The organism is Aquimarina atlantica, assembly GCF_000626715.1.
Lineage (GTDB): Bacteria > Bacteroidota > Bacteroidia > Flavobacteriales > Flavobacteriaceae > Aquimarina > Aquimarina atlantica.
On record NZ_AQRA01000003.1, the window covers coordinates 288,356 to 519,041 of the forward strand.

Here is a 230,686-nt window from a genome sequence, read left to right on the forward strand (position 1 = left end):
TGAACTTTAAAACTTCTGGTCTCCAGGCTCTCCTTAATAATTTGACCTAGAGAAGGCTCATCTTCTGCAAGTAGTATTTCGATTGTTTCAGCCATTGGGTAAAGTAATTTTGAAATTGGTTAACCCTTGATCTAATGATAATTGTATGGTTCCTTTATGTTTTTCAATAATAGTTTTGGTATAAAAAAGACCAATGCCAAAACCTTTAACATCATGCGTATTTCCTTTGGGTACACGATAGAATTTTTCGAATATTTTTTCTTTATGAGCTTTGGTTAATCCTGTTCCATTATCTCTAATTTCTATGAGAATATGTAAATCTGTATTTGTAATACTAATACCCACTGTATTTCCTCCATATTTAATTGCATTGTCAACAATATTATTTATGGCATTTTCGAAGTGAAACACATCTATTTTTCTCCAAATATTTTCATGAGAATTGATAAAGGTTATGTTTTTTTCGGGTGAATTTACCTTATGCTTTTCTGCAATAGTATGAATCAGAGGTGTCAGATTCGTTTCTTCCAGATTTAACTGCAATTCATCGCTGTCTAGTGTGGCCGTTTCAAGAATTTTTTCGACCATGGTATTAAGTTTGTTTAATTGACCCGAAGATATTTTGATATACTTTTTTGTCTTTTCCTGATCATTTTCCTGATTGAAATTTTGAATACCTTCTAGAGCAGCACTTATAGTGGCAATAGGGGTTTTAAATTCGTGAGTGATATTACTTATTAAGTCGTTTTTAAGTGCGGCCAGTTGTTTTTGATGGGTAATGATTTGAAGTAGGTACAATAAACAACCAATTACGGCAGCCATTAATATAAAAGACAAAAGTATGCCAAGCAGGTTTTTCTTCAGAATAGTAATTGTAGTATTTGTAAAAAAAAGCTTTAGAGAACTATGTGGAGGAAGATATGAAGATTTAGATTGAGTGTATAATTGGCTTTTATCAATTGTTAAGGTATCACATGTATTGTTATTATGTAATTGCTCTAACCCATTGGTGTATTTTAAAGTATAATCAGCAGAAACTTTTTTTCGAACCAGCTCAACCTTTAATAAACTATCTATTGTATTGAGATTAACTTTATCCTGACTTATAGAAATAACAATTTTAGAAGTCAAGGTTTCAAACGGATTTGTATTGGTAGAAACTGTGATCGAATCATGCTCTGATATATTTAGCATGGTCTCAATAGAATCAGAGAGTTGTAAAACCTTTATAAATTGTTTTGTAGAATCAATATTTTTATTTCTATAGAAAGATATTTCTGAAGTTTTGATAGAATCTGATAGATTAGATCTGCTAAAATGCTTTTGAGTAGAATCAATTCGTTTTAAAATTTTATCAAGTTGTTTATTCGAGAAATGATTTAAGTTTTTCGGGTTGGATATAAAGCTAAAAGTTTGGTTTTTTGCTAATTCTTCGTAATACTGATCAACAGCATTGTCTAAACTAATCTGTACTTCATTAACCAATTGTTGTTTAGAAGCCTGATAATTTTTGAAATTCCAGTATATCTGAATCACTAAGGTAACCAGAATAACGGATGAAATAAAATACAATATGCTCTTATAACGATTCTTTTGCATACTTCAAAAGTAAGGTTCTTATCTTATATAAAGCCAATCGGTTAACACACGTTAACATTGGTTAACCTTCTGGTTAGGATTCAGTTTTCATATTTGTAGCGTATTAATCAAAAAAATCTAATCATGGTACGAATTATAATATTGATAGCGCTGTTTATGTTTGAAAGCCTGTTTGCCCAGGATTTTCAAGGTGTTGTAACATATAAAACCAATAGAAAAGTGGATCTTAATATGGAAGACTCTAAAATGAATGCTGATATGCAAAAACAACTCCAGGAGATGTTGAAAAAGCAATTTCAAAAAGAGTATGTATTAAATTTTAATACTTCAGAATCAATATACAAAGAGGAAGAAAGTTTAGGAACACCACAACCAGCCTCTGGGGTTCAGATTGTAATTGCAGGATCGGGGGCATCTAATATTTTGTATAAAAACATTAAAGAAAAACGCTTTGCCAGGAAACAAGATATGATGGGAAAGCTATTTTTGGTAAAAGACAAGCTGGAAAAATTAGACTGGAAGCTCGAAGATGAAACAAAAAAAATAGGGAACTATACGTGTTATAAAGCAACAGCAAAACGAATGGGGCAACGTATGCGCAGTATGACAATCAGTGTCAATAGTGATGAAGAAATGAGAGAGCCTGAAGAAGAAGAAATTACAATTACAGCATGGTATACACCAGAAATACCAATCTCTAATGGACCCGAAAATTATTGGGGACTTCCTGGTTTGATTTTAGAAATCAATGACGGGAATCAAAGTATACTGAGTACTAAATTGGTATTGAATTCAAAAAAGAAAACAGATATCAAAGAACCAACAAAAGGTAAGGTTGTTACAGAAGAAAAATTTGAAAAAATAATGGAAAAGAAAATGAAAGAAATGAGAGATAGAATGAATACACGAGGAGGTAGTGGAGATTTCGAAATACGAATCGGAGGATAAATTCATATTCAAACCTAAAATAATACTAATTAAAAAGCAGTAACTCTACTCTTCATCACGAGTTACTGTTTCTATAACTCTGGTTATAGAAATAGATAAAATCATTATAAAATGCACAAAAAATTAGGACTATTGGTATTCCTTATGGGGATATCCCTGGCATCTACTGCTCAAAAAGTACAAATCACTGGTTTTGTTAAAGATTCATTAGGTGATCCTATTGCAATGGCTAATGTAATTGCGTATAAGAAATCAGATAATACTATGACTAGTTATGGCATCACGAATGATCAGGGTAAGTATAAAATTTCAGTTCCTAATAATGAAACATATCTGCTAAAAGTTAGTTTTATCGGCCTTACCGCAGAAACAAAATCGATTACAGTAACTACCCAAGATGTAATTTCAGATTTTGAAATGAGATCAAAAGAAAACAGTTTAGACGAAGTAGAAATCGTTTATGAGATGCCAGTGGTAGTAAAAGGAGATACCTTAGTGTATAATACAGATTCTTTTGTAAATGGCACAGAAAAGAAATTAGGAGATGTGTTAGAAAAACTCCCAGGAGTTGATGTTAATGAAAATGGAGAAATTGAAGTCGAAGGTAAAACCGTTTCTAAGGTAATGGTAGAAGGAAAAGACTTTTTTGACGGAGATTCTAAACTGGCAACAGAAAATATCCCAGCTGATGCATTAGATAAGGTTGAAGTGCTTAGAAATTATGAAGATGTAGGGCAGATGCGTGGGTTGCGCAATTCGCAAGATCAGGTAGCTATTAACATCAAATTAAAGGAAGGAAAAAAGAACTTCTGGTTTGGTGATATAACTGCAGGTTCTGGAGTAGGAGAGACCGAACGTTATATCATAAAACCTAAACTGTTTTATTATAGCCCAAAGTACAGTATTAATGTGCTTACGGATATTAATGATATTGGCGAAGTTCCTTTTACGATGAGAGACTATTTTAATTTCACAGGAGGTTTTAGAAATTTAGGTCGTGGGGGTACTACTTTTAGTATCTCTACAGATGATCTTGCTTTTGCCACATTGCAAAATAATAGAGCTAATGAAGTGGATACTAAATTTGGTGCGGCAAACTTTAGCCTTACAGCTAATAAAAAACTGGATCTTAGCGGTTATGGAATCGCAAGTGATACCAGAATTGACTTGATCACTAATACACAAAGAGTATATATCGATGGCACTTTGGATCCTACAGATAATACTGTAGAAGAAACTATAGATAACACCCGGCAACGAAGTAAGTTAGGCTTGTTAAAATTAAGTGCAAGTTATAAGCCGAACAGCAATTTTAGAATGGATTATGATATCTTCGGAAAATTTTCCAGGCAAAAAGAAGATGGTATTTTTCGATCTATAAGATCAACGGTTTCTGAAGATATAAATGAAAAACTTGAAAATTCTACATTTTCGATTCAACAAAATATGAATGCGTACTATACATTAGGAGCAAAACATATATTTTCATTAGAAGCACAACACCTATTTCAAAATGAAGATCCTTTTTATAATGCAATACGATCAGAAATCCCTTTTAGAGGCGTTTTTACACAAATAAATAATCCCTTACTCCCTGGTACTGATATTTTTGATCCATTAGAAGAATCTGAAAGTTATAGTATTAATCAACAAAAAGAGGTGAAAACAAATAAGCTGGATGCAAAACTGGATTACTATTATGTATTAAACAAAAAAAGCAACCTTAATTTCACCTTCGGAAACACACTAAGTACTCAAAGATTTGATTCTAATATTTTTCAGATTTTAGATAATGGAAATCAAAATAACTTTGAAGCCAATGAGTTTAATAACGATGTGAAATACAATTTCAATGATCTATATGCTGGTCTACATTATAAGTTTATTAAAGGGATTTTTACATTTAATCCTGGGGTGAGTGTGCATAATTATAGCTTAAAAGATCAGCAATTAGGAACCGAAATTACTCAGAATGAATGGCAGATTTTACCAGACCTTTTTGTTTTAGCACAATTAAGGCAAAATGAAAGTCTACGATTTAATTACTCGATAACCGCAGAGTATACCGATATTAATCGTTTGGCGACTGGGTATGTGTTTAATAATTACAATTCATTATTTCAGGGAAACCGAAATCTCGAAAATTCATTATATGATAATTATTCATTAAACTATTTCAATTTTAATATGTTTAATTACACTAATATTTTTGCCCAGATATCGTATAGTAACAGACGTAATCCTATTAAGAATACTAGTGTGATTACAGGAATAAACAGGGTAGATACACCGATTAATTCTAATATGGAAGATCAAATACTTTCTGCTAATGGAGATGTTACTCGTACGTTTGGAAAAATAAAAGGAAACCTGAGAGTAAATATAAGTTGGTCGAGTTTTAATAATATCGTAAATACACTCCCAAGCGAAAGTATAAGTTTTACACAAGTGTATAGTACAGAATGGTCAACCAATTTTAGAAAAGGACCAAATTTTGATTTAGGATATAGTCTTACAGTCAATGATTATGATAATAATGGAGCCAAAAATACATTTTATATCAGTCAGCCATTTGCAAGATTAGATTGGTCTTTTGCCAAAGGTTTTTTAATAAAATCATCGTACAGATATTATGATTATCGCAATACAAAAACGACTCTAAATGAATATAGTTTTTGGGATGCAGATTTATTTTATCAAAAAACCAATAGTAAATGGGAGTATAAACTGTCTGTAACCAATATTCTGGATACCAAGAGTATTAATCAAGATAGTTTTAATGAGCTATATAATAGCACTTCGAGTTATATAGTACAACCTCGTTATTGGATTTTAAGTATCAAATATAATCTGTAATTATAGTGTAGATGATTACGACCAATTAGAAGTACTCTAAAAAAAAACGTAATGGCTACATATAAAGTATTGGGGATTTTGTTTTTGATAGTGATGATATCTTGTAATCAAAGTGAAAAAAAAACGTCTAAGGATATACAAACGAATTCACGACAAGAGATGGAAATTACCAAGACGCAAGGCATAATCACAAAAGTAAGCTCTAAAAGCTTTGAAGAAACTTATAATACATTAATCGAAATCATTACCAATAATCCTAACCTGAAGATTATAGCGCAATTAGACCATCAAGCTAATGCTGCATCTGTAAACTTAGCATTAAATCCCACACGAGTAATTATGTTTGGTAATCCTAAATTAGGAACTCCTTTAATGCAGAATTCTCAAATTACAGGACTAGATCTTCCTCAAAAGATTCTAATCTGGCAAGATGATAATGGTGTTGTTAATGTTTCATACAATGATCCCGAATTTTTAAAACTTCGCCATGAGATTACGGGTAAAGAGGATGTCTTAACAATCATTTCTAAAGCTTTGGATAATCTTTCAAAAGGAGCTACAGGCCTATAATAATCTATTACAATACTTGAGTTAGCCCAATATTCAATATAAAAGCCTTCAGGAATACATATCATTCATTTCTGGAGGCTAATTTTGTAGTTTTACCTTAATTGGACCTCCACTAGAGACATAACTTCCGCCTATTTCATCAATATTAATATTCAATTCGTCCTGTGTACTGATACTGTTAAGATCTATTTTAAGCTTATCATAAGTATCAATGTTTTTAATATTTACATCGATCTCATCAGTATTGCTTAGTCTAACCGTTATTGATCCATCATCATTAATAGGGATTAACCCATAGTTTGTTGTAGGAGTATTGTTTGCATACGCTTTTGGAAAAATATCTATATCTCGTATTACAATAACAACGAGACAAATAGCGATAATTGTGATTATAGATTTGGTATAAGTATCAGTTTTCATAATGTATGGTTTTTGTTTGTTAAAAAATACCAATAAAGGTGCCAAAATCTAACTTTCTTTATATGAAATCTTGCATGTATTAGAGTTTAGAAAAGTAAATGCCTTAAAATCAATGTAAAAACCAATAAAAATTACCTAGATTTGCGCTTTTTTAAGCAATAAGACAGCCCGAAAACTCGTTTTTTGGGAGCAACCTAACCAAACCACAATAATGACTAAACGTACTAGTCGATTGCATTTTCTTGATGCAATTCGGGCATTTGCAATCCTTATGATGCTTCAAGGACATTTTGTACATTCTCTTTTAGGAGATGTATATAGGGATAAAAATAATATTGTATACATGACCTGGGAGTATTTTAGGGGTATGACTGCTCCAACCTTTTTTACGATAACTGGCTTTATTTTTACCTATTTACTACTAAAACAAAATACAAAAGGAATAGACAATCCAAGAGTTTTAAAAGGTGTAAAGCGTGCAGTTAAAGTTATTTTTTGGGGATATTTATTGAGATTAAGCTTTTATGAAGTTTTTACAGGAAGAGTAAATCCTTCGTTTTTCTATGTAGACGTATTACAATGTATAGGCACATCATTGTTACTATTAATAGGAATCTATCTTGTTTTGTGTCGAATTAATGAAACCTGGTTTCAAAATGTAGTATTAGGTATTGGCGTGGTTATTTTTCTTCTCCAGCCCATGTATGGTAGTTGTATACTAGAGTTTTTGCCGCAAACAGTTGCAAATTATTTTACAAATAGAAATGGTTCTATTTTTACATTATTGCCCTGGTTTGGATATGTGTGTATTGGTAGTTTTATGGCTAGCCTGTTTTTAAAATACGGAAAACAAAAAATGTTTTACCCTTATGCCATTATCTTGCTTTTATTTGTAGGTGTATTATTAGTGTTTTATTCTTCAGCTACACTAATGATTATGTATAGTGTAACAGATATTGGTATTTTTAAATCAGTAGCGTATAACAATTTTTTATTTATAAGATTAGGAAATGTATGTATCCTTTTTTCTGTATTTATTTTGATGAAAAACTATTTTACAAATCAAATGATAACCAAAATAGGAGGGAGAACACTATCAATCTATATAGTTCACTTTTTTGTCCTTTACGGAAGTTGGTTCGGGCTGGGGCTTAGTCGGTTTTTTTATCACAGTTTAACGCCGGGACAAATATTTATAGGAGCATTATTGTTTGTAATTGTTATATGTGCAACAGTTTTGTATTATTATAAATATGAAGAAGAACTGAAGTTTAAAACACAGTATATGCTTAAGAAAACTATCTTACCCGAAGCTTTTGTCTTATTTAAAAATACTATTATTCGTACATATCGAAACATTAGATATATAAGGCGATAGTATAGAGATAGTTTCAATGAGCTGTATAGCAGTACTTCGAGACATGTAATTCAGCTTCGTTACTAGATTTTGAGTTTAGCGTTCTTGTCAGGAGTGTAATTGTACTCTTTATTAAAAAACCTCGAATTGTATCTTTTACAATTCGAGGTTTTTTTACTTTTATTATAGCGTATATTTATATAAGTTACTATTGTAATAGCTGAATCGGTTCTGCTTTAACCCTCTTATATTCTGTATAATATGGTTCGTCTGGATTATTGCTAGGAACTATAGCGGTTACATTCATAGTTAATAGTGTTGATTTTGGTATTGGTTTAGAAAAAACCTGAGTATAACCTGGGGTAGAAGAACCATGACCAACGGTCTCAGGGGAAATAAATCCAGTGATTTCTCCACTCTCATTAAATGTAAAATTAATGATCACCTCTGTATCTATACCAACAGTGTTTCCTAAAAATGCGCCTAATCTATTGGATGCAAGAGATAATGAAAATTTTTCAACTGCTGCCGAAGAATGAGTAATGTCCGGGATTGTCCAAGAAAGAGTTACGCTACGTTTTGTAATATTACTTACTTTAAAATCAAAATCCGATATTAAAATCTTTTTAGGGGTTTTTACAGAAAAGTTCTTGATCTTTAATTTAGCTTCATTACCTTGATCTTTTGCTACAATTTTTATAGAATAAGTAGTGTTTTCTTTTAAAGAATTAATGCTAAAGTAATGTCCAGCAGCAGAAAAAGTATGATTTTCTTTAATTTTTACTCCATCTACAAAAATGTCATATCTATAATCAGCATATGTTGATGATGAACCGATATACCAACCAAATCTAATTCTATCTTCATCGATATTGCTGTAATATATTCTAAAATCATCATCAGATTTTTGTATTGAATATCTAAACTTTTTGTCAGCTACCCAGGATTGTTTTGTAAAATTATATACATAGGAAGTTCTTAAGGAATTGATTCCTGAATTTGGCAAGGCAATATATCGACCACTAGAAACACTCGATATGTATGTAAAATTAATACCTTCATGTTGAAGATTATATTTTTCAGTATCTCCAGTATTGGGATTTCCATATATGGTATTTCCTGTTTTTTCATAATAATACCCATCAATAGCTGCCCAAGTAATTATAGTTTCTGATTTTACTTGTGCTAATGTTGATACTGATCTTGTTTTACTTTCTAGTTTATCAAAAGCTATGGGTGTTGGTTCTAATATAGATTTTTCAATAGAATCCTCTTGAAACTCTTCTTTCTCACAAGAAGTAAAAAAAACAGTAGTTAATGCTATGGATAGCGTTGCTATTTTTTTGATTGTAGTCATACTTTTAAGATGTTTTATGTTAATATTATATGTTATATTTTATGGCGAAACTATAGCGTTATACCAAAAAGAATTACCCTGTTTTCAGTGAAAGGTTTCTTCTAAAAAAGAATTCATTTCATATTTTTTTATTACTCTAATAATCAGTATCTTATAATGGTCTAATCAATACTCATTTTGTCATGCCAACAATAAAATCATTAAACAAATGGGCTAATGCACATACGTATTATCCGTTAGATTTGTTAAGAATTGCATTAGGAGTTTTCTTATTTATAAAAGGAATAAATTTTATTAGTAATAGCCAGATTCTGGTAGATCTTATTAAGCCTGTTCAGAATCTTGCAGGTGCTATGATCATAATTCATTATGTAGCTCCGGCACATTTAATAGGAGGTTTACTTATTTCTTTTGGATTGCTTACTCGATGGTCGGTTACAGCACAGCTTCCATTATTAGTTGGGGCCGTTCTTATCAATTTTGTGGGAGAGATGAATGTGGCAAACCTTGTTATTGCCAGTATAATTTTGTTATTATGTGTATTTTTCTTGTTCTACGGTTCGGGGAAACATTCTGTAGATTATTATCTAAAAATGCAGCAATGAAGCTAAAAACAAAATAAGGAATGGTAGTGCATTTCGAAAATAAAAAACCCGCTCATTGAGCGGGTTTTTATTTTTTACCATCCCGATAAGCGAGATTTTCCGCTGTTGTTGGGAATGTCTAAGTATATAGTATCTATTTTTTTTGAAGCATAAACACTACTTTTGTATTTAGAAGCTCTTTTTTTATTCTTTTCGATTTGCTTTCTTATTTTTTTCCACTTCTTTTCACTATAAATAGTAGTATTTTTTGATTGCTCAGCTACATTTTTATTCGCCTCTACCGAATTAGCAGTGTAAGAGAGATTGTGTTTTTGTAACGTATTATTGGTAATCGTAATAGATTTGAAATCAGTTGTATTGCTTTGCCCTATCGATGAATACGATATACATAGTAATAGTACTGTAGTCATAGCAATTTTTATTTTCATTTTTTTAGATTTTGGGGGGTTAGTCATCATAAGTATAAAATTGAAGTTATTTATATAGGTTTAAATAAGATTAGTTTTTATGATCTAGGTATTAAATAAATACTTGATCTTCAGTTACTAAGATAGTTATACTAATTCAATTCTGGCTACGGAAAAACCGCAATATAGTACAGGGATTTTTCCCCTAAAAGGCACTGAGAGGTACTATGATTACTCGTATTTTTTTCTAAATATTAATCAAAAAAATATTTTATTTTTTCCTTGTAAAAAAACATAAAATAGTGAGGTAATCAAGTGATAATAAGGGATAAAAGCTATTTTGAAATATCGAATAAAAAAACTGATTTTCTTGAAAATAATGCTTTTTTCAAGAAAATCAGCCTGTTTTTTATTTCACAAAATGGTGAAAAACGTCAAATGCTGGACAAAAAAGAAATAACTATTAAATTAATTAAAGTGAAATAAGTTATTTTCTTTTAGCATATTTTAGGCCTAATTTTATAAGTCTACCATCCCGATAAGCGAGATTGACCACTACCTATATTATAAGCTGGAATATTTACATATACAGTATCCATAACCTTTGAAGCATAGATACTATGTTTTGCATTAGAAGCTCTTCTTTTATTTTTTTTGAGTTGTTTTTTAATTTTTCGCCACTCTTTTTTACTATAAAAATCCTTATCCTTCATTTTTATAGGAGCATGTATCACCAAACGATCTGTCATAGCAATTTCATCGGTGCGATATTGCTCCTCCTGAATTTGATTATCAATAGACTTTACAGAAGTCAGATCATTTTCAAAATCCTGGCCAAAAGACATACCAAACACTAATAAAAAAGCGATTTGTAATGCAAATTTTAATTTCATTTCCCTAAATTTAAATGTATCAATTAATAGTGGTACACTAAAACTATAAAAAACATATCGAAATTATTTTCCCTCCAAAATAGATATGTTCATGTACCTCATTATATTAACGGGATAAATGTAATGATAATACTTGATTTCGTAATACGGTAAAACCTCATTTTTTCAGGGCTTCACCTAATTTTTCGACGAATAACTATAAAACCGGATAAAAACTAGATATTAAAAGCTTTTTTAACAGCTTCTACATAGTCAAGTTTCTCCCAGGTAAATAGCTCTACTTCCTTTTCGATTTTACCAGAATATGGACTTTCAAAAACCTTAGTAATGGTTTGAGGTTCTTTACCCATATGGCCATAAGCAGCTGTTTCCTGGTAAATAGGATTACGTAGTTTAAGACGTTTTTCGATAGCAGCCGGACGCATATCAAAGATTTTTCCTACTGTTTCTGCAATTTCACCATCGGTTAATCCAAGAGAGCTACTTCCGTAAGTATCTACAAAAATAGAGGTAGGTTCGACAACACCAATTGCATAAGATACCTGTACTAATACTTCATTCGCTACTCCTGCAGCTACAAGATTTTTAGCAATATGTCTCGATGCATATGCAGCAGAACGATCTACTTTACTTGGATCTTTACCCGAAAAAGCACCTCCACCGTGAGCACCTTTACCACCATAGGTGTCGACTATAATTTTTCTTCCGGTAAGACCGGTATCTCCATGAGGACCTCCAATCACAAATTTTCCGGTTGGGTTAATGTGATAAGTGATCTGATCATTAAATAATTGTTGAACATAATCGGGTAATTGAGCAATTACTCTAGGCATTAAAATAGAAATGATATCACTTTTTATTTTATTTAGCATTACATCATCATTGCTATCAAAATCATCATGCTGTGTAGAAACTACAATCGCAACAATACGTTGAGGTACATTATCATCACTATATTCGATAGTTACCTGACTTTTAGAATCAGGACGCAAATAAGGGATTTCTATACCTTCACGTCTTAGCTTGGCCAATTCAATTAATATTTTATGAGAAATATCAAGAGCCAAAGGCATGTAATTAGCAGTTTCTTTGGTAGCATACCCAAACATCATTCCTTGGTCACCAGCACCTTGCTCTTCTTTATTTTCACGATCAACCCCTTGATTTATATCTTGTGATTGTTCATGAATAAGAGAGATTACTCCACAAGAATCACCACTAAATTGGTATGCACCTTTAGTGTAACCAATTGTATTGATGACATCTCTTGCTATATGTTGTACATCGAGATATGTTTTTGATTTTACTTCTCCGGCGAGTACTACCTGACCGGTAGTTACAAGCGTTTCGCAGGCTACTTTAGAGTCAGCATCAAAAGCTAAAAAGTTATCTAATAATGCATCACTTATCTGATCTGCTACTTTATCCGGGTGTCCTTCAGATACACTTTCTGAAGTAAATAAATATGCCATTCTTTATTGTTTTATGAGAAAATACTTAGACGTAATTGCAATGTGAAGCTTTCGACAGAACATCTTAAATCGAACTGCTTTAGCATTTTTTATACTGTAACAAAAATTATTTCAGTATTTGGGTTGCAATCAGTCAAATCTTTCCCCGAAAATATTTTGGCAAAGGTAAAAAAAATGATAATACTTAAAAGCATTTAACGTATCATTAATTTTCTTTATTGAAGATTATTTTTAAGAGGGCAATTTTATTAAAATAATTTTCGAAAGAAAATGATTTGATTAAAAAATAATTACTAGATTTGTCCCCGAAGTTTCTTATACATATTAGTAAGTTATTAAGAAAGGTGGAGGGAATAGACCCTGTGAAACCTTAGCAACCCTTTGATTTATTAAAGAAGGTGCTAAATTCTATCCCGATTAATCGGGAGAAGATAACTCGATACAATTATCATTTCAGTAATTGTTTTTCCTTTCTTTTTAATTTTCTATTTACATACACTATAAATCAAGTGTTTGATGTATTTGAATTTTGTTTAAAATTTAAAATAGAAAATTATGAGTACACAAAAATTTGCAACAGGAGCTTTGCATGCAGGCCATGATGTGTCTGCCAATGGTGGAACAAGAGCAGTGCCCATTTATCAAACAACATCGTATGTTTTTAACAATGCTGATCATGCTGCCAATCTATTTAATTTATCAGAAACAGGATTTATTTATACAAGGTTAAATAATCCAACAAATGATATCCTGGAGCAACGCCTTGCAGCATTAGAAGGAGGTATTGCAGCAGTAGTAACGTCATCGGGTACGGCAGCAATCAATACAACTTTGCTAACCTTATTAAAAACAGGTGATCACATAGTAGCATCGAGTAGTTTGTATGGTGGGACATACAACTTGCTAAATGTTACATTACCTAGATTTGGTATTACAACAACTTTTGTAGATCCTTCAAATCCAAATAATTTTAAAGATGCTGTACAAGAGAATACACGTGCATTTTTTGTAGAATCATTAGGAAACCCGAAGCTGGATGTTTTAGACTTAAAAGCAATTTCGTCTGAAGCCAAAACCTATAAAGTTCCTCTAATAGTCGATAACACAGTAGCCACACCAGCATTACTTAACCCTATTGAGTATGGCGCTAATATTGTAATTCATTCCCTTACAAAATATATTAGTGGTAATGGTACATCTTTGGGAGGAGCAATTATCGATGCAGGGACTTTTGATTGGTCTAGTGGTAAGTTTCCTGAATTTACAGAACCTTCACCAGGATATCACGGACTAGTATATCACGATGTATTAGGACCAGCAGCGTTTATAGCAAAAGCAAGAATAGAAGGATTACGGGATCATGGAGCTGCACTAAGCCCATTTAATGCATTTCAGATTTTGCAAGGTTTAGAAACCTTAGAAATTAGAATAAAAAAACATAGCGAAAATGCATTACAACTTGCTAAATGGTTAGAAAATCAAGAAGAGGTAAGTTGGGTAAAATATCCGGGACTCCAAAATGATACATACCATGAACTAGCTAAAGAATACTTGCCAAAAGGGCAAAGCGGAATCGTCACTTTTGGGGTAAAAGGTGGTTTTGACTCGGCTAAAACAGTAGCAGATGAAACCAAAATCTTCTCATTGCTGGCGAATATAGGAGATTCTAAATCTTTAATCATACACCCTGCCAGTACCACGCACCAACAACTAGACGCTGAGCAGCAAGAATCTACCGGAGTAACTCAGGACTTGATACGGTTATCGGTTGGACTCGAAGATATTGAAGATTTAAAAGAAGATTTAAAAGAAGCTTTTAATAAAGTAAAAGTCAAAATCTAATAGACCCAAAAATCGGTATCCTTTTTTAAAAGGATTTATAATAATGAGGGAGTATCAAAATGACCTCAAAGAAATTATAAATAATGCTTCAAGAATTAGACATCTTAAACTACACTACGATAAAGGGAAGATCTATTGATCAGATTCATCTCACATACGAAGTATTTGGGAAACCCCTTTATACGGCACCAATTGTTTTAGTTAACCATGCTCTTACTGGCAATTCTGCTGTATGTGGAGAGCATGGTTGGTGGAATGGCCTGATAGGGAAAGATAAGTGCATTGATACCAATAGATATACCGTTCTGTCTTTTAATATCCCTGGAAATGGATATGATGGAAAAGAAGAAAACTTAATTGAAGAGTATAAAATATTTAATGCACGAGATATTGCAGCAATTTTCTCTGAAGGGCTAAAACTATTGAAAATTGATAAGCTACATGCTGTAATCGGAGGATCTGTTGGTGGTGGTATTGCATGGGAATTAGCAGCTCTTAATCCCAGTTTGATTACCCATTTAATCCCAGTAGCTACAGATTGGAAATCTACAGATTGGTTAAAAGCCAATTGTTTGGTACAAGAACAGATTTTATTGAATTCTAAAGACCCTGTTCATGATGCCAGATTACATGCTATGTTGATCTATAGATCACCAGAATCATTTAAGCAAAAATTTAACCGTACTTATAATGATGAAAAAGACATGTATAATATAGAAAGTTGGTTGTTGTATCACGGAGAAAAACTAGACGGTAGATTTGCACTTTCTGCCTACAAGGAACTAAATCATATCCTGGCAAATATCGATATAACCAAAGGACGAGGAGATTTTGATGAAGTAGTCGCATCAATCCAATCCAATATTCATATCATCAGTGTAGATTCTGATATATTTTTTACAGCGGAAGAAGATAGGGCTACATTTAAAAAGCTGAAAAGAGTAAAACAAAATGTTACTCACAAAATAATTAACTCGGTTCATGGTCATGATGCCTTTTTAATAGAATTTGAACAATTGAATGCATTATTGAAAGATGTGTTTTAAAGAAAAAGAAAAAATGAAAGTTTTAAAATTTGGAGGAAAATCACTTGCGAACGGAAAAGGAATTCATGCAGTGATAGATATAATTGAAGATAAGGTTAAAAATGGTGAAAAGATTACCGTTGTCCTTTCTGCTCGTGGTAATACAACCGATGAGCTTGAAGAAATTCTTGAAAAAGCCGTTAAAGGAAAAAAATACCAATCACAGCTAGAAGCACTTAAAAAGTATCAAATTGCAGATTTTAATAATGCCGATTTTACTCAGGAATTCGAAACATTAGATAAACTTTTTGAAGGAGTCTCACTTTTAGGCGATTATAGTAAGAGAATAAAAGATCAAGTACTATCACAAGGCGAAGTTATTTCGGCCAAATTGGTAACGCAAATCCTTAAAGAGAAAAACATCAAAGCTAATTTTACCGATAGTAGAACTCTTATCATCACAGATGCCCAATTTGGAGATGCCCAGCCTCTCGATAAGCTATCCAAAGAAAATGTAATTAATCATTTTCAAACATATAATGGGGCTACAGTAAATATAGTCACAGGTTTTATAGCATCTAATACCAAAAATGAAACGACTACTTTAGGAAGAAACGGAAGTAATTATACAGCATCATTGCTAGCAAATTATCTAGAAGCAGAAGAATTACAAAGTTTTACTCATGTAAACGGGATCTATACGGCAAACCCAGACTTAGTTCCTGATGCTATAAAAATTGAAAAACTATCATTTACAGAAGCTAATGAATTAGCATATTTTGGAGCTAATATTTTACATGCAAAAACAATAATCCCATTAATAGAAAAGAATATCCCGCTTAGGATTTTAAATACTTTTGATCATAAAAATAAAGGAACTTTAATTACATCAGAAGCAAGTGAAAAAGGAATCAAATCTCTTTCTGTTTTAGAGAATGTGGCTCTAGTCAATCTCGAAGGAAGAGGGCTTTTGGGAAAAGTAGGAGTAGATGCAAGAATATTTAAGGCACTGGCTCATAAAAACATTAGTGTTAGTATTATTTCACAAGGTTCATCAGAACGAGGGATAGGTTTTGTTGTCGAAGCCGATAAAGCAAAAGAAGCTAAATCTATATTAGAGCAAGAATTCGAATCAGATTTTTATAAACGTGATGTTAGTGGTATTTCGATAGAAAAAGATGTCTCTGTGATTTCTATTATTGGTCAGGATCTAAGTACATTTCATAAGCCATATAATGCACTGATTAAGAATCAGGTAATTCCATTATTGTTTAATAATACAGTTACAGGAAAGAATGTGAGTTTGGTAGTGCGAAAAGAACAATTACATCGTGCTTTAAATGTGATTCATGGTGAGATTTTCGAAATTTCTAAAAAAATCAATATAGCCATATTTGGCCATGGATTAGTAGGAGGCACGTTGATAGATCAAATCTTAAAATCTTCAGAACAGATCGAAAAACGAAAAAAGATCAACCTCAATATTTTTGCAGTAGCAAATTCTAGAAAAGTGCTCTTAAATAAAAACGGGGTAGCGCAAAACTGGAAAAATGCTATCGGCGAAAAAGGAATTACTTATACAGTAGAAGATGTGATTCGATTTGCAGATGATCATCATTTAGAAAATCTGATAGCTATTGATAATACAGCCAGCCAGGGGTTTACAGAAAATTATATCAATTTGGTAGAACATGGTTTTGATTTAGTTTCTTCTAATAAAGTAGCCAATACATTAAGTTTCGATTTTTATAAGAAATTAAGGGCTAAACTAGATGAAAATCAAAAACAATACCTGTACGAAACTAATGTAGGGGCTGGATTGCCATTAATTGATACAATTAAATTATTGCATTTGTCGGGAGAGAATATAACCCGAATCAAAGGAGTTTTCTCTGGATCATTAAGTTATTTGTTTAATACTTTTTCTGTAGAAGAACGACCGTTTAGTGAAGTGTTACAAGAAGCAATTGATAAAGGATTTACCGAGCCTGATCCTAGAGAAGACCTCTGTGGTAATGATGTAGGCCGAAAATTATTAATTCTGGCAAGAGAATTGGATTTAAGTAACGAATTTGAAGATATTAATATTCATAATCTAATTCCTGAAGAACTAAGAGCTGGAGAAGCAAAAGAATTTTTAGGAAGGTTAAAAGAGCTGGATGTTGTTTATAAAAAAGTTAAAGAAGAGCAAAAACCTGATCATGTATTGCGATATATTGGTGATCTTTGGGGTGATTTGTCACAAGAGAAAGGAAATTTGGATGTTAAATTAGTTTCGGTACCTCAAAGTAGTGCGTTAGGGCAGGTAAAAGGTTCCGACTCTATATTCGAGATTTATACAGAATCTTATGGCGATCAACCTATCGTAATTCAGGGAGCTGGCGCCGGAGCAGCCGTAACAGCAAGAGGAGTATTTGGAGATGTCTTACGATTAGCAGAAAAAGGATGAAATAATAATTGCGTTAGGGATTGAAGCGACATCCTTTTATAATCCTGTTAGCCTAGAATAGTATCGAAAGGCTTTTAGATTATAAAAGGTATAGCTGAAAGCCCGACCTCTAATTAATTAGGGGAACGCCCAAAACAATATACAATGAAAATACAACTAAAAAGAATAGACAACGATTATCATTTCGAGTTAAAAAATGAAAGAGGGCATGTAACCTATATAGATAGTACTGCCAAAGTTGGAGGACATGATCAGGCACCAAGCCCAATGGAATATGTATTGATGGGAGTAGCTGGATGTAGTGCAATTGATATAATTTCTATTTTGAAGAAACAACGACAGGAAATTACAGACTATAGAGCAGAAGTAGATGGTGCTCGCGAAGAAATTGATGGAGCAAAACCATTTAAAAAAATTACAGTGACCGTTTATCTCGAAGGGGATATTACTTCAGAAAAAGCACAGAGGGCGGCAGAATTGTCATTTGAGAAATATTGTTCGGTATCCAAAACATTAGAACCTACGGCTACAATAGAGTACAAGGTAGTGGTTAATAATAAAGAAGTATGAGTCTTAAAAGTTTAAATTTTGAAACACAAGCGGTAAGAACGCAAACTGATAAAACACAGTTTTTAGAGCATTCTACACCGATGTATTTAACTTCGGGCTTTGTTTTTGAAGATGCCGAAGAGATGAGAGCCTCTTTTGCAGAAGAAAAAGAACGAAATCTATATAGCCGTTTTAGCAATCCTAATACAACAGAATTTGTAGATAAGATTTGCAAATTAGAAGGAGCAGAAGATGGGTATGCATTTGCGACCGGTATGGCAGCCGTGTTTTCTACATTTGCTGCGTTATTAGATGCTGGCGATCATATTATTTCGGCTCGATCTGTATTTGGTTCTACCCATACTTTATTTACCAAATATTTACCAAAATGGAATATCGAAACTAGTTATTTTAGAGTAGATGAGGTGGATAAAATAGAAAGTTTGATCCTGCCCAATACAAAAATTATATATGCCGAATCCCCAACAAATCCAGGAGTAGATGTTTTAGATTTAGAATTGTTGGGTGCGATCGCAAAAGAACACAACCTGCTTTTGGTTATTGATAATTGTTTTGCGACCCCTTATTTGCAAAATCCAATTAAGTTTGGTGCAGATTTAGTAATTCATTCTGCAACTAAATTAATTGATGGTCAGGGAAGAGTTCTGGGAGGAGTGACTGTTGGTAAAAAAGAACTGATAAGAGAAATTTACCTTTTTTCGCGTAATACGGGTCCATCACTGTCACCTTTTAATGCATGGATATTGTCTAAAAGTTTAGAAACCTTGGCAGTTCGGGTAGACCGTCACTGTGAGAATGCGCTAAAGCTAGCAGAGTTTTTAGAATCACATCCTAAAATAAACTGGGTGAAATATCCATTCTTGAAATCTCACCCACAATATGAAGTTGCTAAAAAGCAAATGAAAATGGGAGGTAATGTTGTTGCTTTTGAAGTAAAAGGAGGGGTACAAGGAGGTAAAACTTTTTTTAATAGTGTACAAATGTGTTCTCTATCTGCTAACCTTGGTGATACCAGAACCATAATTACGCATCCTGCTTCAACAACACATAGCAAGTTAGCTGATGAAGATAAGCTTGTTGTTGGGATTACAGATGGAATGGTACGTTGTTCTGTGGGGTTAGAGCATATTGATGATGTTATATCAGATATTGAACAAGCGTTAGAAAAAATATAGAAGCTATAAAACTTCTTATCAGTATTGATATAAAAAATGAAAAATGCTCTGAAAATCAATTTTCAGAGCATTTTTTGATGAAAATTAATTAATTTTTACGGTTATATAAAATGGCAACGCCCGTTCGACATGCATGTCCCTGCATCACAAAATAAACGTACTCCACCTCTCCAGGTACAGCATTGATATCCATTTTGATAACAACCAAAACCTCTTCCTCTCGAACCAGAGATTGAACTTTGTTCGGTTTTACTTAATAAGGAAACTCCTTCTAAATTTAAAATTTTTTTCATAATATAATTTGTTTTAAGAATACACACAATATCCATTTGGTAGGCATTGTCCTGCACCACATAGGCTTCCATTACCGGTTTCTCTACAGCACTGATTTCCGTTTTGAAAACACGGAGTCCCGCTGCGCGAACCCAAAATTTGACTTTGATCATTTTTACTTAATAAGGAAACTCCTCCTAAGTTTAAAATTTTTTTCATAATGTAATTTGTTTTAAGAATGAATAGAATTACATATTTGTGTTGGGGTACTATTGGTTAAATAGGTAATTCTATAATTTAGTTTCTCAAATTTAAAATTTCAATATAGGATATAGCCCCCCGTAAACAGGGGGATATGTATTTTTGATTATAAAAACAGGTTTTAGGAAAATGAGCAAATAAAAAAAACTGAGAAATTTCTCAGTTTTTTTATCCAAAGAATTAAGAAGCTTATAACCTTATTTTTTTGTCAAAGTAAAAATTTGACTTCCGGTAACTTCAAAAGTAATTCCTTGTTGTTCGACCGTTTCTTTGATGTCTTTTTTTATACTCATAGTTTGTGCTGTTAATGCGATAATATCAAAAGACGCATCTTTTTCGGCAACAGTAGTAATTAATTTAGTTCCATCTATTTTCCACTCTCCAGCTCCAATAAAATCAGGAATTGATTCTTCATAATCAATAGACTGCGTAGGGATAGTTATTTTTGCTACTAATGTAAACCCTCCAGTGCTAGTAAAAGTATTGGGTTTATCGGTGTCAGAAACTTCTGTAAAAGTTGCTTCTGCAGTATAATCTTTACCCGATATAGAATAACTACCATTCACAGGTATGTTTTCAATAGTAGCAGTAACTTTTCCATTTTCAGATTTGACATCCGAAAGACTCCACTCACCAGGGATTAAGGATTGATCAATTTCAATTGGAGAATCATCATCGTTGTTACAAGAAACAAATAATAAGGTACTTGCTAAACATAAAAACATTGCAAATCTTTTCATTTCGATTATATATTTTGGGTTAATATTACTTTTATCAACGAGTTAGAAATTTACATATTGTCATTTTTTCTAGAGGAAGTCTCTTTTTGTGTGATTTTTAAGGATAATTAGTAAAAGTTTAATAGGGTGTTCTTCAATAAATTATCTAATGATTCTGGGATTGACCTAATAATCTACTAAATTACTAGGGTTTTTGTTGAAGATATCATAATTCTTATGATTTTATGTAAGAACTTTTGAGATTTTTATGCTATAAACAAAATATTATATATACATTTGTTTAATAATCTACTATTCCGATAGGGTAATAGAGTTTTAGAAAAAAATGATTTTAGATCAGATGATATTAGATAAAGTGGCTACGCAGAAAACAACGTATCAGAAGGATAAAACCTCTGAGAAACCAATACGTAGTATCGCAAAAGCAGTAAGCTGGAGAGTCGTGGGTACATTAGATACATTGATAGTGTCTTATGTGTTAACAGGAGAGATTGCTCTAGCTACTTCGATTGCATCTATTGATTTTGTGACAAAAATGATTCTGTATTTTTTTCACGAAAGAATTTGGAATCGTATTAAATGGGGAAAATAATTGCTATAGTAGAAAAATAAGTATAGTAGGCTATGAGTTTAACAGAAAAAGAAATAGAAAATTTAAACAAATCTCTAAGGGATAAAACACCTTTAGAAATTGCACAATGGGCGGTTTTAAATGCGAAAACTCCAGTTGTAACTACTAATTTTAGGCCATATGAGGTCGCAATTCTTAATGTTTGCTCAAAAGCATTATCCGATATTCCGGTAATATGGTGTGACTCTGGATACAATACACCAAACACTTACAGACATGCAGAAGAGGTTATTGATATGCTTGGGCTGAATATTAAATTATATGTGCCTAAACAGACCACAGCACATAGGGATGTAACTATGGGGATTCCTGATATTGATGATCCCAAACACAAAATTTTTACAGAACAAGTAAAATTAGAACCATTTAGAAGAGCAATGTCTGATTTTACTCCCGATGTTTGGTTTACAAACCTTAGAAAAGGACAAACGGCACTTAGAGATTCGCTGGATATTGTAAGTATGGGGAAAGATGGAATTTTAAAAGTAAGCCCGTTTTACTATTACAATGATGAAGAGTTAGATGTGTATTTAGAAGAACACAAATTACCTAACGAATTTAAATATTTTGATCCAACTAAAGTGTTGGAAAATAGAGAGTGTGGGTTACATACTAACTAATAAATTACGAAAAAGATAAGAATGGAAATACTAGAAAAGAAAATAGAACAATTAGAAGGGACAGCAGGTAATCTGGCTGGAGCATCTGTTCTTAAGGTAAATCCTTTGGAGAGTGAAGCAATTTATATTTTTAGAGAAGTAGTGGCACAGTTTGAAAAACCAGTATTACTTTTTTCTGGAGGAAAAGACTCTATTACTTTAGTTCGATTGGCTCAAAAAGCATTTTATCCCGGAAAAATTCCTTTCCCTTTACTACATATTGATACGGGACATAATTTTCCCGAAACTATAGAATTTAGAGATCGATTAGTTAAAGAATTAGGAGTAGAACTTATTGTTCGTAATGTTCAGGATTCTATTGATCAAGGTAAGGTTATAGAAGAAAAAGGAAAATATGCTAGCCGTAATAGTTTACAAACTACCACACTTTTGGATGCCCTGGAAGAATTTAAGTTTGATGCAGCTATCGGTGGAGCTCGTAGAGATGAAGAAAAGGCCAGAGCTAAAGAACGTATATTCTCTGTTAGAGATGATTTTGGTCAATGGGATGAGAAAAACCAACGCCCTGAGTTGTTTGATCACCTTAACGGAAAAATTGATTTAGGCCAAAATGTAAGAGTGTTTCCAATTAGCAACTGGACAGAATTAGATGTATGGAGTTATATCCAAAAAGAAGGAATCGAAATTCCGTCTATATATTTTGCTCATACCCGTAAAACATTTGTGAGAGATGGGATGATTTGGTCTGCAGAAGATGATGTGGTGTATAGAGAAGATAATGAAGTGGTAGAAGAAAGAATGGTACGTTTTAGAACCGTTGGTGATATGTCATGTACCGCAGCTGTGCTTTCTGATGCAATCACTATAGATAAAGTAGTATCAGAGATCAGAGAATCTACAATTTCTGAACGAGGAGCTCGTATCGATGATAAACGATCAGAAGCTGCGATGGAAAAACGAAAACAACAAGGATATTTCTAAAATTAATTTCAGGTTATTAGTTTTCTAATAATTAGTGAGAATATAAATTAAGGATCAAAATAATTGGTGATAGTATTTGTAAAGGAGTCTTTTATAAGTCATAAAAATGACCTTTAATAAAAACTATTAACCATCAACCAAAATAAGATGGATGTATTAAAAATAGCAACAGCAGGAAGTGTAGATGATGGTAAAAGTACCTTGATCGGTCGTATTTTATATGATACAAAATCATTAACGACAGATAAATTAGAAGCCATTGAAACCAGAAGTAAAGCTAACGGTTTTGATTATTTAGATTTTTCGTTGGCTACAGATGGATTAGTAGCCGAACGTGAACAAGGAATTACTATTGATGTTGCTCATATCTACTTTTCGACAAAGACCAAAAGTTATATTATAGCAGATACCCCTGGACATATCGAATATACCAGAAATATGGTTACAGGAGCATCGACATCACAAGCCTCTATCATTTTGGTAGATGCTCGTAAAGGTGTAATAGAACAAACCTATCGTCACTTTTTTATCAATAACCTGTTAAGAGTTAAAGATGTGATTGTAGCCGTTAACAAAATGGATTTGGTAGATTTTTCTCAGGAGAAATACGAAGCTATAAAAGCCGATTTTGAAACATTGATCGAAAAAAGTGATTATAAAGAACAAAATATAACATTTATCCCGGTAAGCGCATTGCAGGGAGATAATGTGGTAGATAAATCTGAGAATACCCCATGGTATACCGGACAAACTTTACTTGAACACTTAGAGAAATTAGATGCGCAGGATGTATATGAAAAAGCTCAGGTACGTTTTCCAATTCAAACTGTAATTCGCCCTAAAAAAGATGAATTTCATGATTTTAGAGGATATGCAGGTAAATTATATGGAGGTGATCTTTCAGTTGGAGATGAGGTAACAATTTTGCCATCATTAACGACGTCAAAAGTAAAAGAAATTTACTTCTTCGATCAGAAATTTGATACTGCTGGCAGAGGAAGTTCTTGTACAATTACATTAGAAGATGATGTAAATGTAAGTCGGGGAGATATGATTGTAAAATCATCAGAGAAACCTCGTGTAGAAAAACAATTGACCGCGACAGTATGTTGGATGGATAGTAAAGATCTACATCCGGGAACAAATTACTTTATACAAAGTGGAAGTAATAGAATTCTAGCAAAAGTGAAAAATATAAACGGAACCATAGCAACTGATTTTTCTGGAGAAGATACTTCAAAAAATGCTTTGAGTTTAAACGAAATAGGGAAAGTTCAGATACAGTTGAGCAAACCTTTAGCGATTGACTCTTATAGTAATAATAAAGCTTCAGGATCATTTATATTAATAGATTCGCAAACTAATACTACTTCAGGAGTTGGCTTTATAGAATAATACAAGTCACTAATTAATAGGAAGAAAAACCAAAAAATAGAACCGTAAAACCATCATACAAAAGTCATAACTACGCCTTTTTTTAAAGGCAGAAATACGAAAAAAGATGCAAAGTTTTAGAACCGAAATAGAAAACCCAATTGTTCAAAAAGATGTTATAGAATTAGCTAATAAAATTGAGCAATTCCATAAGGGTAAGATTGATGAAGAGAAGTTTCGTAGCCTTCGTCTGGCACGTGGTGTATATGGTCAACGCCAGGAAGGGGTACAGATGATTCGTATTAAATTACCCTATGGTAAAGTGTTAAGTAATCAATTAAGACGTATTTGTGAAGTTTCTGATGAGTATTCTAGAGGAAGACTGCATATCACTACACGTCAGGATATTCAAATTCATTATGTAGATTTAAACAGAACTCCAGAGCTTTGGGCAGAGTTAGAAAGAGATGATGTAACATTAAGAGAAGCTTGTGGTAATACAGTACGTAATGTAACCGCATCAGAAACTGCAGGAATTGATCCAAAAGAACCTTTTGATGTGTCCCCATATGCAGATGCATTATTCCGTTTCTTTTTAAGAAATCCTATTTGCCAGGAAATGGGCCGTAAATTTAAAGTCTCTTTTTCAGGTACCGAAGAAGATACCGGGTTATCCTATATGCATGATTTGGGCTTCATTGCTAAAATAGAAAATGGAGTTCGAGGGTTTAAAGTAATGCTAGGTGGTGGATTGGGATCGCAACCAAGACATGCAGATGAATTATACAGTTTCCTGCCGTCAGAAAAGATCATTCCTTTAATGGAGGGAGTATTGAGAATTTTTGATCGTCATGGAGAACGTAAAAGTAGAGCCAAAGCAAGAATGAAGTTTTTACTTAAAGACATAGGTCTTGAAGCGTTCAAAGAATTAGTAGAAGCAGAACAAAATGCAATAGCCCAAAAAACTGTTGTGATCGATGCAGAATCATATAAAACGTCAACTCCTGTTGAAGTCGAAATACCTCAAGTACAGATCAAAAACCAAAAAACTTTTGATTTGTGGAAATCTACCAATGTAATTGCTCAAAAACAAGAAGGGTATGTAGCTATAGGTATTAAAGTATTGTTAGGTGATTTTTATACCGATAAAGCCAGGTTGCTGGCAGATTTAGTAGAGAAATATGCAGCAGGAGAGATAAGACTATCATTGCGTCAGAATATTTTGATTCCTTTTGTAAAAGAAGATGCATTACCATTCTTCTATCAAGAATTAGAGAAATTAGGATTTGTAGAATCTGGATATAACAAAGCAGTAGATATAACAGCTTGTCCGGGAACAGATACCTGTAATTTAGGAATAGCAAGTAGTACAGGTATTGCCGAGGAACTAGAACGCGTAATCAAGACAGAATACCCTCAATATCTCGAAAAAGAAGATTTAGTGATCAAAATTAGCGGATGTATGAATGCTTGTGGGCAACATAATATGGCAAATATTGGTTTTCAGGGAATGTCAGTACGTACCAAAGATAAATTAGTGGCACCTGCATTACAAGTACTATTAGGAGGAGGAAACTTAGGAGATGGTAATGGTCGTTTTGCAGATAAAGTGGTGAAAATACCTAGTAGAAGAGGGCCAGAAGCATTACGTAGAATTCTTAATGATTTTGAAGCAAATGCAAATGGTAAAACTTTTATAGATTACTATACCGATCAGGGTGAAAAATATTTCTATGACTTTCTTACCGATTTATCTAATGTAGATAATCTTACTCAAGAAGACTTTATCGATTGGGGAACAGAAGAGAATTATGTAAAAGCAATTGGTGTAGGAGAATGTGCGGGAGTAGTTATAGATTTAATAGCGACCCTATTCTTAGAAAGCGAAGAGAAAATAGAAAATGCAAAAATATCTTTTGAGAATGAGGTATACTCTGATGCTGTGTATCACGCGTACAGCTCATTAGTAAACTCAGCAAAAGCATTGTTGTTAGCCGAAAAGAAAAAGACAAATACTCATGCCAAAATTATAAGTCAGTTTGATGAAGAATTTGTTGCAAGCGGAAAAGTACAATTAGAAGGAACATTTGCAGATTTGATTTATCAACTTCAAAAAAATGCACCTACCAGAGGTTTTGCAGTAGATTATATTAAAAATGCAGAGCAATTTTTGCAAAAAGTACAGGAGTTTAGAGCCGTTGAAGTAGAAAATGCTTAAAGAAATAATGAATAATAAAACACCAAGATTAACAGTAGTAGGAGCAGGTCCGGGAGATCCGGATTTGATCACTCTTAAAGCAATCAAAGCTTTAGAGTCTGCAGATGTGGTGTTATATGATGCGCTCATTAATGAAACCTTATTGAGTTATGCACCTAAAGCAGAGAAAATATTTGTCGGTAAAAGAAAAGGATGTTATGCATATCAACAAGAACAGATTAATGAATTAATAGTAAGTAGAGCCAAAAGTCATGGACATGTAGTTCGATTAAAAGGAGGAGATCCTTTTATTTTTGGGCGAGGAGCAGAAGAGATTGATTATGTACAACAGTTTGATATAGCGTCTTATATGGTTCCCGGTATATCATCATCTTTAGCCGTTCCGGCATATCAGGGAATCCCATTAACAAAAAGAGGGGTTTCAGAAAGTTTTTGGGTGATTACAGGAACCACAAAATCCCACAAATTATCACAGGATATATGCCTGGCAGCAAAATCAAATGCAACTGTGGTAATTTTGATGGGAATGAGTAAGTTGAATGAAATAGTTAGTATCTTTGCTGCCGAAAATAAGCAAGACATTCCGGTAGCTATTATCCAAAACGGAACTACAGAAAAAGAGAAGTTTGGATACGGTACAATAGAGAATATTGAGGAAGTAGTTTTAGAAAAAGAATTATCCTCACCAGCAATTATTATAATAGGAGAAGTAGTAAACCAACGAGTTCGATTAGCTTCTGTTTATAATGAAGTTCGAGAAGAAATTGTATCTTAATAGTTTGGGACTAGCTTAAAGATGAAAGAAAGAAACAATTTATATCCGGTTTTTTTAAAGGCTGCGCACCTTGAAATCCTTATCATAGGAGGAGGAAATGTAGCAGAAGAAAAACTTACGTTCTTATTAAAATCCAGTCCAGATGCTAAGATAACTATAGTATCATCAATGTTTAGAGAAGGTACAATAGCATTAGCAAAAAAGTTTGGAGTGGAAATGATACATAAAAAATATCACAAACGTTTTCTCAAAGGAAAACATATTGTGATTGCTACCACAGATGTTCCTAAAGTTAATATGCAGGTGTATAAAGATTGTAGGAAACGAAGTATACTGGTTAATGTAGCAGACAATCCGCCGTATTGTGATTTTTATATGGGCGCGATTGTAACCAAAGGCAATGTAAAAGTGGCAATCTCTACTAATGGGAAATCACCAACTACAGCCAAAAGATTACGTCAGTTTTTTGAGGAAGCGATACCCGAAAATATTGATGATTTAGTTAAAAACTTAAACGAGTATAGAAAAACAATAAAAGGTAATTTTGAAGAAAAAGTGGAAACACTAAACGAATTTACCAAAGGATTAATAGGAAAAAAAGAAGTTGAAAAATGATTAAGACTGATATTTTAATAATCGGAGCGGGACCAACAGGATTATTTACTGTTTTTGAAGCAGGATTACTGAAGTTAAAGACGCATCTTATTGATGCCTTACCACAACCAGGTGGGCAATGCTCAGAAATATATCCCAAAAAGCCAATATATGATATCCCAGGTTTTCCAGAAATACTTGCTGGAGAATTGGTAGATAACCTAATGGAGCAAATAAAACCTTTTAATCCTGGGTTTACGCTGGGAGAAAGAGCAGAAACTATCGAAAAATTAGAAGATGATACTTTTTTGGTAACTACCAATAAAGGAACACAACATAATGCGCCGGTAGTTGCAATTGCAGGAGGATTGGGTTCTTTCGAGCCTCGTAAACCACCGATCCCAAATATTGCAGATTTCGAAGATAAAGGAGTAGCATATATCATACGTGATCCAGAAGTGTATAGAGACAAACGTGTTGTAATTGCAGGAGGAGGAGACTCTGCTTTAGATTGGTCGATTTTCTTGGCAGATGTAGCCAGTGAAGTAACTCTTGTGCATAGACGAAACGAATTTCGCGGAGCTTTAGATTCAGTAGAAAGAGTAGCAGAACTTTCTAAATTAGGAAAAGTAAACCTGATTACTGAAGCTGAAGTAAAAGAATTAAAAGGCGATGATCACATTACTGCGGTTGGTATAAAACATAAAACAAAAGGTGAAATTGTTTTAGATACAGATTACTTCATCCCGTTATTTGGATTATCACCAAAATTAGGACCAATAGGAGATTGGGGGTTAGAAATCGAAAAAAATGCGATCAAAGTAGATAATTCATACGATTATCAGACTAATATCCCGGGAATATATGCTATAGGTGATGTAAATACATATAAAGGAAAACTAAAATTAATTCTTTCTGGTTTTCATGAAGCAGCCATTATGTGTCAGAGTGCTTACCAAAGAATCTTTCCAGATAAAAAGTATGTGATGAAATATACAACCGTCGGTGGAGTAGAAGGATTTGATGGAACTAAAAAAGAAGCTAAAAAAGAAGTAGTAAAAGCTATTAATTAGAAAAAAGCTTACTTTTAAAATAAAACAGGTATATACCGAAAATCAATTTTTCGGTATATACCTGTCCTTTTTTAGAACCTTATGAACAAAGATTAAATTACTTCAATATCTCTTTTAACGTTATTAAAAATGGTATAATAGATTACAAAAAAGGTTGTACTTCCATGAAATGATGTGTTTTGTAGAAAAAAGTTTTAAACCCTGTTTTTTTTCTTTACCTATGGTTTAATTTTTTTTAAACGTTCTTATGAAAAAGCTATTCTCTATTCTTTCGATTGTTTTTGTGTTAGTCGCTTGTAAGAATAAAGCTGAAACTGAAAAGGATGTAATCACAAAAAACAAAATACCCGTTTTTGCATGGGCACATTTACCCGAAAATGCATCAGATGATGAGTTAAGAAAACAATTTCAGGAATTAAAAAATAAAGGAATAGATGGTTTAATGTATTCTGCAGGTCATGACCCTTTAACGTATAAAAGAGTTGGTAAAATTATTAAGGAAACGGGAATGGAATTTCATGCATGGATACCTACCATGATACAAAACTCTAATCCAAAATTAAAACCAGAATGGTATGCCATTAATCGAAACGGTGAATCTGCCTATGATAAACCTGCATATGTTTCGCACTACCAGTTTTTATGCCCTAATAAAGATGAAGTGTATGATTTCCTTAAAAACCTATATAGTAGTGTTGCTGATGTAGATGAGGTAGATGGAATTCATCTCGATTATATACGATTTCCAGATGTGATTCTGGCAAAAGGATTATGGGAAAAATATGATCTGGTAATGGATAAGGAATACCCCCAGTTTGATTATTGTTACTGTGATAAATGTGTTCATGATTTTAAATCATTATCTGGTATAGATATTAAAGCTGTCGAAGATCCTTCGCAAATCGAAGAATGGAAACAATTTCGTTATGATTTGATAACTAAAATGGTGAATAGATTGGCAGATGTAGTACATGATAAAAATAAGGTGATTAATGCTGCAGTGTTTCCTGGGCCAAATTCTATCGCAAAAAAACTAGTAAGACAAGAGTGGAATAAATGGAATTTGGATGCCTTTTTCCCTATGAATTATAATGATTTCTATCTAGAAGATACAAAATGGATTGGCGAGCTTACAAAAGAAGAAGTGACTGCTGTTAATAATAAGAAACCAGTTTATAGTGGTTTATTCATTTGCCCGAAACCTAAAAATAAGGCAAACGAAGCAGATCCCGAAAATCATGGATTATTACCCGAAGAATTAGCGGCTGCAATTAGTGAATCTATTCAAAATGGAGCCACTGGCATTTGTTTATTTACACCAAATAGAATGACAGATACACATTGGGAGGTTTTACAAAAAACAATTAGTACAGATTTTACTAAATAATGCTTTTTTAGACTGTACTCCTACAATTATTACTCTTTAAAAATAGATTTTTAAATATGAGAATAGCATCAATAGATATTTTTAGAGCTTTAACAATGGTTTTAATGATTTGGGTAAATGACTTCTGGACTCTTACAGATATTCCTAAGTGGCTTAAACATGCAACCGCTAGTGAAGATTATATGGGTTTTTCTGATATTATTTTTCCATTGTTTTTGTTTATTGTAGGGCTTAGTATTCCTTATGCCATAGAAAATAGACTTGCTAAAAAGGAAAGTAAAACTTTAATAGCAAAACATATAATTATAAGATCTTTATCATTGCTGTTGATTGGTTTTTTTATGGTAAACTATGAAACGGCTTACCACGAAAACATTCTTATTGGGAAATATTTTTGGGGCCTACTTATGGCTTTGGCAGTATTATTAATTTGGATGAATTGGAAAAAAAGTCCAATTCAAAAAAAATGGCATGTTTATTTTCAAACCTTAGGATTTAGTATACTTGTTTTTTTAGCCGTTATATACAATGGAGGTTCTCAGGGAGAGAGTTGGATGAAAATACATTGGTGGGGAATTTTGGGACTTATTGGTTGGGCTTATGTCATAAATGGGTCAATTTATTTATTTAGTAAAGGAAACATTACAATAATAATTATTTTATGGATCATTTTTAATCTACTCTCCATATTGAATCAGACCGATAAGATGATTTTTGAAAATGATAGTATTACTTTGTTCTCTACATTATATACTGGTACTATACCTGCATTTACTACTGCTGGAATAGTAGCAACTTTGGTATTTAAGAAGTTATCAGGAACCAATATAAAATGGCGATTTATAAGTTTAATAGGATTAGGGGTAATACATATTATTTATGGAGTAGCAACCAGGCCATATTGGGGTATTTCTAAAATACAAGGAACGCCATCTTGGTTAGCTATCTGCACAGGGATAGGTTTTCTTATGTTTACAATATTGTATTACATCACAGATGTGAAAAAACAAACTAGTTGGGCAAAGATAATTGCTCCGGCAGGTACAGCAACGTTAACATGCTATATGATCCCTTATCTTTTATATCCAATATATGCTATTACCGATATTAAGTTTCCTGATATGTTGAGCTCTTCTGGCTTAGGGTTATTTATATCTTTTATTTTTTCTTTATTAGTAGTTGTTTTTACTGGTTGGTTAGAACAAAAAAAATACAAGCTAAAACTGTGATATCTTCTTTGTTTTGCTCTATTTTTTAGCATAATAATGATAAAAGATAGAAGATAGTATTGATTTTACTTTTTTCATTAAGAGGCACACTTTTTTGTTGATTTACTTTTTGTAAAATTGATGCTAATAAATGATTATTATTTGAATGATTTTTTATAAGATTCAGTATATTTGAACCTTCAAAATCTTCATAATTACAGGTTTAAAAAAACGGGATACAACTCTTAAATAAAATACGCTAAACAATTTAAAATAAAATGTAAAAGACCTTAGATAAAACCGGTAAGGTCTTTGATTATATTTGTAAACAGAAATAAAAAGATATGTCAGATGTTACCATAAAAATAAAAGATAGAGAAGGTGTAGTACATGAGATACAAGCACCTACCGATATGGCTATGAATTTAATGGAAGTTTGTAAAGCTTATGAATTACCAGTAGAAGGGACCTGTGGAGGAATGGCCATGTGTGCTTCTTGTCAATGCTATATTTTATCTGATCACGAATTACCAGAAATGGGACAGGATGAAGATTTGATGCTAGCAGAGGCCTTTTATGTAGAGGATAATAGTAGATTGGGATGTCAAATCCCTATCACTCCCGAGTTGGATGGATTAGAAATAGAATTAGCCCCAGAGTCTTAATCATATTAATCTCTCAGGATTTCAATAGATTCTTTTTTGGGTTTTTTAATTCTAACAGTAATTTTTTGATATTCCCAGTTAGCTCCTTTTTTATAGGCTACGATATCCAGTTTAGCTTTTCCTTTGGTGCCTCTAATTCCAACAGTTAATGTAATTGAAGTATTGTGATTTGAATATTCGACTTCTCCTTCTAGTAATCGAAAGAAATCTATTGGAGATAGCTCGCCTAATTTTTCAATAACACGATCATTTTTTTTAGCTATTTCAAGAGCATTTCCTGTAAGATTGGGTTGCACATAAACAGAACCATATCTAAATACAGCGTTACCTGTCATCATAAAAAACACGAATATACAAATAGTTACCCCTGTGGTAGGAAGTACCCATTTCCAGTTTCGACTCCACCAATTTTTTTTAGAAATTAATTCGTTCATGATAGCTAATAGTGTTGTTGTTAAGCCTTTCTTTACAAAGACCCTTTGTTAAATATAGTTGTTGCAATAATCACTAGAGGTAAAAGGTGTTTTCCTCTGGCGATGGCTGTATTACACTTACGTAAAATGGGGTTTTTGACCCCATTTTTTGATCTGTTTTGATTGTATTTTTGAATTGAAAAAATATACCTAAAGATAGTATTAGTAGTATTTTTTTAATGAGAATTAAAAAATCTGAAGTATAGAAAAAAACAAAAAATAATGAGGTATGAGAACAAAAAAAAATCGATTTAATTTAGGAGTTTCCATTCTTTTAATAGCAGGCATGGTATTCTTTACGAGTTGTGAAAAAGAATCAGTTGTAGACCAAGAATTAGATACAATAAATGTAGAACAAGAAGAATTCCTTGCTAAAGCAAAAGAGGATTATCTGAAAGAAAACGGAATCAATATCGATATCATAGATATAGATTGGTGCTCTATTATACCAAATTTGTCTGGGTATTATTATGCCAATGATGGAGGGCATTATTATGTTAGGCATATTGGAAATAAAGTGTATTGGTTTGGAGAACATCCATCTGGTATTTGGGCTAATGTTTTTAAAGGGAGCATAAATGGGAAAACAATTACTGGTAGTTTTTATGATGTGCCTAAAGGTAAAATAGCAGGAAGTGGAAATTTAACATTATCTATAAGTTGTTTTGGAAGTGGCTTTACTAAAGTGTCTGGGAGTAATTTTGGGGGTTCAGTTTGGACAAAAACTGTAAGACCTTCCCATCTTCCTCGTCCACGTCAGGCAGGATTTGGAGTTGTAAATGATAGCAATAATATTACTGGTCGATGGGTTGGTGATGATGGAGGTATTTACTATATCAGACAAATAGGTAATAGGGTTGTTTGGTTCGGAGAACGCAATTTTGTAAATGGCCGTCCTACATGGTCCAATGTTGCCTGGGGGAGTCGTTTCTATAGTCAGTTATGGTTAGATTGGGTTGATGTTCCTAAAGGGAATACAAATAACGGAGGAATTCTAAGAGGATTTGTCGAAGGACCAAATTACATCTCTCTAGGACATAATACAGGAGGTTTTGGGGGCTCAGAGCTTCGAAGGTAATGTAAATGTAATGTATATGAGTAGAAAAAGATTACCCTTTTGGGTAATCTTTTTTTTGTTAATACAAGGTGAAATTGATAAATAAACTTGCATAACAAAAGGCTATGTCTTTTATTTGTACTCAAATTAACAGCTATTGCTGTTTAGTTCATATATATTTTAATTGTTATCGAGAAAGGTGGAGGGAATAGACCCTATGAAACCTTAGCAACCCTTTATCCCGTAAAGAAGGTGCTACATTCTATCCGTTATAACGGTATAGATAACCAAAACTCATAGTTCAGCTATGTTTTCCATTTATTTTTCTTGATACATTATTCTTTATTTAAATAAAGAATTAAATAATGTTTTTATTTTCCGATGTTTGGCTCTATACTTAATATAGCTTACAGTTGGAATACACAATAATGTTTGATAATTGATGAAAGATATATACAAAATACTAGAAGAAAGAATCCTTGTCCTTGATGGAGCTATGGGAACCATGCTGCAAAGGTATAAGTTTACAGAAGAAGATTTTAGAGGAGAACGATTCAAGGATTGGCCTATTCCTGTACAGGGGAATAATGATTTGCTAAGCATTACTCAACCTGAAGCAATAAAAGAAGTACATCGACTTTATTTTGAAGCAGGAGCAGATATCGTAGAAACCAATACCTTTTCGGGAACAACCATAGCTATGGCTGATTATGAAATGGAAGATTTGGTCTATGAACTAAATTATCAGTCGGCAAAAATTGCCAAAGAAGTAGCACATGAGTTGACCGAAAAAGAACCTCATAAACCTCGATTTGTAGCGGGATCTATTGGACCAACAAATAGAACAGCAAGTATGTCTCCCGATGTAAATGACCCAGGGTATAGGGCAGTAACTTTTGATGAATTAAGAATCGCTTATAAACAACAGGTTGAAGCACTATTAGATGGAGGTGTAGACATTTTATTGGTAGAAACCATTTTCGATACCTTAAATGCCAAAGCAGCACTTTTTGCAATTGAAGAAGTAAAGGATGAAAGAAACATCGATGTTCCAATTATGGTAAGTGGTACGATAACAGATGCAAGTGGTAGAACATTATCGGGCCAAACTGCAGAAGCATTTCTAATTTCGCTATCTCATATTCCCATGCTGTCCGTTGGATTTAATTGTGCTTTAGGGGCAAATCAATTGACTCCCTATTTAGAAGTTTTAGCTCAGAAAGCAAGTTTTGGAATATCTGCTCATCCTAATGCCGGATTACCAAATGCGTTTGGAGAGTATGACGAAACACCAGAACAAATGGCAGAACAGATTAAAGAATACATGGAAAAAAACTTAGTAAATATTATAGGTGGTTGTTGTGGTACCACTCCAGAACATATCAAAGCAATAGCAGATTTAGCAAAAGATTATAAACCAAGAGTAGTAGCAGTAGAAGTATAGCATATGGGTACTAAGGAAAAAAGAAAATATCTTAAGCTCTCTGGTCTGGAGCCAATGATTGTTTCTGCCGAAACGAATTTTATTAATGTTGGAGAACGAACTAATGTGGCAGGATCACGTAAGTTTTTACGTTTGGTCAAAGAAGAAAAATTTGATGAAGCTTTAGATATAGCAAGACATCAGGTAGAAGGAGGAGCACAGGTCATTGATATTAATATGGATGATGGCTTAATCGATGGTAAAGAAGCAATGATAAGGTTTCTTAATCTTATAATGGCAGAGCCAGATATTGCTCGAGTACCCATCATGATAGATAGCTCTAAATGGGAAATCATCGAAGCTGGATTACAAGTGGTACAAGGAAAATGTGTGGTAAATTCTATTAGTCTTAAAGAAGGAGAAGAAGAATTTATATCACATGCAAAAGCCATAAAAAGATATGGTGCAGCTGTAATTGTAATGGCTTTTGATGAGGTTGGACAAGCAGATAATTATGAACGTCGTATAGAAATCTCAAAACGATCCTATGACCTATTGGTTCATAAAGTAAAGTTTCCGCCAGAAGATATCATATTTGACCTCAATATATTTCCGGTTGCAACCGGAATGGAAGAACATCGCAAAAATGCCATCGATTTTATTGAAGCTACACGATGGGTAAGAGAAAATCTACCACACAGTAGTGTAAGTGGAGGTGTAAGTAATGTTTCGTTTTCTTTTAGAGGAAATAATGTGGTTCGCGAGGCTATGCATTCTGTTTTTCTGTATCATGCAATTAAAGCCGGGATGAATATGGGAATTGTAAACCCGGCAATGCTAGAGGTGTATGATGATATTCCCAAAGATCTATTAGAATATGTAGAAGACGTAATTCTGGATCGACGAGATGATGCTACCGAACGATTACTAGATTTTGCAGAAACCGTTAAAGGAACAAAAAAGGAACAGGTTGTAGATCTTTCTTGGAGAGAAGAATCCCTGCAAAATAGAATTACCAGAGCCTTGGTAAAAGGGATCGATCAGTTCGTAGTAGAAGATGTAGAAGAAGCAAGACTAAGTGTAGATAAACCAATAGAGGTTATAGAAGGGCATTTGATGACAGGAATGAATGTTGTTGGTGATCTTTTTGGATCTGGTAAAATGTTTTTACCTCAGGTAGTAAAATCTGCCAGGGTAATGAAAAAAGCTGTAGCATATTTGCTTCCGTTTATAGAAGAAGAAAAGAAAAAGAATGCACTCTCTGGAGGAGTAACAAAAGAAAATGATTCTAATGGCCGTATTTTGATGGCAACTGTAAAAGGAGATGTACATGATATTGGTAAAAATATTGTCTCGGTAGTATTAGGATGTAATAATTATGAAATTGTAGATCTGGGTGTGATGGTTCCTCCCGATAAAATTATTCAGACTGCAATCGATGAACAAGTAGACATCATAGGGTTAAGTGGTTTAATAACACCATCATTAGATGAAATGGTTCACCTGGCAAAAGAAATGGAACGTAAGAACTTCAATATTCCGTTATTAATAGGTGGAGCGACCACGTCTAAAGCTCATACAGCAGTTAAGATCGATCCGCAATATAAAAATGCTGTAGTGCATGTTAATGATGCATCAAGAGCAGTAACGGTTGTAGGTGATTTATTAAACAAAAGAAGTAACCAAAAATATATAGGTGATCTCAAAGAAGATTATGAGAAATTTAGAGATGGATTTCTAAAAAGAACAAAACAAAAAGAATATCTGAGTATTGAAGAGGCTAGAAAGAATAAATATTTAATTGATTGGCAAACCTCTGAAATTGTAACACCAAACCAATTAGGAGTTCAGGTTATAGAAGATTTTGATTTGAGAAAACTAGAGCCTTATATCGATTGGTCACCATTTTTTAGATCCTGGGACTTACATGGTAAATACCCTGCTATTTTAAATGATGCTGTAGTCGGCGAACAAGCTACATCTTTATTTAAAGATGCGCGAGAATTATTAGAGAGAGTATTTGATGAAAAATTATTAGGAGCCAAAGCTATTTATGGATTGTTCGAGGCTAATACAATAAATGACGATGATATTGAAGTTTCTTCAAACCAGGAAACTTTTATATTTAGAACACTACGTCAGCAACTAAAAAAACATGCAGGTAAACCTAATTTTGCTTTGTCTGATTTTGTTGCCCCAAAAGAAAGCGGAATTAGAGATTATATGGGATGTTTTTGTGTTACAACAGGTTTTGGAACTAAGGAACTTGCTGAAGCTTTTGAAGCTGATCATGATGACTATAACTCTATTATGATTAAGGCATTAGCAGATCGTTTAGCCGAAGCTTTTGCAGAATATTTGCATAAAAAAGTACGTAAAGAAGATTGGGGATATGCTAATGATGAATCATTAACTAATGAAGAATTAATAAAAGAAGCATATAAAGGTATTCGACCCGCACCAGGATATCCAGCTTGCCCAGATCATCTCGAAAAGATAACAATTTGGGAGTTACTTCGGGTTAAAGAACAAATCGGAGTAGAATTAACAGAAAGCCTGGCTATGTGGCCTGCAGCATCTGTATCTGGATATTATTTTGCCAATTCTGAAGCTCGATATTTTGGATTAGGAAAAGTAAAAGAAGATCAGGTAAAAGATTTTGCAAAACGTAAAAATGTAGATCTTGAGTATGCAAAGAAATGGTTGAGTCCTAATATAGTAGATTAAATATGAACCCAATGAGTATAAAAGATAGCATAAGGAAGTATGATGAGATTTTTGAAGGAGAGCCATGGTTTGGTAATTCTATATTAAAATCTCTAGAGCATATTCCTGCACTTTTTTGGGATAAAAAACCAAAGAAAGTGTCGCACTCTATATCAGAACTAGTATATCATCTTATAGATTGGAGAGGGTTTGTTATCGAAAAACTAAAAGAAAATAGAGCTTTTGATATTGAATTAAATTCTGAAAAGGATTGGAGAAAAAATGTTTCAATACAAAATGAAAAAGAAAAGAAAAAAACTCTTGAAGAATTAGTTGAAACTCAAAATATAATATGCGAATTACTATTAACAAAACCAGATTCATGGCTGAATGAACTAGTAGCTGGCCGTAAATATCGAAATGGATACATGATTAATGGGGTGATACAGCATGATATATATCATTTAGGGCAAATCAATATGGTATATAGTCAATTAAAATAAAGAATAAGGTATTATAGGAAAAAGAGACTTCATGTTAGCACTTTGTATACGATACAGAGATATAAAAACATAAATCTTTAAATACAGATAATGAGAATTATCCTAAATACCAAAGATGATAAACGAAGAATTAGGAATTATAGATTAGATGAAAGTAACAGATCACATAAAAAAAGCCAAAGAAAAAACATTATTTTCTTTTGAACTAATACCTCCTCAAAAAGGAAGAAGCATACAAGAGCTATATGACAATATCGATCCATTAATGGAGTTTAATCCTCCTTTTATTGATGTAACTACGTCTCGTGAAGAATTTATTTATATAGATAGAGAAGGGCTGTTAGATAAAAAACTAACTCGTATGCGCCCAGGTACTGTAGGTATTTGTGCTTCGATTACTCATAAATATAATGTAGATACAATACCTCATGTGTTATGTGGTGGGTTTACCAAAGAAGAAACAGAATATTTATTGGTAGATTGTCATTATTTGGGAATCGAAAATGTAATGGCTTTACGTGGAGATGCAATGAAAGAGGAAAAATATTTCACTCCTACCAAAGGAGGGCATAGCTATGCTAATGAATTGGTAGAGCAGATATTAAATATGAATAAAGGAAAATTTCTTCATGAAGTGGTTGAAACAGATAACAAATCCGATTTTTGTATAGGAGTTGCTGGCTATCCAGAAAAACATATGGAAGCACCTTCTGTAGATTCTGATATCAGAAGATTAAAAGACAAAGTAGATGCGGGAGCAGATTATGTAGTGACTCAAATGTTTTTTGATAATAAAAGATATTTTGACTTTGTAAAAAAAGCTAGAGAAGCAGGAATTAATGTACCTATTATTCCAGGGATTAAACCAGTAGCAGTAAAAAGACATTTACAATTATTACCTCAGGTCTTTAAATTAGATATGCCCGATGAATTGGTGAGAGCAGTAGAGAAATGTAAAACCAATAAGGAAGTCAGAGAGGTAGGAATCGAATTCGCAATACAGCAATCTAAAGAACTGATGGAGTTTGGGGTTCCTGTATTACATTATTACTCGATGGGTAAATCTGATAATATTAGAAAGATTGCCGAAGGAGTCTTTTAAAAAAAAAACATTCGCTCTTAAACATAAGAGAACGGTAATTATTGCCAATTTTAAATATATAATTTTAGTGTTCCCCTGTTAGATTAAGCTCTAGCAGGGTTTTTTATGAATTATAAACAGCATAAAATAGTTGCTTTTTATCAGATTCACTGTTTACAGGGAGTTTTTCATCCTGTACAAAATTGATTTTTGCACTTGAATTACTACAGTAATAAAAAAATACTCTAAAAACTTTAAATTAAAACAAATGAAAAATTTGAAATTCTTTGTTGCGCTATGTATTGGTGTAATAATTGTCTCATGCTCTAATGATGATGAAACTCTAACTCATGAAACCATAAACGCTGTAAAAAATAAAACCCAGGGTAAAGCAGCAAAAGCAGAAGTTGTTGATGGCAATATTGTATTTCCAGATCCTAATTTTAAAAAGGCATTGCTAGAAGATTATGTGGATAGTGATAATGATAACGAAATCTCTGTAGATGAAGCTAAAAATGTAACATCGCTTTATTTAGATTTTAAAAATATCTCTAATCTCTCAGGGGTCGAATACTTTGTTAATTTAACCGACCTGAGTTGTATGTATAATCAACTCACCATGTTGGATATTAGTAAGAATACAAAGCTTACTAGTTTACAATGTGGATCAAATCAACTTACTGCATTACATGTATATTATAATCCAGCATTGAAAACGCTGGATTGTAGTAATAATTGGTCTATGACCACTCTTGATATAAGTAAAAACTTAGCCTTAGAAACCTTAAATTGTGGATATAATCAATTTACTAATTTAGATGTAAGTAAGAATGCGAAATTGACTAAGTTAAGTTGTAATGCTAACCAACTTACTGCCCTAGATGTAAGTAAAAATGTTATGTTAAAAGATCTTAATTGTAGTTATAATAAAATTACATCTTTAGATATCAACCAGAATACAGTACTTACTAATTTGTTTTGTCAGAATAATCAAATTACTAGTCTGGATGTAAGTGAACGTACACGATTAAGGTACCTGAATTGTGGTAGGAATAAGATCACAACACTAAACCTAAATAGGAATACATCATTATATTATCTGATTTGTTCGGATAATCCATTAAAAACGTTAGATGTAAGCAAAAATACAGCATTAAATGTGCTATCATGCTCCAACAATAAGCTCACCATGCTAGATGTAAGTAAAAATACAGCCTTAAGTAGTTTTAGTTGTGACAATAATCAACTTACTACGTTGGATGTAAGTAAAAATACAGCGTTATATAGCCTTAATTGCAAGTATAATAAGATTACAGAATTGAATTTGGTTAAGAATAATTATTTACATCATCTAACAATTAGTAATAATGAACTTACTATATTAAATTTAAAGAACGGAACCAATAATAGATTAATAAGATCAGAGTTGGAAAACAACCCTTATCTTTATTGTATAGAGGTAGATGACCCTACTGCAGCTTATTTAAGTAAATGGAAAAAAGATAATAAAGCTAATTATTCGGCTAATTGTACACCATTTTAGTAGTTTGATACTATAATTTTAATCATATTACCCGAATATAAACCCTTTGTAGTAATAAGTTTAAACTTATTACTACAAAGGGTTTTGCTACAGATTTATAAGTCTATCTAAGTTCAAACCCATAGATAGACTTCAATTTTTTTTGCATGGAATACCTTATGTTAACAACCTTTTTAGATTAATGTAATTAGGGTTTTGGTAATCGTTTGTTTTTCAGAGTTTTATTAAGTAAAGGTGGTGCTGGAATAAAACCAAACCTAACAGTGTTTGGAAACTTCGAAGGTCTATCATACTTTTGCCGCATGATAAAAAGGATTTATTTACTCATCTTTATCGTTCATTTTGGTACGTACGCTCAGACAGACTCTAAAATACATTATACGCTGGATGTCAATAACTTTTATGGCACCATACTAAAACATAATCCCGATATTTCGCATCTAATTACGGGGCATCCATCTGGTATGATTCTTTCTTTTCAGCGCAAAACATTTGGAGAAGAAAAATGGCAACGATTATATAATTATCCTGATTATGGTGTTTCCTTTTTGTATCAAGATATGGATAACGAATTTTTAGGAACGCATTTAGGATTATTTGTTCATTATAACTTTTATTTCTTAAAACGATATCTAAATCTTAGGGTAGGCCAAGGAATTGGTTATAGCACAAACCCTTATGATGAAGATGATAATTATAGAAATGTAGCCCATGGGACACATTTATCCAGTGGAACATATGTTTTATTACAAGCTAAAAAAGAAAACCTTTTTAAAGGCTTTGGATTGCAAGCAGGTTTGGGAGTTGTTCATTACTCTAATGGAAATTCTAAAGCGCCAAATAAAAGTACAAATACATTGTTTTTAAATGCAGGAATAACCTATGCATTAGATCAGGAAACCCCAGAATATATAGAGAAAGAAGAAGGAGCGCTTAAAGGAAGTGAACCAATTGGTTACGGTTTTATTTTTAGAAGCGGAGTTAATGAAAGTGATGTAGTAGGGTCAGGACGGTTTCCTTTTTATACATTTGGAGGTTTTGTAGATAAGAGATTGAATAAAAAAAGTGCAATTCAGTTAGGAGCAGAAGTGTTTTTTTCTAAAGCTTTAGAGCGTTATATAGATTTTAGAGCAACGGGAGGGTTTAATGATGGGACTACCGGTAATGAAGATGCTAAACGAGTAGGAATGTTCCTGGGGCACGAATTAAGAGTAAATAGAATTTCTGTACTTACCCAGGTAGGGTATTATGTGTATTATCCTTACGATTTTGAAGGCCAAACGTATCTTAGAGCGGGAGTTCAATACTATTTTACTAAAAATATATTTGGCGCACTAACCGTTAGATCTCATGCAGCCAAAGCAGAAGCTATGGAGTTTTCGATAGGATATAGATTATAAAAATACTGTTTGGCAACTAAAAAAAACAATAAAAAAGAATAGATGAATCTTAATATAAGTTTAAAAAAACAAAATGTTAGACTTGATATGTCGAAGTCTTTTTTAAAACATATAGTAGTGAGATGTATTGGGATATGGGTGGTATTATTTTTGTTTGGTTGTGATTCTGAAAACGCGTCAGATTGTTTTCAAAGAACGGGAACAATAGTTAGAAAAGAAATTGAAGTTTCTGATTTTACACGTATTTTGGTGAATCCAAACATAGAACTAATTATAAAAGAAGGAGCGACTACTTCAATAATTATTGAAACGGGAGATAATTTGCTAAACGAAGTTTCGGCAATAGTCGAAGATGATCGTTTGGTACTTAGTAATACCAATGATTGTGCATTTTTTAGAGATTTTAATCAAACTAAGGTTTTTGTTACTGCACCTAATATTACAGAAATACGGAGTGGAACACAATTCGATATCTCATCAGATGGGATATTAAACTATACTTCATTAACACTATTATCTGAAGATTTTGGTGGAAATACAGAAACTACAACAGGAACATTCAATTTAAGTGTAGATTGCGAAAATATTGGTATAGTAGGAAATAACATTGCTTCATTTTTTATAACAGGAACGGTACAGGCATTAGATGTCAATTTTGCTTCGGGAACCGGAAGATTTGAAGGAGCAAATTTAGTAGCCGAGAATGTTCAGGTTTTTCATAGAGGAACCAATAAAATTATAGTAAACCCCCAACAATCAATTACAGGAGAGATACGAAGTACAGGAGATGTAATTTCGGTAAACAGACCTTCAATTGTTGAAGTAGAAACGTTTTTTACAGGAAAACTTATATTTCAATAATCATTCAATACACTTCTCTTAGTATAGATAAATAGAATCGCTGTACTTTGCTATACCTGCTTTGATATTTCTTTTTTACTCATGGTATCATGTTGATTTTGAGGTGATTTTGATAAAAAATTGCTAAAGAAATCAGTGAGGTAACACCATAAAAAGTTTGCGGAATTTAAATCTTTTTAATAGAAATTAATGCCTAACTTTATAAGACACCAGGATTTTATTCCAAATTTCATATTTAAAAATGATTCAAAATCAGTTTGATAAGACTCAAGATGTTGAGAATGTAGAAGAAAATTATCTTAAACAAGAACTGTATGCTCTTATTAAAAAAGATGATTATATTTTTGATTTTATACAAAAATCGAGCCTGGATGGGCTTTGGTTTTGGGATTTAGATAATCCTGAAAACGAATGGATGAATTCTAAGTTTTGGACTACTTTGGGATATGATCCTAACAAGATGCCTCATAATGCTTCTGCATGGCAGGATATAATTAATAAAGAAGACCTAGAAGTAGTATTTCTTAATTTTACAAGACATTGTAAAGATCCTTCACACCCTTATGATCAAATCGTAAGATATAAACATAAACTTGGGCATACCGTATGGATTCACTGTAGAGGCTTAGCGATACGAGACAGTAAAGGGAAACCAATACGAATGCTGGGTGCTCATACCGATATTACTAAGTTAAAAAAAGTAGAAATACAATTACAACGACAGGTAGATCGCTATCAGCATATTATCGAAGGCACACATCTGGGAACTTGGGAATGGAATGTGAAAACAGGAGAAACCATATTTAACGAGAGATGGGCTAATATAATAGGATATACTCTTTTAGAGTTAAAACCAGTTTCTATTAATACATGGATAGAAGCTTCACATCCTGATGATTTAAAAAAGTCTAATAAACTATTAGAAGACCATTTTTCTGGAAAAACACCTTTTTATGAGTGTGAAGCCAGAATGAAACATAAAAATGGAGAATGGATATGGGTTCTGGATCGAGGGAAAGTAGTGAGTTGGGACTCAGAAGGAAACCCAGAGTGGATGATTGGTTCGCATCAGGAAATTACTGAGAGTAAAAAGGACTTAGAAAAAAATAAATTATTTATACAACAGGCTCCAAGCGCTATAGCAATGTTCGATACTAATATGTGCTACTTGGCGGTTTCTCAAAAATGGTATGAAGATTATAATATTAAAGATGATACTATTATAGGTAAATCACATTATGACGTTTTCCCAGAAATAGGAGAAAAATGGAAAGATGATCATAAAAGATGTCTTAATGGAGAAGTATTAAAAAGTGAAGAAGATCGTTTTGAACGATTAGATGGGTCTGTGCAGTGGCTTACTTGGGAGTTGAGACCATGGTATACCGATGAAAATAAAATAGGAGGTATACTAATGCATACTGCAGATATCACTAGAACCAAAAAAGCAGAAATAAGCCTACGCATTAGTGAAGAAATGTTTAGGAGAAATTTTGAAAATGCCGCGATAGGAATGGTTATGCTGGATCAAAAGGGTCATTTTACAAAAGTAAATTATAAACTGTGTGAAATTCTTGGGTATTCTAATAGCGAATTGACAAGGCTGGCTTTTAAAGATATTCTTCATCCAGAGGATTTAGCAATAAGTAATACGCTATTTCAAAAACTTTTTAGAGGAGAAACGTTATACAGTAATATGGAGGAAAGATGCTTCCATAAGGACGGTCATATCGTATATATCAACCTTTCAGTTTCGGTTATTAAAGGAGAAAATGATAAACCTACCTATTTTATTGCGCAAATTGCAGATATAAGCCATAAAATTATTGCTAGGCAAAAGTTACAAAATACCGTTGGTGAACTAAAAGGTATAATCGATGATATTACTCAGGTAAGTATAATTGGTACAGATAAAAATGGTTTGATTACTACATTTAATAAAGGAGCAGAAAACCTGTTAGGATATACCAAAGAAGAAATAATATCAAAAAAATCACTCTTATTATTACATCAAAAAGAAGAAATAGAAAAGAGAGAAAAAGAATTATCGTTAATGCTAGGTCAAGAAATTAAGGATTTTGAGGTTTTTACCGCATTACTAGAGAATCAAGAATATGATGTAAAAGAATGGACGCACGTAAGAAAAGATGGCACTTGTTTTCCTGTTCAGGTTACCTTGTCTCCCATAAAAAACAAAGGAGAGATTAGTGGGTATCTTGGGGTAGCAACTGATATTACTGAGATTAAGAAAGTAGAACAAGACTTAAAATCGTGGCTAACAGTTGCAGAAGATCAAAATAAAAGACTGCGTAATTTTGCACATATAGTTTCGCATAACCTAAAATCACATTCTGGAAATTTTCAAATGTTATTAGACTTGTTTATTCAGGAAAATCCAGAGATCGAGGATAACGAAATCATCCAACTTTTTAAAACAGCATCCGAGAACCTTACTGAAACCATAGTGCATTTAAATGAAGTGGTCTTAATGAATACTTCTGTAGATGAGAATTTAATCGGGTTGAATTTATATGAGGTAATTAACAAAGTGACTAAAAGTGTTTCTGCTATTGCAAAAGAGACTATAGTAACTATAAATAATAATACACAGCCAGGTATAAATATTTTAGGGATTCCGGCATACTTAGATAGTATTTTGCTGAATTTTATAACTAATGGGATAAAATATAGTTCTGATGAAAGAGAGAGTTATATTGATTTAAGCACCAGAATAGAAGGCGATTTTGTAGTCTTAGATATCAAAGATAATGGATTGGGGATTGATCTAAAAAAACATAAAGCCAAACTGTTTGGGATGTATAAGACTTTTCATAATAATAAAGAAGCCAGAGGTATAGGACTATTTATTACCAAAAACCAGGTAGAAGCCATGGGCGGTAAAATTGAAGTAGAAAGTACAGTAAATAAAGGAACAACTTTTAAAATTTATATGAAACATGAAAAAAATTGATATAGCTTGTATTATTGATGATGATCCGATTTTTGTATTCGGGATTAAAAAAATAATGGAACTTGTTGATTTTTGCAATGGTTTTATGGTTTTCCGAAATGGAGAAGAAGCATTAAATAATCTAAAAGCGATTATTTCGGCAAATGAAAAATTACCAGATGTTATTTTGTTGGATTTAAATATGCCAGTGCTTGACGGGATACAATTTTTGGAAGAATTCATAAAAGTACCATGCAAGAAGAAAATAATTATTTATGTCGTTTCCTCATCTGTTGATCCCGAGGATATTATAAGAGCTAAATCCTTTGAGAATGTAAGTGACTACATAGTAAAACCAATTTCTGTAGAAAAACTCAAAGAGATTTTAAATGATATAGAACAGGCAAATCATTGTTAATAAAGAGTATTGAAACGTACGAAGAAGTTAATTTAAGAAGGGTTAGTAAGCTCTCTAAACAAACTCTCCAGGTTTTTGTTTTTTCGAGATAGTTGTAATATTTTCAACTTATTATCATGAGCAAAGTCGAAAACCGATGGACGCATATCTGTTTTGGTGTCAAAAGTGATTTGATAGATAAACTCATGAATATTTTTTACATTACTTACATTAGGTAGTTTTTGTAAAAAGGCTTCTTCTACACGATAATCAAACTCTACCTCGATAATCTGCTCGGTCTCATCGGCTATTTCATCCAGATATTTGTCTGCTACAATTTCTCCTTTATTAATAATGATAACCCGATCACACATCGCTTCTACTTCTTGCATTATATGAGTCGATAAAAAAACAGTTTTTTCCTTACCAATTGTTTTTATTAATTCTCTAATCTCCACTAATTGATTAGGATCTAAACCAGTTGTAGGTTCATCTAATATTAAAACCTGAGGATCATGAAGTAATGCACATGCCAAACCAACTCGCTGGCGATATCCCTTAGAAAGTTGACTAATTTTTTTATTAGCCTCTGGAGTTAGTCCTGTTAATTTGATTACTTCTTCTATTCTGGATTTTGAAATCTTATATACACGGGCATTAAACATTAAATATTCTCGTACATACATTTCCGAGTATAAAGGATTATGCTCAGGAAGATATCCTATACTTTTTTGCACATCTATAGATTGGGAGTGTATGTCAAAATTATTAACAACAGCAGAGCCTTCAGAAGGATCAAGATAAGTGGTTAGAATTTTCATCATAGTCGATTTACCTGCTCCATTAGGGCCTAGAAAACCAACAATCTCACCTTGTTTTATTTCAAAAGAGATAGCATTAAGTGCTTTTTGATCATTATAAAGTTTAGAAATATTGGATACCGAAATAGACATATAGAACGAGTATGAAATCTGTTTATATCCAAAAGTACATAATTCATATATGTGTTGCATGAGAAACTTAGAAAAAATGTAGTAACATTAAGATAATATTGAGGTAAAATGATAAGATAAAAGATGTATTATCTTTATATAGGATAAGATATTTTTGATATGTCACTAAGCAATTTAAAACAATTAGTCTATAATTTTCTTCATAAACTGGTTTGTCTAAGCCAGCAAATTATCTTTTTTATAGCATCTCTTTTTCTTAAAAAAGGATTGTTTAAGCATTGATATGTTATGTTTATCTTTAAAACATAATGAATAAAATTAGGAGCCTTAAATGGGGAGTTGCGATTGCTGCTTATCAAACTGAAGGGGCTTATAATAAGGATGGAAAAGGTCTTTCTATTTGGGATACATTTACTCAAAAACCTTATAGAATCAAAGATCGTTCTAATGCTAAAATTGCAACAGATTTTTATCATAGATTCGAAGAGGATATCGATCTTGCCGTAGATATTGGATTACAGATATTTCGCTTTTCTGTTTCCTGGTCAAGGATATTTCCAAACGGTACAGGAGTAGCAAATCCAAAAGGAATTGAATTTTATAATAAGGTGATTAATTACTGTTTAAAAGTAGGAATAGAGCCTTGGATTACAACATATCATTGGGATTTGCCTCAAAAATTGCAAGATAAAGGAGGTTGGACAAATCGAGACAGTATTAGTTGGTATGCAGCATATGTAACTATATTAAGAAACCATTTTGCAGATCGGGTAAAGCATTGGATATTGATTAACGAAGGAATAGTATGTATGGGTGGAGGCTATTTTCTTGGAGTGCATGCTCCTGGTAAGAGAGGGATTCGTAATTTTATTTCGAGTACACATCATCTTTTATTGGCGCAAGCAGAAGGATTTAAAATTTTGAAGAAAAGAGAAGGCCTTCAGGTAGGTACAGCTATAAGTTGTACCAAAATTGAACCTTATAGAAATACGAATGCTGATCATAAGGCAGCCATTAGGATCGATACATTGATGAACCGCCTGTTTATAGAGCCACATTTGGGACTAGGGTATCCTGATAATGATTTTCCGGCCTTAAAACGCATTTCTAAATTTTATAAAAAAGGAGATATTGAAGCGCTAAAAGCTGATTTTGATTTTTGGGGGATTCAAACTTATGCAAGAGAAGTGGTTAAAGCAGCTTGGTATATCCCTTATCTTAGAGCAATTCAGGTTAAACCTGAAAAAAGGAATGTAAAAACCTCGGTGATGGGGTGGGAAACATATCCAGAAGGAGTACAGTATTTTTTAGAAAGATTTGCTAAATACAGCCCTAAAAAAACACTTTGGCTTTCTGAATGTGGAGTGGCACTATCTAAGAATGAAGATGACCAGAAAAGGATAGAGTATTATCAAAAAGTGATCGAAGGAATGAAAACTGTATTGGATAAAAACATAAACCTTAAAGGGATTTTACTCTGGACATTGATAGATAATTTTGAATGGGCAGAGGGGTATATTCCTAAATTTGGGATAATAAGTTTGGATAGAAAAACTATGCATCGTAAAATGAAAATATCTGCACTCTGGTTAAAAAAATACCTATCAAATATAAAACTCTGATGTGTGCTTAATTTCCTTAAGAACAAAAGTGCTATTTAGTACACCAATATTTTCAATTTTTGAAAGTTTTGTTTTTACAAAATCATGATATTCTTCCAAACTTTTGGTGTGAATTTTTAAAACAAAATCTACCTGCCCTGCCATATGATAGCATTCCTGTACTTCTTTCAAGTTTTGGATCTGCTTTTCGAATTTTTCTATAAAAGCTTCATTGTGATAGCGCATAGAAACCTGACAAATTGTAGTGATAGCACGGTCAATTAATTTCTTATCTAAGATCGCAACATACTTTTTAATAAATCCTTGTTTTTCTAATCGCCGTATTCGTTCGTATACAGGAGAGGCAGTAATATTTAGGATTTTGGCAATTTCTTTTGCTGTTTTTTTAGAATCTTCCTGTAAAATTCTAAGGATCGTAATGTCGGTATGATCTAATTGTTCCATTTTAATTCAAAAAAAAATTACTTCAAAAATAGATATTAAGCTTATGTTATAGTAAATATAGCTGAAATTAATGTAGTATTTAGTAATTATTGCTTAATTATTTAATGATCATGGCAGGAAACGTTACATTTTGTACTTTGCCAAGTAAATAACACTGTTAGGTAATTAAATTTTAAAGGAAAATAGAAGATATGGAAACGATTGTTTTGGTAATAGGAGCGAATGGTCAATTAGGATCTGTATTAACAGAATCTCTTAAACAAAAATTTGGAAGCTCTAATGTAATTGCCTCTGATTTAAGACCTAGAGAAGGATATGAAGGTTCTTTTGAAATAATCGATGCAACAGATATTAATAGAATAGAAGAGGTAGTTGTTCGGTATAACGTTACTCAAATATATCACCTTGCAGCAATTCTTTCTGCCAAAGGAGAAGAAACTCCTTTAAGAACATGGGATATTAATATGAAAACTTTGTTTAATGTACTCGAAGTTTCTAGGCAACATAATATCGACAGAGTGTTTTTTCCAAGCTCTATTGCCGTTTTTGGCGAAGGAGCGCCCTTAGAGCACACCCCAAACAATGCTTGTCTGGATCCTGCCACTGTATATGGGATTAGCAAAGCAGCAGGAGAGAATTGGGCACAATATTATTTTCTAAGATACGGACTCGATGTTAGATCGATTCGCTATCCAGGAGTGATTGGATATCAATCATTACCAGGAGGAGGTACTACAGACTATGCAGTAGATATCTATCACAAAGCAGTTTTAGGAGAAGAGTTTAGTTGTTTTTTAGAAGAAGATGCTACCTTGCCTATGATCTTTATGCAAGATGCCATACGTGCAACTTTAGAATTAATGGATGCACCTAAAGAAGATATCAATATAAGAACTTCATATAATATTGCAGGAATTAGCTTTTCTCCTGCAGAAGTAGCGGCAGAAATTCGTACATTATATCCTAATTTTAAAATCAAATACGATCCTGATTTTAGACAAGAAATTGCTGCGCGATGGCCTAAATCTATAGACGATTCTGCTGCAAGTAAAGATTGGGGATGGAAACCAGAATTTGATCTTGAGTCGATCACAAATACAATGATTCAAAAACTGAAAGAAAAATATAAAACAGGATCAAAGAATCAGGCAACTTTAATGCTTTGATGTTTACATCTTTGTATGAAATGAAATATAACAATAAAGAATAAATACCAAGTAACATGTTTTCAAATATAAAAGACGATTTGCAAAAAGAGCTGGATGAGATTATATCGGCAGGATTGTATAAATCCGAAAGAATAATTACTACTCCGCAAGGAGCCAGTATAGACACAACAAATACTAAAGATGTATTAAATTTTTGTGCAAATAATTATTTAGGCCTTTCATCACATCCTGATGTAATTGAAGCAGGTAAGAAAGCTATAGATTCTCATGGGTATGGATTATCATCTGTGAGATTTATTTGCGGAACTCAAGATATTCATAAGGAATTAGAGCGTAAGACTGCCGAATTTTTAGGAATGGAAGATTGCATTTTATATGCAGCCGCTTTTGATGCTAACGGAGGAGTATTTGAACCTATTCTTGGGCCAGAAGATGCGATTATTTCTGATGCATTAAACCATGCCTCTATTATTGATGGGGTTAGACTATGTAAAGCGAAACGCTTTAGATACGAACATAATAATATGGTAGACCTCGAAAAGCAATTAAAATCGGCAGAAGGATCAAGACGTATACTGATCGTGACCGATGGTTCCTTTTCTATGGATGGTACAATTGCACAATTAGATAAAATTTGCGATCTGGCAGATCAATATGAAGCTATGGTTATGATAGACGAATGTCATTCTACAGGTTTTTTAGGAAAAACAGGCCGCGGGACACATGAGTATCGAGATGTAATGGGGCGTATAGATATTATTACAGGAACCTATGGTAAAGCACTAGGTGGTGCTTCTGGTGGATTTACTGCTGCAAGAAAAGAAATTGTAGAAATGCTAAGACAACGATCGAGACCCTACTTGTTCTCTAATACAGTAGCACCATCAATTGTAGGAGCATCGATAAAAGTATTAGATTTGTTAAGCACTTCTACAGCATTGCGAGATAAACTAGAAGAAAATACAAAATATTTCAGATCAGAAATGACTGCAGCTGGATTTGATATCATCCCGGGAGATCATCCTATCGTTCCCGTAATGTTATATGAAGCAAAACTTGCACAAGAATTTGCCGCTAAATTACTCGAAGAAGGAATTTATGTTATAGGATTTTTCTATCCGGTTGTACCTAAGGGGAAAGCAAGAATTAGAGTGCAATTATCGGCTGCTCATGATCGCAATCACTTAGAAAAAGCTGTAAAAGCATTCACTAAAGTGGGTAAAGAACTGAATGTGATATAAATACAAACGTTTGTTAGTGGTTTAAAAAGTAGAAGATTCATAGAATACATAGCATTTTGTTTAAAATTTTTCATTAATATCTATTAAAACATTAGGATTTGATGATAATACTCTGGGGATTATGAAAAATATCAAAATTTATTTTGAATCGTAATAGTTTTAGCTAATTTAGCAACGTAATAATGATACAATAATGAGCAATTTATTTACTTGGAACGGATTCTATTTTTTCTTCTTTTATTTTAAAAGCAAGATTGGGATCGCTATGTAAATAAATCAGCAAAATTTATAAAACTAGAATCCCGATGAAAAATCGGGATTTTTTTTTGCAATAAAATTAATATATGAAATGAACCATAATAACCCGGTTAATACTAACCAAAATGATTATTGGCGAATTTCATCTGACGGATAAAAGCAAAATAAAATAAACAGATGAAACAAAAGGTTGCTATACAAGGAATAAAAGGCTCATATCATCACGGTGTTGCTCAAGCATATTTTGGTGAAGATATAGACGTAAATGAATGCATGTCTTTTCAGGAAGTAGTGCATAGTCTAGAACATAATAAAAGTACAGATGCAGTAATGGCGATCGAAAACTCTATTGCAGGTTCTATTATTCCAAATTATGCTTATATAGATGAGCATGATCTTACGATTAGAGGAGAATATTTTTTACCTATTCATCACTGTTTAATGGCTTTAGAGGGACAAGAGATTTCAGATGTTAAAGAGGTGTACTCTCATCCAATGGCTTTGCTACAATGTAAAGAGTTTTTTAGAGGACAACCACACATCAAATTGATAGAGGATGCAGACACAGCAGATGTTGCTAAGAGAATTCATGAGCAGCAATTAGAAGGAGTTGCTGCCGTAGCAGGAGAAACCGCTGCAAATATTTATCAATTAAATATTTTAGCCAAAGAGATTCAAACTATAAAATCAAATAGTACCCGATTTTTTATTTTAAACACGGCAGAAGGATCTAAGTCAGAAAAGAGAGATATCAATAAAGCATCTTTAAAGTTTCTAACAGATCATAAAAAAGGAAGTTTGGCTACAGTGCTTAATGTAATGAGTGATTGTGGATTGAATTTAACCAAAATCCAATCATTACCTATTATTAGTATGCCCTGGAAATACTCCTTTTTTGTGGATGTAACTTTTACAGATTATGATGATTATGCTAAAGCAATGTCTATCCTAAAAATTATGGCATTAGAACTAAAAGTATTGGGTGAATATAAAAATCAAAATGGATGAGCATTCAAACAGCAAAAAGATTAGAAACAGTAGAAGAGTACTATTTCTCCAAAAAATTAAGAGAAGTTAGAGAACTCGTCGCTTCAGGAAAACCAGTTTTAAATATGGCTATTGGTAGCCCGGATCTGGATCCACCAAAAGAAGTGGTGCAAGCCATTCAGGAAGCAGTACTCGTAGATGGGGCTCATAAATATCAAAGCTATCAAGGCTTGCCAGAATTACGAGAAGCCATTGCAGATTTTTATAGTACTAAATACCAGGTTTCCTTAAACCCAAAAGATGAAATCTTACCGCTAATGGGGTCTAAAGAAGGAATCATGCATATTTCTCTAGCTTACCTCAATGAAGGAGATGAAGTATTGGTCCCTAATCCAGGATATCCCACATATAGTGCAGTAACTAATTTGGTAGGCGCAAAGCCAATTTTTTATGATTTGGTTGAAAATAATGGATGGGAACCCGATTTTCATAGCCTTTCAAAAAAAGATTTGAGTAAAGTCAAAATCATGTGGGTGAATTACCCAAATATGCCAACAGGGGCTTCTGGTAATGTTGAATTATTTAAAAAAATGATTGATTTTGCTAAAAAACATAGCATTCTATTGGTGAAAGATAACCCATACAGTTTTATTTTAAATGATAGCCCTACGAGTATTTTATCGATAGAAGGGGCAAAAGAAGTAGCACTGGAGTTAAATTCTTTAAGCAAAACTTTTAATATGGCTGGATGGCGCGTGGGAATGGTTAGTGGTAGTTCTGATAAAATCGAGGCAATTTTAAAAGTAAAAAGCAATATGGATAGTGGTATGTTTCAGGGAATTCAAAGAGGAGCTATCGCAGCATTACGCATTTCTAATGGTTGGTATGACAAAATGAATGCAATCTATAAGGAAAGAAGAACCTTGATCTGGGAATTGGTAGATCTTTTAGGATGTAGTTATGATAAAACCGCAAAAGGAATGTTTGTCTGGGCTAAGCTGCCAGAAGGAACAGATGCAGTAAAATTTATAGATACGATCTTATATGAGAATGATATTTTCATCGCTCCAGGTGATATTTTCGGAAGTAATGGAAAAGGATATATACGTTTTTCACTTTGTGTAACCAAAGAGAATATTAAAGAGGCTATTGGAAGGCTTGATAAAACAGAACTATCATTGACGACAAAAGATATGATCAATCAAAATTGTAACTAGATGAATGTATTTGTAGTAGGGGTAGGTCTAATCGGAGGTTCTTTTGCCATAGATATTAAAGCTGCTTTTAATGAAGCTAAGATTTATGGTGTGGATAGAAGTGAAGATAATCTTGAGGAAGCATTATCACTTGGTTTGATTGATTATATATCTAATTTGGATGAGTTGGATAAAGCAGATGTAGTTATAATTGCTATACCAGTAGATGCAACCGTAGAGATATTACCCACTATTTTAGATAAAATAGATGATAATTGTTTAGTTTTTGATGCTGGTTCGACCAAGAAGAAATTATGTAGTACTGTGGAACATCATGACAAAAGAAGAAATTATTTGGCAGTACATCCAATTGCAGGTACAGAGTTTTCTGGGCCACAAGCGGCAATTGCAAATTTATATAGAGGAAAAACGAATATTATTTGTGAGGTAGAAAAAACAGCATTCAAATTACAAGAAAAAGGGATGGAGATTTTTTCTAGATTAGGCATGCGAATTCGTTATATGGATCCCTCGTCACATGATAAACATATTGCTTATGTTTCACACTTATCTCACATTAGTTCTTTTATGCTGGGTAAAACCGTAATCGAGAAAGAGAAAAACGAAAGAGATATTTTTGATATGGCCGGTAGTGGTTTTGCTTCTACTGTTAGATTAGCAAAAAGTTCTCCAGCTATGTGGGCACCAATTTTTAAGCATAATAAAGAAAATATAATAGAAACATTAGAAGAATATATTGCTAATCTTGCTCAATTTAAAGAATTGATTGAAAACGATGATTTTTTAGCAGTATATAGAGAAATGGAAGATACAAATCATATAAAAACAATTTTAAAAGGAATTGCTTAAGCTATAGAACCAATACAAACTTTAATAAATAAGAATAAAAAATAAAAATGGAGAATAAAAAAGAACTTAGAAACTGGTTAGATGATTACAATCTGGATCATCCATTGGTAATCGGAGGGCCTTGCAGTGCAGAAACAGAAGACCAGGTAGTAAAAATAGCACATCAACTTAAAGATTCTGATGCCACAGTATTGCGTGCAGGAATCTGGAAACCAAGAACAAGACCCGGAAATTTTGAAGGAGTAGGAGCTTTGGGATTAAAGTGGTTGCAAAGAGCTAAAGAAGAAACCGGGATGAAGATTGCTACAGAAGTAGCAAGTCCGCATCACGTAGAATTAGCTTTAGAACATGGAGTTGATGTTTTATGGATAGGAGCAAGAAGTACAGTATCTCCTTTTATTGTTCAGGATATTGCAGATGCCTGTAAAGGAATCGATAATCCAGTCTTAATAAAAAATCCAATTAACCCAGATTTATCTCTTTGGTTAGGTGCTGTAGAACGTTTTTATACTGCAGATGTTAAGAATTTGGGAGTGATTCATAGAGGGTTTTCCACCTATGAGAAAACAAAATACCGTAATATCCCAGAGTGGCAGATTCCTATCGATTTACAAAACCGTTTCCCAGATTTGCCCTTGATCTTAGACCCTTCTCACATTGCAGGAAGAAGAGATTTAATTTTTGACCTGTCCCAAACAGCTTTGGATCTTAATTTTGATGGACTTATTGTAGAAACACATTACGATCCTGATAATGCATGGAGTGATGCTAAACAACAAATTACACCAGAAACATTGATTCAATATATGAAAGATTTAAAAATTCGTAAAGAAATTGGAGAAGATGAAGCGTATCAAAAAGCACTTAGTGAATTACGTGCCAAGATTGATATAGCAGATAATCAATTGTTAGAAGTTTTATCAAAGAGAATGAAAATTTCTGATGATATAGGAAAAGTAAAAGCCAAGCAAAATGTAGCTATTTTACAATCTAAACGATGGAATGAAATACTAGGAAGAATGATTCTTGAAGGAGAAGAAAATGGATTGAGTGAAGAATTTATACTTCGTATTTATAAAGCAATTCACCAGGAATCAATAAATCATCAGAAAAAAGTGGCAAGAGGATAATATAAAAAACCCATTCGCTATGATTTATTACGAGTGGGTTTTATGTTTTCTTTTAAATAATATACTTAGTGTATTGCGATTAGATTTTGTCATTAAAAAAATTAATTAGATATAATACATTAGAAAAGAACAATAATTGTATAAAGAAATTTCTTTGTAGAGTTTTATGTTTTTTTAATTAAGAAAAGAAATAGGCCTTCTAAAAATATTAATATTTGCATCTTTGTATTTATGACAGGTACCGTTTATAAATCTACAGGAAGTTGGTATACCGTAAAAACTAATAACGGAAAAGTATACGAATGTCGTATAAAAGGAAAATTTAGGATTAAAGGTATCAAAAGTACCAACCCAGTTGCAGTAGGGGATCTTGTGGATTTTAAATTAGAAACTAAAAATGATCAGGAAACGGGAGTTATCGAATATATTCACGAAAGGCATAATTACATTATTAGAAAATCGGTAAATCTGTCAAAACAAACACATATCATTGCTTCCAATGTAGATGTGGTGTTTTTATTAATAACCTTAAATAATCCAACAACATTTACAACATTTATAGATCGATTTTTAGTTACGGCAGAAGCTTATGGAATTAAAGCAGTCTTGCTTTTTAATAAAATAGATACATATAATGAAGATGAGCTTCTGGAGATTAAATATCTGGCAGCGATATATAGAAAAATTGGATATGAATGTATAGGGATATCAGCAAAAACTGGTAAAAATGTAGACAAGGTAAAAGCAATAATGAAAAATAAGGTAAGTATGTTTTCTGGCCATAGCGGGGTAGGAAAATCTACTTTGGTTAATACTATTGCTCCAGGTTTGTCATTAAAAACAGCCGAAATAAGTGATCAACATCAACAAGGTTTACATACTACTACTTTTGCAGAAATGTTTGATCTTAATTTTGATGCCAAGATTATCGATACACCGGGGATAAAAGGTTTTGGAGTTGTTGATATGGATAAAGAAGAACTGGGAGATTATTTTCCCGAATTCTTCGAGTTAAAATCTGATTGCAAGTTTAATAACTGTTTGCATATTAACGAACCAAAATGTGCTGTTAAAGAAGCATTAGATAACGAAGAAATTGCCTGGTCTAGATATAAAAGCTATCTGCAAATTCTTGAAGGAGAAGAAGAACACTACAGAAAAAATAATTACGACGACGAATAATTTTCGCAATCCACGGCAGTAAAACAAATTAACTTTCTAAGTTGTAATAAATCAGTGGATAAGAAAGTAAAAAAAAAATTCTCAGTTCCGAAAAATGAAACTCAAACACTGTATACTTGTGCCATAAAGTTGTTAGTTAAAATAATTTTTAGAATTGTTTAATATAATAATTGAATGAAAAATACGCAAACAAAGTACGTTATTCTATGTCAAATGGATAGAGTAATAAAAAAGCTTTTGTTTTTTAAAATCAATAATGAGTAAATGAGGGCAGTAATTCAAAGAGTTTCTGAGGCATCGGTACATGTCGAAGGCAAAATGGTTTCAAGTATAAATCAAGGTTTGCTTATTCTAATAGGAATAGAAGAAAAGGATTCACAAGAGGATATAGATTGGTTATCAGGAAAAATATCTCGCCTTAGGATATTTGCAGATGAAGCCGGTGTAATGAACAAAAGTATATTAGATATAGATGGAGATGCTATAGTGGTAAGTCAATTTACACTGCATGCCAGTATCAAAAAAGGGAATAGACCCAGTTATATTAAAGCAGCCAAACCAGACATAGCGATTCCTCTCTATGAGAGTTTTGTGCAACGATTTGAGTTGGATTTAGGAAAAAAAATAGGTACAGGTGTATTTGGAGCTGATATGAAAATATCATTACTTAATGATGGGCCTGTTACCATAACAGTAGACACAAAAAACAAAGAATAAACTACCCCCTAAACTAATTTTTATGTTACAAAAAATACTACTGGTTTCAGTTGTGCTTACACTATTTTGTATTGAGCAAACCTCTGCTCAGAGTGATCTAAGGCTACAAGCAGTACTCTTAGACTCTACACTTACCAAAAATGCTAATGCTATTGTAAGATCCGAAGAAGTTACTATCGAGATAAAATCAATAAATTCTATGATTGTAAAAACCAAAAGAATTGTTACCGTACTAAATAAATATGGAGATGGATATGCTGATTCTTATGAAGGGTATAGCCCATCTACAAAAATTAAAAAATTAGAAGCTATAGCTTATGATTCTTTTGGTAAGGAAATTAGAAAATATAAAAAGAAAGATTTTAAGGATAGAAGTGTTTCTGATGGGATATCACTAATGAATGATGATAGAATAAAATATTTTGAATATACTCCTTTAAATTACCCTTATACACTTGTATTTGAAAGTGAGGTTGAAAGCTCAACTACAGCATTTATAAAGTATTGGAAACCTATTTTGGCATATCGATTAAGTATTGAAAAATCCAACTATAAGATTTTAAATTCATCAAAAATCTCAATTAGATATAGAGAAACAAATTTTGATGATTATCCGGTTAAAACAAATAAGACCGACCTGGAAACTTCGTATTCCATTTCTAATATCTCAGCACGATTACCCGAAGTATATAGCCCTTCTCTTAATAATATGACACCAATGGTAAAGGTGGCATTAAACGAATTCTCATTAGAAGGAGTTAAAGGCGCAGCTACGGATTGGAAATCTTTTGGAAAATGGAAATACGATAAGCTAATATCTGGTAGAGGTAAATTACCTCTTGAGACTATTGAAAAAATAAACAAACTGGTTGCGAATGCAAAAACTAAAAAAGAGAAAGCTAAGTTGATTTATGAATATGTGCAAAACAAAACCAGGTATATAAGTATACAATTAGGTATTGGAGGTTGGATACCATTTTTGGCAGAGGATGTAGATCGATTAGGATATGGAGATTGTAAAGCATTAACAAACTATACTAAGTCTTTGTTAGATAGTCAAGGTGTGAAATCTTATTATACGGTTGTTTATGCTGATGAAAGAAGAGATATTGACTCAGAGTTTGCATCAATGCAAGGAAATCATGTGATACTCAATATACCAGATGAAGAAGAGGATCTCTGGCTTGAATGTACTAGCCAGACTACTCCATTTAATTTTATAGGTGATTTTACTGATAATAGAGATGTACTGGTAATTACTCCCGAAGGGGGAACCATTAAAAGAACCAAGAAATATGAACCAGAAGAAAATATACTTCATACTACGGCTACAGTTAATCTTGAAGTAGATAGATCCATGTCTGCAACTGTAAAAAGAATATCGCAGGGACTTGAATATGACTGGAATTATAACATCCAGTTCGAAACACCAAAAGATCAAAAATTATATTATAAAGAATTTTGGGGATATATCAATAATCTGGAAATCGGTAAAATAAATCTTAATGATAATAAAGACGATATCAAATTTACAGAAGATATAGAAATCTCTTGTGTTTCTTATGCTAAAAAAGTAGGAACCCGTTTGTTAATATCTCCTAATCTTTTTAGTCGAGATCAGATTAATCTACCTAAATATGATACCAGAAAAACCCCTTTGGTAATATCAAGAGGATATGTAAATACAGATGAATATATCATTAATTTACCTGATGGATATATGGCAGGAAATTTACCTGAAAAAAAATCTATTGAAACTGTATTTGGTAGGTATAGCTATGAAGTTGAAAAGATTGATGATAAGCAACTTAAATTTAAGCGATTTTTAAAAATTGTTGATGGCACATTTCCGAAAGAAAAATATGATGAATATAGAAAGTTTAGATCCGAAATTAAGAAAATAGATAAATCAAGAATTGCATTAAAACAACAATAAATAACCATCTCAATGAAAAGTATAAACACATTACTATTAGGCCTTATACTGGTAGTTTCTGCAAGCAGTTTTGCACAGGAATATAAATACGGAAAAGTATCTAAAGAAGAATTAGCAGAGCAATCTTACCCTATGGATAGTACAGCTCATGCTGCTGTTCTTTACGAAAAGAAACATGTATATATGAATTACAGTCAATCTCAGGGTTTTCAATTGATTACCGAGGTGTATAAAAGAATCAAGCTATACAAAAAAGATGGATTTGATTATGCAACAGATGAGGTGTTTTTATATCATAAAAATGGCGAAGATGAAAAGATAGTAAGCTTAAAAGGGATTACCTATAGTTTGGTAAATAATAAAATTGTAGAAACCAAACTTAAAAAGGATGGGATTTTTAAAAACGAATATTCTAAATATTACGATCAAGTAAAATTTACAATGCCCTCTTTACAAGAAGGCTCGATAATTGAGTATAAATATAAGATCATTTCACCATTTGTATACAATATGGATAGGATCTATCTGCAATATGAAATACCAATCAAAAAACTCGATGTAATAGTTGAATCCCCAGAATATTTTATATTTAAAAAGTTTACATCGGGATATCTTCCAATTGATATTAAAGAATCTAAACATAATAGTAAGATTATGTTAACGTCTAAAACCAGAACAAGTAGTGGAGGAGTTATGGGGGGAACAGTAAAAACACAATATTCAACCAATGATGTTGATTTTAAAGTTATTAAAAATACGATTAACTCTACCAATATCCCTGCTTTTAAGATAGAGCCGTTTTCTGGAAATGCGAAAAATTATATTTCGAGTATAAGCTATGAATTATCTAGTGTTAATTGGCCAAATAGACCTGTAAAATACTATTCTACAACTTGGGAAGATGTAGCGAAAACAATTTATAAGAGTGGTAATTTTGGTGAAGAATTGAAAAAGAAAAGTTATTATGAGGAAGATTTAAAAGCTGTAGTGTCGCGTTCAGAAAATCAAACAACCAAAATGATGAAAGTATTCGATTATGTGAAAAAAAGAATGCGATGGAATGATGCATATGCTGTGGGTACAAGTGTGGGAGTCAAAAAAGCATATAAAGAAAAAACAGGTAATTCTGCAGAAATTAACCTAATGCTTACTTCTATGTTATCACATGTTGGCCTGGATGCTAATCCTGTATTAGTAAGTGCAAGTAACAGGGTTATTGCTTTGTTTCCTACTGTAGATGGATTTAATTATGTGGTATCCAGAGTAAAATTAGCCGATGGTAGTCATGTTTACCTGGATGCTACAGATAGGTATGCTTTACCAAATGTGTTACCAGATCGGGTAATTCGTGGATCTGGGAGAGTAATTTCTAAAAATGGGACTTCGCAAAGAGTAGATTTTAGACCAAAAAAACCTTCTTTAAAAAGGTATAGTGCACAATGTCAGATTGATAAAGATGGAGTTGTAAAAGGGAAATTTAACGTTCGTCATATGGATTATTTTGCTCATGATTTTAGGATAGAAAATGAAGCAAAAGATGATGAGAGTAAAGTAAAGCGTTTTAAGAAAAGGTTTGACTTGGATGAAATTGAAGAATATACTGTTAAAGGTATAAATGAAGCCGGGAAAGGAGTTAGCGAAAGCTTTAATTTTATATCTTACGACCAGGTAGAATCTATCGAAAATGAGATGTATTTTTCTCCGTTGTTATTTTTAAGGGATAAAGAAAATGTATTCAAATCTAGCAATAGAGAATACCCAATAGATTTTGGTTATGGGTTTACCAACGCCTATATGTTGAGTATTAAAATCCCTGAGGGATATGAAGTAGCCGAACTTCCTAAATCGGGAGCTTTTAAAATGCCAGAAAATATAGGTGCTTTTTCATTTAGGTCAAATATAGCTAATGGAATGATACAGATTGTGGTTAATGAAACTGTTAATGTTGCTTTTCTTCCTTCCGATTATTATTTGACATTAAAAGAGTTTTATAATCAAGTTATTGAAAAAGAAAATGAACAGATAGTTCTTAAAAAAATATAATTATGAATATTCAGGATGCCCAACGTGCTGTAGATGATTGGATCAAAAATCATGGAGTGCGATATTTTAATGAATTAACCAATATGGCACAACTTACCGAAGAAGTAGGAGAAGTTGCCAGAATTATTGCACGACGTTATGGCGAACAAAGTGAAAAAGAGAGTGATAAAAATAAAGATCTAGGAGAAGAATTGGCCGATGTTTTGTTTGTGGTACTATGCTTGGCTAATCAAACAGGAATTAATCTTCAGGAAGCTTTTGATAAAAAGCTGGATATTAAGACAAAAAGAGATCACAATCGTCACCATAACAACGAAAAATTAAAATAATGTTTACATCAATTCTTTCGTCAAAAAAGTATTGGTCCTCTGTATGCTTTATAGGACTTGGCTTTATAATTATTTTTAGTGTTATTGAATATTTTATGCAATACAGCAGTTCTACTTGGAGTACTTTTGTAGAAGAAAGAATCAATCATCAACAATGGATTAGATATATGATATCTCGAATAGTAGGAGGGTTAGTATATGGGATGATTATGGGATATTATTTTGAATTAAGAAAAAGGAAATCAAATCGATAAAATGAATTTGAAATTAGAACGCATCCCCAATATAGAAAGCAATACGCTACAAATTACGGGATCAAAAAGTGAAACAAATAGATTATTAATACTCCAGGCATTATACCCTAATATTGGTATCGAAAATGTATCCAATAGTGATGATTCTGAGTTAATGCAAAAAGCATTGAAGAGTGATGAAATTATTGTAGATATTCATCATGCCGGTACTGCAATGCGTTTTCTTACGGCGTATTTTGCTGTTAAAAACGGTAGAGAAACCATACTCACAGGGAGCAAAAGAATGAAAGAAAGACCAATTAAAATATTGGTCGAAGCATTAGAACAATTGGGGTGTGAGATTGGTTATGAAAACGAACATGGGTACCCCCCGATACGCATTAAGGGAAAGCGACCCGAAACAAATTCTGTCTCTTTACAAGCAAATGTGAGTAGCCAGTATATTTCGGCATTAATGTTAATTGCTCCTTCATTACCTAATGGGTTAGAAATTGTATTAGAAGGAAAAGTAACCTCTGTGCCTTATATTAATATGACATTAAGTTTGTTAAGTGATGTTGGTATTAAAGGTGTTTTTAACGACAATAAAATTACTATTAACCCTTGTGATAAAATTTCTCCAAAAAATATTGTAGTAGAATCAGATTGGAGTTCTGCTTCCTATTTTTATAGTATTGTTGCGCTTTCTGATAATACATCTGTCACTATTGGAAGTTATAAAAAACAGAGCTATCAGGGAGATGCTAAACTTGCCGAAATATATAAAAGCCTGGGTGTAGAAACTACTTTTGATCAAAATACAATTACCTTAAAAAAGGTGTCGGGTAAACTTAACAAACTTGAAGAGGGATTAGATTTGTCTAATTCTCCCGATACTGCTCAAACAATAGCTGTAACTTGTTTTGGATTAGGTATTGGATGCTATCTCACTGGTTTACATACATTAAAAATAAAAGAAACAGATCGCCTGGAAGCTTTAAAAAATGAGATCGAAAAATTGGGAGGACAAGTACATATTACCGAGAACTCTCTTCGCTTAGAACCTTCAGAATCCATAAAAAAAGATGTAACTATAGCAACGTATCATGATCATCGTATGGCTATGGCATTTGCACCTCTTGCACTTAAAACATCATTATATGTCGAAGATGCTAATGTCGTTTCTAAATCCTATCCCGATTTTTGGTTAGATTTAAAGAAATTAGGGTTTAAAATTTTAGAAGCGTAAAAGAGATATAACAGGATAGTTGATACTAACTTAGATATTTTGAAGGTAATTTTTATGCGATAATTTAAAAACAGCACCTCTGTATATGTAAATATATTCTAATTTACTTGACAACCCCTATTGCAAGATTGTATATTTGCACCTTCAAAAAATAAATACGAATGAAGCTATCACATTTCAATTTCAATCTTCCACAAGATTTATTGGCTGAGTACCCAGCTGAAAACAGAGATGAATCTCGCCTAATGGTTCTTAATAGAAAGGATCAGACCATAGAGCATAAACAGTTTAAAGATCTTATAGATTATTTTGAACCAAATGATGTGATGGTTGTTAATAATACTAAAGTTTTTCCTGCTAGATTGTACGGTAATAAAGAGAAGACAGGGGCTAGAATTGAAGTATTCTTATTACGTGAATTAAATTCTGAAACAAGACTTTGGGATGTACTTGTTGATCCAGCTAGAAAAATACGTATTGGTAATAAACTGTATTTTGGAGATGATGAGAGTTTAGTGGCAGAGGTAATCGATAATACCACATCTAGAGGACGTACACTACGTTTTTTATATGACGGTTCCTACGATGAATTTAGACAAAAACTTAACGATCTGGGAGAAACACCTTTACCTAAATATATTAAGAGAGATGCAGAACCAGAAGATGAAGAAAGATATCAAACTATATATGCTAAAAATGAAGGAGCTGTTGCTGCCCCAACTGCTGGACTTCATTTTTCTAAGCACTTAATGAAAAGACTAGAAATCAAAGGAGTTGATTTTGCAGAAATCACATTGCATGTTGGTTTAGGAACATTTAACCCTGTTGAGGTTGAAGATTTATCTAAACATAAGATGGATAGCGAAGAAGCTTATGTTACTGCTAATGCTGCTAATACAATTAATAACGGGATAGCAAATAAAAGAAGGATTTGTGCTGTCGGAACCACAGTAATGAGAGCTCTTGAAAGTTCGGTGTCATCAGAGAGAACTTTAAATGAGTTCAGAGGATGGACTAATAAATTTATTTTTCCTCCTTATGATTTTAGTATTGCAAATTGTATGATTACGAATTTTCATACGCCTAAATCTACTTTATTAATGATGGTATCTGCATTTGCAGGACATGATTTTATTAAAGAAGCGTATGAAGAAGCGGTAAAAGAAAAATATAAATTTTATTCTTATGGTGATGCTATGCTAATCATATAAAAATAAAAATGAATATTATTAAAAACCCTGCTAGATCCTAAATTTAGTAGGGTTTTTTTGTATGTTTCTAGAAATTAGCTTATTAAATTGCGTTTTTCGCAAAAAAAGTGCTATTTTCGAGGCCTTAAAAAATTATGGTAAAACCGTAATTGGTTTTAAATGCCAAAAATCGATATTAATTGATTTTTGTCGAAAAACATGCTAGATGAGGCTTATAAACGTACTTTTTATAAATTTGTACCGTTTTTTTTGTATGTTCCAATTATAAAAAAAGAACTAAACCTAATTATAGAATGAAAAGAGTAATTTATTATGTAGCATTTTTTAGTACTGTTTTTTCTTATGCCCAAACCAAGGTTGGTAACATTAGCTTTAACGACGTTGATGTTTTTGAAAAATCAGAGTTAATGCTTAATGGTGCTGGATCTACAGAAAAGTTATATGCAATGGCATTATATTTAGACTTTGAGGTAGATGGTGTAGAGGATGGGGTAATGGTAGCAGAAAAAGATGTTACTATGGCGATTACTATTAAAATTATTTCTTCAATTACCGATAGTGACTTTAAGAATATTATAAGAAATGGTTTAGAAAGAGCTACAGATGGTAATAGTTACTTGTTAGAAAATCAAATTAGAGACTTTCTTAATCTTCTTCCTAATGAGATAGATAAATTTGATATTTATAAAATCTTGTATGTTAAAGGAGGAAAATTAACTCTTTATAAGAACAAAGAATTATTGGGAACAATAAATAGTAAAGAGTTTAAAAAGGCCTTATTCAAAATTTGGTTAGGAGAAAACCCTATTGATGAACAATTAAAAGAAGACTTACTCGCATCTTATGAGCCCAATCCTATATTAGGAAGATGGAAAACATATGATAAAAAAACAGGGGTAGCTATTAGTATTGTTCAGTTATATATTATAGATAATAAAGTGTATGGTACCATACAAAGAATGATGCGTATATCAGAAAGAGATGCGATCTGTTATGAATGTGAAGGTGCAGACAAAAATCAAAATGTAGAAGGGTTAGTTATTTTAAAAGGATTAAGATTAAAAGGAGATAGATATGTAAATGGAAAATTTACAGATATAAAAAATGGTAGAGTTTCAGATTGCCAAATATGGATTGATGAAGACGAACCAAATATACTTAAGGTGAAGTATAAAGGAGGGGGAGGAGTCCATGAATGGAGAAGAATTAAAAAATAAGGATATCTTAAAATAATACTAAGAACCCCTGGATATTTCTCCAGGGTTTTTTGATTGCTATAATAAAGAAAGAAGATGTAGGTTACAGTACCATTTATCTTTATACTTTTGCAGAAGTTATGAATGTGAAGAAAAAAGACATAAGAACCTTAACTAAAGATCAGTTACGACTTTTCTTTGAAGAAAATGGAGATAAATCTTTTAGAGGGAATCAGGTTTATGAATGGCTATGGAGTAAAGGGGCTCATAGTTTTAATGACATGACTAATATTTCTAAAGCCACTCGAAAAATACTGGAGGAAAATTTTGTGATCAATCATATTCGGGTTGATCAAATGCAAAGAAGTACAGATGGTACAATTAAAAATGCAGTAAAATTACATGATGGGTTAGTAGTAGAATCAGTACTAATTCCTACTCCGACCAGAACTACGGCATGTGTATCATCCCAGGTAGGATGTAGCTTAGATTGTAAATTTTGTGCAACAGCTCGGCTAAAAAGGATGAGAAACCTTAATCCCGATGAGATTTATGATCAAGTAATGGCTATTGATAAAGAAAGTAGACTATATCATAATCGTCCTTTGTCGAATATCGTATTTATGGGCATGGGAGAACCGTTAATGAACTATAATAACGTATTAAAAGCTATTGATAAAATCACTTCCCCCAAGGGATTGGCAATGTCTCCCAAAAGAATTACATTGTCTACTTCTGGTGTGCCCAAAATGATTAAAAAAATGGCAGATGATGGAGTGAAATTTAAATTAGCAGTCTCATTACATTCTGCAATAGATGAAATAAGAACATCAATAATGCCTTTTAATGAAACATTTCCACTTGTGGATCTTAAAGAAGCTTTAGAATATTGGTACCAAAAAACAAAAAGTAAGATCACTTATGAATATGTAGTTTGGAAAGGAATAAATGATAGAAAGGAAGACATAGAAGCTTTGATCAAGTTTTGTTCCTATGTTCCTTGCAAAGTAAATTTAATCGAGTACAACCCAATTGATGATGGAGCATTTCAACAGGCATCAAACAAAGCAATCGATAACTACATTAACGCACTAGAATCTCGTGGAATTGTTATTAATGTTCGTCGCAGTCGCGGAAAAGATATAGACGCAGCTTGTGGTCAGCTAGCAAACAAATCATAGAAGTACTCATTGTATGTATCAAATTAAAGGTAATATTCTTGATATATAGCAATATCGGTTTCAGAGAAAAACTATTTTACATTATCTTCGCGTTACTATAGAAAACAGAATCAAGTACAGCATATTGAAAGTTGTAGAACAAATAAAATTACCGATCATTGATGAGATGGAACTTTTTGAGCAAAAGTTTTCAGAATCGATGACCTCTAAGGTAGCCTTACTTAATAGAATTACACATTATATTGTAAATAGAAAAGGTAAGCAGATGCGACCTATGTTTGTTTTTCTGGTTTCAAAAATGATATCAGGAGGAGAAGTAAACGAACGAACATATCGAGGAGCTTCAGTGATTGAATTGATTCATACCGCAACGTTGGTTCATGATGATGTCGTAGATGATTCTAATCAAAGGCGAGGCTTTTTTTCAATAAATGCCTTATGGAAAAACAAAATAGCAGTTTTGGTAGGGGATTATCTATTATCAAAAGGATTGTTACTCTCTATTGATTATGGGGATTTTGATCTTTTAAAGATTATTTCGGTAGCCGTTAGAGAAATGAGTGAAGGAGAACTGTTACAAATCGAAAAAGCTAGAAATCTTGATATCACAGAAGAGATATATTATGAGATCATCCGTCAGAAAACAGCGACATTAATAGCAGCCTGTTGTAGCTTGGGAGCCTGTTCTGTAGCTCCCGATTCTGATGATGTTGAAAAAATGAGAAAATTTGGGGAACTTATCGGAATGGCTTTTCAGATTAAAGATGATTTATTTGATTATGGAGATACAGCTATAGGAAAACCCACAGGGATTGATATTAAAGAACAAAAAATGACACTCCCTCTTATCTACACACTAAATCACTGTACTAAGGAAAAAAAGAAATGGCTGATTAACTCGGTAAAAAATCATAATAAAGATAAAAAGAGAGTTAAAGAAGTTATAGACTTTGTAAAAGTAAGTGGAGGATTAGAATACGCTATTAAAATAATGCACCAATTTAAAAACGATGCACTTTCTATCTTATCAGAATATCCCGATTCAGATTACAAATCTTCTTTAGAACTTATGGTTGATTATGTTATCGACAGAAAAAAATAATTAGAGGCTTTTAGTATTAAAGAAAAAAAGTATGTAATAGGCTTATAGTAAGCTTGTTAATAAAAAAAAGATATCGATTAACTCTAAATATTTATAATACCCACTAATTTATTTTAAATACGAGGCAACCTTTTTATTTTTATTCTCGTCTATGTAAATAGAAGATCTAATTAATTGATTTTATATTGAAAGTTATTCAATTTTATAAAAGCGAAACCCAACTTATTAAAAGGGCAGCAAAGCAGTATCGCGATGCACAGCATCAGCTATACAATCGGTATGCCCCCAAAATGCTTAGTGTGTGTAGACGATACATTAAGGATATTCATTTTGCAGAAGAAGTAATGCTTGGCGGGTTTTTAAAAGTTTTTATGAATTTGAATAAGTTTAAGTTCGAAGGAAGTTTTGAAGGATGGATACGAAGAATTATGATTAATGAATCGATCTCTTTTTTAAGAAAAGAAAAACAAGTTCTTTTCACCGAAGAAATGGCGAGCTATACAGAAGAGTCCTGGAACAATATTAATACAGAATTAGAAATAGACCAGATTCAGGAATTAATAGATAGTTTGCCAGAAGGATATAAAATGGTATTTGTACTATATGCTATAGAAGGATACAAACATAATGAGATAGCTAAAATGTTAGAGATTTCTGAAAGTACATCAAAATCTCAACTATTTAAAGCTAGAAAAACGTTGCAACAAAAGTTAAACCAACAAAATAAGATAAGTAATGGCGCCATTGAAATTTGAAGAAAAGATGAAAGATAAGCTAGAACAGCGCGCTATACAGCCTTCTAGTGATTCCTGGGAGCGATTAACAACGCAATTAGATAGTGCAAAAAAACAGAAAAAAGAAAGTAAAAAAGTCCAGTGGTATAGTATTGCTGCCATTTTTGTGGGAGTCTTGATTCTGACTTCGATACTAATGAATCAAAACCCGGTTTCAGAACAAAATAACACCCAATTTGTCGATAACGGTAATGAGGTTATAAAAAAAGAAAATATTGAGGTGGTCGAAAATAAGGATATCCAACAAAAAAATATAGAAAAAAATAATTCTAAAATTGTTGAAGAAAGCTCGACACCTGATAAGATTGCAACACCATCTCTTAAAAAGAAAAATGTTCCTTTAGAAATTATAATCCCCGGAGATAAGATTGCAAAAAAAATGTTAGAAAATAAAAAGTACGATACTGAGTTGGTAGAAAATGGCAGAACTATCGATAGGACTAAAAATAAAGTTTTACCTGTAGATTCTTTGATCATTGAAGATAAGGTGGCGGGAGTAGTAGCACAAATTCAGGAACTTCAAAAAAACAATGCCCAAGTAACTGATGATGAAATTAATGCGTTATTACTTGAAGCTCAAAGAGAAATTTCAACAGCAAAAATATTAAAATCTAGTACAGTGAGTGCATCAAACCTTCTGCAAGATGTAGAAGCAGAACTTGATGAAACTTTTAAACAACGTGTTTTTGAAGCGCTTAAAACAGGTTTTCAAAAAGTTAAAACAGCTGTAGTAGAAAGGGATAATTAAAATCATTCATCAATCAAACAATCCGCAATCTCCCGGGTATATCCAGGGAGGTTGCAAATAAAATTCAAAAGACAATGAAGACAATAGTTACAATAGCCACATTTGTGGCCATGACACTCTTTGTTCAATTATTAAATGCTCAAGAAGAAGAGAAGAATCAAACTATAGAACGATTAGTACAACAAAAAGAACGTGTTGTTAATGCAGAAAAAGAAGCATTAAAAAAAGAAGTAGAAAAAATTAATGAAAGGCTGGTAAATGACGAAATAACTAAAGAAGATGCACAAAGACTTAAAGAAGCAGCAGCAAAAACCCATGCTCTTAATATTGAAAACAAAATCGCTATTTTAGAAAATAAAATAGCACTTTTAGAACGTAATGGCCAAGATGCTACCGAGTTTCTGGAAGTAGACTGGGAAGAAGGGTTTACTTTCTGCGGAATCAATTTTGGATCTGGCAAAGATAGAGAGATACCATATGATAGACGTACAACATCAAATTTAGTAATTGCTTTCGGACTTAACAATGCAATTGTAGAAGGACAATCATTAGATGATTCTGATTATAAAATTTTTGGAAGTAGGTTTTTCGAAATTGGTTGGGCCTGGAAAACAAGAGTATTTAAAAATACAAACTTCCTGAGAGTTAAGTACGGGATTTCGTATACTTCTAATGGTTTAAAGCCCACAGATAATAGATATTTTGTAGAAAATGGTAATCAAACCACATTAGAAGAATTTAGAGTAGAATTAGATAAGTCCAAATTTAGAATGGATAATCTTGTCGTTCCTGTGCATCTTGAATTTGGACCATCAAAAGTGACGGAAACAGAAAAAAGTATACGATATTCTACTAGAAATAGATTTAGAATTGGTCTGGGAGGATATGTTGGAGCAAATATAAGTACTCGCCAAAAATTAAAATATAAAGAAAATGGCGATCGTGTTAAAGATAAGATCAAAAGAGATTATAATACCAGTGACCTGGTATATGGATTAAGTGGGTATATTGGTTTTGGAGATATGTCTATATATGCCAAGTATGATTTGTCTCCGATTTTTAAAAATGCAGAGATTGAACAAAATAATGTGTCGTTAGGATTGCGTTTTGACTTTTAATCGATAAATAAATTGATACAGTTACCTGTATATTTTATAAAATTAACAGACTATAATAGATAAAATAGTTTTTTGTTAATGAAGTAGGAGCAAATAATGATTATTTTAAAAGAGCGATATAACTATATCGCTCTTTTGTTTTTTTTACTATATGAACTATTTAAATTATAATTCTTAGACCTTTATTTTACTAATATCCTATCAAATCTATATGGTTAACCGATATGTTTTTAATGTTAAATAATTTACTAATAATAAATATTTGTTAAATATATAAATAGAGGCATTCCCCTTAAATTAATTGTGGTTTTAGCGTAACTATTTGAATGTAAGTATTTTATGACAATTTATTTTTTTGTTTCTAGATGAAATATTCTATATTTATCCAAGTCATAATTGAAATAATTCTTTCCAAAAATTAAATAGCGATTCTACATTTTTTGCCTCAAAATGTAGACGTTACTACTTATGTTGAGATTGGTGCAAAATTGAACAATTAACCAAATTTCACTCATATGAAAACTAAATTTTTTTATTTAACATTATTCATGTTTTGCAGCTTCGGGCTGCTAGCTCAACAAGGGGCTCCTGTTAAAGCCAATGCCGTAAGTAAATCGGTTTATAAAAAGGATATCCCGGCACTTTCTAAAATGAAAAACATTATTTCTGCTAAAGGATTAGAACATGATGCTCCACCTAAGCGTAGAGGAAGTAATACTTTTGTTCCGGGAAAAGGTTTTCCTAAAGGAAATGACCCGCTTATCGAGCAACAAAAAAGTGCTAGTAAAATGGCAATTCGAGCTCCGATAGCATCTTTTGATGCTCATGTAGGAACAGTATTAAATGATGCAACCGGGGCTATTGGCCCTAATCATTATGTGTATGCATTTAATTCTGGTTTTGGTATCCTGGATAGATCAGGTAATGTACTAGTACCCGAGGCTTCTTTGGCAACTTTGTTTCCGGGAGAAGATTTAGGAGATCCAGTGGTGGTATATGATAATTTTGCCGATAGGTTTATTATCATGGAGTTTAGTAACACGCCAAATGGATTTTTAATAGCCGTTTGTAAAGGACCAGACCCAGTAAATGATGGATGGTCTACGTATAGATTTAATACAGGAACATTTCCTGATTATGAAAAATTATCTATCTGGCATGATGGATACTATATTACTGCAAACAAAGATCAAAATGCTCCAGATACTAACAATGTAGTATTTGCAGTAGAACGAGATAAGATGATTGCAGGAGAAGCATCTGCGCAGATGGTAAGTTTTCCTTTACCAGGAGCAGAAACCAACGGGTTTTATAGCCCAGGAGGATTTAATGCTACAGGTACAACACTTCCTCCTGCGGGTGTAGGATGTTCTATCGTATATATGCAAGACGATAGCTGGTCTGGAATTTCGACAGATCACTTAAAAATTTGGACAACCAATGTAGATTGGGCTACTCCAGCAAATTCTACCATTTCACAACCACAAATCCTTAATACAACTGCTTTTGATAGTGTGTTTGATAATGGATCTTTCCAAAACCTTGATGAACCAGGTAGTGGGCCAGATATAGATGCATTGCAAGCAACTATGATGTATATGACAAATTACAGACGTTTTGGTACACATAATTCTGTGGTCATGAACTTTGTGGTAGACTTAGATGGTACCGATAGCCTGGCAGGCATTCGTTGGTATGAACTTCGCCAAACTGCAGATGGACAACCATGGACTATTCATCAGGAAGGCACATATACACAACCAGATGGACTTAGTGCTTTTTGCGGAAGTATTGCTCAGGATTCTCAGGGTAATATCGGATTAGCATATACAGTAGTAAGTTCTAGTGTGTATACGTCATTACGATACACAGGTAGATTAGCAAGTGACCCGGTAGGAACAATGACTGTGGCAGAGCAGGTTTCTGCAGACGGAGATAGTCAAAATAATAGAGGTGATGGTCGTTATGGAGATTATGGTCAAATGACTATCGATCCCTTAGATGATAAAACTTTCTGGCATATCAGTGAGTATATGAAAGGACCATCTCCTAATGTGAGAAAGAGTCATGTTGTTGCTTTCAGAATTGAACCAGATACTCCGGATACAGAAGCTCCTACAGTTCCAGCTAATCTAACTGCATCTAATACTACCGATGTTTCTACTTCATTAAGCTGGGATGCATCTACTGATAATGTAGGAGTTACTGCATATGACGTATATCAGGACGGTACGGTAGTGGCAACTGTAGCTACAACTACAGCAGATATTACTGGATTAACAGCAAGTACATCTTATGATTTCTCTGTAAAAGCAAAAGATGCTGCAGGAAATGAATCTGCTGCAAGTGCAACACTAACCGTTACTACAGTTGCACCAGATACTCAGGCACCAACTGTACCTGCAAATTTAACCGCATCTAATACTTCAGCAGGTCAGACGACTTTAAACTGGGATGCATCTACCGATAATGTAGGTGTTGCAGGATATGATGTATTACAAGATGGAGCCGTAGTTGCTACTGTAACAACTACAACTACGGTAGTAACAGGACTTTCTCCTGAGACTACATATGAATTTAAGGTATTAGCTAAAGATGCCGCAGGAAATGAATCAGCTGCGAGTACACCAATAAGTGTAACTACTCTAGCTGCAACGGGATGTTTAAATGGAGTTGCTGTTCCATATAATGAAAGTTTTGAAAGCGATTTTGGAGGATGGACACAAGCATCAGGAGATGACCTGGATTGGTCAAGAGACTCTGGTGGTACACCTTCTAATAATACAGGGCCTTCTAGTGCAGATGATGGATCAACGTATATCTATGTTGAAGCTTCTGGAAATGGTACTGGATACCCAAATAAAAGAGCAATTCTTACTTCTCCTTGTATTGACCTTAGTGGTGCTACGGCGGCGGTATTCTCATTTAGATATCATATGTATGGCGCAACCAATTTTGGATCACTAGACGTTGAAGCGAGTAGTGATGATGGAGCTACCTGGACAAGTATCTGGAACAAAAGTGGAAACCAGGGGAACTCATGGCAAACAGCTACAATAGATTTAGCAGCGTATCTTGGAGTTGGACTAAAACTTAGATTTAATCGTGTAACAGGAAATACCTGGCAAGCTGATGCAGCAATAGATAAAATATCACTTACTAGTGATACTACAGGGAATTGTGCTACTGGTGATTTATCACTAAGTATAACATTTGATAACTATCCAGAAGAAACTTCTTGGACATTAACCGATGCAGGAGGTACAACGATAGCTTCGAAAAGTTATTCTACGGCAAATCCTGATGGGTCTACCGTTACAGAAACTATTAGTGCACCAGCTTCAGGAAGTTATACATTTACAATTTCTGATTCTTTTGGAGATGGAATTTGCTGTTCTTATGGTAATGGCTCTTATACATTATCAAGTAGTGCAGGTACAATTGCATCAGGAGGAGAGTTTACAAGTTCTGACGCTACAGAGTTTTGCGTTCAAGGTTCAAGTGTAAGGCTGGATACTTATGAATTAACAGATGTTAACTCAAATGACAAACGATTTATGTTGTATCCAAACCCAACTAAAGGTATTTTAAATATATCTGTTGGTAAGACACCAATCCAAAAACTAGAGATCTTCTCTATGTTTGGTCAAAAAGTTCGTAGTATTGATGACCAGGGAGTTAAGCAAATCGATGTAAGTAACCTTAATGCAGGAACTTATTTTGCAAGAATTACTGCTAAAGAAACTATAGTTACAAGAAGTTTTATTATAGCAAAATAATTTCTGAATACATAGAAAACTAATATATAAGAGGCTGTCTTTTTTAGACAGCCTCTTTTTTATTAAATCAAGAAAAGGACAGTGTCTCAGGAATTATATTATTTTTGCGTTGAGCTTGTTTATAGGTGAAAATAAACTTTTGTAGTAAGATTAGCAATAGAACACTTACTACTCCCTATTTAATTATATAATACTAGATAATGATTCATAAGTCCACTATAGATGCTGTATTCGAAACTGCTCGGTTAGAAGAAGTAATAGGTGACTTTGTGCAATTAAAAAAAGCAGGGAGTAATTTTAAAGGGTTAAGTCCTTTTAGTGATGAAAGAACACCTTCTTTTATGGTGTCTCCTGTAAAACAAATATGGAAAGATTTTTCTAGCGGAAAAGGAGGGAATGTAGTTGCTTTTTTGATGGAACATGAGCATTTTACCTATCCTGAAGCCATAAAATACCTGGCTAAGAAATATAATATAGAATTTCTGGAAACCGAACAAACAGATGAGCAAAAAGAACAAGCGAATGAACGAGAGAGTATGTATCTGGTTAGCGAGTTTGCCAATACTTTTTTTCAGAATTCTTTACTTAAAACAGAACAGGGAAAAGCTATTGGGTTAACCTATTTTAAAGAGCGTGGTTTTACCGAAGAAACTATAAAAAAGTTTGGACTAGGATATTCTCCTGATGTTTGGGATGCATTTACTGCCGAAGCTATTAAAAAAGGATATCAATTAGACTACCTGGAGAAAACAGGTCTAACTATAGTAAAAGAAGAAAAACAATTTGACCGTTTCAAAGGTAGAGTAATGTTTCCTATTCAATCGATGTCTGGGCGGGTCCTGGGCTTTGGAGGAAGAATCTTAACCAATGAAAAAAAAGCAGCAAAATATCTTAATTCTCCAGAAAGTGATATCTATCATAAGAGTAAAGTGCTTTATGGTATTTATTATGCAAAACAAGCTATTGCCAAAGAAGATAACTGTTACCTTGTAGAAGGATATACAGATGTTATTCAATTTAATCAAACAGGGGTTACTAATGTAGTTTCTTCATCTGGTACAGCATTAACACCAGATCAAATTCGGTTAATTAGTAGGCTAACTAAGAATATCACCGTATTGTTTGATAGTGATGCTGCCGGGATGCGAGCATCTTTAAGAGGAATTGATTTGATTCTTGAACAGGGAATGAATGTAAAAGTCTGTAGTTTTCCTGATGGTGAAGATCCAGATAGTTTTGCTAAACAAAATACGTTAGAAGAACTAAACTCGTATCTCGAAGAGAATGTTCAGGATTTTATTAGTTTTAAAGCATCGTTATTGCAGCAAGAATCTAAGAATGACCCTATTAAAAGAGCAGAACTGGTTAGAGATATGGTAACTAGTATTTCTAAAATTCCTGACGTGATCAAACGAGAGATTTATGTAAAAGAATGCTCTCGAATAATGGACGTTTCTGAAGATGTATTGTTTGATACTTTGGCGCAAATTCGTAATGTTGATGTAAAAGAAGATCGTAAACAGCAAAAACAGCATCAAAAATCCCTAGAAGTTGTAAAAACCGAAACCCATAAACAACCTAAAGTAAATAGGCAGTATGTATTAGAGCGTCATATAATAAAAGCTTTATTGATATATGGTGTTCAGGAGGAAGAGTTTGAAGATTTGATAATGAAAGAAAGTGAAGATGGAGAACTTATATTAGAGCCAGAAATACATAAAATAAAAGTTTTTGAAAAAATATATCTGGATCTGCAAGATGATGAAATCGAATTTACAGATCAGGTTTTTAAAGATATATATGCAATTTTGATCGAAGAGTTAAATCAGGTTGATGAGTTTAAAATAGATAGTTTTATTAATAAAATTCCACCAGAAATAGCTTCAGAGATTACAGAAATCATGATGAGAGAAGAACGTTATGAGCTTCACAGGTGGGTAGACATGGAAATTCATGTAAAACAAAAAACAGATTCTGTAGCAGAATATGTGAATAATATTATTCTAAGTTTAAGAGGTTTTTTAATCGATCAAAAGATAAAAGAGCTTTCACAAGAAGTGAAAGCTCAGAATCTTGAAAGTAATATGAATATTCTAGAAGATATTCGAGATTACCAAACCCTCAAAAAATTATTGTATAGAAAACTAAATCGAGTGATTTAACTTATATGCAATAATCTTGATTGATGGATTAAATCTGCTAGATTATCTACTTTTAATTTTTTTAGCAGTCGCGTCTTATACGTACTTACCGTTTTTTCATTAATAGATAATGTAGAAGCTATATCTTTATTACGTTTTCCAGAAGATAGTAGGTTGAGTACTTCTATTTCTCGGGAGGATAGTTTTTTATATTTTACAACCATATTATTTTCATTAGCATTTCCGTTTGCTAATTGTTGTGTAAGGTTATCATTTAAATATATACCACCCCTTGCAACGCGTTCTATTGCTTTTTTAAGTGTTTTTGTTGGTACTGTTTTGGATAAGTATGCCGAAGCCCCTGCTTTAATAGCACTTAAAGCATACATTTCTTCGGGATGAGAACTAAAAATAATTACTTTGATTCTAGGGAATTCTTTTTTAATAGTTCTCAATGCCATAATTCCATTGATCTGAGGTAAATCTAACTCCATAATGAGTACATCTGGAGTATTAGCTTTCAAAACATCATACATCTCGTTTCCGTTACTTACTTTGCCAATGATCTCATAATCTTCTGAGTTGCGAAATAAGGAAACGATCCCCTTCCTTGTAATTGGATGATGATCTGCGATTAATACGGTTGTCATTCTTGTTTACGATTGTTAATGTTAGTTTAATTTTAAGAGTGTAACATCTTAGGCTAGGGGTAATTTTTAAATCTTTGTGCAAAATTACTAAGAACTAGTCCTCGTAAACTTTTTTTTATGTATTTATCGACAAAATGTTGATTATAATAGATTAACGGGTATTTTACACACCGGAATAGGGATCATTTTGTGTTGGTTTACGGTATTTAGACGGATAAAAATTTTGAAAACCTCTTGTTCCCTTCCTTCAAAATCATCAATTTTTTTGCCTTCATCTTTCATTTTCATAGCCCATTCTAATTCATCATAACTTGCGCCAATTTGATCTTCATCACTTCTGCTATCTCCAAATAATCCATCGGTAGGAGGAGCAACTTGTATCGAATTAGGTACTTTTAGAGCTTTTCCTATTGCATACACTTCGCTTTTTAACAAGTTAGCAATTGGACTTAAATCTACACCACCATCTCCATATTTGGTATAAAAACCAACTCCAAAATCTTCAACCTTATTACCTGTTCCTGCAACTAGATATTTATATAAACCTGCAAAATAATACAATGTAGACATTCTTAATCGAGCCCTGGTATTTGCTAATGACAGATCAAGTTGCGCACTTGGGGCCGTCTTAGGAACAGCAGATTTTAATTCTTCAAAAACGGGAGTTAGATCAACTCTAATATCAGAAACATTAGAAAACCTTTCTTTTAATTGGGCGATATGTTCCTGGGCTCTTGTTACCTGGCTCTGGGCTTGATGAATAGGCATTTCTACACAAAGCGTTTTTAAACCTGTTTTTGCACATAAAGAAGAAGTAACTGCACTATCAATCCCTCCGCTTACACCAATAACAAAACCTTCTATGTTTGCATTAGTAGCGTATTCTTTTAACCAGTTTACGATATGATCAATTACTTTTTCTGTTTGCATACTTGTTACTTATTAATGTTAATTTAAACCTGAAAACGATCAGTATTTCAATTTTATACTTCGTATTTCGATCTTTGTCTGTGGTAATTTGATATCTTACCTTTGCGAATATAAAATTAATAAAAAAAGATGGCGTTCTGGAATAGTAGAAATTATTTAGAGAGATATTATAATTTAAGAATGAATAGTATTAAGTATTTAAAATTCGCCATTATTTTTTGCATATTATGTTCTTGTTCTAGTAAAAATAAAGTAGATAAAGAAGTTGCTGAAATCCCTGTAGATATTAAAATTGAACGTTTTGATCGATTATTTGCAGAAATGACTCAGGAAAACTTACCTAATCTAAAAAAGGAATATCCTTTCTTATTTTCAGAAAAATTTGCAGATAGTGTATGGATCAAAAGGTCTCGAGATACAATACAACAAGAAGTAAACAAAGAAGTAGAGAAAGCTTTTTCAGATTTTTCTTCCGAGGAAGATGAACTGTATTCACTTTTTCAGCGTATTAAATATTATTTCCCAGAAATTAAAGAACCTAGAGTGGTTACAATTACAAATGATGTAGATTATCATAATAAAGTGGTACTTTCAAAAGGGTTGCTTATTATTTCTTTGGATACATATTTAGGTAAGGACCATCATTTTTATGAAGGGATACAAAAATATTTAAGACAGCATTTTGATAGACAATATATAGTACCAGATGTGGCCTCTATGTATGCAAAAAATCAGATAGGACCGATTAGAGATAGAACGTTTTTGGGTAATCTTGTTTCTTTTGGGAAAGAACTATATCTTAAAAATTTACTCTTACCAGATTTTAGCGATGCCAGAAAAATTGGGTATACAGAAGAGCAGTATGCCTGGGCAAAAGCTAATGAAGAGGAAATATGGAGGTATTTCGTAGATCGCCAATTATTATATAGTACAGAGAGTACCCTTATGCCTAGATTTTTGTATCCCGGACCTTTTTCAAAATTTTATTTAGAAGAAATTGATAAAGAAGCTCCAGATAGAATAGGACAATTTATAGGATGGAGGATTGTAACTTCGTATATGAAAAATAACAATGTATCTTTGCGGCAATTAATAGTGGCAGATGCCGAAACGATTTTTAACAGATCAAAATATAAACCCGAAAGATAATGGCAAATAATCATAAGTCAGAAATAAAAATAGATATAGAATTAGATGAAAACAGGATTCCAGAAAAATTAAAATGGACAGCAAAAGATGGTGGAGTAGAGAACGAAGAAACCAAAGCAATGCTTCTGTCTGTATGGAATAGCAAAAATAAAGAAAGCCTTCGTATTGATTTATGGACCAAAGATATGCCTGTGGATGAAATGAGGATCTTTTTTCATCAAACATTAGTTGCTATGAGTGATACTTTTTATCGAGCTACACAAGATGAAAAGATGTCGGCAACTATGAAAGATTTTTGTGATTACTTTGCCGAAAAACTGGATCTTAAGCAAAAGTAATATTTTGTTTTTTTGAAATGTTTGGTCAGATTTGTTGACTAAATGTCAAAAAATGAACATTGAAAAAAACCTTGTATTTTGTATATAATACAAAATCAGATATTTGGAATAAATATCTTGATAACCTTCATAAGATTATAAGCCCGACTACATATTCATGTGATCTTTGCAGTCTTACTCATGGTAATTTTTCTGAAAAAAAGGTATGGAAGAGTTTTAGAGAAAATTCAGATTATCAATTCGTTTTTATGTATAAAGATGAGTTCTTGAGAACGTATTCCTGTTTGGAAGGCGAAAATTTTGATTTTCCTATTGTTTTTAAAAAGCAAGGAGAAAAAATTGATGTGTTATTTGATTCGAAAGAGATATCATCTCTAAACTCTGCAGAAGAATTGATAGGATTTCTGAAACAGAAAATGAACTAAGACTTTTTTAATTGGGAATTAATTTCTGCGATGTAGTTAAGAACATCCTCTTTACCTTGTCCAGAAGAAGATGAGGTGATAAAATAATTAGGCATTTCTTCCCAATATTTGAGCATTTCTTCAGTATAAGCACTTATTTGAGCGGGTAACTTATTTTTTGAAAGCTTATCGGCTTTTGTGAAAATAATAGAAAATGGTATTTGATTTTCACCTAACCATTGCATAAACTCGAGGTCTATTTTTTGTGGTTCATGACGGCAATCTACTAAAACAAAAGCGCTAACCAATTGTATTCGTTTAGAGAAGTACGCAGTAATAAATTTCTGAAATACTTTTTTTGAAGACTTAGATACTCTGGCATATCCATATCCAGGTAAATCAACCAAAAACCAAGCCTTATTGATAATAAAATGATTAATCAACTGCGTTTTTCCCGGTCTACCCGATGTTTTAGCAAGACTTTTACGAGTAGTAAGCATGTTGATTAATGAGGATTTGCCAACATTAGATCTGCCTATAAATGCATATTCAGGGAGTTTGTCTTTAGGACATTTGGCAACGTCGCTATTACTCATTACAAATTCAGCGCTACTAATCTTCATAGTGTCAAATCAATTATGATTAGAAGTTACGTTCTTGTAACCAATTGTATAGTAAACGGTTAAATTCTTCAGGATGCTCCATCATAGCAGCATGACCACATTTGTCAATCCAGTATAAATCAGAATCAGGTAATAAACGATTAAAATCATCTGCAACTTCTGGGGGAGTAACATTATCATTTTTCCCCCAAATAATACAAGTTGGGGTATTCATGTTAGGTAGATCTTTTGCCATGTTATGTCGAATAGCACTCTTAGCAATTGCAAGAGTTCTAATTAATTTATTTCGATCATTAACAGTAGCATATACTTCATCTACAATCTCTTTGGTAGCAATTTCGGGATCATAAAATACATTTTCTGCTTTAGCTTTAATGTACTCATAGTCACCTCGTTTTGGGTAACTTTCTCCCATGGCACTTTCGTAAAGGCCAGAACTTCCGGTTATAACCAAACCCTTTACTTTTTCGGGAAACATCTTGGTGCATAAAAGGGCAATATGTCCCCCTAGAGAATTACCGAGAAGTATAACTTCTTTATCACCATATCCTAAGTGATCAATAAAATCTTTAAGGTACCTGGCATAAGTACTTACTTTGGTTTTTAGTAAAGATAAAGTATATACAGGGAGCTCTGGGATCAGTACCTTATATCCGTGTTCAGGGAAGTAAGAACTAACACCCTCAAAATTACTCAAACCACCCATCAATCCGTGTAAAATGATGATTGGTGTGCCTTCCCCTAAATCTAGATAACTAAATTTTCCGTCTTTTTTTAATTCGTGCTTCATTAATACTTCTTACAAGAATTAAAAGCAAATATAGCATTTTCATAATTAGTTTTGGGATTTTTTATTAATACTACAGAATGAATTTTTATATTTTTTTTCGAGACCTATTATTTCTATCTCAAATTAGGTAAAACCAAGAATTCACAAGTGTTGACGTAGTGTGCTGATAAACAAAATCTTAAAGTTTTTAGTTGTTGTGGCTTTACTGTTTAGAAGACAATTTATTAACAATGTGGTAAATTGTGGTAAAAAGTGGTAATTTTTTCAATATATTTGACTAATTAAACGTTTAGGGAAATAAAAGTGGTAAATCTAATCGGCACATACGAGTGTAAGGCAGACGCTAAGGGACGTCTAATGATGCCTGTTGCTTTTAAGAAGCAACTCTCGCCGGTGTTGCAAGATGGATTTGTATTAAAAAGAGCCGTTTTTCAATCTTGTTTGGAGTTGTATCCAATGGCAGAATGGAATCTTTTAATGCAAAAAATTAACAAACTTAATCGCTTTAAAAAGAAAAATAATGATTTCATCAGAAAATTTACGGCTGGTGTAAAAGTAGTTGAGATTGATGCAGCTGGTCGACTTTTGATTCCAAAAGATTTGATTGGATTTGCCGAAATTACTAAGGACTTAGTGTTGTCATCTGCTGTAAATATTATAGAGATTTGGGATAAAGATAAGTATGAAAAGGCAATTGATGATGCAGCTGTTGATTTTGCAGATTTGGCAGAAGAAGTAATGGGTTTTGATGACGAAATAGATCATGATTGATAGGGTTAATAAAGGTTAATACGCTTATTCTGGCAAAGATTTGTAGAGGCTTAGCTTTTGTTTAGACTATTAAAACTAGAAAAGAAAAGATGAAAGAGATGGAATATCATAACCCGGTTTTACTTACAGAAACAGTAGATGGATTAGCAGTAAAGCCTAACGGAATCTATGTTGATGTGACATTTGGAGGAGGAGGTCATTCTAGTGAAATTCTGAGACGATTGGGACCTGAAGGAAAATTATTTGCTTTTGATCAGGATCAGGATGCTTTAGAGAATGCGATTGATGATGATCGATTTACTTTAATAAATGAAAACTTTAGATTCATTAAACGATTTCTACGATTCTATGGGGTTAGAAAAGTAGATGGAATCTTGGGGGATTTTGGGGTTTCTTCACATCAATTTGATGTAGCAGATAGGGGCTTTTCTACTAGGTTTGAAGCAGATCTAGATATGAGAATGAATCAAAATAGAGAAATATCAGCTTATCATGTAATCAACGAATACGATGAGTCTGATCTAAGAACAATGTTTTTGCAATATGGAGAATTGAGAAATGCTCCTAAGCTGGCAAGAGCTATAGTTGGAGCTAGAAAAGAGGAAAGTTTAAAAACCAGTGTAGAATTAAAAGAGGTGCTTAGGCCGTTTTTGCCAAAGCATAAAGAACATAAAATACTGGCACAAATATATCAGGCGATTAGAATTGAAGTAAATCAGGAGATTGAAGCTCTTAAAGAGTTTTTGATACAAACAACAGAGCTTTTAGATGCTAAAGGAAGAATTAGCTTAATCTCTTATCATTCTTTAGAAGATAGATTGGTAAAGAGATTTATACGTAGTGGGATGTTTGAAGGAGAGCCAGAAAAAGATTTATATGGTAATGTGTCGGTACCTTTTAAAAAAGTAGGTGGATTAATAGTTCCTAATGAGGAAGAGATTAAAGAAAATAATAGAGCACGAAGTGCTAAACTAAGAATAGCCGAAAGAATTTGAAGCAGACAATTTATGACATATTAAAAGGTAAGTTCCTTATTGCAGATGATGCAATGAAAAATTGGAGAATGTTATTGTTTCTTTCTTTTTTGGCAATAATAATGATCGCAAGCTCACATAACGCAGAAAGTAAGGTGCATGAGATTGCTAGATTGAATAATGAAGTTAGAGAATTAAGGACGCATTTTGTAGATGGAAAAACCGAATTGATGAGGTTGAAGATGGAGTCATCAATAATAAAAAAGATGACGCAAAAAGGGCTAAAACGCCCCGAAAGACCTCCAAGAAAAATAATAGTAAAAAAATAAACTGTTGGCAATAAAAGAAAAAAACATATTAAACCGATTGTATTTCATAGCAGCGTGTATGTTCATCTTTGCAATAGCAGTATTGGCCAAGTTAGTGAATATACAGTTTGTAGAAGGGGATATGTATCGTAAGAAAGCTCAGGAACGAGTTTTTAAAACCTTTGATATACCTGCAAACCGAGGTAATTTGTATGATAGTAAAGGAAACCTCTTAGCAACATCAGTTCCTAAATACGATATACGATTTGATGCATTGGCAGTAAATGATAAGGATTTTAGGGCACATATTAAACCACTTTGTGAAGCGTTATCCAAAGAGTTTGGAAAACCAGTTTCGTACTATGATAAAATTATAAGAACAGCAAGATCCAATAGAAATAGATACTTGTTGTTGCGCAGAAATTTAGGATACTCTCAGTATATGAGAGTTAAAAAGTTCCCCTTGTTCGAATTTGGAGCGAATCGAGGAGGATTAATAGTAGAGCAACGTACAGTAAGAGAACATCCTATAGGAAAAATAGCTGAACGTACTGTAGGATATGAAAGAAGGGACGAACAAGGATATTATACCAGGGTAGGTTTAGAAGGAGCTTATGGGCCATTTTTAAGAGGAAAAGAAGGGAAACGAAAAAAACAAAAAATTGCAAAGAATCAATGGAAACCTATAGGGGATGCTAATGAAGTAGAACCACAAGACGGGTATGATGTTGTTTCTACTATTGATGTAAATATACAGGATATAGCACATCATGCATTGCTGGCTCAACTAGAAACATTTGAAGCAGAGCATGGTACTGTAGTGGTTATGGAAACCAAAACCGGAGAAATAAAAGCGATCTCTAATCTGGGGCGTACTAATGCAGGAAAATATTATGAGAAACTTAATTATGCAGTTGGGGAATCTCATGAACCGGGATCTACATTTAAGTTAATGACTATGGTTGCTGCATTAGAGGACAGAGTTATTGATTCGAGTTATGTGGTGGATACCGAAAATGGTCGTGTAAAGTTTTATGATAGAATTGTAAAAGATTCTAAATGGGGAGGATATGGAAAAATATCTGCGGCAAAAGCATTTGAGTTATCATCGAATACTGCTTTTGCTAAAATGATTAATGAAAACTATAAAGATAATCCCAGGAAATTTGTAGATCGGTTAATTAATATGGGGCTTGGAGAAACACTTGGATTAGCAATTAAAGGAGAAGGAAAACCCAAAATCCCTTATCCGGGAGATAAAGATTGGTACGGAACCACATTACCATGGATGGCACATGGTTACGGAGTTGCGATTACGCCATTACAAACATTGGTTTTTTATAATGCAATCGCTAATGATGGTGAAATGGTAAAACCCAGATTTATTAAAGAAGTAAAAACATGGGATAAAACCAGAGAGAGGTTTGATAAAGAAATTCTTAATCCAACAATATGTTCTAAAGAAACTGCAAAAATTGTTCAGGAGATGATGAAAAATGTGGTTAAGAGAGGAACAGCAGATAATATCCGTACTGATAATTTTGGTATTGCAGGCAAAACAGGTACATGTTGGGGAAATTATGGGAAAGACAAAGAACGAGAATACATATCATCCTTTGCTGGCTATTTCCCGTCTGATAAACCTATTTACTCTTGTATTGTAGTAGTACATAAGCCAAATAAGAAAAAAGGATATTATGGTAGTGAAGTTGCTGCCCCGGTGTTTAAAACTATTGCTACAAAAATATATAATGATATACCGGTAATTGATGAAGTATCTTATGCTGTTGTTGAGAGTAAATCAGTTGTAAATAGTTATGAGAAGTATTATCAGAACGCTCAAAAATACAAGACTATAATGCCTAATGTAACAGGTATGCCAGCTATGGATGTGATCTCTCTTTTAGAAAATATGGGACTGAAAGTCGAATTAAAAGGATCAGGAAGAGTGAAAAAACAATCTATAGAACCAGGAACTAAAGTAAAAATAAACCAAACAGTGAGATTAGAATTATCGTGACAGAGTTAAAAGACATTCTATATAAGGTAGCGATTAATGCCGTAGTTGGTAATACAGCAATGAGCGTCAATAAGATCGAATTCGATTCAAGAAAAGTCGAGCAAGATGATGTGTTTGTTGCTATTAGAGGTTCTGTTTCAGATGGTCACGATTTTATAGAAAAAGCCGTCGATCTGGGGGCTCTGGTTGTAATCTGTGAACAAGTACCTGATATTGTAGTTAGTGGTGTAACCTATGTAGAGGTCGAAGATACTCAATCTGCATTGGCAATTATGGCATCTAATTATTATGACTCTCCTTCCGGAAATCTAAAACTAGTAGGAGTAACAGGTACCAATGGTAAAACAACAATTGCAACTTTATTATATCAACTTTTTAAGAAAGCAGGGTTTAAAGTAGGCTTGTTGTCGACAGTAAAAATTGTAGTAGATACCACGGTGTATAATGCGACACATACTACTCCGGATTCATTAACGATTAACTACTATCTCAAAGAAATGAATAATGCAGGGGTCGAATATTGTTTTATGGAAGTTAGTTCTCATGGGATACATCAAAAACGTACAGAAGGATTAGATTTTGCCGGTGGAATTTTTACGAATCTATCTCATGATCATTTAGATTATCACAACACATTCAAAGAATATCGTGATGTAAAGAAAACATTTTTTGATGAGTTGCCGACAAAAGCTTTTGCATTGGTTAATAAGGATGATAAAAACGGAAGTTTTATGATTCAAAATACTAAAGCAAAACAGCATACCTATGCTTTAAAATCCTATGCCGATTATAGAGGTCAAATTTTAGAAAGTAGTCTAGAAGGATTATTGCTAAAATTGAACGATCATGAAGTTTGGGCAAAGTTAATAGGTAGTTTTAATGCATACAACCTACTGGCAATTTTTGGTACAGCCGAATTGTTAGGGCTCGAAACTTTAGAAACCCTTCAACTATTAAGCGACTTGCAAAGTGTAAGTGGTAGATTTCAATACTTGATTTCTGATGAAAAAATTACTGCAATAGTTGATTATGCTCATACACCCGATGCATTAAAAAATGTGTTAGAGACTATTAATGATATTAGAACCAATAATGAAACATTGATTACGGTTGTAGGATGTGGTGGAGATAGAGATAAAATGAAGCGCCCTGTGATGGGAAACATTGCAGCAAGACTTAGTAATAAAACAATTTTTACAAGTGATAATCCCAGAACAGAAAATCCAGATCAGATTATAGAAGATATTGAGAAAGGAGTGGAGCCGCAGGATTATAAAAAAACACTATCGATTACAGATAGAAAACAAGCTATTAAAACTGCATGCCAATTAGCTAATAAAGATGATATCATCCTTATTGCTGGTAAAGGACATGAAACCTATCAGGAAATTAATGGAGAACGAACCGATTTTAATGATTTTGAAATTGTCAAACAAGAACTAAAAAAACTAAATAAATAAATCCTTTACTCTTTTTTTTAAAGAGTAAAAGGTAGTAACCTATGCTATACTATCTATTCGAATATTTGGAAAACGAGTACCAGTTCCCCGGGGCGACGTTGTTTCAGTTTATCACTTTTAGGGCAGCCATGGCGATTATTCTATCGTTATTGATCTCTACAATTTATGGTAAACGAATCATAAATTTTCTTAGAAAGAAACAGATGGGAGAAAGCATTCGTGAGCTGGGTCTGGATGGTCAAGCCGAAAAAGCTGGTACGCCAACCATGGGAGGGGTCATTATTATTTTGTCAACTCTGGTACCTGTATTGTTGTTTGCTAAACTTGATAATATATATGTGATTTTATTGATTATTACCACATTATGGATGGGAGTTATTGGTTTTACAGACGATTACTTAAAAATAAAAAGAAAAGATAAAGAAGGGTTAGCAGGAAAATTTAAGATAATAGGGCAAGTTGGACTTGGGCTTATCGTAGGATGTACAATGTATTTTCATAATGATATTACCATTAAAGAAGAAAAAGTAAAATCAGAAATAGAGCAAGTTGTAAATACAGGAGAAGAAGTATCGGATTTTAATCCGGCTATAAAATCTACAAAGACGACGATACCATTTTTTAAGAACAATGAGTTTGACTACTCAGATTTGATTACCTGGATTAGTCCTGAAATGGAAAAATATGCTTGGTTGATTTTTATACCCATTGTCATTTTTATTGTTACAGCAGTATCAAACGGAGCGAATTTAACCGATGGGATTGATGGTCTTGCAGCAGGTTCATCTGCAATAATGGTATTAACATTAGCTCTTTTTGCATGGGTGTCAGGTAATATCATTTTTTCAGATTATCTCAATGTAATGTATATCCCAAATTCTGGAGAAATGACTATTTACATTACTGCATTTGCAGGAGCATTAGTAGGATTTTTATGGTATAATACATATCCGGCTCAGGTATTCATGGGAGATACAGGTAGCCTTACTATTGGAGGGATAATAGCAGTGATCGCAATTGCAATACGTAAAGAATTTTTGATCCCAATTTTGTGTGGCATCTTTTTTATTGAAACCGTATCAGTAATGATGCAGGTGAGTTGGTTTAAATATACCAAAAAGAAACATGGAGAAGGAAGAAGGATTTTTCTAATGTCTCCATTGCATCATCACTATCAAAAAAAGGGAATACACGAAAGTAAGATTGTTACCAGATTCTGGATTGTAGGCATTTTTCTGGCAATCATAGCAGTGATTACATTAAAAGTTAGGTAGTATGAAAAGACTGGTGGTGCTGGGAGCAGGAGAAAGTGGAGTAGGAACTGCTATTCTGGGTAAAAAAGAAGGATTCGATGTTTTTGTTTCGGATAAAGGAACAATTACAGATCAATATAAAGAAGTTCTTAGAAATTTTGAAATTGAATGGGAAGAACAACAGCATACAGAAATTAAAATTCTGAATGCAGATATTGTTATGAAAAGCCCCGGAATTCCTGATAAAGTAGCATTAATAGCAAAGCTGAATAAAAAAGGAACTCCTGTAGTGTCTGAGATAGAATTTGCTGCAAAGTACACAGCCGCTCAGATTGTGGGTATTACTGGGAGTAATGGAAAAACGACAACGACAATGCTTACACATTATGTGCTTCAGCATGGTGGTTTAGAAGTTAATATGGCAGGCAATATAGGGGATAGTTTTGCAAAACAAGTAGCAGAAAATGATGCTCCTTTTTACGTGCTTGAGCTAAGTAGTTTTCAATTAGATGGAATAAAGGATTTTGCTCCTCATATTGCTGTTCTTACAAATATTACTCCAGATCATTTGGATCGGTATGAATACCAATTTGAAAACTATATCGCATCAAAGTTTAGAATTGCAATGAATCAAAATGAAAATGATTATTTCATTTATGATGCAGACGATACTGTAATAACAGAATATTTAAAACAACATCCCATTCGTTCAAAATTACTGCCTTTTTCATTGACCAAAAAGGTAGAAAATGGAGCATATTTAGAAAAAGAAAGTATAACAATAATAATAGATAACAACAAAGTAATCATGCCAACAACAAATTTAGCATTAAAAGGAAATCACAATGTAAAAAACGCTATGGCCGCCGCTACAGTATCACAATTGTTAAAAATTAGAAAAGCGACCATTAGAGAGTGTCTGGAAAATTTTCATGGAGTAGAACATAGATTAGAAAATGTATTAAAAATTAATAATGTGCAATACATTAATGATTCTAAAGCAACAAACGTAAATGCTACATTTTATGCTTTGGATGCTATGAAATCTGCAACGGTTTGGATTGTTGGCGGGGTAGACAAAGGAAATGATTACACAGAGTTGTATTCATTGGTTAATGAAAAAGTAAAAGCTATTATTTGTTTAGGAGTCGATAACTCCAAGATTATTAATGCGTTTGGAAATTGTGTTGATAATATTATAGAAACACAATCGATGAAAGAAGCCGTAAATATGGCATATAAAATAGCTGAGAGAAACGAAAATGTACTGTTATCTCCTGCATGTGCGAGTTTTGATTTATTTAAAAACTACGAAGAAAGAGGAAGACAATTTAAAGAAGCAGTAAGAGAATTATAATAAAAACAAATAGTAAGAATGACCAAAGTATTAGCAAATATAAAAGGGGATAAGGCAATCTGGGCGGTAGCAGCTTTGTTGGCACTGTTTTCGTTCCTACCTGTATATAGTGCTAGTAGTAATTTGGCATATTTATACGGGGGTGATGGAGATACGTTTAGGTTTCTGATTAAGCATTTTGCTCATCTGGTTTTAGGGTTTTTGATCATGTATGGTGTACATAAAATACCGCATCATTATTTTAAAGGACTTTCTATTATCATGATACCAATGGTGATTGTACTGTTGTTAATCACATTGGCGCAGAATACAACAGGCGGAGGAACAAATGCAAGTAGATGGATTCGTTTACCATTTGTTGGTGTAGGTTTTCAGCCTTCTACTCTGGCCGCAGTAGTTTTAATGGCTTATGTGGCAAGATACCTTTCAAAAATTAAAGATAAAGCTGTTACTTTTAAAGAAACATTGTTGCCATTGTGGTTACCCGTGTTTTTGGTGCTAATGTTGATTTTACCTGCCAATTTTTCTACTACAGCAATCATATTTTCAATGGTTATTGTTTTAGTATTTCTAGGAGGGTATCCTCTAAAGTATATTTCGGTAATCTTAGGGTCTGGACTTTTGATACTTACTTTTTTTATTTTGTTTGCAAAGGCATTTCCGGGAGTTTTTCCAAACAGGGTAGATACCTGGGTAAGTAGAATAGAAAATTTTACAGATAATAAGGATACTCAGGAAGATTATCAGATAGAACGTGCAAAAATTGCAATTGCCAGAGGAGGAGTTATTGGTACAGGTCCTGGTAAAAGTGTGCAGAGAAACTTTTTGCCACAGTCATCATCAGATTTTATTTATGCAATTATTATTGAAGAGTGGGGATTTGTAGGAGGAGTTTTTCTAATGTTATTATACATATTGTTATTATTGAGATTAGTGATTGTAGCCCACAAAAGCGCAGATATTTTTGGTAAGCTACTAGTTATGGGTGTTGGTTTGCCTATTGTTTTTCAGGCGTTTATAAATATGGCGGTAGCTGTAGAGTTATTTCCTGTAACAGGGCAAACACTTCCGCTTATTAGTAGCGGAGGAACATCAATATGGATGACCTGCTTGGCAATTGGTATTGTATTAAGTGTGAGTAGCAAAAGAGAAACTAGTATAGAAGAAGAACGAATAAAAGAAAAAGAAGAAGACCCTTTAGAGGTTTTGAGTGAAGTTTTATGAGCAAAGAGCTAAAAGTCATATTATCAGGAGGAGGCACAGGAGGACATATCTATCCTGCAATAGCTATTGCTAATGAAATACGTGACAGATATCCAGATACATCTATTTTGTTTGTAGGAGCAAAGGATCGTATGGAGATGCAAAAAGTGCCACAAGCTGGATATGAAATTGTGGGATTATGGATTAGTGGTATTCAAAGAAAACTAACGTTGAGTAATTTATTATTTCCTATAAAATTATTAAGTAGTCTGTGGAAATCCAGAAAAATTATAAAAAAATATAATCCAGATGTAGTAATAGGAACCGGGGGATTTGCAAGTGGGCCATTATTGAAAATGGCAAATTCAAGAAAGATTCCCACTGTGCTTCAGGAACAAAATTCGTTTCCGGGGATTACTAATAAATGGTTATCCAAAGGAGCCAGTAAGATTTGTGTGGCTTATGATAATATGGAAAAGTTTTTTCCGAAAGATAAAATCATAAAAACAGGAAACCCTGTTCGTCAGGATTTACTAAATACAAAAGATAAGAGAGATCAGGCAATTGCAAAATATACCCTTGATCCAGAAAAGAAAACAATTTTGGTTATTGGAGGAAGCTTAGGAGCAAGAAGAATTAATCAATTAATAGAAAAAGAACTTGACTTTTTTGTAGGAAAAGAGGTTCAGTTACTTTGGCAATGTGGGAAACTATACTATTCAGACTATAAACAATATACAGATCAAAAGGATGTGCAGGTACATGAGTTTTTAGATACTATGGATTTGGCATACGCAGCTGCAGATGTTATTATATCGAGAGCTGGTGCAAGTTCGGTTTCAGAATTATGTATTGTTGCTAAGCCAACATTATTTATCCCTTCACCAAATGTAGCCGAAGATCATCAAACCAAAAATGCGAAGGCCATTGTTGATAAAAATGGAGCTGTAATGCTAAAGGAGGGCGAACTCGATAATAAGTTTGAGCATACGATTTCAGAATTATTGGATTCAGAAAATGTACAAGCCAAACTTTCCGAAGAAATAAAAAAACTAGCCCTACCTAATGCTACTTCGGATATAGTGGATGAGATTGAAAAATTAATGCAAAATAAAGCAGTAAGAAATTAGAAGTATATAATGAATAAAGGTTTAGAGAACATACAAAACATATATTTTATCGGTATCGGTGGTATCGGTATGAGTGCTCTTGCCCGATATTTTAAATTCCTGGGTAAAAATGTAGCAGGATATGATAAAACTCCCAGTCAAATTACTTCTGATCTCATAGCATTAGAAATTCCGATTCATTTTGAGGACAGTGTTGATCATATTCCTAAGCCATTTTTGAATATTGAGAATACATTAATCGTGTATACTCCCGCTATCCCAAAAGATCATAAAGAGTATGTATATGTGCAGAGCAATGGATTTTTGATCAAGAAGAGAGCAGAAGTTTTAGGAATTATTACAAAAGATACATATACCCTTGCAGTGGCAGGAACACACGGAAAAACTACAACAACGGCTATTCTCGCGCATTTACTGAAAGAAAGCGGAGCAAAAGTGACTGCTTTTTTGGGAGGGATAAGTGAAAATTATAATTCTAATCTTGTATTAGAAGGAAATGAAGTAGTGGTAGTAGAGGCAGACGAATTTGATAGATCGTTTTTACAATTATATCCGGATATAGCAGGGATTACTTCGATGGATGCAGATCATCTGGATATTTATGAAAAGGCTAATGCATTAGAAGAATCATTTGTTGAGTTTTCTTCTAGAGCAAAGGATCATCTTTTAGTGTGCAATGGATTGCCTCTTTCGGGGATCACTTTTGGAATCGAAGATGACTCAGATTACTGTGCTCAAAATATAAAAATAGACAATGGAACCTATGTTTTTGATTTAAAAACACCACATAAACGTATTAAAGATTTGCATTTAAACCTGCCAGGTAGACACAACTTGTTAAATGCTATTACAGCCTTTGCTATAGCGATGCTTTACGGCTCCCCGACCGGACCTTTGGCAAAGGCTTTATTTTCATTTAAAGGTGTGCAAAGAAGGTTTAGTTATCAGATTAAAACGAATGACCTGGTATATGTAGATGATTATGCGCATCATCCTACAGAAATTAATGCACTACATCAGGCGGTGAGAGAGATGCATCCTGGTAAAAAGATACTTGCTATTTTTCAACCACATTTATATAGTAGAACCAGGGATTTTGCAGCAGATTTTGCACAGAGTCTCAGTCAGTTTGATCAATTACTGCTTTTAGATATCTATCCGGCAAGAGAATTGCCTATCGAGGGGGTAACTTCGGATTGGTTATTAAGTATGATAGATGTAAAAGATAAAAAATTAATACAGAAAAATAATTTGATTGAAGCAATAATGGATAGTAATGCCGAGGTAGTGTTAACTATTGGGGCAGGAGATATCGGAGAAGAAGTATATCGTATAAAGGAAGCTTTGTTAGTATGAAAAGAAGGGTTTTGATATATTTAAAATTTAGCGGTCTGCTCATTTTAATGGTAGTTCTTTTTGCTTTTGCCAGTAAACGAAATGAGCAACGAAAGATTAATGAAGTGCTTATAGAATTTGTTGAAGAACAAGATCCTTACGTAGATGAAATAACGGTTAATAAATTGTTAATACAAAATCAGGACAGAGTTACGAACGTGGGTAAAGAAATTTTAGTTTTGAATACTGTAGAACAAAAGCTTGATGCACATAAAATGATAGAACATTCTGATGTGTATCTTACTGTAAATGGAGAACTTAGGGCGAGAATCAAGCAACGCACCCCAATTGCTAGGGTTAATGCGGTTACTCCTTTTTATGTTGATGTTACGGGAAATACGATGCCTTTATCTGATAGTTATTCGGCTCATGTGCCAATTGTACATAATGTATCAGAGCGAGAAGTCATTCAGGTTTTCCCTTTATTAAAAAAAATTCAGGAAGATGAATTTTTAAAAAAACATGTTGTAGGGGTTTACCTTAATGTTGAGGGAAATTATGAACTAGAATTGCGAGTGTACTCGTTTAAATTAGTTTTTGGAAAAATAGAAAATTTAGATAATAAGATTAGAAACTTTAAAGCATTTTATCAAAAAGCACTAAGAGATAAAAGTCTTGAAAAATATAAAAAAGTCAGTTTGCAATTTAGTAATCAAGTGGTGTGTACAATAAAATAATACCAATATGGAAAGAGAAGTAAATGAAATAGCGGTAGGACTAGACATAGGGACAACTAAGATTGTTGCCATGGTAGGGAAATATAATGAGTACGGAAAGATGGAGGTATTGGGAATTGGCAAATCCAAAAGTTTGGGAGTACACCGCGGTGTAGTTAATAACATAACGCAAACAATTCAATCAATACAACAAGCAATTCAGGAAGCAGAAAGTGTTTCGGGATTAAAAATTAATGATGTAACGGTTGGGATTGCAGGTCAGCATATTCGTAGTTTACAACATAGTGATTATATCACCAGACCTAATGCAGATGCTGTAATAGACGAAGATGATATCGAAAAATTATGCAATCAGGTACATAAATTAGTGATGTTACCTGGTGAGGAGATTTTACATGTATTACCTCAGGAATACAAAGTAGACGGGCAAGCCGAAATAAAAGAGCCGGTAGGGATGTACGGAGGAAGATTAGAAGCTAATTTTCATGTAGTAGTCGGGCAAGTAACCTCTATTCGTAATATAGGGCGATGTGTAAAAAGCGCAGGATTAGAATTATCAGATGTGACTTTAGAACCATTAGCATCGGCTAATGCAGTGCTAAGTCAGGAAGAAAAAGAAGCAGGAGTTGCATTAATTGATATAGGAGGAGGTACCACAGATTTAGCCATTTTTAAAGATGGAATTATTCGTCATACAGCGGTAATTCCTTTTGGAGGTAATGTAATTACCGAAGATATTAAAGAAGGATGCTCAATCATCGAAAAACAAGCAGAGTTACTAAAAATAAAATTTGGATCTGCCTGGCCTGGTGAAAATAAAGATAATGAGATTGTTTCAATTCCTGGATTAAGAGGAAGAGAGCCTAAAGAAATTACACTAAAAAACCTCTCTAAAATTATCCATGCGCGAGTGGTCGAAATTATAGAACAGGTTTTTTTAGAAATCAAAAATTATGGACATGAATCTCCTAAGAAGAAATTAATAGCAGGAATTGTATTAACAGGAGGAGGATCACAGCTTAAGCATCTTAAGCAACTTGTCGAATATATCACAGGTATGGATACACGAATAGGATATCCTAATGAACACCTGGCAGGAAATAGCGATTCTGAAACTACAAGCCCTATGTATGCAACTGCAGTAGGACTAGTAATGGATGGATTAATACATATTAAGAAACAAAAGAAAATAAATAAAAAAGAAGAGGTTGCAAGTGTTCAATCAACACGACAACACGAAGCAACGACTGTAGATGATGATGTTAATATTGAAGAAGAGGATCCAAGAGTTGATCTAAAACCACGAAAGAATATTTTAGAGAAGTGGACAGAGAAATTTAAGGAGTTCTTAGATAATGCAGAATAGTTAGAAGATTAAGTAATGTTCATTTTTTTTTGAACAGTGAAAATATATAAAAATACAGTAGGAGAACCAGAAAATTAGCAATTATGAGTAAAAATGAGGAGTTCGAAAACATTTCGTTTGATTTACCAAAAAATCAATCTAATGTAATTAAAGTTATTGGAGTAGGAGGAGGAGGTAGTAATGCCATTAATCACATGTTCCAGCAAGGAATTAAAGGAGTTGATTTTGTTATTTGTAATACAGATGCTCAAGCATTAGAAAATAGCCCGATACCTAATAAAATACAGTTAGGAGTTTCGCTAACCGAAGGGCTGGGTGCAGGAGCAAACCCAGAAGTAGGTGAGCAATCTGCCGTAGAGAGCTATGAGGAGATAAAGACAATGTTGGATACCAACACCAAAATGATCTTTATTACAGCGGGAATGGGTGGAGGAACCGGTACCGGAGCTGCCCCTATTATTGCCAAAATGGCAAAGGAGCTGGATATCTTAACTGTTGGGATTGTGACGATTCCTTTTCAGTTCGAAGGTCGTATGCGTAATGAACAAGCGCAATTAGGAGTAGAGAAACTTCGTGCTCACGTGGATTCTTTAGTGGTTATTAATAATAATAAACTAAGAGAAGTTTATGGTAATTTAGGATTTAAAGCTGGGTTCTCTAAGGCAGATGAAGTTCTTGCCACAGCATCTCGAGGTATAGCAGAAGTAATTACACATCACTATACACAAAATATAGATTTACGAGATGCAAAAACAGTATTAAGCAATAGCGGTACAGCTATTATGGGGTCTGCTAATGCCTCTGGTAATAAACGTGCTCATGATGCTATTGTTAAAGCATTAGATTCTCCTTTGCTTAATGATAATAAAATTACTGGTGCTAAAAATGTACTCCTGTTAATCGTATCTGGTAAAGAAGAGATCACTATCGATGAGATTGGTGAAATTAATGATCATATACAACAGGAAGCTGGCCATGGCGCTAATATCATTATGGGGGTTGGTGAAGATGAATCCCTAGAAGATGCAATCTCTGTAACCGTTATTGCTACTGGATTTGATGTAGAGCAACAGGATGAAATTGTAAATACTGAAACTAAGAAAATAATTCATACTCTAGAGGACGAACAACGTTCTGCAATACAAGATTTATCTCCTAAATCTACAGGTAATGTTACTCCTATGCGTTCTCCTTTACCAAAGAAAAAAGAAGTAGAAGAAGAACCACAAATTATAAAGCACGAACTAATTGAAGATGAGGATGCAGACGAGAATTCCTTATTGATACCTACAACAGACCTGTTAAAAGATATTGATGTATCCTACGAAGTAGTAGATTCTTTTTCTTCGGATAATGATTTTGTGATTATTAATGCACAGGATATCATTAAGCAAATAGAAGTTAATGATGAAAAAGAAGTAAATGCTGAAACAGAAAAAGAAGATCAGTTTGCACTAGCTTTTGATATGCCTGTAGGAGGAAACGAAGAAGAGCCTGCGAAGGTGCCAACTGCCTCTGTTGATGAACAAAAAGTAGAAGATGAAGAACAACCTATTGTTTTTGATCTAAGTGATGATATTCTCGATTTAGAAGTTAATGATGCAATAGAAGTGGTTCCTGTTGGGGAAACCACATCTGAAGGAGTGCGTAAGTATAGCCTAGAGGATTACATGGAGGAAGAAAAGCGATTAACCGAAGCACAACCGGCAGAAGTTATAGAGGAAGAAGATGAAGAGATTATTTTAGAAAAGAAAACGATTGCTCCAACTCCTGAAGAAGAACAAGTAGAAGATGCAGATCCGGTTAATCAGCCTATTTCTGAAACCCTAAAAGCAAGAGCAGCAGAACGTAGAGCTAAGATGAAAGAATTTAATTATAAGTTTAGGAATAGCTCTTCTAATATTGATGATATAGAAAAAGAACCAGCCTATAAAAGAGCAGGAATTGATGTTGATACTAAGCCAGATGATTCTGGACTATCAAGAACCTCTTTAGGAACCGATAGTAATGATGATATACAATTACGCAAAAACAATTCTTTTTTGCATGATAATGTAGACTAATTGTATTATAATTAGAAAACTAATATTGTAAAGTATGAATATATAAATCTGGGACTTTGTCTATATTTAGTATAGGCTTGGCCAAAACCTAAAAAATAAACATAATACTTAAACTAAACCGATAATCTACTCTTAGATTATCGGTTTATTTTTTATCTTCGCAATCCAAAGATAAAAATCGATTATCATGAGTTTAGAGCAAAAAGTAATGACTGCGATGAAAGAAGCTATGAAAGCTAAAGATACTAATGCATTAACATCATTGCGTGCTGTAAAATCAGCTATCCTATTAGCCCAGACAGAGAGTGGAGCAAAAGAAGAACTTACAGAAGATCAGGAACTAAAATTATTGCAAAAACAAGTTAAGCAACGTAAAGATAGCGCTGCGATTTTTATCGAACAAGGAAGAGACGATCTAGCAGAACCCGAACTGGCACAAGCAAAAGTGATAGAACAGTTTTTACCAGAACAGCTAAGTGAAGCTGAGATCGAAAAAATAGTAGTAGATATTATTGCTAAAACTGGTGCAGAGGGGATGAAAGATATGGGTAAAGTAATGGGGATGGCAAATGCTGCGTTAACAGGAAAAGCAGATGGAAAAACAATTTCTACAATAGTAAAAAGTAAGTTATCTTAATATAAGAAAAATGGCCTCGTGGCGCAACTGAATAGCGCATCAGATTTCGGCTCTGAGGGTTGGGGGTTTGAATCCCTCCGGGGTCACTAAACGAGGTAAATTTAATATTTACCTCGTTTTATTTAATTGATTTTCAAGTATTTGTGTGGGTTTTGGTTCGAAATATATCCTATCAAGGTTTATTTTTTGTTATTTGTAAGTTATTGATTATTAGCCTTTTATAGGTTTGAATCCTATCGGGGTCATTTGAGTCTTTAAATGATGCTGATAGCTAATCGTAGTCGAACTATTGGCGAAGTGAACAGTAAGAGAAGTGGATAAACAACTTAAAGAGTTTTATAAGGATAATGAAGCAAGAATTGAGGAAGATTTCAGTAGAAATCCACCCATATATTATGATTCTTTAAGTACTGCTCTCTATCATTATTTTAAAACATTCAAAGAAAAGAAAGACACTTATCATTTATCATTGGATTTTGAAAATAATACAAGAAAGAGTTTAAGTTTTCATCATTCAGACGTAGAAAATGCAACAGGCTGTCTCAATGCCTTTGGGAGATATTTTGAGTTATTTTTCAAAAAAATGCTTCAAGACTGTTTTCCAGACAGAATTTTTTTATTTGTGAAACCGAAGGATGCCTATAAAATGTTTCGGAAAGAAATACGTAGGAATGCATCATTGGGTAAATATAAATTTCTTTTAGATGATAAGATTTGTAAGGATATTCAAATACTTATAGATTGGAGAAATAATTTAGCTCATTATGGAATTATCTACCCTAACAATCATGCACTTGACTTTATAGTGTCACAACAGGTTTTACCTATTGTACAGCAAATTTATGCTACGGATAAAATATCCTTGAATGGGTTTGAGCCTCATTATTTTAAAACAAAATCAGGTATTAGTATAATTAAGAGAATAAGTGAAATAGAATTCAATTTCAATGATTTTAATAGAAAAAAGAAGCATGATGGTTTGATATGGAAACTTGCATTATTGTGCCACTTAAAAGAAATGGGAAGGGCATGCCATGAGAATTGTACTCAAATCGAACAGAATCTTTCTTGGTATGAACCGTATTATGACGACCCAGTGGGGAGAAATGAGAGAATTGCTGAGGGAGAAAAAAAAAGAGATGATTTCTATAGCATTAGGAAATGCCCTTGTTGTGGTGTCAAATCATTAGTTGTTTATCGAAAAGAGATCAAGAATGTATTCAATTTTGATATCACTTTTATTAGCTGGTTTAAGTGTTATACCTGTACTTATGAAGTGAAAAATAACATGGGAGATCCATTCGATTTTGGTCTTTTCAAATCTCCTGTATTCCCTAAAGATTAAAAATACATCATGAATAACCAACCAAATTATAGGGATTTACAAGAAAAAATAGACCAAATCATTGGGAAAATTGGTCTTGAAAAAATGCTAAAACTTCTCGATAACTTTATAAATAATACTACTACAATTTCCCAGCATGGTGGTAAAGAAAAACTTATTGTAGAATATCTCAAACAAATAACTATTACTGTTTTTGATTTGGATGAATCCCAATTTTTGGGATCAAAGGTTCTTGAGTATAAAGAAGCAAGAATGGTAGCTTATACTTTATTAAGGAATCATTGTAATATTAGTCATGCCAAAATAGGAGTGTATTTTAATACTACAAAATACAGTGTTTTATACTTTCGTGCTAAATGTGAGGATATGCTTTCTATTCCTCAGTTTCATAGGTCTTTTATAATCAAATACAATGAAATAGAAGAGAATTTTATTCAATTTCTTGGGAATCCACATTTTTGAAATAATCAGTTTAGGCGTTTTCAGTTAATCCATATAGAGTAAGTGAGATATTTTTATTTAAAATAGATTTCAGAAGTTCCCTTTTTTCAACCAAATTTGCTTCTTTAAACTTTCTTGAAATATCAATATATTTTTTTGCTTTTTGGATTCTGTGTTGAAATTCAAAAGTTGGGTTAAAGTTTTTAAGTGCCAAGATTTTATTTTGACAAACCTTGATTTTTTGTATATATCTTAGTTTGGAGTTTTTAAATGTAACTGAATCTATTAAGCCTTCAAACAATCTATCTTCAGCCTTAGAAATGACATCTTGAAGTTTACTTATTTTAGATTCTATCCTTTGGATTTTTTCTGATCGTGATTTCTCTTTGTTTCGAACCTTGTCTTTAATCTCATTCTTGAGGATAATGAATCTTTCCTTGTTTATATCGATTGTCTTTAAATATTGATAGAAAAGATGATGAGCCTTTTCCAAAGGGAATCTTTCTCTACAACCATTGTTCCTGCAATGATAGTAATGGTATTCTTTATTGGGATTACTTCCTGTAGAAGCACTGGCGGTCAATACTGTTCCGCATCGAGAACAGTTGATGAACCCCCTAAGAGGGTATAAATACCCCTTGGTTTCCTTACGAATATTGTTTTTGTTTGACCTAGCATTCAATTTTTTCTGCACTTTTTCAAATAAGACTGTAGGAACGATGGGAGGATGGAGTCCTTCTATTGTTTCAATGCTTTTTTCATTGTAGGATTTTAAAATTATTTTACCAATATATACTGGATTTCTAACTAATTTATAGAATTGGGATGAGGAAATGAACATCTCTTTTTTCCTCATAATTCTCCAAGCTTGTCTGATACTAATTTTGTGACTGGCTAAAAGCAGGAATGTATCTAGCACGTACTGCGCCCTTTCGTCGGGAATCAATGTTGATTTTCCCTCTAGTGTCCGATAGTTGGTATATCCATAGGGAGGGGAACATACCCAACATCCCTCTCTTTTTGCTTTTTTCAATGATTCTTTAACCCTAATAGATATCTTATCATTTTCAATTTCGGACAATGCCAGATAGACCGCCAATGTTATCTTACTCTCAGGCAGACTAAAATCCAACGGATTATCGACTGAATATACCTCAATCTTTCTTTCCCGAAACCAATCGATCTCTTTATAGGCTTCTTGTATATTGCGTGAAAACCTATCCCATTTTGTAAAAACCAGTTTATTGATTTTTTTATGGTACTTTTCACAATATTGCTTTAGTTTTTTCCATTGTGGTCGATTAAAGGTCTTTGCTGAATAGTCTTCCGCATAATATGCCAAAATCTTGTACCCATGGTCTTGGGCGAATTTAAACAGTCGTTCTTTTTGCCCCATAAGACTGAACCCGTGCTTTTTTTGTTCTTCTGTGGACACCCTGCTGTATGTTATTATATTTTTCATTATTAAATTATTTATGTTCATGATATTATATAAGGAGATTAAATAATCTATTTTAGATATTGAAAGAAAATTTTTACAAATATTGTCTTATAAAATGTAGAAAACCACAATAATTTTAATAAACACTTTAGTATCTTTATAATCGGTATAGAAGAATAGGAATGTAGGTTAGAGCTAAAGGAAATTCATTGGCTTTTTTGTTAATTTAAATTAAAACAAACGGATGTTATAAATACCTCTAGTATAAAAGCTTAGTTTGCAAGATTTATAAAAAAAATCGATGAGTTTTGAAAATCTTAGATCAAATGGTTGGCATGATGGAATTACAAACAATGAGGATAGAAGAAAGCGGAACATCATCATAAGAAAGGAGGTGTTAAATACCAGAAAGCATTAATACCAATTCGATAAAAAAGACCAATGAGGTTGAAAAATATTTTAGTAAAAAAGGTATTGCTAATCTAAAAAAACCGAATGGAGCTACCGTCAGTTCAAGATGGAGATATTTATCAAATTATCCAATAATAAAGTAAAAGGATTGACAGGGGTTTTAGACCAAGAACCATTGCACAATCAAATATTTGGAGAATAGATAATACGAATTTTAACTTAACAATAATTAAATTAATGTGTAATCGGTTGCTTCGAGAATTAATATGATAAAATCAATTGAAGAAGGCAGAAAAGAGGATGGTAACAGGTCTATTGCCGATAAAATAAAAAAGAGACTACATGACTTAGAAAAAACCGTTGAAAATAACCAGGGTAGATGGGCTTGGGAACTCTTGCAAAATGCAAAGGATAGTATTGCTGATTATCCTAATAGAAAAATTAAAGTTAAAATTGAACTTGATAAAAGTCAAGTAGTATTTAGGCATAATGGTATCCATTTTACGGAAAAAGATATCAGGGGGCTCATCAATCAAATCTCATCAAAAGAGACAGAGGAAGGAGAAGAAACAAAAAGAACAGGGCGTTTTGGAACAGGATTTTTAACCACACATTTACTTTCAAAAGTTATTACCATTAGTGGAGTTGTCAAAACCACAGATGAGCAATTATATCGATTTGAGTTTCCCCTTGACAGAGAAGGAGGTTCTACTAGAGAACTAGTCCCTAAAATTGAAACTGCTTGGGAAGGGTTTCACAAGTCAGCTACGCTTCTGAACAATTATAATGTAGATAATTATAACACTTCATTTACGTATAATCTTACAACAGATAAACAACATGAAATAGCTAAAATTGGTATTGAGGAATTTATAAAACTAATTCCTTATGTACTCACTTTTATACAAAAAATAGAAAAAGTAGAAATCATAAATAGCGTTGAAAATCAAACCACTGAATTTTCAATTGTTGGAAAAAAAGATGAGAATATTTTTACTATTCAGAAAAAGAGCAACGGAGAAACATCACATATTGAACTACTTAATTTCACCAATCAGAAAGTTACAATTGCTGCTGAAGTTGAAGAGAATCCCAATGGCTATATATTCAAAACTCATAGCGATATACCTAAACTCTTTTGCGATTTCCCTTTAATTGGAACCGAGAATTTCCATTTTCCAGTTGTCATAAATAGTTTTTTCTTTAATCCACAGATGGAAAGGGATGGTATTTGGCTAAAAGGAAATGATGATGCTGAAGTTCTGGAAAATCAAAAACTGATTGAAGGTGCTCTAGAATTGTATACTGACCTTATAGAAAAAGTATCAACCGAGAAATTTTTTAATCTTTTCAATATCTCAGATTCAAGATTGCCAAATACGAATGAGAAATATTTTGATGAGAGTTGGTATGTGGAGAACATACAAAAATCACTAAGAAATTGTATTTTTAATAGTACAATAATTGAAATTGAGAAAGATGATGTAACTAGAAAAGCTCCTAAAGATGTTTGGTTTCCCGCTAGAAGTTACTCAAATGATGTACAGGAAAGTTTGTGGCAATATACTTATGACCTTTTTCCAGAATCCGTATCAAAAAAAGACCATATTCAAGAATGGGTTAAAATTTTCTGGTCTGAGTGGCAAAAGTTGGATTATGATGGTCTTGCAAAAGATATTGAAGATTTAACCAGTATAGAAAAATTGGGAGAGTCTTTAGATAAAGATGAGAACGATACTTTTATATGGTATAATGAAGTGGCAAAATTTATCCTCAATAAAGAAAATAATGTAATACTTTTTGAAAACAGGGCAATTACCCCAAATAAAGAAGGAATCTTTTGTGTTAAATCAGATTTGTATATAGATAAAATAAAAGATAATGAGTTGGTTGAGGTTCTTCAATTGCTAGGTGAAAATTGGAATGAAATTTTATTGAATAGTAAAGTAAGTTTTGGAAGATACTATCCTAAAGAAAAAAAAGATATCGCTAATGAAATTTCATCTTCATTGAAAAATTTATCTCTAAATGATGAAAATGTAATAGAAGCGATAAGTCGTTTATCCGAATGGTTTGAATCACAAAACCCTAAGGATTCACAAGAACTTTTTGGTGAAACGTATAGAAAAAGAGCTGAGCTTTTTATGAATACGATTCAAGATAAGGAAAGCCTTTACCAGGTTATGAGAAGTAATACAGATCTTTCAAAACTATCAGCGGTTGCAAAAGCTTTGGATGAAAACCCAGATTTGATGCAAAATTTTAATCAAGCTGAACAGGTTTCTTTGTTGTTGGAAGAATATGATGTAAATAGTTTGGATGAATTAAAATTAGTTCTGGAAAACTCAAGCCGGGATAATTACAAACCTAAATTGGAAATAACACAGGAAGATTTAGTCAGTTTAGGGGTTACGTCGATGGATGAATTGGAAGAAGCATTAAAGGATAAAGATTTAGCTGCATTATTTAGTCATACTTCCAAGCCAAATGCAAATATGTTTTTATATGCTCAAAGTTTAATCACCCGTTCAAGGAAAAACATAAAAAAACATCTTATAAATCACCCTGAATACGATTGTACTGAAGTTGAAGAGCTGGCAACTACTGTCTTAGGTGGGATTAAGAAAAATGGTGTTGATGTTCATATTGTTATAAGGCCATCTGATAATGGTCAGGTCATTGTATATTATTCATCTGAAAAGGATACTCTGGACTATGCAAATGCCGAACTGTGGATAGATAATGGCAAAGAGCCTCCAAAACATTTAACACTTGGTCATATTCTCAAAACAACTGGTATAAATAAAATTCCTGTTTAGTTATGAATCTAACAGAAGAAATAAAAGCAGTTATAGGACAGCCCGAAAGTAAGAATTTAGAGTATAAAGCTGTTTTGCTCCCATCTAGAAATATGGCTCAAATTATAAGTTCTTTTGCCAATACTGATGGAGGCTATTTAATTTTAGGTGTAACCAACGATTCAGAAATTAGTGGTTTGAGCGAGGATTTTCGAGCAAATTCAATTACACATAAGGCTTTGGATTTATTATCTCCTAAACCGAATGTTGTCTATGATTATGTAAATATTAGTGATAAGAAACTATATGTCATAAAAGTCGAGAAATCTAATAATAAAATCTTATTAGAAGGTAAAACCTATATTAGAAAAGGTGAAAAAACTAAGCTTGAAAATCCTGTTGAATTAACCTTTATTAAAAATGGCTATAAAGCAATTTTAAAAATAAACGAGACATTATCTGGGTATAAAGAGAATTCCACAAACTCAAAGATAAATTTCATAGAACACTACCAAAGTATTTTGAAAATTGTAGATGATTTAGGCTCTATACTATACCCAAAAAGTCCAGATAGGCCAACTGAAAATGCAGAAGGGAAAATTTTAACTCGAATTTTGTTTTCTTCTGTAGTTGATAATTTTGAGACATATCTTTCAGATTTACTTTATGAGATTTTCTTGGCCAATCCGCAAACATTAAAATCTCAACAGACTGTTACCATTGAAGACGTATTGAATTGTTCCGATATACAAGATTTTGTTAAGTTTTGGGCAAAACAGAAAATTACAAAACTTCAAAAAGGCAGCGTTCGTGGGTTTATAAAAGAAAATAAACAAATTAAGGATCTAAATGTAATAGATAATGATGAGCAAAGTGAGATAGAACAAATCTTGCAAATACGACATTTATATTCGCATCGGAATGGTATAGTGGATGAAAAATTTCTTCAATATTTCTCAATGGGATATACTGTTAATTCAGAACACCAAATGTCAATACAAGAGGTTTTTAATAAGCTTAATTACCTAGCAGGTGTAGTTAATAGAGTTGATATTAGTGCTATCTCCAAGTATAATCTTGCTAAAGTGGGTTGAAATTTCATATTACACGCTTTTTAAAAATTACCAATAAACTTTCGTCTTTTTTCATGTTCGGCATATTGAAGTTCACTATCAATTCTACTTTTGATATATGCTTTTATTTGACGTGTTTTTATTCCCAATTTAGTACTCTCAATCATATTCAGTAACCTCTCCCATTTTGCCGCTCTTACAGAACCCACAATGACATCACCACTGTACACAACTTGTCTTTCAGTCCAATTTATCTTCTTGAAACAATTTACGTCTTGGTTTCTCTGAAGATAAGTAGCCAAAGCTTTTTCAAATAAGTGGTTTCTTGAAGTGTGTATGACATCAAAAACTATATTAATAATTTTTGATTCATGACTATACTTTCTTATAAAATATATCAAACAGTTATTAGCTTTTTTTTCCTGAGATTTAACACTTTTAAAAAAAACATTCATAAAGTTTCTTGATATATAGTGGTAATTATTTTCATTATTTGCTACATACCTAAGAGGTTCATCTAATACCTCTACTGGGTTGGATAATTCCCAAACCATAGATAATCCTCTATGATGACCTAATTTTCTTTTGTTGTTGTCTTTGTAAATTTTCCTTACCAAATCCAACAAAAAAGAATTGTCTCTTTTTAAGATTTCCAATAAAGCTTTACCTTGATAATCAAAATGGTCGCTTAAATGAGCTTGTTGTAGGTATGCCTTTTTCAATAGGTCAATATTTTCTATTGAATCAATCGTCAGAATGATAAAATTCTCATCAAATTTAATTTTTAAGTTTTCTTGTTCAATTTTTTGAACAACTATTCCTATAATCTTAATCAAAATGTTTGGTTCTAAACTTTTATATTGTTCCAATCGTTTTGATTGCAACCAGAAGTTTACTTTTATTTCATTTAAAGTTGTTATAAGTCTAGTAAGGTCTCGTTTCAAAATTCTTTCTTCAGAAAGGCTTGTGAGAATTTCTAATTTCCATATTTCCTTTAAATTTTCAGATTCAATGGTTTTCCAAAATCTTTCTGCCAGTCCAGATATCGAATTCAGTTTTTCCAACGAATCGTGAGGTATGAAACCTTTGGAGTTTAAAATGCCCTTATCTTGAAGTTTTACGAATTCAACAAAAATTGCAAAACCTATATCTGTATTTTTATCTAAATTGGCATTTGTTATGATACCAATAATACTGTCTTGTGAATAGAGCCTTAACTTATTCCATCTCAGAATTTCACTATAATTCGTAATGAATGTTTCTATATCATTGTTAGATTTAAAAATCAATGTTTTTATAATGTCTGCTTCCTTTAATTCTTCGAACTCACCATCATCATTAAAATCATGACGGTCTTTGAATTGATGCCTGTCCCAATTGACCAATTCAAATAATCTGTAGGCAGCGTGTATAAATGAAGACTTTAAACGCTTAAAGTCGGTATGATCAACGCCTTCTTTAATGGAGTATCTTATAATTTCCTGAACATAGTAACAATGGTGGAAATTATTTGTTTTTAAATGCTTATTTATCCAAGGAATTAAATACTTCAAATCAAAAGCAAGTGTATATTCATTATAACTTAAGGTATGAATTGAAAAATCAAATATTACCTCAAAAACTTCTTTGGGATAGGAAGTATAAAGTTTACATGACGTTTTTAAAATTATGCTTCTTATTTGTTTGACTATAATGATATTTTTATCGTCTTCTTCAATATCCTCAGAGTTTTCATACGTCCAATGTGTTCGCCCCATTAATTCTTTCGAAATAGCTAGAAAAGAGAGAGCTCTTAGTTTACTATTTTCTACTTCATTAGCCAAATAGTTAATTAGGCTTAACTGTCTGTTAAAATGATTGGAATAGTCTTCATCCATAAAATGAAAACCTTCATTGATGTGATAAATTAACTGAGGTAAATGCTGCTGAATGCATTCAACAAATTTAAAAGCCAAATCAACCGCATCTAAAAAGTAATTATGTTCTTCGAAAAAGTGGGATATCAATTCAAGATGGGGTTCTCGTTTTTTCGTCCCAGAATAATCATTATGTTCATATGTGACTTTGAACTCGATTATTTCGGAATGTTGAATAGCACTAATCTTTGAATCTAAATAAGCTAAGCATTCATCGGGAACAAATTCCCAGGCAAAATTTAAAAACTGAAATGCTTTTTTTTCATTTTTCGAGATTTCAGCCCAGTATGCAAGTAATGTTGGTTTTACTTGCTCTGTTATAAACTGTTTGCCAAAGTTTTGGTGTGTGGGATATAAGGTGTCTTTAAATCGATGTGGTTGTAGTTCAAAATAATTGTTCCAAAGAGATTCAAATGACAGTAGTTTGTCTTTTAAAAATACTTTGTAAAAGAAATAAGTAGAAAGGTTTTGCTCGCCAATTTTAGCATGCTCATAATTGAGTTCTATCAAATCTAAATTATGGAGTAAGTCAAAGGATTCGCGTAATTCATCACTAGAAATTGAGAATGAATTGGAAACAGAGCCTAGTAAGGTGCCATCGTTATAAGGTATAGCATAGAAAAAAGAAAGAACACCCATGACTTTGAGTACTTTTTTATTTTTAAAAACCTGTTTATCGCCGACAAATGTTTCAAAATATTGTTCAAACAAATCTGAGACATTATTCAAAGAATCAAGTTTATTTGTCTTTTTTGCAATAATCGCCATCATTACAGCAAGACGTGCATTTCCTTTGGCAATTGTGTAAATCTTATGTTGGTATTTGCCATTATATATTTCAAAAGGCTTTAGTTCTATAATCGCTTTAATTTCATCAGAATCAAATCGCTTTATCTTAATAATGGCACTTTCATAACGACTCAACCATTCTCTAACGTTCTCTAATGCATAATCCCGAACCGTAAGGACAATCTTAAGTTTTTCTTTTTTTAGACTGCCGTAGAACCCCAAAATTTGTTCAAATTTATCTACCCGATTAACATCATCAACTAACAAAATACTGTTTTCATCTCCTTCAAAGTAAGTACTTAAGTCTCCAAGGAAATCGGCTCCTTTTGGGGAAATGGCATATGCATTATAATCTAAATGTAATTCAAGAAATTTTTTGATGGCTTGTAGTGCCAATTTAGATTTACCGACGCCGGCTGCACCAGAAATGATTACAATATCTTCTGAGTTTAATTTTTCTTTAATTTCTTTCAATTCCTTAGTACGGTGTAGAAATGCTCCAGATAAAGGTGTGGCCAGTTTTTGCTTACCATTATCATATTCCTCAACAAACTTTTCTAACAATACTATTTGTCCTGTATCGAGAGGTAAGCCTAAATAATCATGAGCTAGATTTTTATGGTGAAAAAAGATTTCCGTTGCCAATGAATCTAAACTAAAGTGAACTGGAGGTTTTCCCATTGCTTTTTCGGCCTCTTTATTGATTTCTTCCATTTGGCTTGAAGAAAGATTAGAGTTATAGCAAAGAATGATATCCTGTATTTTGTTGATTGCGATTCCCGTTTTATCTTTATTTAAGCATGCTGAGATATCATTTTTCAACTTATCCAATAAGCGTTTTCCTTTATTCTCGGTAGTAGTAGATTCTACAAATAAATAAAGTCCGTTAGGCATTAGGAAAAATGAATCAGGTGTACCACGAGTAGTTTTTTGTTTTATATCATGCGCCCCATTACGTGCATAAGCTTTGTACCCTCTGTGACGTAGATTTAAGAAGGAATCACATAATTCTTGAAATTCAGTGTCATTGAAATTTTTGAGTCTTTCTTTAATACTTGATAATTGATTCATTTAATAATAACAATCTTTTTTAACCTCAGTTTTATTTTTCAATAAATGTAATCAATTCTTATAATTTAAATTATCTAGAGACATGTATCGTGAATAATGAATTCAGTAAGATATGGTTTTTGTTTTTGAGATACTTAAGAGTTTAGAAATACTCTAATTTATTCAAGTGAAAGAGTTATGTTTGGTCAAGAATAATTTGCATCTCAATACTTTTAAATTCATCAATAGAGTTTAAGAACTTTCTCAAAAACAAACAGATTACACCACTTAAATGATTCTACAGTTTACACTAATGTCTAGTCTTAAGTATTCATATAACTGAATTCCTCTTTCTCTCTAAATCACTTAGGAAAAGATTCGATCTTGCGTTGGATTTGCAATAAAAAGTAGATATTTAATTGAGAGACTTAAGTGGCTACGTTTTAGTTATACATTTCTAATTCAAATTCGTTAATAGTTTTATACCCTAAAGTAGAATGTACTCTTCTTTTGTTGTGCGAAGTTTCAATCTAACTAAAGATTGATAATTCGCCTTGAGACCTATGATTGTATTTATGTTTAATAAGAAAATAGTTGAGATTGTATATATTTGTATAATAACACTCTTAGTTTATAAAGAAGTTTTGAAAGTAATAAAAGACATAACAAAGATTTTTCCAAAACATTTATTTTGGGATATAGATTATTCTAAATTATCTATTAAAAGAGATAAGGATATTATAATTCCAAGGGCTTTGTATACAACTACTAAAGATACTTTTGCAAACGATATAGCTGTATTAGAACGCTTATATTCTAAACAAAAAATACTTTCCTGTTTGAAAAATACTAAAGAACATGTTAGCAATAAAACGTGTGTTATGGTAGCAAAACGATACAATGTAACTTCATTTTACCGTTATGCTGTATGAGTATAGTTTTTAAAGAACATCTAACAGATAACAAATAAACTTTCTATAATAAAGTAAGTAAGTTTTTAGACTGATGGGTTTGGATTCTAAAATTATTGAAGATAAGGAACTGTTTCATAACGAAAAATCTATTACTGATCTGAACGGGATAGGCTACAGTCTATAGAAGTTGAATTAGAATTTTATAAATTTAAAAATGCAGCATAGATCTTAGAAAAATTGTCCGAATTTCTCTTGCAAGTCCACTGGCCAAACTGCAAACAATATGAGGACATACGGAAAACTTTGTCATATGCGGATTATGGAATTTCTCTTTATTTTATTAATTCCAAATAAAAAGATTATAGTACTCAACTCTTCAAAGTTTAATTGAAATACCTATATTAGAAGATATAATACTAAATCTAACCTTAGTTCGTTATCTTTGCAAAAGATATAAAAGAGTAATTTGAGTCAATTTGATTACATAAAAGAAATAGCAAAGTATGGTCTGGAAAATGATCAAGAACGTCTATTGACGGTAATTAATGAGCTTGTTGAACATTCTAAAAAGACTAAAAAAGTGAATTTTGCAATTCAATTGCAATCTATTCTTAAAGAGTCAATGCGCCAACAAAGTGCTAATAGCTTGACAAAAGTAGGCTCAGATTCTTATCAACAGCGCCAGGATGATCGTGACTTGCAAGATCTAATTCTAGAAAAAATCACTTCAGATTATTCTTTAGAAAACATTGTTGCTGATGATGTGATAATGGGAGAATTAAAACATTTCATTGAAGAGCACGAAAAAATTGAATTATTACAAAATTTCAAACTTCCAGTTTCTAACAAACTATTATTACACGGACCATCTGGCTGTGGAAAAACATTAGCTTCTTATATCATTGCAGGAGAATTAAAAAAAATGATGGTTGTTGTTAATTTAGGAGCAATAGTTTCTTCTAAATTGGGGGAGACTAGTAAAAACCTTTCAAAGATATTTAGGAAGGCAGCACTTGAAGACTGTATTGTCTTTATTGATGAATTTGATAGTTTAGGAAAAGTACGTGATTACAGTCAAGATCACGGAGAAATGAAACGTGTGGTTAATACCATACTTCAATTATTTGATTATTTACCTCAAAGTAGTATTGTAATTGCTGCGACTAATCAAAAGGAAATGCTAGACTCTGCATTAACAAGAAGATTTGATAGTATCATAGGTTTCTCATTACCAAATACTGAACAAATTAAAAACCTTATTGAGTTAACATTAAGCAAGAGTGGTTTTGTATTAAGTAATAAAAGAGAGGGAACAAAGATTATGAAACTGTGTGAAGGTCTATCTTATTACAGCATTCAAAAAACGCTTATTACTGCATTAAAGCGTAGTTTATTTAAGCAAAGTGATAAAGATGTAAAGTCCATTACTAAAATAGATAGTCAAATTTGGAAAGCCCTTGTCATTGCAGAAAAAAAATCTCTTGAGATAAACTCTTAAATCTCTCCTTCTAAGTCAGCTTCGGCTACATTAATTACTTCAACATTATTTATTGCTCTTAACTCATCGTATAGGCGACCTGTATTAGCTCTTACCGTTTCTTCAATATTAAGAACTAGTGAGAAATTAAATTTTGTTGGATAATTCTCAATCTGAGATGCCATAATTTGATTTGACAATAGAGCTTGTACTGCTAATTTAAAAGTTTTTCCTTCACTTCTCAGTTGTGCAACATCAACATTAAATTCAATTTTTTGAACATTACTATAAGGTGCTGGAGTAGATTTATCTCTTGCAGATTGAGACCAGCTTAATGTAGTGCGCAACTTTGAATTTAACAATCGTTGTACTCGGTTAATATCATCTGAAGAATGATTCTTGAAAATACTAAATGCTATATGTATAGGACAATATGTTAATTGATTGTGCTGTAAGGGTAAAAAACTAAAGCATAATGTAGCTGTTATTTTAAGTACCCGATTAGTCTTACCAAGACTTGTTGAAATTAGGTAGTGAGGAAAGTTTACAGGATATATCTTTTGTTCACCACTTTGGATACTGTCTTCCAATATCATTGTTGCACTATTCTCATCTGAAAAAATAGTCCTATTAGCATCAATAAGTCCGTAGCCAGAAGTTCTGTTTAACAAAGGTTTGTTTACATCTGGATATACTATGTTTTTTAAAGATGCTCCATTAATTATCAAGGCTTTTAATGTTTGTGATTTTAAATCTGGATAAACAATTTTAAGTTTTGCAGCAAGATTAGCCGTAAGTGGTGCTGCTAGACTTGTACCTACTTCTTTTGTGTATCCTAAAGCAGGGTTCGATGATAATACAGACATAGCTGCATTATCCATAAAATCTATTGTGGTAGGATTGTAGAATCCATAATCTCCACCACCTTCGATAACATCTGGCTTAAAAAGATTTTTATTACGTTTCTTAACAGAATATATGACAGTAAGGTCAATATGATCTGTTCTAGAATAGATAGCAGGAAATTCTTTACCTGGTGCGATACCGTTAAACGCACCATCATATAAACCATCTGCGGCTGCACCTACAGTCATATTATTCATTGAGTCAGCCGGTGTATTTAAGTTGGTGTGTTCATTATTAAAATAATTTAAGTCATAATCAACATTTTCATTCATTGCTTGACTATTATTCCCAATACTTATAAAAATTAGGCTATCAGTTTCGTGTGCAAATTTATCCAGTTCGTATGTATAATTAGAGAATGCTTCGTTCGTTCTCTTATGGGTTTTATAACAAATAGTTAAGACAAAAATACCTAATTGAGGGTATTTTTCTTTCGCTTTATAAAGCAATTCGATTACCTTTTTTTCAGAAAGATAGCCATCACCACTGCCGATTAATTTAATAGATAGCAACTTAGCGTCTGCGGTTATTTCGCCTTCAAAGTTATTACTATGATTGTGTCTTCCTAATGCTGCTAGTGCTGCTACCATTGTACCGTGTCCATCATTACCACAATCATCTATTAATGGATTACCATCTAATGTAAAAGTATCATCTCGTAGCGTAATACTGGCAAGTGGAGTTTGCATACTTATTCCAGTATCCAATATTCCAATTAAAGGAAGTTCCTCATCTGCATTCGCTATTTCAAAACCAAAATCTCTACTAGGAATATTATATACACCTGGTCGCACAACCCCAGAAAGGGAAGAAGTTATGCTCTCTATGACATCAAAATTTTGGGCAATAGCAATAAGCTCATCTAGTGTAGCATCATAAAGCTCTAATCTATGTGTTTCTCTATTAATTTCGTATGAAATTTGATGAATTGTTAAGTAAGATTCTAACGCATCAAGAATACCTTTTTCAATTACTGGACTAGCTGGTAGTTCAATTGTCTTAAGAACAACTACGTTCCCTATATTTTCAGCACTTACTTGTAAAACATCACTTAACGTGAGAAGCTTAAAATTTTTCACAAAAAGTACATTCTTATTAAAATCAGCTTCTGTATTGTCGTCTAAACCTCTATTAATTAAGCCTTCAACACTAGAAATAAATACCTGAAATTTATCTTGATCTGCAATAGAAAATAACGCTGTTCTATTAAAATTAGTGAAGCTTACACCTTCAAGTCCAAAGGTGTTGTACCAAATACTGTAGTACTTCTCTAAATGAAACTGTCCCATAAAGTCTACTTCTAGATAGTCTACATCAAAAGGAACATCAATAGTCTTATTTTTTGCAGCTGCTTTTACTTCTATGTCACTCCTGTAAGATCTTAAATCGTCCCGAAACGCTCTAGCCATAAATATATAATTAGGCTCTATATTGGCTTCATCTTCATTTTCTCCAAAACCGTAATTAAACTTTACTTCTCCAGATTCTTCTAGTTGTCTATCTGCAATTATTCTTAAATGGTTTTTGTTTGGCATCCTTTACTTCTGGTGTTGAGTTTAAAACTCACCAAGTTAATAAATATTCATATTAATCGATTATGAAATTTTAACAAAAGTGATGTAAATCAGTTAATAACATTAGTTGAATGTTATTGTTAATTAAAATATCTTACTGATTCGCAGATACTAATCTTAGGTAGTTTTGATTTAAAACATTTTAAATTGTTGGTGGTTAGATGAACTTATATTAAAGTGTCTGCAAGCTTTTCTCCAATAGTGACAATCGTAATCATTATCTAAGTTTCCTTTTGTCTGAGAATGTTGCATTTTAGGTTTTTTACAAATTTTCACAAGCAAGAAACTATTTTATGTTGAATACTCTACTACGAATCTGTCAATATTTATTAATTCTGCTACTAAAAAGTTCGAACTTTGAATGCTTGGGGTCACAAATGAATCACAAAAAAGTGAATCATGAAGCGAGTTTCAAAAATGAAGCTCGCTTCTTTTTTTGAAAATTGTGAAGTGATTCTTTTTGTGATTTTCAACACGGAGCGTTGTAGGGATCAATACTAGTTAACCCCTCCAGGGTCACTACAAACAAAAAACCACGCCATTGGCGTGGTTCTTTGTTTTTTGTAAAAGACTGGTTTTAGGTCTTCAAATAATTTAATGTATATCTAAATTTAGCTTTTGAAGTTATATCGGTATTCCTTTAAAAATTAATTCGCCATCATTTTTACAATCTTCTCGTTCTATATGAATAATTCAATCTACATTATTCGTCTAAGCTATACGCAATAACAGTTACTAGAATTTTCTTTACCTTATTTAGTATTTCACCTGCCTCATTTTATAGACATTTAGATTCTTAAATCTTTCATTTTTGTTATTCTAAAAATTAAGAAATCCATATATCCAATATATAGCATCAATCAAGTTTAACTTTAATGACAACCACACTATGAAGCTTATCAGGGTCAATTATTACATTTTTATCTTGATTCAAGTTTAAGAGTTGACTATTGGCCAAAATATAAACTGTTTTGTTTCTTATTGAAACGGTCGTAGGTATATCCATTTTTGGATGATTTACAAGAACAGGTTCTACATTCAAAATGTCATCCTCTTTTTCGGAAACACTTATTTTATAAAGACCATGCTTAGTCCTGTTTTTCCCACCATTTACTATGGCATATAAATCTCCATTATAATATTTTAGCCCATCAATACCTCTTTTAGCGGTTGGCTGATGTATTTGATTTAAAATTTTTTTTGTTTTAATGTCAACTATACGTATTCCATGAGAATATGAATCAATAAATAGCTTTGTATTGTCTGGCGAAATAGTAATACCATTAGGATATTGAATCTGCTTATTTGCTAAAAATGTAGTTATTTCATTTCGTTGTACATCATATCTATAAATATGATGTGAATCTGTATCGGTTATATAAGCATTACCATTATCATCTACTGCTAAATCATTAAAATATGATGGCTTTCCATTCTTCAAAGAAATACATTGAACAATTGTATCGTTCAAATTTTTAATGAATAATTTTGATATCTTTTTTCTATTGAAACTGCCCAACGCGTATAGTTGATTTTTATAAATTTCCATACCAACTCCAATAGTATATCCACAATTTTCATTTGACAAGATTATAGAACTATTCTCTCCGTTTTCATCAGACTTTGTAATTCTATCCAAATGAATACTACTAATAAATATTTCCTCAGTTTCAGGATGTATAACAATTCCTTCGGGGATAGTGGTTTTGTCAATATCCAATGTTAAGACCTCAACTTTGGGTTCTATAAATTGAATAATGTTCCCGTCGGGGTCGGATATAATAAAATAATCCAACCTGTTTGGCTCATCCGAAGTCAATCCCAAAATAATGTTTACATCAAGTTTTTGTAATCGTAGGTGTAACTTTTCAAGCTCACTTGTTTTAAAAACCATTTTATAGATTCCCAGTAATGGTTGATTGTTGACACTGTAATTTGGAATAAACTTTTTAATTGAGAATGCTGTCTTTTTCTGTAAAAGTTCTAACTGAAAGGCATCATTTTTTAATATCTTAATCTGTAAACTATCATATTCAGGAAAGTTCATTTCATTAGAAACTTCAACCTGAAATACTTTTTTATACCAGTCAGTGGCTTTATCAATATCATTGACTACAATTGCAGCCCCCATTGGCTTAATTTCTTGCCCCGACATAAGGTTACAAGAAAATAGTATTATCAATATTGTGAGTAATCTTTTCATTTAATTATAAATTCTAGGTTCTTCCTTCTTGGGTATATCTGTTTAACTATCCATACTGTAATGCTCACCCTGATCAAAAGTAGTAAATAAGAATATACTCATTTATAAAAAGAGTTACAATTGAACTTACACTATCTAATCCTAAATAATGTCTAGCAAACAAAAGTAAGTTTATTAGTCCGGTCAAGAGTAAAGAGACACTTACCGGCCCTTGTGATAAGTGTCTCATACGTAGTCTTGGGGAACTTATCTTTTGCATATAGATATCCTGGCCTCCAAACCTGTTAAAGTATCTATAGTAATACTTGTTGGATTATTTCAGAATATATCCATATGGATCGATTGCAACAGAACTCATTATTTAATATTCTCGCAAGCAATTTTTACTATGTATAAATGCGATACTGCCGCTCCAGGAACATTTAATTTGCCATATTTACCGCCTCCTAAATAAGGCCTTTCTAAATACATTGCCGGATTAAAAAAGCATTCTCCGTTGATAGAGTAGGCAATACCAATCTCTTTTCCTGTAGACATAAAGGAGGTTCTATCATATTCATCCTTTTGCACAAGCCAGTCCGACCCTGCCGTATCGATAGAGAGTTTTAAGACTTTGGCGCCTTTTACCTGGGTTTCGAACAATCTTTTAATATTCGTTTTGCTTAATGAAGGGTCTTTAAAAGCTCCCGAAGTATTAAAAACTTCTGGAAGAAATGTTTTTTTTGCTCTATTTTCAACGGCAGATTCTTGTACTTTACTCATGCGCTGAAAATTAATATCCTTATCAAAGTCAGACAAGTCTATTGAAAAAGTATTCTTTAAAATTTTTATTTTATCGCCATTACTATCAGTCTCATCACTTTCATAAAAAATCTCTGCTTTCATGTGTTTTTTCTTGCCCATATAATACCTTACTTCACTTTCTAAAGCAAGAAAAGCATTAAGTTCGAAGAAATCAGTTGCTTTTTCTGGAGAAGGTAAAATATCAAAAACATATGAAGTTTGTTCCATTTCTGCTTCGGTAAGCTTTAGATCTAAATATGTTATTTGATTATGAATAACAAATCCAAATGCAATTTGTTTATTTGCTTTATCATTCTCGGTCAAATATTCTTTTAAAGGCTTATCTAAGTTTACATGCCAATAAAACTCATCTTTCCATGAAAATTGGGTTTGCTCGGTCGCTCCCTTTTCTTTGGAGTTTGAACAAAATGATGTAAGGTTGGTATCGGTAGTCGCATTTGCCTGTAGACTATAAAATAATATCGTTAAACAAATGGTTAAAAACTTTTTCATCTTATTTGGTATTATAATAGCTTTTGTATTATAAGAGGCTATGTACACAAGCTATATTAAGTTATTTTATTTTTTTAAGTTAAATGAATTAAAAACTGTTTGAGCATCACTAGAATTCATATTTACACAAGCAATAATAATGAGTTTGTCATCATCACTGATTGCATTAAACGTATTCATCTCTACATTCTTCTTTGAAGTATAGGAAACTTTTATGCCATCAATTCCATTATACTCTTTTGTTGTTTCTTCAAAATCTGTTTTAGAGTTCTTTTTATATGTATTGATTACTGCGGTCAGTAATTTTTCATTACTGGTTTTTGATGGATTATCAAGCTTTCGAACCGAAACAATGATTTTTTCACTTCCTTTTTTTGAAACCAATTGCACTTCATTTTTTTTGGTCTGTTTTTCTTCATTTGTCCCATTGGCATGAACCAGCACATCATAGGAAGTATTTAGGGCATCGTTGTTGAACCGGTACGTTTTCCAATCCACGCTTCCAGTTGTATTGCTTGCAACAGTATTGTTCAGGGCGGTAATTCCCTTTACATGGTAGCCAAATTTTTTCTTTGCCTGGGCACTCCAATCTTTACCATCTTTTGAGGTGAACATCGTGGCGTCATTGCCCACCAGTACAAATCGGTTCCCATCATGAATCATATCAAAAACAGCGCTTCTTCCTCCTCCTCTTTTAAAGTTTTCCGTCCATTTTTGTGTGATATCCCCGGCAATAAAGATATCTTCGAACGGACTTGCGGCCACCCACATACTATTGTGGTATGCCAATCCCCATATTTGGTTCTTGGCTGGGTTGAACATATATTTCCATGTTTCACCCATATCTGTAGAATAAGCGGTTTTGGTACTGTTGGATGAGGCTACCAAAGTATTTTTACCATCCCAAGCAATACTTTTAAGTCCTCCTGTATTAATGCTGGCTGCATTCCCGGTTAAAGCCATATCTTTTTCAACTACAATTTTATCTCCCTCAATCTTTAATATTTGTCCTTGCATCATTCTATTTCCGCCCACGAGGTAAAACTTTCCTTTTGCATAGAGCATATCCAATGGATATTGCAGTCCTGGATGGATTTCTGGCGGGAACTCTCCTTTTGAAGGTCGTTTGCCATGAAGTTTAGGGTTCTTCTTAATGTCCTTTAAGCTAAGTCCCGATTTACTTTTTGAAGCTCTTTTTTCAGCAGTACTTTTTTCACCGGTACGTACAAACTTCCAGTCAATTCCATCTTTTGAATAAATAATGTGGAATTTTCCTGCTGCTACAAAAAAACCATTTCCATAGGCCACACATTTCATGGCTTCTCTATTTGGAAAGGCAATATCACCGGTATAGGTATATACATTGCTTTCTTTCCAGCTTTTTCCTTTGTCTTCCGAAGTTAAGATAGTGTTTCCAACAGCCACCAGTTTTCCATCTCCGGAAGTAATATCGAAAAGCCTGTTCTGACCAGTTTCTGCTTCCATTTCAGAATCCCAAATTGTGGTCATGGTCTTGCCATAATCAGAAGTTTTTAAAATATAGCCATTGTTACCGCTTTTGGTAACGGCCATAAACAGTTCCTGGGCTTTTGATTGGCAAGAAACCAATATCAAGATTATCAATACTATGTTTTTATAATTTTTCATACGTTATCTGTTTTTTTAAGAATTAAGAAGTGTGTGTCGTATCCAGTCTACAATAAGCCGCTCTTTGTTTAAATAAATCAAGGTCAGTCCCATAACATCATAGATACCGTGAACAAGCATACAGAGGATCAGGTTTTTTCTGTTCAGGAAAAAAATCAGACAGAAAATAAAACTTATGATCCCTGTTGAAATCACCCCGGACATGCCCTGATATAAATGTGCCAGCCCAAAAATGATGGAGATGACCATTGCCGACAAAAACCAGGCTTTATCACTATTACCAAAAATAAAGGCCAATCGCTTCATAAAATAGCCTCTGTACACCAGTTCCTCTCCAAAAGCGGCAATAACCCACATTGCCAAAACAGTAATGAGGTAGATTGAAAAGTTACCGCGGATTGCATCCAGGTCGCTTAAATCTATAATCCCGAAAAAATACTCTATGACGGGGTTAACAAGAATATCCACAAGAACATAAATTCCCAGGGCATACCATATGGCATATGTGATGTTCTGCATCCAGGGTTGTTTGGTAATCCCAAAATCTGCCCAATTGAATTTGGTGGACCAAAGTGCCAAAAGAGTGGCCAGTAAGCCAAACCAATAGCCCAATCCTCCGGTAAAATAACTGATTATTGTACTGATTGCAATCAAGTTGATGATCAGTAGCCGATCGGTCATCAACCAATCGCTTATTTGCTGTTTCATACTTTAAGAATTTGCTGGTATTGATTAGGTTTACCGACTATTCTTCAACGCAGAGATCACCATCACTAAAAATAATGATATTGGCGGCACATATTTCTGGAGGTAGACTTGTAAGGTTGGGATTGTTACGCACAAACAATCTTAATCCACTCATACTAGCCATCTCAATCGGTAAGGTGGTTAGGTTGTTGTACTCCAATACAAGTGTTCTTAAAGCGTTTAAGTTTTGAATATCAGCTTCTATACTGGTCAATGCTAAATTTCTAAGATATAAGTGCCGTAAAGAAGTTAGTTGATAAACTACAGGTGGCACTTCACTAAATCCATTATTTTCTAATTGCAGTCTTTCCAGATTGCTTAAATTGACGATGCTCTCTGGTATATTTTGCAATCTATTGTCGTTTAAATTCAATCGTTTTAAATTGGATAGGTTGCCAATATTGTTTGGTAAGCTGGTTATTTTGTTTCCATTAAGATATAACTCCTCCAGAGCAGGTAAACCAAATAAAGATGAAGGTAAGGTTGCAATTTCATTTTCTGACAAACCCAACTCTTTAAGGCTGGTTAGGTTACCAATAGTTTCTGGCAAGGATGTAAGTTTGTTTTCCTCGATATAAAAATTTTCAAGATTTTCTAAATCTCCTATTTGCGAAGGAATAGTTGATATGTTATTGGAGTACAACTCCAATCTCTCTAATTGCACAAGATTTCCTATAGTATTAGGCAAAACACTTAATTTTTCTGAACCACTATCACCGTTATTTACTTCGAGAGTTTTCAATCCTATAAGTTTTCCTATAGATTCAGGAAGATTACCGATTCCTTTATTACTTAAGTATAACTTACTAACCCTGCTATTTGTTTCTGAAAGCCCAACACCCTCCCAATTGCTTATATCTAAATTTTCGTTCCAATTTAAAGTATTGTTAGGGTTTGCATTAAAAAGCTCCATAAGAACAGCCTTTTCATCGGTTTCAAATACATGAACGGTATAAGAGTCGGTACTCCCATCCATCCCCGTAACCGTATAAACAACATCTGAGGTATAATCTTGTGCTCCGTTTAAATCAACAGTAGCTCCTGTAGAAAGTTCTAATTGTGGTATCAACTCTCTCTCTTCTGTAAATGCCGGGATTTCAATATTGATAGTTTTTTGTTCTTCATCAATCATGCCATTGGCATCAACTATTAAAACTTCATTATCCTGAACAAGAAACTTGAAATCAAGTATTTTGGCCTGGCTTTCGGCCTCACCAACAGTTACGGTATATGTCTGTGTGGTCCCATCCTGTGCCGTTACGGTATATTGAACTGGAGAAGCAAAATCATGGGTGCCTTCCAATGGGACGATGGATGCCAATTCAGAAATTGTGAATGTTGGCTTTAAAGAGGCAACGGTAGTATTAAAAGGTACGCTTAAAATAATGGTTCCGTTGTTGTGATTGATTGTTCCTTCAACATCAACTATCAATGCATCGTTGTCTTCTGCTTTAAAGACAAAGGACAAGATTTGTTTTTCGTTACTTAAAGTAACATCATCATTTGAGCAACCGAATAGTAACAAGATTGCCAACGATAAAGTAAGTAGGTAGTTTAATCTGAACATAAGAATATATTTAAAATTATATTTGCAAAGCTATGTTCAAAACCTATACGCCTTTTGTTTATAGGGCCTACAAACGCTCTACATGGGGTGTCTACAAATGCTCTACATGTTTATAATGAATGTAAATATGAGGATAGGGTAGTATCGGTTTCCAGATCCATTTTCTTCTTGATACGATAATGGGCCATTTGCACACTTTTTGGGGAAATATTAAGTATTCTCGAAATCTCTTTTATGGATAAATCTATTTTTAGATATGCGCAATGTTTTAATTCCAAAGTAGATAGTTTTGGGTACATCCCTCTTAATAAATTGAAAAACTGGGGGTGCACTTTATTAAAATGTAATTGTAGTTTTTTCCAATCGTCTTCTAAATTTATGTTCTGTTTGATAACCGAACGAACTTCATTTATCGAATCGGATTCAGCATTGCTTTTTATATATTCCAGTACATCGTTCAAGGCTTTGTTCTTGTCACTGATATTGATTGCCAGGGATACCAGCTCTCGGTTTTTATGTGCTACTTCATCCTTTAGTCTTAGATTTTCTTCTTCCTTTGCTTTTTTTACAGCTACAGACCTATCTCTTTCCAATTCTGATTGTTTGAGCAACAAAGCCTGTTCCTTTTTTTCCCTTACATGTAATCGCTTGCGGTATTTGATCCTACTGAAAAGAAAAATCACTAAAATCACAAATGCTATGGCTGTGCTTGCCAATAAAAAAATATACAATTGTTGTTGTTGGGCGTTCTGCTGCTTTATTGTGATATCCTTGTTCAATAGGGCTATTTCTCGTTCTTTTTTTTCAGTTTCATATTTTGTGTCCAGTTCAGAAATATGTTTTTTTAAATCGATGCCATAGAGAGAATCTTGTATTGTTCCTTTTTCATTAAGATGTTTTAATGCTAATTCACAATCCCCTTTGTCCTGATAAATTATGGATAGATCATTATTAATGGAGTATAACTCTCTATACATACCGTACTCTTTAGCCTTTAGATATGCAATTTTTGTATAAAATAAAGTACTATCCCTTTTATTTTGGCTCTTGAACATCTCGGCAATTTCACGTGATATAAAAAGTAATCCACTTTTGCCACCTACCAGTTTATAATAATCCATCGAAGACTTAAAGCTTTCAACGGCACTGGTATAATTTTTCCTTTTTATATGAAGGCGACCAATATTCTCATGTACTATTGCCAGATACCAATTATTATTGGTCTTATCGAATATTGTTTTTGCTTTATTATAGTTGTCCATTGCTTCAACCATCTCATTTTTTTCTAAAAATATTGATGCAATGTTAGTATACGCTATACCTCTATGTTCGATGTTGATATCCTCCTTATTGGCAACATCTAATCCTTTTTGGTAATAACTTAGGGCTTTGTCAAATTCCTTTAAGTTAAAATAAACTCCCCCTATCCCAAACAAACAGCTTGTTACTCCTTTGTAATCATTTGTCTTTTCATAATCATCCAAAGCCAAAAAATAATTGTCCAAGCTTTTTTTATAACTACCTTGGTAAAAATAGGTCGTACCTTCCTCAAAGATGCAATCTGTAACCTCCTTATAACCTTTAATCTTCTTGTAGTTACTTATTGCTTTTTCAAAACTATTTATAGCTAATTTATAGTTAGATTTTATGGTATAAGAAAGTCCTAATACCCTATATAAAGAGGCTAGATGTTTAGTATCATTGTTATGGGATAAAAATTCAATTCCCTTTTTTGCATAAACTTCAACCGAATCGGTCTTTTGCAAAGAATGGTAGTACCATGCTACTTTACTATAAATACTGCCTTTTAATGAATCATTTGTTACATTAAGTTCAAACAGAAGACTATCGATTTTGGTGGTTGTCTGTCCAAATATTGGATACGAGCAAAGCACATAGATTAGTATTAAAAATTTTAGTTTCATATATTAAGGAAAGGGAGGAACGAATCAGAAGTAAGCTAATTTTATTCAGAAATAAAGAACAATTACCTCAAATAAGATCATCTAAAATACAAAAATACTAATCAAATGATATGAATTCGTTGAAAATTTAATTTCAAATTTTTATCAGAAAAATGTGTATTTGTTATGTCTTAACAAAAGTATATATACTCTATATCTTTAAGCCTTATAAGCTAAACTCTAGAATTTTTTATACTAGTTCGGGTTATAAAAAGAGTACTTGCTAAAAGATAATAAACTAATTTACACACAAAAATTGAGTAGAATTAACTGTATTTTGATATATTGAAGTTTGGTGTAACAAAAATAGAATACATTTTATTTAGGGAAGACTAGTAGTTAAAGTTTAGTCATTTTAAACATGAGACTTAAAAACTTTTTAAGATAATCTCAAAAATGATAGAACTTTTAATTTGGATTTAAAACTGAATCTGAAATTAAAACCTATGCAAAAATTGTATGCCAAAATTATTCTTTTTATACTATTGTTATGCAGTATAAATGATATACTAGCCAATGAGAGATACAGTATTGAGCAGATCACGGTTAAGGATGGTCTAGCTAGTAATAATATACGTTCTACCTGTCGTGATCATTTAGGATATTTATGGATAGGTACTGTTTCGGGATTGCATAAGTTTGATGGTTTTTCTATGCAGAAATTCTTCTATGATGACGAAAATGATAAATCTATACCCAATAATCACATTAATTTCGTTGTTGAGGATGATTCATTAAACTTATGGATTGGTACACGTCGAGGATTGGCCTGTTATAATAGAGAAGAGGATTCCTTTTCTACGATCGTATTTGATGAAAATTCTGCTGGAGTTCACTCTTTTAATAAAGATAATAATCAGCTTGTCTTTGGATTTTCTACAGGGTTAGCATTCTTCAACTATAAAACTAATGAATTTGATATAAGAATTTTTGAAGGAAAAGGCCCTGATGATTCTATTGTGAAACTGGCTAGTTTCGATAGTGAAAATTTTGTTGTAGGAACTACTAGGAACGGGTTATGGATATATAATAAATCATCAGATAGTATGGTGCGAATTGGGGATGAAGAAATTGAAGGAGTTTATGATATCTTGATCGACGAAAAAGGAATACTATGGGCTGTTACCAATAAAAAAGGGATAAAACTTTTTAAAAAAAATGGAGAAGAAATTTTTGATAAAACTATACATCAGTTAATAGACCCCAAATACCATTTTGTGACAGATTTGGTCGAGAAAGGAGATGAACTGTACATCTCTACAGATGGTCAAGGAATATTAATATTTGATAAAATAACAAAGAAGGTTCGAAAATTACAACATCAAAAAAGTATTGAAAGCTCATTACTCTCTTTGCCCAGTAATTCTATTACCAATTTGTATGTTGATTATTTCGGAAATCTTTTTGTTGGTACGGTTCGTACCGGTTTGATCTGGATCAATGAAGTAGCTGCTCAATCGTATTCAGAGGTTCCTTTCGGGAATCATTTTGGTTTGTCTAATCCAACTGTTTTAACATTATTCGAAGGCAATGATGATAAAATTTGGATAGGAACCGATGGAGGAGGGTTAAATGTATTTGATCCAAGATATAATACATTTGAACATATACAAGAATTTAAAGAAGGAAAAATTGTTTCGATATGTAAATACAAAAAAGATAAGATTTTAGTGAGTTTTTATCGTGATAAAATTAGAGTGTTTGATACAAAACGGAATACATTTGAAAAAGAAGGGAAGAATCCTTGGTTAAAAAAATGGAGCAAACCAGACTCTTATATCCCTACATATCTGTTTAATGATGAATATGGTAATATTTGGAATTTTAGTAGAGAAAAAATTGAGTTAAGGACTACTGATGGTGCAGTAGATATATTGGGAAAAATTAATGGATGGAAAATGAAACGTCCCATAACAATTAATACCCTAGAAGAAATAAATGATAATGAGTTTGTTGCTAGTGGAGTGTATGGGGCATATCTCATAAATATTTCAAAAAAATCGATTAGCAATATTTTTTCATTATCTGATGAGAAATGGAATTGCGAAAAATATAATAATTCTATTTATTCGATGGTTAAGATACGGGATAGTATATGGATGGCTTCTTCGATAGGGCTATTTTGCTACAACAATAAAAACAAACAAATACATTATAATGAAAACAAATTTTTCTCGGCTGTACATAGCGTTACAGAAGGGATAGATAATAGCTTATGGTTAGGAACTAATAATGGGCTTTATCGTTATCATCTTTCCGACAAGAGCTACCAACTTTACGGAAGATTTAAAGGAGTTCGAATACATGAATATATGGATGGTTCTGTGTTAAAATGCAGGAATGGCGATGTGTATTTTGGCGCAGCGGATGGGTTGGTAAAAATTAATGCCAATCAAGATACTAACGAATCATTAACCGCTCCTATAATTTCTATTGTTGATATCATGACTGATGGTGTTCGAAAAGCAAAAAATCAAGATGATAATCTATTAAATAATGAAATTAAATTAGCTTGGAATAATTCAAGTTTACATTTTAATTTGGTCGTAAACGAAAAAGATATTTTTCGTAACAGAATTTATAGAATTCAATTCGATGGATACTTAAACGAAGTAATAGAAACGACTAATCCACAAGTTTATTTTACTCATATTCCGCACGGAAACCACGAAATAAAAATATGGTGTAATCTTACGGATGGAAGTTGGCCTGCAGAATATACATCAATATCACTTTTTGTTCCATTACCCTGGTGGAAAAGCTGGTGGTTTATAGGCAGTGTTATTTCTCTAATGTTATTTATTTTTATTCGAATGTCGTTAGATTTTAAAAAACGAGAAAAGCTAAAAGCTGAGCTATTTATTGAAAGAGAACGAAAAGAACAGCAAAAGTTACTTCACAAAAAAAAACAGGAATTCTTTACAAATATTTCACATGAATTAAGAACTCCCCTAAGTTTGGTTTACGGTCCGTTAAAGCGTTTGTTAGGCCAACAGGTTTTTACACGGGAAGAGATATTTAGGAATATAAAAGTAATGCATGAAGCCACTCTAAAAATGAAGCGATTAATAGAGCAGGTTTTAGATATTCGAAAGTTTGAAATAGGGATAGGAGAAATTAAGTTGGATAGGTTATATCTAAATAACTGGTTACATAAATATGTAAAGCAATTTGAACTAGAGTTTGAAACGAAAGACATAACTCTTGTTATTAAATTACCAGAAAAAGAAGAAGTCGTAACGTTTGATGAAGATAAATTGGACAAAATCCTTAGTAATTTATTAATCAATGCAATTAAGTATTCTCCTCAGCATGGGCAAGTGTTTTTAAGTTACGTAAAAAAAGTTGATAAAATTGAATTTGTTATTGCGGATCAAGGACCAGGGATTTTAGAGGAAGAAAAAGAAGTTATTTTTGATCGTTTCTTTCAAGGAAGTAATCATTTAGAAGGTTCTGGAATTGGATTAACATTTGTTCGTAAGCTAATAGAGTTTCAATATGGTAAAATCTGGGTAAATAATAGACCTGAAGGAGGAGCCGAATTTAGATTTTATCTGCCATACATAAATTATGTACTATCAGAAAATGATAATGTACCGGCTTTTGATAAGACATGTTCTGATGAGTGTGAATATGTACAGGGTCATAATTATGAAGTATTACAAGATAAAGTTATTTTGATTGTTGAAGATGATATTGATTTGAGGACTTTTATTGTTAAAGGACTTAATCAGTATTGTAAGGTTATTGAAGCTACAAATGGAGAAGAAGCATGGCATTTGGCCCTGTCTCATTTGCCCGATATTATTATCTCTGATATCATGATGCCGAAAATGAATGGTTTTCAACTATGTGAAAAAATCAAGAATGATGTTCGTGTAAGCCATTTAGTAGTGGTACTGTTAACTGCTAAGAGTGATGAAGAAAGCCGATTATTAGGATATAAAGGAGGGGCTGATGCCTACTTGTCAAAACCTTTTAGCTTGGATTTACTATGTGTCCGAATAGTGAATATTATTGAAAATAGAAATCTTCAAAAAGAATTAATAAGAGTAAAACAAAAAATTGTCCCTGCATTAATAACCTACAATAATACTGATGAAGTTTTTCTTAAAAAGGTGATCACTATAATAGAAAACAATCTCGATGATCCTAATTTCAATGTAAATATATTGAATGCTGAATTTGCGATGAGTAGATCTGCATTTTATGCAAAAATGAAAACTATATCTGATTTAGGTGTTAATGAATTTATTAAACTTATTAGAGTTAATACTGCGGGTGAATTATTAAGAAATACAAACCTTCCTATAAATGAGATAGCCATGAAAGTAGGGTTTGACAACCAACGATATTTTAGTACAGTTTTTAAAGAAATTAAACAGTGTACACCTACCCAATATAGAGAAAGTACAAAATAAATCTTTTTGAAAAACAACTTAAGCTTTTGATCATTTGTTGTTAAGCTGATATAAAATATCTTCAATAGTTTCTCAAAATGATCATATAATTTGGTTAAATAAAACATGTTAGACAAAATCAAACATTGTTTGGACAGCATTGAACATGATAAAAGCTAAAATTTGGTTGCTTTGATTGTCCTATAAGATGAGCTGATTTATAAAATTAAAATTCGCGAACAGTTTACTTGTAGATAAAGAATTAATCTCTTAACCAAAATTTTTAACCATGAAAAAATTATTTTCAAAAGTATTTTTGTCAATGGTATTACTCTTATTCTTTTTTGGAAATGGGTATGCACAAACGATAAAAAACGATGCTGTTTCGACCAACGGTCAACTACAAGTTAAAGGCTTAAAATTGTGTAATCAATATGGTAACCCTATTCAATTACGGGGAATGAGTACCCATGGTATTCATTGGTTTGAATCATGTTATAATGAAGCTTCTTTAGATGCTTTAGCAAACGATTGGGATGCCGATGTTCTTCGTATTTCTCTTTACGTTCAAGAAGGAGGATATGAAACAGATCCCGCTGGTTTTACCGCTAAAGTTGCAAAAATGATTAATATGGCGACTGATCGGGGTATGTATGCTCTGGTAGATTGGCACCAGTTAACCCCCGGTGATCCAAATTTTAACACCGATAAAGCAAAGACCTTTTTTACAAACATTGCTACTCAATTTAAAGATTACAACAATATCATTTATGATATTTGTAATGAACCAAACGGATCTGATGTTACATGGCCCAAAATTAAAAATTATGCTGAGGCTATTATTCCCGTAATTCGCGCTATAGACGCAGATGCACCAATATTAATAGGGACACATGCTTGGGCATCACTTGGTATATCTATGGGAAAAAGTGCTAAGGATATTGTAGATAATCCTTTAACTTTCCCAAATATCATGTACACCTTCCATTTTTATGCGGCATCGCATAAAGATGCATATTATAACGAACTTGATTGGGCATCAGACAGGTTACCCATATTTGTAACAGAATTTGGTTCACAAAATTATAGTGGTGAAGGCCCAAATGATTTTGTTATGACCCAGAAATACCTGGATTTATTACGTAGAAAAAAGATTAGTTGGACAAATTGGAATTATTCTGATGATTTTCGCTCTGGTGCTGTATGGAAAACGGGAACATGTGCAAGCGGAAAATGGACTGATGCTAATTTAAAAGAAGCTGGAAAATGGATAAAAGACAAAATATTAAATCCTGCAGATGATTTTCCGGTTGATCCAGTAACTCCTCCTGCTGTCCCAAGTGATTTGACCGCAAAAACTATTTCAAAAAACCAAATCGACATTAGTTGGTTAGACAATTCGAATGATGAAAGTTCTTTTAGAATAGAACGTTCTGCAGATGGTACGAGTGGTTGGACACTTATAGCTAACCCTACTACAAATACAACCTCATATTCTGATACCGGTCTTACACCAAATACAGCTTATTATTACAGAGTAAGGGCAGAGAATTCTGGAGGAAATTCTGCGTATTCTAATACGGCTAGTGCAACTACTTTACCCGATGGAACCGCACCTGAAGCTCCGAGTATCTTATCAGCAACTGCTGTTTCAAAAAGCCAGATTAATTTAAGCTGGGCAGATAATGCAAACAATGAAGATTTGTTTAAAGTAGAACGTTCTGCAAATGGTACCAGCGGGTGGACATCTGTTGGAACAACTACGGCTGATGTGACTACATATTCTGATACTGGTCTTACACCAAATACAACCTACTACTATAGAGTAAGGGCCGAGAATACAACAGGCAATTCTGCGTATTCTAATATGGCCGATGCAACTACTCTGAAAGATGGAACTCCTCCAGGAAAGAATATAGCTTTAAATAAAACAGCTACTGCTTCATCATTAGAAACACCAAGTTTTCCAGCTTCCTCGGCAGTTGATGGAAACAACACGACACGTTGGGCTTCTACAGAAGGGGTTGATCCTCAGTGGATTTCTATTGATCTGGGAGCAACTGCTAAGATTGATCGTGTAGTACTTAATTGGGAAGTAGCGCATGCAACTGCGTATAGTATAGAAGTATCAGATGATGGAACGACATGGACATCTATATATACTACATCAAATGGTGATGGAAAGATCGACGATTTAAGTATTACCGGAAACGGACGATATATCAGAATGTATGGTACAGCCAGAGGAACTCCTTATGGATACTCATTATATGAATTTGAAGTGTATGGTACTATTGGAGATATTCCTCCTCTGGGAGAAAATATAGCTCTACATAAAACAGCTACTGCTTCATCATTAGAAACATCAAATTTCCCAGCCTCTTCGGCAGTTGATGGTAATAATACTACACGTTGGGCTTCTACTGAAGGAGTTGACCCTCAGTGGATTTCTATTGATTTGGGAGCGACTGCTAAGATTGATCGTGTAGTGCTTAATTGGGAAGTAGCTCATGCAACCGCTTATAGCATAGAAGTATCAGATGATGGAACGACATGGACATCTATATATGCTACATCAAATGGTGATGGAAAGATCGACGATTTAAGTATTACCGGAAACGGACGATATATCAGAATGCACGGTACAGCTAGAGGTACTCCTTATGGATATTCATTATATGAATTTGAAGTGTATGGTACTTTTACAAATAGAACACTTAATAGTATAAAACCATTAAATGTTAGCGTTGTGAAAGCATATCCCAATCCTTTTACAAATACGATTAACTATACATTTGACTTAGAAAAGAGAACTCATATAACATTGACATTGTTTTCCCTACGAGGCGTTGAGATCGATGTGGTAATTGATAAAACGTTACCTGCCGGAAATCATAATATTAAATACGATGGTAGTTCGTTAAACAGTGGTATGTATATATACAGAATGCAACTAGGTAAAGGTAAGACCATTTATAACTATTTGATCAAGTAGCACTCTGATAACCTTCAAATAGTTATATATAAGAAAGCTGTCCACCCCTCAATGAGACAGCTTTCTTTCATAAAATCAAAGCTTTAAAAGGTTTTTGTTTTATGGTGGCAGCTTATGGTGACATAAAATTATTAATGATATTTCTTCGTTTAAATTAGCTACTAAAGAGTTAGCGGGAATCAACTCCAATTATCATACTTTACAAAGGCTTCCATAGCAGCGTAATCAGCTAATCCCAAAGCATTGTATTTTTGTGCTGTATCTCTGTTTCGTTCTTCTGCCCGCATCCAGAATTCTCTTGAATCTTCTCCCTGAAACATGACTCCATCTTTTTGTGATTGATGGCAAAAAATAGCGTGTCGTTTTTTTAGTACTTGATCCGGACTCATGGGGACAGCCATTTCAATTTCATGAATATCCCATTCGTGCCATGCGCCTCGATATAACCAAACCCAACAATCTTTCATATAAGACTTTGTTTTTAACTCTTCTAAAGCCTTAAATAGAGCATCTAAACATACTTTGTGAGTCCCATGAGGGTCTGCCAGGTCACCTGCTGCATAAATCTGATGAGGTTGTATTTCTTCTATTAATTTACACATGATAGCAATGTCTGCTTCTGATAGTTTGTCTTTTTTTATTTTACCTGTTTCGTAAAATGGTAAATCTAAAAAATGAACATTACTATCGTTTAATCCTAAATAGCGTGTTGCTGCAAATGATTCGCTTCTTCTGATTAGCCCTTTTAACTGTCTTATCTCTATAGTATCTGAAGCATATTCGTTTGTATTAGACAACGTATCAATAATGTTCTGAGTTACTATTGAATCTGAATTTAATTTTAGACTTACTTCTGCAAATTTTAAGGCTTCTTGATTTGAAACAGCAATGTTACCCGATGTTTGGTATGCCACATGAACATCATGACCTTGCTCAACCAACCTATCAAAAGTACCTCCCATAGAGATCACATCATCATCGGGATGCGGGCTAAAAATAATTACTCTCTTTTTGGCTGGATTACCTCTTTCCGGCCTATTCGTATCATCGGCATTAGGTTTACCACCGGGCCATCCCGTAATCGTATGTTGTAATTTATTAAACATTTTAATATTTAAATCATAAGCAGAACCTTCTTGCACTAATAATCCAGACATACCATTATCGTTGTAGTCCTTATCTGTTAGACTTAAAATACTTTTTTGAGTAACTTCACATAGCCAGATAATTGCTTTATTCTTTAATGCATCTGTCCAGATTAATGAACTGACCAACCAAGGTGTTTTATTTCTAGTTAATTCTGATCCTGCCTCGGTATCCAATACAAAAGTTGTGTTTTGATGCTCTTGAAGATATGTTGCAGGTACTTGGGAAGAAATATTTCCTTCTATTGTTTCTTTGATGATTGATGCTTTGTGTTGTCCCCATCCTAACAGTACAATACGTTTTGCTGCTCTTACTGTAGCAATTCCCATAGTTATAGCTTTTCTGGGAACATTTTCTATACCTAAAAAAGAAGGAGCAGCATCTACTCGGGTAATATGATCTAGTGTGATCATTCTTGTACCCGAGTTATAATGTGATCCTGGTTCGTTGAAACCTATATGACCTGTTCTTCCTATACCTAATAATTGAAAGTCTAAACCTCCTGCTTCTTTAATTTTCATTTCATAATCTATACAATATTGATAGAGACCATTACTACTTATTTTTCCATCAGGAATATGAACGTTTTCAGGAAGTATATCAATATGATCAAAGAGATGTTCATACATGAAGTAGTAATAACTTTGTATATTTTCTATATCCATTGGATAATATTCGTCTAAGTTGAAGGTTACCACATTTTTAAAACTTAACCCTTCTTTATGATGCATTCGTACCAATTCTTCATATACTTTAATTGGGGAAGAACCTGTAGCTAATCCCAAAACGCATTGTTCATTTTTTTGAGATTTTTCTTTTATAAGATTGGCTATTTCTGTAGCCACTACTATAGAAGCTTCATTAGAATTCTTAAAAATTACGTTATGTATTTTTTCAAACCTTGTTTCCTCAAATTGACCTGCTGGTTTATAATTAATCTCCATCTTTATTTTAATTACATTTTATAATACATTAGTTTTAATTCTACTCCATATTTTTGGAAGTAAATATCCAGGAACAATAGCCCATATGGGTAGTGACAGGGCCTATGTTATGTACACATATATTTAATATCCTGTGGCAAACGATGCTATCTATATATCAATACACACTCTAATAACTAATTTTAATCCCAGCTTAATTTAGAATAATGTTTATTTAAGTATTCTTTTACTGCAACGATATCTTCTTTAGCTGTTAAATCTGGTACATGCTCAGAAAAAGGTATTCCTATAGCTTCGTTTGGATAATCTTTTAGCATGTTTAAAAACACCGTTGGTAATTCTTTTTCATTTCTTTCGGGGTGAACGGGGCAGTTTTTTAAATAGGAATAGATAGCACTACCATTAAATTTGAAAGCGTTCATACTAACTCGTAGTTTACCTTCTATGTCTCTGTAGTTATGAACTTCTTTTTGAGAAGGCTTCTCAACAATATCTAATAAATGGTTTGTCTCATCTAATTTTGCAAGTGCGAAACGTGAAATTCGTTCTGAGGAAAACTCCATTGTATCTCTATCATAACTAATAAACGCATTTTGACTAGAAGTAGCTCTTAGGGCAAATAACGCTTCTGAGGAATACAAATTATCACTGTTACATACGGTATAATAGTCTTCGTTTAATTCGGGATATTGCTCAACTGCCTGAAATACTGCATCTGCTGTTCCAAATGGTTTTGCCCTTCCTGCAGGAATATATTGAATAGCAAAAGAGATGTCAAGTCCATGAAAATCATTATCCTTATCACTATTACCGTAAAATTTTTTAAATAATTCACCTTGTTCGCTTATGATAATATATACCTTTTTATAACCTGCAAGTTTTACATTATATAACAGATAATCCATAAGAGGGCGTCCATTTGGGCCAACACCTATGAGACCTTTACTTCTTTTATTTGCTTGCTCAATTTCTTCATCGCTTAAACCCTTAAATGAAGTTTGTTTCTTCATTCTGGATGAGGCGCCGCCAGCCAAAATTATTAAGTTTCTATGCATGGGATAATTTATTTTTGTTTATTATTTTTAGAGTATTCTTGCTCCAGGATCTACTTTAACCGGATACGCATTTTTTCCTCCAGCTTTTATAATTTCATCAATAACCTGTTGCTCTTTGCCTTCTGGAGCAATAGTAACAATACTACCTCCTTTTCCCGAGCCAACAATCTTTGCCCCATAGGCACCAGCTTGTAAAGCTCCTTCGATCATACGATCTATTTTGGGCAGCGTTATTTTTAAAACATCTCTTAAGATGGTATGATGCTTATTCATTAAGATGCCTATTTTTTTTATGTCCAAATGATCTTTTTTGAATTCTAAAAGTGCTTTTTGCGTAATATCATGGTTCAATACAGCTGCATAAAAAAAAGGTTCTAATCTATCTGGTAAATGAAGAGATAATTTCTTTATATCTTTTTTTTTAATTTTTTCTATATCAAAATTTTCATAGCACATTGCTAATGTATGTATTGCCTGCCAGGCGTTTTCTTTTAACTCATTAAGAACTCCTATTGTTTCTTTCGGAATACCAGACTCTCCTATAATTAATCCTGGTATAGAGCAATCAAATAATTCATACGAATTGCTTTTTCCGGTTTCCAAATACATAATATTTCCCAGTCCGATGCTATATTGATCCATTTTTCCTCCAGGGTTTCCATGTTCCAAAACTTCAGCCTCATATGCTATTTGTGAAATAAACTCTGGGGTGATTTTATGGTTTGCTCCAAAAGCTTCTAATAAAAACTGAACCCATGACACGACTACTGCAGAAGAACTAGAGGTGCCGGCATTTATAGGTAGATTTCCAGAAATTGTAATGTCATACCCAATATTAGGAATACAACCATATCTTCTCAGTACTTTTAGTGCTGATAATAAATGATCTCCTTTTTCAACAAAACTAATTTTATCATAAATATTAATACTTCTTTTTTTACCTATATCTGGTGTATTGATATTAAAGATTTTTTCTTCATTTTTTATAGCAGTTAATTTGATATGTCTATTTATAGCACAGGCTATAACCGGTAAACCTAAATAATCTTGATGGTCTCCAAAAAGACATGTTCTACCCGGAGCAAATGAAATCAGTTTATTTTTTCGGTTAATTTTTTTCAAAATCATGTTATTATATTCGATACATATTATTTGTTCTAGCAAAATAAAGCCTCTGAATAATGTTTAATCATCAAAGGCTTTAGAAAACTAACTAACTCAACAACATTTAAAGTTTTAGTTTAGTTAAAGTGATGCCAGGTTACTTATTTTTTTAGAGTCGATATTTAGTTTATTGCGACCCTAAACTTGGTAATGACGAAAAATCTATATTTGGTTTTATACCATTTGATGTTCTCGAAAACTCGGTATTTATAATTGTATTATCATCAAAGAATCCGCAGTTTTTTAAATAGAACGAGCTTTCTTTTACGCCGCCAGCATAATCAAGTCTAGCTTTATCTCGGGCCGTTGCATCAGCAGTAAATTTGGCTTTGGTTAATTCGTACCATTCTCCTTGTGTATCATATACCCATTGATTTGTGTATTTTCCTTTTCGCGAAATAAACCCAGTATGGGGGCTAAAGTTTTCTAAAAATGAATGGAATCTTTTTAGGTATGTATTGGTATGTGGTCTTCTAAAACTTGCTATTAATTTCCACTCACTTTCTTCTGGGGCATAGAAATAAGCGGTATAATCTGTACTGTTGTTTATCGAGGGCTCTCCTTTTAGCAAAAATTTGTATGTGTTTTCAGGTTTCCAATCAAACACTTTATAGCTCTGTCCTCCAGAACCTTCTCCTCCAAAATTTCCAGCTGTTACTCCTTCTCCTTTGCCTAAAAGAATTACCTTATAATCATCTGGAATAGTACTTGGATCATCAGTGACAAAAGGGCTCCATACAGAGAATAATATTCTTCTTTCGGTATCAGAATTAACTTGTATTCCAAAATATCCTTCGCCAAAACCATTTGCCATAAAATAAGATCCAACTACATCTTCTCCCTTCGGCACAGTAATCTCGTTATAAAAATAGGTAATGTCCTTGTTTTCTGGCATTTTATAGGTTAAATGAACGGAAGGACCTCTTCTTCCGAAATGTAAGCTGAAATCACTAGGTACAAAAGAAATACCACTAGCTGTAGCAGGCCCTCCTAAAAGGATTTTGTCGATATCACCTATATATTCACCTGTTTTTTGAAGCCCTTGAATTTCAATAAAATTATACCCGGGTTTAGTGATGTCAAACATCCCTATTTCAACGTTTTTATAAGTTGTATTATCAATTACAACATCTTTTGTTGTATTTCCTACCGTTACTTTAATAGTGGATGGTCCTTTTTCTGATTTCATATGTAAACCCAGATGCAATTCGCCCGTTAACTTTGTATGAAAATAAATACGAATAATGTCATCTAATGCTGTCCAATTATGGATCCCTGAATCATGAATTAAAACAGCATCCTGCTTAGTGCTATTTATTACCCAGCTATTACCTCCGGGAGGAACCGTGATTGATAGGTCTAACTCTCTATTATCTAAAGGATTAAGAGTTTTTTTGTCTGAACTACAGGCTAATATGCAAGTGCTTATCAGGAGGAGTAAGATTTTGTGAATTGATTTTTTATATTTCTTCATTGTCTTATATTCATCATTATTAGTTAACTTCATATAATTGATGCTTACTATTATTATTTATTACAATAACTTTTTTCTTTTTTCGAGAGGTTATCAGCAACATATTTCTTACATCTTTATCTACATAAAATCCAGTTTCAGCATTTTTTACAGGCTTAAATTCCTTTTTTGAGCTTCCTTTAAGATAAACACCTATACCAGCATCGGCACGAGTGGTTTCTACCTCTGTATGATAATTATTTCCTGCCATGAGTAAGTCTTTAATCTGGTCACCATCAAAATCTTCATAAAGAATACTGTTGATAGGACTCATTTGGGCTTCTGGTGGAAATGGTGTGAATTCAAAACTAACGTTGTTATTAATAAAAATACCAGACCTGAATTCTGTAGCTTGATAGTGAATAGCTGATTGAAAAGTCTCACCTAATATTTCCTGAATATCACTATTCGCAAAATCATTATACGTTTTTATCCTTTCTTTTAAGTATGGTATTTGTTCTGCAGTACAATGTTTACCTCTTACAGGGACTTGCTTAGATTTATAATATTTGGCCAACATAATATCTTCTGTACCATTATTATCGAAATCATTTGTATACACATGAAAAGGCTTTTCTTTTGATGCCTTATGTTTGAAGTTTAATCCTAAATTCCCAGCTATTATATCTTTGTCCCCATCTTTATCAATATCGACTACCAAAATTTTATTCCACCAACCCTTGGTTAATGATAAATCATTATACATTTCTTTTCTAGAAAGAATACCTTTATCATTACTAAAGACTTCAATACCCATCCATTCTCCTGTAACCACTAGATCTAAATCATTATCATTGTCAATATCATTCCATTCTGCACTAGTTACCATACCAACATTTTTTAGATCTGGTGCCAAATCATCTGTTTTATCTATAAAGTTTCCATCTTTATTGATTAACAAATAACTTGTTGGTGCATATGGATATTTTCCCGGAATTACGCGACTTCCTATAAATAGATCAATATCACCATCCTGATCAAAATCTGAAGCTTTTACAATAGAACCGGCAGTATAAATGGGTGGTAACTTCGATTCTGATCGATTAAAATTATAATCTCCTTTATTAACATATAATCTATCTTGCAACAGTTGTGAATTTGGATCAAACTCATAGCTTCCGCTTACTACATATAAATCTTGATCTCCGTCATTATCTGCATCAAAAAAGGTAGCACTTACATCCTCGTATATACTGTCCTTTATAAAACCTGGTACAGGAATATTTTTGAAATTTCCATCTTGTGTGGCAACTAATAGTTGTGCGGTTTGGTTATGTGCTCCTCCTATGAAAAGATCCTCTAATCCGTCGTTATTAAGATCTGTTTTTGCTATAGCTGGCCCTGTTTGTGACAGTTTATGGGGTAATAATAATTGTTTGTCAAAGTCATTAAAAGGAATTTCGGTATGCTCAAAATCTAACAAAGTTTCTGTAAAAATTGTATTAGATTTTGTATTGGTATTTTGTTCTGTTGTTTTACTACTTTTTGCATAATCAATACGTAATAGTTGATTTGCTTTTGTATTGGTAAAGTATTGTTTATTCCCATCAGACCAAATGATCTCTATTTTGGGAACACTAGTATGTTTACCTAAACCAAAATGTAATGTATTAGACATAGAGGAGAGGTATCCTCTAGAGTTTATGAGTTGTCGAGTCAATATTTCTCCATCATTTTGGTATATTTTTACAGTTGTTCCTACTCCGAAAATATTTTCCTTGGGTCCTTTGAAAGTAAATTGTAAAAAATTGTTGGTATTGATCTTTCTCGCATTATTTCTAAGGATAGTTGCATTTTCATCTAAATTGTTAGTAACAATGTCCAAATCTCCATCATTATCTAGATCAACATATACAGCACCATTTGAAAATGTGGGTTTTTCATCTGACCAATCTTTGGTTATATTATCAAATTGTAGATTTCCTTTATTTTTAAATAAGTAATTGGTTAATTTTTGTTGTGGTAATTTTTGAGTGAATTGATAAAAATCTTTCTCTTTTAGGGTATTTCTTTTATCGTTGATTGTATTATTGATTTCGATGTTCATGTCACGATCGACTACATCTCTATAAATACCATTAGTAACATAAATATCATTAAACCCATCTAAATCAAAATCAGCAAAAAGAACAGACCAACTCCAGTCTGTTTGAGCAAGACCAGACAGATGTGCAATCTCACTAAAAGAACCATTTTTGTTATTTAATTGCATTACATTATGCATGTACTGATGATGATGATCGTTTTTTACCATATGATTAAATCGATCGATAGACATCATAGACATAGTCGTTTTAGATCTTATATGATCTTCTGGACTCATATCTAAAACCATTATATCATTAAACCCATCGTTATTAATATCTCCTATATCACTTCCCATACTATAGTATGAAATGTGCTTAAAAAGTGAATTTCTTTTCTCAGAAAAGGTTCCGTTTTTATTATTTATATATGCAAAATCAGGTCCTATAAAATCATTAGATACATAAATATCCAGCCAACCATCATTGTTAAGATCTCCTACCTGTGCATTAAGCCCAAAGCCTAAATCTGGTAAAATTCCTACTTGTATAGAAACATCTGTAAAATTTCCTTTTCCATCATTATTATACAACCTATCACTACTTCTAAAGAATTGAGTTTTTTTACTACTCTGAATTTTGTTGATATCTATTATCTTACCCGATAGGTCAAATTCGGCTGGAGCGTTAGCAATATAAACATCCAGATCTCCGTCTTTATCATAATCAAAGAATGTAGATGCAATCGATCGATTAGTGTCTGCCAAACCATAGAGTTTTGCTTGTTCTGTAAAGGTGAGATCTCCATTATTAATATATAGCATATTGGCAAGTTTCTGGTCTCCTTCGTACCAACCAGCTCTATTGATATATATATCTAAAAACCCATCATTATTGATATCAACAACAGATACTCCGGTATCAAATCCAGCCCTTTTTTTTATTCCGGATTTTATAGTGATATCTTCAAACTGAAAATTTCCTTTATTTAAAAAGAGTTTATTATGATAGATATTAGAAGTAAAGAAAAGATCTTCTAATCCATCATTATTGAAATCGGCTGCGGCCACTCCGCCACCAATATAGATGTATAAGTATTTATAATAATGTAATTGTTCGGATTCTAATATTTTGTTTTCAAAAGTCACTCCTGTAATCTCTGTTGGGACTTTTGTAAATAATGTATCTGATGATAGATTATCTACTTGATTATTACAAGAATACAGGAGTGTAACTACAAAAAACACAATCCAACTTTTATATATACAAATCCGCATGTTTTTGATATAAGAATACTTTAACTAATTAAAAAAACAGCATAGACTTCATAAGAAGCCCATGCTATTGTATATTAATCATTCTGAATTAATGATGGTTGTAAAATGATCTGTTGTTCTGGAATAAATTCTACAACTCTTGGGTGCGTAGATGGTATTTCTAGAAAAGCGTTTGTACCATTTAGATGTGTACCTGGATATTTTCTATTCATAGCACGGCCATTTCTATATACATCATATCTTCTATGTCCTTCATATGCTAATTCTAACCTACGTTCTTCTAAAACAATATCTAATACATTTTTTCCTGATGGAATATTAGCTAATGTATATATAGGGATACCTGCTCTTTCTCTAATGATATTTACATTATCCAATGCCAACTGATCCATTCCTCTTTTTGCTAAGGATTCAGCTTTGTTTAAATACATTTCTGCTAGACGAGATACCATTGGAGACCAGAGATGTATATCATTTTCTTGTAATGAAGCTTTTAGGATATAAAATTTTGGGTGACCATTACGTTTTTTAAGATCAACTCCTTTAATAACATCCTGTCTACCGTTAGGACCATTAAAATAATATACTGTTTTACCATCTACAATTTCAGATTCTACAGTGTAGATAGTTCCATTATCTTCAAACGTGGTTACTCCTCCACTTTCAGATGTTCTCCTAAACTCATAGGTGTATTCATCATTTACCCAATACACAGCAGGAATGTCGTTTTGATCACCATCTTTTTCGGGTTGTGGTTCTATAAATGATTTCCTTGCATCGGTAGGATTCTTTTCTATTAAATCTAGATATGTTCTAGAAGCATACATTTCACCCCAACCTTTACCTTCTACATTGGCATAAAAAGACCCTATGGTAAACCAGTCATCAAAGCCCCCTAAAAGATCTGTAGCAGAACTTAATGTTACAGCAAAAATAGCCTCCTGATTTTGATTAGGGATTAATGTATTCATTTTAGAAAATTGGTCTGTTGAAAGCAAAGAGTAATTGCCAGATGTGATAACTTTATCAGCATATTCTTGTGCTTTTATATTATCTTCTTTATATAGATAAACTCTGGATAATAAGGCTTGCGCGGCTTCTTTTGAAGCAAAAGATGCGCCTTTATTTACTGTCATCAAAGATTCTGCCTTTTCTAAATCTTTTATAACTTGAGTATATACTTGTTCTACAGTATGTCTGTCTGGCCTATCTGTAATACTAGATGTTAACTTAAGTGGTACAGATAGGTTTGAAACTCCTTGATTATAGGGTCTGCCAAATACGTTCCCCATTTGAAAATATGTAAGTGCTCTTAGATAATAATTCTCTCCTAATAGTTGATCAGTTTCTACAGATTCTCCTTCTATAATTTTTTCAATGATTACATTACATCCTACTGCAATTTTATACGAATTACGCCAAAATCGTTCTACTCTTGAGTTGGTTTTTATAGATTGATAATTATACAAAAAGAATAAATGATCGGTTGTACCACCACTAAGACTTACATTATCTCCGGCATATTCTGATATTCTATGTAGATCATCTACCCAACCATCGAAACCTTTATCTCCTTTAAGTAAAGCATAATTACCAATTGTCGCCGTTTCGATCGATTCTGGATCCGAAAATAATTCATCTACCGAAATCTCTTCATATGGATTTGTTTCTAAATCACAAGAATGCAGTATAAATGCAATAGCTGGCAGTAGTATTATTAATTTTTTCATACTGTTATTTTTAAATATTTTTTAAAATGATACGTTAACACCCAATACATAGCGTTTTGGTATCGGATACGTTAATCCAGGGCTTCCTGATAAGCCTATGTTATTGGGATCATTTGGATTACCTGTGACTGCAGGATCAACACCACTGTATTTTGTAAATGTTAATAAATTGTCTCCTGCCACATATACGTTAAAGTTGCTTATTCCTATTTTATTTAACACATTCTGAGGTAAATTATAGGATAGTGTAACATTTGTCATTCTTAAATAGCTAGCATCTTCTAAATAGCGAGATGAACGCTTATTAGAATTGTTGTTACCACCTTCGACAGCTAACGGGTGCGTTGCTATATCTCCTGGTTTTTCCCACCTGTTCCAATCGTCAGCTAGTACTTGTTGATTAAACGTAGAGTAGAATCCATCTGAGTCAAACAGTTCTCGGGCTCCATTATATAGCTTTCCTCCTTTAGAGAAATTAAAATTGGCGGAAAGTGATATGTTTTTATAGCTTAGCCTAGAATCAAATCCTCCTATGAAATCTGGAGAGGATGCATCTACAACTTGTAGAGTAGCATCATTCCAATTACTGGTTTCTGTTCGTTCTCCGGTATCAGGATCAACGACTTCCCATAGTGGGTTTCCATTATCTGGATCAACACCTAACCATTTTCTTATGTACCATGAACTAGAGTCTTCTCCGATTTTAAATATTTTGGACCCTCTGGGAATTTCTGTTTGCCCATCAAACAATTCTGTAACTTCATTTTTGTTAAATCCTATATTAAACCCTAGATTCCATTCAAAATTTTTATTTTGTATAACATCGACCGAAATTGCAGCTTCATATCCTGTATTAGTTAAACCTCCAACATTCTCCCAAAATCCACTGTATCCCGTAACGTCTGGTAAATCCACGAAATACAACAAATCGGACGTATCTTTATTGTAATATTCAAATGTTGCACTTACTCTATCAAACAACCTTGTGTCAATCGCAATATTTGCTTCATATGTTTTTTCCCAACTTAAATCAGGATTTCCCAATTGATCTAATACTGCGCCTGGTGTTCCTATATATTGTGTATTTAATCTATATGTTCCTTGATATGGATATAAAGATGATGGCCTGTTTCCTACAGATCCATAACTCAATCGCAATTTAAACTCATTAACAACTTTGCTGTCAAAAAAGGCTTCATTATGTATATTCCAGCCTGCACCTAGTGCAAAGAAATTACCATATTGATTATCTAATCCAAAATTAGAGGCTCCATCTCTACGTATGGAAGCTTTTACAAAATATCGATTACTGTACCCATAATCGGCAGAAAGAAAGAATGATTGTAGCGCATAATCATTCTTGAGTCCTCTTATTTCTCCGGTTTCACTTGCAACGTTTAAAACTTCTGTTCCTGCTACAATACCATTACCTGTAACATCTACATTTTCAAACTCATAGTCATTATACTCATAACCTCCTAAGGCAGTCACAGAATGCTCTCCGTATGTGTTTGAATATCTTAGTGTTTGAGTTGTTAATTTGGTAAATCGTTCGGCTACAACATCTCGTATACTACCTCCGTTTGCTAAACCAGCAATTGATCTGGGATCTGTATATGTTTTAGATTTATAACGATAGTATGTAAAATTGTTCACTGATTTAAAAACCAGATTAGGTATAATTTGGTATTCAAAATCGAAGTTTGAACTTAGATTAAATGTGTTATCAGAAGCATAATTCCATTGTTGATCATATAAGTAATTTCTTTGATCTCTTCCTAGCCAATTAGAGTCTTCCTGCGCATTAATTGGTTTACCTTCTGCATCAAAAGGATTATCCCAAGGCAAGTTTAGATACAATTCGTATAAGGGAGCCTCTGCAATTTTATCTCTGTTATCAAAACTAAACGATAATTTAGGACTTAGTTTTAAACGCTGTGTAATATCATAATCCAGATTCATCCGATATGTATATCTATCTAGCTCATTACCTCGCAGAGTTCCTGTTTCATTATAGTAACCTCCATTGATATATAGTTTTAGCTTTTCAGTTCCCGAGGTAAACGATACATTTACATCTTTTACAAAACCATCTTGAGTTCCGTTTTCGATCCAATCATAATTTCGATTTAATAATTCTGGAGTAAACCAAGGTTGTGAATTTGAGAATTGTGTATGATACTCATATAATTGTGCAGAGTCCATAACTTCAAATTTTCCGGTATTAAAAGTATTTATAGCTACTTTTGAACTTACACTAATTTCTGACTTACCTGAGGTTCCTCGTTTTGTAGTAACAATAACTACTCCGTTTGCTCCACGAGACCCATAAAGCGACGTTGCAGAAGCATCTTTAAGTACTGATACCGATTGAACATCATTTGGATTAACTATAGGTATACTATGTTGTATTACACCATCAACCACCCATAGAGGGGTTACTCTACCTCCTAGAGATGAAGAACCTCGTATTAATATATTGGGTACGGATCCCGGACTACCGCTAGAAGCTCCTAAACGCACACCTGCTACTTTTCCTTGTAACATGGTAGTCACATCGGGAGTTGTGATATCTTTTAGTTTTTCTGATTTGATATTTACTATCGATGAGGTAATCATTTCTTTTTTTTGTGTTCCATAAGCCACAACAATGATTTCTTCTAATTGACTAATATCTTCTTGTAGGTTAATGTTTATTTTTGTTTGTTCATTTACCACTACCTCTTGCGTTATAAATCCTACATAAGATATTTCGAGAACATCTTTTTTATTAGCTTTTATGGTATAATTCCCATCAAAATCTGATGTAGTTCCTTTTGTAGTGCCTTTGATTAGGATAGAAGCTCCAACAACAGGTCTATCTGATGTGTCGTAAACAGTTCCTGTTATTGTTTTTTCTTGAGCTAACATACTACTTGTGAAAGCACATATGAGGATCAATAGAATAATCTTTAATTTTTCCATATATTATGATTTAGTGATTTAATACTTACTTTTTATCCAATTATAAGGTTTGCGTTTTACCCACATCCCTCTTGTGAAATCAGGAAAATCTTGTGGTTCTCCATTGTTTTCAATAGATAATTCTGATAATGGTGTAATTGCACTCCAAGCTGCTGCATCATATACATCAAGAGGTGGAGCAATATTTTCTTTTGCAGATTCTACAAACGCATTTAGGACAAAGAAATCCATTCCTCCGTGGCCTGCACCAGTGGCTAATTCACCATACTTTTGCCATAAAGGATGATCATATTTTTTGAGCCATTGATCTGCATTATCCCATTGATGTGGTTTTGATTGTCCTTCTATATACATTCTGTTACCATCAACTTCCCATAATCCATTGGCTCCCTGCACTCTAAATCCTAAAGAGTAAGGCCTTGGTAAGTTGCAATCATGTGTTACAATGATTGTTTCTCCTTTGGCGGTTTCAATTGTAGTGGTAATAACATCTCCTTGCTTAAATTTTATTTTTGCATTCGGATGGTCCTTTCCTCCATGTTTTACGATGTAATTATGTAGGCCAATAGCTTTTGTTGCATTAGAACTTAATGAAGTAAAACGATTGCCTCTATTAACATCGCACATGGTAGCAACTGGCCCCACGCCATGAGTTGGATACACATCTCCATTTCTTAGTACAGAATGTTGAGTTCTCCATTTGGATTCTGATATTCCTTTTTCCCCAAATTCTACACCTTTACCATACGCAGATTTCCCATCATTTAATTTTACAAAACGAAGATCATGTTGATAACCACATCTAAAATGAACCAATTCTCCAAAAACATTCTGCTTCACCATATTTAGAATAGCGAGAACATCTCTACGATAGTTTACATTTTCTAAGATCATTAAATGAGTCCCGGTTGCTTCATGAGTATTTACCAAATCCCAACATTCTTCAATAGTATTGGCTGCGGATACCTCTAGACCGGTATATTTTCCTGCTTTCATAGCATCTACAGCCATTTTAGTATGCCATAACCAGGGAGTAGATATTATTACTGCATCGACATTTTCTAATTCTAGTAAATTTCTGTAATCAAGATCACTGTTTCCAAAAACTTTGGGCTTTGAAAAATTAGCTTCATCTATTTTCTTTAATGCTATTTTTATTCGCTCGGGATCTATATCACAGATAGCGGTTATATCAATATCTTTTCTATTAAGAGCATTGTTAAAATGGTTCATCCCTCTTAATCCTACTCCAATGAAAGCTAATCTAAGCTTCCTGTCTGTTAGGTTAGTGACTGCTCCAAAAGATAAGTTTGAAAGTAGTGATACACCTGCACTGGCAAGTGCTGTTTTTTTAACAAAATTTCGTCTAGAATTCATTTAAGTTATTTATATGTTAAACTATGAGAATTCAAATATGACGGATAGATTCCTTATTTAAGATGATATTTTAAGCGTTTAGGAGTACTATTTAAGACTTAATTGTATCAATGCTTATTTTCTCCTCTTTTTTGACGAATTAGACTACTTTTTAAGGCGTTCTTCTAATCTTTTGAAGCCATTTTTGGTAATTTTTATTAATATATTTAACACTACTTTAAGTAATAGTTTATCATAGTTGTTAAAAATTTAATATTAAAGTATAGACTTGAGATTATGTGAATAACATCTGATGTGTATAATTTTCATATTAGTACAATTACAGAAAATCATATTGTTAAATAATTGTAGTAGAATGCTAAGAGATATTTTACTAAAAAATGAGTGTTTTATGTCTGGATTAAAAATCTATCTTTTGTTAAGTTTTTTTATGTCATGCTCTCTTTTCTTGCATGCTCAAAATCACACAAGTTTTAGACATCTCTCACCAGTTAATGATAATAAATTTGTTATCCCAACTAAAACTGTGCAAGATTCATTTGGTAATATTTGGATGTTATGCTCTGATGGGATATTAGTGTATAATGGGTATGATTATAAACTGATTAAAAACAAGATGATTTTTCCAGATATTCAGCATAATGACTTTATAAACAATATGCTAGTTGATTACAAAAAAAATATATGGGTAACGTCTCAATTTGGATTGATATCAAAATATATAGCAATCGATAATCAATTTGAAGACATGACTGTTTTGTTACCCAAAAATGATGTTGTAAGCTCTATTGTAGCAGAAAAAGAAAGTATTTGGTTGGCTTCTAAACTTGGTAATATTTACAGATATGTCGATTCTAAAATGAATTTTATCGCTACAATTTCAAACAGCGGTTCTGGAATCGAAAATATTATGGATATTGAGATATTAAACTCTTCAGAAGTATATGTAAGTACCAACAGAGGCACAATATATAGGTATTCTTTAAAATCAGAGCAGACCACCGAATTGGTAGGACCATTTACTAACTACCCTGGTAATATTATCCTGGCTTCAGATATCAATAATAAACTTTGGGTAGGTACCGAAACTTATGGCCTATTTGTTTACGACCCAATTCGTAAGCAATTTATTCAAGATTCTTTTTTTGAGGAAGAGAAGTTTAATATCAACAAGGAGATGTTTTTGTCATTGTTTTGCAGTAAAGATGGATATATGTGGGGAGGAACAGATGGAGGTGGATTGTACAAAATAAATATAAACAGTGGAGAGGTAGATTTATTTACACGGCAATACTCTAATGAATTTTCCTTGAGTAGTAATACCGTTTTGGATATTAATGAAGATAACCATAAAAACATATGGATTACAACGAACTATGGTAAACTTAATATCCTTCCGAACAGAAATAACAAAATTAGATATCACGAAGGGTCCGATAACAATACACCTCTTAGAGTTTTAAGCATTTTTAAAAGCTCTAAAAATGTTTTGTGGATCGGAACAGACGGATCTGGGTTAACAAGAGTTACCTATAATACCGATGGAACCACTAAAGAAAGGCGATACTTTAATGATATATCTCTAAATAGAGGATTTTATATTCAATCCATTACAGAAGATGATCTTTCAAATATTTGGTTTGGTACTTATAAGAATGGTTTATGGTATCACAATACAAGTAAGAACACTTTTCAAAAGATAAGTATTTATAATTCTAATAGACAGGAAGCGACAGATATAAGAACAGTATTTTCTGATTCTCAAGGACGTATTTGGATAGGATCGAACCTTTCGGTTAATATTTACTCTTCTGATTTAAAGCTTTTAGCTGTTTTTGATAATAATTCTAATGGGCTAAAAGGTACTAACACAGAGAGTATTTTAGAAGATAGAAATGGTATAATTTGGTTAGGACTTTATAACGGAGGGTTGTTTCAATATAATGAGCATTCCTCTGGTATACAGTATTCTACATTTATTGATTATTCACAAAAAAATAAAAACTATAAAGACGAAATCCATGCTGTTAAATCTATGATTCTAGGCGATCCCGGAGAAATATGGTTAATTAACAGATTAGGTAAGTTATTAAAATTTGATACTAAGAACAAAACGTATACTACATTTGAAAATGTCGAATCTATTGGTGAAAAAATGTTTATAGCAATTCTTAAAGATGAGAATAACGACTTATGGATGAGCTCTAAAAATAATGGTATAAGCCATCTAGATACAAAAAAACTTATTCTAAAAACGTATTATGATACAGATGGACTTCAGGATAATATGTTTTTACCCAGAAGCAAATTTAAAGATACGAAGGGGCTTTTGTACTTTGGAGGAGTTAAAGGATTAAATAGTTTTGACCCAAAACATCTGAATAAAAAGGCTTCTGAAACTAAATTATATATTAACAGTATAGAAATACTTAATCAACCCGTTTATTCATTATTACCCTACAAAACTACTACAGGAATATCTAATATTGAATCTCTAAAATTAAAACATAATCAATCTCATTTTTCATTTAGATTTTATGCAATAGATAATATTTTAAATCCAAGTTATTATTATGCTTATAGATTAAAAGGATTTGATGAAAATTGGATAACCAGTCAATCAGAACGTTTGGCCACCTATACAAATATTCCCTCGGGAAACTACACTTTTGAGATTAAAACAGGAACCAAAAAAGGGGTTTGGGATCTTCCCGAAAAGAAAATAGCAATTACCATACAACAACCTCTATGGAATACACCTCTGGCTTATATTTTTTATCTGCTTATCCTCATGTTGACTGCTTATGGAATAAGAAGATGGTATTCATTAAGAAAAAAACTGTTTCTAGAAAAGGTGAGTCATAAAAAAGAAAATGAATTGCATGATTTGAAGATGAATTTCTTTGCAAAAATGTCTCATGAAATTCAAACACCGATTACATTGATCCTTGGCCCTATAGATGATATGTTACAAAAAGCCGAAAAGAATGGAAACTTATTATTGAAACAGCGCTTAGAGATTATGTCATATAATACCAAACGTCTTTCTAAAATTGCGCAAGAATTAACACTGGTTAGAAATAAAGAATTAGGAGCTCTAAGATTAACTGTAACCAAAAATGATTTACATAAAGACATACAAAATATCTCTATATCCTTTAAAGAATTAGCCAGAAAAAGAAAGATTGATTTTATCGTTAATTGCCCTAAAAACCTGCCTGCAATCTGGTATGACAAAGAAAAACTAGAACATGTAATTTATAATTTGCTTTCTAATGCTTTTAAGTTTACTCCTAAAGAGGGGAATATTTTTTTAAATATTGTACCAGTTAATAATAAAAAATTTATCAAATTATCTGTCATAGATTCGGGGCCGGGAATTCCAGACGAAGAACTACAGCATATTTTCAAACTATTTTATCAATCTGATATTGGTAAAAAAAATAAAGGCGCAGGCATAGGGTTAGCGCTCACCAAAGAATTAATAAACTTACATAAAGGCAAGATTAAGGTCAATTCTAACCCTGTAGAAGGCACAACATTTATTATTAAATTTCCAATTACAGAAAATGCCTATACCGAAACCGAGAGAATCATAACTGATGATGCAGAAGAACCTGGTGATTTTTCTTTAATAGAAAATGATACTTTAATTAAAGAAGAAGAATTAGATCTATCAAAAAAAACTATTTTGATAGTAGAAGATAATTTTGACCTGCAAACCTTTTTAAAAGAATTGTTACATATCAAATATAATGTCATCATGGCCGAAAATGGTGAGGAAGGTTATTACTATGCAAAAAACAATTTTCCTGACTTGATTTTGAGTGATATAGTCATGCCAAAGTTAAATGGTATAGAAATGTGCAAAAAACTTCAAAAAGACCAGGTAACCATGCATATCCCCATTATATTACTTACTGCTAAAAACTCTACAAAAGCTAAAATATCAGGGCTTAAATCTGGTGCAATAGAATATATTAATAAACCATTCAATACGAATGAATTATTATTGAAAGTTAAAAATATTATTTCATCTAAAGAGCATATCATATCAAAATATCGTAAAGAAATTATTAGTATTCCTAAAGTAAAATTAGAAAAATCGCAAGACGAAATTTTTCTTGAAAATCTTGTGTCTAACATAAATTTAAGAATAGATGATGCTGATTTTAAAATGGAAGAACTTGCAGAGTCTTTGCACATGGGATATTCTAGTCTTTACCGAAAATGCCAAGCATTAACAGGAAATAGTCTAGTTGATTTTGTACGATTGATGCGTTTGAAAAAAGCAGCCGTTTTAATTACAAAATATGGTTATAATATTTCTGAGGCATCCTTTATGACTGGATTTAATGACCCAAAATATTTTTCGAAATGTTTCAAGAAATATTTTAAAAAAACTCCTAAAGTATTCAAAAAAGAAGCCAAAGAAATGGGGGCTATTGCGTATCTAAAGAAGCATCGAGTAGAAACTACTTTTTAACATACTTATGTGTTTCAAGAATTTAATTAAAATCGATTTATTGTTTGCAAGAATTTTTTGATTAGAAAAAGAATGTAACTAATCTAGGTTAACATGAGATTATAATATATCTATATTAAAAAACTTCAGGTTTTTGAGTACAATCTGATTATAGTTAATTGTTAAACTATTATTAATTATAGTTAAACTTCGTTATGTAATAGTATTACTATTATATCTTTGTAATAAGAATGCAAAAATTACAGATGTTGAAGAAGGTAAAAACAATAGTGTTCGTTTTTATCACGATCTCGTATTAAAAACTATAAAATGAATTTGTGCAAGAGAGACATACTCGCATTTTTTAAAAGCCTCACAATATTGGTGGTATTGCTTGCCGTATTTATTCAACCTTTGGCTGAAACCATGAGCTTTCTTGCAGATTCTTCTTACGAATTAGTTCATGTAGATGACGAAGAAAATATAGAAAAGGAAGAGCAACAGAAAGATGGAAAAAACGAATTACAGATTTTAGATTTACATAATCATCTTCTAGAGCATGGTATGGGTTTTTCTATCTATTCATCCCCGAATATGTATAGTAATCTTTATATAGAAATCCTTATTCCACCTCCAGATGTGGCATAAAACCATTCTAATTATTTTATATAGGTTTCCTAATTCTTAAGGAAACATTTCATTCAAATAGCATAACAAAATAAGGATTAATACCTATTGATCCCTAACCATTAACACCCAATTCTAAGTTAAATGGAAAATAAAATATCACCCTGGAAGAGATTTTTAAGTCTTCTTGAACTGGATAAAAAAGATATTCGTCAAATTTTCTACTACGCCATTTTTGCTGGTATAGTAGCGCTCACCCTACCACTGGGGATACAAGCCATTATAAATCTTATTCAAGGTGCTCAGGTATCTACCTCGTGGATTGTACTTGTGGTTCTTGTCACAATGGGAGTTGCATTTCAAGGAGTTTTACAATTGATGCAAATACGTATTTTAGAAAATATGCAACAAAAGATTTTTACCCGAGCCTCTTTTGAGTTTGCGTATCGGTTTCCTAAAATAAAAATGAAAGAACTAAATAATTACTATCCGCCAGAATTGGCAAACCGATTTTTTGATGTATTAACAATACAAAAAGGGCTATCGAAAATTCTAATAGATTTTCCGGCGGCTACACTACAAATTATATTTGGTTTGATATTGCTATCCTTTTATCATTCCTTCTTTATTATTTATGGTTTTTTATTGATTTTACTCATTTATGTGGTCTTTAAGTTTACAGCAAAAAGAGGACTTGAAACCAGTCTTGTAGAATCAAAAAGTAAGTATAAGGTTGCGCATTGGTTACAAGAAATAGCTAGATCACTTATAAGTTTTAAGCTTTCTGGGAACACAGATTTAGCGATGAAACGTAATGATGATCTAACCACAAACTATCTTGAAGCCCGTGAAAATCACTTTAAGGTACTAGTGTTACAATTTATTCAACTCATCGGTTTTAAAGTTCTTGTGACTGCAGGATTACTAATTGTTGGCGGACTATTAGTGCTTAATCAGCAAATGAATATAGGACAGTTTGTAGCTGCAGAAATTATCATTCTGCTTGTTATTGGTTCGGTCGAAAAACTTATCAAAGGACTAGAATCATTTTATGACGTACTAACCTCGTTAGAGAAAATAGGACAGTTTGTAGATAAAGAACAAGAGATGCAATCTGGAGAAGACCCATTTACAAGCGAACAAGATTTACATATAGAGATCGACAACCTAAAATACAGTACTCCAGAGGGCCAAGAGGTGTTGAGTGGTATTGATTTTAATATAAAAAAAACAGATAGAGTTCTATTTGATGGAGCTTCGGGAACAGGAAAGACGACCTTAATTAAAATCCTTTCTGGCCTTATATCTCCTACAACTGGTGCATTGTATATTAATGGTGTTTCTATAAAAGGTCTCTGGCTCAATAAATATCGTGCTCATATAGGGCAAGTACTTCCTGTACAATCTCCATTTGAAGGCACCATCCTGGATAACATAACCTTTGGAAACAAAGAGGTTTCGCAAGAACATTTACATTCTGTACTTAAAAATCTTGGACTATTGTCTTTTATAAAAGAACAACCTAATGGAATCAATACCATGTTGTACCCTGAAGGACAGCAAATCCCGTTTACCATATCTAAGCGAATAGTGCTTGCAAGAGCCATTATACATAACCCTAAATTACTCTTACTTAAAGATCCTTTAGAACATTTTGAAACGAATGAGGCATCTCGTATTATCAAATATTTAACAGCTCCAGAACGCCCCTGGGCACTCATAATCTCTAGCCAAAATGGGCAATGGAAAGACTATTGCAATCAAACCATTAAAATTTCAGAAGGAAGAATAACCTCTAAGAACACAAACAATGCTTAATATCTCTCATAATCAATTAAACAAAAAAGTATCGCTTGAAGGGTATACCGCTTTTTCAAAAGCATTTACTTCTAAGCATAATAAGTTATTCAATAAGTTTTTAGGTGTTTTTGCTATCATTGTCATTATCATCCTCTTTTTACCATGGACTCAAAATGTAAATGGCAATGGCTATGTAACTACTTTGACACCAGATCAAAGGCCACAAACAATACAGTCACCTATACCAGGACGTATTGAAAAATGGTATGTTAAAGAAGGTGATTTTGTAAAAAAAGGGGATACCATTTTATTTATTTCTGAAATAAAAAACGAGTATCAAGATCCACGCTTAGTTGAACGTACTAATCGGCAGCGAGATGCCAAAAATCGATCGGTATTATCCTATCAAGAAAAGATTAAGGCATTAGAAAGTCAAGTAAACGCATTAAATAATGAGCGGCAACTAAAACTTTCACAAGCTAAAAATAAGCTAGAACAATCTCGATTAAAAGTAAAGAGTGATAGTATCGATTTACAGGCTTATAAAACGAATCTTGATATTGCTCAACGCCAGTTTGATCGTACCGTTATTCTGCAAAGCGAAGGTTTAAAAGCGATGACCGATGTAGAAGAAAAACGCCTAAAGCTACAAGAAACGCAAGCCAAATTAATTTCTCAGAAAAACAAATTGCTTGCTAACCAAAATGAAGTGCTTAATGCAACTATTGAGATCAACCGTATCGCTGCCGAGTATACCGATAAAATTGCCAAATCACGTAGTGAGCGTTTTACAGCAGAATCAAGACAGTTTGAGGCAGAAGCACAGGTTACTAAACTTGAAAATCAGTCGGCTAATTATCAGATACGTAATGCTTTGTATTATATCACAGCACCACAAAACGGTTATATAAACAAAGCCCTACGCGGGGGACTGGGCGAGACTTTTAAAGAAGGCGAAAAACTTGTAGGTATTATGCCAGTAGAGTATGATCTCGCTGTAGAAACTTTTGTAAACCCTATAGATTTACCATTAATACATATTGGAGAGAGTGTTAGGGTTCAATTTGATGGTTGGCCTGCTATTTTCTTTAGTGGTTGGCCTAATGCATCTTATGGAACCTATGCAGGAAAAATTGTTGCGATAGAAACCTTTATAAGTACTAATGGAAAATTTAGAATCCTAATAGCTCCTGATGATGCAGAGAACCCATGGCCTAAAAATGTTCGAGTAGGCTCTGGTGCATATACTATAGCATTATTAGAAAACGTACCTATTTGGTACGAATTATGGCGCCAATTAAATGGTTTTCCACCTAATTATTACATCAGGGATAAGAAAGAATCAACTAAAGCTAAAAAGTAAATGACAATAGCTATTAAATATATCAGTGTATTGATTTTGCTCGCTTTTGCAAAACCCGTGCTAAGCCAGAGTAGCGTAGCTGAGACAGAACAAAATACAACTACTTCATTAGTACAAACACTTACCTTTGAAGAATATTTGGGCTATGTAAAAAAGCATCACCCACTAATGAAACAAGCCGAACTTACATTAAGTATTGGTGAGGCAAATTTATTAAAAGCACGTGGTGGATTTGATCCAAAAATCGAAGTAGATTATGATCGAAAGAAATTTAAAAATACAGAATACTACGATCAATTAAGTGCTACTTTTAAAATACCCACTTGGTACGGTATTGAGTTTAAAGCAAATTTTGAAGAAAATACAGGCGAATTTCTAAATCCAAGTCTTACTGTCCCTGATGAAGGACTATATAGCGCAGGGGTTTCGTTTTCGTTGGCTCAAGGTTTTTTGATCAACGAACGCATGGCCTCACTTAAAAAAGCACGTTTTTTTAGGAAGCAAACTAAAGCCGACAGAGATTTACTTGTTAATACATTATTGTTCGAAGCTAGTAAAGCTTACTTAGAGTGGTTAAAAGCTACTAATGAACAGTTACTTTATACAACTTTTCTAAAAAATGCAAATACACGCCTTATGGCTGTAGAGCGTAGTGTTGAAACAGGTGAAAAAGCAGCTATTGATATTACTGAAGCCAGAATTACATTACAGAACAGACAACTTAATCTGGAAGCAGCTTCTTTAAAGAGAAAAAAGGCAGCTCTAATCGTTAGTAATTATTTATGGCTAAATGATATACCAATGGAAATTAAGGAGGATGTAGTACCGGTAGTACCAGAATTAAATACGTTAGAAGCTTCACTCTTATTAGAAGGTATTACGAATACTTCAGAATTGCTTAGCAATCACCCTAAATTATTAAGTCTCGACGCCAAAATTGATGGACTTACCGTAGAACGCTCTTTAAAACTAAATAAATTATTACCTAAAATAAATATTCAGTATAATTTCTTAACACCAAAAATTGATCAAATACGCACTTTTAATACTACGAACTACAAAGCATTTGTAAATTTTAGTTTACCATTATTTTTGCGTAAGGCAAGAGGAGATTTGCGATTGGCTAAATTAAAATTACAAGACGCCAATCTTGAACGAGTATCAACAGCGATCACTCTTCAAAATAAAATAGATGCTGTTTATGCAGAGATTAATTCACTTACTAAACAAAATCAATTAATAAGAAATATCGTCATAGATTATGAAGCATTAGTTAAGGCAGAAGAACGTAAATTCTTTTTAGGAGAAAGCTCATTATTTATTATAAACTCACGAGAACAAAAATTACTCGATATACAGTTAAAAGAAAATACTCTACTTATTAAACGACTTATGACAACAGCAAGTTTATATAATACTCTGGGATTATCTGTTTAAACAAAAATTGTAAAAGTAATAGTTTGTGGTTTTGTATATAAAAGAGAATATTGATGCGGTTTTATTTAATATTATTTCTTCTGAGAAATAAAAATGTTTTTCTGCTTTATTAAATAGACAATCCATCTTAAATATAACTTCATGTACGTCCTATTAAATTGAAGTTCTATCCTATTCTTTGGATGATAACGAGGACTATTTTTGTACATAAATAATGAGTAGTAATTTATGTATAAGTAAATGTAAACCGAATCATATGAATCAGAAATGGGACAATAGATATAAAGATCAAGAATTTGCCTATGGTAAAGAACCTAATGTGTTTTTTAAAGAATGGCTTCAGAAATTTGAACCTGGATCTATATTGATGCCAGCAGATGGCGAAGGGCGTAACGGGGTATTTGCAGCAAAACTTGGATGGAAAGTAACTTCATTTGACCTAAGTATAGAAGGGCAATCAAAAGCAATACAACTAGCAAAAGAGAATCATGTAATTCTTGATTACGTTGTAGGAAACCTAGAACAACTTAAGTTTCAAAGAGAAACATTTGATACGATCGGACTTATATATGCTCATTTTTCTGCCGAAAAGAAGTCAGCATTTCACAAAAAATTAAACGACTATCTCAAAGAAGGTGGTATTATTATTTTAGAAGCTTTTAGCAAAAACCATATACCCCTTAGAAAGCTTAATCCTAAAGTTGGAGGCCCAAATGATATTGATATGTTGTACTCTAAAGAAGAAATAATAGCTGATTTTAAAAATTATGAAATCATAGTATTAAAGGAAGAAGAAATTCTATTAAATGAAGGTAAATATCATATAGGAAAAGGGTCGGTGATTAGATTTGTAGCAAGAAAATTGGCCAATACCGATTAGCGTTTATGATTAACTTAGGTCGTTTCTTGACCGGTATTTTTTTAACAATCTAATGTGTTTTTTATAGTGATAACTCATTTATCATATGTACTAATTTAGATTTATTTCTAGTAGAAATATTCACTTTGTCATTATTACTTAAAACGATAGTTTCTTTTTTATATATTGATGTGATGTGGTTTAGATTGATCAAATCGAATCTACTTGCTCTAAAAAAGTTTTTCTTTTCTAATAAATCACTATAATACCCTAGTGATTTAGAAGCCACAAGATTTCTTTTATCACTTAAATAGAAAAGAGTGTAATTTCCATCAGCGACACAACGAATAATATCAGCAAAATTAACAGCGATATGTTTATTGCCTACATGCAATAGAAATTTTTTTCCATTTTCATGAATCATTTCTTTTAACATTTCATATTTGTAAAACTCGAACATTCTCTGTTTAAGTGTGTTATATTTTTTAAATATAGCTAATAGTCGATTCGCATTTATAGGTTTAGTTAGAAAGTTTAATGCATAGTATTCTAAAGCTTTCTCGATAAATTCGCCATGTGCAGAAATAAAAATTACTTCGAAGCTTGGATTAGGAAAGGCATCCAAAATTGCAAATGCATTTCCATCTTTTAGTACAATATCCATTAAGACAATTTCTGGCTGAGTTTTATTAATTAAATCAATAGCATCAGCAATAGAGCATGAAAACCCTTCAATACTTACATCATTGTTTTCTTTGGTTAGAATTTTTTCGAGATATTTTACCGTATCAAGATCATCTTCTATAATTACAACCTTTACTTTTTTTTTCATTGCTTTGTTAGGAAATAAACCTTTATTAGGAATAAATGATTTCAAATTTAGCATCAAAAAAGATAGGTATAATATTTTTATTAAGCTTAGTCAGCTTTTCATTCAATGTATATACACAAAAAGAATACTCTTATAAAGAAATTTCTGAATATGGGATAAAACCGTTGAATAGAGAAAATTTGATCGTTTTCAAAAAGATTCTTTTAGATAACGAACTAACATATGGGTGGACTAAATACAATGCGTATTACAGTTATTATATGCTGAAAGAACAAAAACGCGATTCTGCCATCTTTTATGCTAATAAGGCTATTACTACCTATGAAACAGTAAAAGATAAGTATCCTAAAGAAGAAGCTAATCTTATTAACGCATATTTTGCAAAAGGAAGATCATATGCAGAGAATAAGGATTACCAAAATTCTACGATTGCTCTACTTAAGTGTTTAGAAATTGAAAAAAGATATCCTTCAAAAGCAAGAGGTTACATTTTTACCGGAATAGCAAATAATCATTTAGCGATAGGAAACGATAGTTTAGCACTAAATTTTTATAAAAGAGCATTAAAAGATTCATTTTATATTTCTACTCCGAGATCTTTAATTACAGCACTTACAAGGGTTGGAGCACTGTATGATTATGATTTTTTAAATGAAATTGATTCTGCCAAATATTATACTCAAAAAGCAATTAAGCGTTCTATTGCCTTAGATTATAAAAACAATCTCTCTACTTTATATGGAAATTTAGGAAGTCTTTATAAACGAGAAAATAAAATAGATTCTACTATTATATATTACACCAAAGCACACGAAATCCTAAAACAACATAAACCAATTACTAAAGAAGGAGCATTAAAAACATCTCTTTATGATATCGCAAATTATAGTTACGTAAAAATTTATTCAGGCAAACTTGACGACGCTATTATAGATTTGCAAAGCGTTTTAGATAGCTTAAGTAAGTTCTCTGAATATAACAAAGATGATAAAGGACTTTTCCTTTCGGTATATGAAAACATGACTCTTGCATATCAAAATAAGAAGGATTATGTTAAATCTAATGCAGTTCTAAAAAAGAAAGAAGAATTCTTAAACCAGTTTCATAAACAGCAATTAAAGCAAGAATTAGAAAAATTACAAGTTCAATATGAAACTAAAAAAAGGAAATCTGAAATTCAACGATTAAAAATACTTACGGCTGACCAAAAGACAATTCAAAAACAGCGAAATATTATATTCTATAGTATTATTGCGATGATGCTAATTTTCTTGATTGGTATTGTCTTTTATTTTTATCAAAAGAAACTCAATGATAAATATAAAAAAGTCGTTCTGCAGCAACAATTATTAAGAACACAAATGAATCCTCATTTCATTTTTAATGCGCTTAATAAGATTGTTATATTGAATGAAGACCAGCCTGATAAGGTGCAGAATTATGTTTTGGGGTTATCTAAACTAATAAGGCTTACGCTTGAAAACTCTAGAGAAGAATATGTTCCTTTAGAAAAAGAAGTAGGAGCATTAGAGCATTATTTGATATTACAGTCTAATTTCTCAACAAGTTTTATGTATTCTATTGAAATGGATCCAGAAATAGAATCAGAATTTTACCATATTCCTCCAATGATAATACAACCATTTGTAGAGAATGCCATTATTCATGGAATCGCAGAAAAAAAAGAAAAAGGAATCGTAAAAGTAATTTTTGAAACGAATACAGAAAACACAATAATCTGTAAGGTGATCGACAATGGAATCGGTTATTCTCATCAATTTAAAAAAAATATTTCCAGTCTAAAAGATCATACTTCATTATCAGAAAAAATTGTACGAGAGCGATTGGCTATTTATAATAAAAAATTTAAATCCGATGCTTCTTTAGAAATTAAGGATTTAAAAGACGAAACTAACGATTGCATAGGTTCTGTTGTAAAAATAGTACTTCCTTTTTATAGTATTTAGAAGCTTTCACATGGTGTTGATTAACGCTTAGATAAAAAACAACTTCGCTTATGTATTTGTCCTTCGAAAAAAACTTTATTAATGATTTCTTTATGATCGTATTATTCTTAAATCTAAAAGTAAATATCATGAAGAAACAAAAATTAACATCAAAATTAACATTGTCAAAACAAGTGATCACTAAATTGCAATCTAGTAGCATAAGAGGAGGAGGTACCCAAATTTGTAGTAACACTAACGCGGGATATGGTTGCCCTCAAAGACAAACAAAGTTTTGCGACGCTTGATATCAAAAGCATAGAAAATAATGTTAAGCATTACTTTTTATAGAACAAAGGGATGATCTTTTTGATTATCCCTTTGTTTTTGTAATAGGTTTAATTCTAAGCAATGTTTTCTAAAAGAGGCTCGGCCATGGCTGCAGATACATCTCTCGTATCTATAGTAATAATATGCCCATAGTATTTAAAATGATATCGAGTATGAGTCAATACACCTCTATACAACCATGAGGTGTTTCCTGTATATCTAAATTTTGTATTTATATTTTTCAGGAGTGGTAAAGATGATTTTTCTTTTGACTCTTTTTTAGAGTTGAACTCTTTAGTTAGTTCTAAACGTTTTTGTGAACAACACGACATAATTTTCTTTTTTTAATTACTGTTTTGATGTTGCTTGCTCTAACAAACAAGCAAACCCTGATAATGCAAACCAAAGCAAGAGTATTTGGTTCCAACTCTCTCCTTTCCAAATTGCAAAAGGTAAGCTTATCCATATGCTAAGACAATAAAAACAATCTAATAGAGATCCAAAAAATCCTTGCCCTAACCATTTTCTGATTGTAATTATGATATCAAAGGGGCCATCTTCGGCACTACATAAATGTGTAATTCTCCAGATGCACAGCCCCTTCAAAATAAATATAAACCAATCCATTGATTATGGAGTTGGCAGGTTTATACGTTCCATCAGAATACTTCTGTGAGCTTGATATAAGCTACTAAGCCCGCTGTTATACCCGTTAGTAATTCGTTTACGAGCAGTAAGATGAAAAGAAAGACGAGTAAAATATTCATTAGCTTTTATCCATCCTCCTTCTGTTAATGCTGGTTGTATCCCCACATTGATTAACCCGGCATCCGAAAACTCCTGAAGAGTTCCGCTATATCCGGGACAGGCATGTGGTTGGTTCCCCGATGCATTTCCCGAAGACAATATAGTATCTCCAGAAACCGTATCAGATAGAGGAGGGTTAGGGGTATTAACTCGTAACCCTATCATAGGACCAGGACATCTGCTCATTGTTAGCGCATAAGAATCAACAAATCCATATGGATCATTCGCTCTAAAATTAAAATTGATTTCGGTATTAAGTTCGTAGTCTTCTAAACGATACAATCCGCAACCTGCATTTACAATTGAAGTATCTGCAAAGGTTAGAGCAGAAAAATCAAAGTTTAATGGTTTGTTATGTATATATAAAGCAATCATATCTGTAGCATTGGCTACTGGATTACCATTACCGTCATAACCATCTACACGTACATAGAATGTTCCTGGTTTAGTTTCGCCTTGTACCTTGTCATATATGCTAGTCCTAAGCTGCATGTATCGACCAATTTTATCTGGTATCCAGTCAATATGATCGACATTCATTTCTCTCTGAATATTCCTGTAAGCTGGTACGCTCACAGCGGGACCACCATCAACTTTTAGCAATTGACTATAAAATGGTCCGACATCATCTCCGTTATAATTCGGTAAATTACGTTTAGAATAGCGAGGGTGCTTGTAATTTTGACTAACAAATACCCAAGGAATAGTTCCCGAACGTTTTATACGAATGGTATACCATTTTATTTTATTTTGCGCAGCTGTTTTGCTCACATCATACATACAACCAGTCATATCTATAGTGCCTCCCCAGGCTGCACAATCTACTTTGAAACCTGCCAGGCTACTATTTACCGAAATTTTTCCACTTGGCTCTAAGTCATTGTTAAAACCATTACGATGTAGTTGAGAAGGAAAAAAAGAAGCGGTTGTATTTTGATTTCCCCCTATAAAAACATTCCCTAAACTGCCAATCAAGTTTCCGTTAAAACATGCAGACGAAGGTTGTATTTGCGATTTAGGTAAACAAAGGTTTATCCGTTTTTTGTTTGGAATGTTATAATAAGGAGCACTTTCATATAAAACAGTATTAGGAGCAAGGCTGGTAACTTTTACAATTACATCTGGATACGCAACTACATTAATGTTTTCGCCCGGAGCTTGATCACTAGAATCCTCGATCCCTGGAAAACTCATATCGAATGAGAACCTAAAAATATAGTTTCCATTCATGTCGGTAATTGTATCTCCTAACAATCTTCTGTTCCCCTCTCCTGTATATGCATCTCCAGCTAGCTCTGCTGCTGTACGGTCGTATTCCTCAAAAGTTAATGTGATATTATTTGCGGGTTCTGTATTACATCTAAAATATAACCCTTCAATAGCCTTTACTAATCGTAGATCTCTTACTCTTGAAGCATCAGCCAGAGAAACTTCTCGTTTCCTAGAACTGATAAGCTTATAGTTTGCAGCAGCAAATTCTGAAGCTTTTTCTTTCTTCTTGCTTACCAAATCAGGATTCTCTAACCTTCGGTATAGTAATTCGGTTTTTGGCTTGGTAGCCTGTCCTTCTAAATCAATTACGATAGGTTTAAAAGGAGCAGGATCTGGTGGAATTGGACCTATATCCTCTGGAATTCTCTCTGGATATAATTTTTCTATATACCTTTTGATTTTAGAATTCTTAAGGGCTTCTAGTAAACCAACATAGGTGTCAATTACAAAAGGTCCTCTCCAACATGGATTGAATAGACATCTTCCGCTATACATAGAAACATGACCATAAATAAGAAAATCATTAATGTTTACTGGTGTAGAACATTCGAGCACCAGGTCGTTAAAATCAGAATCACCTCCGGCATCATTAGATAGAATTTCGAAAGAGTGATTGCCTCCTGTGGTTTTTGGAAATTTAATTTTGGTATCAGACTGTTGATATCCTTCTCCCGGATCGTTTTGTATGGCAATTGCCCATTGATCACCTGTTACATTAACTGTAGTTCCCACAGTTCCCGAGTGAGTTCCGTTTCCGGTATCCGCCCCGATGACGATAAATCTTTGAGGATAAGAAGCAGATTTTGCTTTTACCTTAACATTCCAATCCCCCTGCATTGAAATAATCATAATATACTTTTTTTAGTTAATATGGATTAATGAAGATTATAAAAATAAAATAGAAGGTGATAGGGTTCAAGGTGTATAAGTCCCTTAATGAAAGGTGTTTATACTGTGTTTTTTTAGTGTTAATACCCCAGTTTTAGTGAGTGATAAAACGGTGGAAATTATGCGTTTGGAGTTTTGTCTATATCGTAAAGAAATACTACTTTATGAAAAATGTCATTAATATTTATTACTAACTTTGTAGAGAGTTATTGATCACTTTATTACCTTTGATTGTTTCCTAGAAAATAATTATTGTTATCAATACGACGAGTATAGTTTCCTGAAACCTGTTTTTTTAAGGGCAGGATTCATAAAAATACGATACAATGAGTAAGGCTAAAAATTCTATATATAATCAGTCTATCTACCTATTACTTAATGTTGCAAATTACATTAATATAAAATCTCCTTTTTCATAATAATTTTAATTTGATTACTAATGTATTACCTGCTATTTGAGTTTTTCATAACAATACTCATTTGGCATAATTATCCTATCTCGAATGATTTTGTTAAACATCATAAAAACAGAATTATATCGAGGCCGTATTTAAATCCATATTAAACAAATCAACATTATGAATAGAGAAGAACTATTAAAAGCTATAGACAAAAAGTATAAAGCAATGGGGCAGGACCCCGATGTACATCTATCTGGCTTATTGCACACAGAACCTATGAAGTATTGGGATTTTATACAGGTAGATGCCTTATTAGGATTACAAACCCAACGAACACAATTACCCGATGAGATGGTGTTTATCATGTACCATCAAATTAATGAATTATTGTTTAAAATGATCCTTTGGGAAATGAGTCAAATTTCTCATACCGAAAATATAGAACCTAAAAAATTCGAAATGCATCTTATGCGTGTAAGTCGATATTTTGATATGCTTTCAAACTCATTTGATATTATGGGTGAGGGGATGGAAATTGATCAATATATGAAGTTTAGAGATACGCTAACACCTGCGAGCGGGTTTCAATCTGCGCAATATCGTAAAATAGAGATCGCTTCTACAGAACTCATTAATCTAATCGATTTTAGATTCAGGAAAACCATAGACAGAAACACTCCTTATGCATATGCTTTTGATAATATGTACTGGCAGGCAGCAGGCACAGATCATAAAACGGGTAAGAAGAGTAAATTGATGATCAATTTTGAAACGAAGTATAAAAAAGAATTGATCGAATGGATGAAAGAATACAATACGGTTAATTTATGGACTAAATTTAAAGAGCTTCCTGAAGAATACCAGCACAATACAGAGTTGATTAATGCTATGCGCCATTATGATCATACGGTAAACATTAATTGGGTGATGCACCATTATGATGCCGCAGCAAAATATTTGGATCATGGAAAAGAAAATGTAGAAGCAACCGGGGGTAGTGATTGGCATAAGTATATGCATCCAAGATATCAAAGACGTATATTTTTTCCAGAATTATGGAGCGAGGAAGAACTAGAAAACTGGGGAATTAACAATCTTAAAGGATACAGGGAAATTATGTGATATAGTTTTAGTTTGTGTGCCTATTTTGATGTTATAGAAATTACCGGAATTTAAATTAATTTATTGATATTTGTGATCTTTTTAACAAGTTAAAAATATTAAAATTTCGATGAGAAAAAATATTCTATATACCCTAATAATCTCTGCATTTGTATTGAGTTGTAATAAAGATGATGATTCAGAACGAAGTCCAGAAGAAAAAGAAGAAGTCATAGTTTTTGCAGATACTAATTTTAAAAGGGCACTAGTAAATGATAAAGTAATAGATGTAAATGAAGATTTTACTCTTGATGTCGATGCTGATATTAATAATGATGGAGAGATACAGTTGAGTGAAGCAAAACAAGTACAGTTTTTAGATGTTTCTAATAAAGGAATAACTTCATTACAAGATTTAAAGTATTTTATTAATCTAAATATATTAATGTGTACTTCTAATCAATTAACTCGTTTGGACTTAAGTAAAAACCCAAGACTTAGAATTTTAAATTGTTCTTTTAATCAAATATCGAGTATAGATATTAGCCTTAATGAAAATCTTGCTATATTGAATGTAAATAATAATAAGTTAACCTCTATAGATATTAATAATAACCTTAATCTCTCAACACTTTTATGTTCTTATAATTCAATTACCAGTTTGGATATTAGTAAGAACTCAAATATTTTCCATTTGTCATGTACTTCGAACCAATTAACTAATTTGGATGTTAGTAATAACAATAAGCTTGAGATGATATATTGTGACGAAAATCAAATAACAGACTTAGATGTTAGCAATAATTTTGAACTTAATACTTTAAATGTAAATTCTAATCGATTGACTACTCTTGATATTAGTAAAAATGTAAATCTTATAACTTTATCTTGTGACAAAAACCAATTAACCAGTATAGATATTACTAATAACTCGAAGCTGACGTCATTTTACTGTGAAGAGAATCAACTTACTAATCTTGATATTAGTAAAAATCCTGATCTATTAACACTATATTGCGGAAATAATGACTTAACTGAATTAGATGTTAGTATTCACTCTAAACTTACAACGTTAGCACTCGAAATTAATAAGTTGACTCAACTTGATATTAGTAATAATAAAAATCTTGTGAATTTATGGTGTGGGTATAATGATTTGACTGATCTTGATGTTAGTAATCAACCTGACCTTCAATTCCTGCGTTGTAGTGATAATCCATTGACGGATTTAGATCTTAGCAACAATTCTAAACTTATGTCCTTAGTTTGTATTTCTAGTGGGTTAAGTAGATTGAATATTCAAAATAATAATAATAGTAATTTGGAATCTGTTTTAGCAAGAGGAAACAATAATCTAACTTGTATTCAAGTAGATAATGTAGCTTTTGCTGAAGAAAATTCGAAATGGGAAATTGATGATACCGCTACCTATAGTGTTAACTGTAATTAGTAATTAGGATAAGGTAGTGAATATTATTGTGGAGTCACCAATCTTAAAGGATATGAGAAAATTTCATAACCTCATTCTACCTATATGTAATTTTGATATAATGTCTAGTTTCTTAAAAACAGAGCTTAATTGGTATTAAGTTCTTGAAGTTCTCTTTCGGTAGCTTTTAGGAGTTTTTTTAATTTTCTTTTTGTAAATCTGCAATTAGAGTTTGATATATCTTCTGTTGTACGATACATTAGAGATTCGCAATATTTAATTCGATTAGCAACGGGGAGTTTTGAAATAACGTTTTTATAAAGCTGATCTAAATTCGTTAGTGAGTCTGGGGGATTCCTCTTAAATGAAAACATTCTTGGCTGTAATTTTAGTCATATTAGGGCTGTCGGTTTTAAAAATTGGGGACCAACTGTCAAAGAGTATCAAATTTCATTCCCAAGTTTATGCAGAATAGTTAAATTTTTAATAAGAGTAAGTTTATTGATGTTTAACCGTATTTGCCATAAAAATATAAGAAACTGGTAGTGCGTAAAATAAGGTTGATTATGTTAAATTGTTATTTTAATACCATTTTTGCTTCTAAAACGTTATTTTTAGTAACCTTAACCTACATTGTCCTTTTTTGAATCTTTATATAGTATCTTTATTATTGGTTGAAGAAGAACCTTCTAACACGTTACTCCAAAACATACTTGGGGTGTTTGTTACTGTTGGGATTGTTTCGATATGTATATATTATGTTTTACGATATTTAGAATCAATTTATGTAAAGTATAATAAAAAGCCCTATTTTATTCACCTTTATTTTACTCTAAAAAAATTACCACTTCATTTACAAGCATTCCTGGATGCGAATGATTTTTATGCTTCTCTGGATAAAAAAAGAAAACGATATTTTGCACATAGAACCGTTAGATTTTTAGAAAATACCCGTTTTGTAGGTAGAGAAGGGTTGGTTGTCGATGATTTTATGCGTATGCAAGTAACTATTATGGTTACACAGCTTACTTTTGGAATGCGCCATTATCTGTTAGAATATTTAAACACCATAGTTTTATATCCAACATCATTCTATTCGATTTTAAACAAAACAGAAAACATAGGAGAGTTTAATCCTATATCTAAGGCGTTAGCTTTGTCCTGGAAAGATTTTCAGAAAGGAAATTTACATCTGGACAAAGGAAAAAGTTTGGGGGTTCATGAAATAACACATGCTATTCATTATAACTCTATAAAAAACAATAATATTAGTTGTGAAATTTTTTATGACACTTTTTTATTGTTAGAAAAGTATCTGGGTGCCGAAGAAATAAGGAAAAAGATAGTAGAATCTAAGATATTGAGAGATTATGCATATACCGATAAATTCGAATTTATTGCAGTTTTGGTTGAGGTTTTTATGGAATCGCCCAAGGAGTTAAAAAAGCAATTCCCCGAGATATACTATTATGTAGTACAGATGTTTAATTTTAGATATTTTGAGGATTAATTAATCAATATTGGCAATTGGTTTTTTTGTTGCTATTTTCCTTCGGTAATAGATTTTAATATTGTTTTGGCATGGATTCTTGAGTTTTCGATAAACCAGACATGAGTGTCCATACCACCACATATTACACCAGCTAAATAGAGGTTTTTGATATTAGTTTCCATGGTTTGTTCGTTATATTGAGGATATAACTTGGTATCGTTAGAGAGTTGGATTCCTATTTTTTGTAGAAACTCGAAATTTGGTTTATAACCCGTTAGTGCCAATACCCAGTCATTTGGAATGCTAAATTCCCCCTGTGGAGTCTGGAAATCGATCTTTTTGGGTAATATTTCTTTTATAGTAACATTGTAAAAGGCTTTGATACTCCCTTCTTCAATACGATTTATGATATCGGGTCTTACCCAATATTTTACACGTTTTCCAATTTCTGGTCCACGAACCAGCATTGTCACCTCTGCTCCTTTTCTATAACACTCTAAGGCTGCGTCTACTGCAGAGTTACTCGCACCAATAACAGCTAGTTTTTGTTTAGCAAAAAAATGAGGATCTTTATAATAATGAGAAACTTTATCTAAATTTTCTCCCGGAACATCCATAGTATTAGGAAGGTCATAAAATCCGGTAGCAATAATTACATAAGTAGAAGTATATTGTTCTTTATCGGTTTTGATATGAAAAACACCTTGTTTTTTATGTACTGCATTAACTTTCTCAAATAGATTAATATGTAGTTGGTTAGAAGTTACAATCCTACGGTAGTATTCAAGAGCTTCATTGCGTTTTGGTTTGGCTTCATTGCTAATAAATGGGATATTATCAATTTCAAGTTTTTCCGAGGACGAGAAAAACTGCATATTAAGCGGGTAGTTGTATAAGGAATTAGTGATAACTCCTTTTTCAATAATACAATAATCCAGTCCTTTTTTCTTTGCTTCGAGGCCACAGGCTATACCAATAGGTCCGCCGCCAACAATTATCAAATCTACATGCTTCATTAAAAAATCATATTGATAAAGTTCTAACTTTAATTTTAGAGGGATATCTTATTTTACTCTTGTAAAACTAGTGATTTTTGTAATCTCTAATGCAAAAAAGATGGGGTTCTGTTATGTGCCCCACCTTTTGTAAGTAGTGTTTAACTACTATTTAATAACTAACTTTTTCGTAACTGTTTTTTTCCCTAGTATAATGTTCAAAAAATAATTTCCTGGCAATAAAGAAGCAGTGTTTAGTATAATTTCCTGGTTGGTATTAAAATTAGTTTCCGAAATTTTTAACCCTGAGGCATCAAGTACTTTTACTATAATTGGAGTATTTGTTTCTATAGTATCAATTTTGACTTTCACTATGTTTTTAGAAGGGTTTGGATATACGATTACTTTAGGATTATTGTCGTTTATCTTTTTTATAGGTGGATCAATTGGTTTTTTTTTACCTTCTTCTATGGTGTAAAATTTATTTACTCTTAGTTTTGTATATGTATCAACATTTCCTGATGGCCAATAGATGGTTAATTTATCGATTTTTGGTGCTTTACCCAATCCAAAGTGAACTCGTAAGCTATTATGACCCATAAATGTATTTGAAGCAGAGACCTCTCTTTTTAGAGTAACTAATTTTCCTTTGATTTTGGTCGTTAACTCTAATCGAGCACCTAGTGCGGCTTTATTTGAAGGATTACCAATGAGTTTAATATTTACAAAATGATTTTTTACTGCTAAGTCATTTCTGAAAAGCCCTTTTACACCTTGACCAACAACAAAGAAATCTAAATCACCATCATTATCGTAATCTCCAATAGTTGCTCCGGTAGAATTCCCAGAGGTAGCTGTATTAATAAGATTAGTATTTTTTTCGGTAAAAGTACCATCTCCATTATTAACAAAATACCCACTACCCATTGCACTAGAAGCTGTAATGATAACATCTAAATCACCATCATTATCAAAATCTCCCCAGGCATTGGCTAAGTTTTGATTGTTACCAGTGGTAAATGGGGTATTGGTACTTTGATATGTACCAGAATTATTAATATAAAATTTGTTTTCGACTCCAGAATAATTGGTAAGGCAAATATCGAGATCACCATCATTATCATAATCTATTGCATTATAGCATTGTCCATCTTGTGGATCTTCTGCAAATGAGAGATCGGTATTCGTTAATTTTACAAATCCTTCGCTTCCGGTTTCAACTTGCAGATTTTTAAATAAAAAATCGTGTTTGATTCCTGTAGGACCAGCGGCAGGACCACTGGCAATAAATAGATCTGTATCTCCATCTTCATCATAATCAGTCCAATTAGATACAGTGTAAGCTGCTTTTTCTGTAAGAAAATCGTAGGGTTCTGTTACTTCGGTAAAAGTCCCATCACTATTTCCTCGATATAAACGATTAGGAAATCGATTTGTTCCAAGAAATAAGTCGGCAAAGGTTAAAATAAAATCAACATAGCTATCATTATTATAATCGCACCATTGTACACTCCAGGTTGCAGAATTAATCGTGTTTAAAATTGTATTCGTTTCTGTAAATTGGCCGTTACCGTCGTTAGCATAAATTCTGGTTTGTAAGGTAGACGGTGCGGTAAACCGTGAATAGATTAGATCCAGATCTCCATCATTTTCATAGTCTGCCCAGCTACAACTGTTAAGTGATGTGGCAGTGGGGATTATTGTACTACCTTCTGCAATTTTAAAATTTCCATTTCCAAGATTTTTGTAAATGGTCCCGGCATAAAATAGATCTAGATTACTATCATTATCAATATCTGCCCATCCTGTACCAAAATAGGTTCCTCGAATAGCCGAGTCAGATACTATAGGATTAATACTGTCTTTGATAAGTGTAAACTTTTGCGCAAAAGAGGTAATCGTAAAACTGTAAAAAATGAATAAGAATAAAGTTCTCATAAGCTCAAGATTTTTAAGAGTTATAAGATTAAAGTTCATTAAAACAGGAAGGGAATAGGTTTAGAATTATAATTTTTAACCTTTTTTATTAGTTACATCATATTCGAACTATAAGTGGTTTTAATTATTCTGAACTTCTAATTTTTTTCTCTTATATTCAGACGGAGTACAATTAAACTTATTTTTGAAAGCCGTATTAAAAGTAGCTTTGTTATTAAACCCAACATCAAAATAAATGGTTTTAATACTGGCTTCAGAATTTTCTAGAAGTAATTTTTTAGCTTCTTCTAATCTATATTCATTTATAAATTGATTGAAATTCTTCTTAGACTTTTCGTTTATAAGCTTAGAAAGTATGTGACTAGAAAAACCAATATTATCTGCTAATTGTACTAGACGTAAATCATTATTTAAATATGGTTTATTTGTTTTAATATATGATAATAACATATCGTAAAACTCATCTTTGGTAGATTCAGTTAATTCCTGATGATTTTCTTCTTTCAAAAATAGATTAGATAATAATTCTCCATTAAAGATAGAAGGTTCTTTGTATACCATATAACCAATGCCATAGATAGCTATAGACATTGAGAAAGAAATTGCATAATCCCAATGAATGTTGAAAAAAGAGAATTTAACCAATACATAATAACTCATATAGGCAATAATAAAGACTAAGAATAAATTGATAAGGAAAGTAGACCATTTTTTTCTGATTACTTCATATTGAGAATTTTTATCACTTTTATGAAAGGTAATAAAATCTTTTATGATGATGATATAAATTATTAGTGATAAAGCTACCAACCAGGGAGATCGAATCGACCAAAAAAGATAAAAAAGAAAATCGTCTTCATGTTCTTTAAGGTTTTGAAAACCTTCTGATGCAATAAGATAGTATCCATTAATAATAAAGGATAGAATTGCTGGGGCAAAGTGATACCATCGTATTTTGAAATTTTTACTGTAAAATCTTGTAATATAAATGTACAGAAGGGGCCCAAATGCAAGATACCAGCTAGAGTCAAAAAAATAAAAATAAGGATATACAGACCCATAATTAGTCCAGAAAAAGACGTATTGAAGTAGAATAAAAGAAAAACCTAAAATAAGTAAAATAACAGGAAGGTTATTGATCCTTCCTGTTTTACGAATACTTAAAATAATACTTAAGAAGAATCCTAGTGAGCTTACGATTAGGAAAATTGATGTCCATGTATCAAAAGACGGAATAGGATTCTGTTCCATTTTGTATTGACTAAGTGTTTATGATCTCTTTTAATTCTTTAATGGTTTGATTAGGATTAGTACTTTTAAAAACAAAACTTCCGGCAACTAATACATCTGCTCCGGCATCTATAAGTTGTTTTGCATTTTTATTAGTTACTCCTCCATCAATCTCAATTAATGTACTTGCATTATTTCTTACAATAATTTCGCGAAGTTGTTTTACCTTTTTATACGTATTTTCGATAAAGGATTGACCACCAAATCCGGGGTTTACACTCATTATGCATACCAGATCTATATCATTAATAACATCTTCTAGTAAACTTACATTGGTATGCGGATTTATAGCAACACCTGCTTTCATTCCTTCGGCTTTAATTGCTTGCAATGTTCTATGAAGATGTGTACAAGCTTCATAATGTACAGTAAGAATATTACTTCCCAGGTCTGCAAAAGTTTTAATATATCGATCTGGATCAACAATCATAAGGTGTACATCAATTGTCTTGGTCGCATGTTTTACGATATCACGCAAAACAGGCATCCCAAAAGAAATGTTGGGAACAAAAACGCCGTCCATAATATCGATATGAAACCAGTCTGCGTCACTATTATTAATCATTTCTACATCACGTTGCAAATTAGCAAAATCTGCAGCTAATACTGAAGGGGCTATACGTTTTGAAGCCATAAATCTATCTTGTTTCCCGCAAAAGTACTATTTAATATATTTATCCTTTGAATTTACTATAATAAAATATTCTTTTTTCGCTACTGTTTCAGAAAAAGAATAAACGGGTATCTCTTCGTATACTTGATATCTAATTTGACCGAGTATAAACTTTCCTTGTTTAATAGTGTAAACACAGGAATGCTCTTTTTTAAATAAACTTGAGGCGATAAATAGTATAGATTAGGTAATTAGAGAAAGCTATATTTTGAAAGCTTATGATCATCTATTATTAATTGAATTTCATAAATTTTTGAGCTAGATATGAGATGCTTTTATAATGCTCTGGATTATGTTCTTCTTCTTTTTTTAAGAATTGATGCAATTCACTTTGATTGTAATGATCAGATATCACGGTAAACGAAGAGCGGGATTCTGAGAAAGAAGAACTTATAATTTCTTTATCCAGCATCTTAATGATATTATGGTGTCGATAATCTTTTCGTATTTTTTCGAACATCATTTTAACGGTTTGCTCTTCACCTTCTAGAATTTGAAAAAAATTTCCTTCAGAATATATCAATATCCCCATAAGACCAATTGCGTTATTATTAAGCCTAACATAATCCATAAGCGCTGTCATATCAGAATTTGATATGTTTGGATTTACGGTGCTAACATAACTTATTATATATCTCATGATGAATAATATATTAAGAGGGGGGTAGCTACTTAAATATACGAATTTCGAGATACTTTTGCTAGAATATTGGGGGTTCTGTTGGGAGAATTTGTAATATTTATGTATAAAAATGGTTTTTTTATGGGTTCCCGTAAAGTTTTTACGGATTACCGTAAGAAAAAACCTCCGGTAATCAGCCGGAGGTCATTCATCAATCAAAAAACGAACAGTTATGTTATAAAACTGTTTGTAACCGCAATTTAGGAATTTATCCTAAATAAGTCTTTAATATTTTACTTCTAGATGTATGTTTTAATCTTCGAATTGCTTTTTCTTTGATTTGACGTACACGTTCACGTGTAAGATCAAAAGTTTCTCCAATTTCTTCAAGAGTCATTGGATGTTGATCTCCAAGACCAAAATATAAGCGTATTACATCTGCTTCTCTGGGAGTAAGTGTTTCTAAAGCACGCTCTATTTCTGTACGAAGAGACTCATGTAATAGTGTTCTATCAGGATTTGGTGATTCTCCAGAATTTAATACATCATAAAGATTAGAATCTTCTCCTTCAACAAGTGGAGCATCCATACTTACATGACGTCCAGAATTTTTCATCGATTCTTTAACATCATTGATAGTCATATCTAATTCTTTTGCAATTTCTTCGGCACTTGGTGGGCGCTCATGCGATTGCTCTAAGAAAGCATATGTTTTATTGATCTTATTGATCGAACCAATTTTATTTAATGGTAAACGAACAATACGAGATTGCTCTGCTAATGCCTGTAGAATAGATTGACGAATCCACCATACAGCATAGGATATAAACTTAAATCCACGAGTTTCGTCAAAACGTTTTGCAGCTTTAATTAATCCAAGATTACCTTCATTAATTAAATCAGGAAGAGTAAGTCCTTGATTTTGATATTGTTTTGCAACCGAAACTACGAATCTAAGGTTAGCCTTTGTTAGTTTTTCAAGAGCTCTCTCATCACCAGCTTTTATACGCTGAGCTAATTCCACCTCTTCATCTGCAGTAATAAGGTCTACTTTTCCTATCTCTTGCAAATACTTATCTAGCGATGCAGTCTCACGATTTGTTACCTGCTTCGTAATTTTAAGTTGTCTCATCTATAGTTCTCCTTGAAATTTAATTTTGTGAATACTTAGGGCCTTTTACCTATTATACGTAATATGTTATAGAAATGTTACAAAAAGGTTGTTTTTTTATAAGAGATATTCTCCTGATTTTATTGTTAGCTCCTATTAATAAAGGCTGTAAGGCGAGTTAGTTATTTTTTAAGAAATTTGTCTTTTTTTTTAAAGACTCAAAAAAAAGACAAATTTCTTAAAGAATGCAGCAGTACTAACATGGCTTAAAACTCATAAGAAACCCCTGTTTGAATTGTAAAATATAAAGGTCGGTAACTTTCAGAATTTTCACTTGCATTTTTTAATTGATATTTTAATAAAGGCTCGACATTAAAAAATATCTTTTTTGATAGCTTATATCGAAGATTTGCTCCAATATTAATGCTGAAATTTGTTTTCAGAATATTAGTATTGCTTCCTAATTTAAAATTATCAGAAATGGTATGTATTTTAATATTGTTTTCATCAAGAAATAAAAAACCTAATTCTCCTATTAGTGCTGTGCTAATTTGATTCTCTAAGATTTGATATTGTAATCCAAATAAAACCTCATTATAAATAGTCTTTTGTATTAGATCTATCTTTTCAGAATTTTCTATACTAGTGTTAGTAGGTAAGATTATTCCCAAATCATTAAGTATAATAGGTAATTGATTAGTAGGAACATTTTTTATTCTGTTGCTTAATTTTAATCGATTAAGTCCAACCCTTAGCGCTATTTTTTCTGTGTAATATGTTTTAAAGAGAACCCCATAACTTAAACTTATTCTACCACGATTTGTGTTTCTTGAGAGATGATCGCTTATCAAAGATCCATTAGGAGCTATTGTATATGTTGGAGTGACATGTACTCCGATACTAAATTTCTGAAATGGTTTTTTCTTTATTGGAGTCATATATACTAATGTATCCTTGTTTTTACGATTATTGATAGATGTGTTCTTTTTGGACGCTATTAAAGTCTTTAGGGAATCGTCTTTATTTTCTTTAAGATTTTCGTTTTTAGACGCTCTGTTGTGACTATTGTTTAAAATTTTATCCGATTTATTTTTTATTTGATTTGTAATTGAAGTTGAGGATATTGATGTCCTTTTATTTGTAAGATTAGTTTTTGTATTAGAATTAGCAGAGTTTCGGATGTTTTTTATTTCTTCATCATCTTTATTAGTACCGTTTTTTATCTTGGGTGCTTGCTTACCTGTTTTATGAGTAGAAAGAGGTATTTTGCTGGTTATTCTAAAACTAGAATTCGAAACGTTTTTATTTGATGACAAACCAATACCATTATTAGTTTTATTTTCTAATATAGACCAATTATTTTCTGTTGTACTTTTGTAGATATCATCGATGTCAGATTTTGATTTGGACGATACTGGTACTGTTGTAATAATTTCATTACCGGGTAATTGCAATTTGCTGTTTTTTGAATCTATTTCGTCACATTTTTCTAGAGTTACTGGGGTTTTTATTGTAATATTGGTTGGGTTTTCTGTGATGATATTACCATTATATGTATCGGCTGCAAAAAATATTAATAATAAGAGAAATATAACCACACCTACTACTTTTGTCCAGTAAAAAAGCGTATCATCTTCTTTTTTGGGCAGTTTAGGTTCTATATCTTCCCAGGATAAATTACTAGGTGATTGATCAAAACCTTTAAGTTTTTCTTTAAAAGCTTTTCCTATGTCTTTTGGGTCAGCCATTACTTATTGCAATTTTTTTTAAACAATTGTTATTAGATGTTATTTTGGTTTTCAATATAACTTTTGCTCTATGTAGGTTCGATTTTGAAGTTCCTTCAGAAATATGTAGCATTTTGGCTATTTCTTTATGAGAGTATTCATCGAGTTCATATAAATTAAAGACCAATCTATATCTATCTGGTAATTCTTGTATGTATTTTAGTAATTCATCTAATGAAAGGTTTAGTGTTTCAGTATCAATTTTAGTATCTGCGATATTCTCTTTGTTTATGTTTATATCAGTAAAAGGTGTTTTTTTGTATTTATCGATAGCTTTATTAATCGTTATTCTTTTCATCCATCCTTCAAAAGAACCCTTAAAATTATATTGATTTATCTTTTTAAAAATTGTAATAAAAGAGTCTTGTAAATTATCTTCTGCCTCATTATAATTTTTGCAATACTTTAGACTCAAAGCAAAAAGTGTGTCCCTGTAAAGGTGAAATAATTCACTTTGTGCTTTCCGATTATTTTTTTGGCACTTTTTAATTAGTTTTCTTGTGTCCAATTGGTTTTAAGCTTAATAAAGACTATGTTTAGAAATCTGAAATGTTTTTTCATAAACAAAAAAGAATTCGATTTTCATCTTCAATTTTCATTATGCGATACTTAAAAATAACACATAAATTATCACTGGTTTACCCTTTTAGACTGAATTGTTTTAAATGGTTGCGTAAATGGGATGAAAAAAATATAATTAATCACAAGAAAATACTTTTATGTTATAGCTTAGAAGCAATCTTTCCTTTTTATTAAGGAAAGATTGCTAAAAATAATAATTAACTCTCATCATTATTATCGCAGGCTTCAGCAAATAAAACTATTCTAATTATTTTAGATTCGTTGGTATCTGTGTTTTTGATGTTAACAAAAACTAATTGGGGATTAGTTCTGTTTAGATAGGTAGATGAATCTAAAATATTTATTTCTTGTTCTGCATGTTCATAGGTTTGATAAAATGATAATGTTAATAAAGAAGTATCTATATTTTCCTGAAAAGAAAGAATGCAGTCTTTGTAGTCATTAAAAATAAAATTGGCGGTATCTTCAAAATTTTTCAATTCACATTCTTTAAATTCTACATAATCACATGAGTTTTCGACATTGCATTGTCTTTTGATGATGTATGTATCGGTTTCATTAGATATCTCTACAGTTTCATCATCTATTATCAAGGCTTTCCAATCAAAATTCCAATCTTTGGCCGTTTTAGAATCTCCTTCAAGATGGATATTAATATGTAGTTTGCCTTCAAGGAAAAAGGATACCCACGAGGTTCTATACGCATTACCTTTATCGTAAAAAATACCGGTTCCGTCATCATAAAAATCTAATAACGTGTCATTATAATTTTGATTATCGGTTAATGAAGTGATTTTCCAAACGCAGTTTTTCTCTAATATTCTATTGCAATAGATGATAATCTCTGATTCGATACAAGTTTCGATAGTTTTTTTTAATTCGGTATTGTCCTGTATGCTAAACGAACTGCCATCTTCTAGAATGGTAGTTATAGGATAACTTAGTCCTATTGCGGCATTGCTTCCTTCTGACTCTTCCAAAAGTCCTACAAAATCAATATTATCATAGACTATTCTACTATCTACAATTTCAGAATCTTCATTAAAAAGATATATATTAAAAGGATAAACAAAAGTGATACAGATCGGTTGATCATCTTCATTCTTATTTTCAGAAATATTTTTTAATGAGTTAAATAACTCTGAATCTGTTTCTATTTTTTGGATATTATCCGGAAATAAGTCAAAGGATTCATTATGGCAGGAAACCATTAAAATTAGTAAGGAACTAAGCAGTAGGGTTTTAAACGTTGTCATGATTACAATTATTTAAAGTCTTTGTCTAATAGACTAGTAGTCTTTAAATGGTTGCGTAACATTAACTAATTTATCCCAATGTCAATAATAAAAGTATATGGAAGGGTGGTGTGCTAAGAGTTTAATATGTGCCTGAATGAAATAAAAAACGCCTTCAAGAATTTTGAAGGCGTTTTTAAATAGTATAGAAAAATTAATTTTCTTTTTTATCTCTATGAGGCTTTCGATTATTACCTTTTGATTTATCACCTTCAGGTCTTGGAGGTCTTGGCAATAATGCTTTTCTAGATACTTTTTCTTTACGAGTTCTAGAATCAATTCCAAAATATTTTACATCAAAAATATCACCCATGTTTACAACATCGCTAACATTTTCTGTACGTTCCCATGCCAATTCTGAAACGTGAAGTAAAACTTCGTTACCAGGAGCTTCCATATATTCTACAACAGCACCAAAATCTAGCATTTTAATTACTTTCACTTCATATACACTACCCACTACAGGCTTAAAAGTAATAGCATCGATTTTTGCTAATACAGCATCAATCCCTTCCTGACTCGTGCCGAGAATCTCTACATTTCCTTCTTCGGTAACAGGATCTTCGTTAATAACAATGGTAGTTCCTGTTTCCTTTTGTAATTCCTGAATTACCTTACCTCCAGGACCAATTAAGGCACCAATATAGTCCCCAGGAATTGTTCTGGTTACCATTTTTGGAGCATGTGCTTTTACATCGGTGTTTGGTGTTGCAATAGTATCTGTTAATTTTCCTAGAATATGGATACGACCATCGGCTGCTTGCTTTAATGCATTTACCAAAATTTCATAAGAAAGACCTTTTACTTTAATGTCCATTTGGCAAGCCGTTATACCATCGGCAGTACCTGTAACTTTAAAGTCCATATCTCCCAAATGATCTTCATCACCTAAGATATCAGATAAAACAGCATATTTTCCTGTTTCGCTATCAGAAATTAATCCCATAGCAATACCAGAAACTGGTTTTGTTAATTGTACACCGGCATCCATTAATGCCATAGTACCTGAACAAACCGTTGCCATAGAAGAAGAACCATTAGATTCTAATACTTCTGATACTACACGCACAGTATATGGGCAATCAGCAGGGATCATTCCTTTCAAAGCACGTTGTGCCAGATTACCATGTCCTATTTCTCTACGAGAAGTACCTCTAATTGGCCTCGCTTCACCAGTAGAGAAAGGAGGGAAGTTATAGTGCAGGTAAAAAGTTTCTTCTCCTTCATAAGATGGCATATCAATTTGATTAGCTTCTCTAGAAGTTCCCAAAGTTACAGTTGCTAATGCCTGTGTTTCTCCTCTTGTAAAAATTGCTGAACCGTGAGTAGAAGGTAAATAATCCACCTCACACCAGATTGGTCTAATCTCATCAGTTTTACGACCATCTAAACGTAATCCTTCGTTTAAGGTTAAATCACGAACCGCAGCTTTTTCTGCTTTGGCATAATATTTAGATACTAAATCTCCGAAATCTTCTAATTCTTCTTCAGAAAATGTAGCTACTATTTCTTCTTTTATTTCAGAAAAAGCCAAACCACGTTCCTTTTTAGACGACCCTGCTTTTGCAACGGCATATACTTTATCGTATGCCATATCGTGGATTTTCTTTGCTAAATCTTCATCTTCTCTTTCTGGATCGTACTCTCTCGTCTCTTTTTTACCAAAGGCTTCTGCCAATTTAAGCTGAGCTGCACATTGTACTTTGATCGCTTCATGTGCAAATTTAATTGCTTCAACCATTTCCTCTTCAGAGATTTCATCCATCTCTCCTTCTACCATCATTACAGACTCTGCAGATGCACCAATTACCATATCTATATCAGATTCATCTAATTGTGCTCTGGTTGGATTAATGATAAACTCACCATTTATTCTTCCTATACGAACTTCTGAAATAGCACATTCAAAAGGAAAATCAGATAACTGTATTGCTGCAGATGCCGCTAATCCTGCCATGGCATCTGGCATTACATCTTCATCATGTGACATTAACTGAATCATCACTTGAGTTTCTGCGTGATAATCTTTTGGGAATAGTGGTCGTAATACACGATCTACTAATCTCATAGTTAGTACTTCGCCATCACTTGGTCTTGCTTCTCTTTTGAAGAAACCACCAGGATAACGACCAGACGCTGCAAATTTCTCTCTATAATCTACCGTTAATGGTAAAAAATCTACGTCACTTTGTTTGTAATTAGAGACAACCGTACATAATAACATACATTTGCCAGATTGCACAACAACAGAGCCATGAGCCTGTTTTGCTAATTTTCCGGTTTCGATAGAAATTTCTCTACCATCACCTAGGTCAATGACCTCTCTATAAACTTTTGGAATCATAATTTTTTTTGATTCTAACGTATCAGTATTATCATACAGATAATCCTGATATGTAATTAAACATTGGTTTCCGTCTTACTCGGACGGACAAGGTTGTGTTGTTGTAGTAATTGCGCGACCAATGAAAAACTAAGGCATGCATTTATACTCTAGTGAAGTACAAATGTTTTTTAATTATTTAATATAAAAAAAGAGGCACGCAGCCTCTTTTTTTGTTACTTTCTTAATCCTAATTCTTTTACAATTGCACGATATCTCATGATATCTTTCTTCTTAAGGTAATCAAGTAGATCTCTACGTTTACCTACCAGTTTCACCAAAGAACGCTCTGTGTTGAAATCTTTACGATTCTTTTTTAAGTGCTCAGTAAGGTGAGTAATTCTGTGAGTAAATAATGCAATTTGACCTTCTGCAGAACCACTGTCATTCTTTCCTTTACCGTGCTTTGCGAAGATTTCTTCTTTAACTTCTTTTGTTAAATACATTCCAATATTATTTAAATGATTTTTATGTATCAATAGCTCTTTGCTATTAGCGTGCAAATATAATATTTTTTGGATTAGAAATGCATTTTATATGAAAAAACATATTGCAATTAAACGTTTTGCATAATATATGGTCTTAGTATTGTAACGTTAAAATTAAATATTATGAAAAGTAACTTATCTAAATTTAGTTTAATCGCATTATTTTTTTTGATTTTGGTTGGATGTAATCAAGATGATGCCGAAGATCAATTGGTATCATCTTTTACTACCGAAGAAACCGAACTTAATGCTAAGGTAGACAATACAGCCGAGGTAATAAGCGATACATTTTTACAAGTGTATGAGTATGAAGAAAGCGATATAAAAAGCCCAATACATCCTTTTTTACCAGATTGCGCAACTGTAACCATTACAGTCACAGATACTTCTAAAGAGGTAACTGTAGATTTTGGTTCTGATGGGTGCGAAGTTAGAGGTGGACATATCGTAAAGGGAAAGGTTAATATGTCATATGTGATAGATACAGAAGCAATGACAAAAAATATTAACTATACGCTCGAGGACTTTTTTATTGATGATATGCAATTTGTTGGATCTAAAACAGTAACCAGGCAAAAAGTTAATGATAACGGTAACCCTCAATATACAATGAATCTTGATTTAACGGTTGTTTTTGCTGATGGTACACAGGCAACCAGAACAGGATCAAAGGTTCGCGAATGGATAGAAGGCTCTTTTAATGGAAATTGGGGAGATAATGTGTTCTTAATTACAGGTGCCTGGGAAACTAATTTCAAAAATGGAAACACGCACAGTACTACAATTACAACACCTTTACGACGAGAAGCTAGTTGTAGGTTTTTGGTGAGTGGTGTTGTTGAGTTGGTAAGAACAAATTATAGTGGTTCATTAGATTATGGTAACGGAGATTGCGATAATTTAGCTGTATTTACCAATGATAATGGAGAAGAACGTGAGATTCGACTATGATCTGTAGGTTTTTGATGTGATTATATAAAAGGGCCCAACTTTAAGCCGGGCCCTTTTTATATATAACTAGATGTATTATTTCTTAATTTGCCAAAGGGCGATTTAGAATTAAACTTAGATATAAGTTTATCTTTTGTTTTAGTTCATGTCTAGGAGTTATGAAATCCAGGAAGCCATGTTCTTTTAAGAATTCGGCGGTTTGAAAACCTTCGGGTAATTCTTTTCCTGTAGTATCTCTTACAATGCGTGGTCCTGCAAATCCAATTAATGCTCCTGGCTCTGCAATATTAATATCTCCTAACATAGCAAAAGAAGCTGTTGTACCCCCTGTTGTAGGATCTGTACATAATGATATATAAGGTATTCCTGCATCTGCTAATTGTGCTAACTTGGCAGATGTTTTTGCCAATTGCATTAATGATAATGCAGCTTCCATCATACGAGCACCTCCTGATTTGGAAATAATCATAAACGGAATTTTGTGTTTTAATGAGTAATCGGCAGCTCTTGCGATTTTTTCACCTACTACGCTACCCATAGAACCTCCAATAAATGCAAAATCCATACATGCAATAACTAAATCATTGCCACAGGATTTTCCTACCGCTGTTCTTACTGCATCTTTTAAGTTTGTTTTTTCTTGCGCGTCTTTAAGACGGTCAACATATTTCTTTTTGTCTTCGAATTTAAGAGGATCTTTTGAGGTTACACCTTTATCAAGCTCTTTAAATTTATTATCATCAAATAGGATTTCAAAATATTCTTTACTACCTATTCTTACATGATATCCATCTTCTGGACTTACATAGAAGTTTTTTTCGAGTTGTTCTGCATCTACAATTTTTCCCGTTGGAGATTTGTACCAAAGCCCTTTAGGGACATCCTTTTTGTCTTCGGTCGCAGTCTGTATACCTTTTTGTGTTCTCTTAAACCAAGCCATATAGTTTTATTATAATTAAAAAAAGCTGAAACTCATCAAAAGAGTTTCAGCTTAAGTTTTCAGTCTTCTATAATGTATTTACATTATTTAAATCCTCGAATGCCTTTTTAAGACGGTTCTTAAAGGTAATTTCTCCTTCTCGTAACCATTTTCTAGGATCGTAATACTTTTTATTAGGTTCTTCTGATCCATCAGGATTACCTATTTGTGTCTTCAGATATTCAATATTATTGGTCATGTAATCGCGAATACCTTCATTAAATGCAAATTGCAGATCGGTGTCAATATTCATTTTAATAACTCCGTATCCAATTGCTTCTCTTATTTCTTCAACAGTAGAGCCACTTCCTCCATGAAATACAAAATCGATGTGGTTATGTTCGACTCCATATTTTTGTGAGATAAACTCTTGAGAGTTTTTAAGTATTTTAGGTGTTAATTTTACATTACCTGGTTTGTATACACCATGCACATTACCAAAGGCTGCTGCTACAGTAAATTTATCACTTACTTTGCTTAACTCTTCATAAGCATAGGCAACTTCTTCTGGTTGTGTATATAGTTTAGAATCATCTACATCGCTATTATCTACACCATCTTCTTCGCCACCAGTAATTCCTAGCTCAATTTCTAGGGTCATACCCATTTTGCTCATACGAGCCAAATATGCTGCACAGATTTCGATGTTTTCTTCGATTGGTTCTTCAGATAAATCGATCATATGTGAACTATACAATGGTTTTCCGGTTTCTCGATAAAATTCTTCTCCGGCATCTAATAGGCCATCGATCCAGGGAAGTAGTTTTTTTGCACAGTGGTCAGTATGCAAAATTACTGGTACTCCATAGGCTTCAGCCATTAAATGTACATGTTTGGCACCTGCAACTGCTCCTGCTATTGCGGCCTTTTGATCTTCATTAGATAGGCCTTTTCCAGCATTAAACTGTGCCCCTCCGTTAGAGAATTGAATAATTACAGGAGAATTTAACGCTGCAGCAGTTTCTAAAACTGCATTAATCGAATTAGAACCGATTACATTAACTGCAGGTAATGCAAAAGCTTTCTCTTTTGCATATTTAAAAATTGCCTGGACTTCGTCTCCTGTAGCAACTCCTGGTTTGATGTTGTGACTCATAATTTAGTTTTGGTTTATAAGGCTACAAAAATAGTAAAATTATACGGAAACCGATAGGATTAAAATAATCATTAAAAGGTGTAGAGTTGTGGCGGTTTTAATTATCATGATTATTGGTTTTTTTACAAAAATGAGATATGTGAATGGTTTATGTTTTAATTAAGCTACCTAAAATATAAATGAATTAAAAAGGATAATTAATCCCAAAATTATAAACAGCTTCAGAGAAGTTGTATCCTTTAAACCATCGTTTATCCTGATCTCTTGCTGGATTAAAAGTCTTAAATCCGATATCAAGCCTTAAAACGAAGAAATTGAAATCATATCGAAACCCGAAACCACTTCCTACAGTCATTTCTCGTATATCATCTAATTTTGAAAATGTAGCATCTTCTTCTTCTACATTATCCAGAACATTCCATATGTTTCCGGCATCAATAAATAAAGCTCCGTGTAATGACCCGAGAATTTTGTATCGGTATTCTGCATTTAGCGCAATTTTCATATTGGCTTCATTAAATTCATCTCTTCCGCCGGTACTTCCAGGCCCCAGATCATATACCAGCCAAGCTCTATTGTCATTAGGTCCGCCACCAAAAAAACTTCGTGCAAAAGGAATACTATTAGAGTTACCATAAGGAAGAGCAATTCCTCCAAACGCTCTAAAAGCAACTACATTTTTTCTTCCCAGATCCCAATGTTTTATATAATCTAGTTCTGTTTTTGCATATTGAGAAAATTCTACACCAAATACTTCAAAACGTTTATTCGAATTTTCTTTTAATCCCGATATGTTCGAAATAGCACTTAATACATTACCTGCTAATTCGATTTTAGCTCTAAATCTCGAGTAATTTTCATCATAAAGATTTTCTCTATTATTCTTTGTGTATGTATAACTCGACGCAAAAATTAAGTTGTCTTCTGTTAATCTTACTTTTCTTTCATTGATATTTCGAATCTCCTGTAATTGCTCCGGTGTTAAATCGGGATCAGGTGAAGCACTTAAGGACTGTGCTATAAAACCATTTGCTCCACTAGGTATGTGTAATACAGCATTTTCTATATTTAGAGTGCCTGTATTTGGTTGAGAAAAGAATGGTGAATCTGCTTCAAGAACTCTTGTAGCAATATTATTTAGCCTGTTAAATGAAGTGTTATAAATGTTAAAATAATTACTGGTGTTTAGGTTTCTAACATATTGTATGTTAATAAGATCAAATTGATTGGTTAAGATATTGCTGGGTTTCCATCGATAATTAAATACTCCTGTAGCATTTTGTTTGTCAAGACCGATATTTTGCTGAACATTCATTCCGAAAATAAGATTAGTGGTCGGTGACATGTATTTTGGAATAATTTTATTGGTTCTAAGCGGGAAAAGTATTTTTGGAAATGATAGTTTTACGTCTGCTCCTACTTCTGATATATTAAAGAATTTTTGACCCCCATCTACCGCATCACTAGAAGATCCAATACTTCCTCGGGCTGATATTTCTAAAATTTCGGCACCTCCAAAAACATTTCGTATTAAAAGAGATCCTCCGAAACCAATACCAAAAGCTTGAATATTTGAAGTTGATACATCAAAATCGATATTTGTACTGTATTTTTTTCTTGGAGTTAATAAGATACTAGCGATAAGATTTTCTCCAGAAGGATCGTCGGGATCAATCTCATAATTTATGTTAGGGTATTTAAATGTTCTTAAATTATTAATTTGATTATAAGTATTTGTACGGTCTTTATCTCTAAAGATTTCGCCAGGAGTGATAAGGACAGAATTTGTAATTGCCTTACGGGTATATTTTATTTTGTTATATCCATAAATATTATACCCTTTGTAAAAAGTGCTATCCTTGGGTTTTTGATTTCGATTTTGATATGAATAATCGGTAAAAATATTCACTTTACTTATTTTATGAACCTTAAAAGGGGTTCTGGCAGTAGAGTCGCCATAGGTAATCGCACGATTCTTTATGAGTAAATTTAGATTTACCTTGTGACCTGTATTAATTGTATCAGCATCAAATTTTATAAATTCTTTTTCGAAGTGATAGAGTCCAGAATTTCGGTATAATGATGTTAATCTTTCTCGTTCTGCTTCTATATCCAGAGTTTTGTATTGCTTTCCTGAAACGATTGTAGATTTTTCAGTATTAAGTTTGTATATCGAATCTGCAACTTTGGATTCTATTCTGGTATTAAGTGAATCAATAAAATAGGGTTGGTGTGGTTTTACATAATAATCTACCGTTGCAGTTTTGTTATCTTCGGTATTAATTTTATAATCTGCTTCAATATTAAACCAGCCGTTATTCCAGTAATAAGCCTGTAATCTTTTTATAGATCGTTTTACTTTTGATTCATCGATAATAGAAGGAGGTTCTCCTGTACTTTTAAGCCAGTCATTAATACGTGATAACCCTACACCTAATCTATTTACTTGTTTTTTTGAAAGAAATCTGGTGAGTCGTTTTTCTCGTTTGGGTTTTCTTGTTAACCAATCCTGATACAAAGAATCCTGATTTACGCTGGCTAAATTATATATGTGAAGCCTAATAGGGATTCCTAATAGTTTAGTATTAGGTTTTTGGTATAATTGATCGTATAGTTTAGGATTCTTAGTTTTGGCACTATCAACATAAATTTGATTTTTTTTCAAAAGATATTCGCTCTCGGGAACTCTCTTTACCGCATCACACGAAAATAAAAAGGTGCTAGTTAAGGTAATTAATAATATTTTTGTCAGAAAGTGTTTCAACCTGTATTCATTCATTGATTCAAAAATACACTATTTGTATGGTTAGCAAAAACCAAAAGAAACTAATAAAGAGTTTATATCAAAAAAAGTACCGAAAACAACATGGATTGTTTGTTGCAGAAGGCAAAAAAGTGATTAAAGAGTTACTTGCAGCTGATCTTAAGCTTCATTCTCTCTTTACATTAGAAGTTGGAATCTTTGATGTTTCTACCACCTTAGAGTATGATATTACAGAGGAAGAATTAAAACAGATTAGTTTTTTAACGACTCCGCAAGTTGCATTGGCAGTGTTTCATATCCCTGAAGTAAAAAAAACAAATCCAAACGGTTTGGTTTTAGCATTAGATGATATTAGAGATCCCGGTAATTTAGGGACGATAATTCGTCTTTGTGATTGGTTTGGGATACAGGATTTGGTGTGTTCTTTACAAACCGTAGATTGTTATAATCCCAAAGTGATACAAGCTACAATGGGATCTATTACAAGAGTAAATATTAGTTATGTGAACTTACAGGATTTTTTAACTTTAGAATCACCAAATTCGAGGATTTTTGGCACTTTTATGAATGGAAACTCTATTTATACAGAGAAATTGCCCAAAGATGCTATAGTTATAATGGGTAATGAAGCAAACGGAATTTCTGAAGATATCCAGAATCTTATTAAAGATAGGATAACGATTCCACAATTTGGATCAGATCAAAAGACAGAAAGCCTTAATGTTGCTACTGCAACAGCTATTGTTCTTAGTGAATTTAGAAGATCTTAACTAAGTAAGATTATTGAAACGTGAAATTTATAAAAATCCCTCTTGTCGACATTTTATCAATAGTCGAGGTATAGGGGCTGTTAGGATCATTATCTTTTACCAATTCATCAGACATAGCAAAAACTCCTCGTATAGATGGAGTAAATTTGAAATAGTATAAATATAAATCTACACCAAAACCAATTTCATAATAATTAGTATTGGTTTTCATTCTAAATTGTCCTACGCTATTATCATCGGGATTATCTTCATTACTAGATAAGTTCATAGAGGTAGAAACACCTCCGATAATAAAAGGCTTGATGTTATTGATTCTTTTGGTCGATACCTTTAACAATAACGGTACATGAACGTATGTTGATTTAACTTCTCGTACAGATTCAAAATCAGAAGTGAATTGAGGGTTCGAAAATCTTAGATTTCGAGTGTTAAAAGTAACCATAGGTTCTAATCTAAGATCAAAATAATCATTTAACCTTAAATTCCCTAAAAGACCTACACTAAAACCAATAGACTCATCATGTATGATATCGGTTTCTGGGGCATCAGTTGTATAATCAAAATTAAAATCATAAAGGTTAAATCCAAGAATATAGCCATAGCTGAATCTTGGTTTATCAAAGTTCTGAAGGTTTTGTACCTTTTCTTTAGAAAATAACTGTGCATTCATGTTTTGAGCACATATTAAAACAACTATTAAGATAAATATTCTTTTCATCTAAATTAAAATTAACCTTTTAATGGTTTAACCCTCTCCTTTATTACGGTACTATTATTTTGTAGCTGTATAAATTGTAGCAACACCAAAAGTTTGTGGGTTATCTTTGACTTCTATAAACCCGATTTTTTTCAAAATATTGTTGAAGGCTTCTCCATAAGGAAAAGCAGCAGCACTTTCACTTAGATAAGAATAAGCAGATTTATCCTTGGAAAATAACTTACCAACAAGCGGTAATATTGTTGTCGAATAAAACTTGTATCCTTGTTTATATGGGGTTTTTGTAGGGATAGAAGTTTCTAAAACTACAAAAATACCTCCAGGTTTAAGGACCCTAAATACTTCTGAAAGTCCTTTTTCTAAATTTTCAAAATTTCGTACCCCAAAAGCTACAGTTATCGCATCAAAATAATTTTCATCATAAGGAAGATTTTCACTATCTCCTTGTACCATATTAATAATGGTATCTAATTTTTTTATTGCGATCTTTTGCCTTCCAACTTCTAACATTCCTGTAGAAATATCAAGACCAATGATTTCTGATGCCCCTGTTTTTGATAGATTTATAGCTAGATCACCAGTTCCTGTAGCAACATCCAAAATTCTTTTTGGATTTGTTTTGCTAACAAGTTTTACTACTTTTTTACGCCATTTTACATCAATGCCAAAAGAAATAACACGATTTAACCCGTCATAATTCTCTGAAATAGTATCAAACATCTCGGCAACCTGCTCTTTTTTAGACCTGGTCTTATCTTTATATGGAGTTATTTTTTCTGACATTAAAAAAAATTTAGGCAAATATACATTTTTGATATTGAACTCATCCTGAGTTTTGTTGATTAAGCAAAAAAATGTGATTTTGTTCTATAATAAAGGTTTTGTAAACTATAATCTTTGATTACAGAATGATAAAAAATGATATCAGAATTATCAGAATTGAAGTTGAAGATCATCAAATTTTACCAGTTAGTCAATTTACATTATCTTTGTACGCTTTTATATTCTAAGACATTACTTCTGGTTATTTTGAAGTGTAGTATTTAGTCTTAGTTTGATTTTATCTTTAGATGGAAAACAATAAACAAAACCAATGAAAATCATAATCGCCGGAGCTGGTGAGGTAGGATTTCATTTGGCGAAATTACTCTCGTTTGAATCCCAGGACATTACTCTTATAGATACAGATAAGGAATGTCTTAATTATGCAGATACTCACCTTGATATTAGAGTTATTAAAGGAGATTCTACTTCAATTGCTATTTTAAAAGAAGCAAGAGTAGACAATGTAGATATGGTAATTAGCGTTACCTCTAGCGAAACGACCAATATTACAATATGTGTATTGGCAAAACAGCTTGGAGCTAAACGCACTATAGCCAGGATTTCTAATACAGAGTTTATAGAAAATAAAGAAGAAGTAGGATTTATTAAATTTGGTATCGATGAGCTCATTTCTCCAGAGGCCCTGGCAGCTAGTGAAATAGAATTGTTGCTTAGTCAATCGGCATTTCATGGGAGTTACGAATTCGAGAATGGTGCACTAACGATGGTAGGAACTACCTTATCTAAAGAAGCATTATTTGTTGGTAAAACGGTGAGACAAGCAGCAGAGGTGTTTCCAGAATTACACTTTATGCCTATCGCAATTCAACGCTCCGGAACTCAATATACATTAATTCCTAGAGGAGATACTACTTTTAAAGAAGGAGATCAAGTGTATTTTGTAACTTCTAAAGGTGGAGTAGAAGAGTTGTATAAGCTAACCGGAAAAGTTAAAGAGCAAATTAAGAATGTAATGATCCTGGGAGGAAGTAAGATTGGTTATAAAACTTCTCGAGACCTATGTGATCATAAATTTAGAGTAAAACTTATCGAGAAAGATAGAGAGAAGTCTTTTGATCTTGCCGATGAACTACCTAATGCTTTGATTATTAATGGTGATGGGCGAAATGTAGAACTATTACAAGAAGAAGGTATTGATGGCATGGATGCCTTTATAGCGGTTACAGGTAACTCTGAAACCAATATAATGTCTTGTCTGGTAGCCAAATCTAAGGGAGTGAGAAAAACTATTGCATTAGTAGAAAACATGGATTATTTCCAACTATCTCATTCTATAGGTATAGATACTTTAATTAATAAGAAGCTTCTGGCTGCAAACAATATTTTTAGATTTATTAGAAAAGGTGAGGTTGTAGCAATGACCAAGCTGAATAATATGAATGCTGAGCTGTTAGAGTTTGTCGTTAAACCTTCTTCAGAAGTAAGTGATAATTTAATCAAAGATTTAGATTTTCCTCGTTCTGCTATAATTGCCGGGGTTATTAGAGATGAAGAAGGAATGATCCCATTGGGAGATTTTTATATTCAGGCCGGAGACCGGGTCGTGGTATGTTGTTTACCAAAATCTATCAAGAAAATAGAAAAGCTTTTCCTTTAAGATGTACAGATTAAACTATAAGATTATCTCACATATCATGGGGCTGTTATTACTCTGTAATGGCGGATTTATGCTAATCGCTACTGGTATTAGCTTTATCTATAAAGATGGAGTTACTTTAGAGATCATGATGGCATCTTTGGCTACGATGTTTATTGGGATTATCTTAATGTTTTTAACCAGAGAGCACCAAAAAGAAATTAATAAACGCGAAGGGTATATTGTCGTAACCTTTGGCTGGATATTTATGTCTCTTAGCGGAACCTTGCCTTACTTATTCTCGGGAGCAATACCATCTTTTACCAATGCCTTTTTTGAAACTATGTCGGGGTATACTACCACAGGTGCATCTATTCTTAATGAAATAGAGATTATCCCTAAAGGAGTTTTGTTTTGGCGCAGTTTAACGCATTGGATTGGAGGCATGGGAATTATTGTATTGGCAATTGCTATTTTGCCCTTGTTGGGGATAGGAGGTATGCAGCTATTTGCTGCAGAAGCGCCTGGGCCAAGTGCAGATAAATTGCATCCCAGAATTACGGATACTGCAAAACGATTATGGTTGATCTATTTTGGATATACCGTTGCAGAAACTATTCTTTTAAAACTGGCAGGGATGAATTTCTTTGATGCAATAAACCATGCATTAAGTACATTGTCTACAGGAGGGTTTTCTACTAAAAATGCAAGTGTTGCCTATTGGAACGATCAACCTATGATACAATATATCATCATACTATTTATGTTTTTGGCAGGGATGAATTTTGTTCTTAGCTATTTTGGCTTTAAAGGGAAGGTTCAGAAAATTATAAAAGATGAAGAATTTAAATTTTATGCCCTTTCTGTTATCATATTTACAGCAATAGCTACTCTTGTCATATATAGTAAAGCAGATATGTCTATTTCTTCAATCGATCATCCAATGGTGTGGGGAGAAGCAGAAAGTGCTTTTCGTCATGCACTATTTCAAGTACTTGCGGTAATTACTACTACAGGTTTTGTAAGTGCAGACTTTACAATGTGGACATCATTTTTAACAGTTTTTTTCTTTGGAATTATGTTTCTGGGTGGTTCTGCAGGATCTACATCGGGAGGTATAAAAGTAGTACGACATTTAATAACTATTAAAAATGGGATTTTAGAATTTAAAAGAACACTGCATCCCAGAGCAGTATTACCGGTAAGATATAATAGAAGATCTGTCTCTAAGGAAATTGTATTTAATATATTGGCATTTTTTATCTTATATATGCTTGCTTTTATTATTGGTTCTGTGGTCTTAGGTGCATTAGGATTAGATTTTGAAACCGCAATTGGTGGAGCGGCTTCCTCTCTGGGTAATGTCGGTCCTGCTTTTGGTAAACTTAGCCCGGTAAATAACTTCGATGTACTACCAGCCTTTGGGAAATGGTGGTGCTCCTTCCTTATGTTGATAGGAAGGTTAGAACTTTTTACGGTGCTAATACTTCTTACTCCGTTTTTTTGGCGAAATAGGTAATAAAAGAAACTTGATTTATTGCATTTGCCACTCCCAGGTTGCAGAAGAATTTGGCGCTATTGGCCATAATTCAGCAACTTTTTTGATGGTGTCTTTTACAGTTCCTTTTATGCTTTTTAGCTCTCTATCTTCAATTAGAAAAATATCTAATATTGATTCGTAAAATCTAGTGTAATTGGTGCTAAACTCTTTTTCGGGTTTGATGTTTAAGATTTCATCATCTGTGTGAGTGACGTCAAAGTTTTCTTTAAAAATTTCAAGGACATTTTTTTTGACGATACGTTCCTTTTCTAGAGTATTCATAACAATTGGTTTTAAGTTGGTTCTTTTTGAATACTTGTTTTTTTAGTAAAACTAGTATTCGGGATATGGCAAAAGTATAACTCTAATTTCGTTTATTTAGTATAGAAGGCAGTTTTAAAAATTATAAAATAAGGTTAAAATTTACTTAACGTTTGCTAAAAAAATATGCCAATACCTTATTTTATAGGCATTGGCATATTTGTAAAAAGTTAAAGTTATTGTATTAATTAACTCACAACTTCTTTAATTCTTTTGATAGCTTCTTTGATTTCTTCTGTACTGGCGGCATATGATATTCTAATACAATTGCTATTTCCGAAAGCAATACCCGTTACCGTAGCAACATTAGCTTTTTCTAATAAGAACATTGAAAAATCTGTGGCATTCTCGATAGTATGCCCTTGTAATGTTTTGCCAAAGTAATAAGAGATGTCAGGAAACACATAAAATGCTCCTTCTGGTTCATTACATTCGAATCCAGGAATCTCAGATAATAAACCTAGTATTAGTTTTCTTCGCTCTTTAAACTCATCAACCATATATTGAATTTTACTAACCGGAGCTTCAAGAGCAGTAATTACAGCTCGTTGGGCAATACAATTAGCCCCACTAGTTACCTGGCCCTGCATTTTATTACATGCACGGGCAATAGCAGCAGGTGCTCCAATATATCCTATTCGCCATCCTGTCATAGCAAAAGCTTTAGCAACACCATTAACAGTCACTGTTCTGTTATACATATCCTCAAATTGTGCCATAGAAGCATGACCTCCAACATAATTAATATGCTCATATATTTCGTCACTTACTACGATAATATTAGGATGTTTTTGTAGTACATCTGCCAACGCTCTTAGTTCTTCTTTGCTATAAATAGACCCACTTGGGTTGCAAGGAGAGCTATACCATAGCATTTTGGTTTTTGGTGTAATCGCTTTTTCGAGCTGTTCGGCAGTCATTTTAAAGTCTGTATCAATAGAAGTTTTTACTTCTACGGGAACTCCTCCAGAAAGTTTTACAATATCACTATAGCTTACCCAGTAAGGACATGGTAGAATTATTTCATCTCCTGGATTAATGTATACCTGAGCAACATTATAAAGAGATTGCTTTGCCCCTGTAGAAACAACTATTTGAGAGCGATCATAAGTAAGACCGTTATCACGTTTAAATTTAGTGATAATTGCATCTTTTAGCTCTACGTATCCATCAACTGGTGTGTATGAATTGTAGTTGTCATTTACAGCTTGTATAGCAGCTTCTTTAATAAAATCTGGAGTGTTAAAATCTGGTTCTCCAAGACTAAGGCCAATAATATCTTTCCCTTCGGCTCTTAATTCACGTGCTTTTGCAGCCATTGCTAATGTAGCAGATGCTTTAAGCGCATTGATTTTGTCTGATAATTGTATGCTCATTTCTGATACTTGTGTGCTCATTTATCTGGTAAATAAAAATTATGATTGTATTGCAGGCTTCATCCCCATTTCTTTAAGGTGTTTAAAATGGGCAATAATAGCTTTGCGTGTGGTTTTGTACTCGTTGTATGGTAAATTAAACTCTAAGGCTGTTTGTTTTACAATTTTAGAGATTTTGGTATAATGAATATGACTTATATGAGGGAAAATATGATGTTCTACCTGATGATTTAAACCGCCAGTAAACCAATTTACCAATCTGTTTTTTGTAGAAAAATTAACTGTAGTGAATAGTTGGTGTACAGCCCAACTATTTTTCATAGTTCCTGTGTTATCTGGTACCGGCATTTGTGCTTCCTCTACCATATGAGCCAATTGAAATACGACACTTAATATAAGTCCTGCAACATAATGCATTATAAAAAATCCGATTAAGATTTTCCACCATGCAATAGACATAATAATCATAGGAATTACAATCCAGATCAAAAGATAAATAATTTTGGTTATGACGACCGTACTCCATTGTTTTAATGGGCTAGGTAATTTACCATAAGAAAGCTTACGGGCAAGGTAGTTTTTAGTTTGCTTAAAATCTGTGGTCAACGCCCAGTTAAAAGTTAGTAAACCATAAAGAAATATAGAGTAGTAATGCTGAAACTTATGAAAACGTCTCCATTTTGAATGTTTTGTGAAACGAATTACCCGACCGGCATCCATATCTTCATCATGACCATGGATATTTGTATACGTATGATGTAAAACATTATGTTGTACTTGCCAGTTGTATACATTACCTGCAAGGATGTACATACTACCACCCATTAGCTTATTGATCCATTTTTTTGAGGAATATGAACCATGATTACCATCGTGCATCACATTCATACCCACACCAGCCATTCCTACCCCCATTACTATAGTAAGCAGTAGCATCCACCATTGTGAAATATCAAGGGTGAGAATTAAAAAATAAGGAGTTAAAAAAATAGAAAACATAATGACAGTTTTAATATGTAATCGCCAGTTTCCTGTTCGTTTAATGTTATTGTCTTTAAAATATTGATTTACACGTTTATTCAATGTTTTAAAGAATTTAGCAGAATCCTCTCTGCTAAAGCGTATGTTTGGTGCAGTCATGAGCTTGAGGTTTATGATCAAACGATATTTGTCATAATTATATTGGGTAAAGTTAGGTATTTAAATTTTTTTAAGTTCCTAAAAAGAAGTAAAATATCTCATCTTAAGGTGTATTTTTGTGCTTTAATTACTATTTGATGGATATTCTACAAAAATACTTTCAGAACATAACTGAAGAACAAAGATTACAGTTTTCGAAACTCGGGGATTTATATACAGAATGGAATGCAAAGATTAATGTGATCTCTCGTAAAGATATCGAATCTTTGTACGAGCGTCATATTTTGCATTCTTTAGGAATTGCGAAAATCCTTGATTTTAAACCAGGAACGCATGTATTGGATGTAGGTACAGGTGGTGGTTTTCCCGGGATTCCGTTAGCGATTTTATTTCCCGAAACTCAATTTTATCTGGTTGATGTTATTGCCAAAAAGATCAGAGTGGTCAATGAAGTGGCAAAAGCATTAGATTTACATAATGTTAAAGCAGAGCAGCGAAGAGCAGGTACTTTTGATAATCGTTTTGATTTTATTGTAAGTCGTGCAGTAACCAATATGCCTGATTTTGTAAAGTGGGTACGAAAGAATATTGCCAAAAAAAACAATCACGAATTACAAAACGGAATTTTATATCTTAAAGGAGGTGATCTTACCGAGGAATTAGCTCTATTTCCCAAAGCAATACAACACCATCTTTCTGATTATTTTGAAGAGGAGTTTTTTGAAACAAAAAAAGTAGTGTACCTTCCTCTAAAGTATAAAGTATAAAGAAAAAGGAGTTTTTGATTTGTTTAAAACTCCTTTTTCGACAATTATTTTAGCTAATTTATATGCTAATAATCTGTATACCCTACTTCTCCAGGAGTGTAAAAAGTATCCATGACAGGTTGGGTTAATGCAATATTGTTTTTTAATTTTTCAATAAGATTTGGGTTTGATATGTACGGTCTTCCTATATATGCAAGATCACTTCCTTTATCCAATACAGCTTGAGCCTCTTTTGCAGTATTTATATTTCCTCCTGTGATAATTGTTCCTTTAAAAATATTCTTAAGTGTTGTAACAATATCTGTAGGGAAATCTGGAGCTCCCATACCACGATGGTCTACGATGTGAATATAGGCTATATTAAGTTTTGATAACTCTGCGGCTAAATAGCTATACATTTCTACTAAATCATCATATGTACCTTGCATATCATTAAAAACACCATAAGGAGAGATTCGTACGCCTACTTTATCTGCACCAATGGCATCAATAGTTCTTTGTGTTAATTCTAATAAGAAACGGGTTCTGTTTTTATAAGAACCTCCGTACTCGTCGTTACGAACATTAGATGCAGGATTTAAAAATTGATCAAGTAAATAACCATTTGCGCTATGAAGCTCTACTCCGTCGATTCCTGCCGATACTAAATTGGTTGCTGCTTGTATGTATTCATTTTGAGTTTTTTGTATTTGCTCTATAGACATAGCTTCAGGAATGGCATAAGGACTTGTTCCTGATAAATCGGTGTGAATTTCTCCACTTAGTTGTATGCTTGATGGAGCTATAGCCTTTTCGCCTTCAGGTAAATTTGGAGTTGCAGAAGCTCTCCCGCAATGCATTAATTGTACAAAAATTTTACTGTCTTTGCTATGCACTTTTGAAGCAATATTTTTCCATCCTTCAATTTGGGCATCGGTAAAAGCACCGGGAATTCTTGCGTAGCCCAATCCATTAGGAGATGGTGAAGTTCCTTCGGTTATAATTAAGCCGGCATCAGAACGTTGTTCATAATACAATGCCATAATATCATTTGGAATATTTTTGATTGCTCTATTACGAGTCATAGGAGCCATGACAATACGGTTTTTTAAAGTAATTGAACCTAAGGAATATGGTTGAAAAATTTTCATTTTTATATGTTTTTTATATTAAAAGTTTATAAAAGTAATTATTAATAGTTTCTAAAAGAAACATTTGTATTTTTGTATTCTAAAAAAATGGTAACCTCGATGTAACTAATGGGGTTGTTTAACCAAAAATTAAGAATTATGAGTAGGAAATTAATTCACAATCCAAATCATTGCCCAATGATTCATGCAACTAATATTATAGGAAATAAATGGGCGCCTATTATTATTTATGTTTTAGAAGAACGTAAGTTAAGATTTGGGCAATTAGTAGTTTTTGTAGAAGGAATTAGCAGAAAAGTTTTGACAGAACAACTTAAAGAATTAGAGCAAAAAAAGGTTGTGAAGCGTGAATCATTTGCAGAAGTCCCACCAAGAGTCGAATATTCTTTAACAGAATGGGGAAAGGAATTATTGCCTATATTAAGTCAATTGTGTACCTGGGGGGCTGGTATTAGTATTGATAGTGATGATGAGAAAAATATTACAATACAAAAGAGAGTTTAATCTATATCATTAAGATTTATTCTCATCTCAATAAGATGCTTTTTAAAACCAACTTTTTCATAGGCTCGTATAGCTCTTGGGTTTTGATCATATACGGTAAGGCGTATTTCTTCTAGATTTTTACTTGCAAACCAATCGTAAAGGTATTTTATAATTTCTTGACTAACACCTTTTCCCCGATGTTCGTCTTTTACATACATAAAACCGATATAGCCTAATTGCTTTTGTTTAAAGAAGTTTTTTCGGTCACGTATTTGTCCGTAGCCGCTTCCAACAATTTCTCCTTCAATCTCGGCAACAACAACCTCTGTGTGATCAGATAATATATAATCCTTAACACTATAATAGCTTATTTTTTTATCCTGTATTAATGTAGGATCCATTGGGCGCTCTGCCTCAATGATTTTTTGTTCAAAATCTAAAAGAATAGGTAGGTCTTCTATTGTAGCTGCTCTTATAGTCATACTAGATTGTAATAAATTGCTTTTTTTGTTTCGAGCAAAAGATACATGTAATATTTAAATCTACCAATTCGGGGTTTCGGCAAGGGGCCTGTAATCTTCGGTCCAGTTTTTTTCTCCTACTTTTTTTAATCCCAGTTTGGCAATCCAATAGGGTAATTTTGAAAGTTTTTCGCGTTTTTGATTGCGTGCTCTGGTCCAGTCTATACGATTACTCCTGTTTTTTGAAAATGTATAGGCCATAGTGCTCCAATCTTCATTTTTTAATAAGCCAGATAATACAACGGCATCTTCGAGTGCCAAAGCACCACCTTGTGCCATAAAAGGAGGCATACCATGAGCGGCATCTCCTATAAGAACAACTCTACCGCTACCCATAATGGGTAGTTTAGGAAGTTCTTCCAGATCATTCCAATAGGCATCATTAGGATTCCAGTCGTTAAGAATTTCAGGAACCGGAGAAGCAAATTTTTTAAAAGGCTCCATGTATTGTTTTTTGTCAAATGTTTTAAAACCTTTTGTTTTTCTGTTTACATAACAATATGCCGAATCCTTATCGATAGGGATGATGAGAAATTGCCCTACAGTACTTATAAATAAAGTCCAGGAATTGATGTCTCTTGGCTTTTTAATGATAAAACGACATACTTGTGCAGTTACTTTTCTTAATGGGATATCTCCCAAAATCAGGTTTCGGGTTTTAGAGTATAATCCGTCTGCACCGATAACCAGATCGCATTCTTCTTTAGACCCATTTGATAGTTCTATGGCTACAGAATTTGGGTTTGCTTTTAGACTCTTAATAGTAGTGTTAAATGAAATGTCGATAGTATTTAATCCATCTATAAGAATGTCATGAAGTACATTTCTTTTTATGCCCAGGCATGGCTTTTCTCTTCCCCATATTTTTTCAAGATCCAAATCGAGTATTGCTTCTCCTTTGGCGTTCTTTATATTGCGATAATCTATAATAAATCCTTTCTCTCTTGCAGTAGTTGCAAGTCCTATTTTGTCTAAGGCAACAACTCCGTTAGAAGGTAAATATAATCCGGTTCCGGATATTTGCCATTCGGGCTGTTTTTCTATTAATTTAATGTCATATCCTTGATTTTGAAGTATTCTTGCTGTTGCAAGGCCGGCAATACCTCCTCCTGCAATTACTATTTTTTTCATATTAAGTTGGTGTGTGATTTTGAGTAAATGTAGAGGTTTTAAGTGGTACACCCAAACAAAAAAAAGTGCCAAATGGCACTTTTTTATATCTATAATTTGTTTCAGATTATTCTCCTAAAAATGGATATCTGTAATCTGCAGGAGAAACAAATGTTTCCTTGATCATACGTGGTGACACCCAACGTAATAAGTTGAGGTATGAACCTGCTTTGTCATTTGTTCCCGAAGCTCTGGCTCCACCAAAAGGTTGTTGCCCAACAACAGCTCCTGTACATTTATCATTGATATAGAAGTTACCGGCACAGTTTTCTAATGCTTTAGTTGCTTCTGCAGCCGCATAGCGATCTGTAGAGAAAATTGCTCCTGTTAAAGCATACTCACTGGTTCCGTCAACCAATTTTAGAGTTTCACTCCATTGATTGTCATCGTATACATAAATAGTGATTACAGGTCCAAATAACTCTGTACACATCGTAGTGTATTTAGGATCTTGTGCAACAATTACAGTTGGCTCGATAAAATATCCTTTGGATTTATCATAATTACCACCAGCTATAATTTCTACATCAGCATCGGTCTTGGCTTGATCGATATATTTAGCTAGTTTGTCAAATGACCCTTCGTGTATCACCGCAGTAATAAAATTACTCATGTCTTCTGGTGATCCCATTTTAAAAGAATTAACATCTTCTATTATGTGTTTCTTTACATCTGGCCATAAACTTTTTGGAATATAAGCTCTGGATGCAGCACTACATTTTTGTCCTTGAAACTCAAATGCTCCACGAGAAATACCTGTTGCAACTTGTTTTGCATTTGCACTAGGGTGTGCCATAATAAAATCCTTACCACCAGTTTCTCCTACAATTCTTGGGTAAGTTTTATAATTATGAATGTTAGTTCCGATTTTTGCCCAAATATCTTTAAATACATGTGTGCTTCCTGTAAAATGTATTCCTGCAAAATCAGGACTAGCTAATACAGTATCTGTAATCATTACAGGATCTCCATATACTACATTAATCACGCCATCTGGTACCCCAGCTTCTTTAAATATATCTACAATAACTTTTGCAGAATAGATCTGACTATCACTAGGTTTCCATACTACAGTATTTCCCATTAGTGCAGCACTGGCAGGAAGATTTCCTGAAATCGCAGTGAAGTTAAAAGGTGTAATTGCATACACAAACCCTTCTAATGGTCGGTACTCTAGTCTATTCCAGGCTGCAGATGTAGAATCTGGCTGATCTTCGTATATCTGAGTCATATATTCTACGTTAAAACGTAAAAAATCTATAAACTCACATGCGGCATCAATTTCTGCCTGAAATATATTTTTAGACTGCGCAAGCATAGTAGCTGCATTAATCTTTGCACGGTATGGCCCTGCAATAAGTTCTGCGGCTCTTAAAAATACGGCAGCACGTTGTTCCCATGCCAAATCAGCCCATTGCTTTCTGGCTTCAAGTGCCGTATCAATTGCTTTTTGCACATGTTGCTTTTCTGCCTTGTGATAAGTCCCCAGATTATGCTGATGATCGTGTGGAGGCGACATAGTACCAGTGTCACCTGTTCTTATTTCTTCACCATTAATATATAAAGGTACGTCTACGGTAGTATTATACATTGCTGAATACGCTGCCAGAACTTCTTCTCTTTCCTGTGTTCCGGGAGCATATGACTTTACAGGTTCGTTTATTGCAGTAGGAACTTGAAAAAAACCTTTTCCCATGATGTAATGTGTTAATTTAAATTAGTAAGATATATTTATCTAATGAATTCTGTTATTTAAGATAGCAAAGATAGAAAATTATATAGGCTAAAATCTATTTTAACCTTTTATACCATAAAAATCTGTAAAATACTAGAATTCATGTTTTCTTCTTCATGTTTTCGGGGATGTATTCATCTTTTGTTTTGCGGATTATTTTAGAATAATCATAGGGTGATACAAAGAGTTACTTCTTCATTTAACATCTAAAGATATAGAGTATATATTTTTTTTGTAAGTTGTGAGATATTTAGCCGACCCAAAATTTATGTGTACAGTTACTTTAGTCCCAACTCAAGAAAATGATTTTATACTAACCTCTAATCGTGACGAGGCAGTAAATCGAAAAACACTATTTCCTGAATTTTATCAGGTAAATAAAACCAGGATGCTGTTTCCTAAAGACGCCGTGGCTGGAGGCACCTGGATTGGTATTAGTGATAAAAATACTATGATTTGCTTGCTTAATGGTGGATTCGAAATTCATGAAAGATCAGCTTCGTATAGACAGAGTAGAGGAGTTGTTGTGAGAGATTTATTAGGAGCAGACGATGTAGAGAAAGCAATTCATGAATATAATTATAAAGGGATAGAGCCTTTTACGATTGTAGCTGCAAATTGGCAATCTGATCTTTTGCTTTTTGAACTGGTATGGGATGGGCAACAAAAACATCTTAAGAGATTAGAAAAGAAAACTCATATATGGTCGTCTTCTACGCTGTATACCAAAGATATGAAAGCGACACGTAAAAAATGGTTTGCGACTCATGAAAACCAGAATGTACTAACTCCGACGACACTTTTAGATTTTCATAAAAATGCAGGTGTAGGAGATAAGGATATTGATCTGCAAATAGATAGAGGATTCTTGAAAACCAGAAGCATTACTCAAGTTGTAAAAAATGAAGAAGAACTTTCTATGCGATATGAGAATCTACAAAATAAAGAAATGAGCACTGTTGTTTTTGAAGCTATAACAGCTTAAGAAAACTATCAAAATTTATTCAACATTGAATTATACAGGTAAAATAATTTCACTTGCTTATCCTGATACATTTGTAAAACACTCAGATGAACCTTCGACCAAAGTACTGTTGGCACTGGGATTAGGAAAGCATAGTTATATTAAAGCCGGGCACGCTGCTTTTGTACTTATTGAAAATGAAACTGGTCGAGCTGAATATTATGATTTTGGAAGATATATTACTCCGCAAGGCTATGGCAGGGTAAGAAGTGCCGTTACCGATGTAGAATTGGTTATTCCGTTTAAAGCTATTATTACGCCTGAGAAAAAATTAGGTAATGTAGAGGAATTTTTACTTTGGTTAGAAGCAAATCCTGATAAAACACATGGTGATGGTCGATTGGTTGCATCGGTATGTGACTATATTTATTACAAAGAGGCAAGAGATTATGTGTTGTCTGTTCAAGAGAAAGGAAGTATTCCTTATAAAGCCTTTGGGAAAGAAGGAAGTAATTGTTCTCGAATTGTTACCGATACGATTTTGGCAAGTACAGATTATACTAAAATCAGAAAACCATTATTACGTAATAAATTGTTTACACCCAGCCCTCTGGGGAATGTAGAAAAAGCAGCTATTGGTAATCCGATTTATCAAGTAGAGCAAGGGAGGTTGAATGAGTATCCAGGATCTGTTTTTAAAGAAAATCTCACTAATTATTTTGATAAAAATATACCAGAAACCAAACATAATCATACTGTGAGCCCGAAAGGAATTTTGAAAGATGCTCATTTTCTTTCTGGGACGGGTAGTAGTGCGTATTTTGTATTAAACAAATCTTTAGAAAAAGATCTATTCGAGATTAGGAGGTATACCGAATGTGGTAAAGAAGATTTTAAAGGGCTTTTTGCTGTAGTAGAGGGGTGTTTTGATATATTGAAACACTATAACTTTGTGTATGATTCTAATTGTAAGTACTGTCATGTAGAGCAAGACGGAAACAAGATCAGGTTCGAATTGGTAAAAAGAATTATTAATTAAGTGCAAAAGGTGCGCTTAATTTGAAGCCTGGAATCATGACTTTAAATTTTCTGGTAGATGTAAAATTAACCATATTGTAATGCCCTTTCATTGCTCCAAAAGGAGAACTTAGTAAACAACCACTATTATATGTATGAGACTCGCCAGGTTTTAAAACTGGCTTTTTACCAATTACACCTTCACCTTCTACAATTTCAGTATTATTTAAGGCATCTTTGATTTCCCAGAAACGAGAAGTGAGTTGTACAGAGTCTTTACTTTGATTTTCTATCGTAATTCGATAACCAAAGGCAAAGTGAATCTTATAGTTCTTATAGAACGTACCTTCAAAAGTCGTATCCACCGAAATTTTTATTCCTCTGGTAATTTGCTGTACCATATCAAAATATAAACACAGATCCTATTATTGTTAATACAGAACCGATTCCTGCTAAGATAAAAAATAATACATTCACAAGCATAAATTTAACAATTGTTTTGATTCTTCCTTGGTTATAAAATTTTCTCATAGCTTTATATAGGTAAAATAAGAAAACCAGCATTGCGATTCCAAAAAGAGCATTAATGTTGGTGATTTTGGCAATCAAAATTGAAAAACCTATGATGATAAAAAACATGGTTTGAGTGTGAAATATGAATACAAGATGCTCCATATAGTTAAAAGGCCTTCTTATATATATGAGCCAAATGCTTAACGCAAAAAAGGGAAGAAAGAAGAATATGATGAAAGGCAATTTGTTAAATATAAACTCAAAGAATTCTTGTCCATAGTTTTCTTCTATCGATTTGGTTTTTAGAACTCTATGGTAGATATATTTGTTAAATTGATTTCTTTCATGTTTTAGTTCTGATAAAGCTCTATAGGTAGATTTCTCTTCTGTTTTATCATAATAATCTTCATACATCGACCATAGTTTAAAGCCTCTTTTAAAAAAACCAATACTATCAATCTGTTCTTGAGAATAATAGGTGACTTCTTTTGGTTTGGTTAGGCTGTCATTTAGTAAAGGAAGTCCCTCTATTTTTGAAATTCCTTCACTAATCTCTTTTTTGTCAGATTCAGAAATACCGTTAGTTGCTAATATTTGATCATTAAGTTTCTGCTTTAATGAATCATCCATTTTGATGCTTTTTTTGATTTCGGTAATAGCATCTTTTCCAACATTGACTTTGCCTTCAACTTCTGTTCTAAAACCATCAAAATCAATAAATAAACCGTTAATGATAAAAAAGATGATAGAGACACTAAGGTAAAAACGAAATGGATTTGCGTATTTTACTCTTTTACCTTGGGTATATTCTTTAGAGATTTTTCCAGGCTTAAAAAGTAATGCAATAATAGTATGTCTTAAGCGAGAATCATAAGAAAAGATACTGGCAAAAAACTCACTAAAAAAATCGTTAAGCGATAACCTTTTACTGGTATTAATTTGTCCACAATTATGGCAATATCGATCAATAACATCTAGTGGCACACCACAGTTAAGACATTCGCTACCGCGATACTCTTTTAAGAATCTTCCCGTATCTTTCATTTTTGGTTGATAGTAGTTTTCTTACGAGGCTAAAAGTACTGATATTTTATTGTAACATAAAAGTTCTTAGTTTTTATCACCTCTTTATATATGAGACTATATGAAGAAGATGGTTTAAAAAAATAAATAATCCCTTAAATTTTAAGGGATTATTTATTTTTTTAAACCTTTGATTTTTTTTATTTTAAAATAAGCTTTTTAGTTATAGTTTTAGTATCTGATTTAACCGATACAAAGTACATTCCAGATGGTAAATTGTTGAGTTCTATTTCATTTGCAGACATTTTACCGTGTCTTACAGTTTGACCTGCTTTATTAACGATTCTGTATGTAGATCCATTAAAATTGTTCATTTTGATGATGATAAAATCTTTTGCAGGAACTGGGTGAATAACAATGTCGGAGCTTTCTAAATCTGTTTTTACATCTGTATTAAAGTTATGCATTGCAGTACTACCCACACAGAAGTTTTTAGTATCTACAGAAGTAAATGATCCACCAGAAGCCAGTACTGCACCAGATGCACTATTGGTTAGTTCATAAGAACCGTTACCAACACTGCAGCAAATACCATCACCGTACGAATCTTTAAATACTAAGGTATAACATCCTGCATCCAGAGTTTTGGTTATATTAAGAGTAGAACCATCAGGTTGAGAAGGATATGTTCCTCCAGAATGTACTACTTGGTTGTTACTATCTTTAATCTCCCAGCTTGTTTCTTCAGGGTAGTTATCAAACGTAATACGCAGTTTTACATCATACGTAGCAGATGCTCCTGCAGTAGTTACATTAAGCGTATTACTAGCTGCAGATTCGTTTCCAGCCGCATCTTTAGCTTTTACCGTAAACTGGTATGCTGTATTAGCGGTTAATCCAGTAATATTTCTTGTAGTTGCAGTTACCGATCCAAGATTAGTAGATCCTTGATATACATCATATCCAGTTACACCAACATTATCGGTAGCAGCATTCCATGACAGGGTAAGGGTTGTTTGTGCCACATTAGAAGCTGCTAATCCAGTTGGAGCAGAAGGAGCTTGAGTATCGCCACCAGTTGATCCCCCGATCACTACTGTGTAATCTTCTACTTCACCATAATTAAATGATTCACAAGGACCAGGAATAGTATTGTATCTCATAGATACTCTCATTCTTGTACTTCCGTCTTTTGCACTAGAAGGTACAGTAAAGCTACCACTTACTGGTGTTGTTTGTGAAGCCGCATTAGTCCATACTTGTTCTCCTGTATCGGCAAAATCTCCATCTTGATTATAATCGATCCATACACTATATCCTTCATTGTATTTGGTTCCGGTCCAAGTAGGAGTAATGGTAATGGTATTGGCATTTCCTTTAGAAAGGTTAGTAGATTCAGCAGTAAAATCGCTGTATCCACCACTTGCTCCTGTTGATGTTTTATCGATAGTTCCTAATTTCACATTACTGATGTATTCATCGGCTACACTTTGGCCATTAGAATCACAGTAGTTAAGTTGTACATCTGTAGTTGTAAAGTTTACAGAAGCACTATAATTAGAAGTTGTTCCATCGGCACATTTACTTCTTACCTGTACTTCATAAGTAGTAGATGGGTTTAATCCAGAAATTACTTTAGAGGTTCCGTTTTCGGCAGAAGTTGTCCAGTTGTTTGTTCCTGTTTGTCTGTAGCGAAGGTCATAGGTTGCACTGGCTATAGCAGTCCATCCTATAGTAGCAGTGTTTGATCCCACAGCCGAAGAAGATACTCCAGTAGGCACTGTTGCTGTACAAGAAGTATCTGATGAGTTGCTCCATGAGGCAGTGTTTTTGGCATTTACGGCTCCTGCTTTAGAAAAATTACCTCCCACAAATATATCTTTTTTATCTGCAGAGAATGCAATGGAGTTTATAGTGATATCTACGCCAACATTAGTATTTGTTCCCAAAGCTTTCCATCCAGTATTGTCGCTCCATTGTGCAATGTTGTTTACGATCTTGTTGGTGTTCCCCTCTGAGGCTGTAGTAAAAGCCCCGGCAGCATATAAATGAGTTCCGTCATGAAGTAATGAACGAACATTATTGCTAACTCCATTACCTAGTTTTGACCAGCTTTTGGATGCAATGTTCCATTTGGCAATTCTATTTACGGTTGTATTTCCTGCAAGAGCAAAATTCCCACCAATATAGACAGCAGTTGAGGTAGTTGTTATAGCTTCAACAAAACCGCTAGTTCCATCTCCCAATGTTCCCCAATTAGATCCGTTCCATGTTGCAATTCGTTTGGCTGTATTACCTCCGGCTTCATCAAAATTACCTCCAGCATATAGAGTTCCATCGCTCCCTATTGCTAAGGATCTAATTTCATTATTAGTTCCTGATTTTTGATTTGTTACATCTTTTAAGGCAGACCATTGACTACCATCCCATTTAGCAATATTTCTTACGGTAGTTCCATTAATGGTTTTAAATACCCCACCAACAAAAACATTATTGTTGTTATCTATTTCTATTGCGGCAACTGTCCCGTCAATTCCAGCACCTAAAGCTGACCATTGTGACCCATTCCATACTGCAATGTTATTGGCATTAATTCCGCCAATTTCAGTAAAAACTCCACCTGCATAAAGATTTCCGTTTGGAGCAATTTTTAATGTGTTAATACTACCATTTGCTCCACTACCCAAAGCAGACCAACCAGTATTTTTATTCCATACAGCAATATTATTTGCATTTATGTTTCCTGCTTTATTAAAATCACCTCCGTGGTATATATTTCCATTAGAATCTGATGTTATTGCTTGCACAACCCCATTAATTCCTTGGTTTAAAGAGGTCCAAGATCCGATTCCATTTACCGAGGTACCGGGAGGTGAGGTATTTCCATCAACAAGTTTGTATATTTTGGCGTTGTTTCCATAACTACTAAAATATAATTCTCCTTCTGTATCCCTGCCAAAAGAAGAGATGTATAATCCATTGGTTTTAAATAATAATTCACTAGAAGCATTACCTGTAGAGGGGTTATAATTTAATGCCCAAACTCTACCACTTACATAATCACCAAAAATATATTTTGAATTGATATCAGGGTTTAGACTAGTAATTTTAGAGCCTCTATAGACATAACCTCCAGTAATTGATACATCTCCTTGGTTTTGACTATAATTGAATACAGGAGATTCTACGGGACCTGAGATGATTACATTGTTATTGGCTACAGAGGTACCTTCAAATCTACTCCATCCATAATTTTTACCATTTTTGATAATATTAATTTCTTCAAATGCATTTTGTCCTACATCTGCTCCCCACATTCTTCCTGTAGGTTTATCAAAAGAAAATTTCCAGGTATTTCTAATCCCATAAGCATAGATTTCATCTAAACCATCGGTTCCTACAAATGGATTGTTGCTTGGAATTTCATAATTACCATTTGGTAAAATTGGGTTGCTTTCTACAGGATTATTTCCATCAAGATCGACATCAATACGGCAAATACTACCAAATACAGTGTTTTTGTTTTGTGCGTTGAGTTTAGGATCATTTGCTCCACCACCATCTCCAAAAGAGATGTAGAGATAAGAATCTGGGCCAAACCCTATTTTTCCTCCATTATGGTTGCTGTTGTCTTGATTTTTGTCAAACTGGAAGAGTACGAGTTCGCTATTAGGGTCTGCAAGATTAGGATTGTCTGCTCTAACTGAAAAACGAGATAGTACCATTCGTGTAGAGATTCCAGAAACAGGACTGTCTTTAGTATAGTACACATAAAAATAGCCGTTACTATTATAATTAGGGTGAAAAGCAAGGCCTAAAAGCCCTAACTCTTGACCATTAGAGAATTGAACACGATCTGTAATGTTGAGAAAAGTTTTTACTTGTGAAGAAGTTACATTTTCATTTTTCGGAAATACTTTGATTTGACCCTTTTGCTCTACAATAAACATTCGATCTGTTCCACTATTTATACATTGGATTTCTACAGGAAATTCAAAGTCAATGTTTGGAAAAATAGATTTGTAAGTAATTTGTGAATGAGTATAATCGCAGATAAATAGCAAGATTATAATAAATAGATGAGTTTTGAGTGAAGTTTTCATTATAGGTTGTTTTAAGAGAGTTATAATGATATAAACAATAAAATCAGTTTTTTTATTGTTTGAATTGGTTGAGATACATTTAGTTAGCCTTATAAAATTAATGTTCGACCAAAGAATTAGTATGCGTAGTAGTGAAATCTGTAGGAGATAAGGGTTAAAGTATGTTATACCATTTGTATTTTTTCTGATTAGTTGTTTAGTGGACCACTATTGTTTTTAACCCGAATTATGCACTAGAACTTCGTTATGAAGCTCTAAAGTGCAATAAAATATAAAGTTTTATCAAATTCAACATAGCACCGCTACGGTTAATTTGAGAAACATAATAAAGTGATATATTTTGAAGCAGTTTGGAGCTGTAGTAGATTTTCTAATGCATAATTCGGGTTTAATCGTCTTATAGGAAATGAGATATAGCGTTGATGAATCTTTTAGAAAAAAAATAGAGTTTATAGGCGAATTGACTTAGTGATATAGCTGATTTCTTTTGGTATTATAAAATAAAAAGAATCTAAAAAATGAATGTACTTAATGTTAATTTGTAATATTAGCCGAGTTTCCTGTTCCTTTTCCGATAACCCTATCGTAGCGTGCTCCGGGAGCTCTGTAATAAGGTAATACAGTATACTCATTTTCAGTTTCATCAAAATTACCGCTAATAAAACCTGGATCTATAGTTCCGTCTGGTCTTAAGAGAACATATTTGTAATTATAAAATCCCTGTTTAAAAATACTTTTATTGTAGTACCTGCCACTTTCTTTATCGTATTGAAGCAATGTTGATTCATCTAGAGTATAGTTGTTAAAATTACCATAGATATGAATTTCTCCCCCTTCTAGAGGTTCATAACATTCTAGCGAAAAGTGCATCCAAACATAATCTGCTTCTACATTATTATTTTCGGCATCCAGGTTTCTAATAACAAAATTACCATTGATATCAGGGTTATATGTATATCTTCGATTGGCTCTAACTCGATTAGAGTATAGGTAGTTGTGATAGATATCTTTTAGTTCTATGCTTCGTGTGCTTACTGTAGATGCTCTGATGTCTTTACTGTCAAAAAATAAAAATTCATTTCCTCCCCAAAAACTAGATTCCTGGTCATATTTGTATACTAGACTATTAGCAATAGTGAATTGAGGAACCAAATTAGTAATTGCATTTTTGAGATCGTTATTTTGCATCACCAAAGTTTTTACAGTTTGTCGAGGATTTCTTAAAATTTCGTTTGGTGAGTTTATTTCGAACTGTACAGATTGTTTGGTGTCTATATGTTTAAGATCTCTAGATCTTTTGGTGTATACTTTTACCGATGTTAAGGGTTCATAAACAATAAACTTTCTCGAGAATACAACTTCATCATCATCATTGTATATTTCTATAAGGTAGTTTCCGCTTACTTTAAGCCTTCTGGTATCTTCGTTTGGAATGCTTAAGGTATAATGACTATACATTTGTAATGTATTAAAAGAATTCTCATAGTTTACAATCCTAATTTCATCAAAACCGTCCAGAAATTCATTTTTATATAAGGAAGAAGGTGTCCAATCAAAGTTATAATGACTTATTCTGTAATAATAATCAGATTCATCTCCATTAATATCATCAAAAGTGATTCTAAAAGGATCTCCGAGTTTAAGTATAGGTATTCCAGAGAATTCTGCGCCCGTAAGCAGTTGGATTGTTTTAATGTGATTGGCAGTATTGGTTTCACTTACAGCTGATTGACTATAAAAGGTATAAGGAGCAACAATATGCATTAGTAGGAGTAGAAGAGATGATTTAAATCTTTGTGACATCATATAAAGAATTGTGGGTATAAATATAAGCAAAATGTGTGCCTAAAGAATAAAGAGTGTTTTTTTGAGTCGCAGATCATTATTTAGAAACATTATAAATAAAATCTTATAACAAAACCAGCTTTCACTTACGTGTTTTAATTAGTAAATTTGCACGATTTTTTTAGTTAATTAACATAGACTACAAATATGTCAAAAGACATTCGTATCAGAAAAGGCTTAGACATTAAGCTTGTTGGCGAAGCAGAAAAAGTTACTGTAGATGCCATAAGAAGTAATGTTTACGCAATTAGGCCTGACGATTTTCACGGTATAGTACCAAAGGTTGTTGCTAAACAAGGTACAGAGGTTAAAGCCGGCGAACCACTTTTTTATTCAAAATCTAATGAAAAAATGCTTTTTCCTTCTCCTGTTAGCGGAGAAGTAATAGAGATTGTACGTGGTGCCAAAAGAAAGATTTTAGCTTTTAAGATTCTTGGAGACAAGGAACAAAAATATGCAGACTTTGGTGTAAAGGATGTAAATTCTATGAGTGGGGATGATATTAAATCCCACCTTTTAGCATCAGGTTGCTGGCCATTTATTAAACAGCGCCCCTATGATGTAATTGCTAATCCCGATGTAGCTCCAAAAGCTATTTTTATTTCGGGATATACGACTGCTCCTTTGGCAGCAGATAGTGATTATGTATTAGAAGGGAAAGAAAAAGAACTTCAAACTGCGGTTACTGCATTAAGCAAACTAACCGAAGGTAAAGTACATATTTCTGTTGGTAAAAAAGGAAATTCACCACTATCTGGTCTAGAGAATAGTACAATTCATAATGTTTCGGGACCTCATCCTGCAGGAAATGTGAGTGTACAAATTGCCAAAATAGATCCTATTAATAAAGGGGAAGCAGTTTGGGTAGTAAATCCACAAGACCTGGTCGTTATTGGAGAATTGTTATTAACTGGAAAATTTAATGCAGAAAGAACAATAGCTTTGGCTGGTTCGTCGGTCAAAACTCCTAAATATTTTAAAACTAAGATTGGAGCTGAGGTGTCATCAGTAGTATATGCTTCTGGAGTACATGATGAAGGAAATATTAGAGTGATTAGTGGAGATGTACTTACTGGAGAAAATGTAAAACCAGATGGTTACCTTGGATATTATCATAATAGCATAACAGTTATTCCCGAAGGAGACGATTATGAACTTTTTGGATGGAATAAACCTATTTTCAATAAGATTTCACCTTCTAGAGCACTTACTTTTTCCTGGTTGTTTCCTAATAAAAAGTATGAGCTTACTACCAATACAAATGGTGAACACAGAGCTTTTGTAGTTACAGGAAATTATGAAAATGTATTTCCACTAGATATTTATCCGCTACAATTACTTAAAGCATGTGTGGTAAATGACTTAGATGCAATGGAACAATTAGGAATGTATGAGGTAGCTCCAGAAGATTTTGCTCTTACAGAGTTTATATGTGTTTCTAAACAACCACATCAACAAATTATAAGAGAAGGGTTAGACCTAATGTTAAAAGAAATAGGATAGTGCTATGGGATTAAAAGATAAATTACATAAACTAAAACTTAAGTATAAAGACAAAAAGATTGCCCCTGCATTTAATGCAATCCATACGTTTTTATATTTACCAAATGAGACTACACATTCCGGTGCTCATGTTCGTGGTGCAGATGATTTGAAACGTACCATGAATACTGTAATCATGGCTTTAATACCATGTTTGATATTTGGAATGTTTAATGCTGGATATCAGCATCACTTAGCAGCAGGAGAAATAGAAGCCGTAACTAATGGTTTTTTTAGTTCAGGGTTTTGGTCTTTAGATAACCTTACCGTAGGATTATGGAAAGTATTACCACTGGTAATTATTTCTTATGGGGTAGGACTTGCAGTAGAAATTTTGTTTGCGGTTATTAAAAAGCATGAAGTAGAAGAAGGATACCTTGTAACAGGGATGTTGGTTCCTTTAATTGTACCTGTGGATACTCCATTATGGATGTTAGCCGTTGCAGTTATTTTTGGAGTTGTAATAGGTAAAGAAGTATTTGGAGGAACAGGGATGAATATCCTAAACCCAGCCCTTACTATTAGAGCATTCTTATTTTTTGCTTATCCAACATGGATGTCGGGTGATAAGGTATGGGTACATGGAGCTGTAGAAAGAGCAAACGAAATAGCAGGAGGAGCAGAACTTGATGCAATGTCGGGAGAAACTGTTCTAGGGGCTTTAGCTCAAGGAAAAGAACTTACCTATTCAGTTTCAGATATGTTTTTAGGATTTATACCAGGTTCGGTAGGAGAAACCTCTGCAATATTAATTTTATTGGCAGGGTTATTCTTAATCTTTACAAAGATCGGAAGCTGGAGAATTATGGTAAGTGCTGTATTAGGTGCTTTGGTAATGGGATTAATCTTTAATGGAGTGGTAAGCGCAGAATGGATTAATGAAGGAAGTAAGTTTTATAGTCTAATGAGTACAGAATTCTGGCATCATTTAATTATTGGAGGATTTGCTTTCGGAGTTGTTTTTATGGCAACTGATCCGGTAACAGCATCGCAAACCAATAAAGGAAAATGGATCTATGGATTCCTTATCGGATTTATCTCAATACTTATTCGAGTATTTAATCCAGCGTATCCAGAAGGAGTGATGCTAGCTATTTTATTAATGAATGTATTTGCTCCAACTATTGATCACTATGTGGTTCAAGGAAATATCAAGAAAAGAATGAAACGTTTAAAACTAAAAACGGCGTAGATCATGGCAATTAATACAGATAAAAATTCATATACAATCCTATTTGCCATTGCAATGGTGGTTGTGGTTGGTTCTTTATTAGCATTTACAGCATCTTCATTAAAAGGAAGAATAGATGCTAATAAACGTACAGAAAAACAGCAGAATATTCTATTTGCTATGGGAGTTGCAGATACCGAAGACCCTAATGAGTTTGTACCTGCAGAAAAAGCTCAGGAATTATTTGATAAGTATGTAGGTAATGAACAATATATTATTACTGGTAGTACAGCTCAAAAAACAGATAATGCATTTGATATTGAAGTAAAAAAGGAAAATGATAAAGTAAAGCAGGATCCTAATTACGAAAGAAAAATGCCTCTGTTTATAGGTAAAAAAGATGGCCAGGAATATTACGTGGTTCCGATGAGAGGTAATGGATTATGGGATGCAATTTGGGGATATGTTTCTTTGGATAAGGAATTTAAAACCGTTAAAGGAGCATTCTTTGATCATAAAGGAGAAACACCAGGACTAGGAGCTAATATTAAAGAAGCATATTTTAGAGATGATTTTATAGGAGAAAGTATTTTAGATGCATCAGGAAACTATAAAGGAATTACTGTGAAAAAAGGAAATGCAGACCCTAAAAATGAAGATAAAAGTGATAATGAAGTAGATGCCATGGCAGGAGCAACAATAACAGGAGATGGTGTTACGGCAATGGTAAAGAAGGGAATAAAGATGTATCAACCTTATTTCGAAACTTTAAAAAAATAACAAATGGCTGAAGTAACAGAAGAAAAAGTTAAAGTAAAAGAGCCTAAAGAGCCTTTGTTTTCAAAGAAAAACAAGAAATTACTAACAGACCCTCTTGCCGATAATAACCCAATTACTATCCAGGTATTAGGAATATGTTCTGCTTTGGCGATTACTGCACAATTGAAACCTTCAATTGTAATGGCAATTTCGGTAATCTTTGTATTAGGAATAGGTAATGTGGTTATTTCTTTGATGAGAAATATCATCCCTTCAAAAATTAGAATTATTGTTCAGCTAGTAGTAGTGGCAGCTTTGGTGATTATAGTAGATCAAGTCCTTAAAGCATTTGCCTATACTTTAAGTAAAGAGCTGTCTGTATTTATAGGATTGATTATTACCAATTGTATTATTATGGGACGTTTTGAAGCATTTGCTTTGGGTAACGGTCCCTGGAAATCTTTTCTTGACGGAATTGGTAATGCAGCCGGTTATGGAGTACTATTGATTATAGTTGCTTTCTTTAGAGAGTTGTTAGGATCAGGTACCTTATTTGGCGCTAAAGTATTAGGAGATCCTATAGAAAAAACAGGGTTGTATGCTTTGGGATATGAAAATAATGGATTTATGGTATTGGCTCCAATGGCATTAATTACAGTAGGAATCATCATCTGGATTCAAAGAAGTAGAAATAAAGCATTAATAGAAGATCATTAAAATAAAAGGAGACATGGAATATTTAGAATTATTTTTAAAATCGATCTTCATAGATAATATGGTATTCGCATTCTTCTTAGGAATGTGTTCATACCTAGCTGTATCTAAAAAAGTATCTACTGCGGTAGGACTGGGTGCTGCAGTGATATTTGTATTAGCTATTACAGTACCGTTAAACTTTTTATTAGATAAATACATTCTTAGAGAAGGTGCTCTAGTATGGTTAGGACCAGAATATGCTGATTATGACTTAAGTTTCTTAACCTTTATATTGTTTATTGCTACGATTGCAACTATGGTGCAATTGGTAGAAATAATAGTTGAGAAATTTTCACCATCATTATATAATTCTCTGGGTATATTTTTGCCATTAATAGCGGTGAACTGTGCAATCCTTGGGGGATCATTATTTATGCAGCAAAAAGAATTTGCAACAATTTCTCATGCAGCTGTATATGGTATAGGATCTGGTATAGGATGGTTTTTAGCTATTCTTGCTATTGCAGCAATTCGTGAAAAAATCAGATACTCTAATGTACCAGCTCCTTTACGAGGCCTAGGGATTACATTTATCCTTACAGGGTTAATGGCAATTGGTTTTATGAGTTTCGGAGGAATGCTAACAGGAGGAGATGAAGAAGAGAAGAAAGAACCTAAGGCTGTTCAGGTTGAAAAAAAAGAGACTACAAAAGAAGTAGCCGAAAATACTAACGTTACAATACTTAAATAATTATGATATTTTTAGCATCTACCGTTGGAACAATAGCGATAACCATTATTTCATTTTTGGTTCTTATCCTGGTGTTGGTAGGAATTTTAATATTCGCAAAAGATAAGTTATTACCATCTGGACCGGTAAAAATAACTATTAATGGTGAAAAGGAGGTTGAAGTAGCTTCAGGAGGTACTTTATTATCTACTCTTGGTAATCAAAAAATATTTTTACCTTCTGCTTGTGGTGGTGGTGGAACTTGTATCCAGTGCGAATGCCATGTGTTATCAGGAGGAGGAGAAGCATTGCCTACAGAAACTCCGCATTTCTCTCGTAAAGAACTACAACATGGAGCACGTTTGGCTTGCCAGGTAAAGGTAAAGCAAGACATGAATATCGAAATCCCTGAAGAAGTCTTTGGAATCAAGAAATGGGAAGCCGAGGTTGTACGTAATTATAATGTAGCGTCTTTTATCAAAGAATTTGTAGTTCGTATTCCAGAAGATATGGGGTATAAAGCAGGAGGGTATATTCAGATAGAAATTCCACAATGTGAGATTAAATATTCTGATATAGATATCACTGCTCATCCAGAAGAACATGAAACTCCAGATAAATTTCAGGCAGAATGGGATAAATTTGGTTTATGGCCATTAGTGATGAAGAATGATGAAACTGTAGAACGTGCTTATTCTATGGCTTCTTATCCTGCAGAAGGAAGAGACATTATGCTTAATGTACGTATTGCTACCCCACCATGGGATCGATCTAAAAATGGATGGATGGATGTTAATCCGGGAGTAGCATCTTCTTATATATTTTCTAGAAAACCGGGAGATAAGGTAATTATTTCTGGACCTTATGGAGAATTCTTTATTAATGATTCTGAGGCAGAGATGCTTTATGTTGGTGGAGGAGCAGGTATGGCACCAATGCGATCTCACTTATACCATTTATTCAAAACTTTAGAGACCGGTCGTACTGTTACATATTGGTATGGTGGTCGTTCTAAACGTGAATTGTTTTATTTAGATCATTTTTATGATCTTGAAAAGAAATTCCCGAATTTTAAATTCTTCCTGGCGTTATCAGAACCATTAGAAGAAGATAACTGGAAAGTGAAAAAAGATATAAATGATACCGAAGGTGATGGATTCGTAGGATTTATTCATAACTGTGTAATCGATAACTATCTAAATCATCATGAAGCTCCAGAAGATATAGAACTATATTTCTGTGGACCGCCGTTAATGAATAAGGCAGTACAGAAAATGGGAGAAGATTTTGGTATTCCAGACGAACATATTAGATTCGATGACTTTGGAGGATAAAAATAATTTTTCAGATATAGTATAAATAAGAAACCGATACTTTTAAGTATCGGTTTTTTTATAGAAATACATAACATCTCCTGTCAAAAACGGGTATATGTATACTTATACTCCTCGATAGCAAAAGATAATTTTAACCTTTTGTTGAATTATGATACTCAGATTATTAATATTTTTATACACTAAATATCTGTTATAATGAGGTCAAGGATTACTTTAATTTCGGCTTTTTCAATAGTAAACCTGCTGATAGGTAGGTTATTTCAGGAAAGCCTGCAAATTATTTGTTTTTCAGAACTTATTGCCGTTGCAGTTTCCAGCTTTATATTTTGGAACCTGGCCATGCCTCAAATCAAACGTGCTATTCGATATTGGAATGTATTTACAACTCCTAAGCATATATTGGCCCATAGTGGCATGGCGATTTTTACAAGTGTTTTAAATATAGTAATAAGCCAGGCTTTGATTTTGTTTCTGATGCTTTATGTATATCAATGTACTTCGCCAAGCTTCAGTTTTATTAATGCAAGCTTAACCAATAATATAGCCGTAAATCTTCTGTGTTATTTTTCATTGGTATTTTATAGTATGCATAGAAATCTTAAAAACGATACTCCTGGAGAAAGTAATATGCCAACAGCGTCTAAGTCGAATACTAACTTTGTAAGCTTAACTTACGGAAATACAAAAAAGATTATTTCTACCGAGGACATAAAATTTATAGAGGCATCTAATAACTGTATAATATTTAATACTAATGAAGGTAAATTTGTTAGATATCAAAGCCTGAAAGCATTTTTAAACGAGTATAATGGCGCTGATTTTAAACGAGTACATCGGTCATATGCCGTAAACATTAAGTATATTAACTGTATTCAGAAAAATAAAAATGGAGATGGTGTTATTACGCTTACAGATAATAAAACAATTAAACTTAGTAGAACGTATAGATCATCGTTGGTGATGTAGTTAACTCCTCTTTTTACCCTTTTATCGCCTCATATTACCCCTTTTCTTTTTTAAAACTAACATGCATATCAGATGTTTGTTAAAAAAACAAGCATGATAAGAATTGCATTACTATGCTGTAGCATTTTATACTGCTCATATTTTTTTGGACAGGAAAATACAGAAATCATAATCAAAAAAACGAATAGTAAAATTATATTAGACGGATATGTTAATGATGAAGAATGGAAAGGAAATCATACTTTTTTATTTCATGAGTTTAGACCAAATTGGAATCAAGGGGACAGCTTAACTACAGTACAACTAACTTTTGATGACAGTTTTATATATTTAGGAATACATGCTAAAGAACCAGAACCAGATAAAATAATTAGTAGAAATTTACTTAGAGATGGATGGTATGGAGACGATTTTATTGCTTTTGGAATAGACCCTAATCGAACCAAGAAGAATGCTTTGGTATTTAGTATATATCCTTCGGGTAGTCGGTATGATATGGCTATCTCTAATGATGGAATTCCTTTGGGAGACTCTACATTTAATCCATCGTATGATATGATATGGGAAGGAAAAACTCAAATAACAGAAGAAGGATGGTCTGCAGAGTATAGGATTCCTATTTCAAATTTGAGATTTATAAGAAAAGAAAATCAAATAAAAGCAGGAATATCTGTAGTTAGAACACAAAATCACCATAACAGAAAAGTAAGAACATTACCATTGCCACCACAAAATATCCCGAATGCTACAGAAACACCATCATTGTATCAACCCATAGTTTTTGATAGCCTACATCCCAGAAAACAATTGCAAATAACTCCTTATGCATTGGGTTCTGTTGGGAGTTCTTACCATTTTGATGGTAATGAGTATCAAAAACAAAATGATAATAGTATAGAAGCAGGTGTTGATGTGCGATATGGCATTACACCAAAACTTACTTTAGATGTTAGTATTAATACAGACTTTGCTCAAGTAGAAATTGATGATCAAATCGTTAATATTAATAATAGAGTAAATATTTTTTTACCAGAAAAACGAAGATTTTTTCAAGAACAAGCAGGGTTGTTTGATTTTAATGCAGGTGTTCTTTCGCAATTGTTTTATAGCAGAACTATCGGTATCAATAAAGGAAGGCTAACTCCAATAATTGGAGGAGTACGATTAACGGGGCAGGTTAGAAATGCTGATGTTGGACTTCTTTCATTACAAACAGAAGGAGTGAATTTGGGTGCTGATGGCAGTATATCATCAGAAAATTTTAGCGTATTGCGATTTAGGAATAAAGTGTTTAATGATAAGTCGTTTGTAGGGTTTATGGCTACCAATCGTTGGAGGAAGGATTATTTTAATACAGCAATAGGTTTTGATGGCGTGTTTAGCTTACCCAAAAGCTTATATTTTATTCCATCGGTATCGACTACTATCGAGAAAAATGCTAATAAATATGATTTAGCAGAGAATACCAGAGTTTCATTAGTATTAGATAAACGTAAGCAAGATGGATTGTTTTATAGAGCGGCATATGAGTTTTCTGGTAAGCAATATAATCCGGGAATGGGGTTTTTGTTACGAGAAAAACACCATAATTTTTATGGAAGTTTGAATTATGGAAATTACAATAGTGATAAAAATGAAGCTTTATTTCAGTATACAAGATGGACTCTGATGAATTCGGATTTATATTATACCACAGATTTTTCAAGAATTATTACATGGTATAATAGAAGTTTTTGGACAGGGAGATTGTTTAACGGAGATAGTTTTACTGTTTTTGGACAATTACAATATGAAGATTTAGAACAACCTATACGTTTCACAAATACACTCGAAGCTGCTATTGGAGATTATATGTTTTATTATTTTGGAGCTTCCTACTCACCAGGAAACCGACGTAATATTCAATTTCCTGTCGCTATAGAATACGGTACGTTTTATGAAGGAACCAACTTGAAATTAGAAATCAAACCAACTCTAAATTTTGGAAAACATTTTAATATTGAATCTTCCTGGAAAGCTAATCATATCGTATTTGATAAACAAAACACAGAAGAATGGATACATGTTATACAGACAAAACTTAATTGGGCATACAACCTTCACCTTTCGGGAAGTATAATAGGCCAATACAATTCGGTTTCTGATCAATTTCTTACAAGTGCTCGATTGCGCTACAATGTTAAGGATGGTCATGATATATATCTGGTTTATAATCAGGATTATAACATAGACAGGCAGTTAGCAACTCCAAATTTACCAGAATACAATAATCAGATATTTACCATAAAATATTTGTATACCTTTTTTAAATAAATTATTTCACTGTAAATAGGTATAAGCAATTATACTGGTTTTTTTATTTTTGAGAATAAATGAGTATGATTGCTGCTTTTTGCCAGAATATATGTTAAAACAGATGAATGTAATTATAGGAATTCAGTGGATTATTTTATTAATTTCTTCACCATTGTTTTCCCAAAACATAAAAATATCCAGAGATTCTTTGGTTAATATCGTTGAATTTGATGGAGCTTTTTATAATAAATATACCTTAAAACGCTTGATCGTTGATAGTTGTAAAGTTTCCAGCGTTTTACGAAATAAAAGCCAGGATTATTCTAAAAACAACCTTATAGATGACAATGATCGTACAGCGTGGGTAGAAGGTCTTTCAGATTCAGGTATAGGAGAAAAAATTAGGATTACTTTTAAGGACAAGAATGCTTTACCTTATGTAATTAGAATAGTTCCAGGGTATTTGAAATCTGAAGAAATTTGGTATAACAATAATAGAGTTGCTAAGATTACTATCAGAACTATAGGGATAGAGGTAGATTCGGAATATATAATTGATGAATGGAAAAATGTAAATTTCAGAAAAGATTCTTTGTCTAAAGTATCGATTTCTCCACAATATATTGATATCAGTCAAAACTATATCCAGCATATGGGATATAACGATTTTATGGCCATTGAATTTGAAATTATGGAAGTTGATACTATTGGAGCAATATATGATGATACGTGTATTTCAGAAATAAGTTTTTATGAAATTGATAAACTAATTAAAACCTATTCTCCTGATGAATATGAAAAAATAAAGAATTAACGCTAAATTTAATTTTATGAAAAGATATCTGTTACCTCTTATTTTGATAGTTGCCTTGGTTTTGGTAGTAACGAATACATCAAAAGGAAAAATGGTGACTAATCATGTAAAAGGTATCGTTAAAGATGTAGTTACAAAACCAAATTATATTAATAGTAAAGGAGATTCAATTTCTAGCCGGGTTAGTATTCCTGAAGGGTATAAGAGAACAGAATATAGGTCAGGCTCTTTTCAGGAATACCTACGTCATTATCCCTTAAAACCTTATGGTAGCAAGATTATAAATTACGATGACAGCGAATATTTTGCACAGCATTGGCGCGAAGCAATTCTAGAAGTCCCTGTTCCATCAAATGGATTACAACAATGTGCAGATGCATTGATGAGAATTCGATCAGAATATTTGTGGGAGCAAAACAGAAAAGATGAAATTGGGTTTAATTTTACCTCGGGTCATTATTGTTCGTGGCGTAAATATGCACAAGGATATCGCCCAAAAATAAACGGCAACAAAGTAACATTTCATAAAACGGCTTCCCCCAATGGTTCTAAAGCTAATTTTTATAAATATTTAAATCTTATATACACCTATGCAGGAACTCTATCTATGCATAACGAACTACAAAAAGTACTGGTAAAAGATATACGAATTGGTGATATGCTTGTAAAACCTGGTTCTCCCGGCCATATTGAAATCATAGTAGACGAAATCATAAATGATCAAGGAGATAAGATGTACCTTTTGGCTCAGGGAAATACACCAGCTCAGAATGTATGCCTGCTAAAAAATTTTGAAGATACTACCATCTCCCCATGGTATAGGTTTGACGAAAACCAACCTGTATATACACCGAGTTATTATTTTGAAAAAGCACAGTTTATTAGATTTAAGTAAATGTTTCAATGTAAATATATTTGATGCTGAAGTTTTTATTAGACCTCACAGGTTTTTAAAACCTGTGAGGTCTTGAAGATGCTTAATGATATGAACATTGAAGTAAGAGTAATTATTGGGATTACGTACTTAAAAAATTACTCTTTTTGCTCTATACCTCAAAATAAGATGTAACTACAGGCTATACTTAATATCTAATCGAGCTACAGGCTTTTGTTTTTCGTCTAAAGTAAAAAATGTTATTGTTCTTACGAGCATATTCAAATTAGAAATAGTATCATACCCAATTTAGATACACTTATGCTTTAGTTTTTAACGCTTATGACATTCCTTTTAAGAGGTAGCGTAAATCTGATTAATTTTACTGTGGAAATGATAATGAAACCCGATTTGATAACCAATTAAAAGTGTACAAAGAAGGAAGTAGTAGTGTGAAAATGAATTATAAAGATTGGTTTTGCTATTATAGCATGAATAGAATTTGTGTTTAGTTAAATAAAATTGAAACGTTCATACATTTAGTTTTTATAGAAAATATGCTGCTTCTTCCGATGGTGAAATGGGGGTTTACCATTATGGCAGGAGCAGCCATATTTACTAAAAGTATAGTGTATTCTCTTATTAGGTGATAATTGTATATGTTTTAATAATACGAAGCACTTAGTTTAATATATCATTATCCTTTATAAATAAAGCTTTATAGCGTTCGCTAAATGGGATTTTGGCATCGTTCTCTAATATGATAAGATTGTCTTCAAAGTAGATTTCTTTAATTTTTTTAATATTGACCAAAAAATTACGATGCACTTGTGTAAAATCTGGATTCGATAATAGCTCTTTTACTTTTATTAAGGACAGTTTAATCAAAAAATTACCTTCTTTACTTATTAGGTTACAATATTTTTCTTTCACCTCAATATAATGAATTGATTCTATAGCTAATTTCATAACACTTTTATTCTTTTTTACAAAAATATAAGTAGGACTCAATACTGCATTTTCTGAGTTAAAACTTAGTGTATTAGATTGTTTATAGTGCTTTTCGATAGCAAGCTCTATAGAAAATATAAGCTCTAAGGTATTATAAGGTTTAAGCAAATAGGTTGCTGGTTGTGTGAGTTTAGCCAGATCAAAAAAATGTTTACTCTGTGTACTGGTCAAAAATAAAAAAGGAATATTGAGTTGTTGCTCATTAATCTGTTGTGCCAAAACAATACCATCTGGTTTCCCATCTATCATAATATCCAAAATGATCATATCAAAAAAATGATCCTGTATTTTTCTTTCAGCATCTTGTATCGTTGAGGCTCTTGTAACTTCAAAATTATGATCGCTCAAAAATTCTGAAATTTCTTTAGCTTCTTCATCTTCGTCTTCTAATACTAATAATCTTAATGTTTTCATCTATATGCATTTCATAAACCACATCGGTAATGGTTTTGGTGTATTAAGTGCTTATTACAGGCTTTTATAGCTAATCAATTCCTTTGGGTAATACAATCTTGATGGTTGTTCCTTTACCGGGTTCACTATCAAATAGTATTTGCCCATTGTTTTTTTTGATAAGTGTATGGCATAATAGCAACCCAAGACCTACTCCCTTAGACCGATCAATTTTATCGGTGGTAATGTCATGTAATGAGTTGATTTTTGCTAAAATCTCTGGTGGAATACCAGCACCCGTATCTTTAATTTCAATATAACATTTATCTGTAGCATGGTTGCCAGAGGTTATCGTGATCTTTCCTTTGTTTTTGGTGTATTTAATAGCATTATCAAGAATATTACGAAGTACAATTTTTAGGGATTCTTTATCAACTGTAGCCAAAATAGAGGCATCTAAAGTGGTGTTGAGTATAATGTCTTTGGTTGTTGCCAAATACTCATAATCACTTATAACATGTTCAAGAATGGGTTTTAAAGGATATGTTTCGGGTTCAAAAAATAATTGTTCACTTTGCTCTAATGACCAGTGCAGTACATTGTTTAATAAATGACTGGTAGATTCTGTTAAGGTAATTGCAGTGTCCGTAGTTTTTTTGATTCCCAATAAATCTTTTTCGGCTATGTGATCCAGCAATTTTTCATGTTGTCGTTTTAGTGCATTAACAGGAGATCGTAAATCATGCGAGACTACAGAAAATAGATAGTCTTTGGTTGTGTTTGCGATATCTAATTGCTCTTTCTGTTCTGTAATCAATTTCTTTTTACCTATTAACAATTTGTAAAAATACCCCAGAATACCAATAAACAAAAGTAAAAGCGAGCTGCCTATAATCAGACCGTTACGTTGGGTTTTTTGCCGTTTTATCTTTTCATCCTGCAACTGTATTTCCTGCTCCTTTTGTGCAATGGCAAGTTGCTTATCTTTTTCGGTAAGCTCCCAGATTTTATCCCTGTTCCAGATAGAATCTTTCCATTTCCCGTATTCTATATAGTAAGCGACACTTTCTTGATACCGTTTTCTGTTTTTTTCTACTACAGCCATGTTTTTGGCTGTATTTTGTTTTAGTTCGATATCATGAAATAAAGTAGCCAATCGATAGGATTCTTTAAATAAGGCAATAGCTTCCTCATCTCTATATTGACTATAATAGGCATTAGCAAGCTCCATTTTGGTGACAATCACAAAAAAAGTATCCTTTTCTTTGATTAAGGCGAGCTCTTTAGAAAAATATTTCTCAGTAGTATCAAATTCTTTTTTATGAAGATATGAAACACCCAGATTGTGATATGCTGTTTTCAAAAAAACTTCATCTTTAGTTCCTATATGTTGATCTAGCCATTTTTTATAATACTGTATAGATTGATCATAATTTTCTAAAACCAAATGTATTTCTCCAAGTTTATGATTTTTAAGCCCTGAAAATTTAAAATCTTCAGAAATGCTGTTCATATTCTGGAGTGCCTTGGTATACAGCTTTTTCTTAATTGCACTTACACCCTGGATATAATGTAGAATATCTTGTTGTTCTTGGTTTTTAACTATTTCTAATGCTCTACCAGCATAGATATAACAAGAATCCCGTTTACGACTGCGATGAAAATCTACTGCTTTACAAAAATCAGTAGTAACCACCTTTTCTTTACAGTATTGATCCATATGATCATAAAACAAGCCTATTTGACCAGTTTTTTGAGATTGACTATACGTACTAGTATAACCAAAGAGTATGCACCATATAATAAGCCATTTAGACATTTTATTCTTCTGTTGATACAGGAGTAGTCACCGTACCCCTATCGGTTTCAGGATCTAGATTTTTATCATGTACTACAATAGCTTCTACACTCTGTGTTCTTAGAGATGTGATTTTATAATCTATCTGAATATGGTACATATCAAATTCTGAAGGTATAGGATCTGTGGAATCATATACAATATTAAAATCTCGTGACACAACTAAGCCATTTTCAGTATGTATACTGGTCTTTACATCTGTAACGCCATTGTAATTAAAAAATATAGTTTTTTCGTCATTTAAAAACAAACCACTACTGGTGTTTTTTAAAGGATCTAGTTTAACGGGTAAAAACGAAATAATATTAACAATATAATGCCTTTCTCCTTTGGGATTGGCATATATATTAGCTAAAGATTGTTGTGGGACTTCTGCCAGGGGAATAGGTTGAGTATTTATTTTGTTACAAAAATTAATTACGAAATCTAATCCGGCCAAAGTAATTTTATTTTCCATAGGGTATGTTTATAAGGTTATTACGTTAAAAAGGTTAAGAATTTTAATACACTAAAAAAGATAATTCTATAGACTTTTTCAGAACTGTCAAATTATCACATTAAACATACAATAATTTCTCTGAATGCATAAAATAATGGTTATATTTTATACTATTATTTATGAAGAACTGTATAGAAATGGTTTAGACTTTTTGATGTAAGACAAAAAATAAAGAAGAGCTCGGGATAATTCTAAATTATGTTTCCAAAATAATATCTTTGCAACGCTATGACCAGAATACTTACTAAACAAGAATTACATAACCTGGCAATGAATATTGTAGGTGAAGAATTAGAAAAAAAAGGCTTCGAATTTATTGCAATTAATAGCACTTTGGGAAAACATCCTCAGTTTGTGTGTATTGATAAATCTAATCAAAGATATTTCGTACTTGTTAAAGCAGTTTCGTATCCAGATAATCCTCATAATTATGATATCATTTGGATGGAGTCGTTTAAAAAACATGCTATAGAACAAGAAGCAAAAGTGTTCTACGCTGGTGTTGGTTTACAAAATTCTGAAAACCCAAATAAACCATTACTTTTAAATGAAGAATATATTTTGGAATATGCAGGGCTACAAATCATTGAAACTCATCTAAACTAAAATTATGATTCGAAAAATAGGGGTAGTTGTAATAATAGGACTGTTTTTTTCGTGTAAAAAAGAACCTAAATTACATCTTAATTACACTAATGGAAAAGCTTTTGGAACCACGTTTTCGGTACAGTTCATAGATAATAAAGAGTACGATTTTTCAAAATCATATGATAGTTTGATCAATGTGATCAATAGATCAATGTCTACTTATATCAAGGATTCTGATATATCCAGGATAAACTCAGGAGATACTACTGTAGTGATCGATGAACATTTTGCGAAAGTGTTTGATGCTTCTAAAAAGATACATAAGGCAACAAATGGAGCTTTTGATCCTACAATTGGGATTTTGGTAAATGCATGGGATTTTGGGCCAGAAGGAAAAATAGCCTTTTTAGATAGCCTTAAAATAGATAGTTTACTGCTTTCGGTTGGTTTACACAAAGTAACACTGAAAGGAGATAGAATCGTAAAAGATGCCCCTAAAACATATATCGATTTTAATGCATTGGCAAAAGGGTATGGAGTGGATGTTTTTGCTGAATTTTTTGAAAGTAAAGGGTTTAATAATTACTTGGTTGAGATAGGAGGAGAGATTAGAGGTAAAGGAAGTAATGTAATTAAACAAAAACCCTGGAGAATAGGAGTAGAAGATCCTAACTTTGATGACACACAATCGTATAGCAAAGTGATTTCGTTACATGATGAAGCTATGGCAACTTCTGGTGGATATAGAAAGTATAAAATCGATGAAAACGGAGAGCGATATATTCATATTTTGAATGCTAAAACGGGATATCCATTAAAATCAAACCTTCTGGCAGTTTCTATTATTGCCAATACCTGTATGGAAGCAGATGCATATGCAACGGCATTAATGTCGATGGGATTAGAAGGTTCAAAAAAGTTCTTAGAAACACATCAGGAACTTAAAGCATTCTTTATTTATGAAGATCAAAATAAAGAATTAAAAACACTATCTGTAAATGGCTTTCCCGAAAAATAAGTATTAAGACTTATAACAAACAGGAAGGATTTCTCCAGGAGCAAGACAGTATTTTGTGACGCATTCTTTTGATAGAATATTGGTGTAGTCTACTTCATCGACTTTAAAACCAATCGACCTTAATTTTTCGAAATAATCCCTGCCATAAACCCTTACATGATCATATTGGCCAAATATTCTGGCCCGTTCTTGTGGATCTGTAATGCTATCATCTTCAAAAGTTGTGTCTCTATTTAGATCCTGAGGGATTTGTAGAATAGCCATTCCGCCTGGTTTTAAGACCCTGAAAATTTCTTGCATTGCTGCAGTATCATCGGGGATATGTTCTAACACATGATTACAAAAAATAATGTCATACTCGCTATCTGCAAAAGGTAAATTGCAGATATCTGCTTTTACATCGGCTAACGGAGAATTAAGATCAGTAGTAGTATAATCAAGGTGTTTTAAATTTCTAAATCTTTTATAGAATGCCTGCTCGGGAGCAAAATGCAATACTTTTGCGGGAGTAGTAAAAAATTCGGTTTCATGAGTTAGAAATAACCAGAGTAATCTATGACGTTCTAAAGATAGAGTCGAAGGAGACAATACATTGTCTCTTTGTTTACCATATCCGTATGGCAAAAAACGAGAAAAACTTTTGCCATCGATTGGATCAGTATATGTGTCTCCTCGTAACCATAATGATAGTATGGGACGCACCATATAACTCAATCGAATCAATAGCGGTCTGGGGATAGTATTAAGTATGAATTTAAATAGTTTTTTCATTTTGAAAAGCCTAAGCAAAGCAAACTTTGAGTACTTAAAGAATGCATACTATACAGTCAATACTTCTTGTCTAAAGGCATCTTCTTCATCAGATTCAATGCCTAATGCCTGATAGATGTATTTAAATGTCGATAGAATTTCTGGTTTTCCATCAATTATAGCTACATCATGTTCAAAATGGGCACTTGGTTTCCCATCTGCCGTAAGAATAGTCCAGCCATCTCGTAGTTGTTTGATACGATGTGTTCCCATATTTGTCATAGGCTCTATAGCAACTACCATACCTTCGATAAATTTTTTTCCTTTACCACGACGTCCGTAGTTAGGCATCTCGGGATCTTCATGCATTTTTCTACCCAAACCATGACCTACTAATTCTCTAACGACACCATAACCAGCTTCTTCGGTAAACTTCTGGATTGCATATCCAACATCACCCACTCGTTTTCCAACTTTAAACTCGGCAATCCCGACATATAGAGATTCTTTAGTAATACGAAGTAAACGTTCTACTTCTTCAGATACTTCACCTACAGGAAATGTATACGCATGGTCTCCATAAAAATCATTTTTAATAGCACCGCAATCAATAGATATAATATCACCTTCTTCTAATGGAGTATTATTCGGGATCCCATGAACTACTTGAGCATTAGGGCTCATACATAAGGTATTAGGGAAATCATACAATCCCAAAAAGCCAGGAATTGCACCATGATCTCTAATAAATTCTTCTGCAAGTTTATCTAACTGTAGTGTAGTTACCCCAGGTTTAACTTCAGAGGCTAACATCCCTAATGTCTTAGATACAATTAATGCACTTTCTCGCATTAATTCTATTTCTTCACGTGTTTTAGTAATAATCATATGTAACAATTCCTTGATAAAAGAAGGCAAATTTACAAAGAATAATGCTTGTTCTATTCAACAGCACCCTCTATTTTGATATTACTCTATTGATTAGAGTGCTTTTAAGTGGTTTTTAATGTAAATGAAGTAGTTAGGCCCACACAAAAATTTCGAGGTAACTTATCGACTCCAAAAATTGCTCTTGTGTGTGTGCCTTTTTCTTCTAATGCCTTAATAAATAGATCTGAAGCTCCATTTACGACAATAGGAGAGTCATCCCAATCAGTACCCGACTGAAAGTAAGCATCAATATGATTGAGTCCTTCGATAGCATCAAAGCCAATTTTTTTATCTATTTGTGCAAGAACATTAAGCGCACATAATTTCATAGCTTCATATCCTTGCTCTGTGGTTATGGTATCTCCTAATCTGCCTTGATATAGGTATTCGCCATTTAGAATAGGAAATTGAATAGCTACATAAGCAATATTTCCTCTTGTATTTACAGATACATAAGACCCTCCCGGAACAGATATTTCAGGTAACTGGAGTCCAAGTGCATTTAATTTATCTTTTGGTGTCATCGAATTATTTAATCTTCGTAAGAATGTTTATAAGGTTGCTCAGAAACAATTGTTAATATATCTTTTTCGAGGGTTTCTCTTGCAAATTCTACATAACGACCTATTTCTTTTCCATCCTTATAAAAGATAAAAGTTGGCACTCGCATGATGTCTAACCCTTTTTCAAAACCTTCGGGAGTATCTTTAGATTTTGTTACTGTTATTAATTCCAGATTTTTATAGTTGAAATTAGAAGCATCTAATATTTTATAAAATGTAGGAGTTTCTCTTTTACTATCACTACACCAGGTCCCCATAAAAGCTTGTATCGTAATATCTTTTAGGTATGGAGATAATTTTTCTATAGTGCTGTTGTCGAGAGCATAACTTTTGTAATTATCATTAAACCAATTTCCATATGGTTCTTGCTCTAATGCTTTTCGATCTTGTTTGCCTACTAAAAAGCCTGGTTCGGAGTTATTTTCCTTTTCTGTTGAAATTTGCTTTTGATCACTTTGCGTTAGTTCTGTATTAGGATTTTTGCCATTTGTAGTAGTAGAAGTACTTCCGCAAGAAAAAAGAAAACTGGTAATGGCTAAAAAAAATATTTTTTTCATTTTGATCAACAATTATTTGCGCTACCAATATATATAAATTCTAATGCTTGATCCAATGATTTGATACTAGTTTAACAAATAATGAAGTATCGACGCAGCGTTTTTATTTTTTCGGGGTTTAATAGATAGAAAACAAAGATAATATTCACGTAAAAAAAGAAAACCATGAAAAAATTATTGATTTGTGCCCTGATTTTTGGCCTAGTAGTGAGTTGTACTAAAAATGATGTTGATGATAGTGTTTCTGAACAGAATAATAAAGAAACATTTGAATTGAGTAAAACTGTAAACCTGGCTATGGATGATTTTGGAAAAATTTCTGAACAGGCTTCTTTAGATCTTAAAAACTCCTCTAAAAGTAGCAAAGGAACTTGTTTTTCTATCGAATTATTAATTCCTTACCAGGAGAAACCTATTCCTGGTTTTTCTGAATATAGCCATTACAGTAAATTAATTTTGAATGATGCAGGGGATCAATGTCAATTTGATGATTGGACAGGTAGTTTAGAGTATTATGTAGCCGAAGATTTACCATCTAAATTTAAGGATTCTGCAGT

Annotated in this window: 184 protein-coding genes, 1 tRNA gene and 2 riboswitches (2 of these 187 cut by a window edge); of the genes, 112 read left to right on the plus strand and 73 right to left on the minus strand. The window is 32.8% G+C overall.

Features of this window, described 5'->3' with window-relative positions:
* Together ATO12_RS07885 and ATO12_RS07890 are read right to left on the minus strand one after the other, a co-directional pair.
* A protein-coding gene (locus tag ATO12_RS07885; RefSeq protein WP_034241016.1) for a response regulator transcription factor crosses the window boundary here: on the minus strand, positions 1-95 show its beginning. It extends 586 nt beyond the left edge of the window; only the first 95 of its 681 coding nucleotides appear in the window; it begins with the start codon at positions 93-95; its stop codon lies beyond the left edge, outside the window.
* Positions 88-1,599 carry a sensor histidine kinase gene (locus ATO12_RS07890; protein WP_034241019.1) on the minus strand — a complete coding sequence of 504 codons (1,512 nt, stop codon included), beginning with the start codon at positions 1,597-1,599 and terminating at the stop codon, positions 88-90. The genes ATO12_RS07885 and ATO12_RS07890 overlap by 8 nt, the downstream gene beginning before the upstream one ends.
* Before the next feature lie 123 nt (positions 1,600-1,722).
* On the opposite strand from ATO12_RS07890, the gene ATO12_RS07895 reads away from it, so the two are divergent.
* The 3 genes from ATO12_RS07895 to ATO12_RS07905 all read left to right on the plus strand — a co-directional run bounded on the left by ATO12_RS07895 (position 1,723) and on the right by ATO12_RS07905 (position 5,973).
* Positions 1,723-2,547, plus strand: coding sequence for a GLPGLI family protein (locus ATO12_RS07895; protein WP_034241021.1), 825 nt, complete (start codon positions 1,723-1,725; stop codon positions 2,545-2,547).
* A gap of 111 nt (positions 2,548-2,658) precedes the next feature.
* Positions 2,659-5,403: a carboxypeptidase-like regulatory domain-containing protein gene (locus ATO12_RS07900; protein ID WP_034241023.1), complete on the plus strand. Its 2,745-nt coding sequence runs from the start codon at positions 2,659-2,661 to the stop codon at positions 5,401-5,403.
* A 51-nt stretch (positions 5,404-5,454) separates the two neighbouring features.
* Positions 5,455-5,973, plus strand: a complete 519-nt coding sequence (locus ATO12_RS07905; protein WP_051575683.1) for a DUF302 domain-containing protein — start codon at positions 5,455-5,457, stop codon at positions 5,971-5,973.
* 78 nt (positions 5,974-6,051) lie between these two features.
* Here ATO12_RS07905 and ATO12_RS07910 read toward each other — a convergent pair whose 3' ends face one another.
* Positions 6,052-6,393 (minus strand): hypothetical protein, encoded by a 342-nt coding sequence (locus ATO12_RS07910; protein ID WP_034241026.1) that lies wholly within the window; start codon positions 6,391-6,393, stop codon positions 6,052-6,054.
* A gap of 211 nt (positions 6,394-6,604) precedes the next feature.
* On the opposite strand from ATO12_RS07910, the gene ATO12_RS07915 reads away from it, so the two are divergent.
* Complete coding sequence (locus ATO12_RS07915) at positions 6,605-7,771, plus strand: heparan-alpha-glucosaminide N-acetyltransferase domain-containing protein (RefSeq protein ID WP_051575684.1); 1,167 nt, start codon at positions 6,605-6,607, stop codon at positions 7,769-7,771.
* A gap of 187 nt (positions 7,772-7,958) precedes the next feature.
* Here the strand turns inward: ATO12_RS07915 and ATO12_RS07920 are convergent, their stop codons facing one another.
* The gene (locus ATO12_RS07920; protein WP_034241029.1) at positions 7,959-9,107 is read right to left on the minus strand and encodes a hypothetical protein; all 1,149 of its coding nucleotides are present in this window, start codon (positions 9,105-9,107) and stop codon (positions 7,959-7,961) included.
* Between the two features lie 182 nt (positions 9,108-9,289).
* On the opposite strand from ATO12_RS07920, the gene ATO12_RS07925 reads away from it, so the two are divergent.
* A complete protein-coding gene (locus ATO12_RS07925) occupies positions 9,290-9,712 on the plus strand; it encodes a DoxX family protein (RefSeq protein ID WP_034241038.1) in 423 nt (140 codons plus the stop codon).
* A 74-nt stretch (positions 9,713-9,786) separates the two neighbouring features.
* Here ATO12_RS07925 and ATO12_RS07930 read toward each other — a convergent pair whose 3' ends face one another.
* The 3 genes from ATO12_RS07930 to metK form a co-directional block, all read right to left on the minus strand.
* Positions 9,787-10,140, minus strand: coding sequence for a hypothetical protein (locus ATO12_RS07930; RefSeq protein WP_131248792.1), 354 nt, complete (start codon positions 10,138-10,140; stop codon positions 9,787-9,789).
* 506 nt (positions 10,141-10,646) lie between these two features.
* Positions 10,647-11,012 carry a hypothetical protein gene (locus tag ATO12_RS07935; RefSeq protein ID WP_034241045.1) on the minus strand — a complete coding sequence of 122 codons (366 nt, stop codon included), beginning with the start codon at positions 11,010-11,012 and terminating at the stop codon, positions 10,647-10,649.
* A 215-nt stretch (positions 11,013-11,227) separates the two neighbouring features.
* A complete protein-coding gene (gene metK, locus ATO12_RS07940) occupies positions 11,228-12,484 on the minus strand; it encodes a methionine adenosyltransferase (protein ID WP_034241046.1) in 1,257 nt (418 codons plus the stop codon).
* Positions 12,485-12,813: 329 nt separating this feature from the next.
* Positions 12,814-12,922: riboswitch (SAM riboswitch) on the plus strand.
* A gap of 117 nt (positions 12,923-13,039) precedes the next feature.
* Between metK and ATO12_RS07945 the strand changes: the two genes are divergently transcribed.
* The 5 genes from ATO12_RS07945 (at position 13,040) to ATO12_RS07965 (ending at position 19,545) form a co-directional block, all read left to right on the plus strand.
* Positions 13,040-14,326: an O-acetylhomoserine aminocarboxypropyltransferase/cysteine synthase family protein gene (locus ATO12_RS07945; RefSeq protein WP_034241048.1), complete on the plus strand. Its 1,287-nt coding sequence runs from the start codon at positions 13,040-13,042 to the stop codon at positions 14,324-14,326.
* Between the two features lie 83 nt (positions 14,327-14,409).
* On the plus strand, positions 14,410-15,372 hold the full coding sequence (locus ATO12_RS07950; RefSeq protein WP_034241050.1) for an alpha/beta fold hydrolase: 963 nt from the start codon (positions 14,410-14,412) through the stop codon (positions 15,370-15,372).
* A 13-nt stretch (positions 15,373-15,385) separates the two neighbouring features.
* A complete protein-coding gene (gene thrA / locus ATO12_RS07955) occupies positions 15,386-17,800 on the plus strand; it encodes a bifunctional aspartate kinase/homoserine dehydrogenase I (protein ID WP_034241352.1) in 2,415 nt (804 codons plus the stop codon).
* A 144-nt stretch (positions 17,801-17,944) separates the two neighbouring features.
* Positions 17,945-18,370, plus strand: a complete 426-nt coding sequence (locus tag ATO12_RS07960; RefSeq protein ID WP_034241053.1) for an OsmC family protein — start codon at positions 17,945-17,947, stop codon at positions 18,368-18,370.
* Positions 18,367-19,545, plus strand: coding sequence for a trans-sulfuration enzyme family protein (locus ATO12_RS07965; protein WP_034241055.1), 1,179 nt, complete (start codon positions 18,367-18,369; stop codon positions 19,543-19,545). The genes ATO12_RS07960 and ATO12_RS07965 overlap by 4 nt, the downstream gene beginning before the upstream one ends.
* Positions 19,546-19,646: 101 nt before the next feature.
* On the opposite strand, the gene ATO12_RS25780 is transcribed toward ATO12_RS07965, so the two are convergent.
* The 3 genes from ATO12_RS25780 to ATO12_RS07975 all read right to left on the minus strand — a co-directional run bounded on the left by ATO12_RS25780 (position 19,647) and on the right by ATO12_RS07975 (position 20,819).
* Positions 19,647-19,838 carry a hypothetical protein gene (locus tag ATO12_RS25780; RefSeq protein WP_131248793.1) on the minus strand — a complete coding sequence of 64 codons (192 nt, stop codon included), beginning with the start codon at positions 19,836-19,838 and terminating at the stop codon, positions 19,647-19,649.
* A 13-nt stretch (positions 19,839-19,851) separates the two neighbouring features.
* Positions 19,852-20,037 carry a hypothetical protein gene (locus ATO12_RS25785; RefSeq protein WP_131248794.1) on the minus strand — a complete coding sequence of 62 codons (186 nt, stop codon included), beginning with the start codon at positions 20,035-20,037 and terminating at the stop codon, positions 19,852-19,854.
* 239 nt (positions 20,038-20,276) lie between these two features.
* Positions 20,277-20,819, minus strand: coding sequence for a hypothetical protein (locus tag ATO12_RS07975; RefSeq protein ID WP_034241057.1), 543 nt, complete (start codon positions 20,817-20,819; stop codon positions 20,277-20,279).
* A 325-nt stretch (positions 20,820-21,144) separates the two neighbouring features.
* Between ATO12_RS07975 and ATO12_RS07980 the strand changes: the two genes are divergently transcribed.
* The 11 genes from ATO12_RS07980 (at position 21,145) to ATO12_RS08030 (ending at position 32,345) form a co-directional block, all read left to right on the plus strand.
* Positions 21,145-21,411, plus strand: a complete 267-nt coding sequence (locus tag ATO12_RS07980) for a DUF2061 domain-containing protein (RefSeq protein WP_081802001.1) — start codon at positions 21,145-21,147, stop codon at positions 21,409-21,411.
* Positions 21,412-21,443: 32 nt separating this feature from the next.
* Complete coding sequence (locus tag ATO12_RS07985) at positions 21,444-22,070, plus strand: phosphoadenosine phosphosulfate reductase domain-containing protein (protein WP_034241059.1); 627 nt, start codon at positions 21,444-21,446, stop codon at positions 22,068-22,070.
* Between the two features lie 21 nt (positions 22,071-22,091).
* Positions 22,092-23,051 carry a sulfate adenylyltransferase subunit CysD gene (cysD, locus tag ATO12_RS07990; protein WP_051575685.1) on the plus strand — a complete coding sequence of 320 codons (960 nt, stop codon included), beginning with the start codon at positions 22,092-22,094 and terminating at the stop codon, positions 23,049-23,051.
* Between the two features lie 147 nt (positions 23,052-23,198).
* Entirely contained in the window at positions 23,199-24,446 is a 1,248-nt protein-coding gene (locus ATO12_RS07995) for a sulfate adenylyltransferase subunit 1 (protein WP_034241061.1), read from the plus strand.
* 106 nt (positions 24,447-24,552) lie between these two features.
* Positions 24,553-26,643 carry a HEPN domain-containing protein gene (locus tag ATO12_RS08000; protein WP_034241065.1) on the plus strand — a complete coding sequence of 697 codons (2,091 nt, stop codon included), beginning with the start codon at positions 24,553-24,555 and terminating at the stop codon, positions 26,641-26,643.
* Positions 26,636-27,418, plus strand: coding sequence for a uroporphyrinogen-III C-methyltransferase (gene cobA, locus ATO12_RS08005; RefSeq protein WP_034241068.1), 783 nt, complete (start codon positions 26,636-26,638; stop codon positions 27,416-27,418). The genes ATO12_RS08000 and cobA overlap by 8 nt, the downstream gene beginning before the upstream one ends.
* Before the next feature lie 21 nt (positions 27,419-27,439).
* A complete protein-coding gene (locus tag ATO12_RS08010; RefSeq protein ID WP_034241071.1) occupies positions 27,440-28,033 on the plus strand; it encodes a precorrin-2 dehydrogenase/sirohydrochlorin ferrochelatase family protein in 594 nt (197 codons plus the stop codon).
* Positions 28,030-29,085, plus strand: a complete 1,056-nt coding sequence (locus ATO12_RS08015; RefSeq protein WP_034241073.1) for an NAD(P)/FAD-dependent oxidoreductase — start codon at positions 28,030-28,032, stop codon at positions 29,083-29,085. The genes ATO12_RS08010 and ATO12_RS08015 overlap by 4 nt, the downstream gene beginning before the upstream one ends.
* 247 nt (positions 29,086-29,332) lie before the next feature.
* Positions 29,333-30,472: a glycoside hydrolase family 10 protein gene (locus tag ATO12_RS08020; protein ID WP_034241076.1), complete on the plus strand. Its 1,140-nt coding sequence runs from the start codon at positions 29,333-29,335 to the stop codon at positions 30,470-30,472.
* Positions 30,473-30,528: 56 nt separating this feature from the next.
* Complete coding sequence (locus ATO12_RS08025) at positions 30,529-31,701, plus strand: heparan-alpha-glucosaminide N-acetyltransferase domain-containing protein (protein ID WP_034241078.1); 1,173 nt, start codon at positions 30,529-30,531, stop codon at positions 31,699-31,701.
* Positions 31,702-32,024: 323 nt separating this feature from the next.
* On the plus strand, positions 32,025-32,345 hold the full coding sequence (locus tag ATO12_RS08030; RefSeq protein WP_034241081.1) for a 2Fe-2S iron-sulfur cluster-binding protein: 321 nt from the start codon (positions 32,025-32,027) through the stop codon (positions 32,343-32,345).
* Between the two features lie 5 nt (positions 32,346-32,350).
* Here ATO12_RS08030 and ATO12_RS08035 read toward each other — a convergent pair whose 3' ends face one another.
* Positions 32,351-32,779 (minus strand): cytochrome c oxidase assembly factor Coa1 family protein, encoded by a 429-nt coding sequence (locus tag ATO12_RS08035; RefSeq protein WP_051575686.1) that lies wholly within the window; start codon positions 32,777-32,779, stop codon positions 32,351-32,353.
* Between the two features lie 268 nt (positions 32,780-33,047).
* Between ATO12_RS08035 and ATO12_RS24690 the strand changes: the two genes are divergently transcribed.
* The 10 genes from ATO12_RS24690 to ATO12_RS08090 all read left to right on the plus strand — a co-directional run bounded on the left by ATO12_RS24690 (position 33,048) and on the right by ATO12_RS08090 (position 46,760).
* Positions 33,048-33,896 (plus strand): hypothetical protein, encoded by an 849-nt coding sequence (locus ATO12_RS24690; protein ID WP_051575687.1) that lies wholly within the window; start codon positions 33,048-33,050, stop codon positions 33,894-33,896.
* A gap of 163 nt (positions 33,897-34,059) precedes the next feature.
* Positions 34,060-34,165, plus strand: a riboswitch (SAM riboswitch).
* Between the two features lie 152 nt (positions 34,166-34,317).
* Positions 34,318-35,319, plus strand: a complete 1,002-nt coding sequence (locus ATO12_RS08050; RefSeq protein WP_034241086.1) for a homocysteine S-methyltransferase family protein — start codon at positions 34,318-34,320, stop codon at positions 35,317-35,319.
* A 3-nt stretch (positions 35,320-35,322) separates the two neighbouring features.
* Entirely contained in the window at positions 35,323-38,025 is a 2,703-nt protein-coding gene (gene metH / locus ATO12_RS08055; protein ID WP_034241088.1) for a methionine synthase, read from the plus strand.
* 11 nt (positions 38,026-38,036) lie between these two features.
* Entirely contained in the window at positions 38,037-38,507 is a 471-nt protein-coding gene (locus ATO12_RS08060) for a DinB family protein (RefSeq protein ID WP_165583349.1), read from the plus strand.
* A 148-nt stretch (positions 38,508-38,655) separates the two neighbouring features.
* Complete coding sequence (gene metF, locus ATO12_RS08065; RefSeq protein ID WP_034241093.1) at positions 38,656-39,609, plus strand: methylenetetrahydrofolate reductase [NAD(P)H]; 954 nt, start codon at positions 38,656-38,658, stop codon at positions 39,607-39,609.
* Positions 39,610-39,856: 247 nt separating this feature from the next.
* Positions 39,857-41,131 (plus strand): leucine-rich repeat domain-containing protein, encoded by a 1,275-nt coding sequence (locus ATO12_RS08070; protein WP_051575688.1) that lies wholly within the window; start codon positions 39,857-39,859, stop codon positions 41,129-41,131.
* A gap of 302 nt (positions 41,132-41,433) precedes the next feature.
* Positions 41,434-42,531 carry an acyloxyacyl hydrolase gene (locus ATO12_RS08075; RefSeq protein ID WP_034241096.1) on the plus strand — a complete coding sequence of 366 codons (1,098 nt, stop codon included), beginning with the start codon at positions 41,434-41,436 and terminating at the stop codon, positions 42,529-42,531.
* Positions 42,532-42,573: 42 nt separating this feature from the next.
* Positions 42,574-43,392 (plus strand): head GIN domain-containing protein, encoded by an 819-nt coding sequence (locus ATO12_RS08080; RefSeq protein WP_240486110.1) that lies wholly within the window; start codon positions 42,574-42,576, stop codon positions 43,390-43,392.
* 241 nt (positions 43,393-43,633) lie between these two features.
* Positions 43,634-46,363 (plus strand): PAS domain S-box protein, encoded by a 2,730-nt coding sequence (locus tag ATO12_RS24695; protein ID WP_051575689.1) that lies wholly within the window; start codon positions 43,634-43,636, stop codon positions 46,361-46,363.
* Positions 46,350-46,760, plus strand: a complete 411-nt coding sequence (locus tag ATO12_RS08090; protein WP_034241099.1) for a response regulator — start codon at positions 46,350-46,352, stop codon at positions 46,758-46,760. The genes ATO12_RS24695 and ATO12_RS08090 overlap by 14 nt, the downstream gene beginning before the upstream one ends.
* 32 nt (positions 46,761-46,792) lie before the next feature.
* Here ATO12_RS08090 and gldA read toward each other — a convergent pair whose 3' ends face one another.
* Complete coding sequence (gene gldA / locus ATO12_RS08095) at positions 46,793-47,692, minus strand: gliding motility-associated ABC transporter ATP-binding subunit GldA (RefSeq protein WP_034241101.1); 900 nt, start codon at positions 47,690-47,692, stop codon at positions 46,793-46,795.
* 308 nt (positions 47,693-48,000) lie between these two features.
* Between gldA and ATO12_RS08100 the strand changes: the two genes are divergently transcribed.
* The gene (locus tag ATO12_RS08100; protein WP_034241103.1) at positions 48,001-49,314 is read left to right on the plus strand and encodes a glycoside hydrolase family 1 protein; all 1,314 of its coding nucleotides are present in this window, start codon (positions 48,001-48,003) and stop codon (positions 49,312-49,314) included.
* Here ATO12_RS08100 and ATO12_RS08105 read toward each other — a convergent pair.
* Positions 49,297-49,758, minus strand: a complete 462-nt coding sequence (locus tag ATO12_RS08105; RefSeq protein ID WP_025665095.1) for an Lrp/AsnC family transcriptional regulator — start codon at positions 49,756-49,758, stop codon at positions 49,297-49,299. The genes ATO12_RS08100 and ATO12_RS08105 overlap by 18 nt on opposite strands.
* Positions 49,759-49,949: 191 nt before the next feature.
* Between ATO12_RS08105 and ATO12_RS08110 the strand changes: the two genes are divergently transcribed.
* From ATO12_RS08110 to dnaG, 22 genes are all read left to right on the plus strand, one after another.
* On the plus strand, positions 49,950-50,924 hold the full coding sequence (locus tag ATO12_RS08110) for an NAD-dependent epimerase/dehydratase family protein (RefSeq protein ID WP_034241105.1): 975 nt from the start codon (positions 49,950-49,952) through the stop codon (positions 50,922-50,924).
* A 56-nt stretch (positions 50,925-50,980) separates the two neighbouring features.
* Positions 50,981-52,168, plus strand: coding sequence for a glycine C-acetyltransferase (gene kbl, locus ATO12_RS08115; protein ID WP_034241107.1), 1,188 nt, complete (start codon positions 50,981-50,983; stop codon positions 52,166-52,168).
* 435 nt (positions 52,169-52,603) lie between these two features.
* Positions 52,604-53,434: a prephenate dehydratase gene (locus ATO12_RS08120; protein ID WP_034241109.1), complete on the plus strand. Its 831-nt coding sequence runs from the start codon at positions 52,604-52,606 to the stop codon at positions 53,432-53,434.
* A complete protein-coding gene (locus tag ATO12_RS08125; RefSeq protein WP_034241111.1) occupies positions 53,431-54,630 on the plus strand; it encodes a pyridoxal phosphate-dependent aminotransferase in 1,200 nt (399 codons plus the stop codon). The genes ATO12_RS08120 and ATO12_RS08125 overlap by 4 nt, the downstream gene beginning before the upstream one ends.
* A complete protein-coding gene (locus tag ATO12_RS08130) occupies positions 54,631-55,479 on the plus strand; it encodes a prephenate dehydrogenase (protein ID WP_034241114.1) in 849 nt (282 codons plus the stop codon).
* 47 nt (positions 55,480-55,526) lie between these two features.
* Positions 55,527-56,609 carry a bifunctional 3-deoxy-7-phosphoheptulonate synthase/chorismate mutase type II gene (locus tag ATO12_RS08135; protein ID WP_034241117.1) on the plus strand — a complete coding sequence of 361 codons (1,083 nt, stop codon included), beginning with the start codon at positions 55,527-55,529 and terminating at the stop codon, positions 56,607-56,609.
* Between the two features lie 231 nt (positions 56,610-56,840).
* Positions 56,841-57,791, plus strand: a complete 951-nt coding sequence (gene rsgA, locus ATO12_RS08140; RefSeq protein ID WP_034241118.1) for a ribosome small subunit-dependent GTPase A — start codon at positions 56,841-56,843, stop codon at positions 57,789-57,791.
* A gap of 264 nt (positions 57,792-58,055) precedes the next feature.
* Entirely contained in the window at positions 58,056-58,508 is a 453-nt protein-coding gene (gene dtd, locus ATO12_RS08145) for a D-aminoacyl-tRNA deacylase (RefSeq protein ID WP_034241120.1), read from the plus strand.
* Positions 58,509-58,530: 22 nt separating this feature from the next.
* Entirely contained in the window at positions 58,531-60,444 is a 1,914-nt protein-coding gene (locus ATO12_RS08150; RefSeq protein ID WP_034241122.1) for a DUF3857 domain-containing protein, read from the plus strand.
* 12 nt (positions 60,445-60,456) lie between these two features.
* Positions 60,457-62,487, plus strand: coding sequence for a hypothetical protein (locus ATO12_RS08155; RefSeq protein ID WP_034241125.1), 2,031 nt, complete (start codon positions 60,457-60,459; stop codon positions 62,485-62,487).
* 2 nt (positions 62,488-62,489) lie between these two features.
* Positions 62,490-62,816: a nucleotide pyrophosphohydrolase gene (locus ATO12_RS08160; RefSeq protein WP_034241127.1), complete on the plus strand. Its 327-nt coding sequence runs from the start codon at positions 62,490-62,492 to the stop codon at positions 62,814-62,816.
* Entirely contained in the window at positions 62,816-63,070 is a 255-nt protein-coding gene (locus tag ATO12_RS25790; protein ID WP_131248795.1) for a hypothetical protein, read from the plus strand. The genes ATO12_RS08160 and ATO12_RS25790 overlap by 1 nt, the downstream gene beginning before the upstream one ends.
* A 1-nt stretch (position 63,071) precedes the next feature.
* Positions 63,072-64,298, plus strand: a complete 1,227-nt coding sequence (locus ATO12_RS08165) for a 3-phosphoshikimate 1-carboxyvinyltransferase (RefSeq protein WP_034241130.1) — start codon at positions 63,072-63,074, stop codon at positions 64,296-64,298.
* Positions 64,299-64,459: 161 nt separating this feature from the next.
* Entirely contained in the window at positions 64,460-65,509 is a 1,050-nt protein-coding gene (gene queA / locus ATO12_RS08170) for a tRNA preQ1(34) S-adenosylmethionine ribosyltransferase-isomerase QueA (protein ID WP_034241133.1), read from the plus strand.
* Positions 65,510-65,802: 293 nt separating this feature from the next.
* Entirely contained in the window at positions 65,803-66,726 is a 924-nt protein-coding gene (locus tag ATO12_RS24700; RefSeq protein ID WP_051575690.1) for a chalcone isomerase family protein, read from the plus strand.
* Between the two features lie 119 nt (positions 66,727-66,845).
* Positions 66,846-67,886 carry a 23S rRNA (adenine(2503)-C(2))-methyltransferase RlmN gene (gene rlmN, locus ATO12_RS08185; protein ID WP_034241362.1) on the plus strand — a complete coding sequence of 347 codons (1,041 nt, stop codon included), beginning with the start codon at positions 66,846-66,848 and terminating at the stop codon, positions 67,884-67,886.
* A gap of 124 nt (positions 67,887-68,010) precedes the next feature.
* On the plus strand, positions 68,011-68,988 hold the full coding sequence (locus ATO12_RS08190) for a polyprenyl synthetase family protein (RefSeq protein ID WP_025665079.1): 978 nt from the start codon (positions 68,011-68,013) through the stop codon (positions 68,986-68,988).
* Positions 68,989-69,173: 185 nt separating this feature from the next.
* On the plus strand, positions 69,174-69,743 hold the full coding sequence (locus tag ATO12_RS08195) for an RNA polymerase sigma factor (protein WP_034241136.1): 570 nt from the start codon (positions 69,174-69,176) through the stop codon (positions 69,741-69,743).
* Positions 69,724-70,530, plus strand: coding sequence for a hypothetical protein (locus ATO12_RS08200; RefSeq protein ID WP_034241139.1), 807 nt, complete (start codon positions 69,724-69,726; stop codon positions 70,528-70,530). The genes ATO12_RS08195 and ATO12_RS08200 overlap by 20 nt, the downstream gene beginning before the upstream one ends.
* Positions 70,531-70,604: 74 nt before the next feature.
* Positions 70,605-71,648, plus strand: a complete 1,044-nt coding sequence (locus ATO12_RS08205; protein WP_034241141.1) for a porin family protein — start codon at positions 70,605-70,607, stop codon at positions 71,646-71,648.
* A gap of 515 nt (positions 71,649-72,163) precedes the next feature.
* Positions 72,164-75,427 (plus strand): fibronectin type III domain-containing protein, encoded by a 3,264-nt coding sequence (locus tag ATO12_RS08210; RefSeq protein ID WP_117590014.1) that lies wholly within the window; start codon positions 72,164-72,166, stop codon positions 75,425-75,427.
* A gap of 200 nt (positions 75,428-75,627) precedes the next feature.
* Positions 75,628-77,589 carry a DNA primase gene (gene dnaG, locus ATO12_RS08215; RefSeq protein WP_034241144.1) on the plus strand — a complete coding sequence of 654 codons (1,962 nt, stop codon included), beginning with the start codon at positions 75,628-75,630 and terminating at the stop codon, positions 77,587-77,589.
* Here the strand turns inward: dnaG and ATO12_RS08220 are convergent.
* Both ATO12_RS08220 and nadE read right to left on the minus strand, forming a co-directional pair.
* Positions 77,586-78,218 (minus strand): response regulator, encoded by a 633-nt coding sequence (locus ATO12_RS08220; RefSeq protein WP_024770694.1) that lies wholly within the window; start codon positions 78,216-78,218, stop codon positions 77,586-77,588. The two genes, dnaG and ATO12_RS08220, sit on opposite strands and share 4 nt — an antisense overlap.
* 141 nt (positions 78,219-78,359) lie before the next feature.
* The gene (gene nadE, locus ATO12_RS08225) at positions 78,360-79,148 is read right to left on the minus strand and encodes an NAD(+) synthase (protein ID WP_034241147.1); all 789 of its coding nucleotides are present in this window, start codon (positions 79,146-79,148) and stop codon (positions 78,360-78,362) included.
* Positions 79,149-79,328: 180 nt separating this feature from the next.
* Between nadE and gldB the strand changes: the two genes are divergently transcribed.
* The 3 genes from gldB to ATO12_RS08240 are packed head-to-tail and all read left to right on the plus strand — an operon-like array spanning position 79,329 to position 81,060.
* Positions 79,329-80,297, plus strand: a complete 969-nt coding sequence (gene gldB / locus ATO12_RS08230) for a gliding motility lipoprotein GldB (protein ID WP_034241364.1) — start codon at positions 79,329-79,331, stop codon at positions 80,295-80,297.
* On the plus strand, positions 80,297-80,635 hold the full coding sequence (gldC, locus tag ATO12_RS08235; RefSeq protein WP_034241149.1) for a gliding motility protein GldC: 339 nt from the start codon (positions 80,297-80,299) through the stop codon (positions 80,633-80,635). The genes gldB and gldC overlap by 1 nt, the downstream gene beginning before the upstream one ends.
* 59 nt (positions 80,636-80,694) lie before the next feature.
* Positions 80,695-81,060, plus strand: coding sequence for a hypothetical protein (locus ATO12_RS08240; RefSeq protein WP_034241150.1), 366 nt, complete (start codon positions 80,695-80,697; stop codon positions 81,058-81,060).
* Here the strand turns inward: ATO12_RS08240 and yihA are convergent.
* Together yihA and ATO12_RS08250 are read right to left on the minus strand one after the other, a co-directional pair.
* Entirely contained in the window at positions 81,057-81,662 is a 606-nt protein-coding gene (gene yihA, locus ATO12_RS08245; protein ID WP_034241151.1) for a ribosome biogenesis GTP-binding protein YihA/YsxC, read from the minus strand. The genes ATO12_RS08240 and yihA overlap by 4 nt on opposite strands.
* A gap of 19 nt (positions 81,663-81,681) precedes the next feature.
* The gene (locus ATO12_RS08250) at positions 81,682-82,452 is read right to left on the minus strand and encodes an alpha/beta fold hydrolase (RefSeq protein WP_034241152.1); all 771 of its coding nucleotides are present in this window, start codon (positions 82,450-82,452) and stop codon (positions 81,682-81,684) included.
* A 303-nt stretch (positions 82,453-82,755) separates the two neighbouring features.
* Between ATO12_RS08250 and mraZ the strand changes: the two genes are divergently transcribed.
* From mraZ to ATO12_RS08335, 17 genes are all read left to right on the plus strand, one after another.
* Positions 82,756-83,223, plus strand: a complete 468-nt coding sequence (gene mraZ, locus ATO12_RS08255; RefSeq protein ID WP_034241153.1) for a division/cell wall cluster transcriptional repressor MraZ — start codon at positions 82,756-82,758, stop codon at positions 83,221-83,223.
* 98 nt (positions 83,224-83,321) lie between these two features.
* Positions 83,322-84,218 carry a 16S rRNA (cytosine(1402)-N(4))-methyltransferase RsmH gene (gene rsmH, locus ATO12_RS08260; RefSeq protein ID WP_034241365.1) on the plus strand — a complete coding sequence of 299 codons (897 nt, stop codon included), beginning with the start codon at positions 83,322-83,324 and terminating at the stop codon, positions 84,216-84,218.
* Positions 84,215-84,526, plus strand: a complete 312-nt coding sequence (locus ATO12_RS08265; protein WP_025665065.1) for an FtsL-like putative cell division protein — start codon at positions 84,215-84,217, stop codon at positions 84,524-84,526. The genes rsmH and ATO12_RS08265 overlap by 4 nt, the downstream gene beginning before the upstream one ends.
* A gap of 4 nt (positions 84,527-84,530) precedes the next feature.
* The gene (locus ATO12_RS08270; RefSeq protein ID WP_034241156.1) at positions 84,531-86,525 is read left to right on the plus strand and encodes a penicillin-binding protein; all 1,995 of its coding nucleotides are present in this window, start codon (positions 84,531-84,533) and stop codon (positions 86,523-86,525) included.
* Positions 86,522-87,985 (plus strand): UDP-N-acetylmuramoyl-L-alanyl-D-glutamate--2,6-diaminopimelate ligase, encoded by a 1,464-nt coding sequence (locus tag ATO12_RS08275; RefSeq protein ID WP_034241158.1) that lies wholly within the window; start codon positions 86,522-86,524, stop codon positions 87,983-87,985. Before ATO12_RS08270 ends, ATO12_RS08275 begins: the two co-directional genes overlap by 4 nt.
* Positions 87,986-88,026: 41 nt before the next feature.
* Positions 88,027-89,259: a phospho-N-acetylmuramoyl-pentapeptide-transferase gene (gene mraY, locus ATO12_RS08280; RefSeq protein ID WP_034241160.1), complete on the plus strand. Its 1,233-nt coding sequence runs from the start codon at positions 88,027-88,029 to the stop codon at positions 89,257-89,259.
* Position 89,260: 1 nt separating this feature from the next.
* Positions 89,261-90,595: a UDP-N-acetylmuramoyl-L-alanine--D-glutamate ligase gene (gene murD / locus ATO12_RS08285; protein WP_034241162.1), complete on the plus strand. Its 1,335-nt coding sequence runs from the start codon at positions 89,261-89,263 to the stop codon at positions 90,593-90,595.
* An 18-nt stretch (positions 90,596-90,613) separates the two neighbouring features.
* Positions 90,614-91,819 (plus strand): FtsW/RodA/SpoVE family cell cycle protein, encoded by a 1,206-nt coding sequence (locus ATO12_RS08290; RefSeq protein WP_034241164.1) that lies wholly within the window; start codon positions 90,614-90,616, stop codon positions 91,817-91,819.
* Positions 91,816-92,928 carry an undecaprenyldiphospho-muramoylpentapeptide beta-N-acetylglucosaminyltransferase gene (gene murG / locus ATO12_RS08295; RefSeq protein ID WP_034241166.1) on the plus strand — a complete coding sequence of 371 codons (1,113 nt, stop codon included), beginning with the start codon at positions 91,816-91,818 and terminating at the stop codon, positions 92,926-92,928. The genes ATO12_RS08290 and murG overlap by 4 nt, the downstream gene beginning before the upstream one ends.
* A 9-nt stretch (positions 92,929-92,937) precedes the next feature.
* A complete protein-coding gene (gene murC / locus ATO12_RS08300) occupies positions 92,938-94,284 on the plus strand; it encodes a UDP-N-acetylmuramate--L-alanine ligase (RefSeq protein WP_034241168.1) in 1,347 nt (448 codons plus the stop codon).
* A complete protein-coding gene (locus ATO12_RS08305; RefSeq protein ID WP_034241169.1) occupies positions 94,281-95,000 on the plus strand; it encodes a cell division protein FtsQ/DivIB in 720 nt (239 codons plus the stop codon). The genes murC and ATO12_RS08305 overlap by 4 nt, the downstream gene beginning before the upstream one ends.
* 7 nt (positions 95,001-95,007) lie before the next feature.
* Positions 95,008-96,366 carry a cell division protein FtsA gene (ftsA, locus tag ATO12_RS08310; RefSeq protein WP_034241170.1) on the plus strand — a complete coding sequence of 453 codons (1,359 nt, stop codon included), beginning with the start codon at positions 95,008-95,010 and terminating at the stop codon, positions 96,364-96,366.
* Positions 96,367-96,449: 83 nt separating this feature from the next.
* A complete protein-coding gene (gene ftsZ, locus ATO12_RS08315; RefSeq protein ID WP_034241172.1) occupies positions 96,450-98,429 on the plus strand; it encodes a cell division protein FtsZ in 1,980 nt (659 codons plus the stop codon).
* 187 nt (positions 98,430-98,616) lie between these two features.
* Complete coding sequence (locus ATO12_RS08320; protein ID WP_034241174.1) at positions 98,617-99,066, plus strand: GatB/YqeY domain-containing protein; 450 nt, start codon at positions 98,617-98,619, stop codon at positions 99,064-99,066.
* Between the two features lie 12 nt (positions 99,067-99,078).
* A tRNA-Arg gene (locus ATO12_RS08325) sits at positions 99,079-99,152 on the plus strand.
* Positions 99,153-99,379: 227 nt separating this feature from the next.
* Positions 99,380-100,411 carry a hypothetical protein gene (locus tag ATO12_RS08330; protein WP_034241176.1) on the plus strand — a complete coding sequence of 344 codons (1,032 nt, stop codon included), beginning with the start codon at positions 99,380-99,382 and terminating at the stop codon, positions 100,409-100,411.
* Between the two features lie 9 nt (positions 100,412-100,420).
* On the plus strand, positions 100,421-100,873 hold the full coding sequence (locus ATO12_RS08335) for a hypothetical protein (RefSeq protein ID WP_034241177.1): 453 nt from the start codon (positions 100,421-100,423) through the stop codon (positions 100,871-100,873).
* 10 nt (positions 100,874-100,883) lie between these two features.
* On the opposite strand, the gene ATO12_RS08340 is transcribed toward ATO12_RS08335, so the two are convergent.
* Entirely contained in the window at positions 100,884-102,314 is a 1,431-nt protein-coding gene (locus tag ATO12_RS08340) for a recombinase family protein (protein ID WP_165583350.1), read from the minus strand.
* 656 nt (positions 102,315-102,970) lie between these two features.
* On the opposite strand from ATO12_RS08340, the gene ATO12_RS08345 reads away from it, so the two are divergent.
* A complete protein-coding gene (locus tag ATO12_RS08345) occupies positions 102,971-105,523 on the plus strand; it encodes a sacsin N-terminal ATP-binding-like domain-containing protein (protein WP_034241180.1) in 2,553 nt (850 codons plus the stop codon).
* A 2-nt stretch (positions 105,524-105,525) separates the two neighbouring features.
* Positions 105,526-106,596 (plus strand): AlbA family DNA-binding domain-containing protein, encoded by a 1,071-nt coding sequence (locus tag ATO12_RS08350; RefSeq protein WP_034241181.1) that lies wholly within the window; start codon positions 105,526-105,528, stop codon positions 106,594-106,596.
* A gap of 20 nt (positions 106,597-106,616) precedes the next feature.
* Here the strand turns inward: ATO12_RS08350 and ATO12_RS08355 are convergent, their stop codons facing one another.
* Complete coding sequence (locus ATO12_RS08355; RefSeq protein ID WP_034241183.1) at positions 106,617-110,351, minus strand: nSTAND3 domain-containing NTPase; 3,735 nt, start codon at positions 110,349-110,351, stop codon at positions 106,617-106,619.
* Positions 110,352-110,905: 554 nt separating this feature from the next.
* Here ATO12_RS08355 and ATO12_RS08360 point away from each other — a divergent pair.
* Together ATO12_RS08360 and ATO12_RS08365 are read left to right on the plus strand one after the other, a co-directional pair.
* Positions 110,906-111,262 (plus strand): DUF6922 domain-containing protein, encoded by a 357-nt coding sequence (locus ATO12_RS08360; protein ID WP_205625229.1) that lies wholly within the window; start codon positions 110,906-110,908, stop codon positions 111,260-111,262.
* A 448-nt stretch (positions 111,263-111,710) separates the two neighbouring features.
* Positions 111,711-112,742: an AAA family ATPase gene (locus tag ATO12_RS08365; RefSeq protein ID WP_034241184.1), complete on the plus strand. Its 1,032-nt coding sequence runs from the start codon at positions 111,711-111,713 to the stop codon at positions 112,740-112,742.
* Here the strand turns inward: ATO12_RS08365 and ATO12_RS08370 are convergent.
* The 7 genes from ATO12_RS08370 to ATO12_RS08400 all read right to left on the minus strand — a co-directional run bounded on the left by ATO12_RS08370 (position 112,739) and on the right by ATO12_RS08400 (position 124,586).
* On the minus strand, positions 112,739-115,162 hold the full coding sequence (locus ATO12_RS08370; protein ID WP_034241185.1) for a S8 family peptidase: 2,424 nt from the start codon (positions 115,160-115,162) through the stop codon (positions 112,739-112,741). The genes ATO12_RS08365 and ATO12_RS08370 overlap by 4 nt on opposite strands.
* An 895-nt stretch (positions 115,163-116,057) precedes the next feature.
* The gene (locus ATO12_RS08375; protein ID WP_081802004.1) at positions 116,058-117,404 is read right to left on the minus strand and encodes a VOC family protein; all 1,347 of its coding nucleotides are present in this window, start codon (positions 117,402-117,404) and stop codon (positions 116,058-116,060) included.
* Positions 117,405-117,761: 357 nt separating this feature from the next.
* Positions 117,762-118,700 carry a hypothetical protein gene (locus tag ATO12_RS08380; RefSeq protein ID WP_034241189.1) on the minus strand — a complete coding sequence of 313 codons (939 nt, stop codon included), beginning with the start codon at positions 118,698-118,700 and terminating at the stop codon, positions 117,762-117,764.
* Between the two features lie 66 nt (positions 118,701-118,766).
* Positions 118,767-120,347, minus strand: coding sequence for a beta propeller repeat protein (locus tag ATO12_RS08385; RefSeq protein WP_034241190.1), 1,581 nt, complete (start codon positions 120,345-120,347; stop codon positions 118,767-118,769).
* A gap of 15 nt (positions 120,348-120,362) precedes the next feature.
* Positions 120,363-121,055, minus strand: coding sequence for a CPBP family intramembrane glutamic endopeptidase (locus ATO12_RS08390; RefSeq protein WP_034241191.1), 693 nt, complete (start codon positions 121,053-121,055; stop codon positions 120,363-120,365).
* 37 nt (positions 121,056-121,092) lie between these two features.
* Positions 121,093-122,661: a leucine-rich repeat domain-containing protein gene (locus tag ATO12_RS24705; RefSeq protein ID WP_051575691.1), complete on the minus strand. Its 1,569-nt coding sequence runs from the start codon at positions 122,659-122,661 to the stop codon at positions 121,093-121,095.
* Positions 122,662-122,771: 110 nt separating this feature from the next.
* Positions 122,772-124,586, minus strand: a complete 1,815-nt coding sequence (locus ATO12_RS08400; RefSeq protein WP_034241193.1) for a LuxR C-terminal-related transcriptional regulator — start codon at positions 124,584-124,586, stop codon at positions 122,772-122,774.
* Positions 124,587-125,071: 485 nt separating this feature from the next.
* On the opposite strand from ATO12_RS08400, the gene ATO12_RS08405 reads away from it, so the two are divergent.
* Together ATO12_RS08405 and ATO12_RS26345 are read left to right on the plus strand one after the other, a co-directional pair.
* On the plus strand, positions 125,072-129,046 hold the full coding sequence (locus ATO12_RS08405) for an ATP-binding protein (RefSeq protein ID WP_034241196.1): 3,975 nt from the start codon (positions 125,072-125,074) through the stop codon (positions 129,044-129,046).
* Between the two features lie 268 nt (positions 129,047-129,314).
* Positions 129,315-132,020 carry a cellulase family glycosylhydrolase gene (locus ATO12_RS26345; RefSeq protein ID WP_051575692.1) on the plus strand — a complete coding sequence of 902 codons (2,706 nt, stop codon included), beginning with the start codon at positions 129,315-129,317 and terminating at the stop codon, positions 132,018-132,020.
* A 179-nt stretch (positions 132,021-132,199) separates the two neighbouring features.
* On the opposite strand, the gene nagB is transcribed toward ATO12_RS26345, so the two are convergent.
* The 8 genes from nagB to ATO12_RS08450 form a co-directional block, all read right to left on the minus strand.
* Complete coding sequence (nagB, locus tag ATO12_RS08415) at positions 132,200-134,110, minus strand: glucosamine-6-phosphate deaminase (protein ID WP_034241197.1); 1,911 nt, start codon at positions 134,108-134,110, stop codon at positions 132,200-132,202.
* A gap of 182 nt (positions 134,111-134,292) precedes the next feature.
* A complete protein-coding gene (locus tag ATO12_RS08420) occupies positions 134,293-135,165 on the minus strand; it encodes a sugar phosphate nucleotidyltransferase (protein WP_034241199.1) in 873 nt (290 codons plus the stop codon).
* Positions 135,166-135,192: 27 nt separating this feature from the next.
* The gene (locus ATO12_RS08425) at positions 135,193-136,287 is read right to left on the minus strand and encodes a mevalonate kinase family protein (RefSeq protein WP_240486111.1); all 1,095 of its coding nucleotides are present in this window, start codon (positions 136,285-136,287) and stop codon (positions 135,193-135,195) included.
* Between the two features lie 169 nt (positions 136,288-136,456).
* Positions 136,457-137,836 (minus strand): DUF3472 domain-containing protein, encoded by a 1,380-nt coding sequence (locus tag ATO12_RS08430; RefSeq protein WP_240486112.1) that lies wholly within the window; start codon positions 137,834-137,836, stop codon positions 136,457-136,459.
* Entirely contained in the window at positions 137,823-141,143 is a 3,321-nt protein-coding gene (locus ATO12_RS08435) for a VCBS repeat-containing protein (protein WP_034241202.1), read from the minus strand. Before ATO12_RS08435 ends, ATO12_RS08430 begins: the two co-directional genes overlap by 14 nt.
* A gap of 74 nt (positions 141,144-141,217) precedes the next feature.
* Positions 141,218-142,873, minus strand: a complete 1,656-nt coding sequence (locus ATO12_RS08440) for a RagB/SusD family nutrient uptake outer membrane protein (RefSeq protein ID WP_034241203.1) — start codon at positions 142,871-142,873, stop codon at positions 141,218-141,220.
* 21 nt (positions 142,874-142,894) lie between these two features.
* Positions 142,895-145,837 carry a SusC/RagA family TonB-linked outer membrane protein gene (locus ATO12_RS08445; RefSeq protein WP_034241204.1) on the minus strand — a complete coding sequence of 981 codons (2,943 nt, stop codon included), beginning with the start codon at positions 145,835-145,837 and terminating at the stop codon, positions 142,895-142,897.
* An 18-nt stretch (positions 145,838-145,855) separates the two neighbouring features.
* Positions 145,856-147,214, minus strand: a complete 1,359-nt coding sequence (locus ATO12_RS08450) for a Gfo/Idh/MocA family protein (RefSeq protein WP_034241205.1) — start codon at positions 147,212-147,214, stop codon at positions 145,856-145,858.
* Between the two features lie 391 nt (positions 147,215-147,605).
* On the opposite strand from ATO12_RS08450, the gene ATO12_RS08455 reads away from it, so the two are divergent.
* The 6 genes from ATO12_RS08455 to ATO12_RS08480 all read left to right on the plus strand — a co-directional run bounded on the left by ATO12_RS08455 (position 147,606) and on the right by ATO12_RS08480 (position 157,786).
* Positions 147,606-151,700 carry an ATP-binding protein gene (locus tag ATO12_RS08455; RefSeq protein ID WP_165583351.1) on the plus strand — a complete coding sequence of 1,365 codons (4,095 nt, stop codon included), beginning with the start codon at positions 147,606-147,608 and terminating at the stop codon, positions 151,698-151,700.
* 309 nt (positions 151,701-152,009) lie between these two features.
* Positions 152,010-152,327, plus strand: coding sequence for a hypothetical protein (locus tag ATO12_RS08460; RefSeq protein ID WP_034241209.1), 318 nt, complete (start codon positions 152,010-152,012; stop codon positions 152,325-152,327).
* A gap of 123 nt (positions 152,328-152,450) precedes the next feature.
* Positions 152,451-154,124 carry a peptidase domain-containing ABC transporter gene (locus ATO12_RS08465; protein ID WP_034241210.1) on the plus strand — a complete coding sequence of 558 codons (1,674 nt, stop codon included), beginning with the start codon at positions 152,451-152,453 and terminating at the stop codon, positions 154,122-154,124.
* Positions 154,117-155,469, plus strand: coding sequence for an HlyD family secretion protein (locus tag ATO12_RS08470; RefSeq protein ID WP_034241212.1), 1,353 nt, complete (start codon positions 154,117-154,119; stop codon positions 155,467-155,469). The genes ATO12_RS08465 and ATO12_RS08470 overlap by 8 nt, the downstream gene beginning before the upstream one ends.
* A complete protein-coding gene (locus ATO12_RS08475; RefSeq protein ID WP_034241213.1) occupies positions 155,470-156,906 on the plus strand; it encodes a TolC family protein in 1,437 nt (478 codons plus the stop codon).
* 256 nt (positions 156,907-157,162) lie between these two features.
* On the plus strand, positions 157,163-157,786 hold the full coding sequence (locus ATO12_RS08480) for a class I SAM-dependent methyltransferase (protein ID WP_034241370.1): 624 nt from the start codon (positions 157,163-157,165) through the stop codon (positions 157,784-157,786).
* Positions 157,787-157,847: 61 nt separating this feature from the next.
* Here ATO12_RS08480 and ATO12_RS08485 read toward each other — a convergent pair whose 3' ends face one another.
* A complete protein-coding gene (locus ATO12_RS08485) occupies positions 157,848-158,597 on the minus strand; it encodes a LytR/AlgR family response regulator transcription factor (protein WP_034241215.1) in 750 nt (249 codons plus the stop codon).
* Between the two features lie 164 nt (positions 158,598-158,761).
* On the opposite strand from ATO12_RS08485, the gene ATO12_RS08490 reads away from it, so the two are divergent.
* Positions 158,762-160,564, plus strand: a complete 1,803-nt coding sequence (locus tag ATO12_RS08490) for a histidine kinase (RefSeq protein WP_165583352.1) — start codon at positions 158,762-158,764, stop codon at positions 160,562-160,564.
* 128 nt (positions 160,565-160,692) lie between these two features.
* Entirely contained in the window at positions 160,693-160,851 is a 159-nt protein-coding gene (locus ATO12_RS26005; RefSeq protein ID WP_160170078.1) for a class I lanthipeptide, read from the plus strand.
* A gap of 96 nt (positions 160,852-160,947) precedes the next feature.
* On the opposite strand, the gene ATO12_RS08500 is transcribed toward ATO12_RS26005, so the two are convergent.
* Genes ATO12_RS08500 through ATO12_RS08510 form a run of 3 tightly spaced genes read right to left on the minus strand, consistent with a single transcriptional unit; the run spans position 160,948 to position 163,801 of the window.
* Complete coding sequence (locus ATO12_RS08500; protein ID WP_034241220.1) at positions 160,948-161,205, minus strand: hypothetical protein; 258 nt, start codon at positions 161,203-161,205, stop codon at positions 160,948-160,950.
* A gap of 16 nt (positions 161,206-161,221) precedes the next feature.
* Positions 161,222-161,500: a DUF1360 domain-containing protein gene (locus tag ATO12_RS08505; protein WP_034241221.1), complete on the minus strand. Its 279-nt coding sequence runs from the start codon at positions 161,498-161,500 to the stop codon at positions 161,222-161,224.
* A gap of 3 nt (positions 161,501-161,503) precedes the next feature.
* Positions 161,504-163,801, minus strand: coding sequence for a hypothetical protein (locus ATO12_RS08510; protein WP_034241223.1), 2,298 nt, complete (start codon positions 163,799-163,801; stop codon positions 161,504-161,506).
* A gap of 617 nt (positions 163,802-164,418) precedes the next feature.
* Here ATO12_RS08510 and ATO12_RS08515 point away from each other — a divergent pair.
* On the plus strand, positions 164,419-165,363 hold the full coding sequence (locus ATO12_RS08515) for a tryptophan 2,3-dioxygenase family protein (RefSeq protein ID WP_034241225.1): 945 nt from the start codon (positions 164,419-164,421) through the stop codon (positions 165,361-165,363).
* Positions 165,364-165,472: 109 nt separating this feature from the next.
* Positions 165,473-166,792, plus strand: coding sequence for a hypothetical protein (locus tag ATO12_RS08520; protein WP_051575693.1), 1,320 nt, complete (start codon positions 165,473-165,475; stop codon positions 166,790-166,792).
* Positions 166,793-166,917: 125 nt separating this feature from the next.
* On the opposite strand, the gene ATO12_RS25795 is transcribed toward ATO12_RS08520, so the two are convergent.
* Entirely contained in the window at positions 166,918-167,145 is a 228-nt protein-coding gene (locus ATO12_RS25795; protein ID WP_131248796.1) for a hypothetical protein, read from the minus strand.
* A 269-nt stretch (positions 167,146-167,414) separates the two neighbouring features.
* On the opposite strand from ATO12_RS25795, the gene ATO12_RS08525 reads away from it, so the two are divergent.
* The gene (locus tag ATO12_RS08525; protein WP_165583353.1) at positions 167,415-168,281 is read left to right on the plus strand and encodes a zinc-dependent peptidase; all 867 of its coding nucleotides are present in this window, start codon (positions 167,415-167,417) and stop codon (positions 168,279-168,281) included.
* A gap of 32 nt (positions 168,282-168,313) precedes the next feature.
* Here ATO12_RS08525 and ATO12_RS08530 read toward each other — a convergent pair whose 3' ends face one another.
* The 11 genes from ATO12_RS08530 to rpsO form a co-directional block, all read right to left on the minus strand.
* Positions 168,314-169,279, minus strand: a complete 966-nt coding sequence (locus ATO12_RS08530) for a YpdA family putative bacillithiol disulfide reductase (protein ID WP_034241228.1) — start codon at positions 169,277-169,279, stop codon at positions 168,314-168,316.
* Positions 169,280-169,426: 147 nt separating this feature from the next.
* Positions 169,427-171,196 carry an FG-GAP-like repeat-containing protein gene (locus tag ATO12_RS08535; protein WP_034241230.1) on the minus strand — a complete coding sequence of 590 codons (1,770 nt, stop codon included), beginning with the start codon at positions 171,194-171,196 and terminating at the stop codon, positions 169,427-169,429.
* Between the two features lie 120 nt (positions 171,197-171,316).
* Positions 171,317-172,447, minus strand: a complete 1,131-nt coding sequence (locus ATO12_RS08540) for an AraC family transcriptional regulator (protein WP_034241232.1) — start codon at positions 172,445-172,447, stop codon at positions 171,317-171,319.
* Between the two features lie 10 nt (positions 172,448-172,457).
* Complete coding sequence (gene rpe / locus ATO12_RS08545; protein ID WP_034241233.1) at positions 172,458-173,120, minus strand: ribulose-phosphate 3-epimerase; 663 nt, start codon at positions 173,118-173,120, stop codon at positions 172,458-172,460.
* 271 nt (positions 173,121-173,391) lie between these two features.
* The gene (locus ATO12_RS08550) at positions 173,392-173,799 is read right to left on the minus strand and encodes a BLUF domain-containing protein (RefSeq protein ID WP_051575694.1); all 408 of its coding nucleotides are present in this window, start codon (positions 173,797-173,799) and stop codon (positions 173,392-173,394) included.
* Between the two features lie 250 nt (positions 173,800-174,049).
* Positions 174,050-174,913, minus strand: a complete 864-nt coding sequence (locus ATO12_RS08555) for a sigma-70 family RNA polymerase sigma factor (protein ID WP_024772554.1) — start codon at positions 174,911-174,913, stop codon at positions 174,050-174,052.
* A 245-nt stretch (positions 174,914-175,158) separates the two neighbouring features.
* A complete protein-coding gene (locus tag ATO12_RS08560; protein ID WP_034241236.1) occupies positions 175,159-176,640 on the minus strand; it encodes a hypothetical protein in 1,482 nt (493 codons plus the stop codon).
* Positions 176,633-177,187: an RNA polymerase sigma factor gene (locus ATO12_RS08565; RefSeq protein ID WP_034241238.1), complete on the minus strand. Its 555-nt coding sequence runs from the start codon at positions 177,185-177,187 to the stop codon at positions 176,633-176,635. The genes ATO12_RS08560 and ATO12_RS08565 overlap by 8 nt, the downstream gene beginning before the upstream one ends.
* Positions 177,188-177,458: 271 nt before the next feature.
* Positions 177,459-178,517: a hypothetical protein gene (locus ATO12_RS08570; protein WP_034241240.1), complete on the minus strand. Its 1,059-nt coding sequence runs from the start codon at positions 178,515-178,517 to the stop codon at positions 177,459-177,461.
* Between the two features lie 193 nt (positions 178,518-178,710).
* Positions 178,711-180,900 (minus strand): polyribonucleotide nucleotidyltransferase, encoded by a 2,190-nt coding sequence (locus tag ATO12_RS08575; protein WP_034241242.1) that lies wholly within the window; start codon positions 180,898-180,900, stop codon positions 178,711-178,713.
* A gap of 215 nt (positions 180,901-181,115) precedes the next feature.
* Positions 181,116-181,385 carry a 30S ribosomal protein S15 gene (rpsO, locus tag ATO12_RS08580; RefSeq protein ID WP_034241373.1) on the minus strand — a complete coding sequence of 90 codons (270 nt, stop codon included), beginning with the start codon at positions 181,383-181,385 and terminating at the stop codon, positions 181,116-181,118.
* A gap of 165 nt (positions 181,386-181,550) precedes the next feature.
* On the opposite strand from rpsO, the gene ATO12_RS08585 reads away from it, so the two are divergent.
* Positions 181,551-182,378, plus strand: coding sequence for a hypothetical protein (locus tag ATO12_RS08585; protein ID WP_051575695.1), 828 nt, complete (start codon positions 181,551-181,553; stop codon positions 182,376-182,378).
* 82 nt (positions 182,379-182,460) lie between these two features.
* On the opposite strand, the gene accD is transcribed toward ATO12_RS08585, so the two are convergent.
* The 3 genes from accD to tamL all read right to left on the minus strand — a co-directional run bounded on the left by accD (position 182,461) and on the right by tamL (position 187,232).
* The gene (gene accD, locus ATO12_RS08590; RefSeq protein WP_034241246.1) at positions 182,461-183,318 is read right to left on the minus strand and encodes an acetyl-CoA carboxylase, carboxyltransferase subunit beta; all 858 of its coding nucleotides are present in this window, start codon (positions 183,316-183,318) and stop codon (positions 182,461-182,463) included.
* A 67-nt stretch (positions 183,319-183,385) separates the two neighbouring features.
* Entirely contained in the window at positions 183,386-184,453 is a 1,068-nt protein-coding gene (gene fbaA / locus ATO12_RS08595) for a class II fructose-bisphosphate aldolase (protein WP_034241248.1), read from the minus strand.
* 184 nt (positions 184,454-184,637) lie between these two features.
* On the minus strand, positions 184,638-187,232 hold the full coding sequence (tamL, locus tag ATO12_RS08600) for a translocation and assembly module lipoprotein TamL (protein WP_034241250.1): 2,595 nt from the start codon (positions 187,230-187,232) through the stop codon (positions 184,638-184,640).
* A gap of 23 nt (positions 187,233-187,255) precedes the next feature.
* Between tamL and ATO12_RS08605 the strand changes: the two genes are divergently transcribed.
* Complete coding sequence (locus tag ATO12_RS08605; RefSeq protein ID WP_034241253.1) at positions 187,256-187,987, plus strand: TrmH family RNA methyltransferase; 732 nt, start codon at positions 187,256-187,258, stop codon at positions 187,985-187,987.
* 10 nt (positions 187,988-187,997) lie between these two features.
* On the opposite strand, the gene porT is transcribed toward ATO12_RS08605, so the two are convergent.
* Together porT and ubiE are read right to left on the minus strand one after the other, a co-directional pair.
* The gene (gene porT / locus ATO12_RS08610; protein ID WP_034241255.1) at positions 187,998-188,705 is read right to left on the minus strand and encodes a type IX secretion/gliding motility protein PorT/SprT; all 708 of its coding nucleotides are present in this window, start codon (positions 188,703-188,705) and stop codon (positions 187,998-188,000) included.
* A gap of 54 nt (positions 188,706-188,759) precedes the next feature.
* Complete coding sequence (gene ubiE, locus ATO12_RS08615; RefSeq protein ID WP_034241257.1) at positions 188,760-189,488, minus strand: bifunctional demethylmenaquinone methyltransferase/2-methoxy-6-polyprenyl-1,4-benzoquinol methylase UbiE; 729 nt, start codon at positions 189,486-189,488, stop codon at positions 188,760-188,762.
* Between the two features lie 310 nt (positions 189,489-189,798).
* Here ubiE and trkA point away from each other — a divergent pair, with 310 nt between their 5' ends.
* Positions 189,799-191,148 (plus strand): Trk system potassium transporter TrkA, encoded by a 1,350-nt coding sequence (gene trkA / locus ATO12_RS08620; RefSeq protein WP_034241260.1) that lies wholly within the window; start codon positions 189,799-189,801, stop codon positions 191,146-191,148.
* A gap of 1 nt (position 191,149) precedes the next feature.
* Positions 191,150-192,646, plus strand: a complete 1,497-nt coding sequence (locus ATO12_RS08625; protein ID WP_034241261.1) for a TrkH family potassium uptake protein — start codon at positions 191,150-191,152, stop codon at positions 192,644-192,646.
* Between the two features lie 15 nt (positions 192,647-192,661).
* Here ATO12_RS08625 and ATO12_RS08630 read toward each other — a convergent pair whose 3' ends face one another.
* From ATO12_RS08630 to ATO12_RS08640, 3 genes are all read right to left on the minus strand, one after another.
* Positions 192,662-192,949, minus strand: coding sequence for a hypothetical protein (locus tag ATO12_RS08630; RefSeq protein ID WP_034241262.1), 288 nt, complete (start codon positions 192,947-192,949; stop codon positions 192,662-192,664).
* A gap of 227 nt (positions 192,950-193,176) precedes the next feature.
* A complete protein-coding gene (locus ATO12_RS08635; RefSeq protein ID WP_034241263.1) occupies positions 193,177-194,364 on the minus strand; it encodes a pyridoxal phosphate-dependent aminotransferase in 1,188 nt (395 codons plus the stop codon).
* A 39-nt stretch (positions 194,365-194,403) separates the two neighbouring features.
* Positions 194,404-195,504, minus strand: a complete 1,101-nt coding sequence (locus ATO12_RS08640; protein ID WP_034241265.1) for a fatty acid desaturase family protein — start codon at positions 195,502-195,504, stop codon at positions 194,404-194,406.
* 137 nt (positions 195,505-195,641) lie between these two features.
* On the opposite strand from ATO12_RS08640, the gene rsmG reads away from it, so the two are divergent.
* Positions 195,642-196,271, plus strand: coding sequence for a 16S rRNA (guanine(527)-N(7))-methyltransferase RsmG (gene rsmG / locus ATO12_RS08645; RefSeq protein ID WP_034241266.1), 630 nt, complete (start codon positions 195,642-195,644; stop codon positions 196,269-196,271).
* A 65-nt stretch (positions 196,272-196,336) separates the two neighbouring features.
* On the opposite strand, the gene ATO12_RS08650 is transcribed toward rsmG, so the two are convergent.
* Entirely contained in the window at positions 196,337-197,401 is a 1,065-nt protein-coding gene (locus ATO12_RS08650) for an alkene reductase (RefSeq protein ID WP_034241267.1), read from the minus strand.
* A gap of 138 nt (positions 197,402-197,539) precedes the next feature.
* Between ATO12_RS08650 and ATO12_RS08655 the strand changes: the two genes are divergently transcribed.
* Complete coding sequence (locus ATO12_RS08655) at positions 197,540-197,905, plus strand: winged helix-turn-helix transcriptional regulator (RefSeq protein ID WP_034241374.1); 366 nt, start codon at positions 197,540-197,542, stop codon at positions 197,903-197,905.
* Here ATO12_RS08655 and ATO12_RS08660 read toward each other — a convergent pair.
* From ATO12_RS08660 to pruA, 3 genes are all read right to left on the minus strand, one after another.
* Entirely contained in the window at positions 197,902-198,369 is a 468-nt protein-coding gene (locus ATO12_RS08660) for a GNAT family N-acetyltransferase (protein WP_034241268.1), read from the minus strand. The two genes, ATO12_RS08655 and ATO12_RS08660, sit on opposite strands and share 4 nt — an antisense overlap.
* Positions 198,370-198,429: 60 nt before the next feature.
* A complete protein-coding gene (locus tag ATO12_RS08665) occupies positions 198,430-199,539 on the minus strand; it encodes an FAD-dependent monooxygenase (protein ID WP_034241270.1) in 1,110 nt (369 codons plus the stop codon).
* Between the two features lie 106 nt (positions 199,540-199,645).
* Positions 199,646-201,274: an L-glutamate gamma-semialdehyde dehydrogenase gene (gene pruA, locus ATO12_RS08670; RefSeq protein WP_034241272.1), complete on the minus strand. Its 1,629-nt coding sequence runs from the start codon at positions 201,272-201,274 to the stop codon at positions 199,646-199,648.
* A 307-nt stretch (positions 201,275-201,581) separates the two neighbouring features.
* Between pruA and ATO12_RS08675 the strand changes: the two genes are divergently transcribed.
* Both ATO12_RS08675 and ATO12_RS08680 read left to right on the plus strand, forming a co-directional pair.
* The gene (locus tag ATO12_RS08675) at positions 201,582-202,298 is read left to right on the plus strand and encodes an NRDE family protein (protein WP_034241273.1); all 717 of its coding nucleotides are present in this window, start codon (positions 201,582-201,584) and stop codon (positions 202,296-202,298) included.
* A gap of 25 nt (positions 202,299-202,323) precedes the next feature.
* Positions 202,324-203,316, plus strand: a complete 993-nt coding sequence (locus ATO12_RS08680; RefSeq protein ID WP_034241274.1) for a DUF6695 family protein — start codon at positions 202,324-202,326, stop codon at positions 203,314-203,316.
* On the opposite strand, the gene apaG is transcribed toward ATO12_RS08680, so the two are convergent.
* The 4 genes from apaG to ATO12_RS08705 all read right to left on the minus strand — a co-directional run bounded on the left by apaG (position 203,309) and on the right by ATO12_RS08705 (position 210,736).
* Positions 203,309-203,695: a Co2+/Mg2+ efflux protein ApaG gene (gene apaG, locus ATO12_RS08685; RefSeq protein ID WP_025664977.1), complete on the minus strand. Its 387-nt coding sequence runs from the start codon at positions 203,693-203,695 to the stop codon at positions 203,309-203,311. The genes ATO12_RS08680 and apaG overlap by 8 nt on opposite strands.
* 1 nt (position 203,696) lies before the next feature.
* Positions 203,697-204,851: a DUF3667 domain-containing protein gene (locus ATO12_RS08690; RefSeq protein WP_034241277.1), complete on the minus strand. Its 1,155-nt coding sequence runs from the start codon at positions 204,849-204,851 to the stop codon at positions 203,697-203,699.
* A 179-nt stretch (positions 204,852-205,030) separates the two neighbouring features.
* Positions 205,031-208,933, minus strand: a complete 3,903-nt coding sequence (locus ATO12_RS24715) for a PQQ-dependent sugar dehydrogenase (protein WP_051575696.1) — start codon at positions 208,931-208,933, stop codon at positions 205,031-205,033.
* A 534-nt stretch (positions 208,934-209,467) separates the two neighbouring features.
* Positions 209,468-210,736, minus strand: coding sequence for a type IX secretion system plug protein (locus ATO12_RS08705; RefSeq protein ID WP_081802009.1), 1,269 nt, complete (start codon positions 210,734-210,736; stop codon positions 209,468-209,470).
* A 189-nt stretch (positions 210,737-210,925) separates the two neighbouring features.
* On the opposite strand from ATO12_RS08705, the gene ATO12_RS08710 reads away from it, so the two are divergent.
* The 10 genes from ATO12_RS08710 (at position 210,926) to ATO12_RS08755 (ending at position 221,983) form a co-directional block, all read left to right on the plus strand.
* Positions 210,926-212,281, plus strand: coding sequence for a Na(+)-translocating NADH-quinone reductase subunit A (locus ATO12_RS08710; protein WP_034241282.1), 1,356 nt, complete (start codon positions 210,926-210,928; stop codon positions 212,279-212,281).
* Positions 212,282-212,285: 4 nt separating this feature from the next.
* Positions 212,286-213,512 carry an NADH:ubiquinone reductase (Na(+)-transporting) subunit B gene (locus ATO12_RS08715; RefSeq protein ID WP_034241284.1) on the plus strand — a complete coding sequence of 409 codons (1,227 nt, stop codon included), beginning with the start codon at positions 212,286-212,288 and terminating at the stop codon, positions 213,510-213,512.
* Between the two features lie 3 nt (positions 213,513-213,515).
* Positions 213,516-214,271 carry a Na(+)-translocating NADH-quinone reductase subunit C gene (locus ATO12_RS08720; protein WP_034241285.1) on the plus strand — a complete coding sequence of 252 codons (756 nt, stop codon included), beginning with the start codon at positions 213,516-213,518 and terminating at the stop codon, positions 214,269-214,271.
* A 3-nt stretch (positions 214,272-214,274) separates the two neighbouring features.
* Complete coding sequence (locus ATO12_RS08725) at positions 214,275-214,967, plus strand: NADH:ubiquinone reductase (Na(+)-transporting) subunit D (protein WP_051476030.1); 693 nt, start codon at positions 214,275-214,277, stop codon at positions 214,965-214,967.
* A gap of 13 nt (positions 214,968-214,980) precedes the next feature.
* Positions 214,981-215,697: an NADH:ubiquinone reductase (Na(+)-transporting) subunit E gene (nqrE, locus tag ATO12_RS08730; protein WP_025664970.1), complete on the plus strand. Its 717-nt coding sequence runs from the start codon at positions 214,981-214,983 to the stop codon at positions 215,695-215,697.
* A gap of 2 nt (positions 215,698-215,699) precedes the next feature.
* Positions 215,700-217,010 carry an NADH:ubiquinone reductase (Na(+)-transporting) subunit F gene (gene nqrF, locus ATO12_RS08735; protein ID WP_034241287.1) on the plus strand — a complete coding sequence of 437 codons (1,311 nt, stop codon included), beginning with the start codon at positions 215,700-215,702 and terminating at the stop codon, positions 217,008-217,010.
* A 198-nt stretch (positions 217,011-217,208) separates the two neighbouring features.
* Complete coding sequence (locus ATO12_RS08740; RefSeq protein ID WP_034241289.1) at positions 217,209-217,979, plus strand: LytR/AlgR family response regulator transcription factor; 771 nt, start codon at positions 217,209-217,211, stop codon at positions 217,977-217,979.
* A gap of 93 nt (positions 217,980-218,072) precedes the next feature.
* On the plus strand, positions 218,073-220,292 hold the full coding sequence (locus ATO12_RS08745; RefSeq protein ID WP_131248797.1) for a DUF5916 domain-containing protein: 2,220 nt from the start codon (positions 218,073-218,075) through the stop codon (positions 220,290-220,292).
* A gap of 103 nt (positions 220,293-220,395) precedes the next feature.
* A complete protein-coding gene (locus ATO12_RS08750) occupies positions 220,396-221,088 on the plus strand; it encodes an NADase-type glycan-binding domain-containing protein (protein ID WP_131248798.1) in 693 nt (230 codons plus the stop codon).
* Between the two features lie 16 nt (positions 221,089-221,104).
* Positions 221,105-221,983 (plus strand): DUF4846 domain-containing protein, encoded by an 879-nt coding sequence (locus ATO12_RS08755; protein WP_034241294.1) that lies wholly within the window; start codon positions 221,105-221,107, stop codon positions 221,981-221,983.
* Positions 221,984-222,643: 660 nt separating this feature from the next.
* Here ATO12_RS08755 and ATO12_RS08760 read toward each other — a convergent pair.
* The 3 genes from ATO12_RS08760 to ATO12_RS08770 all read right to left on the minus strand — a co-directional run bounded on the left by ATO12_RS08760 (position 222,644) and on the right by ATO12_RS08770 (position 225,681).
* Entirely contained in the window at positions 222,644-223,387 is a 744-nt protein-coding gene (locus tag ATO12_RS08760) for a LytR/AlgR family response regulator transcription factor (RefSeq protein WP_034241296.1), read from the minus strand.
* Positions 223,388-223,457: 70 nt separating this feature from the next.
* Complete coding sequence (locus ATO12_RS08765; protein ID WP_081802010.1) at positions 223,458-225,185, minus strand: tetratricopeptide repeat-containing sensor histidine kinase; 1,728 nt, start codon at positions 225,183-225,185, stop codon at positions 223,458-223,460.
* A 1-nt stretch (position 225,186) separates the two neighbouring features.
* Positions 225,187-225,681, minus strand: a complete 495-nt coding sequence (locus tag ATO12_RS08770) for a hypothetical protein (protein WP_034241299.1) — start codon at positions 225,679-225,681, stop codon at positions 225,187-225,189.
* 270 nt (positions 225,682-225,951) lie between these two features.
* On the opposite strand from ATO12_RS08770, the gene ATO12_RS08775 reads away from it, so the two are divergent.
* Together ATO12_RS08775 and ATO12_RS08780 are read left to right on the plus strand one after the other, a co-directional pair.
* Positions 225,952-226,329 (plus strand): hypothetical protein, encoded by a 378-nt coding sequence (locus ATO12_RS08775; RefSeq protein WP_034241300.1) that lies wholly within the window; start codon positions 225,952-225,954, stop codon positions 226,327-226,329.
* A gap of 4 nt (positions 226,330-226,333) precedes the next feature.
* The gene (locus ATO12_RS08780) at positions 226,334-227,329 is read left to right on the plus strand and encodes an FAD:protein FMN transferase (protein ID WP_034241301.1); all 996 of its coding nucleotides are present in this window, start codon (positions 226,334-226,336) and stop codon (positions 227,327-227,329) included.
* 3 nt (positions 227,330-227,332) lie between these two features.
* Here the strand turns inward: ATO12_RS08780 and ATO12_RS08785 are convergent, their stop codons facing one another.
* From ATO12_RS08785 to ATO12_RS08800, 4 genes are all read right to left on the minus strand, one after another.
* Positions 227,333-228,100, minus strand: coding sequence for a class I SAM-dependent methyltransferase (locus tag ATO12_RS08785; protein ID WP_034241302.1), 768 nt, complete (start codon positions 228,098-228,100; stop codon positions 227,333-227,335).
* A 48-nt stretch (positions 228,101-228,148) separates the two neighbouring features.
* Entirely contained in the window at positions 228,149-228,967 is an 819-nt protein-coding gene (map, locus tag ATO12_RS08790; protein ID WP_034241303.1) for a type I methionyl aminopeptidase, read from the minus strand.
* Positions 228,968-229,071: 104 nt separating this feature from the next.
* Positions 229,072-229,533 (minus strand): RidA family protein, encoded by a 462-nt coding sequence (locus tag ATO12_RS08795; protein WP_034241304.1) that lies wholly within the window; start codon positions 229,531-229,533, stop codon positions 229,072-229,074.
* Positions 229,534-229,541: 8 nt separating this feature from the next.
* On the minus strand, positions 229,542-230,129 hold the full coding sequence (locus tag ATO12_RS08800) for a thioredoxin family protein (protein WP_034241305.1): 588 nt from the start codon (positions 230,127-230,129) through the stop codon (positions 229,542-229,544).
* 165 nt (positions 230,130-230,294) lie between these two features.
* Between ATO12_RS08800 and ATO12_RS08805 the strand changes: the two genes are divergently transcribed.
* A protein-coding gene (locus tag ATO12_RS08805; RefSeq protein WP_034241306.1) for a hypothetical protein crosses the window boundary here: on the plus strand, positions 230,295-230,686 show its 5' portion. It continues 460 nt past the right edge of the window; 392 of the gene's 852 nt are visible here — the first part of the coding sequence; the start codon lies at positions 230,295-230,297; its stop codon lies off the right edge, out of view.

Coding starts and splice junctions, on each gene's coding strand:
- ATO12_RS24695 (WP_051575689.1), top strand. CDS start 43,634: ATGATTCAAAATCAGTTTGATAAGACTCAAGATGTTGAGAATGTAGAA.
- ATO12_RS08305 (WP_034241169.1), top strand. CDS start 94,281: ATGAAAAGAAGGGTTTTGATATATTTAAAATTTAGCGGTCTGCTCATT.
- ATO12_RS08455 (WP_165583351.1), top strand. CDS start 147,606: ATGTCTGGATTAAAAATCTATCTTTTGTTAAGTTTTTTTATGTCATGC.
- ATO12_RS08250 (WP_034241152.1), bottom strand. CDS start 82,452: ATGAAGCACGAATTAAAAAAAGACGGAAAATTTAGTTATCTAGATTTA.
- ATO12_RS08125 (WP_034241111.1), top strand. CDS start 53,431: ATGAGCATTCAAACAGCAAAAAGATTAGAAACAGTAGAAGAGTACTAT.
- ATO12_RS08430 (WP_240486112.1), bottom strand. CDS start 137,836: ATGAAGTTAACTAATAATGATGAATATAAGACAATGAAGAAATATAAA.
- ATO12_RS08445 (WP_034241204.1), bottom strand. CDS start 145,837: ATGGAAAAATTAAAGATTATTCTATTGATCCTCATATGTGCTTTCACA.
- metH (WP_034241088.1), top strand. CDS start 35,323: ATGGGTACTAAGGAAAAAAGAAAATATCTTAAGCTCTCTGGTCTGGAG.
- queA (WP_034241133.1), top strand. CDS start 64,460: ATGAAGCTATCACATTTCAATTTCAATCTTCCACAAGATTTATTGGCT.
- ATO12_RS08465 (WP_034241210.1), top strand. CDS start 152,451: ATGGAAAATAAAATATCACCCTGGAAGAGATTTTTAAGTCTTCTTGAA.
- fbaA (WP_034241248.1), bottom strand. CDS start 184,453: ATGAGTCACAACATCAAACCAGGAGTTGCTACAGGAGACGAAGTCCAG.
- ATO12_RS08505 (WP_034241221.1), bottom strand. CDS start 161,500: ATGGATTGGTTTATATTTATTTTGAAGGGGCTGTGCATCTGGAGAATT.
- ATO12_RS08710 (WP_034241282.1), top strand. CDS start 210,926: ATGTCAAAAGACATTCGTATCAGAAAAGGCTTAGACATTAAGCTTGTT.
- ATO12_RS08000 (WP_034241065.1), top strand. CDS start 24,553: ATGCAAAGTTTTAGAACCGAAATAGAAAACCCAATTGTTCAAAAAGAT.
- ATO12_RS24690 (WP_051575687.1), top strand. CDS start 33,048: ATGAGAACAAAAAAAAATCGATTTAATTTAGGAGTTTCCATTCTTTTA.
- ATO12_RS07900 (WP_034241023.1), top strand. CDS start 2,659: ATGCACAAAAAATTAGGACTATTGGTATTCCTTATGGGGATATCCCTG.
- ATO12_RS07995 (WP_034241061.1), top strand. CDS start 23,199: ATGGATGTATTAAAAATAGCAACAGCAGGAAGTGTAGATGATGGTAAA.
- ATO12_RS07905 (WP_051575683.1), top strand. CDS start 5,455: ATGGCTACATATAAAGTATTGGGGATTTTGTTTTTGATAGTGATGATA.
- ATO12_RS08210 (WP_117590014.1), top strand. CDS start 72,164: ATGAAAACTAAATTTTTTTATTTAACATTATTCATGTTTTGCAGCTTC.
- ATO12_RS08320 (WP_034241174.1), top strand. CDS start 98,617: ATGAGTTTAGAGCAAAAAGTAATGACTGCGATGAAAGAAGCTATGAAA.
- ATO12_RS07975 (WP_034241057.1), bottom strand. CDS start 20,819: ATGAAAAGATTTGCAATGTTTTTATGTTTAGCAAGTACCTTATTATTT.
- cobA (WP_034241068.1), top strand. CDS start 26,636: ATGCTTAAAGAAATAATGAATAATAAAACACCAAGATTAACAGTAGTA.
- ATO12_RS08725 (WP_051476030.1), top strand. CDS start 214,275: ATGGCTGAAGTAACAGAAGAAAAAGTTAAAGTAAAAGAGCCTAAAGAG.
- nqrF (WP_034241287.1), top strand. CDS start 215,700: ATGATATTTTTAGCATCTACCGTTGGAACAATAGCGATAACCATTATT.
- ATO12_RS08690 (WP_034241277.1), bottom strand. CDS start 204,851: ATGAAAGATACGGGAAGATTCTTAAAAGAGTATCGCGGTAGCGAATGT.
- ATO12_RS08010 (WP_034241071.1), top strand. CDS start 27,440: ATGAAAGAAAGAAACAATTTATATCCGGTTTTTTTAAAGGCTGCGCAC.
- ATO12_RS08705 (WP_081802009.1), bottom strand. CDS start 210,736: ATGTCACAAAGATTTAAATCATCTCTTCTACTCCTACTAATGCATATT.
- ATO12_RS08460 (WP_034241209.1), top strand. CDS start 152,010: ATGAATTTGTGCAAGAGAGACATACTCGCATTTTTTAAAAGCCTCACA.
- ATO12_RS08750 (WP_131248798.1), top strand. CDS start 220,396: ATGAATGTAATTATAGGAATTCAGTGGATTATTTTATTAATTTCTTCA.
- ATO12_RS08630 (WP_034241262.1), bottom strand. CDS start 192,949: ATGAATACTCTAGAAAAGGAACGTATCGTCAAAAAAAATGTCCTTGAA.
- ATO12_RS08400 (WP_034241193.1), bottom strand. CDS start 124,586: ATGAAACTAAAATTTTTAATACTAATCTATGTGCTTTGCTCGTATCCA.
- ATO12_RS08740 (WP_034241289.1), top strand. CDS start 217,209: ATGAGGTCAAGGATTACTTTAATTTCGGCTTTTTCAATAGTAAACCTG.
- map (WP_034241303.1), bottom strand. CDS start 228,967: ATGATTATTACTAAAACACGTGAAGAAATAGAATTAATGCGAGAAAGT.
- rsgA (WP_034241118.1), top strand. CDS start 56,841: ATGACAGGTACCGTTTATAAATCTACAGGAAGTTGGTATACCGTAAAA.
- ATO12_RS07920 (WP_034241029.1), bottom strand. CDS start 9,107: ATGACTACAATCAAAAAAATAGCAACGCTATCCATAGCATTAACTACT.
- ATO12_RS08355 (WP_034241183.1), bottom strand. CDS start 110,351: ATGAATCAATTATCAAGTATTAAAGAAAGACTCAAAAATTTCAATGAC.
- ATO12_RS08770 (WP_034241299.1), bottom strand. CDS start 225,681: ATGGAAAATAAAATTACTTTGGCCGGATTAGATTTCGTAATTAATTTT.
- ATO12_RS08405 (WP_034241196.1), top strand. CDS start 125,072: ATGCAAAAATTGTATGCCAAAATTATTCTTTTTATACTATTGTTATGC.
- ATO12_RS08640 (WP_034241265.1), bottom strand. CDS start 195,504: ATGACTGCACCAAACATACGCTTTAGCAGAGAGGATTCTGCTAAATTC.
- ATO12_RS08110 (WP_034241105.1), top strand. CDS start 49,950: ATGGAAACGATTGTTTTGGTAATAGGAGCGAATGGTCAATTAGGATCT.
- ATO12_RS08015 (WP_034241073.1), top strand. CDS start 28,030: ATGATTAAGACTGATATTTTAATAATCGGAGCGGGACCAACAGGATTA.
- ATO12_RS08025 (WP_034241078.1), top strand. CDS start 30,529: ATGAGAATAGCATCAATAGATATTTTTAGAGCTTTAACAATGGTTTTA.
- ATO12_RS24700 (WP_051575690.1), top strand. CDS start 65,803: ATGAAAAGAGTAATTTATTATGTAGCATTTTTTAGTACTGTTTTTTCT.
- ATO12_RS08135 (WP_034241117.1), top strand. CDS start 55,527: ATGGAGAATAAAAAAGAACTTAGAAACTGGTTAGATGATTACAATCTG.
- ATO12_RS08550 (WP_051575694.1), bottom strand. CDS start 173,799: ATGAGATATATAATAAGTTATGTTAGCACCGTAAATCCAAACATATCA.
- gldB (WP_034241364.1), top strand. CDS start 79,329: ATGAATAGTATTAAGTATTTAAAATTCGCCATTATTTTTTGCATATTA.
- ATO12_RS08555 (WP_024772554.1), bottom strand. CDS start 174,913: ATGAGACAACTTAAAATTACGAAGCAGGTAACAAATCGTGAGACTGCA.
- ATO12_RS08020 (WP_034241076.1), top strand. CDS start 29,333: ATGAAAAAGCTATTCTCTATTCTTTCGATTGTTTTTGTGTTAGTCGCT.
- ATO12_RS07965 (WP_034241055.1), top strand. CDS start 18,367: ATGAGTCTTAAAAGTTTAAATTTTGAAACACAAGCGGTAAGAACGCAA.
- gldC (WP_034241149.1), top strand. CDS start 80,297: ATGGCAAATAATCATAAGTCAGAAATAAAAATAGATATAGAATTAGAT.
- ATO12_RS08605 (WP_034241253.1), top strand. CDS start 187,256: ATGGTTAGCAAAAACCAAAAGAAACTAATAAAGAGTTTATATCAAAAA.
- ATO12_RS24705 (WP_051575691.1), bottom strand. CDS start 122,661: ATGTTCAGATTAAACTACCTACTTACTTTATCGTTGGCAATCTTGTTA.
- ATO12_RS08060 (WP_165583349.1), top strand. CDS start 38,037: ATGAGTATAAAAGATAGCATAAGGAAGTATGATGAGATTTTTGAAGGA.
- ATO12_RS08480 (WP_034241370.1), top strand. CDS start 157,163: ATGAATCAGAAATGGGACAATAGATATAAAGATCAAGAATTTGCCTAT.
- tamL (WP_034241250.1), bottom strand. CDS start 187,232: ATGAATGAATACAGGTTGAAACACTTTCTGACAAAAATATTATTAATT.
- ATO12_RS08570 (WP_034241240.1), bottom strand. CDS start 178,517: ATGACAACGTTTAAAACCCTACTGCTTAGTTCCTTACTAATTTTAATG.
- ATO12_RS08160 (WP_034241127.1), top strand. CDS start 62,490: ATGAATATTCAGGATGCCCAACGTGCTGTAGATGATTGGATCAAAAAT.
- ATO12_RS08100 (WP_034241103.1), top strand. CDS start 48,001: ATGAATAAAATTAGGAGCCTTAAATGGGGAGTTGCGATTGCTGCTTAT.
- rpe (WP_034241233.1), bottom strand. CDS start 173,120: ATGGCTTCAAAACGTATAGCCCCTTCAGTATTAGCTGCAGATTTTGCT.
- ATO12_RS07910 (WP_034241026.1), bottom strand. CDS start 6,393: ATGAAAACTGATACTTATACCAAATCTATAATCACAATTATCGCTATT.
- ATO12_RS08585 (WP_051575695.1), top strand. CDS start 181,551: ATGAAAAGTAACTTATCTAAATTTAGTTTAATCGCATTATTTTTTTTG.
- ATO12_RS08075 (WP_034241096.1), top strand. CDS start 41,434: ATGATAAAAAGGATTTATTTACTCATCTTTATCGTTCATTTTGGTACG.
- ATO12_RS08520 (WP_051575693.1), top strand. CDS start 165,473: ATGAGAAAAAATATTCTATATACCCTAATAATCTCTGCATTTGTATTG.
- ATO12_RS08120 (WP_034241109.1), top strand. CDS start 52,604: ATGAAACAAAAGGTTGCTATACAAGGAATAAAAGGCTCATATCATCAC.
- ATO12_RS07945 (WP_034241048.1), top strand. CDS start 13,040: ATGAGTACACAAAAATTTGCAACAGGAGCTTTGCATGCAGGCCATGAT.
- ATO12_RS26345 (WP_051575692.1), top strand. CDS start 129,315: ATGAAAAAATTATTTTCAAAAGTATTTTTGTCAATGGTATTACTCTTA.
- ATO12_RS08340 (WP_165583350.1), bottom strand. CDS start 102,314: ATGAAAAATATAATAACATACAGCAGGGTGTCCACAGAAGAACAAAAA.
- ATO12_RS08540 (WP_034241232.1), bottom strand. CDS start 172,447: ATGGAACAGAATCCTATTCCGTCTTTTGATACATGGACATCAATTTTC.
- pruA (WP_034241272.1), bottom strand. CDS start 201,274: ATGGGAAAAGGTTTTTTTCAAGTTCCTACTGCAATAAACGAACCTGTA.
- ATO12_RS08030 (WP_034241081.1), top strand. CDS start 32,025: ATGTCAGATGTTACCATAAAAATAAAAGATAGAGAAGGTGTAGTACAT.
- ATO12_RS08200 (WP_034241139.1), top strand. CDS start 69,724: ATGGCGCCATTGAAATTTGAAGAAAAGATGAAAGATAAGCTAGAACAG.
- ATO12_RS08745 (WP_131248797.1), top strand. CDS start 218,073: ATGATAAGAATTGCATTACTATGCTGTAGCATTTTATACTGCTCATAT.
- ATO12_RS08050 (WP_034241086.1), top strand. CDS start 34,318: ATGAAAGATATATACAAAATACTAGAAGAAAGAATCCTTGTCCTTGAT.
- ATO12_RS07935 (WP_034241045.1), bottom strand. CDS start 11,012: ATGAAATTAAAATTTGCATTACAAATCGCTTTTTTATTAGTGTTTGGT.
- ATO12_RS08510 (WP_034241223.1), bottom strand. CDS start 163,801: ATGATTATTTCAATGCAGGGGGATTGGAATGTTAAGGTAAAAGCAAAA.
- ATO12_RS07950 (WP_034241050.1), top strand. CDS start 14,410: ATGCTTCAAGAATTAGACATCTTAAACTACACTACGATAAAGGGAAGA.
- ATO12_RS08290 (WP_034241164.1), top strand. CDS start 90,614: ATGACCAAAGTATTAGCAAATATAAAAGGGGATAAGGCAATCTGGGCG.
- ATO12_RS08625 (WP_034241261.1), top strand. CDS start 191,150: ATGTACAGATTAAACTATAAGATTATCTCACATATCATGGGGCTGTTA.
- cysD (WP_051575685.1), top strand. CDS start 22,092: ATGGAAATACTAGAAAAGAAAATAGAACAATTAGAAGGGACAGCAGGT.
- ATO12_RS08205 (WP_034241141.1), top strand. CDS start 70,605: ATGAAGACAATAGTTACAATAGCCACATTTGTGGCCATGACACTCTTT.
- ATO12_RS08660 (WP_034241268.1), bottom strand. CDS start 198,369: ATGACTATAAGAGCAGCTACAATAGAAGACCTACCTATTCTTTTAGAT.
- murC (WP_034241168.1), top strand. CDS start 92,938: ATGAATAAAGGTTTAGAGAACATACAAAACATATATTTTATCGGTATC.
- trkA (WP_034241260.1), top strand. CDS start 189,799: ATGAAAATCATAATCGCCGGAGCTGGTGAGGTAGGATTTCATTTGGCG.
- ftsZ (WP_034241172.1), top strand. CDS start 96,450: ATGAGTAAAAATGAGGAGTTCGAAAACATTTCGTTTGATTTACCAAAA.
- ATO12_RS08715 (WP_034241284.1), top strand. CDS start 212,286: ATGGGATTAAAAGATAAATTACATAAACTAAAACTTAAGTATAAAGAC.
- ATO12_RS08150 (WP_034241122.1), top strand. CDS start 58,531: ATGTTACAAAAAATACTACTGGTTTCAGTTGTGCTTACACTATTTTGT.
- ATO12_RS08380 (WP_034241189.1), bottom strand. CDS start 118,700: ATGAAAAAGTTTTTAACCATTTGTTTAACGATATTATTTTATAGTCTA.
- ATO12_RS08560 (WP_034241236.1), bottom strand. CDS start 176,640: ATGGCTGACCCAAAAGACATAGGAAAAGCTTTTAAAGAAAAACTTAAA.
- ATO12_RS07980 (WP_081802001.1), top strand. CDS start 21,145: ATGATTTTAGATCAGATGATATTAGATAAAGTGGCTACGCAGAAAACA.
- ATO12_RS08775 (WP_034241300.1), top strand. CDS start 225,952: ATGACCAGAATACTTACTAAACAAGAATTACATAACCTGGCAATGAAT.
- dtd (WP_034241120.1), top strand. CDS start 58,056: ATGAGGGCAGTAATTCAAAGAGTTTCTGAGGCATCGGTACATGTCGAA.
- ATO12_RS08375 (WP_081802004.1), bottom strand. CDS start 117,404: ATGAAAAGATTACTCACAATATTGATAATACTATTTTCTTGTAACCTT.
- ATO12_RS08450 (WP_034241205.1), bottom strand. CDS start 147,214: ATGAATTCTAGACGAAATTTTGTTAAAAAAACAGCACTTGCCAGTGCA.
- ubiE (WP_034241257.1), bottom strand. CDS start 189,488: ATGTCAGAAAAAATAACTCCATATAAAGATAAGACCAGGTCTAAAAAA.
- murG (WP_034241166.1), top strand. CDS start 91,816: ATGAGCAAAGAGCTAAAAGTCATATTATCAGGAGGAGGCACAGGAGGA.
- accD (WP_034241246.1), bottom strand. CDS start 183,318: ATGGCTTGGTTTAAGAGAACACAAAAAGGTATACAGACTGCGACCGAA.
- ATO12_RS08070 (WP_051575688.1), top strand. CDS start 39,857: ATGAAAAATTTGAAATTCTTTGTTGCGCTATGTATTGGTGTAATAATT.
- ATO12_RS08420 (WP_034241199.1), bottom strand. CDS start 135,165: ATGCATAGAAACTTAATAATTTTGGCTGGCGGCGCCTCATCCAGAATG.
- ATO12_RS08720 (WP_034241285.1), top strand. CDS start 213,516: ATGGCAATTAATACAGATAAAAATTCATATACAATCCTATTTGCCATT.
- thrA (WP_034241352.1), top strand. CDS start 15,386: ATGAAAGTTTTAAAATTTGGAGGAAAATCACTTGCGAACGGAAAAGGA.
- ATO12_RS08335 (WP_034241177.1), top strand. CDS start 100,421: ATGAATAACCAACCAAATTATAGGGATTTACAAGAAAAAATAGACCAA.
- gldA (WP_034241101.1), bottom strand. CDS start 47,692: ATGTCTATTTCGGTATCCAATATTTCTAAACTTTATAATGATCAAAAA.
- ATO12_RS26005 (WP_160170078.1), top strand. CDS start 160,693: ATGAAGAAACAAAAATTAACATCAAAATTAACATTGTCAAAACAAGTG.
- ATO12_RS25780 (WP_131248793.1), bottom strand. CDS start 19,838: ATGAAAAAAATTTTAAATTTAGAAGGAGTTTCCTTATTAAGTAAAACC.
- ATO12_RS08575 (WP_034241242.1), bottom strand. CDS start 180,900: ATGATTCCAAAAGTTTATAGAGAGGTCATTGACCTAGGTGATGGTAGA.
- ATO12_RS08350 (WP_034241181.1), top strand. CDS start 105,526: ATGAATCTAACAGAAGAAATAAAAGCAGTTATAGGACAGCCCGAAAGT.
- dnaG (WP_034241144.1), top strand. CDS start 75,628: ATGATTCATAAGTCCACTATAGATGCTGTATTCGAAACTGCTCGGTTA.
- ATO12_RS08485 (WP_034241215.1), bottom strand. CDS start 158,597: ATGAAAAAAAAAGTAAAGGTTGTAATTATAGAAGATGATCTTGATACG.
- ATO12_RS08650 (WP_034241267.1), bottom strand. CDS start 197,401: ATGAAAATTTTTCAACCATATTCCTTAGGTTCAATTACTTTAAAAAAC.
- ATO12_RS08515 (WP_034241225.1), top strand. CDS start 164,419: ATGAATAGAGAAGAACTATTAAAAGCTATAGACAAAAAGTATAAAGCA.
- kbl (WP_034241107.1), top strand. CDS start 50,981: ATGTTTTCAAATATAAAAGACGATTTGCAAAAAGAGCTGGATGAGATT.
- ATO12_RS08345 (WP_034241180.1), top strand. CDS start 102,971: ATGATAAAATCAATTGAAGAAGGCAGAAAAGAGGATGGTAACAGGTCT.
- ATO12_RS08220 (WP_024770694.1), bottom strand. CDS start 78,218: ATGACAACCGTATTAATCGCAGATCATCATCCAATTACAAGGAAGGGG.
- ATO12_RS08435 (WP_034241202.1), bottom strand. CDS start 141,143: ATGCGGATTTGTATATATAAAAGTTGGATTGTGTTTTTTGTAGTTACA.
- ATO12_RS25795 (WP_131248796.1), bottom strand. CDS start 167,145: ATGTTTTCATTTAAGAGGAATCCCCCAGACTCACTAACGAATTTAGAT.
- ATO12_RS08755 (WP_034241294.1), top strand. CDS start 221,105: ATGAAAAGATATCTGTTACCTCTTATTTTGATAGTTGCCTTGGTTTTG.
- ATO12_RS07960 (WP_034241053.1), top strand. CDS start 17,945: ATGAAAATACAACTAAAAAGAATAGACAACGATTATCATTTCGAGTTA.
- ATO12_RS08655 (WP_034241374.1), top strand. CDS start 197,540: ATGAGTAGGAAATTAATTCACAATCCAAATCATTGCCCAATGATTCAT.
- rlmN (WP_034241362.1), top strand. CDS start 66,846: ATGAATGTGAAGAAAAAAGACATAAGAACCTTAACTAAAGATCAGTTA.
- ATO12_RS08385 (WP_034241190.1), bottom strand. CDS start 120,347: ATGAAAAATTATAAAAACATAGTATTGATAATCTTGATATTGGTTTCT.
- ATO12_RS08785 (WP_034241302.1), bottom strand. CDS start 228,100: ATGAAAAAACTATTTAAATTCATACTTAATACTATCCCCAGACCGCTA.
- ATO12_RS08165 (WP_034241130.1), top strand. CDS start 63,072: ATGAATTTGAAATTAGAACGCATCCCCAATATAGAAAGCAATACGCTA.
- ftsA (WP_034241170.1), top strand. CDS start 95,008: ATGGAAAGAGAAGTAAATGAAATAGCGGTAGGACTAGACATAGGGACA.
- ATO12_RS08370 (WP_034241185.1), bottom strand. CDS start 115,162: ATGCCAAACAAAAACCATTTAAGAATAATTGCAGATAGACAACTAGAA.
- ATO12_RS08105 (WP_025665095.1), bottom strand. CDS start 49,758: ATGGAACAATTAGATCATACCGACATTACGATCCTTAGAATTTTACAG.
- ATO12_RS08760 (WP_034241296.1), bottom strand. CDS start 223,387: ATGAAAACATTAAGATTATTAGTATTAGAAGACGAAGATGAAGAAGCT.
- porT (WP_034241255.1), bottom strand. CDS start 188,705: ATGAAAAGAATATTTATCTTAATAGTTGTTTTAATATGTGCTCAAAAC.
- ATO12_RS08475 (WP_034241213.1), top strand. CDS start 155,470: ATGACAATAGCTATTAAATATATCAGTGTATTGATTTTGCTCGCTTTT.
- ATO12_RS08155 (WP_034241125.1), top strand. CDS start 60,457: ATGAAAAGTATAAACACATTACTATTAGGCCTTATACTGGTAGTTTCT.
- ATO12_RS08665 (WP_034241270.1), bottom strand. CDS start 199,539: ATGAAAAAAATAGTAATTGCAGGAGGAGGTATTGCCGGCCTTGCAACA.
- apaG (WP_025664977.1), bottom strand. CDS start 203,695: ATGGTACAGCAAATTACCAGAGGAATAAAAATTTCGGTGGATACGACT.
- ATO12_RS08470 (WP_034241212.1), top strand. CDS start 154,117: ATGCTTAATATCTCTCATAATCAATTAAACAAAAAAGTATCGCTTGAA.
- rsmH (WP_034241365.1), top strand. CDS start 83,322: ATGGAATATCATAACCCGGTTTTACTTACAGAAACAGTAGATGGATTA.
- ATO12_RS08500 (WP_034241220.1), bottom strand. CDS start 161,205: ATGTCGTGTTGTTCACAAAAACGTTTAGAACTAACTAAAGAGTTCAAC.
- ATO12_RS08035 (WP_051575686.1), bottom strand. CDS start 32,779: ATGAACGAATTAATTTCTAAAAAAAATTGGTGGAGTCGAAACTGGAAA.
- ATO12_RS08765 (WP_081802010.1), bottom strand. CDS start 225,185: ATGTCTAAATGGCTTATTATATGGTGCATACTCTTTGGTTATACTAGT.
- ATO12_RS08535 (WP_034241230.1), bottom strand. CDS start 171,196: ATGAGAACTTTATTCTTATTCATTTTTTACAGTTTTACGATTACCTCT.
- ATO12_RS08390 (WP_034241191.1), bottom strand. CDS start 121,055: ATGAAACAGCAAATAAGCGATTGGTTGATGACCGATCGGCTACTGATC.
- metK (WP_034241046.1), bottom strand. CDS start 12,484: ATGGCATATTTATTTACTTCAGAAAGTGTATCTGAAGGACACCCGGAT.
- yihA (WP_034241151.1), bottom strand. CDS start 81,662: ATGAAGATTAGTAGCGCTGAATTTGTAATGAGTAATAGCGACGTTGCC.
- ATO12_RS08130 (WP_034241114.1), top strand. CDS start 54,631: ATGAATGTATTTGTAGTAGGGGTAGGTCTAATCGGAGGTTCTTTTGCC.
- nadE (WP_034241147.1), bottom strand. CDS start 79,148: ATGCAAACAGAAAAAGTAATTGATCATATCGTAAACTGGTTAAAAGAA.
- nagB (WP_034241197.1), bottom strand. CDS start 134,110: ATGGAGATTAATTATAAACCAGCAGGTCAATTTGAGGAAACAAGGTTT.
- ATO12_RS08795 (WP_034241304.1), bottom strand. CDS start 229,533: ATGACACCAAAAGATAAATTAAATGCACTTGGACTCCAGTTACCTGAA.
- murD (WP_034241162.1), top strand. CDS start 89,261: ATGAAAAGACTGGTGGTGCTGGGAGCAGGAGAAAGTGGAGTAGGAACT.
- ATO12_RS07895 (WP_034241021.1), top strand. CDS start 1,723: ATGGTACGAATTATAATATTGATAGCGCTGTTTATGTTTGAAAGCCTG.
- rsmG (WP_034241266.1), top strand. CDS start 195,642: ATGGATATTCTACAAAAATACTTTCAGAACATAACTGAAGAACAAAGA.
- ATO12_RS08780 (WP_034241301.1), top strand. CDS start 226,334: ATGATTCGAAAAATAGGGGTAGTTGTAATAATAGGACTGTTTTTTTCG.
- ATO12_RS25785 (WP_131248794.1), bottom strand. CDS start 20,037: ATGAAAAAAATTTTAAACTTAGGAGGAGTTTCCTTATTAAGTAAAAAT.
- ATO12_RS07930 (WP_131248792.1), bottom strand. CDS start 10,140: ATGAAAATAAAAATTGCTATGACTACAGTACTATTACTATGTATATCG.
- ATO12_RS08530 (WP_034241228.1), bottom strand. CDS start 169,279: ATGAAGCATGTAGATTTGATAATTGTTGGCGGCGGACCTATTGGTATA.
- metF (WP_034241093.1), top strand. CDS start 38,656: ATGAAAGTAACAGATCACATAAAAAAAGCCAAAGAAAAAACATTATTT.
- mraY (WP_034241160.1), top strand. CDS start 88,027: ATGCTATACTATCTATTCGAATATTTGGAAAACGAGTACCAGTTCCCC.
- ATO12_RS24715 (WP_051575696.1), bottom strand. CDS start 208,933: ATGAAAACTTCACTCAAAACTCATCTATTTATTATAATCTTGCTATTT.
- ATO12_RS08675 (WP_034241273.1), top strand. CDS start 201,582: ATGTGTACAGTTACTTTAGTCCCAACTCAAGAAAATGATTTTATACTA.
- rpsO (WP_034241373.1), bottom strand. CDS start 181,385: ATGTATTTAACAAAAGAAGTTAAAGAAGAAATCTTCGCAAAGCACGGT.
- ATO12_RS07985 (WP_034241059.1), top strand. CDS start 21,444: ATGAGTTTAACAGAAAAAGAAATAGAAAATTTAAACAAATCTCTAAGG.
- ATO12_RS07925 (WP_034241038.1), top strand. CDS start 9,290: ATGCCAACAATAAAATCATTAAACAAATGGGCTAATGCACATACGTAT.
- nqrE (WP_025664970.1), top strand. CDS start 214,981: ATGGAATATTTAGAATTATTTTTAAAATCGATCTTCATAGATAATATG.
- ATO12_RS08800 (WP_034241305.1), bottom strand. CDS start 230,129: ATGAAAAAAATATTTTTTTTAGCCATTACCAGTTTTCTTTTTTCTTGC.
- ATO12_RS08440 (WP_034241203.1), bottom strand. CDS start 142,873: ATGAAAAAATTAATAATACTACTGCCAGCTATTGCATTTATACTGCAT.
- ATO12_RS07890 (WP_034241019.1), bottom strand. CDS start 1,599: ATGCAAAAGAATCGTTATAAGAGCATATTGTATTTTATTTCATCCGTT.
- ATO12_RS08090 (WP_034241099.1), top strand. CDS start 46,350: ATGAAAAAAATTGATATAGCTTGTATTATTGATGATGATCCGATTTTT.
- ATO12_RS07915 (WP_051575684.1), top strand. CDS start 6,605: ATGACTAAACGTACTAGTCGATTGCATTTTCTTGATGCAATTCGGGCA.
- ATO12_RS08080 (WP_240486110.1), top strand. CDS start 42,574: ATGAATCTTAATATAAGTTTAAAAAAACAAAATGTTAGACTTGATATG.
- ATO12_RS25790 (WP_131248795.1), top strand. CDS start 62,816: ATGTTTACATCAATTCTTTCGTCAAAAAAGTATTGGTCCTCTGTATGC.
- ATO12_RS08360 (WP_205625229.1), top strand. CDS start 110,906: ATGTTTAATAAGAAAATAGTTGAGATTGTATATATTTGTATAATAACA.
- ATO12_RS08635 (WP_034241263.1), bottom strand. CDS start 194,364: ATGAGCATACAATTATCAGACAAAATCAATGCGCTTAAAGCATCTGCT.